224 protein-coding genes, 1 tRNA gene, 3 pseudogenes and 1 riboswitch (2 of these 229 cut by a window edge) are annotated in these 225,172 nt (G+C 60.1%); of the genes and pseudogenes, 104 read left to right on the top strand and 124 right to left on the bottom strand.

Annotation, left to right across the window (positions count from 1 at the left end; translation table 11 throughout):
* Positions 1–358 carry the 3' portion of an 8-oxo-dGTP diphosphatase MutT gene (gene mutT, locus ROSMUC_RS19665; RefSeq protein ID WP_037276532.1) on the top strand. It extends 41 nt beyond the left edge of the window, so the window shows 358 of its 399 coding nt (coding positions 42–399); the start codon falls outside the window, past its left edge; its stop codon occupies positions 356–358.
* 407 nt (positions 359–765) lie between these two features.
* On the opposite strand, the gene infB is transcribed toward mutT, so the two are convergent.
* From infB to ROSMUC_RS19640, 5 genes are all read right to left on the bottom strand, one after another.
* On the bottom strand, positions 766–3,270 hold the full coding sequence (infB, locus tag ROSMUC_RS19660) for a translation initiation factor IF-2 (RefSeq protein WP_037276530.1): 2,505 nt from the start codon (positions 3,268–3,270) through the stop codon (positions 766–768).
* A gap of 6 nt (positions 3,271–3,276) precedes the next feature.
* The gene (locus ROSMUC_RS19655; protein ID WP_037276528.1) at positions 3,277–3,900 is read right to left on the bottom strand and encodes an RNA-binding protein; all 624 of its coding nucleotides are present in this window, start codon (positions 3,898–3,900) and stop codon (positions 3,277–3,279) included.
* Positions 3,901–3,923: 23 nt separating this feature from the next.
* On the bottom strand, positions 3,924–5,546 hold the full coding sequence (gene nusA, locus ROSMUC_RS19650) for a transcription termination factor NusA (protein ID WP_037276523.1): 1,623 nt from the start codon (positions 5,544–5,546) through the stop codon (positions 3,924–3,926).
* A gap of 4 nt (positions 5,547–5,550) precedes the next feature.
* Entirely contained in the window at positions 5,551–6,126 is a 576-nt protein-coding gene (rimP, locus tag ROSMUC_RS19645) for a ribosome maturation factor RimP (protein ID WP_037276518.1), read from the bottom strand.
* Positions 6,127–6,257: 131 nt separating this feature from the next.
* Complete coding sequence (locus ROSMUC_RS19640) at positions 6,258–7,250, bottom strand: P1 family peptidase (RefSeq protein ID WP_037276516.1); 993 nt, start codon at positions 7,248–7,250, stop codon at positions 6,258–6,260.
* Positions 7,251–7,400: 150 nt separating this feature from the next.
* Between ROSMUC_RS19640 and ROSMUC_RS19635 the strand changes: the two genes are divergently transcribed.
* Positions 7,401–8,609, top strand: a complete 1,209-nt coding sequence (locus tag ROSMUC_RS19635; protein WP_037276514.1) for an aminopeptidase P family protein — start codon at positions 7,401–7,403, stop codon at positions 8,607–8,609.
* Between the two features lie 21 nt (positions 8,610–8,630).
* Here ROSMUC_RS19635 and ROSMUC_RS19630 read toward each other — a convergent pair whose 3' ends face one another.
* The 6 genes from ROSMUC_RS19630 to ROSMUC_RS19605 form a co-directional block, all read right to left on the bottom strand.
* Positions 8,631–9,044 (bottom strand): BLUF domain-containing protein, encoded by a 414-nt coding sequence (locus ROSMUC_RS19630; protein ID WP_037276513.1) that lies wholly within the window; start codon positions 9,042–9,044, stop codon positions 8,631–8,633.
* A 286-nt stretch (positions 9,045–9,330) separates the two neighbouring features.
* Positions 9,331–10,404 (bottom strand): phenylalanine--tRNA ligase subunit alpha, encoded by a 1,074-nt coding sequence (gene pheS, locus ROSMUC_RS19625; protein WP_037276884.1) that lies wholly within the window; start codon positions 10,402–10,404, stop codon positions 9,331–9,333.
* A gap of 69 nt (positions 10,405–10,473) precedes the next feature.
* Entirely contained in the window at positions 10,474–10,938 is a 465-nt protein-coding gene (locus tag ROSMUC_RS19620; RefSeq protein ID WP_037276511.1) for a DUF1203 domain-containing protein, read from the bottom strand.
* Positions 10,939–11,019: 81 nt separating this feature from the next.
* Entirely contained in the window at positions 11,020–11,814 is a 795-nt protein-coding gene (locus tag ROSMUC_RS19615) for an ion transporter (RefSeq protein ID WP_037276509.1), read from the bottom strand.
* 79 nt (positions 11,815–11,893) lie between these two features.
* The gene (locus ROSMUC_RS19610) at positions 11,894–12,280 is read right to left on the bottom strand and encodes an HIT domain-containing protein (RefSeq protein ID WP_037276506.1); all 387 of its coding nucleotides are present in this window, start codon (positions 12,278–12,280) and stop codon (positions 11,894–11,896) included.
* A gap of 9 nt (positions 12,281–12,289) precedes the next feature.
* Positions 12,290–13,867, bottom strand: a complete 1,578-nt coding sequence (locus tag ROSMUC_RS19605; protein ID WP_037276505.1) for a DUF5928 domain-containing protein — start codon at positions 13,865–13,867, stop codon at positions 12,290–12,292.
* 150 nt (positions 13,868–14,017) lie between these two features.
* Between ROSMUC_RS19605 and ROSMUC_RS19600 the strand changes: the two genes are divergently transcribed.
* From ROSMUC_RS19600 to ROSMUC_RS19570, 7 genes are all read left to right on the top strand, one after another.
* The gene (locus ROSMUC_RS19600; RefSeq protein WP_037276504.1) at positions 14,018–14,836 is read left to right on the top strand and encodes a sulfotransferase family protein; all 819 of its coding nucleotides are present in this window, start codon (positions 14,018–14,020) and stop codon (positions 14,834–14,836) included.
* Between the two features lie 159 nt (positions 14,837–14,995).
* Entirely contained in the window at positions 14,996–15,265 is a 270-nt protein-coding gene (gene rpsT, locus ROSMUC_RS19595) for a 30S ribosomal protein S20 (RefSeq protein ID WP_037276502.1), read from the top strand.
* A 481-nt stretch (positions 15,266–15,746) separates the two neighbouring features.
* Positions 15,747–17,093, top strand: a complete 1,347-nt coding sequence (gene dnaA / locus ROSMUC_RS19590; protein ID WP_037276501.1) for a chromosomal replication initiator protein DnaA — start codon at positions 15,747–15,749, stop codon at positions 17,091–17,093.
* Between the two features lie 124 nt (positions 17,094–17,217).
* Complete coding sequence (dnaN, locus tag ROSMUC_RS19585) at positions 17,218–18,336, top strand: DNA polymerase III subunit beta (RefSeq protein WP_008281276.1); 1,119 nt, start codon at positions 17,218–17,220, stop codon at positions 18,334–18,336.
* Between the two features lie 54 nt (positions 18,337–18,390).
* On the top strand, positions 18,391–19,497 hold the full coding sequence (gene recF, locus ROSMUC_RS19580; protein WP_037276498.1) for a DNA replication/repair protein RecF: 1,107 nt from the start codon (positions 18,391–18,393) through the stop codon (positions 19,495–19,497).
* A 2-nt stretch (positions 19,498–19,499) separates the two neighbouring features.
* On the top strand, positions 19,500–19,931 hold the full coding sequence (locus ROSMUC_RS19575) for a VOC family protein (RefSeq protein WP_037276497.1): 432 nt from the start codon (positions 19,500–19,502) through the stop codon (positions 19,929–19,931).
* Complete coding sequence (locus ROSMUC_RS19570) at positions 19,928–20,548, top strand: LysE family translocator (RefSeq protein ID WP_037276495.1); 621 nt, start codon at positions 19,928–19,930, stop codon at positions 20,546–20,548. The genes ROSMUC_RS19575 and ROSMUC_RS19570 overlap by 4 nt, the downstream gene beginning before the upstream one ends.
* Before the next feature lie 76 nt (positions 20,549–20,624).
* On the opposite strand, the gene ROSMUC_RS19565 is transcribed toward ROSMUC_RS19570, so the two are convergent.
* From ROSMUC_RS19565 to cuyA, 3 genes are all read right to left on the bottom strand, one after another.
* Positions 20,625–21,071: a YtoQ family protein gene (locus tag ROSMUC_RS19565; protein WP_037276492.1), complete on the bottom strand. Its 447-nt coding sequence runs from the start codon at positions 21,069–21,071 to the stop codon at positions 20,625–20,627.
* A gap of 17 nt (positions 21,072–21,088) precedes the next feature.
* Complete coding sequence (gene pheT, locus ROSMUC_RS19560) at positions 21,089–23,488, bottom strand: phenylalanine--tRNA ligase subunit beta (protein ID WP_037276490.1); 2,400 nt, start codon at positions 23,486–23,488, stop codon at positions 21,089–21,091.
* 111 nt (positions 23,489–23,599) lie between these two features.
* Entirely contained in the window at positions 23,600–24,616 is a 1,017-nt protein-coding gene (gene cuyA, locus ROSMUC_RS19555; protein WP_037276489.1) for a D-cysteate sulfo-lyase, read from the bottom strand.
* 96 nt (positions 24,617–24,712) lie between these two features.
* On the opposite strand from cuyA, the gene ROSMUC_RS19550 reads away from it, so the two are divergent.
* Positions 24,713–25,585, top strand: a complete 873-nt coding sequence (locus ROSMUC_RS19550; protein WP_037276488.1) for a LysR family transcriptional regulator — start codon at positions 24,713–24,715, stop codon at positions 25,583–25,585.
* 5 nt (positions 25,586–25,590) lie between these two features.
* On the opposite strand, the gene ROSMUC_RS19545 is transcribed toward ROSMUC_RS19550, so the two are convergent.
* Both ROSMUC_RS19545 and ROSMUC_RS19540 read right to left on the bottom strand, forming a co-directional pair.
* Positions 25,591–26,295, bottom strand: a complete 705-nt coding sequence (locus tag ROSMUC_RS19545) for a winged helix-turn-helix domain-containing protein (RefSeq protein ID WP_037276487.1) — start codon at positions 26,293–26,295, stop codon at positions 25,591–25,593.
* 24 nt (positions 26,296–26,319) lie between these two features.
* Entirely contained in the window at positions 26,320–26,553 is a 234-nt protein-coding gene (locus ROSMUC_RS19540; RefSeq protein ID WP_037276485.1) for a hypothetical protein, read from the bottom strand.
* Between the two features lie 163 nt (positions 26,554–26,716).
* Here ROSMUC_RS19540 and ROSMUC_RS19535 point away from each other — a divergent pair, with 163 nt between their 5' ends.
* The 4 genes from ROSMUC_RS19535 (at position 26,717) to ROSMUC_RS19520 (ending at position 29,586) form a co-directional block, all read left to right on the top strand.
* Complete coding sequence (locus ROSMUC_RS19535; RefSeq protein ID WP_245875246.1) at positions 26,717–27,148, top strand: hypothetical protein; 432 nt, start codon at positions 26,717–26,719, stop codon at positions 27,146–27,148.
* Between the two features lie 27 nt (positions 27,149–27,175).
* Positions 27,176–27,676, top strand: a complete 501-nt coding sequence (locus ROSMUC_RS19530; protein ID WP_037276481.1) for a hypothetical protein — start codon at positions 27,176–27,178, stop codon at positions 27,674–27,676.
* A 77-nt stretch (positions 27,677–27,753) separates the two neighbouring features.
* Positions 27,754–28,377: a ribonuclease HII gene (locus ROSMUC_RS19525; RefSeq protein WP_037276479.1), complete on the top strand. Its 624-nt coding sequence runs from the start codon at positions 27,754–27,756 to the stop codon at positions 28,375–28,377.
* 96 nt (positions 28,378–28,473) lie between these two features.
* Positions 28,474–29,586 carry a site-specific DNA-methyltransferase gene (locus ROSMUC_RS19520; protein WP_037276478.1) on the top strand — a complete coding sequence of 371 codons (1,113 nt, stop codon included), beginning with the start codon at positions 28,474–28,476 and terminating at the stop codon, positions 29,584–29,586.
* An 83-nt stretch (positions 29,587–29,669) separates the two neighbouring features.
* On the opposite strand, the gene ROSMUC_RS19515 is transcribed toward ROSMUC_RS19520, so the two are convergent.
* On the bottom strand, positions 29,670–31,034 hold the full coding sequence (locus ROSMUC_RS19515; protein ID WP_037276475.1) for an MmgE/PrpD family protein: 1,365 nt from the start codon (positions 31,032–31,034) through the stop codon (positions 29,670–29,672).
* Positions 31,035–31,163: 129 nt separating this feature from the next.
* A riboswitch (TPP riboswitch) is annotated at positions 31,164–31,266 on the top strand.
* 46 nt (positions 31,267–31,312) lie between these two features.
* Between ROSMUC_RS19515 and thiD the strand changes: the two genes are divergently transcribed.
* Genes thiD through tenA form a run of 8 tightly spaced genes read left to right on the top strand, consistent with a single transcriptional unit; the run spans position 31,313 to position 37,231 of the window.
* Positions 31,313–32,107, top strand: coding sequence for a bifunctional hydroxymethylpyrimidine kinase/phosphomethylpyrimidine kinase (gene thiD / locus ROSMUC_RS19510; RefSeq protein ID WP_037276472.1), 795 nt, complete (start codon positions 31,313–31,315; stop codon positions 32,105–32,107).
* Positions 32,104–33,093: an FAD-dependent oxidoreductase gene (locus tag ROSMUC_RS19505; RefSeq protein WP_037276469.1), complete on the top strand. Its 990-nt coding sequence runs from the start codon at positions 32,104–32,106 to the stop codon at positions 33,091–33,093. Before thiD ends, ROSMUC_RS19505 begins: the two co-directional genes overlap by 4 nt.
* On the top strand, positions 33,077–33,274 hold the full coding sequence (gene thiS / locus ROSMUC_RS19500; protein ID WP_037276468.1) for a sulfur carrier protein ThiS: 198 nt from the start codon (positions 33,077–33,079) through the stop codon (positions 33,272–33,274). Before ROSMUC_RS19505 ends, thiS begins: the two co-directional genes overlap by 17 nt.
* 1 nt (position 33,275) lies before the next feature.
* Positions 33,276–34,046, top strand: coding sequence for a thiazole synthase (locus tag ROSMUC_RS19495; protein ID WP_037276466.1), 771 nt, complete (start codon positions 33,276–33,278; stop codon positions 34,044–34,046).
* Positions 34,046–34,642: a thiamine phosphate synthase gene (locus ROSMUC_RS19490; protein ID WP_037276465.1), complete on the top strand. Its 597-nt coding sequence runs from the start codon at positions 34,046–34,048 to the stop codon at positions 34,640–34,642. Before ROSMUC_RS19495 ends, ROSMUC_RS19490 begins: the two co-directional genes overlap by 1 nt.
* On the top strand, positions 34,639–35,622 hold the full coding sequence (locus tag ROSMUC_RS19485; RefSeq protein WP_037276464.1) for a HesA/MoeB/ThiF family protein: 984 nt from the start codon (positions 34,639–34,641) through the stop codon (positions 35,620–35,622). The genes ROSMUC_RS19490 and ROSMUC_RS19485 overlap by 4 nt, the downstream gene beginning before the upstream one ends.
* Positions 35,619–36,551, top strand: coding sequence for an ABC transporter substrate-binding protein (locus ROSMUC_RS19480; protein WP_037276462.1), 933 nt, complete (start codon positions 35,619–35,621; stop codon positions 36,549–36,551). Before ROSMUC_RS19485 ends, ROSMUC_RS19480 begins: the two co-directional genes overlap by 4 nt.
* Positions 36,548–37,231 (top strand): thiaminase II, encoded by a 684-nt coding sequence (gene tenA, locus ROSMUC_RS19475; RefSeq protein ID WP_037276461.1) that lies wholly within the window; start codon positions 36,548–36,550, stop codon positions 37,229–37,231. The genes ROSMUC_RS19480 and tenA overlap by 4 nt, the downstream gene beginning before the upstream one ends.
* A 27-nt stretch (positions 37,232–37,258) precedes the next feature.
* On the opposite strand, the gene ROSMUC_RS19470 is transcribed toward tenA, so the two are convergent.
* From ROSMUC_RS19470 to ROSMUC_RS19450, 5 genes are all read right to left on the bottom strand, one after another.
* Positions 37,259–37,645, bottom strand: a complete 387-nt coding sequence (locus tag ROSMUC_RS19470; protein WP_037276460.1) for a DUF3307 domain-containing protein — start codon at positions 37,643–37,645, stop codon at positions 37,259–37,261.
* Positions 37,646–37,773: 128 nt separating this feature from the next.
* Entirely contained in the window at positions 37,774–39,552 is a 1,779-nt protein-coding gene (locus ROSMUC_RS19465; RefSeq protein ID WP_037276882.1) for an adenylate/guanylate cyclase domain-containing protein, read from the bottom strand.
* A gap of 41 nt (positions 39,553–39,593) precedes the next feature.
* Entirely contained in the window at positions 39,594–41,147 is a 1,554-nt protein-coding gene (locus ROSMUC_RS19460) for an NAD(P)-binding protein (RefSeq protein WP_037276458.1), read from the bottom strand.
* A 148-nt stretch (positions 41,148–41,295) separates the two neighbouring features.
* Positions 41,296–42,957: a Na/Pi cotransporter family protein gene (locus ROSMUC_RS19455; RefSeq protein ID WP_037276457.1), complete on the bottom strand. Its 1,662-nt coding sequence runs from the start codon at positions 42,955–42,957 to the stop codon at positions 41,296–41,298.
* 128 nt (positions 42,958–43,085) lie between these two features.
* Complete coding sequence (locus ROSMUC_RS19450; RefSeq protein ID WP_102106037.1) at positions 43,086–44,045, bottom strand: LysR family transcriptional regulator; 960 nt, start codon at positions 44,043–44,045, stop codon at positions 43,086–43,088.
* Between the two features lie 109 nt (positions 44,046–44,154).
* Here ROSMUC_RS19450 and ROSMUC_RS19445 point away from each other — a divergent pair, with 109 nt between their 5' ends.
* Genes ROSMUC_RS19445 through ROSMUC_RS19405 form a run of 9 tightly spaced genes read left to right on the top strand, consistent with a single transcriptional unit; the run spans position 44,155 to position 52,998 of the window.
* Complete coding sequence (locus ROSMUC_RS19445; RefSeq protein WP_037276452.1) at positions 44,155–45,021, top strand: ABC transporter permease; 867 nt, start codon at positions 44,155–44,157, stop codon at positions 45,019–45,021.
* Positions 45,021–45,806 (top strand): ABC transporter permease, encoded by a 786-nt coding sequence (locus ROSMUC_RS19440; protein WP_037276450.1) that lies wholly within the window; start codon positions 45,021–45,023, stop codon positions 45,804–45,806. Before ROSMUC_RS19445 ends, ROSMUC_RS19440 begins: the two co-directional genes overlap by 1 nt.
* A 35-nt stretch (positions 45,807–45,841) precedes the next feature.
* On the top strand, positions 45,842–46,984 hold the full coding sequence (locus ROSMUC_RS19435) for an ABC transporter substrate-binding protein (protein WP_037276447.1): 1,143 nt from the start codon (positions 45,842–45,844) through the stop codon (positions 46,982–46,984).
* A 55-nt stretch (positions 46,985–47,039) separates the two neighbouring features.
* Positions 47,040–48,110 (top strand): ABC transporter ATP-binding protein, encoded by a 1,071-nt coding sequence (locus tag ROSMUC_RS19430; RefSeq protein WP_037276881.1) that lies wholly within the window; start codon positions 47,040–47,042, stop codon positions 48,108–48,110.
* A 4-nt stretch (positions 48,111–48,114) separates the two neighbouring features.
* Positions 48,115–49,467 (top strand): aminotransferase family protein, encoded by a 1,353-nt coding sequence (locus tag ROSMUC_RS19425; RefSeq protein ID WP_037276445.1) that lies wholly within the window; start codon positions 48,115–48,117, stop codon positions 49,465–49,467.
* Positions 49,467–50,393, top strand: a complete 927-nt coding sequence (gene kce / locus ROSMUC_RS19420; protein WP_037276443.1) for a 3,5-dioxohexanoate:acetyl-CoA acetone transferase — start codon at positions 49,467–49,469, stop codon at positions 50,391–50,393. Before ROSMUC_RS19425 ends, kce begins: the two co-directional genes overlap by 1 nt.
* 3 nt (positions 50,394–50,396) lie before the next feature.
* The gene (locus ROSMUC_RS19415) at positions 50,397–50,876 is read left to right on the top strand and encodes a GNAT family N-acetyltransferase (protein WP_037276441.1); all 480 of its coding nucleotides are present in this window, start codon (positions 50,397–50,399) and stop codon (positions 50,874–50,876) included.
* Positions 50,873–51,895, top strand: coding sequence for a histone deacetylase family protein (locus ROSMUC_RS19410; protein WP_037276439.1), 1,023 nt, complete (start codon positions 50,873–50,875; stop codon positions 51,893–51,895). The genes ROSMUC_RS19415 and ROSMUC_RS19410 overlap by 4 nt, the downstream gene beginning before the upstream one ends.
* A gap of 2 nt (positions 51,896–51,897) precedes the next feature.
* On the top strand, positions 51,898–52,998 hold the full coding sequence (locus ROSMUC_RS19405) for an NAD(P)/FAD-dependent oxidoreductase (protein WP_037276437.1): 1,101 nt from the start codon (positions 51,898–51,900) through the stop codon (positions 52,996–52,998).
* Between the two features lie 19 nt (positions 52,999–53,017).
* Here the strand turns inward: ROSMUC_RS19405 and ROSMUC_RS19400 are convergent, their stop codons facing one another.
* Together ROSMUC_RS19400 and ROSMUC_RS19395 are read right to left on the bottom strand one after the other, a co-directional pair.
* Positions 53,018–53,710, bottom strand: coding sequence for a GntR family transcriptional regulator (locus tag ROSMUC_RS19400; RefSeq protein WP_052115456.1), 693 nt, complete (start codon positions 53,708–53,710; stop codon positions 53,018–53,020).
* The gene (locus ROSMUC_RS19395; RefSeq protein WP_037276435.1) at positions 53,703–56,633 is read right to left on the bottom strand and encodes an FAD-binding and (Fe-S)-binding domain-containing protein; all 2,931 of its coding nucleotides are present in this window, start codon (positions 56,631–56,633) and stop codon (positions 53,703–53,705) included. Before ROSMUC_RS19395 ends, ROSMUC_RS19400 begins: the two co-directional genes overlap by 8 nt.
* A gap of 142 nt (positions 56,634–56,775) precedes the next feature.
* Between ROSMUC_RS19395 and ROSMUC_RS19390 the strand changes: the two genes are divergently transcribed.
* The 9 genes from ROSMUC_RS19390 (at position 56,776) to ROSMUC_RS19350 (ending at position 65,780) form a co-directional block, all read left to right on the top strand.
* Positions 56,776–57,960 (top strand): pyridoxal-phosphate-dependent aminotransferase family protein, encoded by a 1,185-nt coding sequence (locus tag ROSMUC_RS19390; protein WP_037276433.1) that lies wholly within the window; start codon positions 56,776–56,778, stop codon positions 57,958–57,960.
* A 118-nt stretch (positions 57,961–58,078) separates the two neighbouring features.
* Entirely contained in the window at positions 58,079–59,053 is a 975-nt protein-coding gene (locus ROSMUC_RS19385; protein WP_037276431.1) for a TRAP transporter substrate-binding protein, read from the top strand.
* Positions 59,054–59,133: 80 nt separating this feature from the next.
* Entirely contained in the window at positions 59,134–59,724 is a 591-nt protein-coding gene (locus ROSMUC_RS19380; protein ID WP_245875245.1) for a TRAP transporter small permease, read from the top strand.
* Positions 59,724–61,004 (top strand): TRAP transporter large permease, encoded by a 1,281-nt coding sequence (locus tag ROSMUC_RS19375; RefSeq protein ID WP_037276427.1) that lies wholly within the window; start codon positions 59,724–59,726, stop codon positions 61,002–61,004. The genes ROSMUC_RS19380 and ROSMUC_RS19375 overlap by 1 nt, the downstream gene beginning before the upstream one ends.
* 10 nt (positions 61,005–61,014) lie before the next feature.
* Positions 61,015–61,788 (top strand): enoyl-CoA hydratase/isomerase family protein, encoded by a 774-nt coding sequence (locus tag ROSMUC_RS19370; protein WP_052115455.1) that lies wholly within the window; start codon positions 61,015–61,017, stop codon positions 61,786–61,788.
* Complete coding sequence (locus ROSMUC_RS19365; RefSeq protein ID WP_170062595.1) at positions 61,785–62,987, top strand: CaiB/BaiF CoA transferase family protein; 1,203 nt, start codon at positions 61,785–61,787, stop codon at positions 62,985–62,987. The genes ROSMUC_RS19370 and ROSMUC_RS19365 overlap by 4 nt, the downstream gene beginning before the upstream one ends.
* Positions 62,984–63,718 (top strand): 2-keto-4-pentenoate hydratase, encoded by a 735-nt coding sequence (locus tag ROSMUC_RS19360; protein ID WP_037276423.1) that lies wholly within the window; start codon positions 62,984–62,986, stop codon positions 63,716–63,718. Before ROSMUC_RS19365 ends, ROSMUC_RS19360 begins: the two co-directional genes overlap by 4 nt.
* A gap of 221 nt (positions 63,719–63,939) precedes the next feature.
* The gene (locus ROSMUC_RS19355) at positions 63,940–65,196 is read left to right on the top strand and encodes a PQQ-dependent sugar dehydrogenase (protein ID WP_037276422.1); all 1,257 of its coding nucleotides are present in this window, start codon (positions 63,940–63,942) and stop codon (positions 65,194–65,196) included.
* Positions 65,196–65,780: a c-type cytochrome gene (locus ROSMUC_RS19350; protein ID WP_037276419.1), complete on the top strand. Its 585-nt coding sequence runs from the start codon at positions 65,196–65,198 to the stop codon at positions 65,778–65,780. The genes ROSMUC_RS19355 and ROSMUC_RS19350 overlap by 1 nt, the downstream gene beginning before the upstream one ends.
* 190 nt (positions 65,781–65,970) lie before the next feature.
* On the opposite strand, the gene ROSMUC_RS19345 is transcribed toward ROSMUC_RS19350, so the two are convergent.
* The 3 genes and pseudogenes from ROSMUC_RS19345 to ROSMUC_RS19335 form a co-directional block, all read right to left on the bottom strand.
* Complete coding sequence (locus ROSMUC_RS19345) at positions 65,971–66,993, bottom strand: aspartate-semialdehyde dehydrogenase (protein WP_037276417.1); 1,023 nt, start codon at positions 66,991–66,993, stop codon at positions 65,971–65,973.
* Between the two features lie 75 nt (positions 66,994–67,068).
* Complete coding sequence (locus ROSMUC_RS19340; RefSeq protein WP_037276416.1) at positions 67,069–68,235, bottom strand: MFS transporter; 1,167 nt, start codon at positions 68,233–68,235, stop codon at positions 67,069–67,071.
* A gap of 40 nt (positions 68,236–68,275) precedes the next feature.
* Positions 68,276–69,206 (bottom strand): annotated as a pseudogene (locus ROSMUC_RS19335) (histone deacetylase family protein).
* A 96-nt stretch (positions 69,207–69,302) separates the two neighbouring features.
* Here ROSMUC_RS19335 and ROSMUC_RS19330 point away from each other — a divergent pair.
* From ROSMUC_RS19330 to rlmH, 3 genes are all read left to right on the top strand, one after another.
* Positions 69,303–70,628, top strand: a complete 1,326-nt coding sequence (locus ROSMUC_RS19330) for a mechanosensitive ion channel family protein (RefSeq protein ID WP_037276414.1) — start codon at positions 69,303–69,305, stop codon at positions 70,626–70,628.
* A 181-nt stretch (positions 70,629–70,809) separates the two neighbouring features.
* Positions 70,810–71,175, top strand: a complete 366-nt coding sequence (gene rsfS / locus ROSMUC_RS19325; RefSeq protein WP_037276412.1) for a ribosome silencing factor — start codon at positions 70,810–70,812, stop codon at positions 71,173–71,175.
* Positions 71,176–71,646 carry a 23S rRNA (pseudouridine(1915)-N(3))-methyltransferase RlmH gene (gene rlmH / locus ROSMUC_RS19320; RefSeq protein WP_037276411.1) on the top strand — a complete coding sequence of 157 codons (471 nt, stop codon included), beginning with the start codon at positions 71,176–71,178 and terminating at the stop codon, positions 71,644–71,646.
* Between the two features lie 38 nt (positions 71,647–71,684).
* Here the strand turns inward: rlmH and mscL are convergent, their stop codons facing one another.
* From mscL to argH, 6 genes are all read right to left on the bottom strand, one after another.
* Complete coding sequence (gene mscL, locus ROSMUC_RS19315; protein ID WP_037276410.1) at positions 71,685–72,107, bottom strand: large conductance mechanosensitive channel protein MscL; 423 nt, start codon at positions 72,105–72,107, stop codon at positions 71,685–71,687.
* 162 nt (positions 72,108–72,269) lie between these two features.
* Positions 72,270–74,870, bottom strand: a complete 2,601-nt coding sequence (locus tag ROSMUC_RS19310) for a TIGR02302 family protein (RefSeq protein WP_037276876.1) — start codon at positions 74,868–74,870, stop codon at positions 72,270–72,272.
* Positions 74,871–74,907: 37 nt separating this feature from the next.
* Positions 74,908–76,173, bottom strand: coding sequence for a diaminopimelate decarboxylase (gene lysA, locus ROSMUC_RS19305; RefSeq protein ID WP_037276408.1), 1,266 nt, complete (start codon positions 76,171–76,173; stop codon positions 74,908–74,910).
* Positions 76,174–76,209: 36 nt separating this feature from the next.
* A complete protein-coding gene (locus ROSMUC_RS19300) occupies positions 76,210–76,530 on the bottom strand; it encodes a DUF2834 domain-containing protein (RefSeq protein WP_037276405.1) in 321 nt (106 codons plus the stop codon).
* Positions 76,527–76,712: a hypothetical protein gene (locus tag ROSMUC_RS21145; RefSeq protein WP_037276403.1), complete on the bottom strand. Its 186-nt coding sequence runs from the start codon at positions 76,710–76,712 to the stop codon at positions 76,527–76,529. The genes ROSMUC_RS19300 and ROSMUC_RS21145 overlap by 4 nt, the downstream gene beginning before the upstream one ends.
* A complete protein-coding gene (gene argH / locus ROSMUC_RS19290) occupies positions 76,709–78,100 on the bottom strand; it encodes an argininosuccinate lyase (protein ID WP_037276401.1) in 1,392 nt (463 codons plus the stop codon). The genes ROSMUC_RS21145 and argH overlap by 4 nt, the downstream gene beginning before the upstream one ends.
* 24 nt (positions 78,101–78,124) lie before the next feature.
* Between argH and ROSMUC_RS19285 the strand changes: the two genes are divergently transcribed.
* Positions 78,125–78,691 (top strand): TlpA disulfide reductase family protein, encoded by a 567-nt coding sequence (locus tag ROSMUC_RS19285; protein ID WP_037276398.1) that lies wholly within the window; start codon positions 78,125–78,127, stop codon positions 78,689–78,691.
* Between the two features lie 52 nt (positions 78,692–78,743).
* Entirely contained in the window at positions 78,744–79,145 is a 402-nt protein-coding gene (locus ROSMUC_RS19280) for a hypothetical protein (protein WP_037276396.1), read from the top strand.
* Between the two features lie 409 nt (positions 79,146–79,554).
* Here the strand turns inward: ROSMUC_RS19280 and ROSMUC_RS19275 are convergent, their stop codons facing one another.
* From ROSMUC_RS19275 to rplO, 13 genes are all read right to left on the bottom strand, one after another.
* The gene (locus ROSMUC_RS19275; protein ID WP_037276391.1) at positions 79,555–81,246 is read right to left on the bottom strand and encodes an ABC transporter ATP-binding protein; all 1,692 of its coding nucleotides are present in this window, start codon (positions 81,244–81,246) and stop codon (positions 79,555–79,557) included.
* Positions 81,247–81,250: 4 nt separating this feature from the next.
* Positions 81,251–82,489 carry an ABC transporter permease gene (locus tag ROSMUC_RS19270; RefSeq protein ID WP_037276390.1) on the bottom strand — a complete coding sequence of 413 codons (1,239 nt, stop codon included), beginning with the start codon at positions 82,487–82,489 and terminating at the stop codon, positions 81,251–81,253.
* A gap of 12 nt (positions 82,490–82,501) precedes the next feature.
* Positions 82,502–83,458: an ABC transporter permease gene (locus ROSMUC_RS19265; protein ID WP_037276387.1), complete on the bottom strand. Its 957-nt coding sequence runs from the start codon at positions 83,456–83,458 to the stop codon at positions 82,502–82,504.
* Positions 83,459–83,657: 199 nt separating this feature from the next.
* Positions 83,658–85,268 (bottom strand): ABC transporter substrate-binding protein, encoded by a 1,611-nt coding sequence (locus ROSMUC_RS19260; RefSeq protein ID WP_037276386.1) that lies wholly within the window; start codon positions 85,266–85,268, stop codon positions 83,658–83,660.
* Positions 85,269–85,473: 205 nt separating this feature from the next.
* A complete protein-coding gene (locus ROSMUC_RS19255) occupies positions 85,474–86,781 on the bottom strand; it encodes a replication-associated recombination protein A (RefSeq protein ID WP_037276385.1) in 1,308 nt (435 codons plus the stop codon).
* Between the two features lie 3 nt (positions 86,782–86,784).
* On the bottom strand, positions 86,785–88,161 hold the full coding sequence (locus ROSMUC_RS19250; protein ID WP_037276383.1) for a trypsin-like peptidase domain-containing protein: 1,377 nt from the start codon (positions 88,159–88,161) through the stop codon (positions 86,785–86,787).
* 165 nt (positions 88,162–88,326) lie between these two features.
* Positions 88,327–88,749 (bottom strand): 50S ribosomal protein L17, encoded by a 423-nt coding sequence (rplQ, locus tag ROSMUC_RS19245; protein ID WP_037276381.1) that lies wholly within the window; start codon positions 88,747–88,749, stop codon positions 88,327–88,329.
* 98 nt (positions 88,750–88,847) lie between these two features.
* The gene (locus ROSMUC_RS19240) at positions 88,848–89,864 is read right to left on the bottom strand and encodes a DNA-directed RNA polymerase subunit alpha (protein WP_037276874.1); all 1,017 of its coding nucleotides are present in this window, start codon (positions 89,862–89,864) and stop codon (positions 88,848–88,850) included.
* A 114-nt stretch (positions 89,865–89,978) separates the two neighbouring features.
* Positions 89,979–90,368, bottom strand: a complete 390-nt coding sequence (gene rpsK / locus ROSMUC_RS19235) for a 30S ribosomal protein S11 (RefSeq protein ID WP_009816463.1) — start codon at positions 90,366–90,368, stop codon at positions 89,979–89,981.
* A 15-nt stretch (positions 90,369–90,383) separates the two neighbouring features.
* On the bottom strand, positions 90,384–90,752 hold the full coding sequence (rpsM, locus tag ROSMUC_RS19230) for a 30S ribosomal protein S13 (RefSeq protein WP_037276380.1): 369 nt from the start codon (positions 90,750–90,752) through the stop codon (positions 90,384–90,386).
* Between the two features lie 211 nt (positions 90,753–90,963).
* Positions 90,964–91,608, bottom strand: coding sequence for an adenylate kinase (locus ROSMUC_RS19225; protein ID WP_037276379.1), 645 nt, complete (start codon positions 91,606–91,608; stop codon positions 90,964–90,966).
* The gene (gene secY, locus ROSMUC_RS19220; RefSeq protein ID WP_037276377.1) at positions 91,605–92,969 is read right to left on the bottom strand and encodes a preprotein translocase subunit SecY; all 1,365 of its coding nucleotides are present in this window, start codon (positions 92,967–92,969) and stop codon (positions 91,605–91,607) included. Before secY ends, ROSMUC_RS19225 begins: the two co-directional genes overlap by 4 nt.
* 111 nt (positions 92,970–93,080) lie before the next feature.
* On the bottom strand, positions 93,081–93,554 hold the full coding sequence (rplO, locus tag ROSMUC_RS19215; protein ID WP_037276376.1) for a 50S ribosomal protein L15: 474 nt from the start codon (positions 93,552–93,554) through the stop codon (positions 93,081–93,083).
* A 554-nt stretch (positions 93,555–94,108) separates the two neighbouring features.
* Here rplO and ROSMUC_RS19210 point away from each other — a divergent pair.
* Together ROSMUC_RS19210 and ROSMUC_RS19205 are read left to right on the top strand one after the other, a co-directional pair.
* Positions 94,109–94,687, top strand: coding sequence for a class I SAM-dependent methyltransferase (locus tag ROSMUC_RS19210; RefSeq protein WP_146005708.1), 579 nt, complete (start codon positions 94,109–94,111; stop codon positions 94,685–94,687).
* Between the two features lie 111 nt (positions 94,688–94,798).
* Positions 94,799–95,521 (top strand): vWA domain-containing protein, encoded by a 723-nt coding sequence (locus ROSMUC_RS19205; RefSeq protein WP_037276873.1) that lies wholly within the window; start codon positions 94,799–94,801, stop codon positions 95,519–95,521.
* Between the two features lie 4 nt (positions 95,522–95,525).
* Here the strand turns inward: ROSMUC_RS19205 and folD are convergent, their stop codons facing one another.
* The 13 genes from folD to ybgC all read right to left on the bottom strand — a co-directional run bounded on the left by folD (position 95,526) and on the right by ybgC (position 108,681).
* The gene (folD, locus tag ROSMUC_RS19200; protein ID WP_037276371.1) at positions 95,526–96,416 is read right to left on the bottom strand and encodes a bifunctional methylenetetrahydrofolate dehydrogenase/methenyltetrahydrofolate cyclohydrolase FolD; all 891 of its coding nucleotides are present in this window, start codon (positions 96,414–96,416) and stop codon (positions 95,526–95,528) included.
* Positions 96,417–96,506: 90 nt separating this feature from the next.
* Entirely contained in the window at positions 96,507–98,183 is a 1,677-nt protein-coding gene (locus ROSMUC_RS19195) for a formate--tetrahydrofolate ligase (protein ID WP_037276370.1), read from the bottom strand.
* A gap of 149 nt (positions 98,184–98,332) precedes the next feature.
* The gene (locus ROSMUC_RS19190) at positions 98,333–98,938 is read right to left on the bottom strand and encodes an MOSC domain-containing protein (RefSeq protein ID WP_037276368.1); all 606 of its coding nucleotides are present in this window, start codon (positions 98,936–98,938) and stop codon (positions 98,333–98,335) included.
* Positions 98,939–99,001: 63 nt separating this feature from the next.
* On the bottom strand, positions 99,002–99,718 hold the full coding sequence (locus tag ROSMUC_RS19185) for a methyltransferase domain-containing protein (protein ID WP_245875261.1): 717 nt from the start codon (positions 99,716–99,718) through the stop codon (positions 99,002–99,004).
* 62 nt (positions 99,719–99,780) lie between these two features.
* The gene (gene ftsH / locus ROSMUC_RS19180; protein WP_037276366.1) at positions 99,781–101,697 is read right to left on the bottom strand and encodes an ATP-dependent zinc metalloprotease FtsH; all 1,917 of its coding nucleotides are present in this window, start codon (positions 101,695–101,697) and stop codon (positions 99,781–99,783) included.
* Positions 101,698–101,776: 79 nt separating this feature from the next.
* On the bottom strand, positions 101,777–103,033 hold the full coding sequence (tilS, locus tag ROSMUC_RS19175; RefSeq protein WP_102106034.1) for a tRNA lysidine(34) synthetase TilS: 1,257 nt from the start codon (positions 103,031–103,033) through the stop codon (positions 101,777–101,779).
* Positions 103,030–103,872, bottom strand: a complete 843-nt coding sequence (gene ybgF / locus ROSMUC_RS19170) for a tol-pal system protein YbgF (RefSeq protein WP_037276365.1) — start codon at positions 103,870–103,872, stop codon at positions 103,030–103,032. Before ybgF ends, tilS begins: the two co-directional genes overlap by 4 nt.
* Positions 103,873–103,893: 21 nt before the next feature.
* Positions 103,894–104,406: a peptidoglycan-associated lipoprotein Pal gene (gene pal, locus ROSMUC_RS19165; RefSeq protein ID WP_037276364.1), complete on the bottom strand. Its 513-nt coding sequence runs from the start codon at positions 104,404–104,406 to the stop codon at positions 103,894–103,896.
* Between the two features lie 74 nt (positions 104,407–104,480).
* Complete coding sequence (tolB, locus tag ROSMUC_RS19160) at positions 104,481–105,806, bottom strand: Tol-Pal system beta propeller repeat protein TolB (protein WP_037276362.1); 1,326 nt, start codon at positions 105,804–105,806, stop codon at positions 104,481–104,483.
* Positions 105,803–106,942, bottom strand: coding sequence for a hypothetical protein (locus tag ROSMUC_RS19155; RefSeq protein WP_037276360.1), 1,140 nt, complete (start codon positions 106,940–106,942; stop codon positions 105,803–105,805). The genes tolB and ROSMUC_RS19155 overlap by 4 nt, the downstream gene beginning before the upstream one ends.
* 11 nt (positions 106,943–106,953) lie before the next feature.
* Positions 106,954–107,427, bottom strand: a complete 474-nt coding sequence (gene tolR / locus ROSMUC_RS19150) for a protein TolR (RefSeq protein ID WP_037276359.1) — start codon at positions 107,425–107,427, stop codon at positions 106,954–106,956.
* Positions 107,428–107,430: 3 nt separating this feature from the next.
* Complete coding sequence (gene tolQ, locus ROSMUC_RS19145; protein WP_037276358.1) at positions 107,431–108,126, bottom strand: protein TolQ; 696 nt, start codon at positions 108,124–108,126, stop codon at positions 107,431–107,433.
* Positions 108,127–108,276: 150 nt separating this feature from the next.
* Positions 108,277–108,681 (bottom strand): tol-pal system-associated acyl-CoA thioesterase, encoded by a 405-nt coding sequence (gene ybgC, locus ROSMUC_RS19140; RefSeq protein ID WP_037276356.1) that lies wholly within the window; start codon positions 108,679–108,681, stop codon positions 108,277–108,279.
* 215 nt (positions 108,682–108,896) lie between these two features.
* Here ybgC and ROSMUC_RS19135 point away from each other — a divergent pair, with 215 nt between their 5' ends.
* From ROSMUC_RS19135 to ROSMUC_RS19110, 6 genes are read left to right on the top strand one after another with little or no spacing between them, the layout of a single operon-like run.
* Entirely contained in the window at positions 108,897–111,770 is a 2,874-nt protein-coding gene (locus ROSMUC_RS19135; protein ID WP_037276353.1) for a monovalent cation/H+ antiporter subunit A, read from the top strand.
* A gap of 1 nt (position 111,771) precedes the next feature.
* A complete protein-coding gene (locus tag ROSMUC_RS19130) occupies positions 111,772–112,134 on the top strand; it encodes a Na+/H+ antiporter subunit C (RefSeq protein WP_037276352.1) in 363 nt (120 codons plus the stop codon).
* Positions 112,131–113,642 (top strand): monovalent cation/H+ antiporter subunit D, encoded by a 1,512-nt coding sequence (locus ROSMUC_RS19125; protein WP_037276350.1) that lies wholly within the window; start codon positions 112,131–112,133, stop codon positions 113,640–113,642. Before ROSMUC_RS19130 ends, ROSMUC_RS19125 begins: the two co-directional genes overlap by 4 nt.
* A 13-nt stretch (positions 113,643–113,655) precedes the next feature.
* Entirely contained in the window at positions 113,656–114,147 is a 492-nt protein-coding gene (locus tag ROSMUC_RS19120; protein ID WP_037276349.1) for a Na+/H+ antiporter subunit E, read from the top strand.
* Complete coding sequence (locus ROSMUC_RS19115) at positions 114,144–114,413, top strand: K+/H+ antiporter subunit F (protein ID WP_037276348.1); 270 nt, start codon at positions 114,144–114,146, stop codon at positions 114,411–114,413. Before ROSMUC_RS19120 ends, ROSMUC_RS19115 begins: the two co-directional genes overlap by 4 nt.
* 10 nt (positions 114,414–114,423) lie before the next feature.
* A complete protein-coding gene (locus ROSMUC_RS19110; RefSeq protein WP_037276347.1) occupies positions 114,424–114,819 on the top strand; it encodes a Na+/H+ antiporter subunit G in 396 nt (131 codons plus the stop codon).
* A 58-nt stretch (positions 114,820–114,877) separates the two neighbouring features.
* Here ROSMUC_RS19110 and ROSMUC_RS19105 read toward each other — a convergent pair whose 3' ends face one another.
* Positions 114,878–115,780 (bottom strand): sulfotransferase family protein, encoded by a 903-nt coding sequence (locus tag ROSMUC_RS19105; protein ID WP_037276346.1) that lies wholly within the window; start codon positions 115,778–115,780, stop codon positions 114,878–114,880.
* 251 nt (positions 115,781–116,031) lie between these two features.
* Between ROSMUC_RS19105 and ROSMUC_RS19100 the strand changes: the two genes are divergently transcribed.
* The 3 genes from ROSMUC_RS19100 to ROSMUC_RS19090 all read left to right on the top strand — a co-directional run bounded on the left by ROSMUC_RS19100 (position 116,032) and on the right by ROSMUC_RS19090 (position 117,987).
* Positions 116,032–116,586: a phage tail protein gene (locus tag ROSMUC_RS19100; protein WP_037276868.1), complete on the top strand. Its 555-nt coding sequence runs from the start codon at positions 116,032–116,034 to the stop codon at positions 116,584–116,586.
* An 81-nt stretch (positions 116,587–116,667) separates the two neighbouring features.
* Positions 116,668–117,291, top strand: coding sequence for a phage tail protein (locus ROSMUC_RS19095; RefSeq protein WP_052115454.1), 624 nt, complete (start codon positions 116,668–116,670; stop codon positions 117,289–117,291).
* 84 nt (positions 117,292–117,375) lie between these two features.
* Positions 117,376–117,987: a phage tail protein gene (locus ROSMUC_RS19090; protein ID WP_245875243.1), complete on the top strand. Its 612-nt coding sequence runs from the start codon at positions 117,376–117,378 to the stop codon at positions 117,985–117,987.
* Positions 117,988–118,042: 55 nt separating this feature from the next.
* Here ROSMUC_RS19090 and ROSMUC_RS19085 read toward each other — a convergent pair whose 3' ends face one another.
* Genes ROSMUC_RS19085 through ROSMUC_RS19075 form a run of 3 tightly spaced genes read right to left on the bottom strand, consistent with a single transcriptional unit; the run spans position 118,043 to position 121,075 of the window.
* The gene (locus ROSMUC_RS19085) at positions 118,043–118,363 is read right to left on the bottom strand and encodes a hypothetical protein (RefSeq protein ID WP_102106032.1); all 321 of its coding nucleotides are present in this window, start codon (positions 118,361–118,363) and stop codon (positions 118,043–118,045) included.
* Positions 118,350–120,191 (bottom strand): carbamoyltransferase family protein, encoded by a 1,842-nt coding sequence (locus ROSMUC_RS19080; RefSeq protein ID WP_037276340.1) that lies wholly within the window; start codon positions 120,189–120,191, stop codon positions 118,350–118,352. The genes ROSMUC_RS19085 and ROSMUC_RS19080 overlap by 14 nt, the downstream gene beginning before the upstream one ends.
* The gene (locus ROSMUC_RS19075) at positions 120,188–121,075 is read right to left on the bottom strand and encodes an SGNH/GDSL hydrolase family protein (protein ID WP_037276338.1); all 888 of its coding nucleotides are present in this window, start codon (positions 121,073–121,075) and stop codon (positions 120,188–120,190) included. Before ROSMUC_RS19075 ends, ROSMUC_RS19080 begins: the two co-directional genes overlap by 4 nt.
* A 387-nt stretch (positions 121,076–121,462) precedes the next feature.
* On the opposite strand from ROSMUC_RS19075, the gene ROSMUC_RS19070 reads away from it, so the two are divergent.
* Positions 121,463–124,732 (top strand): type 2 lanthipeptide synthetase LanM family protein, encoded by a 3,270-nt coding sequence (locus ROSMUC_RS19070; protein ID WP_170062593.1) that lies wholly within the window; start codon positions 121,463–121,465, stop codon positions 124,730–124,732.
* A 61-nt stretch (positions 124,733–124,793) separates the two neighbouring features.
* On the opposite strand, the gene ROSMUC_RS19065 is transcribed toward ROSMUC_RS19070, so the two are convergent.
* Positions 124,794–125,057 carry a Nif11-like leader peptide family RiPP precursor gene (locus ROSMUC_RS19065; RefSeq protein WP_037276336.1) on the bottom strand — a complete coding sequence of 88 codons (264 nt, stop codon included), beginning with the start codon at positions 125,055–125,057 and terminating at the stop codon, positions 124,794–124,796.
* A gap of 362 nt (positions 125,058–125,419) precedes the next feature.
* A complete protein-coding gene (locus tag ROSMUC_RS19060; protein WP_037276335.1) occupies positions 125,420–126,526 on the bottom strand; it encodes a tyrosine-type recombinase/integrase in 1,107 nt (368 codons plus the stop codon).
* A gap of 563 nt (positions 126,527–127,089) precedes the next feature.
* Between ROSMUC_RS19060 and ROSMUC_RS19055 the strand changes: the two genes are divergently transcribed.
* Positions 127,090–127,761 carry a helix-turn-helix transcriptional regulator gene (locus ROSMUC_RS19055; RefSeq protein WP_037276333.1) on the top strand — a complete coding sequence of 224 codons (672 nt, stop codon included), beginning with the start codon at positions 127,090–127,092 and terminating at the stop codon, positions 127,759–127,761.
* 249 nt (positions 127,762–128,010) lie between these two features.
* Here ROSMUC_RS19055 and ROSMUC_RS19050 read toward each other — a convergent pair whose 3' ends face one another.
* The 6 genes from ROSMUC_RS19050 to ROSMUC_RS19025 all read right to left on the bottom strand — a co-directional run bounded on the left by ROSMUC_RS19050 (position 128,011) and on the right by ROSMUC_RS19025 (position 134,247).
* Positions 128,011–128,793, bottom strand: coding sequence for an HNH endonuclease family protein (locus ROSMUC_RS19050; RefSeq protein ID WP_075571774.1), 783 nt, complete (start codon positions 128,791–128,793; stop codon positions 128,011–128,013).
* Positions 128,794–128,796: 3 nt separating this feature from the next.
* Entirely contained in the window at positions 128,797–130,416 is a 1,620-nt protein-coding gene (locus tag ROSMUC_RS19045) for an AAA family ATPase (protein WP_037276331.1), read from the bottom strand.
* Between the two features lie 2 nt (positions 130,417–130,418).
* Complete coding sequence (locus ROSMUC_RS20905) at positions 130,419–132,104, bottom strand: restriction endonuclease subunit S (protein ID WP_206018480.1); 1,686 nt, start codon at positions 132,102–132,104, stop codon at positions 130,419–130,421.
* Positions 132,105–132,149: 45 nt separating this feature from the next.
* The gene (locus ROSMUC_RS19035; protein WP_037276326.1) at positions 132,150–133,565 is read right to left on the bottom strand and encodes a class I SAM-dependent DNA methyltransferase; all 1,416 of its coding nucleotides are present in this window, start codon (positions 133,563–133,565) and stop codon (positions 132,150–132,152) included.
* A 75-nt stretch (positions 133,566–133,640) separates the two neighbouring features.
* Positions 133,641–133,844 carry a plasmid-related protein gene (locus ROSMUC_RS19030; RefSeq protein ID WP_206018479.1) on the bottom strand — a complete coding sequence of 68 codons (204 nt, stop codon included), beginning with the start codon at positions 133,842–133,844 and terminating at the stop codon, positions 133,641–133,643.
* Positions 133,845–134,028: 184 nt separating this feature from the next.
* Positions 134,029–134,247, bottom strand: a complete 219-nt coding sequence (locus tag ROSMUC_RS19025; RefSeq protein ID WP_037276325.1) for a helix-turn-helix domain-containing protein — start codon at positions 134,245–134,247, stop codon at positions 134,029–134,031.
* Between the two features lie 75 nt (positions 134,248–134,322).
* Here ROSMUC_RS19025 and ROSMUC_RS19020 point away from each other — a divergent pair, with 75 nt between their 5' ends.
* From ROSMUC_RS19020 to ROSMUC_RS18995, 6 genes are all read left to right on the top strand, one after another.
* On the top strand, positions 134,323–135,168 hold the full coding sequence (locus tag ROSMUC_RS19020) for a hypothetical protein (RefSeq protein ID WP_146005707.1): 846 nt from the start codon (positions 134,323–134,325) through the stop codon (positions 135,166–135,168).
* Between the two features lie 4 nt (positions 135,169–135,172).
* Positions 135,173–135,469: a hypothetical protein gene (locus tag ROSMUC_RS19015; protein WP_037276323.1), complete on the top strand. Its 297-nt coding sequence runs from the start codon at positions 135,173–135,175 to the stop codon at positions 135,467–135,469.
* Positions 135,470–135,479: 10 nt separating this feature from the next.
* The gene (locus ROSMUC_RS19010) at positions 135,480–135,659 is read left to right on the top strand and encodes a hypothetical protein (protein ID WP_037276320.1); all 180 of its coding nucleotides are present in this window, start codon (positions 135,480–135,482) and stop codon (positions 135,657–135,659) included.
* 268 nt (positions 135,660–135,927) lie between these two features.
* Positions 135,928–136,407, top strand: a complete 480-nt coding sequence (locus ROSMUC_RS19005) for a metallophosphoesterase (RefSeq protein ID WP_245875242.1) — start codon at positions 135,928–135,930, stop codon at positions 136,405–136,407.
* A gap of 37 nt (positions 136,408–136,444) precedes the next feature.
* Positions 136,445–136,636, top strand: a complete 192-nt coding sequence (locus ROSMUC_RS19000) for a hypothetical protein (RefSeq protein ID WP_037276318.1) — start codon at positions 136,445–136,447, stop codon at positions 136,634–136,636.
* 5 nt (positions 136,637–136,641) lie between these two features.
* Positions 136,642–137,445 carry a metallophosphoesterase gene (locus ROSMUC_RS18995; RefSeq protein ID WP_037276316.1) on the top strand — a complete coding sequence of 268 codons (804 nt, stop codon included), beginning with the start codon at positions 136,642–136,644 and terminating at the stop codon, positions 137,443–137,445.
* Positions 137,446–137,466: 21 nt separating this feature from the next.
* On the opposite strand, the gene ROSMUC_RS18990 is transcribed toward ROSMUC_RS18995, so the two are convergent.
* The 6 genes from ROSMUC_RS18990 to ROSMUC_RS18965 all read right to left on the bottom strand — a co-directional run bounded on the left by ROSMUC_RS18990 (position 137,467) and on the right by ROSMUC_RS18965 (position 143,465).
* Positions 137,467–138,384, bottom strand: coding sequence for a NotI family restriction endonuclease (locus tag ROSMUC_RS18990; protein WP_037276315.1), 918 nt, complete (start codon positions 138,382–138,384; stop codon positions 137,467–137,469).
* Between the two features lie 4 nt (positions 138,385–138,388).
* Positions 138,389–139,600, bottom strand: coding sequence for a DNA cytosine methyltransferase (locus ROSMUC_RS18985; RefSeq protein WP_037276307.1), 1,212 nt, complete (start codon positions 139,598–139,600; stop codon positions 138,389–138,391).
* A gap of 115 nt (positions 139,601–139,715) precedes the next feature.
* Positions 139,716–140,369 carry a hypothetical protein gene (locus ROSMUC_RS18980; RefSeq protein WP_037276305.1) on the bottom strand — a complete coding sequence of 218 codons (654 nt, stop codon included), beginning with the start codon at positions 140,367–140,369 and terminating at the stop codon, positions 139,716–139,718.
* Complete coding sequence (locus ROSMUC_RS18975) at positions 140,366–141,772, bottom strand: plasmid recombination protein (protein ID WP_037276304.1); 1,407 nt, start codon at positions 141,770–141,772, stop codon at positions 140,366–140,368. Before ROSMUC_RS18975 ends, ROSMUC_RS18980 begins: the two co-directional genes overlap by 4 nt.
* Positions 141,773–142,009: 237 nt before the next feature.
* Positions 142,010–143,110, bottom strand: coding sequence for a helix-turn-helix domain-containing protein (locus ROSMUC_RS18970; protein ID WP_102106029.1), 1,101 nt, complete (start codon positions 143,108–143,110; stop codon positions 142,010–142,012).
* A 278-nt stretch (positions 143,111–143,388) separates the two neighbouring features.
* Positions 143,389–143,465, bottom strand: a tRNA-Arg gene (locus ROSMUC_RS18965).
* A 148-nt stretch (positions 143,466–143,613) separates the two neighbouring features.
* Here ROSMUC_RS18965 and ROSMUC_RS18960 point away from each other — a divergent pair.
* The 5 genes and pseudogenes from ROSMUC_RS18960 (at position 143,614) to pnp (ending at position 149,510) form a co-directional block, all read left to right on the top strand.
* The gene (locus tag ROSMUC_RS18960; protein WP_037276865.1) at positions 143,614–144,639 is read left to right on the top strand and encodes a LacI family DNA-binding transcriptional regulator; all 1,026 of its coding nucleotides are present in this window, start codon (positions 143,614–143,616) and stop codon (positions 144,637–144,639) included.
* Positions 144,640–144,738: 99 nt separating this feature from the next.
* A pseudogene (locus ROSMUC_RS18955) lies at positions 144,739–145,695 on the top strand (NAD(P)-dependent oxidoreductase); the annotation flags it as partial.
* Positions 145,696–145,785: 90 nt separating this feature from the next.
* Positions 145,786–146,772 carry a calcium-binding protein gene (locus tag ROSMUC_RS18950; protein ID WP_245875241.1) on the top strand — a complete coding sequence of 329 codons (987 nt, stop codon included), beginning with the start codon at positions 145,786–145,788 and terminating at the stop codon, positions 146,770–146,772.
* A gap of 155 nt (positions 146,773–146,927) precedes the next feature.
* The gene (gene rpsO / locus ROSMUC_RS18945; protein WP_037276298.1) at positions 146,928–147,197 is read left to right on the top strand and encodes a 30S ribosomal protein S15; all 270 of its coding nucleotides are present in this window, start codon (positions 146,928–146,930) and stop codon (positions 147,195–147,197) included.
* A 171-nt stretch (positions 147,198–147,368) separates the two neighbouring features.
* The gene (gene pnp, locus ROSMUC_RS18940; RefSeq protein WP_037276863.1) at positions 147,369–149,510 is read left to right on the top strand and encodes a polyribonucleotide nucleotidyltransferase; all 2,142 of its coding nucleotides are present in this window, start codon (positions 147,369–147,371) and stop codon (positions 149,508–149,510) included.
* Between the two features lie 314 nt (positions 149,511–149,824).
* Here the strand turns inward: pnp and ROSMUC_RS18935 are convergent, their stop codons facing one another.
* Positions 149,825–150,343 (bottom strand): glutathione peroxidase, encoded by a 519-nt coding sequence (locus ROSMUC_RS18935; RefSeq protein WP_037276295.1) that lies wholly within the window; start codon positions 150,341–150,343, stop codon positions 149,825–149,827.
* A 119-nt stretch (positions 150,344–150,462) separates the two neighbouring features.
* Between ROSMUC_RS18935 and msrB the strand changes: the two genes are divergently transcribed.
* The 3 genes from msrB to ROSMUC_RS18920 are packed head-to-tail and all read left to right on the top strand — an operon-like array spanning position 150,463 to position 152,372.
* The gene (gene msrB / locus ROSMUC_RS18930) at positions 150,463–150,912 is read left to right on the top strand and encodes a peptide-methionine (R)-S-oxide reductase MsrB (RefSeq protein ID WP_037276862.1); all 450 of its coding nucleotides are present in this window, start codon (positions 150,463–150,465) and stop codon (positions 150,910–150,912) included.
* Complete coding sequence (gene msrA, locus ROSMUC_RS18925; RefSeq protein WP_037276292.1) at positions 150,909–151,421, top strand: peptide-methionine (S)-S-oxide reductase MsrA; 513 nt, start codon at positions 150,909–150,911, stop codon at positions 151,419–151,421. The genes msrB and msrA (ROSMUC_RS18925) overlap by 4 nt, the downstream gene beginning before the upstream one ends.
* Positions 151,422–151,451: 30 nt before the next feature.
* Complete coding sequence (locus ROSMUC_RS18920) at positions 151,452–152,372, top strand: DMT family transporter (protein ID WP_037276290.1); 921 nt, start codon at positions 151,452–151,454, stop codon at positions 152,370–152,372.
* Between the two features lies 1 nt (position 152,373).
* Here ROSMUC_RS18920 and ROSMUC_RS18915 read toward each other — a convergent pair whose 3' ends face one another.
* The 5 genes from ROSMUC_RS18915 to ROSMUC_RS18895 all read right to left on the bottom strand — a co-directional run bounded on the left by ROSMUC_RS18915 (position 152,374) and on the right by ROSMUC_RS18895 (position 157,685).
* The gene (locus ROSMUC_RS18915) at positions 152,374–153,699 is read right to left on the bottom strand and encodes an NAD(P)/FAD-dependent oxidoreductase (protein WP_037276287.1); all 1,326 of its coding nucleotides are present in this window, start codon (positions 153,697–153,699) and stop codon (positions 152,374–152,376) included.
* Positions 153,696–154,511 carry an ABC transporter permease gene (locus ROSMUC_RS18910; protein WP_037276285.1) on the bottom strand — a complete coding sequence of 272 codons (816 nt, stop codon included), beginning with the start codon at positions 154,509–154,511 and terminating at the stop codon, positions 153,696–153,698. Before ROSMUC_RS18910 ends, ROSMUC_RS18915 begins: the two co-directional genes overlap by 4 nt.
* Positions 154,508–155,398 carry an ABC transporter permease subunit gene (locus tag ROSMUC_RS18905; RefSeq protein WP_037276278.1) on the bottom strand — a complete coding sequence of 297 codons (891 nt, stop codon included), beginning with the start codon at positions 155,396–155,398 and terminating at the stop codon, positions 154,508–154,510. The genes ROSMUC_RS18910 and ROSMUC_RS18905 overlap by 4 nt, the downstream gene beginning before the upstream one ends.
* 4 nt (positions 155,399–155,402) lie before the next feature.
* A complete protein-coding gene (locus ROSMUC_RS18900; protein ID WP_037276275.1) occupies positions 155,403–156,527 on the bottom strand; it encodes an ABC transporter ATP-binding protein in 1,125 nt (374 codons plus the stop codon).
* A 69-nt stretch (positions 156,528–156,596) separates the two neighbouring features.
* Positions 156,597–157,685, bottom strand: a complete 1,089-nt coding sequence (locus ROSMUC_RS18895; protein ID WP_037276274.1) for a polyamine ABC transporter substrate-binding protein — start codon at positions 157,683–157,685, stop codon at positions 156,597–156,599.
* Between the two features lie 141 nt (positions 157,686–157,826).
* Here ROSMUC_RS18895 and ROSMUC_RS18890 point away from each other — a divergent pair, with 141 nt between their 5' ends.
* Together ROSMUC_RS18890 and ROSMUC_RS18885 are read left to right on the top strand one after the other, a co-directional pair.
* Positions 157,827–158,522, top strand: a complete 696-nt coding sequence (locus ROSMUC_RS18890; RefSeq protein ID WP_102106047.1) for a GntR family transcriptional regulator — start codon at positions 157,827–157,829, stop codon at positions 158,520–158,522.
* Between the two features lie 85 nt (positions 158,523–158,607).
* Positions 158,608–160,005, top strand: coding sequence for an aspartate aminotransferase family protein (locus ROSMUC_RS18885; RefSeq protein ID WP_037276270.1), 1,398 nt, complete (start codon positions 158,608–158,610; stop codon positions 160,003–160,005).
* A gap of 8 nt (positions 160,006–160,013) precedes the next feature.
* On the opposite strand, the gene ROSMUC_RS18880 is transcribed toward ROSMUC_RS18885, so the two are convergent.
* The 13 genes from ROSMUC_RS18880 to ROSMUC_RS18820 all read right to left on the bottom strand — a co-directional run bounded on the left by ROSMUC_RS18880 (position 160,014) and on the right by ROSMUC_RS18820 (position 171,421).
* Positions 160,014–161,078: a YeeE/YedE family protein gene (locus tag ROSMUC_RS18880; RefSeq protein ID WP_037276269.1), complete on the bottom strand. Its 1,065-nt coding sequence runs from the start codon at positions 161,076–161,078 to the stop codon at positions 160,014–160,016.
* 101 nt (positions 161,079–161,179) lie between these two features.
* Positions 161,180–161,611, bottom strand: coding sequence for a DUF302 domain-containing protein (locus ROSMUC_RS18875; protein ID WP_037276268.1), 432 nt, complete (start codon positions 161,609–161,611; stop codon positions 161,180–161,182).
* 38 nt (positions 161,612–161,649) lie between these two features.
* Entirely contained in the window at positions 161,650–162,918 is a 1,269-nt protein-coding gene (locus tag ROSMUC_RS18870; RefSeq protein ID WP_037276266.1) for an NAD(P)/FAD-dependent oxidoreductase, read from the bottom strand.
* A 28-nt stretch (positions 162,919–162,946) separates the two neighbouring features.
* The gene (locus tag ROSMUC_RS18865; RefSeq protein WP_052115453.1) at positions 162,947–163,651 is read right to left on the bottom strand and encodes a c-type cytochrome; all 705 of its coding nucleotides are present in this window, start codon (positions 163,649–163,651) and stop codon (positions 162,947–162,949) included.
* A gap of 9 nt (positions 163,652–163,660) precedes the next feature.
* Positions 163,661–164,728 (bottom strand): c-type cytochrome, encoded by a 1,068-nt coding sequence (locus tag ROSMUC_RS18860; RefSeq protein ID WP_037276265.1) that lies wholly within the window; start codon positions 164,726–164,728, stop codon positions 163,661–163,663.
* Positions 164,712–165,995, bottom strand: coding sequence for a sulfite dehydrogenase (gene soxC / locus ROSMUC_RS18855; RefSeq protein WP_037276264.1), 1,284 nt, complete (start codon positions 165,993–165,995; stop codon positions 164,712–164,714). The genes ROSMUC_RS18860 and soxC overlap by 17 nt, the downstream gene beginning before the upstream one ends.
* Before the next feature lie 26 nt (positions 165,996–166,021).
* Complete coding sequence (soxB, locus tag ROSMUC_RS18850; protein ID WP_037276263.1) at positions 166,022–167,719, bottom strand: thiosulfohydrolase SoxB; 1,698 nt, start codon at positions 167,717–167,719, stop codon at positions 166,022–166,024.
* Positions 167,720–167,818: 99 nt separating this feature from the next.
* Positions 167,819–168,676 carry a sulfur oxidation c-type cytochrome SoxA gene (gene soxA, locus ROSMUC_RS18845; protein WP_037276260.1) on the bottom strand — a complete coding sequence of 286 codons (858 nt, stop codon included), beginning with the start codon at positions 168,674–168,676 and terminating at the stop codon, positions 167,819–167,821.
* A gap of 27 nt (positions 168,677–168,703) precedes the next feature.
* A complete protein-coding gene (soxZ, locus tag ROSMUC_RS18840) occupies positions 168,704–169,033 on the bottom strand; it encodes a thiosulfate oxidation carrier complex protein SoxZ (RefSeq protein ID WP_037276257.1) in 330 nt (109 codons plus the stop codon).
* Between the two features lie 22 nt (positions 169,034–169,055).
* On the bottom strand, positions 169,056–169,472 hold the full coding sequence (soxY, locus tag ROSMUC_RS18835; protein ID WP_037276254.1) for a thiosulfate oxidation carrier protein SoxY: 417 nt from the start codon (positions 169,470–169,472) through the stop codon (positions 169,056–169,058).
* A gap of 39 nt (positions 169,473–169,511) precedes the next feature.
* Positions 169,512–169,982 carry a sulfur oxidation c-type cytochrome SoxX gene (gene soxX, locus ROSMUC_RS18830; protein WP_037276251.1) on the bottom strand — a complete coding sequence of 157 codons (471 nt, stop codon included), beginning with the start codon at positions 169,980–169,982 and terminating at the stop codon, positions 169,512–169,514.
* A gap of 107 nt (positions 169,983–170,089) precedes the next feature.
* Positions 170,090–170,668, bottom strand: a complete 579-nt coding sequence (locus ROSMUC_RS18825; RefSeq protein WP_037276858.1) for a thioredoxin family protein — start codon at positions 170,666–170,668, stop codon at positions 170,090–170,092.
* 15 nt (positions 170,669–170,683) lie between these two features.
* Entirely contained in the window at positions 170,684–171,421 is a 738-nt protein-coding gene (locus ROSMUC_RS18820; RefSeq protein WP_037276250.1) for a cytochrome c biogenesis CcdA family protein, read from the bottom strand.
* Positions 171,422–171,500: 79 nt separating this feature from the next.
* Between ROSMUC_RS18820 and ROSMUC_RS18815 the strand changes: the two genes are divergently transcribed.
* The 3 genes from ROSMUC_RS18815 to ROSMUC_RS18805 are packed head-to-tail and all read left to right on the top strand — an operon-like array spanning position 171,501 to position 173,305.
* Entirely contained in the window at positions 171,501–171,869 is a 369-nt protein-coding gene (locus ROSMUC_RS18815; protein ID WP_052115452.1) for a thioredoxin domain-containing protein, read from the top strand.
* 32 nt (positions 171,870–171,901) lie between these two features.
* The gene (locus tag ROSMUC_RS18810; RefSeq protein ID WP_037276248.1) at positions 171,902–172,216 is read left to right on the top strand and encodes an ArsR/SmtB family transcription factor; all 315 of its coding nucleotides are present in this window, start codon (positions 171,902–171,904) and stop codon (positions 172,214–172,216) included.
* A gap of 42 nt (positions 172,217–172,258) precedes the next feature.
* Positions 172,259–173,305: a YeeE/YedE family protein gene (locus ROSMUC_RS18805; protein WP_037276246.1), complete on the top strand. Its 1,047-nt coding sequence runs from the start codon at positions 172,259–172,261 to the stop codon at positions 173,303–173,305.
* Here the strand turns inward: ROSMUC_RS18805 and ROSMUC_RS18800 are convergent.
* The 8 genes and pseudogenes from ROSMUC_RS18800 to ROSMUC_RS18770 form a co-directional block, all read right to left on the bottom strand.
* Positions 173,281–173,834 (bottom strand): annotated as a pseudogene (locus ROSMUC_RS18800) (STAS domain-containing protein); the annotation flags it as partial. The gene ROSMUC_RS18805 and the pseudogene ROSMUC_RS18800 overlap by 25 nt on opposite strands.
* Entirely contained in the window at positions 173,804–173,983 is a 180-nt protein-coding gene (locus tag ROSMUC_RS21495; protein WP_052115449.1) for a hypothetical protein, read from the bottom strand. The pseudogene ROSMUC_RS18800 and the gene ROSMUC_RS21495, both read right to left, overlap by 31 nt.
* Positions 173,984–174,015: 32 nt before the next feature.
* On the bottom strand, positions 174,016–174,900 hold the full coding sequence (locus tag ROSMUC_RS18795) for an MBL fold metallo-hydrolase (RefSeq protein ID WP_075571771.1): 885 nt from the start codon (positions 174,898–174,900) through the stop codon (positions 174,016–174,018).
* Positions 174,897–175,331 (bottom strand): DUF6691 family protein, encoded by a 435-nt coding sequence (locus tag ROSMUC_RS18790; protein ID WP_037276243.1) that lies wholly within the window; start codon positions 175,329–175,331, stop codon positions 174,897–174,899. Before ROSMUC_RS18790 ends, ROSMUC_RS18795 begins: the two co-directional genes overlap by 4 nt.
* Before the next feature lie 3 nt (positions 175,332–175,334).
* Positions 175,335–175,775, bottom strand: coding sequence for a YeeE/YedE family protein (locus tag ROSMUC_RS18785; protein WP_037276241.1), 441 nt, complete (start codon positions 175,773–175,775; stop codon positions 175,335–175,337).
* Positions 175,776–175,943: 168 nt separating this feature from the next.
* Positions 175,944–177,434: a tripartite tricarboxylate transporter permease gene (locus ROSMUC_RS18780; protein ID WP_037276236.1), complete on the bottom strand. Its 1,491-nt coding sequence runs from the start codon at positions 177,432–177,434 to the stop codon at positions 175,944–175,946.
* Positions 177,431–177,922, bottom strand: a complete 492-nt coding sequence (locus ROSMUC_RS18775) for a tripartite tricarboxylate transporter TctB family protein (protein WP_037276235.1) — start codon at positions 177,920–177,922, stop codon at positions 177,431–177,433. Before ROSMUC_RS18775 ends, ROSMUC_RS18780 begins: the two co-directional genes overlap by 4 nt.
* Before the next feature lie 76 nt (positions 177,923–177,998).
* A complete protein-coding gene (locus tag ROSMUC_RS18770; protein ID WP_037276853.1) occupies positions 177,999–178,976 on the bottom strand; it encodes a Bug family tripartite tricarboxylate transporter substrate binding protein in 978 nt (325 codons plus the stop codon).
* A 145-nt stretch (positions 178,977–179,121) separates the two neighbouring features.
* Between ROSMUC_RS18770 and ROSMUC_RS18765 the strand changes: the two genes are divergently transcribed.
* Positions 179,122–180,030 carry a LysR family transcriptional regulator gene (locus ROSMUC_RS18765; protein WP_037276234.1) on the top strand — a complete coding sequence of 303 codons (909 nt, stop codon included), beginning with the start codon at positions 179,122–179,124 and terminating at the stop codon, positions 180,028–180,030.
* Positions 180,027–180,770: a sulfite exporter TauE/SafE family protein gene (locus tag ROSMUC_RS18760; RefSeq protein ID WP_037276232.1), complete on the top strand. Its 744-nt coding sequence runs from the start codon at positions 180,027–180,029 to the stop codon at positions 180,768–180,770. The genes ROSMUC_RS18765 and ROSMUC_RS18760 overlap by 4 nt, the downstream gene beginning before the upstream one ends.
* Here ROSMUC_RS18760 and ROSMUC_RS18755 read toward each other — a convergent pair.
* From ROSMUC_RS18755 to ROSMUC_RS18730, 6 genes are read right to left on the bottom strand one after another with little or no spacing between them, the layout of a single operon-like run.
* Positions 180,767–181,438 (bottom strand): fumarate hydratase C-terminal domain-containing protein, encoded by a 672-nt coding sequence (locus ROSMUC_RS18755; protein ID WP_037276229.1) that lies wholly within the window; start codon positions 181,436–181,438, stop codon positions 180,767–180,769. The two genes, ROSMUC_RS18760 and ROSMUC_RS18755, sit on opposite strands and share 4 nt — an antisense overlap.
* Complete coding sequence (locus ROSMUC_RS18750; protein WP_037276227.1) at positions 181,435–182,394, bottom strand: fumarate hydratase; 960 nt, start codon at positions 182,392–182,394, stop codon at positions 181,435–181,437. The genes ROSMUC_RS18755 and ROSMUC_RS18750 overlap by 4 nt, the downstream gene beginning before the upstream one ends.
* Positions 182,391–184,145 (bottom strand): L-aspartate oxidase, encoded by a 1,755-nt coding sequence (locus tag ROSMUC_RS18745; RefSeq protein WP_037276226.1) that lies wholly within the window; start codon positions 184,143–184,145, stop codon positions 182,391–182,393. The genes ROSMUC_RS18750 and ROSMUC_RS18745 overlap by 4 nt, the downstream gene beginning before the upstream one ends.
* Entirely contained in the window at positions 184,145–184,486 is a 342-nt protein-coding gene (gene sdhC, locus ROSMUC_RS18740; RefSeq protein WP_037276225.1) for a succinate dehydrogenase, cytochrome b556 subunit, read from the bottom strand. Before sdhC ends, ROSMUC_RS18745 begins: the two co-directional genes overlap by 1 nt.
* Complete coding sequence (locus tag ROSMUC_RS18735; protein ID WP_037276224.1) at positions 184,483–184,815, bottom strand: succinate dehydrogenase; 333 nt, start codon at positions 184,813–184,815, stop codon at positions 184,483–184,485. Before ROSMUC_RS18735 ends, sdhC begins: the two co-directional genes overlap by 4 nt.
* Complete coding sequence (locus ROSMUC_RS18730; RefSeq protein WP_425442845.1) at positions 184,808–185,542, bottom strand: succinate dehydrogenase/fumarate reductase iron-sulfur subunit; 735 nt, start codon at positions 185,540–185,542, stop codon at positions 184,808–184,810. The genes ROSMUC_RS18735 and ROSMUC_RS18730 overlap by 8 nt, the downstream gene beginning before the upstream one ends.
* Positions 185,543–185,805: 263 nt before the next feature.
* On the opposite strand from ROSMUC_RS18730, the gene ROSMUC_RS18725 reads away from it, so the two are divergent.
* The 4 genes from ROSMUC_RS18725 to ROSMUC_RS18710 are packed head-to-tail and all read left to right on the top strand — an operon-like array spanning position 185,806 to position 189,717.
* Entirely contained in the window at positions 185,806–187,221 is a 1,416-nt protein-coding gene (locus ROSMUC_RS18725) for a circularly permuted type 2 ATP-grasp protein (RefSeq protein ID WP_037276220.1), read from the top strand.
* A gap of 3 nt (positions 187,222–187,224) precedes the next feature.
* The gene (locus ROSMUC_RS18720; protein ID WP_037276219.1) at positions 187,225–188,166 is read left to right on the top strand and encodes an alpha-E domain-containing protein; all 942 of its coding nucleotides are present in this window, start codon (positions 187,225–187,227) and stop codon (positions 188,164–188,166) included.
* A gap of 3 nt (positions 188,167–188,169) precedes the next feature.
* Positions 188,170–188,970 (top strand): transglutaminase family protein, encoded by an 801-nt coding sequence (locus ROSMUC_RS18715; protein ID WP_037276218.1) that lies wholly within the window; start codon positions 188,170–188,172, stop codon positions 188,968–188,970.
* A 15-nt stretch (positions 188,971–188,985) separates the two neighbouring features.
* Positions 188,986–189,717, top strand: coding sequence for a proteasome-type protease (locus ROSMUC_RS18710; RefSeq protein ID WP_037276217.1), 732 nt, complete (start codon positions 188,986–188,988; stop codon positions 189,715–189,717).
* A 12-nt stretch (positions 189,718–189,729) separates the two neighbouring features.
* Here ROSMUC_RS18710 and ROSMUC_RS18705 read toward each other — a convergent pair whose 3' ends face one another.
* Positions 189,730–193,335, bottom strand: a complete 3,606-nt coding sequence (locus ROSMUC_RS18705; protein WP_037276852.1) for a hydantoinase B/oxoprolinase family protein — start codon at positions 193,333–193,335, stop codon at positions 189,730–189,732.
* A 116-nt stretch (positions 193,336–193,451) separates the two neighbouring features.
* Between ROSMUC_RS18705 and ROSMUC_RS18700 the strand changes: the two genes are divergently transcribed.
* The 7 genes from ROSMUC_RS18700 (at position 193,452) to secB (ending at position 199,366) form a co-directional block, all read left to right on the top strand.
* Positions 193,452–194,426, top strand: a complete 975-nt coding sequence (locus tag ROSMUC_RS18700; protein WP_037276215.1) for a TRAP transporter substrate-binding protein — start codon at positions 193,452–193,454, stop codon at positions 194,424–194,426.
* Between the two features lie 61 nt (positions 194,427–194,487).
* The gene (locus ROSMUC_RS18695) at positions 194,488–195,048 is read left to right on the top strand and encodes a TRAP transporter small permease (protein ID WP_052115448.1); all 561 of its coding nucleotides are present in this window, start codon (positions 194,488–194,490) and stop codon (positions 195,046–195,048) included.
* On the top strand, positions 195,038–196,342 hold the full coding sequence (locus ROSMUC_RS18690; protein WP_037276213.1) for a TRAP transporter large permease: 1,305 nt from the start codon (positions 195,038–195,040) through the stop codon (positions 196,340–196,342). Before ROSMUC_RS18695 ends, ROSMUC_RS18690 begins: the two co-directional genes overlap by 11 nt.
* Complete coding sequence (locus tag ROSMUC_RS18685; RefSeq protein WP_245875239.1) at positions 196,312–196,839, top strand: winged helix DNA-binding protein; 528 nt, start codon at positions 196,312–196,314, stop codon at positions 196,837–196,839. Before ROSMUC_RS18690 ends, ROSMUC_RS18685 begins: the two co-directional genes overlap by 31 nt.
* 158 nt (positions 196,840–196,997) lie before the next feature.
* Positions 196,998–197,786, top strand: a complete 789-nt coding sequence (locus ROSMUC_RS18680) for a flagellar type III secretion system protein FlhB (protein ID WP_245875238.1) — start codon at positions 196,998–197,000, stop codon at positions 197,784–197,786.
* Positions 197,787–198,159: 373 nt separating this feature from the next.
* Complete coding sequence (locus ROSMUC_RS18675) at positions 198,160–198,816, top strand: hypothetical protein (RefSeq protein WP_245875237.1); 657 nt, start codon at positions 198,160–198,162, stop codon at positions 198,814–198,816.
* Positions 198,817–198,871: 55 nt separating this feature from the next.
* Positions 198,872–199,366 (top strand): protein-export chaperone SecB, encoded by a 495-nt coding sequence (gene secB / locus ROSMUC_RS18670; RefSeq protein ID WP_037276206.1) that lies wholly within the window; start codon positions 198,872–198,874, stop codon positions 199,364–199,366.
* Here secB and dnaQ read toward each other — a convergent pair.
* From dnaQ to ROSMUC_RS18650, 4 genes are read right to left on the bottom strand one after another with little or no spacing between them, the layout of a single operon-like run.
* Positions 199,363–200,058, bottom strand: a complete 696-nt coding sequence (dnaQ, locus tag ROSMUC_RS18665) for a DNA polymerase III subunit epsilon (RefSeq protein WP_037276204.1) — start codon at positions 200,056–200,058, stop codon at positions 199,363–199,365. The genes secB and dnaQ overlap by 4 nt on opposite strands.
* A complete protein-coding gene (gene coaE, locus ROSMUC_RS18660; protein ID WP_037276202.1) occupies positions 200,051–200,671 on the bottom strand; it encodes a dephospho-CoA kinase in 621 nt (206 codons plus the stop codon). Before coaE ends, dnaQ begins: the two co-directional genes overlap by 8 nt.
* Entirely contained in the window at positions 200,668–201,516 is an 849-nt protein-coding gene (locus ROSMUC_RS18655; protein ID WP_037276200.1) for a shikimate dehydrogenase, read from the bottom strand. The genes coaE and ROSMUC_RS18655 overlap by 4 nt, the downstream gene beginning before the upstream one ends.
* Positions 201,513–202,112, bottom strand: a complete 600-nt coding sequence (locus ROSMUC_RS18650) for a Maf family protein (protein ID WP_037276197.1) — start codon at positions 202,110–202,112, stop codon at positions 201,513–201,515. Before ROSMUC_RS18650 ends, ROSMUC_RS18655 begins: the two co-directional genes overlap by 4 nt.
* Before the next feature lie 419 nt (positions 202,113–202,531).
* Here ROSMUC_RS18650 and hemJ point away from each other — a divergent pair, with 419 nt between their 5' ends.
* The 7 genes from hemJ (at position 202,532) to ROSMUC_RS18615 (ending at position 209,890) form a co-directional block, all read left to right on the top strand.
* Positions 202,532–202,981: a protoporphyrinogen oxidase HemJ gene (hemJ, locus tag ROSMUC_RS18645; RefSeq protein WP_037276194.1), complete on the top strand. Its 450-nt coding sequence runs from the start codon at positions 202,532–202,534 to the stop codon at positions 202,979–202,981.
* 123 nt (positions 202,982–203,104) lie between these two features.
* Positions 203,105–204,376, top strand: coding sequence for a transcription termination factor Rho (gene rho / locus ROSMUC_RS18640; RefSeq protein ID WP_037276190.1), 1,272 nt, complete (start codon positions 203,105–203,107; stop codon positions 204,374–204,376).
* A gap of 26 nt (positions 204,377–204,402) precedes the next feature.
* Positions 204,403–205,689 (top strand): tRNA uridine-5-carboxymethylaminomethyl(34) synthesis GTPase MnmE, encoded by a 1,287-nt coding sequence (gene mnmE, locus ROSMUC_RS18635; RefSeq protein ID WP_037276186.1) that lies wholly within the window; start codon positions 204,403–204,405, stop codon positions 205,687–205,689.
* A gap of 12 nt (positions 205,690–205,701) precedes the next feature.
* Positions 205,702–207,564: a tRNA uridine-5-carboxymethylaminomethyl(34) synthesis enzyme MnmG gene (gene mnmG, locus ROSMUC_RS18630; protein ID WP_037276850.1), complete on the top strand. Its 1,863-nt coding sequence runs from the start codon at positions 205,702–205,704 to the stop codon at positions 207,562–207,564.
* On the top strand, positions 207,561–208,166 hold the full coding sequence (gene rsmG, locus ROSMUC_RS18625) for a 16S rRNA (guanine(527)-N(7))-methyltransferase RsmG (RefSeq protein WP_037276183.1): 606 nt from the start codon (positions 207,561–207,563) through the stop codon (positions 208,164–208,166). Before mnmG ends, rsmG begins: the two co-directional genes overlap by 4 nt.
* Positions 208,159–208,968: a ParA family protein gene (locus tag ROSMUC_RS18620; protein ID WP_037276181.1), complete on the top strand. Its 810-nt coding sequence runs from the start codon at positions 208,159–208,161 to the stop codon at positions 208,966–208,968. The genes rsmG and ROSMUC_RS18620 overlap by 8 nt, the downstream gene beginning before the upstream one ends.
* Positions 208,969–208,984: 16 nt before the next feature.
* Positions 208,985–209,890 carry a ParB/RepB/Spo0J family partition protein gene (locus ROSMUC_RS18615; protein ID WP_037276178.1) on the top strand — a complete coding sequence of 302 codons (906 nt, stop codon included), beginning with the start codon at positions 208,985–208,987 and terminating at the stop codon, positions 209,888–209,890.
* Here ROSMUC_RS18615 and hemW read toward each other — a convergent pair.
* Genes hemW through rph form a run of 3 tightly spaced genes read right to left on the bottom strand, consistent with a single transcriptional unit; the run spans position 209,887 to position 212,354 of the window.
* Positions 209,887–211,044: a radical SAM family heme chaperone HemW gene (gene hemW / locus ROSMUC_RS18610; RefSeq protein WP_037276173.1), complete on the bottom strand. Its 1,158-nt coding sequence runs from the start codon at positions 211,042–211,044 to the stop codon at positions 209,887–209,889. The two genes, ROSMUC_RS18615 and hemW, sit on opposite strands and share 4 nt — an antisense overlap.
* A complete protein-coding gene (rdgB, locus tag ROSMUC_RS18605) occupies positions 211,037–211,645 on the bottom strand; it encodes an RdgB/HAM1 family non-canonical purine NTP pyrophosphatase (protein WP_037276170.1) in 609 nt (202 codons plus the stop codon). The genes hemW and rdgB overlap by 8 nt, the downstream gene beginning before the upstream one ends.
* Positions 211,638–212,354, bottom strand: coding sequence for a ribonuclease PH (rph, locus tag ROSMUC_RS18600; RefSeq protein ID WP_037276169.1), 717 nt, complete (start codon positions 212,352–212,354; stop codon positions 211,638–211,640). Before rph ends, rdgB begins: the two co-directional genes overlap by 8 nt.
* Before the next feature lie 116 nt (positions 212,355–212,470).
* Between rph and hrcA the strand changes: the two genes are divergently transcribed.
* On the top strand, positions 212,471–213,535 hold the full coding sequence (gene hrcA, locus ROSMUC_RS18595; protein WP_037276167.1) for a heat-inducible transcriptional repressor HrcA: 1,065 nt from the start codon (positions 212,471–212,473) through the stop codon (positions 213,533–213,535).
* Between the two features lie 9 nt (positions 213,536–213,544).
* Positions 213,545–214,105 carry a nucleotide exchange factor GrpE gene (locus ROSMUC_RS18590; protein ID WP_037276165.1) on the top strand — a complete coding sequence of 187 codons (561 nt, stop codon included), beginning with the start codon at positions 213,545–213,547 and terminating at the stop codon, positions 214,103–214,105.
* Positions 214,106–214,123: 18 nt separating this feature from the next.
* On the opposite strand, the gene mutS is transcribed toward ROSMUC_RS18590, so the two are convergent.
* The gene (mutS, locus tag ROSMUC_RS18585; protein ID WP_037276849.1) at positions 214,124–216,757 is read right to left on the bottom strand and encodes a DNA mismatch repair protein MutS; all 2,634 of its coding nucleotides are present in this window, start codon (positions 216,755–216,757) and stop codon (positions 214,124–214,126) included.
* A gap of 167 nt (positions 216,758–216,924) precedes the next feature.
* Between mutS and ROSMUC_RS18580 the strand changes: the two genes are divergently transcribed.
* Positions 216,925–217,788, top strand: coding sequence for a ribokinase (locus ROSMUC_RS18580; protein ID WP_037276163.1), 864 nt, complete (start codon positions 216,925–216,927; stop codon positions 217,786–217,788).
* Here the strand turns inward: ROSMUC_RS18580 and msrA (ROSMUC_RS18575) are convergent.
* The 3 genes from msrA (ROSMUC_RS18575) to ROSMUC_RS18565 form a co-directional block, all read right to left on the bottom strand.
* Positions 217,779–218,447, bottom strand: coding sequence for a peptide-methionine (S)-S-oxide reductase MsrA (gene msrA, locus ROSMUC_RS18575; RefSeq protein ID WP_037276161.1), 669 nt, complete (start codon positions 218,445–218,447; stop codon positions 217,779–217,781). The two genes, ROSMUC_RS18580 and msrA (ROSMUC_RS18575), sit on opposite strands and share 10 nt — an antisense overlap.
* Positions 218,448–218,573: 126 nt before the next feature.
* Complete coding sequence (gene tmpT, locus ROSMUC_RS18570) at positions 218,574–219,212, bottom strand: thiopurine S-methyltransferase (protein WP_037276159.1); 639 nt, start codon at positions 219,210–219,212, stop codon at positions 218,574–218,576.
* Positions 219,213–219,217: 5 nt separating this feature from the next.
* Positions 219,218–220,444: an argininosuccinate synthase gene (locus ROSMUC_RS18565; protein ID WP_037276156.1), complete on the bottom strand. Its 1,227-nt coding sequence runs from the start codon at positions 220,442–220,444 to the stop codon at positions 219,218–219,220.
* A 125-nt stretch (positions 220,445–220,569) separates the two neighbouring features.
* Between ROSMUC_RS18565 and ROSMUC_RS18560 the strand changes: the two genes are divergently transcribed.
* Together ROSMUC_RS18560 and ilvA are read left to right on the top strand one after the other, a co-directional pair.
* On the top strand, positions 220,570–221,307 hold the full coding sequence (locus tag ROSMUC_RS18560) for a hypothetical protein (RefSeq protein WP_037276154.1): 738 nt from the start codon (positions 220,570–220,572) through the stop codon (positions 221,305–221,307).
* A gap of 39 nt (positions 221,308–221,346) precedes the next feature.
* Entirely contained in the window at positions 221,347–222,585 is a 1,239-nt protein-coding gene (gene ilvA / locus ROSMUC_RS18555; RefSeq protein ID WP_037276152.1) for a threonine ammonia-lyase IlvA, read from the top strand.
* A 3-nt stretch (positions 222,586–222,588) separates the two neighbouring features.
* Here the strand turns inward: ilvA and ROSMUC_RS18550 are convergent, their stop codons facing one another.
* Positions 222,589–222,921, bottom strand: a complete 333-nt coding sequence (locus ROSMUC_RS18550; protein ID WP_037276151.1) for an Hpt domain-containing protein — start codon at positions 222,919–222,921, stop codon at positions 222,589–222,591.
* 141 nt (positions 222,922–223,062) lie between these two features.
* Between ROSMUC_RS18550 and ROSMUC_RS18545 the strand changes: the two genes are divergently transcribed.
* Complete coding sequence (locus ROSMUC_RS18545; RefSeq protein ID WP_102106028.1) at positions 223,063–224,349, top strand: PP2C family protein-serine/threonine phosphatase; 1,287 nt, start codon at positions 223,063–223,065, stop codon at positions 224,347–224,349.
* Here the strand turns inward: ROSMUC_RS18545 and ROSMUC_RS18540 are convergent.
* On the bottom strand, positions 224,324–224,767 hold the full coding sequence (locus ROSMUC_RS18540) for an NUDIX hydrolase (protein ID WP_037276148.1): 444 nt from the start codon (positions 224,765–224,767) through the stop codon (positions 224,324–224,326). The two genes, ROSMUC_RS18545 and ROSMUC_RS18540, sit on opposite strands and share 26 nt — an antisense overlap.
* Before the next feature lie 76 nt (positions 224,768–224,843).
* On the opposite strand from ROSMUC_RS18540, the gene hslO reads away from it, so the two are divergent.
* On the top strand, positions 224,844–225,172 hold the 5' portion of the coding sequence (gene hslO, locus ROSMUC_RS18535) for an Hsp33 family molecular chaperone HslO (RefSeq protein WP_037276140.1). It continues 670 nt past the right edge of the window; the window shows 329 of its 999 coding nt (coding positions 1–329); the start codon lies at positions 224,844–224,846; its stop codon lies beyond the right edge, outside the window.

Here is a 225,172-nt window from a genome sequence, read left to right as displayed (position 1 = left end):
GGACGGTCGTATTCTCTTGACCCAGAGGCCGGAGGGCAAATCCATGGCCGGTCTCTGGGAATTTCCCGGCGGCAAGGTCGAATCGGGCGAGACGCCAGAGGTGGCGCTGATTCGGGAATTGCACGAGGAGCTGGGAATCAGTACCTGGGCCAGTTGCTTGGCCCCTTTAACCTTTGCCAGCCACTCCTACCCTGAATTCCATCTGCTGATGCCCCTCTTTGCCTGTCGCAAATGGGAGGGAATCGTACAGGGGCGCGAGGGGCAAGCGCTGAAGTGGGTGCGCGCGGCGGACCTTCGATCATACCCGATGCCGCCAGCAGATATTCCGCTGATACCCATCTTGCGCGACTGGCTCTGACGCGCAAACCAGGGTTTCGCTCCCCTTAAATTCAACACTGTCAATCGTTTTGCGCTTGCGGCCCGGTAGGGTTCTGGTAGCTGCAAAAAAATTCGACACTATGCGAATAGCTAGTATCTTTTTCATCAAATATGGAAATACTCATACAACTTTGACAGGCTTGTTACATGCGGGGGGAATGACATGCTGCGAACTGTTCAGTTGGGATCTTGTGTTTCCATACAGGGAATATTCGTTCGGCTTCTCAGCAATGGCTTGATGCAGGTCAGGGTTGGCAGCCGGCTTTACTCTGGTCGCCCGGTGAAACAGCGCACCGCCTGATACCGTATCGTCTGCCTTAACGAACTTTGATATGAAAAAGGGGCCGCACTCTGGGGCCGCCCCTTTGTTTTTTCCGGCCCTATTGATCAGGCCAGCGTGCGCACGACTTCTTCGCGCTCAAAAATCTCGATCACATCGTTGGGACGGATGTCATCATAATTCTCGAAGGCCATACCGCATTCCTGGCCGGACTGGACCTCGTTGACATCATCCTTGAACCGTTTGAGCGTCTTGAGCGTGCCCTCATGGACCACCACGTCATCGCGCAAGAGACGGACACCCGAAGATTTCCGTGCGACGCCCTCTGTCACCAGACAGCCCGCCACGCGACCAATGCCGGTGACCTTGAACACTTCCTTGATCTTGGCATAGCCGATGAACTTCTCACGGATTTCATTACCCAAGAGACCGCTTGCCGCCGCTTTCACATCGTCGACCAGATCGTAGATCACCGAATAATACCGGATCTCGACGCCTTTCTGGTTGGCGGTGTTGCGTGCGGGCGCATTGGCGCGGACGTTAAAGCCAAACACCGGCGCGCCTGATGCTTCGGCCAGACCGATGTCAGACTCGGTGATGGCGCCCACACCGGAATGAAGTACGCGCACGCGCACTTCTTCGTTGCCGATCTTTTCCATCGCCTGAACGATAGCCTCGGCAGAGCCCTGCACATCCGCCTTGACGACAATGGGCAGTTCCTTGACGTTCTCGTCTTCCTTGGCCTTGGCCAAAAGCTGTTCGAGAGTGGTGCCTGCACCAACGGCAGCACGCTTTTCTTTGGAGGCATTGGCGCGGTATTCGGCAATCTCGCGGGCCTGCGCTTCAGTTTCGACGACGTTCAGCACGTCACCGGCCTCGGGTGTGCCGTTGAGGCCCAGAACCTCGACCGGCACCGAGGGGCCAGCCTCTTTGATGCGCTCGCCGCGATCATTGATCAACGCACGAACGCGACCATACTGCTCGCCCACGACAAAGATGTCGCCCTGACGCAACGTGCCCTTCTTGACGAGCACAGTCGCAACCGGGCCGCGACCCACGTCAAGCTGGGCCTCGATCACGGCACCTTCGGCGGCACGGTTCGGATTGGCCTTGAGTTCGAGAATCTCAGCCTGAAGCGCGATCGCCTCAAGCAACTCGTCCAGACCTTGCCCGGTGACGGCCGACACTTCGACATCCTGTACATCGCCGGACATCTGTTCGACGATCACCTCGTGTTGCAAGAGATCGGTGCGCACCTTTTGCGGGTTGGCCTCGTACTTGTCGATCTTGTTGATCGCCACAATCATCGGGACCTTGGCCGCCTTGGCGTGGTTGATTGCCTCGATGGTCTGCGGCATGACCGCGTCATCGGCGGCCACCACCAGCACAACGATATCCGTCACCTGTGCACCACGCGCACGCATGCTGGTAAAGGCCGCGTGACCCGGCGTGTCGAGGAAGGTCAGCAAGGCACCGCTGTCGGTCGTGACCTGATAGGCCCCGATGTGCTGCGTAATACCCCCGGCTTCGCCCGCCACAACCTTGGCATCGCGGATCGCATCCAAAAGAGAGGTCTTGCCGTGGTCGACATGGCCCATGATGGTGATGACTGGCGGGCGCTGCGTGAGGTCCTCGGGCCTGTCATCGACCTGATCAATCACATCTTCGACATCCGAGTCGCTTACGCGGACCACGCGGTGCCCGAACTCCTCGATGATGAGTTCGGCTGTATCGGCATCAATTGACTGGTTCTGCGTTACCATCATGCCATTTTGCATCAGCGCCTTGACCACATCGCCGACGCGTTCGGCCATACGGTTCGCCAATTCCGACACGACAATAGTCTCTGGCAGTTGCACATCACGCACGATCTTTTCGCGCTCTTGCAAACCACCCATTGCCTTTTGACGGGCACGCTCCTGCTTGCGCTTCATCGCAGCCATGGATTTCGGGCGACCGCCCTCGCCCCCAGCCAGAGCTTGATTCAGCGTGAGCTTGCCGCCGCGACGGGCATCTTCGCCCCCACGCGCCTTGCCCCGGCGGGTTTGCTGTTCGTCTTCTTCGCGCTTGCGTGCAACCGGTGCCACCTTGGAGGCGGGCGCACGTGATGCGGGAGCCGCCACAGGAGCCGCGTCCGGCTCCGCCGCCGAGGCCGCAGCCTTGAGCGCGGCCTGTTCGGTCGCGCGCTTCTGGCGGGCCTCTTCTTCTTCCCTGGCGCGGGCCTTTTCCTCGGCTTCGCGCTGTTCGCGCTCTTTGGCCTCGGCTTCTTCGCGACGGCGATTTCGCTCTTCCTCGCGCGCCTTTTCATCCGCCTCGCGTTGGGCTGCATCATCAGCTTCGCGCGCTCTGGCTGCGGCGAGCGCCTTCATCCGGCGCTCCAGCTCTGCATCAGAGATCCCTGCTGGACGCTTGGACGCACTGGTAATACCCGAAGACGTTGCGGAACCCGCAGCGCCGGTCGCGGCCGCAGGTTTGGGCACGACGACGCGCTTGCGCTTGGTTTCCACCACGACGTTCTTGGTTCTGCCATGGCTAAAGCTCTGCTTCACGTTCCCCGGCCGGGAACCTGCGCCACGCACCCCCAAAGGTTTCTTTCCGTCGTTGTCGCTCATAGTCTTCTACTTTCCTTTCCGGCGCGCTGTCTCGCCGTCCGAGACGCGCAGACCTTTCAGTCTTGCCGCCTCCTCTACAACACGTTGCAACAAACCTCCAGCACCCAGTGCCGCGTGGATTGTGGTTTGTCGACCAAAGGCCTGGCCCAGCTCGTCCGCCGTAAGCCAGCCAATGAAAGAGCCACCATAAGGCGTGCTCAGCTTGGATTTTCCGCGCTCAGAGCCATCGCTGGCCTGAATGAGAACACGCGCATCCTCGCGCATGAGCATGTCCTTGACCTTTTCATAGCCCGACACCGCGCGCCCACCCTTGCGGGCGAGACTGATGAGGTCGATCACCCGACGCACCAGAAGGGCCTCGACCTGATCCACAAGCTCTTCGGGTACCTGCACGGGCTGCTTGGCCGCGCGCGCAAACAGCCCCTTGTTTGCAGCCTTTTCAAGGGCGGCGCGATCCGCCGCGACCCAAATACCGCGCCCCGGCAGCTTTTCCGCGAGGTCCGGGGCAATCTGTCCTTCGGGACCGATCACAAAGCGGATGAGCCCATGCTTGGGCTGCACCTCACCCGAGGCGATGCATTTACGCTCAGGACCGTCGCTCCGGTCTTTGGGTTCACCACCGCGCCCCATGATGTGCTCCAAGGCCTGAGCGATCAGGCCTCAGCCTCCTCGTCATCATCGCCGTCGATATCGGCCTCGTCGGAATCGGCTTCAAGTTCGGTCGGATCGACCCAGCCCAGCATCACGCGGGCAGTCATCACCATATTCTGCGCTTCCTCGAGCGAGACGTCAAATTTCTCCAGAATACCCTCGTCCTTGACGCGCTCGCCTTTGACCGTGGTCCAGCCACCGGCCAGTTCCCAATCGGCGCAGGTGGCGAAATCCTCAAGCGATTTCACATCGTCCTCGGCCAATGCCAGCACCATCTGCGGCGTCAGCCCCTCAAAGGCGATCAGACTGTCCTCGACACCCAATTCGCGGGCCTTGTCCAAGGCGGCCTTGGCCTGCGCCTCGATCACATCGCGGGCGCGCGCCTGAAGTTCAGAGGCCGTGTCTTCGTCAACCCCGTCGATCACGAGCAATTCGTCAAGATCGACATAGGCCACCTCTTCGAGGTTGGTGAACCCTTCTGAGACCAGCAGTTGCGCAAAGAATTCATCCAGGTCAAGCGCATCGACAAAGAGCTTGGTGCGCTCCTCGAATTCCTTCTGGCGGCGTTCGCTATCCTCGGCCTCGGTCATGATGTCGATATCAAGCCCGGTCAACTGGCTAGCCAGACGCACGTTCTGGCCACGACGACCAATCGCAAGGCTCAACTGCTCTTCCGGCACCACAACCTCGATGCGCTGCGCGTCCTCGTCGATCACCACCTTGCTGACCTCGGCGGGTTGGAGCGCGTTCACGAGGAAAGTCGCCTGATCCTCGTTCCACGGGATGATGTCGATCTTCTCACCCTGCAATTCGTTGACCACCGCCTGAACCCGGCTACCGCGCATCCCGACACAGGCGCCGACGGGATCAATCGAATTGTCATAGCTGATCACGGCAATCTTGGCCCGGCTGCCCGGATCGCGTGCCACGGCCTTGATCTCGATGATGCCGTCATAGATTTCCGGCACTTCCATCTTGAAGAGTTCGGCCATGAACTGCGGATCGGTGCGGCTTAGGAAGATCTGCGGTCCGCGCTGCTCGCGGCGCACGTCCTTGATGTAGCAGCGCACGCGGTCGTTGGGACGATACGCCTCGCGCCCGATCTTTTCGTTGCGACGCAGGATCGCTTCGCCCCGGCCCACATCGACGATGACGTTGCCGTATTCCTCGCGCTTGACTACGCCGTTGATGATCGTGCCCACGCGGTCTTTGAATTCCTCGAACTGACGATCCCGCTCGGCTTCGCGCACCTTTTGCAGGATGACCTGCTTGGCGCTCTGTGCGGCGATGCGGCCCATCTCGACGGGCGGCACTTCTTCAACATAGGTGTCGCCGACCTTGGGGTCGTCCAGATATTGCTTGGCCTGCGCGACCGTCATCTCGGCCTGATAGTTTTCCACCGCGTCATCCTCGACCACGGTGCGGACGCGGGTGAATTTGGCACGACCCGTCTTACGGTCGATCTCCACCCGGATGTCCATCTCGCTGCCATAACGGCTCTTGGCGGCCCGAGCGAGGCTCTCTTCCATCGCTTCGACCACCAATGCCGGGTCGATCATCTTTTCGCGCGCGACCGCTTCTGCGGTCTGCAACAGCTCCAGCTGGTTGGCGGATGTGATTGCCATGGTGTCAGTCCTCCTCAGAACCGCTATCGGTTTCGATCTCGTCAAATTGTTCTTCGTTGATCACGCCCGCCGCCTTGCGTTGGCGCAGCATTTCCTTGATCAACTCATCCGTCAGCACCAGCTTGGCATCGCTAAGCCAGTCAAACTCCAGCCCGATCGTGCCTTCCTCGACATTGATCAGCACCTCGGAACCCTCGACGCCCGCCAGCACACCCTTGAAGCGGCGGCGTCCGTCGATCAACTCGGTCGTCTCGATCTTGGCCTCATACCCTTCAAAGGCCTCGAAATCCTTGAGCCGCGTCAATGGCCGGTCAATACCGGGGCTCGACACTTCTAGTGTATAAGCCTCCACCAACGGGTCCTCGACATCCAACACTGCGCTGACCGCTGTGCTAATTGCGGCGCAATCATCCACCTCGATCCCGCCTTCGGGCTTGTCCGCCATGATCTGAAGCGTATGGTACTGCCCGCCCATCAGCCGGACGCGCACCAGCTCATAGCCCAAATCCTCGATCACTGGGGTGATGATCTCGGCCAGTCTGCGATCAATCGCTGCCTTTGCAATCAAGTCGTTCGTCATGGTTCCCAAGCACAAAAAAACGGGCGCGCGGCCCGTTACACTCTCCGGTGGTGCATTCGAGTGGACCCGAAAGCGCCGCTGTTGAGGGGCGTATACGCCCCTCTCCCTGAGTCTGCAAGGGGGATTCCGCCTCAGCCGAATCTGTCCTGCCACGCCGGCAGCGTATCGCCCGGCGCAGACCGCGCCGCAAAGACTGCCCGCGCAATTGCCCGCGCCATGACGCAAGCCGCCGCATGGCCCAGCATCACCTGTGCCACCAGATCGGGCGCGGGACGCGCACCGGTAGCGGCGGCAAAGATCAGGTCGCCATCCATCACGGTATGCGAGGGCACCAAGGCCCGCGCAAACCCATCCTGCGCGGCTGTGGCCAATCGCGTGCATTGCGCCTGAGTGAGCGTAGCATCGGTCGCCACGATGCCAATCGTAGTATTGCCATGCTGCGCCAACTTCGTCGGGGCCAAAAGCGGATCGGGATAGGCCCGCGCCACGCCGCGCCCGCCAAATTCCGCGCCGCGCTCGAACGGGGCTGCCCAGAACTCTGGCCCCTCGCCCGCCGTGGCCGAGCCAAGCGCATTGACCGCCACCAATGCGCCCACAGTCACGCCCCCCGGCAATAGGGCCGAAGCCGACCCGAGCCCGCCGCGCAGATTGGCCGTGGTCGCACCAGTCCCGGCCCCGATGCTGCCAATCTCGAAATCCCTTGATGCAGCACTTAGCGCCGCATGGCCAAGCACCTTATAGGGGTTCTCGCGCCACGCCTTGTCCCCGCCATTCAAGAGGTCAAAGAGAATCGCCCCCGGCACAATCGGCACCCGAACATCGCCCACGGGAAATCCACGCCCCATGTCCCGCAGCCCGTCGGCAACCCCCGACGCGGCATCAAGGCCAAAGGCCGAACCACCCGACAACACCAGCGCATCCACCTGCTCGACCACACGGTCCGGGCTAAGCAAATCGGTCTCACGCGTGCCCGGCGCACCGCCCATCACATGTACGCCTGCGGTAAAGGGCGTATCGCCCACCAGCACCGTCACGCCTGAGCGCAGGCGCATGTCCTGCGCATTCCCTACACGCAGCCCCGCCACATCGGTGATCAGATTTTGCGCAGCAATTTTCGTCTCCATGCCGCAATCCCTCCATCGCTGTCGCAAACCCGCTTGCCAGACCGCACCCAATCGGCAAGAACCCTTCAGGCCCGGGCGATGGCGTCGCCCCTTCATGGCCTTTCCCCACAGTCCTGAACGCCGGGACCTTCTTTTGCAAGGAGGGTCACTATGACTGCACGTCCTGAATTCTACCGTTTCCACAATGGCGAAAAGGCCCCGCTGCCCTTTGCCGTGTCTGAATATGAGGCCCGGCTTGCCGGTCTGCGCGCCATCATGGCAGAGAACGGCACCACCGCCGTCGTTCTGACCTCGATGCACAATATCGCCTATTACTCGGGCTTTCTCTATTGCTCCTTTGGCCGCCCCTATGGCCTTGTCGTCACCGACACCGCCTGCGTGACAATCTCGGCGGGCATTGACGCGGGTCAGCCGTGGCGCCGCTGTTTCTGCGACAACATCACCTATACCGACTGGCAGCGCGACAATTTCTGGCGCGCGATCCTGTCGGTCACGGGTGAGGGGCGTGTGGTCGGCTATGAAGGCGATCACCTCACGCTGCAAAACCGAGACAAGCTGGAGAACTTCCTCAAGCCCGGTGCGATGATCGACATCGCCCCCGCCACCATGCGTCAGCGCATGAAAAAATCGGCGGCGGAAATTTCCCTTATCCGCTCTTGTGCGCAGGTGGCGGACGTGGGCGGCTATGCCATCCGCGACGCGGTCAAGGTCGGCACGCGCGAGATTGACGTGGCCATGGCGGGCCGTGACGCGATGGAGGCCGAAATCGCCAAGCGCTTCCCCGACGCAGAATATCGTGACACCTGGGTCTGGTTTCAGTCCGGCATCAACACCGACGGCGCGCATAACCCCGTCACCGCCCGCGCGATTGAACGCGGCGATATCCTGTCGCTCAACACATTTCCGATGGTGTCAGGCTATTACGTGGCACTGGAGCGCACGATGTTTGCGGGTGAGGTGGACGATGCCAGCCTGAAAATCTGGGAGGCCAACGTCGCCGCCCATGAATATGGCATGTCTTTGCTGAAGCCCGGCGTGAGCTGTGCCGAGGTGACGCACAAGATCAACACCTTCTTCGAAGAGCGCCAATTGCTGCAGTACCGGACCTTTGGATACGGTCACAGCTTTGGCATTCTCAGCCATTATTATGGCCGCGAGGCAGGTCTGGAACTGCGCGAGGACATCGACACCGTGCTGGAACCGGGCATGGTCATCTCGATGGAGCCGATGCTGACACGGGCAGCTGATCAACCTGGCGCGGGCGGCTACCGCGAGCATGACATTCTCGTCATCACCGAGGACGGAAACGAGAACATCACGGGCTACCCCTATGGGCCCGCGTTCAACGTGGTCGGGTGACAGGAACAGATGCGGCGGGGCTCACCCCGCCGTGTCAAGCCGCGATGCCGCCAGACGCTGAAAGAATTTCAGCGCCTCTTGCCCGGCCGAAAACCGCTCCAGCGCGCCGCCACGAACCTCGGCAATACTCCAGACCCAGCTTTTCGCCGGATCGTCGAGCATCGACCATTCGGGAAACATCCGCTCTTGCACTTCGCGGTGCATCAGGCGCACCGGATTTACATGCCGGTCATCCCGAATGATCCGGTCATAGGTCGCCTCGACCTTGGGTTTCGGGCCTTCGAGAAGTTGCAGATACATATCCCCGCGTACGATCAAAGCACCGGTCACGTCGTCGCGCGCATTGTAGCGCCGTGCGTCCATCAGGATGCCCGCCAGCAATGCTGGATCAAAGCCGAAAGGCTGTGAGGCATAGATCAACTGGGTCAGCGGCATGTTGTGGCTCCTCAATCGGGATAGCTATACGACACAAATCCAGCCGTCGACCTGGTCCCTACGTCACTTCCGGGTGAGCGCTTGTCTTTACCGCTATGCGTAAGCGGCCACACAACCATGACTCACCCATACGGCGGCGCGCGCTACCCAGATACGTCTCCATTCCAGTTGGATCAACCCACCCACAGGTATACGCGATACGTTAGCATAGCGTTGAAAGGCGCGATTGATAGAAGAGAATCGTCTGTTCGTAGATTTGGAGGCTCTCAGCGAGCTTGAACACATCCTAGCGCGACAACCCGCCATGCAGCGTCGGTTGATCGAGGCTGGCAAACCCGTAATGCCGCAGCCACCGCAAGTCTGAGTCAAAGAACGCCCGCAAATCGGGGATGCCATATTTCAGCATCGCGATCCGGTCGATTCCCATACCAAAGGCAAAGCCCTGCCATTCATTCGGATCAATGTTCCCAGCCTGCAAGACCTTGGGATGGACCATGCCAGAGCCGAGAATCTCCAGCCAGTCATTGCCCTCACCGACCTTCAACGTGCCACCTTCCCAAGAACAGCGGATGTCCACCTCGGCCGATGGCTCGGTGAACGGGAAGTGCGAGGCGCGGAACCGCAGTTCGACATTATCCACCTCGAAGAACGCCTTGACGAACTCTTCCAGCACCCATTTGAGGTTGGCCATGCTGATGTCTTTGTCAATCGCCAAGCCCTCGACCTGGTGGAACATGGGCGTATGCGTCTGGTCGTAATCCGCGCGATAGACCCGTCCCGGCGCGATAATACGAATGGGCGCGCCATTGGCCTGCATGCTGCGGATTTGCACAGGGCTGGTATGCGTACGCAACACATGCGGTGGACGTTCATCCCCTTCAGCGCGATGCGTATAAAACGTGTCCATCTCTGCCCGCGCCGGATGGTGGCCGGGAATGTTCAGCGCGTCGAAATTGAACCAATCGGATTCGATCTGCGGCCCTTCGGCCACGGCAAAACCCATGTCAGCAAAGATCGCGGTCACTTCCTCGGTGACTTGGCTGACCGGGTGGATCGTGCCCATCCGCCGCCCCCGCGCAGGCAGCGTCACGTCTAGCCATTCGCCGCGCAGCCGCTCGTCCAGAGCGGCATCGCCGAGCGCCTGTTTCTTAGCGGCGAGCGCGCTGGTGATCTCGTCCTTCAACGCATTCAGACGGGGTCCGACCTCTTGCCGCTCTTCCGGACTCATCCGGCCCAGTTCGCGCATCGCAAGGCTGATTTCGCCCTTTTTGCCCACGGCCTGCAGGCGCAGATCCTCTAGCGTGGCCTCGTCACCGGCATTGGCAATCGCCGTCAGATATTTTTCCCGCAGATCACTCATCGCTTCCATCCCGCTGGTGTCCCCGGCGAGTTACCGCGCATCGGCGCGGCGTGCAAGCGATTGCGCCGGTCAAGCCCGGTCGATCCGCGCCTGATAGCAATTGTTGCGCGCCGAGCGAACATGGATATAGGCCACATCACTCCGCTCGAAAACCTGTTCGGCATAGGCCGGGATCTCGGCCACTGCCACAACTCGACCGGTGCCGTAAACTATGCGATCCTGGCTATTGTAGCCCTTGAGCAGATAGTCGGGGCTGTCGCGCAAAACTTCGGGAATCGCCGCGCCTTCATGGCGCGCGCAGGCATCCGCACAGAGGAAAATCGGCCCGGTCTCCGCATAGGGATGCGACCCGGCAAAGGGCCGATAGGCGAGGATCAGCATCGCCGCCCCTTCGGGTATGAAGCGCAGACAATGGCGGCAAGGATTGCCAGATCCCTGCGCCACATGGTGTTCAGGCGGGTTTCCATAGGCATCGGGCGCGCCGGCTTGCAAGGCGCGGACAGTCTCTGTGGGCAAGGCGGTGATGGCAATCATTCTAGGGTCTCCGGTTCGGGTTTCCCCAAATCTGCCCCAAGGCTGCGTCATGAGACGACCCGCTTCTTGCGCAATCTGCGCTCAGCCTTTCGGCTTTTTGTCCTGAACGTCCCGGAGCAGCGCCTCAAGCTGCGTGAGCCGCGCCAACACCTCGTCGCGGTAATTATCAGTCTTTTCCACATCTTCGGCGTGATGCGCATCCTGCATGGAGTTGACGATAAGACCAACGAGCAAGTTCACCACGGCGAAAGTCGTGACCATGATAAAGGGCACAAAGAAGGCCCACGCATAGGGAAACTGCTCCATCACCGGGCGTACGATCCCCATGGACCACGATTCCAGCGTCATGATCTGAAAGAGCGAATAGGCCGAGCGCCCAAGATCGCCAAACCATTCAGGATAGGCCGCACCAAACAGCTTGGTCGCCATCACGGATCCGATATAAAACAACATCCCCATCAGCAAAAACACCGATCCCATGCCGGGCAGGGCCGTCACCAGCCCCTCTACCACCCGGCGCAACGACGGGGCGACTGAGACAACGCGCAAAAGACGCAGGATACGCAGCGCCCGCAGCACCGACAGGCCCTGCGTGGCCGGGACAAGCGAAATCCCCACGATCACGAAATCAAAGATATTCCAGCCATTCCGGAAAAAACCCCCGAGGCCGCGTGCAAAGAGTTTGGCCGCAATCTCGACCACGAAAACCGCAAGACAGAGCTTGTCGAGCATCAGGATCACATCGCCCGCCCGCGCCATGATCGGCGCTGAGGTTTCCATCCCAAGTATCACGGCATTGAACAGGATTACGCCCAGAATGGCGTTTTGAAACAGCGATGTATCTAGAAACGCGCCGACGCGGGTGCGAAAAGTCATGTGGCTACCTGCAAAGTCCTGTGTCTGACCAATGCGTCCCATATGGGCGCATCTTGTTCGTGGCACAAGCAGGGCTGCCTCAGCTTTCGGCGCGCGCCAGCATCCGGCCAAGCGGACGTCCGCCCAAGATATGGAGATGGTAGTGTGGCACCTCTTGCACGCCATGGGCGCCGGCATTGGTAATCGCGCGAAAGCCCTGACCGTCTTCGCCCAGATCAACACCCGTGAGGCGGCAGACCTCTGCCACGGTGCGATTGAAATCGACAATCTCGGCATCACTCGCCTCGGCGGCAAAATGGTCATAGCTAACATAGGCACCCTTGGGGATCACCAGCACATGCACCGGCGCCTGCGGCTGAATATCGTGAAAGGCAAGGGTATACGCAGTCTCCAGCACCGTCTTGTTTGGGATCTCGCCGCGCAGGATGCGGGCAAAGATATTTTGGGGATCATAGGCATAGGGCATGGCGCATCCTCAATCTGCAAACAGGTGGTCGGGTTCCGCGATTTCCTGCGCTTTTTCGCGCGGAATATCAAGGAACCGCGACAAGAGATCGGCGCGTTGGCCCCGATCATCCGATTGCCGCAAAATCATGTGATTCTCGAATTCGGAATCGCGGATGCGGTCGCTCTCATAGGTCATGTCGCCACGGATCGTGGGCAAAAGCCGCTCCAAGGTCTCGGTCGGGGTCTGCTCACCCGCGAGGCCGACACGCATGGCGTGGCCGATCAGATACTCATCGGTGAAATGGCACTGAACCTCCAAGAGCTTGGTCACGGCCCGGTCGCCACAGAAATCCTGCAAAAGATCAATACTTCCGGGGTCCATGCAGACAAGCAGGCGATCGGTTTCATAGTAATCGAACAGCATCCGCATAAGAGCGCGCCGGTGCCGGGTTCGTTTGGCCAATGTAGCCTGAATACCCCCCAGGTCGGGCAGGGCGGTGCCCTCTTCATTAAAGAGATATTCGATCGCGGGCAGGTTAGTGACCTGTCGGATACGCTCCAGCAGGCGCTTGGCCACATGCCATTTCTTGCACACCACGATCATCAACTCACGCTCACGCCCGAGTGTGCTCTCGGTTTCCCAAAACCGCTGCGCAAATCGCCGACCTTCACGACCGCGCGCAGTCAGAAACTGAAACAAGCTGCGGCCCTCGTTCGAAATCTGAAACTGCGCCCGCTCGTCGGAATAGAGGGTGCCCAATCGGCGCTTAAGCTCCAGTGCTTCTGGGCTGATCTTGCGGGCAAAGAGATAATCCTGACTGAGCAACAGGTCGTAGTGGTCATTATAGAACGTCACCGGCATACCATAGTCAGTGAACATCAGAAATGTGAGCGTACGTGTCTCGATCTCGCGCTCCGGCACGAGATGACGCACGAGCGTCTGAAAGAACGTCTCGTCTGGGATCCACGTTGTGCGGAAGAACCGCATCACATCTCGGCGCTTGCGCGTGAAGTCCAAAATCCATTCCACCGTGCGCCGACGCAGGCACCACCACTGGCTTCCGATCTGAATCTGGATGTCATGCGGAATAGCGCGCGTCAGTCCCAGTTTGCGCTGGAGGTTGTACGATGCATAAAACCGTTTGGGCTGTGTGCGTTCGTTAAAGAAATGGCGGTAAATGAGCCGCTCTTCCTTCATACCGGTCTTGATCCAGTCACTGTCGAAGTAATCGAAGCTCTCGACATAATCGACATCGCGGTTGTCCAGAAACTGATGCGCAAACCGGGCCGATTTGATCGGTGCGCAATCGCCGGACAGCATGTAGAAATGCGTGGCGCGCGGAAATTCGTCGACCGCAGCCTCAACCGCGTAGAGCGTGGCCTGCACCAGAGACCAAGCGCCCCAACCGCATCTGATCCGTTTTTTCGCAAAGGTTACACTGGGATTGTCTGCCAATGCCGTCTTGATCCGGGTAAAAGCCTCTGGCTTGGCGCGGGCGTCGAAATGAATTGCCATATAGTCGCCCGCAGCCGTCAGCATTTCTGCCTGACGGATGATCGCCTCAGGGTCCTTGTGGCAGAGCAAGATGAATGCGATCTTAGCCATTACGGAAACGGTTTAGCCTTCGAGTTACCGACTGTTTATAGCATTAACGGTGAACCGCGCCTGAATAAACAGACTTTCTTTGGTTTTTTGAACAGGTTAGACAGGATCAAGCCTGTATGAAGCGGGAAAGTGTTGGCGGAGGCAGCGATAATGGGATTTCCCGGAACCTGGATGACCGAAAGCGAGAGCGTGGTCTATCGCGTGGTGCCGAAATGCGCCTGCTCGACGATCGGGCAAATTCTGTATTACTCTGACCACGGCGTGTTCTTTGATGGCGACATTCACGATGCGACGGAGGGTCTGCACAAATGGGCCCGCGAGGATAGCCAAAAGCTGATCAACGCCAATGTGAAAACCCACACCTCTTATGCGTTTTCCTGCGTGCGCAATCCCTATACCCGAATCCTGTCATCTTTTTTCGACAAGATTTGCGGCATCCAGCGCAACGGCAGCCGCTACCGCGGCAAGCTGGTGCCGACCATCATCCAGAAATACGGGATTGAGGTGGGCGGCGACGACGGCAAGCAAGAGTTCGACCAGATCAAGAGCTTTCGACGGTTCCTGCTTTTTGCGCGGGACACTATCCGCTGGAAACGCCCCATGGAGCCGGACATTCACTGGTCCGCCATGTCGGGTCACATATCGACCTTCATCGTCAACGGGGGCCGTTACAACAAGATTTTCTGGACCGAGAAATTCGACGACGGTATGGGCGAGGTGCTGGCGGCCATCAACACCAAGCATCCCATCGACCTCAAGACGATTCCGCGCTTTAACGAATCCGAAGGCCATGGGCCGAAACGCGCTCACCCGGTCGAGGATTATTTCGACGATCTCTCGATGCATCTGATCTACGAGATCTACAAACGCGATTTCGACCTCTTCAAATATGATTTCGAGAATCCTGCAAACAAGATGCCGGTAGGAGAGATCGACCTTGATGAGGTGCACGCCAAGCTGGGCGACTGATCTGTTCCCACTAGGGCTTGCATTCCAGCCCAACTGGCGTATACGGCACGCCAGACATGCGCGTGATGCCCGCTCAGGCAAGAATCACCCCGTTCGGCGGGGGTCCCGGTTGGGTATGACGTGCGTTTACACATATCGAACCGAGAAAGGGTCACCTACATGGCCAATACGCCGCAGTCCAAAAAACGCGCCCGCCAGAACGAGAAGCGTTTTGCCATCAACAAATCGCGCCGCTCGCGTATCCGTACATTCCTCCGCAAGGTCGAAGAGGCCATCGCCTCTGGCGATCAAGACGCGGCTGTGACCGCCCTGCGCAATGCTCAGCCTGAATTGATGCGCGGCGTGACCAAAGGCGTGGTGCACAAGAACACCGCATCGCGCAAAATTTCCCGCCTCTCGGCCCGCGTCAAAGCCATCGCACAGAGCTGAGAAGCAACCCATTGAAAGTAAAAGGCAGCGTCGTCGATGCTGCCTTTTGCGTGTCTGGTGATCGGAGGACGGTCAGAGATTCTTTTCAGCCAAAGCCCCTGTCAAGCGCATAGAATAGTTGCCGCCACGGGCAAGACGTTGCTAGTTTCAGACCTGCGATTCACGCTTGGGGGGACAGGCTGCGTCGGGGTCGGGCATTAGAGGGAAACCCTCAGCCATGACACCGGGACTGAGCACTATGCTCTGGTCATGTCCAATGCGAATGTATTTTGCGGTCAGGAACCGCGTGGCTTTGGGACGGGCCGCGCACGAATGTTTTTTGACTGCAAGATGCACGCCTATTGACGAAGAAACATGCACCCGTTGCACTCGCGACGGCAGTTAGGTTTTTTTGCCAACTCAAAACTGTGTCGCCCCGGATCGAACACCTGCTGTCCGGTCCGATTTGAGAAGCACGGTAGAGTCGCGGAACGGGGACAGAATGACACAAGAGCAATGGGGCCAGTTGAAGCAAAAACTTCAGCAATCCGTCGGGCAGAGCAATTTCAAGAACTGGATCGAACCGCTGGAATTTGCTCGCGTCGATGATGGCGTTGCGACGTTTCATGTCCCCACGACCTTTCTTGGCAATTATGTTTCGCAACATTTTGGCGAGCTGATCCTCTATCAGATGACCAATCTCTCTCCCGACGTGAGGCGTGTGCAATTTCGTGTCGCCGCAAACAGTGGTGCGCGCCCGTCTCGTCCCGCTACCGCGGCCCCGATTGAACCTATTGCCGACAGCCTTGTGCCATCTGCGCCGCTGGACGAGCGATTCAGTTTTGACAGTTTCGTCGTTGGCAAACCCAACGAATTGGCGCATGCCGCCGCGCGCCGTGTGGCAGAGTGTGGCCCTGTCACCTTTAACCCACTGTTTCTTTATGGCGGCGTCGGGCTCGGCAAGACACACCTGATGCACGCGATTGCCTGGGAATTGAAAAACACCCGTCCCGATCTGAACGTGGTCTATCTCTCGGCGGAACAGTTCATGTACCGCTTTGTTCAGGCGCTGCGCGACCGCAAGATGATGGATTTCAAATCCGTGTTCCGTTCGGTTGATGTGCTGATGGTGGACGATGTGCAGTTCATCGCCGGCAAGGACAGCACGCAGGAAGAGTTCTTTCACACGTTCAATGCGCTCGTGGATCAGAACAAGCAGATCGTGATTTCGGCCGACCGCGCCCCCGGTGAGATTGCCAATCTCGAGGAACGCATCAAGTCACGCCTGCAATGTGGCCTCGTGGTCGACCTGCACCCAACCGATTACGAATTGCGTCTTGGCATCCTGCAATCCAAGGTCGACCGCTACCGCGCGCAATATCCCGACCTCATCCTGAATGACGGTGTGCTCGAATTCCTTGCCCATCGGATCAGCACCAATGTCCGCGTGCTCGAAGGGGCGATGACACGGCTCTTTGCCTTCGCCTCGCTGGTGCGCAAACCGATCACGCTCGAGCTGACGCAGGATTGTCTGGCGGACGTGCTGCGCGCCTCCGAGCGCAAAGTGTCCATTGAGGAAATTCAGCGCAAGGTCTCGGACCATTACAACATCCGCCTGAGCGACATGATTGGCCCCAAGCGGACCCGCTGCTACGCACGTCCGCGTCAGGTTGCGATGTATTTGTGCAAGCAGATGACCTCGCGCTCGCTACCTGAGATAGGTCGCCGTTTCGGTGGTCGCGACCACACAACAATAATGCACGGCGTCAAGCGTATCGACGAGTTGCGTATTCAGGATGCGCAGATCGCCGAGGATCTGGAGCTTCTGCGCCGCACGCTGGAAGGCTAAGCGGCAGCAGCCCTTGACGCTGCCGGTTTTCCATCCGAAAACTCCAAAAAACACTTGAGGTGCGGGGTGGAGTTGCTACCTTGCCCCTCCCGGCATTGGACCGGCACCTGACAGGAGCGAGGGAATGAAACTCAGCATCGAACGCGGCGCATTGCTCAAGGCCGTGTCCCAGGCCCAATCGGTGGTCGAACGGCGCAACACGATCCCGATCCTCGCCAATGTCCTGATCGAGGCCGAAGGCAACAGCGTACAGTTCCGCGCAACCGATCTTGATATCGAGGTGGTGGATAAGGCGCCCGCTCAGGTAGAGCGTGCGGGTGCCACCACCGTCTCGGCGGTCATGCTGCATGAAATCGTGCGCAAACTGCCCGATGGATCGCTCGTCACCCTCAGCGACGATGGGGCCTCTGGTCGCCTCACGGTGCAGGCCGGGCGCTCCAATTTCAATCTGGCCACCTTGCCGAAAGAAGATTTTCCGGTGATGGCCTCGTCGGAATACGCGAGCAATTTCTCGGCCCCGGCACCGGTGCTGCGCCGCCTCTTCGACAAATCGAAATTCGCCATTTCTACCGAGGAAACAAGGTATTACCTCAACGGCGTCTATCTGCATGTGTCTGACGCCGACGGCGGCAAGGTGCTGCGCTGTGTGGCCACCGATGGCCACCGTCTCGCGCGCATTGACGCTGACCTGCCCGACGGGGCATCAGACATGCCCGGCGTGATCGTCCCGCGCAAGACCGTGGGCGAATTGCGCAAGTTGCTCGAGGATGACGACATGAAGATCGCGGTCTCGGTCTCGGAGACCAAGATCCGTTTTGCCACCCCCGACATCACCCTCACGTCCAAGGTGATCGACGGCACCTTCCCCGACTACACCCGCGTCATCCCACAGGGCAACACCCGCCGGATGGAAGTCGACGCCGCCGAATTCGCGCAGGCCGTCGATCGGGTTGCAACCGTCAGCTCCGAGCGTTCGCGTGCGGTGAAACTCTCGCTCGACGAGGACCGTCTGATCCTCTCGGTCAATGCCCCCGATAGCGGTGCTGCCGAAGAAGAATTGGCCGTGGCCTATGGCGATGAGCGGCTGGAGATTGGCTTTAACGCCAAATACCTGCTGGAAATCGCCAGCCAGGTCGACCGCGAGAATGCCGTTTTCCTGTTCAACTCCTCGGGCGATCCCACCCTCATGCGCGAAGGCAATGACACGACGGCGGTCTATGTCGTCATGCCGATGCGGGTGTGACGCCTGTCGGAGCCTCCGGCGGGAGTATTTTTCGGAACGATGAAAGGGCCGTGAATGCCCGGCCTTTACCTATCGGAACTGACCCTCTCGCATTTTCGCTCGCATAAATTCGGGCGGCTTTCGCTTGACGCGCGGCCCGTCGCCATTCATGGCCCCAACGGCGCGGGCAAGACCAATCTGATCGAGGCGGTGTCGCTCTTGTCGCCCGGTCGAGGCCTGCGGCGCGCCGCGGCACAGGACATGGCGCGACGGCCCGAAGCGCTCGGCTGGAAGATCACAACGATCCTTCATTCCCTGCACCAAGCCCATGAAGTCGAGACCTCCGCCGAGGGCATGACCGCCCGCCAGGTCCGTATCGGCGGCAAAGCCGCCACGCAGATCGCCCTAGGGCGCATCGCGCGTGTGCTCTGGCTCATCCCTACCATGGACCGTCTCTGGATCGAAGGGGCAGAGGGCCGCCGCCGTTTTCTCGACCGGATGACCATGAGCTTTGTTCCCGCCCATGCCGAGGCCACGCTTGCCTATGACAAGGCGATGCGCGAACGCAACCGCCTGCTCAAGGATCAGGTCCGCGACGCGCAATGGTATCTCGCTCTGGAACGGCAAATGGCCGAGGCGGGTGCTGAAATCCACGCCAACCGCCAGCACGCCCTCGCGCTGATCGCGGGCGCGCAGATGCAGGCGGAAACAGCCTTTCCCACAGCCGAGCTTGAGCTGACCCAAACCGAAGGCGAAATGCCCGGGACCGCCGACGACCTGCGTCAGGCGCTGGCCGAGAGCCGCTTTCGCGACCTTGTCGCCGGGCGCACCCTTATCGGTCCGCACCGGGCCGATCTCTACGGGGTCTATGCCGCCAAAGACGTGCCCGCCGCCGATTGTTCCACCGGCGAGCAAAAGGCGCTCCTGGTCTCGCTCATCCTCGCCAATGCCCGCGCGCTCGCCCGCGATTTCGGTGCGCCGCCGCTTTTGTTGCTGGATGAGGTCGCGGCCCATCTTGACGCCACCCGCCGGGCCGCGCTCTATGACGAAATCTGCGCACTGGGCGCTCAGGCGTGGATGACCGGCACCGGACCCGAACTTTTCTCCGAACTGGGCGCACGCGCACAACATATTCACGTCACCGACATCGACGGCATCAGTCAGATTTCTAAAGCGACCTAACCATGACTCCGCAACGCGTCACTCTCATCACCCTTGGCGTCGATGATCTCGACCGGTCGCGTGCCTTTTACGCGGCCCTTGGCTGGACCCCGGCAGAGGCGCTGGATGAGGTCGTGTTCTACCAGATGAACGGGCTTGTCCTCGGCCTTTTTGGCAAGGCGCATCTCGCCGCCGATCAGGGGCGCCCGGATGCTACCCTCGGCACTGGCGCAATCACGCTGGCGCAGAACTATTCGAGCGAGGCAGAGGTGGACACCGCCTTTGCCACCGCCCTCGCGGCCGGGGCCACTGCGCTCAAACACCCCGACAAGGTGTTCTGGGGCGGTTACTCCGGCTATTTCGCCGATCCCGACGGCCATGTCTGGGAACTGGCGATGAACCCTTTCTGGCCGCTCTCCGAGGATGGCAGCCTGACCTTACCAGAGGCTCCATGACCATCGCCCCTTTCGATCTATTGCTTTATGCCGCCGCCATGGCGGGCCTCTGGGCCGTGCCGGGGCCCGTGTGGGTGGCGCTGACTGCGCGCGCACTTTCGGGGGGCATGCGCGGGGCCTGGCCCTTGGCCGTCGGCGTGGCTTTGGGCGATCTGATCTGGCCTCTTTGCGCCATTCTCGGCCTTACCTGGGTGCTCTCGCTCTATGGCGACGCCCTCAGCCTCTTGCGTTGGGTTGCAGCGGGGGTGTTCATCGTGATGGGGCTTTTGCTGATCCGGGCGCCTGCGCGGGTGCCCGGCGCCGATAGCCGAATGACACGCCCCGGCATATGGGCCGGGTTTTCCGTAGGCGTTGCCGCGGTCATCGGCAACCCCAAGGCAATCCTGTTTTACATGGGGTTTCTGCCAGGTTTCTTCGATCTCTCGCAGGTGACAGTACCGGATATCGCCGCCATCCTCGCCATATCGGCCATTATCCCCATGCTTGGCAATCTGGCGCTTGCGCTCTTTCTCGACCGCGCGCGACGCCTGTTGCAGAGTCCAGCGGCGCTCCGGCGTATGAACGTCGGATCGGGCGCGCTCCTGATCCTTGTCGGGCTTGTGATCCCCTTCACATAAAGGGCCGCTCGCCTTCATCTGGCCCAAAATACCTTGGGGGAGTCCCGGATGTCATCCGGGACGGGGGCAGCGCCCCCTATCCGGGCAAGGTTCCGGTCAGAACATAGCGCAGCAGGTCCACCACCTGTGCCGGTTCGCGCGCCACGGCGAGGGCGGCGGCATCCACCTCCTTCAGAGCATGGTCATGTTCCGGGCGTTGCAGGATGATCAGCGACTTACCAAGCGCCGCAGCATAACCCGCGTCAAAGGCCGCGTTCCATTGTTTGTACTGCTCGCCAAAGCGCACGACGACCACATCCGCCTCGGCCAGACCTTTCCGGGTGCGGATGGCGTTGACCATGGCCCCCTTGTGGTCGTGCCAATACTTGTTCGGCTCCTCACCCAGAATCACCACGCCGCAATCATCGCTCGCCGCATGATCCGTGACCGGACCAGAGAAAACCACATCAAGCCCCTCGGCCCCCGCGATGATCTGTTCCCGCCAATCGGTATGGATTTCGCCTGACAGATAGACCTTGAGCATGGTTTCCTCCTTTTTCTTCAGCCCCGAAGAACTCCGCCGGTGGCCTTGGTCACTTTTTCGATGATCTTGGCCGATACCGCCTCGATGTCGGCTTCGGTCAGGGTCTTGTCGCGCGGTTGCAACCGCACCGTCAGGGCCAGGGATTTCTTGCCCTCGCCCAGATTGCCGCCGCTGAACGCGTCGAACACCCGCACATCCTCGATCAGCGCCTTATCGGCCCCGGCCGCCGCGTTGATCAGGGTCAGCGCCTCGGTTCGAGAGTCCACGACAAAGGCGAAATCACGCTCGACCGCCTGCAAATCACTGATGTCAAGCGCGCCCCGGCTGGCAGAGGTCTTGCGCGGGAGTGGGATTTCACCCGGATAGAGCGTAAAGGCCACGGCAGGCCCTTTGACATCCAGCGCCTGCAAGATGCGCGGATGCACCTCGCCGAAGATGCCCAGCATCTTCTTGGGACCTAGGCAAATCCGTCCATGCCGTCCGGGATGGAACCACGCCGGGCCGTCACGCAGGATTTGCACCTTGGCCGGAGCACCAATGGCCGCGAGGATCGCCTCGGCATCGGCCTTGGCATCAAACACATCTACGACACGCGTCGCACCATGCACATCCTTGGGGCCGGTGCGCCCGACCAAGAGACCCGCCACCTGCAAATGTTGCTCGCCGGGTTCGCCACCATGAAAGGCATGGCCAACCTCGAACAGCGCCAGATCCATGAGTCCGCGCGCCTGATTGCGTGCCGCCGCCCGCAAGAGCCCCGGAAGCAGATCGGGCCGCATGTGGCTGAGGTCCGCACTGATCGGATTGGCCAGCATCGTGGCATCATCGCCGCCACCAAAGAGCGCGGCCGCCGCATGGTCGATGAAACTGTAGGTGACACATTCGTTATAACCGAGCGCCGCACCTGTGCGCCGCGCGATCTGCTCGCGCTTTTGCATCGGGCTGAGGATCGGCTTGGGTACGCCCGGCAGGGCGCGCGCCATCGGGCGGCCTTGCAGCTTGGTCAGGGAGGCAATGCGCGCCACCTCTTCCACCAGATCGGCCTCGCCCAGAATATCCGGTCGCCAGCTTGGGACATAGGCCATATTGCCTTCGAGTTTGAAGCCGAGGGCGGTCAGCGTCTGACGTTGCTCGCTCTCGGGAATATCCATGCCGACCAGCGATTGCACCCGCGCGGTATCAAGGCGGTAGGCACGGCTCACATCCGGAACCTTACCTGCGACCACGCGGTTCGAGGGCACGCCGCCGCAGAGATCAAGGATCATCTGCGTCGCCAGATCCAGTGCTTCCATGTTGAACGCGGGGTCAATGCCACGTTCATTGCGATAGCGTGCGTCGGAATTGATGCGCAGGGCGCGGCCCGTTGTGGCGATCTGCACCGTGTCCCAAACGGCGGCTTCGAGAAAGACATTCGCGGTCTCATCGGTGCAGCCGGTGGCAAGGCCGCCCATGATGCCACCAATGCTCTCAATGCCGCTGTCATCGGAAATCACCACCTGACCGGGGCCAAATGTATATTCCTTGTCATCCAGCCCGATCAGCGTTTCGCCACCAGAGGCGCGGTGCACACGCAGGTTCCCGTTCACCTTGTCTGCGTCAAAGACATGGAGGGGGCGGTTGCGATCATAGGTGAAAAAATTGGTGATATCGACGAGGGTCGAGATCGGGCGCAGCCCTATTGCTCGCAGCCGCTGTTGCAACCATTCCGGCGAGGGGCCATTCTTGACCCCCCTGATCAACCGCCCGGCAAAAACCTCACAGCCACCCTTTGCGGTATCATCGTCGATCGTCACGCCAATGGGGCAGGAAAACTGCCCCTCAATGTCTACGGTCTTGGCGCGCTTCATGGTGCCCAAACCTCGTGCCGCGAGGTCGAGTGCTACGCCACGCACACCAAGCGCGTCGGGGCGGTTGGGGGTGATGGCAATCTCAATCACCGGGTCCACCTTGGCGGGCTCATGTGCAGCCAGCCAATCGGTGAACCGCTGCCCCACCTCGCCCGAGGGCAGTTCGATGATGCCGTCGTGCTCTTCGCTCAACTCCATTTCGCGTTCGGAGCACATCATGCCGTGGCTCTCAATGCCACGAATCTTGCCCACGCCGATGGTGGTGTCGATGCCCGGCACGTAGACGCCGGGCTTGGCGATGACCACGGTGATCCCCTCACGCGCATTGGGCGCGCCACAGATGATCTGCGTCTCGCCATCCGCCGTGGCCACCTGACAGACGCGCAGCCGGTCTGCATCGGGATGCGGCTCTGCCTTGAGCACCTTGCCGATGGTAAAGTCACGCAGGCGTGCGGCGGGATCGGCGATCCCTTCCACCTCCAAGCCCAAATCGGTCAGGGTCTCGGCAATCTCCTCCACCGAGGCGGTGGTTTCCAGATGCTCTTTCAGCCAGGACAATGTGAATTTCATGCGTGCTCTTCCGCCGGCAAATATGGGTTACAGAGCGCTTTACCGGATATGTCAGGCATGGAAAACCCCGCATTGCTGCGGGGCTTTGTCTTGGTCACCCTGTGGAGTGGGTTACTTCTTCCAGCGGCCCGAGAAATCGAAGGCGTTGTCATAGCCAAAGAGCGCAACCGCACCACCGGTATGCAGAAAGACGACGCGCTCGCCTTTTTTGAAATGGCCCTTGCGAATGAGGTCGATAAAGCCTGCGGCCCCCTTGGCGGAATAGACCGGATCAAGCAGGATCGCCTCAAGTTCGGCAAACATGTGAATGGCTTCGATGCCGGATTCTGTGGGCATGCCATAGCCCTCACCAACGTAATCGGTGTTTGCGACCACATCCTCACGCTTGACCACTCCGGCGCAGCCCAGCTTTTCAGCGGTGGCGCAGGCGAGGTTATAGACATTCTCTTCCTGCTTGGGCTTGGGCGCGCGCACACCAATGCCCAAAAGCGGAATTTGTGCATTCATCGCCTTGAGGCCGGTGATCAGCCCCGCCTGGGTGCCGGCGCTGCCGGTGGCGTGAACGATATGATCCACCTTGAGCGCCCGATCATTGAACTGCGCCAGCATTTCGAAGGCGCAGTTGACATAGCCAAGCGCGCCTGTCGGATTGGACCCACCACCGGGGATGGTGTAAACATTGCGCCCCTCGGCGCGGAACTTGTCCGCGACCTTTTCCATTTCGGCATTCATATCGCCGCCACCGGGGCGCTTTTCCGTGGTCGCCCCATGCATGTGATCCAAGAGAACATTGCCGCCATTGTTGTAATTGGCGTTGTTCGATCCAGTGCGATCTTCCAACAGCAGATGGCAATCCATCCCCAGCTTGGCGGCAAAGGCCGCCGTTTGGCGCGCATGGTTGGATTGCGTGGCCCCTTGGGTCATCACCATATCCGCACCCTGCAATTCCGCCTCGGCCATCAGGAATTCAAGCTTGCGGGTCTTGTTGCCGCCAGTGCTGAGCCCGGTGCAATCGTCCCGCTTGATCCAGATTTCCGGGCCGTTCAATTCCTTCGTCAAGCGGTCCAGCCGCTCGAGCGGTGTGGGCAGATGTGCGAGAAAGCGGCGGGGATAGCGGGCAAGATGCATGGGTGTCCTCCATTAACATGCGTTTTCTGTATGGTAAGACGGGACATAGGCGGCGTCTAATGCTATTATCGCCCCGTAAAGTGCAAGGATTGCAATATGAGATTGGAGTGGCTGGATGATATTCTGGCGGTGGCCGATGCCGGATCACTCGCCCGCGCTGCCGAGATACGGCATGTCAGTCAATCCGCCTTTACCCGTCGGCTGCGTGCCATTGAGGAGGCGCTTGGAGTGCCGCTCTTTGACCGAAGACGCAAACCCGTCGTTCTCCTGCCCGACATCGAGGTGCAGTCAGGCGAGATGCGCGCGCTGGCCACGCAATTGCGCCACTTGCGAGAAAGCCTGATACAGCGCACCGGGACGCGGGGGCTGACACTCGCATGTCAGCATGCCATCACCACCACCCATTCCCCCGCGATTGTCAGTATCTTGACAGCACAGGGCGGGCGGCCGGTGCGGGTGCGCTCGGATAACCGCGAGGAATGTCTTTTGCGCCTCTTGTCCGGCGAGGCGGATTTGGCCGTGGTATACGCCGTGCCCGAGATTGCACCACTCACGCTCAACCGCAGCTTTGAGCAGATTTTGCTGGGGCGCGAGCGGCTGAGACCGGTGGCGGCCCCCCGTTTGGCGCAAGGCAATGACCTGCCGTTCATCGGATATCCGGCAGATGTGTTTCTGGGGCAGATCATGGCGCGCGCGATTCTGCCACGTATTCCCGCACACCGCATTTTGCGACGTCGTGCAGAAACCGCGCTGACGCTCGCGGCGCATGAATATGCGCGCCGGGGAATCGGAGTGGCATGGTTGCCCGAGGGGATGGTGCACCGAGATCTGGACGAGGGGCGTCTTGTGCCGCTCGATCAGACGCTTCCAGAACAGGAAATGGAACTTTGGATGATCCGTCTCAGCGACCGTAGCGATGACGGCTGGGCGCATGACTGGTCGCGGTTGGTGGCGGCTTTGGGCGTTTGAACGCCTCAGATCACCCGGATCACATCCTTGTCGATGGCCAGCATATAGCCCCTGCGCGCGATGTTCTTGACCAAAAGCTCACTCACCAACTGATTGCCAAGGGTATCACGTAGCCGCTTGATGCGCGTGGCACCTGCTGCCTCTTCGCAATCCTCGGGCTTGCGCCCGGAAATCACCGCTTCGATCTCGGCCCCGGTCATCACGTCATCGTCCAATCGTGCCTCGGCCAGGACACTGAGGGTTTCCATGGCGGCATCGGTCAGCTTGAAGCCCATATCGTTCAGATAGACCGTCTTTTCCTCGCGGCTGATCAGCAGGGAACTGACCTGAATCCCCGACCGTTCGATCTGGGCCATGCGGCGGTTGAGGGTGATCAGCATCACCAGAAAGACCAGCGACGCCACAAGAAGCGCGGTGGCAAAAACCAGCAGCACAAAAATTACCATCCGATAGCTGACCAGTGTTTCCGAGAATGCTGTGCCCGAGAGCGCCAGAATTTCCAACAACTTGATTTCGCCCTGACCGGTCAGCGCGTCATTCTCGACAAAGATCCGCTCGACCTTGGCGTTGAATGCATTGGCATCTGGCAGACTGAGGAAAAGAAACACGGCTGCACTGGTCAGAATCGCAACGATGGCCCCCACCCCGGCGATCACCACCCGGTTGCCGGACCGGCGCGCATCGGCGGCGGTGGTGGTTATCCCGCGCATCCGCGCACGCCTCTGCTGGTCACCTTAGTTTTCCTTCTTCGATAACACCTTGAGCAGGGTCAGTCCCTGCTGTGCCAATTGCGCCCGGAGCGCCGCCTCTGCCGAGGCGCAGGGCGCGTTCACGACGGTCACGTCGTAATAAAGCTCAAGCGGTTTATCGCGCTTGGCCTTGTATTCCACCTGGCAAGCCGCCTGCGCCGTGGTCGCGGCAAGGACAAGGCCGAAGGCAAGGATGAGGGGGCGTGTGATCTGTTCCATGCGGCCAAGATGCGCCAAGCCCCACGGCTATTCAATAACTTGTGCGACAGAGTGACCAGAAAACAGCCTGCTATCTGATAACATCGGGGCGTTATTGCCTGTCCTGGGGGACTGAGCCCACCCTTGGATCACAGCGTCTGGTCATGTGGGCCAACGCAGAGAAATGACCCTCAGTACCCTGAAAGGAATGACCATGCATCGCAAGTTCATCGTTCTCATCATCGGCGCGGCCCTGACCGTGAGCAGCCTTGCTGCCGCGCCGGTCCAGGCACAGAACCGGGGCGAAACCGCCGCCATTATCGCGGGTGTCGCCGCACTGGCCATTGTTGGCGCCGCGATTTCCGATGACCGCAACCGCGATCGTGATCGCCGCAACGATTACGCCACGCGGGGTCATGGTTATAAGCAGCCGTATTATGCCCCCAAACGGCATCACAAACACGGCTACAACCCCGGCCACAATCGCCACCATTATAGCCAGAACCGCTATTACGAGCCGCAGCGCGGCTATGGCCGCCCTCATCAGGGCCGACCGGTCTATCAGCGGGGTTATGGCAACCACCTGCCCTATCACCGCGACAACCATCGCAACTGAGTCCTGCGCCTCGGAAAGGATCATGCCATGTTAAGAAAACTCACCTCAGCCCTTGTGATCGGAGCGCTTGCGCTGACCACGGCCACCGCAACCCCCGCTCTCGCCCGCGACCGGAGCGACAATCGCAACCTCGCCGTCGGGCTTGCCCTTGGGGCCATCGTCGGCGCGGCAATTGCCAGCAACAACAAGCAAAACAACAACGGCGTGTATCGGGATGATCGCAGATACCGCGACTACGATGATCGGGACTACGACGACGATCATCGGCGCTATGACAGAGGCCATGGTCATCGCGGCCATGACAATGATCACGGGCGCTATGACAGAAATTACGGGCGGGCGCAGCGTGTCAACCTGCCGGGGGCATGCCGGGTCTATGCGGGCAACCGCGCGGGATATTCTGGCCGCTGCCTGAGCCACCGCTACGGCTCTTACCGCGCGTTGCCGTCGGCCTGCGCCGTTCGCGTGGGTGGGCAACATCAAGTGATCTACCGCGATCACTGTTTGAACCAATACGGATATTACTGAACCCACCAAGCAGGCAAACAGAGGGAGGGGCGCGCCCCTCCCTTTGCATTTACCCGCGGATCATGCGACGAGAAGCCATGCTTGGCCCCGATTTCACCCATGAGCGCGCCGCCCTGTCCGAGGGGTATCTCCGTATCGCCGGGGTGGATGAAGTTGGGCGTGGGCCTTTGGCCGGGCCGGTCACTGCCGCCGCCGTGATCCTTGATCCTGCGAATGTCCCCGAAGGCCTGAACGACTCAAAGAAACTGAGCGCCGCGCGACGTACCGCGCTCTGTGAGGCGATCCATACCTCTGCCCAAGTCAGCGTGGCCCATGCCAGCGTCGCAGAGATCGACGAGATCAATATCCTGCGCGCCGCGCATCTGGCGATGGAGCGGGCAATCGCAGCCCTCGACCCTGCGCCCGATCTTGTCTTGATCGACGGCAATCTGATCCCGCGCGGCCTGACCCTTCCTGCCCGTGCGATCGTGCGCGGCGATGCGGTCTCTCTCTCGATTGCGGCGGCCTCAATTGTGGCAAAAATCAGGCGCGACCGGATCATGTGGGATTTGGCGCAACAGTTCCCCGGCTATGGCTGGGAACGGAACGCCGGATACCCGTCGAAAAGCCACAAAGAGGCGCTGCTAAATCTTGGTGTGACCCCACATCATAGACGTTCGTTCAAACCGGTCCACAACATCTTGTATCAAGAAAATAACTAAGCCACTGATTCAAAAAAGAATTTGACGGCGATTCGGGTTTGACTCATCTTGGTCTCCAACGACCAGAGCGCACAAGCGCCGGGATAGAGGCAGAAGATGACGACAATGACCAAGGCCAAGAGCGCGCCTGCGCTCCCTCTTAACACGATTATCGCCGGGGATTGCATCGAGGTGATGAACAGCTTGCCAGAGGCAAGCGTTGATCTGATCTTTGCCGATCCTCCCTACAACCTCCAGCTCAAGGGCGATCTGCACCGCCCCGACAACAGCCAGGTGGATGCGGTCGATGACGCCTGGGACCAATTCGCCAGCTTCGCCGCCTATGACAAATTCACCCAAGACTGGCTCAAGGCGGCGCGCCGACTGCTTAAGCCGAATGGCGCGATCTGGGTCATCGGATCTTATCACAACATCTTTCGGGTTGGGGCGGCGTTGCAGGACGCAGGGTATTGGATCCTGAACGATGTGATTTGGCGCAAATCCAACCCTATGCCGAATTTTCGCGGCAAACGCCTGACAAACGCCCATGAAACGATGATCTGGGCGTCAAAATCCGAGGGTGCGAAGTATACCTTCAATTACGAAGCGCTGAAATCGCTCAACGACGGGGTGCAGATGCGCTCAGACTGGGTGCTGCCGTTGTGCACCGGACATGAGCGGCTCAAGGATGACAAGGGCGACAAGGCCCATCCGACGCAAAAACCCGAGAGCCTGTTGCACCGCGTTCTGGTCGGTTCGACCAACCCCGGAGACGTGATCCTCGACCCGTTCTTTGGCACCGGCACGACCGGCGCCGTGGCCAAGATGCTGGGCCGCGATTACATCGGGATCGAGCGCGAGGCGGCCTATCGTGTGGTCGCAGAGAAACGGCTGGCAAACATCCGCAAATTTGACCGCGACGCGCTTCAGGTCTCGACCTCGAAACGGGCAGAGCCGCGCGTGCCCTTTGGTCAGCTGATCGAACGCGGTATGTTGCGCCCCGGTGAAGTTCTTACCTCGGTCAACGGCAAGGCGGCCAAGGTCCGTGCCGATGGGACGCTGGTAGCCGATGGCGTAAACGGCTCGATCCACCAGATCGGCGCGCATCTCGAAGGCGCACCTTCCTGCAACGGCTGGACCTATTGGTGCTTCAAGCGCGAAGGCAAAGTGGTGCCGATCGACGTGTTGCGCCAGCAGATCCGCTCAGAAATGGAAGAACGCCCCAACTGATTACCCAGACACCGCCGGTGCCCAAGTCCTGACTTTCTCGGGCACCATTGACCTGCCCCGCCTTCTTGGCGGGGCTTTTTTCTTTATCTGTCTGGGGCGGGCACAACCAGATCAGCCATTTCCGAGAAAGGCATATCAGGCTGAAACAGTCTCTGTTTCATATCCCAGAGCGCCGCAATACGCCCCTCTGACAGCACATGCCCGGCCATCGCACCCAGCTTGGCGCGCACATCCGCATCGGGCATCGGGGCCTCTGGACCGCCGCGCGCGTTGACATCACCCGATGTCAGTCGTCGCCCATCTTGCAGGATCGCCGTCACATCCGACCACCGCCCGGCGGGAAAGCGGGCAGAATGGCGGGGCTCTTCGCGTACCGTGATGCGGGCGTGCAGACGGGCGACCTCCGGATCATTCAATCCCGCATCAGTGATATGCTCTGGTCCGATTCTTCCATGCACCAGCAGCGTGGCCAGTGCGAAGCCCAGCGAATACTGCGCCTCGCTCGTCGTTTTGGGCAGTCCGGGGAAAAGGGCCGCCGATTGCGCAAAGGTCGCTACCTCCAGTCGTTCAATCTCGGTGGCCCGCAGGCCCTGTTCGACCATCAGCACGCGCACTCCTTCCAGTGCGCCATGCGCCCAGCGGCAAATTGGATAGGGCTTGATGTAATTGCGCAGGATCGTCCAATCCTGTCCCAAATCTTCCCAAATATGCGCAACCTCTTCCCCCTCGATTGTAATCGCGGGCGCGCCGGTAAACCCGCGTTCTGCCAATAGCAGAGACGAAATTCCCACAAGAGCACCCATGCCAGACCCGTCGTGCAACATTGTGGGATTGGCAATTTCGCGCATCATCTGGCTGCGTGGCCCGTGATATTCTGCGATTCCCATCGCCTCGCGCAGAATATCCGACGGTTGCCCGCGCAAATGCGCCCCAAGAGCTGCAACACCCAGCGCGTTCCACGCGCCCGAGGTGTGGTAATCCGCAGCCGTTGCATGAAGCGCAACCCCCGCCCGCGCCGCCACCTCATAGCCCATGGCAAGCGCGATCAGCGCCTGTCGTCCGGTCAACTGCGGATGCTGCCCCGCATAGGCAAATAGTGCCGGCACCAGCGCGCAGCCAATATGCCCCTTGGTCGGGTTATAGCCGTCATGCCCATCGAGATTGTCGATCTGCGTGGCCAGCGCCCAGGCGGCACCAGGCATGGCGCAACGTCGCCCGTCGAAGAGCAAAATTGCGCTGTGTTTGTCACTCCCTGCGGCATGAAACTCGACCGCGAACTCGCGCGCGATGCGCCCCACTTCCAGCGTCGCCGCACCCGCCGCAACGCCGAGCGTATCGACCAGCAAAAGGGCCATTCGTTCCAGCACTTCCTGCGGAACTTCAAGGGTGGGGTCGAGCGCAAATTTTGCGACACGGTCGAATTGAAGACGGTTGGAGACAACGGGCATCGGAGCAACTTTCTGCAAGAGGGCATGTCTCAACGTGGCGCGTTCTGACGGCGGTTTGTCGGCTGTTTGCGACATTTCCTGTCTCGCATTCTCCTCTTGCAGCGCATGGAATCGGCTGTTAGCAATCGTGCATATCCGTTGGGGTGCCCGTGTGCAGGGCTGAGAGGTGTAAAGCCAACCCATCGAACCTGATCCGGGTGATGCCGGCGTAGGGAACGGACCTTAGCACGCCCAGCGCGCCCCCCGTCCGTTTCCCCGCAGAATGAGAGGAACGGCAGATGGTTGCCACAGCTTTGACGATCGCAGGCTCCGACAGCGGCGGTGGTGCGGGTATTCAGGCTGATCTCAAGACTTTTTCGGCGCTTAACGTCTATGGTGCAAGCGTTATCACAGCCGTCACCGCGCAAAACACCTGTGCCGTGACCGATGTGCATGCCATTCCGAATGCGATCGTTGCGGCGCAGATCTTGGCAGTTTTGGGCGATATTAGGGTCGATTGCATCAAGATCGGCATGCTGGGCGATGCCAGTTTGATCGAGACCGTGGCAGAGGCGCTGGCGGAGTATCGTGGCCCAATAGTCCTTGATCCTGTGATGGTGGCGAAATCCGGCGCGCGCCTCTTGCCGGACGCAGCGCGTGCCGCGCTCATCGCGCATCTCGTGCCGCGTGCTGATCTCCTCACCCCGAATTTGCCGGAGGCGGCAGCGCTTTTGGGCATGGCAGAGGCGCAGGACGATGCCGAGATGCAGGCGCAGGGCGCGCTTTTACGTCAAATGGGAGCCAAGGCAGTCTTGATGAAAGGCGGGCACGCACAGGGCGAGACCTGCACCGATTGGCTGATCGCTGATGAGGTGATCCGCCTGGACGCCCCGCGCATAAGCACGCGAAACACCCATGGCACCGGCTGTACGCTATCATCGGCCATCGCGGCACAGCTTGCAAAGGGACTAACCTTGCCAAAAGCTGTATCCGCCGCCCATGGCTGGTTGCATCACGCGATCCTTGCCGCCGATACGCTGGAGATCGGTCAAGGGCATGGCCCGGTCCATCATTTCCACGAGGTCTGGACATGACCGAGGCGATCACCATACGGGGCGCGGGCATTGTTGGCCTCTGCGTGGCCACCGTACTCGTGGCGCGTGGAATTTCCGTTACTCTGCGTGATCCGGCACCGGAACCTGGCGCGCATGCCTGCTCTTGGTGGGCGGGCGGCATGCTTGCCCCATTTTGCGAAGGCTTTTCCGCGGAAGAACCGGTGGTGCGTTTGGGTCAAGAGGCTGCAGACTGGTGGGCGGCGCAGGGTGTCGAGGTGATACGGCGCGGATCGCTTGTCGTGACCTTGGACCGCGACCGCCGCGAACTCGACCAATTCGCGCGCCGCACCCGAGGGCATCGGATGGTTTCAGGCTCTGATTTGGCTGAATTAGAGCCACATCTGGCGGATCGCCATGACCGTGCGCTTTTCTTTCCTAACGAGGCGCACATCAACCCGCGCGGTGCTCTCATGCACCTGCGCACGCGGTTGCATGAGGCCGGCGCAGAGTTCGAGCAGAGCGATGCCACCCCCACGGGGTCGGTCATCGACTGTCGCGGTCTTGCAGCACAGGATAGCCTGCCCAATCTGCGCGGCGTCAAAGGCGAGATGGTCGTCTTGCACAGTCGGGATGTGACCCTATCCAGGCCTGTTCGCCTGCTACACCCGCGATTTCCGCTCTATATCGTGCCGCGCGGCGATGGGGTGTTCATGCTGGGCGCAACACAGATCGAGAGTGCGGAACGCGGGCGTGCCTCTGCCCGGTCCGTTATGGAACTGCTGTCCGCGGCCTATGCCCTGCACCCGGCCTTTGGCGAGGCGGAGGTGTTGGAGATCGGTGCCGACGCACGCCCGGCCTTTCCCGACAATCTGCCGCGGATCATTCAAAAAAACGACACGATCCATGCCAACGGTCTCTTCCGTCACGGCTTTCTCTTGTCACCTGTGGTGGCGCGGATGGTGGCCGGTCTGGTCACAGGCAACAACGAAACACTGGAGTTTTTGTCCCATGAAGATCACGGTTAACGGCACCCCGCGCGACAGTACCGCGGCAACGCTCGACGCGCTGCTGGTCGAGTTGGGGTATGGCGGGGCCAAGGTGGCGACAGCAGTGAACGAAAGTTTCGTTCCCGCCACAATAAGGCCAGAACAGAGACTGAATGAGGGCGACAGGATCGAAATTGTCGCACCACGGCAAGGGGGCTGACATGCCTGTTTTCTATGAGACTGAGGTCAGCTCGCGGCTGATGCTCGGCACGGCGCAATATCCATCGCCCGCGATCCTTGCCGAGGCCTTTCACCGCTCTGGCGCAGGCATCGCCACTGTGTCGGTGCGCCGTGAGGCCGGAGGCGAGCGGGCCGGGCAGGCGTTCTGGGACATGATCGCCGACCTAGGGGTGCATGTCCTGCCCAATACCGCCGGCTGCCATTCGGTGCGCGAGGCCGTGACAACGGCCCAGATGGCGCGTGAACTGTTCGATACCAACTGGATCAAGCTTGAGGTGATCGGCCATGCCGACACGCTTCAACCGGACCCTTTCGGTCTGGTCGAGGCCGCACGCATCCTGACCGATGACGGATTTCAGGTGTTTCCCTATTGCACCGAGGATCTGGTGCTCTGTGAACGGCTGGTCGAGGCCGGGTGCCGGGTGCTGATGCCCTGGGGCGCGCCCATCGGCACGGGCCTTGGCCTCAACAATATCTATGGTTTGCGCAGCTTGCGGGCGCATTTCCCTGATCTGCCGTTGGTCATCGACGCCGGTTTGGGCCTGCCCTCACAAGCTGCACACGCAATGGAACTGGGCTATGACGCCGTTCTGCTCAATACCGCGGTGGCCAAAGCGGGCGACCCGGCGGCAATGGCCGAAGGTTTCGCACGCGCACTCGAGGCCGGCCGCTTGGCCTATGAGGCCGACCCGATGGAGCCGCGCGATATGGCCGCCCCCTCTACCCCTGTGTTCGGGAGGGCGTTCACCTGATGTCGCTGCCGCGTTTTTATCCGATTTTCGATCATACGGACTGGCTGCGCCGCCTGCTTCCGCTTGGTGTGACGCTCGTGCAATTGCGCATCAAAGACCTCACCGGCGAGGCTCTGCTGGATCAAGTTGTGCAGGCACAGAGCCTATGCCGCGCCCACGGGGCGACTCTCGTGGTCAACGACCACTGGCAAGCGGCGATTGATGCAGGCTGCGAATGGGTGCATCTTGGGCAAGAGGATCTCGATACTGCCGACATCGCCGCCCTACGCCGCGCCGGTCTCAAACTGGGGCTCAGCACCCATGACCATGCAGAACTTGACCGAGCCCTCACGCATGCGCCCGATTACGTGGCGCTTGGCCCGGTCTATCCGACCATCTTGAAAAAGATGAAGTGGCACGAACAAGGGCTGGACAAGCTGACGGAGTGGAAGCGCTTGACCGGCGACATTCCCCTCGTCGCTATTGGCGGCATGTCGGTGGAGCGAGCGGGCGGTGCCTATGCGGCCGGGGCGGATATCGTCTCTGCGGTAACGGATATCACACTTAATCCCGACCCCGAGGCACGGGTGCGGCAATGGATCGAGGTGACAGGGTGAACCGCTACGCCCGCCAAGTCGCCCTGTCCGAATTCGGGCAGGCAGGCCAAAACCGGCTTGCGGCGTCGAATGTCTTGGTGGTCGGCGCGGGCGGGTTGGCTGCACCCGTGCTGCAATATCTGGTGGGCGCGGGCGTTGGGCGGATCACGCTCATGGATGGCGACCGTGTGTCCCTGACAAACCTCCACCGCCAGACGCTGTTTCGGATGGAGGATATTGGCCAGCCCAAGGCACAGGTCGCCGCCGCGCATATGACCGCGCTCAATCCCGAAATAGAGATTTTCGCCGTGTTGGAGCCACTTGATCCGTTGAATGCCCCCGATCACGTCGCCGCCGCTGATCTGGTTCTTGATTGCGCCGATAGTTTCGCAGCAAGCTACATGCTGTCGGATGTTTGCTTCTCGCAGGGCACGCCGCTGATCAGCGCCTCTATCGTTGGCACCTCAGGCTACGTGGGCGGGTTTTGCGGGGGGGCGCCGTCTTTGCGCGCGCTCTTCCCCGATTTGCCAGACCGGCTAGGAAGTTGTGATGCTGATGGCGTTTTGGGGCCATCCGTGGGAGTGATCGGCAGCCTTCAGGCGCAGATGGCATTGGCGATTCTGGCCGGAATAGAGCCTGTTCCAATGGGTCAGCTCGTCACTTTCGAGGCGGTCGGTCATCGCTTTGGCGGTTTCCGCTTTGATGGAGCGCCCGAGCCAGGGGATGGCTTCCGCTTTATCGCGCCCGGTCAGATCACGTCCGCCGATTGGTTGGTCGACCTGCGCGCCGAGACCGAGAGCGGCCCCGCCTTACCAAACGCCATCCGCCACAGCGTTGGCGATTTTGATCACCCCGACACCCGCCCGCAAGGCGCGCGCGCCGTGCTGGCCTGTCGTTCCGGCCTGCGGTCGTGGCAGGCCGCGAGCCGACTTCGATGTCATTGGCACGGAGAGATAGCCTTGATCGCCCTTGGCGACGTTCAACAGGAGACTAACGCATGAAACACCTCACCCTGATTTTTGCCCTCATGGCCAGCCCAGCCATGGCACAGGACAAGATGACCCTGATCCTCGACTGGTTCATAAACCCAGACCATGGCCCGATCATCGTGGCCGAGGAGTTGGGCTATTTTCAAGAGGCCGGACTTGAGGTCGAGGTCATCGCACCCGCCGATCCGTCCGATCCGCCCAAGATGGTGGCCGCCGGTCAGGCTGATCTAGCGATCTCGTATCAGCCACAATTGCACATGCAGATCGAGAACGGCCTTCCGCTGCGACGCGTGGGCACGCTCGTTGCTACGCCGCTCAACTGCCTCTTGGTGCTCGCAGATGGCCCAATCAAATCTACCGCTGACCTCAAGGGGCGTAAGATCGGGTTTTCGGTGGCAGGCGTCGAAGAGGTGCTGCTTTCGACCATTCTTGGCCAACACGGTCATAGCCTGAGCGATATCGAACTGGTGAGCGTCAACTGGTCTCTCTCGCCCTCGCTCATGTCGGGTCAGGTCGATGCGGTGATTGGGGCCTATCGTAATTTCGAGCTTAACCAGATGGAAATCGAAGGTGTTCCGGGGCGGTGTTTCTATATCGAGGAAGAAGGCGTGCCGGCCTATGACGAGCTGATCTATGTTGCCAATCCCGACACGATGAATACCGACATGATCCGCCGCTTCCTGCATGCCACCGAGCGTGCGACGCAGTACATCATGAATCACCCGCAAGAGAGCTGGGAAATTTTCGCAGGCACCTCGCCCGAATTGCAGGATGAGTTGAACGAAAAAGCCTGGGTTGACACCTTTCCGCGCTTTGCCACCCGTCCCGCAGCCCTGGATCACGCCCGCTACAAGCGCTTTGAACAGTTCCTGCTCGACACCGGGATGATCGAGAACGCAACGCCCGTTTCGGGCCTTGCCATGGACCTGAACGCGGAATGACCCATGATTACGGAGTGACCTTTCCCCGCTTGCGCGATGCGGCGGGGACGGTTTGGCAGGATTACACGCATCATCCCTTTGTCGAGGGGCTGCGCGATGGCACGCTACCGCGCAAGGCGTTTCTGGGCTATCTTGTGCAGGACTATGTGTTTCTTATCCATTTCGCCCGTGCTTGGGCCCTGGCCGTGACCAAGGCCGATGCGCTGGAGGAGATGCGCTCCTGTGCCGCCACCGTCGACGCGCTGGTCAATCACGAACTCAGCCTCCATGTCAAAACCTGCGCCGAAGCGGGGCTGAGCGAAGCAGACCTCTACAATGCCGAGGAACATCCCGCCAACCTCGCCTATACGCGTTACGTGCTCGATGCGGGGCATTCCGGCAACTTCCTCGACCTGCTGGCGGCGCTTGCCCCCTGCGTCATGGGTTATGGCGAGATTGGGGCGCGGCTGGGGCCGGTGGCGGAGGATCACCGTTACGCCGGTTGGATCAACACCTACGCTGGCGACGCCTATCAACAGGTCTGCCGCGATGCTGGCGTGCTCTTTGACGGCGCCGTGGCGCGGCGACTGGGCGCAGGGGCCGAGACAACACCCGGCTGGGGTCGCCTCTGTCAGCGCTTCAGCACTGCCACGCGGCTTGAAGTCAGTTTCTGGGACATGGGCCTGTCGTTTGGCCTCTGACGCCCCTCGCAGCGTGGCCTGAATTATTCAGGCCGCGCGGCTGGCAGCCACAGCCAACAGCGCAATATAGGTCAGCTGATGCGCGGCCTGATCGAGGCCAAGGTAATGCCAGAAACGCGGATCGGTCTCGGTCACACCCTCCTGCGCCACACGGCGCGCCTTGGCCCAGTCGATATGATAATGCACCGCGATCTCGGCAAGAGCGAGACCAAGCGCCAGTTCCCACGGCATAGCGAACCAGAGCAGGATAGGCAGGCTCAGCGCACCATGCACCCCGGCGTGCACGATGCCCGATGGATGCCCATACCGCCCTTTATTCTTCGCGATCCATCCGGTCTGGAGCTGAAAATCACCCAAGTAATGCTTGATCTGAAACAAGGTCAGAAACAGGCAGATATCGAAAATGCTCGTCATGAAACACCTCGGGCAATAGGCATAACTGCGCGGCTCTCAAATGATGGCACTCCGCTAGAAACGCGATTTGATCCAAATTGGGTCGAGCGACAATTCCGATAGCCTAACACATCCGCCACGCCATTGCATCACCGGCGCGGCAATCCCATCGAGACGAGCGTTTCCAGATCATCCTTGATCCCAGCGACCAGGGCGGGCCACTTGGGGAAATGAAATCCATATTTGATTACATCAAGCGAGAAATCGGACCGCACCGTCAATGCCTGCGCCAAGGCGCGCTCTGCCGTGGTTCGGTCGCCCGCACGCAACGACAACACTGCATATGCAGAATGCACAAAAGCCTCTGCCCCCGGATGGCGGGCCGCCGGTTCGAGATATGGGCGCATGTTCTCTCCCAAGGTCATGTCGCGCATCCAGATCGCAACGGCGAGCATCCAATGGAACGACCACAGCATCGGATCTTGGGGACTGAGGCGAATGGCCTCTAACCCGGCCTCTTCCATCTCTGCGGTATCGGGGTTCTTTTGAAAGAGGTTGATGAAGGTCTGCGCATTATAGATCAGCGCGTCATTGTGATTGAGTGCGCGCGCACGGGCGAGCGCATCACGCGCATCTTTTTCCTGACCTTGCAGGGTCAAGAGCTGCGCCAGTGTTATATGCCCAAGTTCTAGCCTGTCATCCAAGTCGATGGCGCGATTGGCGTGGAACATGCCCTTGACCACATCCTCGCGGGGATTGCGACTCCGCCCCGAATATATCCGCACGGCATGAACACGGCCAATCAAGGCATGCGGCAAGGCATAGGTCGGATCGGCCTCTGCGGCAGCATGAAACAGGGCGGTCGCATTTCGGACGCCGCCAGAGGTGCGCATGTCGATTTCGGTCAACCCACGCTGGCACATTTCCCAGGCCGACAGGCTCTCGGTTGGTTTGGCGCGCGACATGGCGCGTTCATGGGCGCCAATTTCAGGGGTGAGGCCGGTGACGATACAACGGGTAATGTCATCTTGCAGCGCAAAAAGATCGGCCATATCGCGATCATAGCGATCAGACCAAATCTGACGTCCTGTCTCGGCCTCGATCAGTTGCGCAGTGACACGCAGCCGCGCCCCCGCGCGGCGCACGGCCCCCTTGACCACATAGCGCACACGCATGTCCTGCGCGATCTGCCGCATGTCCTGCGCGCGGTCCTTATAGGCAAAGGACGACCCACGCGCGATCACGAACAGCGAGCGAAAGCGCGAGAGCTCGTTGATCAGATCCTCGGCGATGCCATCCGCCAGAAATCCATCCTCGACCGAAGATGACAAATTGTCGAACGGCAGAACGATCACTGACGGACGATCGGCGCTCTGGGTGACGGTGCTGCGGTTTTCGGCCTCTACCCCGGTCGTGACATGCCAGACCTCGACCGGCGTCGGGATATTGCGGACATATTGCATGCCTTGACCGGTGATGATCAGGCCCGGTTCCCGCGCCAGCATGTCGCGCACCGTGCGCGATACACAAATGCCACCGGGTGCAGATAGGGTTTCCAGCCGCGCCGCGATATTGACCACATCACCCAACACATCGCTTCCGTCGATCAGCACGCTGCCGTGGTTGATGCCCACCCGCAGGCGGATGCGCAGATCCTCCGGATTGTTGCGCTCATGCTCCGCAATCGCGCGCTGTGCAGTCAAGGAGGCATGGACGGCGGCGGCAGGGCCGGGGAACTCCACCAAAAGCCCGTCGCCCATGGACTTGACGACCCGCCCACCATGATTTGCGATGGCCGGGTCGATGATCGCGTGTCGCAGGTCGCGCAGACGGGCAAACACCCCGTCCTCGTCCATCGCCACAAGGCGGGAAAACCCCACCACATCTGCGGCGGCGATGGTTGTCGCCTTGCGCTCCAGCGTCTTCACCTTTGTCCCCTTCGTCGCGGTGCCCAGCCCGCCCCCTATATTTAGGGCATGCGCGTTATATTTGTCACCTGAGCATTTGCGGTGATACATAGCGTCGGGGCCATTTGTGTCCAGATATCTAGCCAACCTTTTGACAACACGGTCACGGCCGGTTTGTCGCTAAAGATCAAGCCAAGCGTCAGCGGCAGCGAAATCCAGATCATTCCGTAATAGGCCGGAATTTGCTTCAACGGTCCGTATCCCTGCACGGAATAGGCATATTCCAGCATGCCGGTCAGGATCAGCAAATCATTCTTGGCGAGAAAATCGTAGAAGCTGTCATATTGCAGCAATTCCGTCGGCGCGCTCAGCGGCATGGGCAGGGTGAGGCCGCGATAGAGCGCCAGCAGCACGTCATACTCCGCCAGGCGCACGAAAATCTCGGCCTTGACCTTGTCCGCATCGAACCCCGCCATCCAGTTTGCAGGATCGGCAAAGGGCTGGTTGGCCTCGTAATACCCCTTGAGAAGCGTGTAGTCGTCATAATCCATCAATGTGGCCGGTGCGGTCACGCCGGGAAACTGCCCGGTTGTAACCATGCCGCGGATCGTGTGGCCTGCCGGGTCCTGATGGTTGGCGGTCAGGTACATGCCCTCGCGGATATTGCCCTCCATGAACCCGCAGGCTGCGAAATGCGCGGCCATCTGGTCATAAGCAGGCGAGAGGTAACAGGTGCCCAACTCGCAAGGCGTGGGCTGCCCGTTGGGCGAGGGGAGATCATAGGTGACGGTATGCGTCTTGCCACCGAAACGATCGGTGGATTCGAGGATCTCGACATTGGTATAACCCAACCCTTGCAGGCGGTGCGCGAACATCATCCCCGACGGGCCGGCCCCCAGCACGATGATCGGCGCCGTCTTGTCCGCAGGCAAGGACCAGCCCAGCTTTTCCTGCTGGTCCAGCAACATGCCGCCATACTGCCAGCATTGCAGCACGGATTCAAAGCAGGTCGAGCCATGAACAAAGACCGTGTTGTTCTTGCCTTGCAGGCCCAGATAGTTCCACGGCCCGCCCCCGCGCAGCCCGGTGTTGTCGAAATGGTCGAAATAGGGTGTCCGCAGATCGACCGGCGCACCCGTGCTGTCCGTGACGATTTCGTAATCGGGATAGGGCCACCAATCGAGCGTGGGCAGCGTCTGTTCCAGATTGGCAAGAAATTCCGCCTCGGTCATCGGCGGATTGGCCGGGCCCTGCAACTGATAGACGGTCACAAGGTTCTCGGTCATGGAATTGGCCGTTTCGAGCGAGAATTGCTTGGCCGTTTCGTTGCGATAACCGCTCACATGCCCCGCCATCGCAGTGATTTCGGTAGGGGCAAGAATGATCCCGTATTTCGGCGCGGGATTGGGAACTTTCACCCGCACCAGAGTGGTATGAAAGGTGAAATTGGTCAGTTGATCAAAGACCGCGTTCTCTGCGGCGGTATAGTCACAAATGCCGCTCAGATTGCGCGGCTCGCAAGCGACCACCAAAAGGTCGCAGGTCTTGGTCACGGGGGCTGCGCCATCAATGGATACAGTCAGCGTGACGGGCGGGGTCGATGCCTTGATGTTCAAATGCGTTCTCCAGAAATGTGTGATTCAGTGAAACGGCATTGGGGCCGGTCCGCTCCTTGATACACCGTTTTGGGCACGCGTTGAATCTCTAAAAGGTTGTATGGCGCGCAGGCTATCTCGGATCTTGTGTGCGTCGTCTCTGGATCACTCAGGCCCGGGACGAGATGCGACTGGACAGCAGGTCGCCGGTTTCCGTGAGGATCGGATAGGCGGCCATGGTGAATCCGGTGTTCACCTGCTTGAGGGCGCGCAGCGTCTCCTGATGGATATTGCTGGTTTCGATACTCTCGGTCAGCCCCTCGCGCAGGCGCCCCAAGTGCGCGCGCTGCAACTCTTGTTCGAGGGCGCGGATGCTGTCCTTCTCCGCCACCAATGCGCGGGCATCGTCGGGATGCTGGGTCATCATGACCCGCAGAGCCAGTTGCGCATTGGCCAGAACACGGTCGTGGAAATCACAAATCTCCTGCCAGCCAGGACGCGAGAAATGCACACCTTCCGCCGTCAAACGCTGCGCAAGACCCAAAAGCGTGGTGGCAATCGCATCCCCCGCCGCCTCGAAATTGGCAGCGTTTGTCGAAAGATCAAGCGAGCGTTGGCTCAGCTCTTCCGCCAGACCGTTACGCGTGAGCTGTGCGAGATAGAGCTTGGTGTCGAAGTGGCGTTTTCGCAATGTCTCTTGGGCGTCGAGAATTGCCGATGCCGTGCCCTCGTCCCACTGCGTAAAGAGCGTGGGCACCGGGCGCAGCATTGCTTCAACCATCTCGCCAATCCGGATCACCTCACGCGTGGCGCAGGACAGGGCACGGTTGGGATTCGTCAGCGCGCCGGGATCAAGCGCCGTGATGTGATCAAGCGCAGCACCTTGACTTGGCGCCGACAGCAACGCACCCGCGAGCCGCGTCGCGACTCCGGTAAAGGGCAAAACAAGGCCAACCAGGGCCAGGTTAAAGAGGATATGCAAATGAATGATCTGTGCCGCAGGCGTCGCCCCTAGCCATGCCAGAGGCGGCTCGAACGCCGTCAGCGCGGCAAGGGTCAGGGCCGCCCCACCCCCACGCAGACAAAGGTTTGACAGGATCAGCCGACGCGCCTCGATCTCGGCGGCGAGCGTCAAGCCAAATGCGATAAAGGCACCACCAAGATTCGCCCCAAGGATCAGCGCCATCGCCGCCGAAACGGGCATCAGCCCTTCCATCACCAATGTGGCAAAGAGAAGAACGGCAGCCACCGAGGAATGCACGAGCCAAGCAAGAAGCGCTCCGATCAAGAAGGCGGTCAAGAGGTCGCGGGCCAGATACTGCATCGCCGCCGCCGCTGCAGGAGCGTCGGTCAAGGGTTCGGTCGCAGCGCGCAGCATATCGAGCGAAACAAAGATCAGCGCCAGACCAATCAGGATACGCCCACCCTGCCGCACCCGCCTCTGGTGCCCACGCAGAAAAAGGACCACACCACCCAGCAGAAGAAGCGGGATCAGCCACGCCTGCCTCGCCAGCAGCAACTTGGCGACAAGCGCCGACCCAAGGTCCGCGCCCAACAGGATCGCAAGCCCGGCGGCAATGGCGATGCCGCCCGATGCCACGAAACCGGCAGTCAGAATGGCAACTGCCGTCGAACTCTGAAGGGCCATGGCCGCAATCATGCCGGTGAAGACGGCCAGCACGCGGCTCTGACCCGAGCGGCGCAGCCAGAGACGCAACTCTGCGCTAAAGGCCCGTTCGACCCCGGTACGCACAAGGCGGACAGACCAGATCAGAAGTGCCGCAGCTCCGGCAATCTGAAGAAAGAAAACTGTGAGGTTTGGGTCGTCCAATTCGGTGACTCATCCGCGTGGCCGTGGTCAAGAGCACCGAGAGTGACCCTCACAATTGCACTGCGCAAGGGGCGCAGGGGCAGAATTCGCCAAGTGTGACAGTTTTGTGAATGTTTTATGACAATCTTTTATCTATATGTGCGCTCTTCGATGGGCGTCACCTCAATTCGGGCCAGCAACCGGTCAAGTAGGCCTTGTTCCGCGCGGTTGAGCACTGCGCGCGGGTTCCAGACCACATGCACATCAACAGCAGCCGTCTGATCGTAGGGTGGCAATTGCCACAAAAGGCCGTCTTGCACGTCGCGCGCCGCCACATGCAACGGCAGCGGACCGACGCCAAGCCCCGCAATGATCATACGCCGGACCTCTTCCAAGTGGCTGGAGGTCGCGATGATCTGATCCCCAAGTTCCGCCTGCGCCCGCATCAACGTCACAGGCTTTAGCGCGTCCTGCAATCGGTCGGTTTCAAAGCTGACCGCTGAACGCCCGGCCAGATCGGCGCGCGTCAGGTCGCGCCGGCCAAACAGGGCATGGTTTGGCCCACAAAAGAGGCCAAAGAACTCTCGATACAGGCGCATGTACTCTAGCTTGGGGTTGCGCTGATGCACGAGGCAGATGGCAAAAGAGGCGGAGCGCGCCGATACCGTTTCAATCGCCTGCGCCGAGGAATGCACCTCGATTGCCAGCGTGGCGCGGGGGTTTTCCGCATGGAACTCTGCCAGCACCTGATCAAAAAGCGGGCAGATCACATGCGAGGCCAGAGACAGCCGAACATGGCCTGTCACCTCGTCTGTCATGTCACGCATGAGGGTCGAGAGGCGCAGGATAGAGCCTTGGATATCCAGCGCCTCGCGATATAGCACCTCGCCCGCCTCGGTCAGCGCGAAATGTCCCGGTGTGCGGTGTATGAGGCGCTTGCCCACCCGATCCTCTAACCGTTTCAACGCTGTAGACACCGAAGGCTGTGTCAGCCGTAACCGATGTGCGGCGTCGGTGACCGAGGTGGACTGCGCCAACACGACGAAAGTGCGCAAGAGGTTCCAGTCCATCTCGCGCATGATGCGTTCGGGGCTGTTCCGCTGATTCATAGAATGCATCTATTGTCACAATTCCTATTATCTATTTGATTAATGATGGCTCGCTTTGCACCCTCGGCGCAAGCCCACCCATGACGGGTCGCACAAGAAAGGGAGTAGCATGTCGGTCGAGGCCCGCGAAGCGAGGCAGCCGTGGATTCTGTTGTCGCCCGCCTTGGTGGCGGTGACACTGCTCTTGATCGTGCCACTGATGTTCATCGTGGTCTATTCGTTCTGGCTGCGCTCGGCGATGGGCGCGGATACGGTCGGGTTCTACTTCGACAACTGGCAAAAGGCGCTCTCCGATCGCTTTTACCGCGACATTCTGATCAACACGCTGAAAATCGCGGCGATCACCACGGTGATCTGTGCCCTGATGGGCTATCCGGCAGCCTATTTCATTGCACGCTCACGCGGCAACAAGATGGTGCTGCTGCTCCTTCTGATGCTGCCCTTCTGGATCAGTTACATCATCCGCACGATGAGCTGGATCAACATTCTGGGCACCTCTGGCGCGCTCAATTCCCTGCTCTTGTCGCTTGGCATCATCAACGAGCCGATCCAGATGCTTTATAACGAGGCGACGGTTATCCTCGGCCTCGTGCATTTCCTGCTGCCCTTCATGGTGCTGAACGTCTACGTCAGCCTTGAGGGCATCGACACCAACCTCGAGGATGCCGCCAATTCGCTCGGGGCAACCCGGTGGCAGGCATTTACCCAAGTCACCCTGCCCCTTTCTCTCCCCGGTCTTGCGGCGGGCGGATTGCTATGCTTCGTGCTGGGCGCGGGCACCTATATCACGCCCGTCATCCTCGGCGGGCCCCGCGATGCGATGTTCGCCAATCTCGTGTTCGAGGCGATTATCACACAGTTGAACTGGCCGCTTGGCTCGGCGCTGTCGCTGCTGCTGTTGATCGTGCTGGGTCTCTTGGTGGCTGTCTACAACCGTTATCTCGGCATGGCGCAACTGGCCAAAGGGCTGGGCTGATGGGTTGGCAGATCATCCGCGCCTGGACCGTTTTGGTCTATGCCTTCATGTTCCTGCCGGTGGCGGTTGTGGTGCTGTTGTCCTTCAACGCCAACCAGTTCGGCAGCTTTCCGATGACCGGCGTTTCGCTGCACTGGTTTCAGGAATTGTGGAACAACGACGCGGTGATGCGCGCCTTTCGCACTTCGCTGGTACTGGGGCTGATGACGGCACTCATTTCCACCACATTGGGCATTTTGGCCAGCCTTGCCTTGGTGCGCTACAACATCCCTGGTCGCAACGCGATCACCACGCTGCTTATCGCGCCTATTCTCGTGCCAGAGGTGGTGCTGGCGGTAGCGCTCTTGCTCTTTCTCAACTGGCTGGGCATCGGCAAGAGCTTTGCCTTGCTGCTTGCGGGGCATGTGATATTCACCCTGCCCTTTGTCATCCTCGTGGTGCAGGCGCGGCTGGTCAGCATCAAGCGCGATGTCGAAGAGGCGGCGCTCAGCCTTGGTGCCTCGCCGGTGCAAACCTTCTTTGCCGTAACCTTGCCGCTCATGCTGCCTGCTGTGGCTGCGGGCGCACTCTTCGCCTTTACAATCAGCTTCGATGACATCACCGGCACGCTCTTTTGGAAACCCGGCGGGGTCGAAACCGTGCCGACGCAGATTTTTTCAATGCTGCGCAATTCGATCAGCCCGGAGATCAACGCCCTTGGCACCGTGATGATCGTGATGACCGTCGGCCTGCCGCTGCTTGGTGCGGCAGTGGCCCGAAAACTCACCATGAAAGGCGGCACCTGAGAACCGCCCCAACATTCAACAAGGAGACCTGAGAAATGGATAATACCAAACGTTACGAAAGACTGCTGGATCGCTACCGCAACGGTGATCTGGATCGGCGCAATTTTCTGGGCCTGATCGGCGCTGCGGGCCTCGCCTATGGCGTGCAGACGCCCTTTGCCAAATTCGCCCATGCACAGGATGTGAAACAGGTGCGCTTTGACGGCTGGGGCGGGGTCGTGTCCGAGGCGTTTCGCAAATATGCGTTTGATCCCTACACGGCAGAGACCGGGATCACCGTGGTCGATGGCACCTTTGCCGGCGGCGACGAATATCTGGCGCAGGTCCGCTCCAGCCAGGAGGGTGAGTATAACATCGCCCACCTGTCCGGCGTGTTCGACTATGCCCGCTATGTGAACTTCGGCCTGACGGTCGAGTTGAACCTCGACAACATCCCCAACATGTCGCTGGTGATGGATGCGCTGACCAATGCATTCCGGGGTGTGACGCCGGATTACCTCTCGGCAGTTCCCTATGACTACGGCACCACGGGTCTGGCCTATAACCGCAAGTATATTTCCGACGAGGAGATGAAGGAGAAAGGCGCCAGCATCCTGATCGACGCCGCCTACAAGGGCAAGATCGGCGGCTGGTCGGATTGGCGCACCCGGGTGTGGTATGGCGCGCTCCAGACCGGGCAAGACCCCAACAACATTCAGGATATGGAAGCGGTCTGGGATGCAATCCGCAGCCATCGCGACCTTGCACTGAAATACTGGTCGTCGGGCGCGGAACTGATGAGCCTTCTGGCAGAGGAAGAGATCTACGTCACCGAAGGCTGGTCAGGTCGCATCGCCGCGCTGCAACAACAGGGCCATGACATCGGCTATTACGACGCCCCCGGCAGCTTTGCCTGGCAGGAATGTCTGCACGTGCTCAAGGGCAGCCCGGTCGAGGCCTGCGAGGAACTCTTGAACTTCATGCTGGCGCCCGAGACATCCATCGCGGTGGCCGAGGGTCAGAACTATCCGCCCGCGCTGGACGGAACCAAGGTCGATCTGGGGTCCAAGATACCGACGCTACCCGCGTATGATCCGACCGGCACGCTCGAATCCCTCACTTTTGCCAATCCCGCCTATTGGAATGGCAACGAGGCCGAATGGTCCGAAACCTTCAGCCGCGTGCAGCGCGGATATTGAATCCTTGCCGCGTCCCCTGATGGGGGCGCGGCCCATCCCCAAAAGGACCCCGCCGATGAGCGCCGTCACCCTCAGCAATATCGTCAAGCGCTTCGGCACCTTTACTGCCGTGCATCGCACCACGCTGGAAATTCCCGAAGGGGCGTTCGTCACGCTTCTCGGCCCGTCCGGCTGTGGCAAGACGACCAATCTGCGCATGATCGCGGGCCTGCTCGATCCTACCGAAGGCGAGATTCTCATTGGCGGCAAGCGCGTCAATGACGTGCCCATCCACAAGCGCAATCTTGGGCTGGTGTTTCAGAACTATGCGCTTTTCCCGCACAAGACCGTGGCCGAAAACGTGGCCTTTGGCCTCAAGTATCGCAACGTGCCCAAGTCCGAGATTGCGGCCAAGGTGCGCGACGCGCTTGACCTCGTACAATTGCCCCATGTCGGGGACCGCTATCCCAAGGCCCTTTCGGGCGGCCAGCAACAGCGCATCGCCCTAGCCCGCGCCATCGTGATCGAACCGGACGTTCTGCTCCTCGATGAACCGCTTTCGGCGCTTGATGCCAACCTGCGCGAGGATATGCGCGTGGAACTCAAACGCATCCAGGAACGCATCGGTGTCACCACGGTCTTTGTCACCCATGATCAATCCGAGGCGCTCGCCATGTCCGACCTGATCGTCGTGATGTCCGAGGGGCGCGTGGAACAGGTGGGCAAGCCCGAAGAGGTCTACAACACCCCGGCAACCGAGTTTGTGGCGAACTTTCTGGGGGCATCCAACATCTTTGACGCGCGGTGCGTCGAACACGGCGCAACAGTTGTGGTCGAGGATGTCGTCTTTGGCCGCGTGACCGTGCCCGCCACCAAGGCGCCTAATCTGATGGGCACCGGCCCCGCAAAGCTTGTCGTGCGCGCCGAAAAGCTGAAACTCGCGCGCGACGCCGCGCCCGAGGGTGTGATTTCTGTTCCCGCCACCGTGGAAACGGTGGACTATCAGGGGCAGGCGGTGAGGTATTTCGTGCGGGCGGGAGAGGCGCAGTTACAAGCCATCAACATGATCGACGACCACCCTTTCGCGGTGGGCGCAGCGGTCCATCTGCACTTGCGGCCGCAAGATTGCGCGGCGCTTCCGGGATAAGACAATGAACGTAAAACCCTCTCACCTTTTCTATCAGGGGCGCGAGCGCAAGCCGGTGCTCGATCAGGCACGCGGCGTCTACATGTGGGACGTGGACGGCAAGCGCTATCTCGATGGATCATCCGGCGCAATGGTCTGTAACATCGGCCATTCGAATGAAAACGTGCTCGACGCGATGCGCCGTCAGATGGAGAAATCGACTTTTGGCTATCGCCTGCACTTCGAGACCGAGGCGTCAGAAAAACTCGCCGCCAAGACCGCGGCCCTCTGCCCCGAGGGGCTGAACAGGGTGTTCTTTGTCTCGGGCGGGTCAGAGGCGGTGGAATCCGCACTGAAACTGGCCAGGCAATACGCGTTGGCAATCGGAGAGGGCAGCCGCTGGAAAATCATCAGCCGCGCGCCGTGTTATCACGGCTGCACGCTCGGCGCGCTTGCGATCACCTCTTATGCGCCGCTGACCGATCCCTTTCTGCCCATGATGCAGGCGATGCCGAAAATCCCCGCACCGCGCGCATATCTGGATGGGCTAGACGCCGATCTTGAGGCGACAGGCCACCACTACGCCGACATGCTCGAAGCCAAGATACTGGAAGAAGGCCCCGACAGCGTGCTTGCCTTTGTGGTCGAGCCGATCGGCGGTGCCTCTACCGGGGCGCTGGTGCCGCCGCGCGGCTATATGGAGCGCGTGCAGGAGATTTGCCGCAAATACGGCGTGCTCTTCATTCTGGACGAGGTGATGACCGGAGCAGGACGCACCGGCAAATTCCTCGCCTCGGAGCATTGGAACCTTGCCCCGGACATTGTCGTGATGTCCAAGGGCTTCGCCGCCGGTTACGTGCCGCTTGGCGCCATGGTCGCGCATGAACGGCTGGTCGAGCCGGTTCTGGACGCGGGCGGCTTTCTGCATGGCTTTACCTATGCAGGCAATCCGCTGGCCTGCGCCGCCGGTCTCGCCGTGATCGACGAGATCGAGCGCATGGATCTGGTTGGCAACGCCGCGCGGATGGGCGAGCGCCTGCAAGAGCGTCTGCGCGGCCTGATGCAGCGCTATGCCATCATCGGCGACGTGCGCGGCAAGGGGTTGCTGACCGCGTTCGAATTCATGGCGGATCGTGGCACCAAGGCGCCGCTGCCCAAGGGCTTGCGCGCGTTTGATCGCTTTGTTCAGATTGCCTATGACAAGGGGCTGATCGTCTATTCCCGCCGTACCCGCGATGGGATCGAGGGGGATCACATCATCGTCGCCCCCCCGATGATCGTGACCGAAACGCATCTGGACGAGATTACCGAAATGCTCGATGTCTCGCTGGCAGAGTTCACCGACGAAATCCGCCCCGCGCTGGACAGAGCGATGTAATGCGCGAGATCATCATTACTTGCGCCCTGACCGGGTCTATCCATACCCCCTCCATGTCGCCGCATCTGCCCATCACGGCGGATGAAATCGCACGCGCCGGGATCGAGGCGGCCGAGGCCGGGGCAGCCATCCTGCACCTGCATGCGCGCGATCCGCAGACCGGGCGGCCCTCTGCCGACCCCGCACATTTCCGCGCCTTCCTGCCGCGCCTCAAGCAGGGCTGCGATGCCGTGCTCAACCTCTCGACCGGCGGCAGCGCGGTGATGAGCCTTGATGAACGGCTGGCCGCGCCCATCGAGGCCGCGCCGGAAATGGCCTCGCTCAACATGGGCACGATGAATTTCGCACTCTACCCGATGGCCGGGCGCATCACCGACTGGCAGCACGATTGGGAGCAACCCTTTCTCGAAGGCTCGGATGATCTGGTATTCAAGAACACCCCCCGCGACATCGCCCGCATCCTGACGGAACTGGGCCTCGAACGCGGAGCGCGGTTCGAGTTTGAGTGTTACGATCTCAGCCACCTCTACATGCTCCGGCACTTCGCGGACCGAGGTTTGATCCGCGCACCCTATTTCATTCAATTCGTCTTTGGTGTCTTGGGCGGTATGGGCGCGGACCCTGAGAACCTCACGCATATGGTGCGCATCGCAGACAAGCTCTTTGGTCAGGATTACATGTTCTCCGTATTGGCCGCCGGGCGGCATCAGATGCCGATGGCGGCGCAGGCGGCGGCCATGGGCGGGCATGTGCGCGTGGGGCTCGAAGACAGCCTGACCATCGCGCGCGGCACGCTGGCGCGCTCCAACGCCGAACAGGTCGCCAAGGTGCGCGGCATAGTCGAGGCATTGGGCCGGGTGGTGGTCAGCCCTGATGAGGCGCGCGCGCTGCTGTGTCTCAAGGGCGCAGACCGAGTGGCGAGCTAAGCGATGGCAGAATTTCGCGCGGTTGAAACAGACGACGATCTGACCTTGCTGGACACAGCCCTGCGCCAACTCAGCGCGGATTTGGGCGATCCCCATAGCGCAGGACTGGACGCCTTGCGCACCGGGCTGACGGGCGCGATACCGGCGGCCTATGGTTTGCTCGCGCTGGAAGAGGATTTGATCGGTGCCGCTCTTTTTGGCCCGCTGTTTTCCACTGTGCGCGGGGCGGCGGGCGTCTATGTCTCTGACCTCTGGGTCACCGAGGCGGCGCGCGGGCAAGGATTGGGCCGCGCGCTCCTGTCTCAGGTGGCGCGCAGGGCGGGCATGCTCTGGCGGGCAGAATGGATGATGCTGGCGGTCTACGCCCACACCCCCGCCTCGCGCCGGTTCTACGAACGGTTGGGATTCGAGGCGCAAGACCAGGTGACACAGATGCGCCTGCCCCAGGCAGCGATGCGCAGATTGATGGGAGAGGACGGATGAGGGCGATTTTTGACGCGCGGCAATGGCAGCACGATCCCAAGCATTTCATGGCCAACGGGGTGATCAAGCCTAGCCCCGAGCAGCCCGAGCGCATCACGCGGCTGACCCACGGCGCCACGGCGGCAGGCTGCGACTTTGTTGCGCCCAAGGATGCCGGTCTTGGGCCGATCGCGGCGCTCCATTCGCCAGAGTATGTTACCTTTCTGCGCAACATCTATGCGCGCTGGCAGCATATCGACGGCGCGGGCGCAGAGGTGATCCCCAATATTCACCCCGCCAGTCGCCGCGACAATTACCCCAAGTCCGCCGTCGGCCAGGCAGGCTATCATCAGGTCGACACCGCCTGTCCCATCGGGGCGGGCACATGGGAGGCGGCCTATTGGTCGGCGCAAACCGCCGTGACCGGCGCGGATATGCTGGCCGCCGGAGAGCGGGCCGCCTATGCGCTCTGCCGTCCGCCGGGGCATCACGCCTTTGGCGATCTGGCGGGGGGGTTCTGCTTTCTCAACAACGCGGGCATTGCGGCAGAGCGGTTGCGCACACGGGGGCTGCGTGCCGCGATCCTCGATGTCGACGTGCATCACGGCAATGGCACCCAAGGCATTTTCTATGATCGCGACGACGTTCTGACCGTTTCGATTCACGCCGATCCAGCGCGGTTTTATCCCTTTTTCTGGGGTCATGCCGATGAGCGGGGCGTTGGGCGTGGCACCGGCTATAACCTCAACCTGCCGCTGGCACGCGGCACCGGTGATGACGCCTACCTCAAAACGCTCGACATCGCTCTGGAGCGGGTGGCGAATTTCGGGGCCGATGTGGTGGTCGTGGCGCTTGGTCTTGATGCCTATGAGGGCGATCCGTTTCAGGGGCTGGCCATCACCACGCCCGGATTTGGACGCATCGGGGCGGCGATTGCCGGGCTGGGGCTGCCCACGCTCTTTGTGCAAGAGGGTGGATATCTTTGTAAGGAATTGGGCCAAAACCTTACATCGGTCCTGACGGGATTTGAGGGGGCGTGAGCATGGCCGATGTGATCGTGATCGGCGGCGGCATCGCCGGGATCAGCGCGGCGGCAGAGCTTGCGCGCGGCGGTGCAGATGTTGTCGTCCTCGAAATGGAGCGGCAGATCGGCTATCACGCCACGGGTCGCTCCGCCGCCATCTTTATCCGCAACTATGGCAATGCCACGCTGCGCGCGCTGAACGCCGTGGCAGAGCCGATCTTCGAGCAGCCGGGCGAGATCAGCGACAAGCCCCTCCTTAGCCCGCGCGGCGAGTTGATGGTCGCTTCCGAGGAGGAACTGCCGATCCTCGACGCGTATCTGGATGGCTCGACCGGCATTGACCGTCTGACCGGCAAGGAAGCCGCGGAAATTGTGCCGATCCTGCGCGCGGACCGCATTGCCGCTGCGATGATCGAGCGGAACGCACGGGGCATTGACGTGGACCTCTTGTTGCAGGGCTATGCGCGCCTGCTGCGGGCGCGGGCTGGGCGGATCGTGACCGGCGCGGCGGTCAGCGGCGTGTCACAGCGCGCCGGGCTCTGGCATGTCGACACCGCGCAGGGGCCGCATAGCGCGCCGATCGTTGTCAACGCGGCGGGTGGCTGGGCGGATGAGGTGGCCACCCTGGCCGGGGTACGCCAAGCAGGGTTGCAACCCTATCGCCGCTCCGCCGCGATCATTCCTGCGCCCGAAGGCTATGAAACCGAGCATTGGCCGATCTTTGGCTCTATCGCCGAGACATGGTATGCCAAACCCGAGGCGGGCAAACTGATGGTTTCTCCCGCCGACGAGGATCCGGTTGCCCCCCATGACGCCTGGGCTGATGACATGGTTCTGGCCGAGGGGCTGGATCGGTTCGAACAGGCGGTCACCGTGCCGGTGACGCGGGTCGAACACAGCTGGGCAGGTCTACGCACCTTTGCGCCTGATCGCACGCCGGTGGTGGGGTTTGATCCGCAAGCGGCGGGGTTTTTCTGGCTGGCCGGGCAGGGTGGTTACGGCGTGCAGACAGCACCCGCACTGTCGCGGCTGACGGCGGCGCTGATCACGGGGGGCGCGCCGGATGTCTCGGATCACGTGCTGGCAGCCATGGCACCGGGGCGGTTCGGGCAGGCGTAAGGGGCCACTTGACGGCCCGTCACCCCTGTGCCTTGGCCTTGATCGAGGCGAATTTGCGCAGGAGGTGATCCTTCATCAGCTTGCCACAACGCTCTGCATCCCGCGCGCGCAGCGCCTCGATGATGGCCTCATGTTCCTCGACCGCCGCGCGCCAGCGCTCGGGCGTGAGATTGGCCTGATAGCGCGCCCGCTGGACCCGGAAGGCCAGCAATTCATGCGCGCGCACCAGCGTTTCATTCCCCGCCGCTGCCAAAATCGCCTTGTGGATGGCCTGATTGATGCGAAAATAGGTCGGGCGATCCGCCTCGTCATAGGTGCGCCGCAGCGCGGCGGTCATCTCTGCGATCTCTTGCACCGTGTCCGTGTCGGCCTGCATCGTGGCCAGTTCCCCCGCTAGCCCCTCAAGGGCGGCAAGCACGCAAAACACCTCGGCCAATTCCGCCTCGCTCTGGCGGGTGATGACCGCGCCGCGATGCGGGATGAGGTCAAGCAAGCCCTCCGCCGCCAACACCTTGAGCGCCTCGCGCAGCGGTGTGCGCGACACGCCAAATTGTTCGGTCAGCGCCTTTTCGTTGATCTTCTCTCCCGGCTGCAATTGCCCTTCGAGGATCATCTGGCGCAGTCGGTTGGTGATCTCGACAGCCAGCGCGGTGCGGCCAATCGGATCGGGTTTGAGGGCAGTCATCGGGGCCTCCGGGCCGTGGTTATCCATTGTTGCGGCCCTCCTTTACAGCATTTCCCGATGCCCTGTCGAAGATTTCCGCGATATGCAGCGCGCGTCGGTTGGTGCCGTCGGCAATCTGGTGACGGCAAGAGGTGCCATTTGCGATCAAGAGATCGTTCGGCGCGGCGGCACGCACCGCAGGCAAGAGCGACAGTTCCCCCATCTTGAGCGAGACCTCGAAGGTCTCGGCCTGATAGCCAAAGGCACCGGCCATGCCACAGCAACTGCTCTCGATGGTTTTGGGATCAAGGCCGGGGATCAGACCCAGCGCCTGTCCCAGATCGCCCATCACGCCAGCTGCTTTTTGATGGCAATGCCCATGCACATGTGCGGTCTGACCCAAGGCATCAAGCGGCAGGTCAAGCCGCCCGGCGCGCGCCTCGCGGGCGATGAATTCCTCGAAGAGATAAGCGTTTTCAGACAAGAGGCGCGCGTCCTCTCCCGGCAAGAGCGTCAGAAACTCATCGCGCAGGGTCAAGAGGCACGAGGGCTCCAGCCCCACCACCGGCACGCCCGCGCGGATATGCGGCAGGAGGGCATCGAGCGTGCGCTGCGCCTCGGCGCGGGCCTGCTCGATCATACCCGCCGCCAGATATGTCCGCCCGCAGCAGAGCGGGCGACCGGGGGCATTGGCCGTGATCACCTCATAACCGGCGCGCGTCAACACCCGGAGCGCGGCGCGGGGAATGTCCGGCTCCATCCAACGGTTGAACGTGTCGGTAAAGAGGATGATCTTGCCCCTCTTGCTCGATGGGCGGGCGCGCTTGACCTCCGAGTCCTTGAAGAAATCACCGCGAAAGAGCGGCAGGGATCGCGCAGCGGCAAACCCGGTCAGCCGTTCTCCCAGGACGGCCAGCAGCGGCACGCGGTTGCGCAGGGCGATCAGACCACGCAGCGCCACGGCAATCCGCGCATAGCGGGGCATCTCGGCGATCAGCCGCGCGCGCAGGCCGAAGCCCAGCTTTTGCCCGCGTTGATAGAGCACCTCGGTCTTCATCCTGGCCATGTCCACGCCGGTCGGGCATTCGCGCTTGCACGCCTTGCAGCCCACACACAACTTCATCGTTTCGGCCATCTCGTCCGAGAACAGCGCGTTCTGGCCCAGACGCCCCGACAGGGCCAGCCGCAGCGTATTGGCGCGGCCCCGCGTTACGTCACGCTCGTCGCGGGTTACGCGATAACTCGGGCACATCGCCCCGCCCGCCAGCTTGCGACAGGCGCCGTTGTTGTTGCACATCTCGACCGCGCCCTGAAACCCGCCGCCCTTGCCGGTCCAGGCAGACCAGTCATGCCCGGTCTTGAGGTCAGCGAAATCATAGCCCGGCGGATAGCGCATCAGGCTGCGGTCATCCATTTTCGGCGCATGCACGATCTTTCCGGGGTTGAGGCGGGTGTCGGGATCAAAGGCCGCCTTGACCTCTTCGAACGCGCTCAGGATGCGGGGGCCAAACATTGCGCCGTGAAACTCGGACCGCACGATACCATCGCCATGCTCGCCGGAATGCGAGCCTTTGTATTCCCGCACCATGGCAAAGGCAGCATCGGCAATCTCGCGCATCTTGCGCACGTCCCGTTCCAGCTTGAGGTTGAGAACCGGGCGCACGTGCAGGCATCCCTCTGAGGCATGGGCATACCATGTGCCCGTGGTGCCGTGGCGATGAAACACCTCTGTCAAGCGGTCGGTGTAATCGGCCAGATGCTCGAGCGGCACGGCGCAATCCTCTACGAAAGACACAGGCTTGCCCGCCTCTTTCATCGACATCATGATGTTGAGCCCCGCCTTGCGCAATTCGCCGATCTCTGCGGCAAGGGACATATCCCAGACCTCGACCACGCCGCCCTCATGGGTGCCCCCCGCGCCAAAGCCATAGCCAAGGTCCGACATCGTATCGGCCAAACGGCGCATGTTTTCCTCGTTCTCGGGCGGGCTGTCGGCGAATTCCACCAGAAGCATCGCCGCCGGTTCCCCGCGCACGAATTGCTCCAGCGTTCTGGCATAAAGCGGAATGGCGCGCGCAAGGTCGATCATGGTGCTGTCCACCAGTTCGACCGAGGTGGGGCCAAGCGCCACCAGCGGCTTGGCCGCTTCCATCGCGGCGCGGAAACTGGGGAAATGGCAGACGCCCAGAACCCGGGTTTTAGAGGGCAGCGGCGAGAGCCTGATCTCGATGGCGGTGGATGTGGCCAGCGTCCCCTCGGATCCGATCAGCAGATGGGCGAGGTTGATCGGCGTGTCACCGGGCACGAGCGCGTCGATGTTGTAGCCGCCCACCCGACGCTGCACCTTGGGAAAGCGCGCGGCGATCTCGCGGGCCTCACGCGCGCCCAGGTCGAGCATTTGCCGCAACAAGGGTTCTGGCACGCGATTGCCGGAACCGGGACCGAAATCGAACGGCGTGCCATCAGCGAGAAACCCCTCGATCCTCTCCACGTTGTCGCGTGTCGTGCCATAGCGCAAAGAGCGGGAGCCGCAGGAATTGTTGCCCACCATGCCCCCGATCGTGGCGCGCGAGGCGGTCGAGACATCGACCGGAAACCACAGGCCATGCGGTTTGAGTGCGCGGTTGAGATCATCCAGAACGATCCCCGGCTCGACCACCGCACGCCGTCCCGCGACATCCAGTTCCAGAATCCGGTTGAGGTATTTCGAGCAGTCCACGATCAGGCCGGAGTTCACCGTCTGCCCGCATTGCGACGTGCCGCCGCCGCGCATCGTCAGCGGCACACCCGCCTCTCGCGCAGCATCCAATGCCGCCAGAACATCCTCTGGTGCCTTGGCCAGAATCACCCCCGCCGGCATGATTTGGTAGATCGAGGCATCGGTGGCATAGCGCCCGCGCGAGAAGGCGTCAAAGCGCGTTTCGCCCTGCACCTCGCGGCTGAGGCGCTGTTGAATTGTGCTGTCCAGCATGGGTCTCGATCCGGTCGATGGTCTGAGTTTGGCCTTGACAGAATATTGAATTCAGAATTCAATTCAACAGAATTCACCTTGATCCGAGTCCGTTACCAAAGCGGGTAACCGGACAAGGACGCACTGTCTGGGAGGAATGACAATGACCGCTGGCCGCCACTTTCTGCAAATCCCCGGACCTTCAAATGTGCCGGATCGCATCCTGCGGGCCATGGATTACCCCACGATGGACCACCGTGGTCCCGCCTTTGCCGATGTCGGGCGCAAGGCGCTGGAGGGCATGAAAAGCATCTTCAAGACCGAAAGCCGCGTGGTGATCTACCCCTCCTCCGGCACGGGGGCGTGGGAGGCGGCGCTGGTCAATACGCTCTCACCCGGCGATACGGTGCTGATGTATGAGACGGGGCATTTCGCGACCCTCTGGCAGAAACTGGCCCTGAAGCTGGGGCTGAACCCTGTCTTTATCGACAGCGATTGGCGCGCCGGGGCGGATGCCGCAAAGATCGAAGAGCATCTGCGCGCGGACAAGGGCCACGAGATCAAGGCTGTCTGCGTGGTGCATAACGAGACCTCGACCGGCTCTGTGACCGATGTGGCCGCCGTGCGCCGCGCGATGGATGCCGCGGGTCACCCGGCGCTCTTGATGGTGGATACGATTTCGTCGCTCGCCTCGGTCGATTACCGACATGATGAATGGGGCGTCGACGTCACGGTGTCCGGCTCGCAAAAGGGTCTGATGCTGCCGCCGGGCCTGTCGTTCAATGCGGTCAGCGCCAAAGCGATGAAACTCTCCGAGAGCGCCGCTCTCAAACGCTCTTATTGGAGTTGGGCGGAAATGGCCGGGCCCAATGACACCGGCTATTTCCCCTACACGCCCGCCACCAACCTGCTTTACGGTCTCAACGAGGCGATCGACATGTTGCATGAAGAGGGTCTCGACAATGTATTTGCCCGGCACAAGCGGCATGGGGCGGCGGCGCGCGCGGCGGTCGAGGCCTGGGGGCTTGAAGTGCTCTGCAAGAAAGCCACGGACCGCTCGCCGGTGCTGACCGCCGTGATGATGCCCGAGGGACATTCCGCTGACAATTTCCGCGCTGTCACCTTGCGCAACTATGATATGTCTCTGGGCAATGGTCTGTCCAAGGTGGCGGACAAGGTATTCCGCATCGGGCATTTGGGGGATTTCAACGACCTCATGCTAATCGGCACTCTTGCAGGTGTTGAAATGGGCCTGCGCGATGCAGGCGTTCCGCACCGGGCCGGGGGCGTGCAGGCGGCGATGGATCTTTTGGGTCAGAAGTTCGACAGCGCCCGCGCTGCGGCCTGAAGGTATCGGTCCGGGCAGGAGGAGGAGCCTGCGCGGACTGCATGTCACGATTTCACAACAAGGAAAGACCGAGGCGCGGCTGAAACCGCGCACACATGAAAACCAAGGGAGGAAGACAATGAAAAAAGCAATACTCGCATCCGTGGTGGCGTCCTTTGTGGCGGTGCCGGCAATTGCGGCAGACGTTACCATGCGCTTTGGCCATGTGGGCGAACCGGGGTCCCTTTTCGAGGCGACCGCCAACCACTTCGCCGCCTGCGTGGGTGAGAAATCCGGTGGCAAGGCCGAGGTTCAGACCTTTGGCTCGTCGCAACTGGGCAATGACAAGGAACTGCTGCAAAAGCTCAAGCTGGGGCAGGTCGACTTTGCGCTGCCCTCGTCGGTGATGTCTTCGGTCGATGGTCTCTTTGGCATTTTTGAGATGCCCTATATCATTAAGGATCGCGACCACATGCGCCGCGTTCAGGGCGCGATGATGGACACGTTCCAGACCGCCGCCAACAACAACGGCTATCATATCGTTGGGCTGGCCGAGAACGGGTTTCGCCACATCACCAACAACATCCGTCCAATCAACGTGCCCGAGGATCTCAAGGGCATCAAGCTGCGCACACCCAACGGGGAATGGCGCGTGAAGATGTTCCAGCAATATGGCGCCAACCCGACGCCGATGGCCTTTTCCGACGTGTTCACCGCGTTGCAGACCGGCGTGATGGACGGGCAGGAAAACCCCTATACCCAGATCGCGACGGCCAAGTTCCAGGAGGTGCAAAAGTATCTCTCGATTACCGGCCATGTCTATACGCCTGCGTATATTCTTTCCTCGAAGAAAGGCTATGACGGGCAGCCCGAAGATGTGCGCGCCGTTCTGTCCGAGTGCGCCGCCGACACGCAGACCTTTACCTACGAGACCGCCATCAAGATGGAAGGCGAGTTGCTTGACGTGATCAAGGCCGCCGGGGTCGAGGTCAACGAGGCAGACAAGGAGGCGTTCATCGCTGCCTCCAAGCCGGTTTACGACGCGTTCGCCGATCAGGTCGAGGGCGGGCAAGAGCTGATCGACTCTGTCCTCGCGCTTGGCAACGCAAGCTGATCCGATCCCCGTGACGGTCCCTGACAGGGGCCGTCACAACCTAGCCTGACAGGATTTCGCGGATCTAATCCGGCACGACCATGCCGGTCCCTCTCTTGCACCGGAACGCTGCGCATATGACCTCTCTCCTCACCCAAACCAACCGGATCGCAAGCCGCCTGCTTGAATGGATCACTGTTCTTTTGATGGTCGGTCTCACAATCGTCGTGATCGTTGCCGTTATTGCCCGGCTCATGGGCCAGAGCTTTTCGTGGTATGACGAGGTGGCCGCGATCATGCTCGCGTGGATCACGTATTACGGCTCCGCGCTTGCGGCGCTGCATCGGCGGCATATCGGATTTGACTCGGTTCTGCTGGCCATTCCTGGCCGGTTCCGGATGCTCGCGGTTCTGGTGGGCGAGGCGCTGGTTCTGCTCTTTTTCGTGCTGATGGCGCGCGCCGGATTTCAGGTGCTCGAGGTCCTCGAGGGAGATACGCTCACCTCGCTCACATGGGTGCCGGTGCAACTGACACAATCGGTGATCCCCATCGGGGCCATTCTCTTTATCGTCTGCCAATTGCTCAGCCTGCCGAATTACTGGGTTCAGACGTCGCGCGGAATCTCTCTCGAACATGCCGAGATCGAAGAAGAAGTCGAAACCGAACTCGCCAAGAACAAGGAGCGCGTGTGATGCTGATGCTGGGTATTTTCGCGGCCCTCGTGGCGATGATCTGCATCAACGTGCCCATTGCCATCGGGCTTGCACTTGCCGGAGTGCTCGGTCTTCTGGTGACTGAAGGGCCAAGCAGCCTAGTGACCATCGCCCTTGATATGTATAGCGGGTCCACAAAATTCTCGCTCATCGCAATTCCGATGTTCGTGTTGGCGGGGGCCATCATGAACGCGGGCGGGATCACCGACCGGCTGATCAACTTTGTCACCGCCATCATCGGCTTCGTGCGCGGCGGTCTGGCCATGGTCAATATCGGCGTGTCGCTCTTCTTTGCCGAAATCTCGGGGTCTGCCGTGGCGGATGTGGCGGCCATGGGATCGATCCTCATTCCGCAGATGAAAAAGCGCGGCTATTCCAAGGAACTCTCGGCCGCAGTCACCTCGTCCTCGGCGTCGCTTGCGATCATCATCCCGCCGTCGATCCCGATGATCCTCTATGCGGCCTCGTCCAATACCTCGGTCGAGCAACTCTTTGTCGCGGGCGTGGTGCCGGGCCTCTTGGGCGCCGCGGGCCTTATGTTCGTGGCCTATGTCTTTGCCCGCCGTTACAATCTGCCGACCGAAGAGGCGTTCAACATCCCGCGCCTGCGCGAGACGTTCGTTGACGCTCTGCCTGCGTTCCTTTTGCCGATCATCATTCTGGGCGGTATCTTTGGCGGCTATGTCACCGCGACCGAAGCGGCCGGTCTTGCCGTGATCGCGGCGATCATCGTGTCGGCGTGGTATCGTCAGATTGATATCAAACATCTGCGCCGCGCCATGCTGGACGGGGGGATGCAAACCGCTGTCGTCATGCTGCTGGTGGCGGCTTCGGTGCTGATGGGCGGGTTCCTGACCCGTGCGCAGATCCCGCAGCATCTGGCACAGGGCATTCTCAACATCACCGATCAGCAGTGGATGATCCTGCTCATTCTCAATGTATTCTTCCTTGTGATCGGTTTCTTCCTGCACTCTGCCGCCGCGATCATCCTCGTGATTCCCATCGTGATGCCGCTGATCACGGCGGCGGGTATTGATCCCGTGCATTTCGGCCTCGTGGTCACCCTGAACCTTGCCATCGGACAACAGACACCGCCCGTAGCCTCGGTGTTGATCACCGCCTGCGCGGTGGCGCGGGCGAATATCTGGGAGGTGTCCAAGGTCAATATCTGGTTCATCATGGTTCTTTTGGCGGTACTGATGCTGTGCACCTATGTGCCCTCGGTGCCACTTTTCCTTGTCGAATATTTCTACCGCTAAGGGGGTGCAGATGACCGAGATCCTGTCAGAGGTCCGGGGCCATACGCTCTGGATCACCTTCAACCGCCCCGAGGCGCGCAACGCGCTGACGTTTCAAATGTATGAAGGCCTGGCAACCCTCTGCCGCGAAGTGCCGACCGACGGTAGTATCCGCGCCGTGGTGATCCATGGCGCGGGGGGCAAGGCGTTCGCGGCGGGCACCGACATGACGCAGTTCCGCGCCTTTGACAAAGCTCAGGATGCGCTGGATTACGAGGCGCGGATCGAGCGTGTGCTGGAGGCGGTCGAGCGGTGCCCATTGCCCACCGTCGCCGCGATCAACGGGGCGTGCACCGGGGGGGGTGCGGCGATTGCCGGGGTGTGTGATATCCGCATCGCCTCCGCCAATCTCAAGTTCGGCTTTCCCATTGCCCGCACGCTTGGCAACTGTCTGGCCGCTGCCAATCTGGCGCGGCTGTCGTCCCTGATGGGGGCGGGGCGGGTGCGCGAGATGATCTTTACCGCCCGCCTAATCGGCGCGGAGGAGGCGCAGGGCTGCGGCCTCGTCACGGAGGTTCTGGAGGATGAAGACGCGCTGATGGCACGCGCCGGGGCGCTGGCTGACACGCTGGCACAGATGGCCCCACTGACCCTGCGTGCCACCAAAGAGGCAATGCGCCGCGTCAGCGCGGCCACGCGGGTCGAGGACGCCGACCTGATCGAGATGTGTTACATGAGCCGTGATTTCCGTCATGGGATGGAATCCTTTCTCGCCAAGCAAAAACCGGAATGGAGCGGCACATGAGCGCGACTGGTCCCCTCGCCGGAATGAAGGTGATCGAGCTTGCGCATATCATGGCCGGGCCTGTCTGTGGCCTCATGCTGGCCGATATGGGCGCGGATGTGATCAAGGTGGAAAAGCCCGATGGCGACGACAGCCGCCGTTTTGTGCCGCCCGCGATCGAGGGTGAATCCGCCGCCTATATGATGATGAACCGCAACAAGAGGGGGCTTGCTCTCAACCTCAAGGACCCGGAGGCGGTGCACGTGCTGCATCGCCTGTTGGAAGAGGCCGACGTGGTGATCGAGAATTACCGCATGGGCACGATGGAGCGGTTGGGCCTTGGCTATGACGACCTGCGCGCGATCAACCCGCGCCTGATCTACTGCGAGATTTCAGGCTTTGGCCGTACGGGTCCGTATGCAGAGCGCGGCGGCTTTGACCTGATTGCGCAAGGCATGTCTGGCCTCATGTCGATCACCGGCGAGGGGCCGGGGCGCCCGCCCGTCAAGACAGGCGCGCCGGTGTCGGACATCACGGCAGGGATCGTCGCGGCGATGGGCGTTTCGGCCGCCTATGCGCGCATGTTGCAAACCGGGCAGGGGCAGAAGGTGGATACATCGCTATTCGAGGCGGCCATCACCCAGACCTATTGGCAATCCGCGATCGCCTTTGCCACTGGCGTGGCCCCTGGCCCGATGGGATCGGCGCATCCCCTCAATGGCCCCTATCAGGCGTTCCAGACCGCCGATGGCTGGATCAATGTGGGGGCCGCCAATCAGCGCAATTGGTTGCGGTTTCTCGATGTGATTGGTGCGCCTGAGCTCAACGATGATCCGCGCTTTGCCTCGAACCATGACCGGATGCAGCACCTCAAGGATCTCGAAGAGATCCTGAACGATCACCTGCGCCACCAAACCTCTGAGGTGTGGTTGGCGCGGATGGAACGTGCGGGCCTGCCCGCTGGCCCGGTGCTCGACATTCTGCAAATGCAGGCCGACCCACAGGCACATGCGCGCGAGATGATCGTCGAGGTGGATCATCCTGTGGCAGGCATGGTCAAGACCCTTGGCCATCCGGTCAAGTTCAGCGAGACCCCCGCCAATATCCGCAGCGCCGCGCCGCTGCTCGGCCAGCACAGCCGCGAGGTGCTGCGCGAGGTCGGGTATGACAGTGGACAAATCGAGGCAATGATTGCCTCTGGTGCGGTGATCGCGGCATGAGCGACCCCTTGACGACGGCGCTGCTTCTGGCGCGAAACGGTGATCCCAAACTCCCGGCGTCCGCAGGCGAAGGGTTGACGCGGGACCGCGTGTTTGCGGTGCAAGAAGAGGTGGCAGCAGAGCTTGGCCCCGTGGGCGGCTTCAAGGTCGCGTGCCCCTCCGGCGCACCGATCATCATTGCCCCGATCATGGCCCGCGACATTTACCAAAGCCCGGCCACGATCCAACTGGCAGCAGGCGAGGAGGCGGGCGTCGAACTCGAATACGCGTTTCGTCTGATCGCGCCCCTGCCCGATCCGGACGCCCCCGATTTTGAGGCCCAGTTGCGCAACGCTGTCGAGCTCTTGCCCGTCTTTGAACTGGTCCAGAGCCGGCTTGCCGATCCCAAGGGCGCTAATGCCGCGCTCAAGATGCTGGACAATCAACTCAACGGTGCTGTGGTTCTGGGCGCGCCTTGCGCCGACTGGCACGTCCTCGACGTCACCCGCGCCGAGGCGCATCTGACCCTTGGGGTCGATACCCTGCTTGACGGCGACGCTGCGGTGCCCGGCGGCGATGCCTTTGCCACGCTCTGCGCGCTCGCGCGGGCCCTTGGGGACCATTGCGGCGGCTTGCACTCAGGCCAGGTGGTGATCACCGGATCGCTCAACGGGTTGCCATGGGTGCAAGCGCCCATCGTGGCGCAGGGTGACATCGCGGGCCTTGGCGGCGTCTCGATGACATTGGTGTGAGACCTCCGACTTTGGTCGTAGGGAATAGCGACAGCAAACCCTTGTCCCGCCCGGAAACTGCGATAGGGTCAAGACGTGCGAATGCAACGTAAACGATAGTTCGCATGAGCCGCGCGAAGGGGAGAGCGCGTTGGGTCAGCTTGACGAAGTCTAGGATCATGGCCCTGTCCGGGCCTCATGCATCGGACAGGCCAAACGGATTTTGAAACGGGAGGAACCAAATGAAACATCTGCTGTCATCCATCGCCACTCTGGCGCTCAGCGCCGGGCTTGCCCATGCGCAGGCCGCCAATGTGCCGGACAATCTGGAAAAACTGTCGAACTTCCAGTCGACCGGCGTGACTGACTTCACCTTTATCGAACAGGGCGGCGACTATGCCGAAGGGATCAAGAAAACGCTCGAGGGGATCAGCCTGCCCGACGGGTTCAAGATCGGCCTCTATGCCGTCGTACCCGATGCACGGCATATGGCCGTCGGCCCACAGGGCATTGTGACCTTTGTGGGCACGCGCAAGGACAAGGTCTGGTCCGTGACCGATCGCAACAAGGATCGTGTGGCGGATGAGGTCAAGGATTTTGCGCCCTCGCTGAAATTCTCGATCCCGAATGGCCCCTGCTTTTCCAAGGACGGGTTTCTCTATATCGCTGAGCAAAACCGCGTCCTTCTCTTTCCCGCCGCCGAGTTTTTTTACGAAAGCCCCGATGTGGCGGCCTTCAACCTTGTCGCCAAGGGGGATCTGATCCCCGAAGAGCAGGAGAGCTTTAACCACACGGCGCGGGTTTGCGACATTGGCCCGGATGGCAAGATCTATATCTCGCTCGGACAACCCTTCAACGTCGCCCCGAAAGAGAACCTTGAGATCAATACCAAATGGGGCATCGGCGGCATCATCCGCATGAACACCGATGGCACCGGCCGCGAGGTCTATACCTACGGCGTGCGCAATTCGGTGGGTCAGGATTTCCACCCCGAAACTGGCGAGCTGTGGTGGACCGACAATCAGGTCGACGGCATGGGCGATGACATCCCACCGGGTGAGTTGAACCGTCAGACCGAGGCAGGCCAGCATTTTGGCCATCCGTGGTATGGTGGCGGATCGGTCCGCACCAATGAGTACAAGGGCGAAGAGGTGCCGGTCGAAGTTGTGATGCCTGCGGTTGAAACCGTGGCGCATGCCGCTGATCTTGGCATGACCTTCTACACCGGCGAGATGTTCCCTGCGAAGTACAAGAATGCTATCTTCTCGGCTCAGCACGGATCGTGGAACCGGACGGAACCGGTGGGCGCCCGCGTGATGGTCACCTTCATCGACGATGAAGGAAACGCCACGATGGAGCCCTTTGCAGAAGGCTGGATTGACGAGAACGGCGAATATCTGGGTCGTCCCGTCGACGTGGCGCAATTGCGCGATGGTTCGATCCTCGTGTCGGACGATCTCGCCGGGGCGATCTATCGCATCTGGTACGAGGGCAATTGATGCTCAAGGCGTTTATTCTGGGTCTGGGCGGGGTTTTCCTCGCCCAGATTGCTATGGCCGAGGGCGTGACCGGCGATCCAGAGGCGGGGCGCAAACTGGCCAGCCAGTGCCGCACCTGTCACGGCATCGAAGGCATGGCGAAAATGCCCATCGTTCCGCATATCGGCGGCGAAAATCCGGCCTATATCGAGCATCAACTGACCGCCTTTCGCGAGGGGCGGCGGGTGCATGAAATGATGAGCGTGGTCGCGGCCAACCTCTCGGATCAGGCGATTGCCGATCTGGCGATGTGGTATAGCAGCCAAACGCCGGTGGCGTCCCTTGCCCCAAGCCAGACCGCCGAGAACGCGCCAGAGGCCTGCACAGCCTGTCACGGTGCCGATGGGATCGCGTTGATCGAGGATGCCCCCAATCTGGCGGGCGAGACGGTGATGTATATCGACACGCAGCTCAAGGCATTCCGCACTGGCAAGCGCCAGCACGACATCATGAGCGGCATCGCCGCCGAGATGTCGAATGACGACATCCGCGCGGTGGCGGAATGGTATTCCTCTGTCCAGTTCAAGGTCGAACCGGTCAAATAACGCGCATTGCGACTGATCGGGTTCCAATCGCCCCGGCCCCCGTGCCGGGGCCTCTACCCCGCCCTGGCGAGGTCCCGGGTCACGCCCGGGACGTGTGACGTTTAGATCGGGCGCGACACGCCCTGAAATCCGGACACATGCAAACGGGCGCGCCTGATGGCACGCCCGTTCGCTTTCCGTGCAGAGGCGCTCAGCCCTTTTTCAGCACCCGCTGCCCCAGCACTTCGGCAATCTGCACCGCGTTGAGCGCGGCACCTTTGCGGAGGTTGTCCGACACGCACCACAGGTTGATGCCATTATCAATCGTCGGGTCCTGCCGAATGCGGCTTATGAAGGTGGCGTAATCGCCCACGCATTCTATCGGCGTCACGTAGCCGCCGTTCTCGCGCTTGTCGATCACCATGATGCCGGGGGATTCGCGCAGGATGTCGCGGGCTTCGGCCTCGTCCAGGTGATCCTCGAACTCGATGTTCAGCGCCTCGGAATGGCCGACAAAGACCGGCACGCGCACACAGGTGGCCGTGACCTTGATCTTGGGATCAAGGATCTTCTTGGTCTCGGCGACCATCTTCCACTCTTCCTTGGTCTGACCATCCTCAAGGAACACGTCGATATGCGGGATCACGTTGAACGCGATCTGCTTGGTGAACTTCTTGGCTGGTTTGTCATCGGTCGGGTTATAGACCGCCTTGGTCTGATCCCAGAGCTCGTCCATGCCCTCTTTGCCGGCACCCGACACCGATTGATAGGTCGAGACAACGACGCGCTTGATGCGCGCGCGATCATGCAGCGGCTTGAGCGCGACAACCATCTGCGCGGTGGAGCAGTTGGGGTTGGCGATGATGTTCTTCTTGGAATAACCCATGACCGCATCGGCATTCACCTCGGGCACGATCAGCGGCACATCGGGGTCATAGCGGTAGAGCGACGAGTTGTCGATGACGACACAGCCCGCCTTGGCCGCCTTGGGGGCATAGACCTTGGTCGCGTCTGAGCCGATCGCAAACAGCGCCATATCCCAACCGGTGAAATCGAACGTGTCCAGATCTTGGGTCTTGAGAGTTCGGTCGCCAAAGCTGACTTCGGTGCCCAGAGAACGGCGCGACGCAAGCGCGGCGATCTCATCCACCGGAAACTCGCGCTCTGCGAGGATGTTCAGCATTTCGCGGCCCACGTTGCCCGTGGCACCTGCGACGACAATCTTGTAACCCATGTGTGTCTGCCTCCATAGCGGGGGGTTGCGGTCCGGGTCATACAGGGATTGCGGCCAATGTGAAAGGGGCCGCGCTCAAGCCATACTGTCACGACTCCACAGATAGGTCACAAGACCAGCCAAAAGCGCAAAGCCAAACAGGGCGAAAATCGCAGTGTAACCTGCCAATGCGCTCGGTGCCGCTGCGTGCAATGGCCCAGAGGCAAACTGCGCCACTCCCACCCCGCCAATGCCAAACAGATTGAGCAGCGTCACGCCCCGCCCCGCCAAGTGGGCCGGAAAGAACGCACGCCCATGCGCGATCAGCACCGGGAATGTGGACCCGGCAAGCCCAATCACCGCCAAAAGTGCAATCGACAGCCCGAGACTACGATCCGGCCAGAGCATCAGCGCAAAGATGGCCGCCATACAGATCACATTGCCGGTGAAGATCACCCATTTACGCGAATTGAACAGCCGATCAAGCGGACCATAGGCAAAGGTGCCCGCGATCATCGCCACCCCCATCACCAGTGTCGCCTGTCCAACCTGACCGGTATCAAGACCAAAGACATCGCGCAGGTAGGGCCCGGCCCAGAGACCCCGCAACGCCGCCGCAGGCGCATAGGCTACGAACATCAACGGCAGGATGGCCCAGATCGCGGGCATTTTGAGCAAATCCAGGAGTGAGCCGCGCGTATCCCCTCCGACCGCCGCGGGGTCGCGCACCAGCACCAGAATACCCAGCGCTGCCGCAACCGACACCGCCGCCAAGCCCCAGAGGGCCGCGCGCCAGCCGATTGTCTCCGCAGCCCAAGCCATCGGATAGGACGCCACCAGATTGCCGAATGACCCGACCCCAAGCATGAGCGCCGCCAGCGTGGCAAATCGTGCTGCCGAGAATTGCCGCGCGAAAATGTAATAAGAGGCCATCAAGACCGGCGAACACCCCGCCCCGATCAACGCCATTGCCAGATTGATATGCAACGGGCTGCTCGCCAGAGCAAAGAGCGCCGCGCCACCGCCGCCGCCCAACAGCAGCAAAACCGCCGCCGTGCGCCGTGGCCCCACCCGGTCGAGCGCCCAACCCACCGGCAATTGCATCAACGCGAATGTCGCGAACATCAGACCCGAGGCGGTCGCCAGATCATCCGGCGTGGCCCCTACATCCAGCGCCAAGGGACCGCTCAGAACCGCCAGGAAGGCGCGAAAAAACTGGCTGAGCACATAGGCAAGGCACAGCAGGATCAGGCCGGCGCGCATGGGATGTCCTTGTCGATCAGGGTTCAGGATTGATCAGGGCTTAGGCCGCGCCGCGTGCGATCAACACATCGACATGCGCCGCCACACTCTCGGCCAGCGCATAGAGATTATAGCCGCCCTCTAGACAACTGACCAATTTCCCGCCGCAAAGCTCATCCGCCAGATCACAGAGCCGCTCTGTCACCCAAGCGAAATCATCGGTCTCCAGCATCAGATCGGCCAGAGGATCATCGCGATGCGCATCGAATCCGGCAGACACCAGGATCAAATCCGGCTTGAACGCCCGCACGCGCGGAAACACCTTGTCCTCATATTCCCGACGAAACACCGTCCCGCCCGAGCGCGGTGGCAAAGGCACATTCAGGATCGTGTCATGCGGCCCGGTTTCATGGGCCGCCCCGGTACCGGGCCATAGCGGATATTGATGCGAAGAGGCAAAAAACGCGCGCGGCTCGTCCTCTAGCAGATCCTGCGTGCCATTGCCGTGATGCACGTCGAAATCCACAACCGCCACACGTTTCAACCCGTGGTGATCCAGCGCATACTTGGCTGCGACCGCCACATTGCCAAAGAGGCAAAACCCCATCGTCGTCTCGCGCTCGGCATGATGCCCGGGTGGACGGGTCGCGACAAAGGCATTGCTGGCCTCACCCGAGAGCACCAGATCAACGGCGCGCACAGCGCCGCCCGCCGCGCGATGCGCCGCCGCCAGCGTGCCAGGCGACATCCAGGTATCGGCATCGAGCTGCACCCGCCCCCGAGGCGGGCGAGGCGGCCCGGATCGCCTCGACATGGCTCTTGGGATGCACCCGCAAAAGGTCGTCCTCGGCCACCAGCGGTGCCTTGACGAGGATCACATCCTTGCCCTCCAACGCCTCCAGAATACGTTCCAGACGCGCCACCTGTTCGGGATGACCTTCGGGTGTTTCATGGCCCAAGCAGTCGGGGTGGGTGATCAGGGCTGTGGTCATGGCGCTCCTCCGTCATTAAGATGAAAAGAGCCTGAATTGCAGGACTTGTCCAGTGCAGCCTTGTGGGCGGCTTGACCGCGTGCCAGTCTGGCAGACATGGAAGGAGATGCAGTCTCAGTGACTCAGGATATCGTGCTTGCCGTTTGGGGGCAGGCCGAATTGTTCCTGTGGAGCATGCTGCGACCTTGGAATGCCTATCAGCTGGGCATCCTGCTTGCCCTACTCTTCGCGGCATTTCTGCTCGAACGCCTCTTGGGACCGGCGTGCCGCGAATGGATGCGGCAGCGCGAAGGCTGGCCGAAATGGCGCATGCGGCTGCTTGTCATGCTGCACCGGCGCTTGCGTCTTATCTTTTTCGTGATGCTGATCTGGCCGGTGTGCTGGATCATGCGTGAAGTGACATGGCCTAGCCGCTCTTATCTGCTGGCGATCGCAGGAGAATTGGCACTTGCGTGGCTGGTGATCGCCATTGTCACGCGGTTGATTGGCAATAGCCTGCTGCGCAGCCTTGTGCGCTACGCAGGCTGGACTTGGGTCACGCTCAGCATTCTCAATCTCACCCATGAGGCACAAGCGCTGTTGGACAGCGCCGCAATAGACGTGGGCGAAACACGATTCTCACTCTGGCTGGTTGTGCAGGCGGTGATCGTGATCGGCGCGCTCATCGTTGTGGCACGCTTTACCGCAAGGGTGACAAGCGCACGGGTCCGCAGCAACGAAGATCTCTCCCCCTCGATGCAAGTGCTGGTGGTTAAATTCATGCAGGTGCTGCTCTATGGTGCCGCATTCTTCATTGGCTTACGCACCGTCGGGGTGGACCTCACAGGGCTTGCCGTGCTGTCAGGCGCGATTGGCGTGGGCCTCGGCTTTGGTCTGCAAAAGGTGGTTTCGAATCTGGTCTCTGGGATCATTATCCTCCTCGATAAGTCGATCAAACCCGGCGACGTCATCAGCCTGGGCGAAACCTTCGGCTGGATCAACAGCTTGGGTGCCCGTTATGTCTCGATCACAACGCGAGATGGGCGCGAATACCTCATCCCGAACGAGGATCTGATCACTGGACAAGTGGTCAACTGGTCCCATTCCAACGATTTTGTGCGCCTCGACATCTACTTTGGCACAGCCTATGGCGATGATCCCCATAAAGTGCGCAAGATCGCAGTCGAAGCCGCCATGAGCGTTGGCCGCGTCCTGAACGAGAGACCCCCGGTTTGTCACATCGTTGGCTTTGGTGACAGCAGCGTGGATTATATCCTGAGATTCTGGATCAGAGACCCCACTCAAGGCCTGACCAACATTCGCGGCAATGTCTATCTGGCGCTCTGGGATGCGTTTCAAGAGCATGGCATTTCAATCCCCTTCCCGCAACGCGAGGTGAGAATGCTGGGGGACGAGCCCGGTAGCGAACCAAAGATCGGGTAAATTTGCAGCACATTTCCGCGTCTTGGTGCAATACGATGCGGCGGTTTATTGAAAAGTCATGCATCTCTTGCTACTTTGATATCATTCCTAGCACCGGGGCCTGCGGTGCGCAGCAAAGGAGGACGATGTCCTGTCTTTTACGACATATGCGGCCAGTGCCGCTGACCAGGGGGCCATCGCGATGATGCCCACCATGACCGCAACGAGCGAAACGCAGCTTGCGGCGATCCTGACCTCTCTTGACGATGACAAGGCCGAAGACGTCGTGCAGATCGACCTGCGCGGCAAAACGGCGATGTGCGACTATATGGTGATCTGCTCGGGACGGTCTTCGCGGCAGGTTTCTGCCATTGCAGAGAAGCTGATGGATCGGCTCAAGCAGGATATGGGGATTGTGGCCCGCACCGAGGGCAAGGAAACCGGGGACTGGGTGCTGATCGACACGGGCGATGTGGTCGTCCATGTGTTCCGTCCCGAGGTGCGCGAGTTCTATCAGCTTGAGAAGATGTGGCTGCCTTCCGGGCAGGCGGCAGCGTCTCAGGTCTGAATGCGGGTTCACATCTGCGCGGTGGGCCGGTTACGGACCGGCCCGGAACGTGCGCTGTTCGACGATTATCTCACCCGGTTCGACCGAACGGGGCGCGCGCATGGTCTCGGACCTGCGACCCTGCACGAGGTCGAGGATAAGAAGGGCGGCGGGATGACAGCCGAGGCCGCGTTGCTAGACCGTGTGATTCCCCAAGGCGCGCTGCTCGCCGTGCTCGATGAACGCGGCAAACAGATCACATCTCCTGAATTTGCCGAGACTTTGGCCGGATGGCGGGATTCCGGACGCGGTGATCTCGCTTTGGTGATCGGTGGCGCCGATGGCATAGCGCCGGATTTGCGCGCGCGCGCCGATTTTGCGCTGTCCTTTGGCCGGATGGTCTGGCCGCATATGCTCGTCCGGGTGATGGTTGCCGAACAACTCTATCGTGCCGCCTCGATCCTTGCGGGCAGCCCTTATCACCGGGTGTGACAGGGCGAGAGGCGCGTTGGGCCCTCGCCCTCTTCGGTTTATTTTTTTAGCGCGTCACGGATTTCCATCAGGATATCCAGCTCCGACGGGCCGGGATCAGCGGCGGGGGCCTCTACCTTGGGCTTGGCTGTGGCAGCCTTGGCGCGATTGACCAACTTGACCAGAATGAACACCACCCAGGCGATGATGAGAAAGTTGATCACAGCCATGATGAACCGCCCATAGGCGAACACCGCAGCGCCCGCCTCTTCTGCGGCGGCGATCGAGGCATACTCGCCCGAGCCCAGCACAATATAAAGCCCAGAGAAATCAATACCGCCCAAGAACAGGCTGATGATGGGGTTGATGAGATCGGCAACGAGTGAGCCAACAATCGCCGTGAAAGCCGCCCCGATTATGATACCGACGGCCATGTCCATGACATTGCCTTTAGCGATGAAGTCCTTGAATTCCTGAATCATTTCCGTCCCTTTTCATAACTGTCACACAGGGCCCTTTTCGCGCACCCGAGCAGGGATTTAGCATATTCCCGAAAATGTTTGCGAAAATTCCATTGCGCGGCGTGGGGAAATACCTCGGGCCTCTCCCCGCGCGCCTGGACCGCCGAGCGCTCAGGCCATGCCTCAGAACCGCTCGAGCAAACGCTTGAGATAGTCGAGTTCGACATCCGGGCGCTCTCCTTCCCCCGAGCGCTTGCGGATTTCATCCAGCAACTCGCGTGCGCGGCGATAGACGTCCTCGCCCTGCAGGAGATTGTCTTGTGTGCCCACCTGTCTGCCCTGGCCCGCTTCGCGTCCCAAAGGATCGGCTTGTGCCTGCCCTGGCTGACCTTCGGCATCGCCCTGCCCACCGGGATTTTGTTGCTCGGCCATCGCCTCGCCCATATTACGCATCCCTTCGCGTAGAGCCTCCATCGCCTCGGCCTGATTGTCGATGGCCCCGGCCAGATCATCGTTGCGCAGCGCCTCTTCGGCCCCTTCCATGGCACGGCCCGCACGCTCCAAGGCATCTCGCGCAGCCTCTCCGGCCTCTCCGCCGAGTTGCGGCAAACCCTGTCTCTGCCGCTCCAGTTCGCGACGCAGCGCCTCTTGCCGCTCGGCCAATGACCCTTCGGCACCTTGACCGTCCTCGGCCTGTTGCTGACCTTCGCCGCCCTGGCCCTGCTGCTCGCCGCCCTGGCCACCCTGACCTTGTTGACCGTCATGGCTCTCGCCGCGCCCCTCGCCGCCGCTGCGGCCTTCGTTGTTCTGCGACTGGCCCGATTGCGCGCCGGGATTGAACTGTTCCTGCAAATCGCGGAATGCCTGATCCGAAAGGCCCTGCTGTTCGCGCAGCGTCTCGGCCAACCCTTCCATCGCCTGTTCACCGGGCGATTGCCCCTGCTGGCCCTGCCCTTGGGTGACCTGCATGTTCTCCATCATCTGCTGAAACTCTTCGAGCGCCTGCTGCGCCTCGGCATAGCGGCCCTGTTCCATCAGTTTCTGAATGCGGTCCATCATGTCCTGCAGATCCTGTTGGTTCATCTGCATCATGTTTTCAGCGCTGCGCTGGTCGCTTCCTTCGGGATTCTCACGCTCGGCTTGTTGCATTTTCTGGCGCAGATAATCCTGCGTGGCGTCGCGCAAATTCTGCATCAACCGCGCGATTTCTTCCTCGCTGGCGCCATTCTTCATCGCCTCGCTCAGCCGCTCTTGCGCGGCGCGCATCCGCTCTAGCGCATCGCCCAGATCGCCATCCTCAAGCAAGACACCCAGATCCCAGAGAGCCTGCGCAATCTCGTCACGCTCGGCCTCGTCCAACCCGTCGCTCTGCGTCATCGCCTCGAGCTGCCGGATGATGACCCGCAGCCGCAAATAGGCCTTCTCAGAGCGGAATAGCCGATCTTCGGGCCTGTAGGACACAGCCCGCAACACCTGAGCGACGCGCGGCGCGTTCTGCCGCGACCACAAGAGATCGCGCCGCTGCTCTATCACCGCCGCCGCCATCGGGTCAAAGAACCGCCGCGCGGGCAGGGCCATCTCGAACGGCTCGGACTGTCCCTGTTGCCCCGCCGCATCCTCAACCTGCAACCGCAGCGTGACGGGCAAATGTGCCCAAGGATGCTCCGAGAGGTTTTCGACCAGCGTTTCGGTGAACTCGGTCCGATCCCCGGCCAAGGGCATCGGCAGATCAAGACGGATCGCCGTACGCGGCTCTGGCTCGATGGCCAGACCGTGCCGCCGATCCACCCGCGCAAGATCAAGCTCAAAGACGGCCCCACCGCTCACCACGCCGTAATCATCGCGCGCTGCAAAGGGTTGGCTCATCTGCCCATCAAAGGCGGTGCGCGCCTCGCGCTCCACCACCTCGACCGCCGGTGCCTTATCAGCGAGGGCCTGAACCGTCCATGCACGGCCACCGGGCCCTTCAATCCGCATCTCACCGGTTCGCGCGACCTCGAATTGCTGCTCGGGATCGGTGCTTGGGGTCTCTGAACCCTCAGCCGATAGGGTTTCTGTGAGGCTGAGGGCGCCCACTTCGCCGTAGAACCGCAGAGTGATCCTGCTTCTTTCCGGCACCTCAATCACTGTATCTTGATCGGCCAGATATAGGCTCGGGAGGCCTGTGTAGGCGGGCGGCTCTATCCAGCCTTCCCATGTCGGACCAGAGGCCAGCGCCGCCGCACCGCCGCCCGGCACCATTTGCGCCACCGATCCCGCACGCCAGACCGAGCCGAAGAGGAGCGCCACGATGAGCGCGAGAAGTGCAATATAGCGCAACCCGAAAGGATCCTGCCGCGACAGTCGCAAATCCGGCTCGACCGCGCGCGCCTGCGCCGCCCGTGCCGCCATCCGCGCCTGATGCGCCCGCCAGAGCGCCGCCGACCCGGCATCGCCTGCGCCAATCGCCTGCACATCGCCAAGTGCTGCCAGCGGCCTGCCCGGCATGGCATCGTCGAGCCGCGCCAGTGCCTCGGCCCGACGTGGAAAACGGAACCGGGCCAAGCCCAACACGCCAAAGACAAGGACCGCGAGCACGCCCAGCATGCCTGCGCCCCACACCACCTCGACCGCGGCCATATCGTGAAGCCCCAGCATGAGCGCCGCCGCGCCCGCCGCAATCACACTCCAGACCGGCCAGAACGCGCGCACCAGACGTTCGGCAATCAACCCCGCCCATGTCAGCAGGAGCGGACGCCGCAAGCGCGCGCTCAGCATCTTCAGGGGGTTTTCGCTCGCAGCCATGCGCGGCACCTCATCCCGGCCCCGCGCGCCCATCGCGTCAGAGCCATTCGGGGATGGTATCGCGATTTATCATTTCGTCAAAGGTCGGTCTGCTCCGGATCACGGCAAAGTCACGCCCATGCACCAGAACTTCGGGCACCAGAGGCCGCGTGTTATACTCGCTCGACATCACCGCGCCATAAGCGCCGGCACTGCGAAACGCCACCAGATCGCCCTCGGCCAGCGGCGGCAGCATCCGCCCCTTGGCAAAGGTATCGCCCGATTCGCAAACCGGCCCCACCACATCATAGGGCTGTTGCTCGACACCGGGCGCTGCCTCGACCAGCGGCACGATGTCGTGATGCGCGTCATACATTGCCGGGCGGATGAGGTCATTCATCGCGGCATCGAGGATCAGGAAATCCCGCCCCTCGCCGGATTTCACATAGATCACACGGGCAACCAAAATCCCGGCATTGCCAGCAATCAATCGCCCCGGCTCGATCTCGATCTCACAGCCCAGATGCCCCAGCACCTCGCGGATCAGCGCGCCGTATTCCGTGGGCAAAGGCGGCGCCTCGTTCGAGCGGGTGTAGGGAATGCCCAGACCGCCCCCCAGATCAAGGCGGCGGATGTCATGGCCATCGGCGCGCAACACCTGCGTCAGTTCCGCGACCTTTTCATAGGCAAGGCGGAAAGGCGCCAATTCGGTCAGCTGACTGCCGATGTGCACGTCAATCCCGATCACCTCCAGCCCCGGCAGCGCGGCTGCCTGCGCATAGACTTCGCGCGCGCGCGCGATCGGAATGCCAAATTTGTTCTCACTCTTGCCGGTGGCAATCTTGGCATGGGTCTTGGCATCCACATCGGGATTGACCCGGATGGTGATTGGTGCGCGAACGCCCAATTCCAGCGCCACGGCGTTGAGCGCCACCATTTCCGGCTCGCTCTCGACGTTGAATTGCCGGATACCGCCGATAAGCGCCTGCCGCATCTCGTCCCGCGTCTTGCCCACGCCCGAGAACACGATCCGCTCACCCGGCACGCCCGCCGCCTTGGCCCGCGCATATTCCCCGCCCGAAACCACATCCATGCCAGCGCCCAAAGCCGCCAGCGTCTTGAGAATCGCCTGATTGCTCGCGGCTTTCATGGCGTAACAGACCAGATGATCCATGCCCGCCAGCGCCTCGTCAAACAGGCGGAAATGCCGGGTCAGCGTTGCGGTGGAATAGCAATAGAAGGGCGTGCCGACCGCTTCGGCGATCTCCGAGAGAGGCACGTCTTCGGCGTGCAGCACGCCGTTATGATAGAGAAAATGATCCACGCGCCGTTTCGCCCCGTTTCATCGTTCCAAAAATACTCAAATCCCGCGCGCATCACCGCGCGACGCCCGCAAGAACAGATAGAGCGGCAAACCGCAACTCACCCCGATGCAAAAGGTCGCCGGAATGACAATCAGGCCCAGCCAGTGCCGGTTCTGCACCGCCTCGACGATTACCCAGACCGTCAGCGCCACGGCGGCAATGGTCAGATCCCATACAAGGCCCGAACTCGCGGCATTGGCATGCCAGGCATCGACCATGCCCATCAGGTCATAGCCATTCTGCCCGAACCATTGCAGGAACCAATACATCGGGTGGATGGCGCCCCAGATGGCCAGAGCGGCAAAGACCCATCTCACAGGCCTACCCCGACGCCGACATTGACACCGCCCACGCGCACACCGCCACCCACGCCGACATTGACGCCATGTGTGCCTACGCCCACGTTCACACCCGCCGTCGGGCGCACCGGCTCTCCATCGACACCACAGCCCGCCAGCACCGCGAGGCTCAGAAGAGCAAAAGCCATGCGTAGAATCATCCCAACCGCTCCTTCCAGCGCGCCACCTGCGCCCGCACCTGCGCGGGCGCCGTGCCGCCATAGCTGACCCGTGAGGCCACCGAATTATGCACGCCCAGAACATCATAGACCGCTGCGGTGATTTCGCCATGTACCTCCTGCATCTCGCTCAGGCTGAGGTCGGGCAGATCACAGCCCTTGGCCTCGGCCTTGGCCACCAGCGCGCCCGTCACATGATGCGCCTCGCGGAAAGGCATATCGAGCACCCGCACCAGCCAATCCGCCAAATCCGTGGCCGTCGAGAAGCCAGAGCCGGCCGCCGCCTCGAGATTATCCGTGCGCGCCGCCATGTCGCGCACCATGCCTTCCATCGCGGCCAAGGCCAGCATCAGGTTGTCGGCGGCATCAAAGACCTGTTCCTTGTCTTCCTGCATGTCCTTGGAATACGCCAGTGGCAGGCCTTTCATGACCATCATCAGCGCCACATTGGCCCCGAAAATCCGCCCCACCTTGGCGCGGATCAGTTCTGCCGCATCGGGGTTCTTCTTCTGCGGCATGATGCTCGACCCGGTCGAGAATCGATCCGACAGCGCCACGAACCGGAACTGCGCCGAGGACCAGATCACCAGTTCTTCGGCAAAGCGGCTGAGATGCATCGCGCAGATGCTGGCCGCGCCCAGAAACTCCAGCGCGAAATCCCGGTCACTGACCGCGTCGAGCGAATTGGCGCAGGGACGGTCAAAGCCCAATGCCTTGGCTGTCATGTCACGGTCAATCGGAAAGGACGTGCCCGCCAGCGCCGCCGCGCCAAGAGGGCATTCGTTCATGCGCGCGCGCGCATCGCGCACACGACTCAGGTCGCGGCCAAACATCTCGACATAGGCCATCATGTGATGCCCCCATGTCACCGGCTGCGCAGTTTGCAGATGGGTGAAGCCCGGCATGACCCAATCCGCCCCCGCCTCTGCCTGCGCCAGAAGGGCGCGCATCAATGCCTGCAACGCCTGATCGACCGCATCCAGTTGGTCGCGCACCCAGAGCCGGAAATCGGTTGCCACCTGATCATTGCGGCTACGCCCGGTATGAAGACGCCCCGCCGGTGCGCCGATCAAATCCTTGAGCCGCGCCTCAACATTCATGTGAATATCCTCAAGCGCGGTCGAAAACTGAAACTTGCCCGCCTCGATCTCTGACAAGACCGTGAGCAGGCCTTCCCTCATCGCCGCTGCATCACTATCACTGACAATACCTGTCGCCGCCAACATCGCGGCATGGGCCCTCGAGCCGGCGATATCCTGTGCCGCCATCCGCTTGTCGAATGAGATCGAGGCATTAATTGCCTCCATGATCGCATCCGGCCCGGCGGCAAAGCGGCCACCCCACATCTGGTTCGAGGTCTTGTCAGTCATGTCTTTGGCCCTTCGGAGGGAATTATGAAAATCATTCGTCAGATCGTCCTTTATATGGCCGTGGCCCTTGGTGCAAATACTGCCATGGCCGATACAGCCGCGCTCGAGGCGCTGCGCGACGGCGACATGAAGAAACTGAATTTCCATACGCAGCCCGCCGCCGTGCCCCTGACCGAATACACCCGCGCCGATGGCAGCACCGGCACGCTGGCCGATTTTCAAGGGCGGTATGTCCTGCTGAACTTCTGGGCGACATGGTGCGCCCCCTGCCGGGCAGAGATGCCGACGCTCTCGAACCTGCAACGCGAGATGCAAAGCGAGAAATTCGAGGTCGTCACCATCGCCACAGGCCGCAACGCACCGACGGCGATGGCCAAGTTCTTTGACGAGATCGGCGTCGACAACCTGCCGCTGCACACCGACCCCAAGAGCGCCCTCGCCCGCACGATGGGTGTCTTTGGCCTGCCCATCACCGTGATCCTCGATCCCGAGGGTCACGAAATCGCCCGCCTGCAAGGGGATGCCCATTGGGATTCCGAGAGCGCCAAGGCGATCATCGGGGCGTTGGTGACAAACGCTAGTGGCAGTTGAGCTTGAGGCCGAATTGTGGGTAGGGTCAGGGATTACAGAAAGGTATCCCGCAATGAGCATCCGCTTGGCTTCTTTGACGATTATCGGCTCTCTCGGCTTGCTCGCTGCCTGTGCAACGCCACGCGAGCAATGTATCGCCGGGGCCACGCAGGATTATCGCAGCGTTGAAACTGCGATTGCAACGGCACAAGGGAATATCGCACGCGGTTATGCGCTGCACACGCAAACGGTGCCCTACACGGTCACGTCGACCTGTTATCGCAACGACCCCTACCGCAACATCGTGCTGCCCTATCCGTGCCCGTCCACGCAGTATCGCACCCAAACCACGCCGGTTGCGATTGATGTCTCTGAGGAACGCCGCAAGCTGGCGGATTACCAGAAGATGCTCCCGCAACTGAGAAAGCAGGCGCAGATTCAGGTTCAGCAATGCGAGGCGCGATTCCCAGAGTAGCGCGCGGCGAACCACGGGACCGTGCGCGCAGCCTCTGCAAACGTCGCTTTTGGCACTGATCCTTCGCAATCTCTTGATATGTGAAAATCGGGCAGGTGGCATGCTGCAAATGCATGGATTTTCGACAGATTGCCCATTGTGCAAATCCATAAATCAATTATGTGCGCCCTGTGATCGTGAGAGCGATCCGGGGACGCAACGCTATAATGGAGGCAAGCCGATGACCCGCGATGAATTGAACCGCGAACTGCGCGCGCATAGTGCCTCTTGGCAGGCTGTGATGATCGTCTATGGCGCGATCATTGGCACATTCGTGCTGTCCGCTATGGCGATCCTTTAACGCCACACGATCCGAAGACTCTGCGCATATGATCACGCGGAGGGAGACCCCTCCGCGCCATGATCATTTTCAAGCGTTGGCACCCGAAAGTTTGGGATCGTTCGGATCGATTCGCGCCGCGGCCGCATCGCCAACATTGTCGATCCCGCGTTCTTCCAACAGCGTGGTCAGCCAATTGGGGTCCATCTCGGGCACCGAGCTAAGCAGCAGGTCGGTATAGGGATGGTGCGGCGGCGTGAACATCTCGTCCTTCGGCCCCTGCTCCACCACCTTGCCATGCTGCATCACGACCACCTCGTCAGCGATGGAGCGGACTGTGGCAAGATCATGGGTGATGAACATATAGGCCAGCCCCAATTCGTTTTGCAGCCGGTCGAGCAGGCGCAGGATGCCTTCAGCGACCAACTGGTCGAGCGCGGATGTCACCTCGTCGCAGACGATGAATGTCGGTTCCGCCGCCAGCGCGCGGGCAATGCCGATACGCTGTTTTTGGCCACCGGACAGTTCAGGCGGATAGCGGTTGTAGTATTGCGAGGGTTCAAGCTCGATCAGGTCGAGCAATTCATCCACCCGGTTCTTGAGCGCCACACCCTTGAGGCCTGAGTAGAAGGCGGCAGGGCGCCCGATGATCTCGGAAATCCGAACCTTGGGATTGAGCGCGGTATCGGCCATCTGATAAATCATCTGGCACTGGCGCAACTGGTCCTTGGTGCGGTCCTTGTAGCTGGGCGGAAAGGGCTCGCCCTTGAACAAGACCTCACCCTTGGACGGCGGCAAGAGACCTGTGATCACCCGCGCCGTGGTGGATTTGCCCGAGCCGGACTCGCCCACCACCGCCACGGTCATGCCTTCGTAAATGTCGAAACTGACATCATCCAGCACCTTGGCCCCGCCGGTATAGGAGGCATCGACATTGCGCACTGAAATCAGTGGCACGCCATCCTTGGGGCGATGTCGCTGCGGGCTTTGAAAGCTGCGCACCGCCCAGAGGGATTTGGTGTATTCCTCTTGCGGATTGTCGAGCATCTGCTTGGTGGGCGCTTCTTCGACCTCGCGCCCCTTGAGCAGCACCTTGATCGTGTCGGCCATCTGCGCCACGACCGCCAGATCGTGCGTGATGTAGATGGCGGCGGTGTTGTACTCATCCACAATATCGCGAATCGCGGCTAGCACCTCGATCTGCGTGGTCACGTCGAGCGCGGTTGTCGGTTCGTCAAAGATGATGAGATCGGGACGGCAAGACATGGCCATCGCGGTCATCGCCCGCTGCAACTGCCCGCCCGACACCTGATGCGGATAGCGAAAGCCGATTTCGGTGGGATTTGGCAGGCGCAGCTTTTCGTAAAGCTGCATGGCGTCCTCTTGCGCCTCTACCCGCTTTTTTAGCCGGTATTGCAGGGGCGCTTCGGTGTGCTGGTCGATGATCTTGTGCGCCGGGTTGAACGAGGCCGCCGCAGATTGCGCCACATAGGCGATCCGCGAGCCGCGCAACATGCGCCGCTCACTTTCCGACGCGGTGGTCAGTTCCATCCCGTCAAACTCGATCGAACCATTCGAGATGCGCGTGCCATCGCGCGCATAGCCCATGCAGGCCGCGCCGATGGTGGATTTGCCGGCACCGGATTCGCCGATCAGACCCATCACCTCGCCGCGATGCAGGGTCAGGTCCACACCCTTGATGATGTCGACCCAGGTTTCATCGGAATAGCCCTGAATCTTCAGGTCGCGGATTTTCAGCAGTACGTCTTTGCTCTTGATCATGGGGTCACACCTTCAGGCCGGAGGAGCGGTAGAGCATCCAGTCCACCACGAAATTGACCGCAACCGTCAATAGCGCGATGGCCGCAGCAGGGATGAGCGGGGTGATGTCGCCGAATGAGATCAGCGTTGCGTTTTCACGCACCATCGAGCCCCAGTCGGCGGTGGGCGGCTGAATGCCAAGCCCAAGGAACGACAGCCCCGCGATGAGCAGGAACACAAAGCAGAATTCAAGACCGAATTCGGCGATCAAAGGGGCTGTGGAATTGGGCAGGATTTCACGACGTATGAGATACCACTTGCGCTCGCCCCGCAGTTTCGCGGCCTCGATGTAATCCATCACCACCACATTGCCCGCCACGGCCCGCGTCAGGCGAAACACACGCGGGCTATAGATCACCGCGACCACCAGAATGAGGATGATCTCGGACGGGTTGAAGATCGTCAGCATAAAGCCGCCAAACATTGCCGCAACCCCCACAAGGACCGCAAGGCCGATCACCCAAGCCATGAGGCTACGCTCTGCAATCGCCGAGACGAGCAAAAGGCCCGTGATCCCGGTAAACGCCGAAAGCAACCAAAAGCTGGTGGTATCATTCGCAAGATCGCCGCCAAAGATCGACAGCATCAGCAGGGCAAAGATCAGCGACGGGATCGACATGATCACATCCGATGTCCGCGCGAGAAACTGATCGAACCAGCCGCCCGAAGTGGCCGCCATGAGACCGGCAAGCGCCCCCAGCAGAAAGGCCATGACCGTGCCCGCCAAGGCCAGAGCCACTGTATTTCGCGCGCCGTAAACCAACCGGCTAAAGATATCGCGGCCCAGTTGATCCGCCCCAAGCAGCATGTTTGCATCCGCCGGGGCGAAGGCAGAGGTGATCACCTCTGCTTCGCCATGGGGCGCAATGAGCGGGGCAAAGATTCCCGCTACGGCCACGGTAAAGATCACGAACATGCCAAAGGCGGCCGTCAGCGGCGCGGTGCGCAGTTCCTTGGCAAGGTTCCTGGACGCGATGGCAATCAGAAACTCGCGGAAGGCATAGGACACCATGGCCGACAGCGCCAAGAGGCCGGCCAGAATGGCCACGATCCGCAACGCGGACACGCCACCAATGATGCCCAGCACAAAGGACACCAATGTCAGGGAAAAGAGCAGCAGAAAGGCTGACCGCTTGTTGAAATACGCCGCAAGGCAAGAGGCACCGAGCAGCAGGGTGTAGTAGGCGATGACGAATAGGCTCATGTCTCTAACCCCTTACTTCGGATGCCGCAGGCGCGGGTTGGTCAGAATTGACCCCACATCCGCCGCCAGATTGAGCAGGATGAAAGTGGCGGCAAAGATCAGACAGCAGGCCTGAACTACGGGGAAATCCCGTTTGCTGACTGCATCGACCAGCGCCTGACCGATTCCCGGATAGACAAAGACCACCTCAACCAGCACGACCCCGGTGATGAGATAAGCAAGGTTGAGCGCCACCACGTTGATGATCGGTGCCCAGGCATTGGGCAGGGCGTGTTTTACGATAACCTTCCAGGGCGGTGCGCCCTTGAGTCGGGCCATTTCGATATAGGGCGAAGCCAGAAGGTTGATGATCGCCGCCCGCGTCATGCGCATCATATGCGCGGTCACGACCAGAACGAGGGTCAGCGCGGGCAGAAAGGTGCGATACAAGAGATCGCCAAAACTCATGTCATTGCTGAGGCTGGCGATGGCAGGAAACATGCCCGTTTTGACCGCAAGATAGAGAATCAGGATATAGCCCAAAAAGAATTCGGGGCTGGAGATCGAGGTGAGCGTGGCGACGTTTGCCACCCTGTCAAAGATCGAGTTGCGCAATAGGGCCACGAGGACGCCCAGCACGATGGAAATCGGCACGGCAATCGCGGCGGCATAGGCAGCGAGAAACAGCGTATTGGCAAAGCGTTCGCCAATCGTCTCGGCCACGCTGGCCCCCGTCACGATGGAATTGCCGAAATCCAGCGTCACGGCCCCGGCAAGCCAGTGCAGGTAGCGCACGAGCGCGGGCTGATCCAGACCCATCTCCTTGCGCAATGCCGCCAGATTCTCGGGTGTCGCCCCTTGTCCAAGCACCGCCTGCGCGATGTCACCGGGCAAAAGCTCGACCATGAAAAAAATGATCACGGATATGACCAGTAGAATGATCAATCCCAATCCGAGCCGTTTTACAACGAGCCCAAGGATGTCCCCCATCTTTCCCTCCTGTTGTTTTAGCTCTCGCCTTGTCTTTGGCGCGGCCTTTGTGGCTCAGGCTAACAGTGATTTGGGTCCGGGCGTAAACAAATTCCGTGTTTGACCCATCACGATGACGCAGAGTGCCGAAGCGGGATGATGGCCCCGGCTTCGGCGATTAAGAACCCGGCACCTTTCGGTGCCGGGTCTTGGGGTAATCTCAGGTCTCAAACCACCAGCGGCTTGCGGCGCGCGCGCCGTCACAGCCCCAGCTTGCCGCAACCTGTTCCGGGCGCTTGACGCCTTTGCCGCGCGCATAGACCCAATTGTTGAAGAACGGCAGAAGGGTGCCACCGTCATCGCGCATCAAGAGACACATCTCGCGATACATCTCGGCGCGCAGGGTCTGATCCAGCTCGGACTTGGCCTGAAGCAGCAGTTCATTGAACCGCTCGTTCTGCCACCGGCTTTCGTTCCAGGCCGCGTCATCCTTGTAGGCGAGGGTGAACATGACATCCGGCGTCGGGCGCGAACCCCAGGAAACGGCGCTAAACGGCTTCTTGAGCCAGACATCGGAATAATACCCGTCGCTCGGCTCGCGCACGACCTTGATGTTGATGCCGGCGGCCTTGGCCTGTTCGGCATAGAGCACACACATATCGACCGCGCCGGTATAGACACTCTCGGCCACGGAGAGATTGACGGTGAGCCCCTCTTGCCCCGCATCCTTGAGCAGCGACTTGGCTTGGTCGGGATCGTATTCGCGCTGCGGAATATCCGACGGCCAATAGGGCTGAACCGGCGAGAGGTGGAAATCATTGCCCTTGGTGGCCGCGCCAAAGGCAATTTTCTCGATGATCTCGTCCCGATCCATCGCAAGTTTCAGCGCGGTGCGCACGCGCACATCGCTGAACGGTGCCGTATCGCAGAACATCGGCATGGTGATCGCACCCCCGGAAGGGATATTGTCAACCGAGATGTCTGGATTGCGCTGCAAGAGCGCCAAGGTCTTGAGTTCGATCAGCGAGACGCAATCCACATCCCCCGTCACCAGCGCCGTTTGCCGCGCGTTGGGATCGTTGAGGACGATCATCGTGACCTTGTCGAAATAGGCCCCTTTCCCGTGCCAGCCATCGTGCCGCGCCAGTTCCCAACGAATGCCGAATTCGCCCGACTCGATCTTGTAGGGGCCAGTCCCATCGCCCGATTGCCAATCAATCGTGCCATCGCCATTCGAGGGGCAGATCGCAAAGTGATAGTCGGTCATCAGCCATGGCAGATCGGCATTGCCGCGCGCCAGGCTGATCGTGACCGTATGATCACCATCGGCGGTGATATCGGTAACATCGGTCAAGAGCGCCTTGGCCGCCGAGGTCGAGGCGTCGCCGCGGTGATGGTTGAGACTGTCGATCACATCCTGCGCCGTCACCGGCTTGCCACTGTGGAAAGAGGCGTCGGGATTGAGTTCAAACGTCCATTGCTTGGCGTCGGGTGTCGCTTCCCAACTGGTCGCAAGGTCCGGCCCAAGCGAATTGTCCGGCTCGATCAAGGTTAGGTAGCTGCGATGTGTATGGGCCAGAAAGATCATCTGACGTGTCACATAGGTGCCGGGATCATGGGTGTCCGAGGTGTTGCCGTCATGCACGCCCCAGCGGAATGTGCCGCCCCGTGAAGGGTTCGCGGCAGCAGAAGTGCCCCAGAGGCCGGTCGCGGCAGAGGCAGTCACACCCGCAGCGGCGGCATAATGCATGAACGACCGGCGTGAGATATCCCCGGTACGCGCAGCCTGCGCGAGCCGGTCCAAAAGGACCTGATCGGTTTTCTTTTTCATCTGGTTTCCCTGTCTTGTTTTGAATTTGTGATTGGCGACGACGCAGCATCAGGCCATTCCGAAAGCTTGGGTTTCGGACGGTCAAAGAGGATGCACAAATGCGACATGTCTGTAGCAAAACACGAAATGCGACATGTTTCCAGACCCTAATCGTGCCATCTGGACAGATTAAAAGGTCATAGATTCTGAGGTTTTGAGGGTTTTCTCAGGTCCGGCGTAGGCGCAGCTTGGCGAAATACTCGAGTCGTTTTTTGAGCTCGCGCTCGTATCCGCGCTCGACCGGCTGGTAGAGAACCGGGCGCTTCATGCCATCTGGAAAGTAATTCTGACCCGAGAATCCATCCTCGGCGTCGTGGTCATAGGCATAGCCGTCGCCGTATCCCTGCTCTTTCATGAGGCGAGTTGGCGCGTTGAGGATATGCTTGGGCGGTGGCTCGCTCCCGGTCTTTTTGGCCTCGCGCAGCGCGGCCTTGTAGGCCACATATCCGGCGTTCGATTTTGGCGCGAGGGCAAGATAGGCCACGGCCTGACCTAGGGCCAGTTCACCTTCTGGGCTACCGAGCCGCTCATAGGTTTCCCAGGCGTGCAAACAGATGGATTGCGCCTGCGGATCGGCGAGGCCAATATCCTCGATCGCCATGCGCAGGATGCGTCGGGCAAGGTAACGCGGGTCCTCGCCGCCCGTCAGCATCCGCGCCAGCCAGTAGAGCGCAGCATCGGGATCAGAGCCGCGCACCGACTTGTGCAGCGCCGAGATCAGGTTGTAATGCTCATCGCCCGATTTGTCATATTTGGCGGCGCGCTTCATCAGGCGAGAGGCGAGCGCAGCGCTGTCCAGCTTGCCCTCGACCTTCCACGCGGCAACCTGTTCGCTCAGATTGAGGAGGGCGCGCCCGTCCCCATCGGCCATCTCAAGCAAGGCCTCGCGTGCCGGACCGTCGAGCGGAAGGGCGCGGCCCAGCTCTTGCTCGGCGCGCTGTGCGAGGCGTTCAAGATCAGCCAGAGCAAGCCGCGTCAGGACCAAGACCTGCGCGCGACTGAGCAGCGCCGCGTTCAACTCGAAACTCGGGTTTTCCGTTGTCGCACCAACCAGAAGGATCGTGCCATCCTCCATATGCGGCAGGAATCCGTCTTGCTGCGCCTTGTTGAAACGGTGGATCTCATCCACGAAAAGCAGCGTTCCACGACCCTGCGCGCGGCGATGCTTGGCCTCTTCGAAAACCTTGCGCAATTCGGGCACGCCGGTGAAAATGGCGCTGATCTGGACGAAATGCAGATCGGTTTCATCGGCCAGGAGGCGGGCAATCGTCGTCTTGCCCACCCCGGGCGGTCCCCAGAGGATGAGCGAACCAAGACTGCCCGAATCCAGCATTACCCCAAGCGGGGCCTCAGGCCCCAACACCTGTTCCTGCCCGATCACATCCGCCAGACGACGCGGCCGCAGCCGGTCCGCCAGCGGGCGCGGGGCTGTTTCGGCGCGGGGCGTGTCGCCCGTATCAAAGAGATCCGCCACCGGTCAGATCCTGAAGCGCAGCGTCAGGCGCTGCCCATCCCGTAAAAGATCGAGCGTGAACGTGTTCACCGCCCCCTCCAGTGCTCCGCGCGCGTCGCGGCTGCTCTCGACCGGGCGCCCATTGACCTGCCTCAGAATGTCGCCGGGCCGCAATCCGGCCCGCACGCCATAAGGGCCGGGGTCCTCGACCATAACGCCCTCTGACATCAGCGGCAGGCGGTATTGCTCGATCACGGCGGGATTGATGGTCGAGAGGGTCATCTGTGGAATGGCGGCGCGTGGTCCGGTGTCCAGCGGATTGCGCGGCGGCAGGTCGGGCGCGGCGATCAGGGCGATCTGGACCTCGTCCTCGTCCCCATCGCGCAGGCGGGTTATGGTCGTGTCCGCCCCGATCCCCGCCAGAGACATGCGATAGATCACCTCGGCGGGGCTGTTGACCGGCTGACCGCCCACCCTGGTGATCACGTCGCCGGGGCGGATCTGGCTGGCAAAGCTGCTTTGGGGATGCACCTCGGAAATCACCACGCCATCAGGACGCGCGATGCCCAGACCCTCGGCCATATCGGGCGTCACGGGCTGACCGCCCAGACCCGCCCAAGGCCGTTCGAACACCGTTTTACCGGCACGTGCCTGCGCCACGAACTGCGTCACGAGGCCCGAGGGAATGGCAAAGCCGATGCCGTTCGAGCCGCCAGAGCGCGATAAGATCGCGGTGTTGATGCCGATGAGATCGCCGTTGACATCGACCAGTGCCCCGCCTGAATTGCCCGGGTTGATCGGTGCGTCGGTCTGGATGAAATAGCCGCGCGCATTGCCTGTGGCGGTGCCCGAGCGCGCAAGCCCCGAGACGATTCCGCTCGAGACTGTCTGCCCCACGCCAAAGGGATTGCCGATGGCCAGCACCAGTTCGCCCACCTGCACGGTGTCGCTGTCGCGCAGATCGAGGGCAGGCAGGTCCGGGGCATTCTCGACCTGCAAGACCGCGAGATCCGCCTCTTCATCGCCCAAGAGAACGCGGGCGGCGTATTCACGGCGGTCGTTCAGCACCACGCGGATATCCGTGGCCTCGCCCACCACATGATAATTCGACACCACAATACCATCCGTCGAGAGTATCACGCCGGATCCGAGGGAGTTCTGCACGCGCGGACGGCTGGCCCCGAAGTCGTTGAAGAACCGCTCGAAGAACGGATCACCGCGAAAGGGGCTGCGGCGCGCCTCGACGACGCGACTGGCGTAGATATTGACAACCGCAGGCGCGGCCTCTTGCACCACCGGGGCAAAGCCCAACTGGATTTCGGCCTGGCTGACCGGCACGCGGGTTTCAGCGCGCGGCAGACCGGGAAGGGCCAATAGAACAAGACATAGAAAGCGGAACATGACGGCTCCCCAAGGGTGATCTTGGCCTTTGAGATATGCTGGGACTGGCGCGCCAATGCAAGGCTTTGCAGCGTCTTGTGATGCCATAGTCCTGAGGCCCGACATGCAAAACCCCCGCCGGTTAAGGCGGGGGCGCGATTGCAACCATTTCAAATGGTGGTGCTCTTATTCGTCGTCAGACACTTCGAATGTCGCGATGCGAGCCTTGTCGGCGGCACCCTTGGCATCGACATCGCGATCCACGAATTCGATGATCGCCATCGGTGCCATGTCACCATAGCGGAACCCGGCCTTGAGCACGCGGACGTAACCGCCCTGACGCTCTTTGTAACGCGGTCCGAGAATATCGAACAGCTTGGCCACATAGGCATCTTGCTTGAGCTGGCTTGCAGCCTGACGGCGTGCGTGCAGGTCGCCGCGCTTGCCGAGCGTGATCAGCTTTTCGATGATCGGGCGCAGTTCTTTGGCCTTGGGCAGGGTGGTCTTGATCTGCTCATGTTCGATGAGCGAGCCGGCCATGTTCGCCCACAGCGCCTTGCGGTGCTCATGGGTACGGTTCAGGCGGCGGTATCCTCTGGCGTGACGCATTTTCTAACTCCTTAGCGTTTATGCTTTGTCCGGGGGGCTGATGCGTGTCAGCCCCCTCTCCTTGGGGCGGGATTGCCCGTCGTTTCAGTGTAGCCTTGTCAAAAAGCGTCTTCGAACTTCTTGGCGAGGTCTTCGATATTGTCTGGCGGCCAATCCTCGACATCCATGCCAAGGTGCAGACCCATGCCCGAGAGCACTTCCTTGATCTCGTTGAGCGACTTGCGACCAAAGTTCGGGGTGCGCAGCATCTCTGCCTCGGTCTTCTGGATCAGATCGCCGATGTAAACGATGTTGTCGTTCTTGAGGCAGTTCGCCGAGCGGACCGACAATTCCAACTCGTCCACTTTCTTGAGCAGGAGCGGGTTGAACTCGAGACCGTCGTCATCGTCTTGACGGCTGGCCGATTCGGGCTCATCGAAGTTCACGAAGATCGACAGTTGATCCTGAAGAATACGCGCGGCATAGGCCACGGCATCATCCGGGGTAATCGAACCGTCTGTTTCGATCTTCATCGTCAGTTTATCGTAATCGAGAACCTGACCTTCGCGAGTCGGCTGAACCTCATAGCTGACGCGCGAGATCGGCGAATAGATCGCGTCGATCGGAATGAGGCCGATGGGCGCATCTTCGGGTTTGTTTTTGTCGGCCGAGACATAGCCCTTGCCCTGGTTCACGGTCAGTTCCATGAACAGGTCGGCGCCCTCGTCGAGGTGGCAGATCACATGATCCTTGTTGAGGATCTCGATGCCTGCGCTGTCAGAGATGTCACCGGCAGTGACAACGCCCGGACCCTTGGCATTGATCGACAGGCGCTTGGGCCCTTCGACTTCCATGCGAATGGCAACGCCCTTGAGGTTGAGTACGATGTCGGTCACGTCTTCGCGCACACCGGCCACCGAGGAGAATTCATGCAGCACGTTGTCGATCTGAACGGCGGTGATCGCCGCCCCTTGCAAGGACGACAGCAGCACACGGCGCAGCGCGTTGCCAAGCGTGAGACCAAAGCCGCGCTCGAGCGGCTCGGCGATCAGAACCGCTTGACGCAGCGGGTCATTGCCGGGTTTCACTTCAAGCTGTGTCGGCTTGATCAGTTCAGCCCAATTCTTGTGGATCATGCGTCCCTCCATTCTTGCTCTGTTCCCATGTCCAAAGGTTCAGAGCGCCCGAGGATGTAAAATGACGAAAGCGGGACCGCGCCAAAGCGCGGCCCCACCAAGAGATGTAGCGGATCAGACCCGGCGGCGTTTCGGCGGGCGGCAGCCATTATGCGCCATCGGAGTCACATCACGGATCGAGGTGATGTTGAAGCCGACAGCCGCCAGAGCGCGCAGCGCCGATTCACGGCCCGAACCCGGCCCCTGAACCTCGACGTCGAGCGAGCGCATACCATGTTCCTGCGCCTTTTTGCCTGCATCTTCGGCAGCCATCTGAGCAGCATAGGGCGTGGATTTGCGCGAGCCTTTGAAGCCCATGGTCCCGGCAGAGGACCATGCGATTGCATTGCCCTGCACGTCCGAGATCAGGATCTTGGTGTTGTTGAAGGAGGAGTTCACATGAGCAACGCCAGTGGCGATGTTCTTGGAAACCTTTTTCTTGGTGCGTTTGGTATCGCGTGCCATCTTGAATGCCCTCCCTTATTTCTTCTTGCCGGCAATGGCTTTTGCCGGGCCCTTGCGGGTGCGGGCGTTGGTGTGGGTCCGCTGACCACGCACCGGCAGATTGCGACGGTGACGCAGGCCACGGTAGCAGCCCAGATCCATCAAGCGCTTGATATTCATCTGGGTGTCACGGCGCAGGTCGCCTTCGACGGTGTAATTCGCGTCGATATGCTCGCGCAGGGCCAGGGCCTCGGCGTCCGACAGATCGTTCACGCGGCGCGACACGTCGATGTTGAGCGCTTCGCAAATGGATTTGGCCGAAGCATGGCCGATTCCGGTGATATAGGTGAGGGCGATGGGAACCCGCTTGTTGGTCGGGATATTGACGCCGGCGATACGTGCCAAGTGTAGCTTCCTTTTTCGTTGCGGTTCCGTAGCACCAGAACCTTTTTTCACAACGTAAGCCCGAAGCGATCACGCACCGGGCCGCGGCTGATTTCAGATGGGCGATTCGAGATACGGGGGCGACCCGGAAATAGAATCAATCTCGTGTTCGAGATAGGGCTGGTTAGGGGGAAAAGACCGGGGCGTCAAGGCCCGGGACCCAGATGAACGGCTATTTGTCAAGCGCTTCGGCTATGGCCGCCTGCACCGCGTCAATTTCCGCAAGACCATCGACCGAGGTCAATTGCCCATGGGCATAGTAATAGCCGATCAGCGGCGAGGTTTTCTTGTAATACTCCATAAGGCGATTGCGCAGCGCGTCTTCGTTGTCGTCCGTCCGGCGCTTGACATCGGTCGATCCGCATTTGGCGCATTTGCCATCGGCGGGCCAGGGTTTGGTAATGTCGTTATAAACTTCGCCGCAGCCGCCGCAGGTGGAGCGGGCAGTGATCCGCTCGACAAGCGCCTCGTCGTCGACACGCAATTCGATCACGGCATCGAGGGTCTCGCCCGTCTCTTCCAACAGGTCGGCAAGCGCATCGGCCTGCGCCAGAGTGCGCGGAAAGCCGTCAAAGATGAACCCGCCCTTTTGCGCGCCCTGCAACTGCTCGCGGATAAGGCCGATCACGATCTCATCGGTCACAAGATCGCCGCGCGCCATCACATCCGCCACAATGCGCCCCATCTCAGAGCCGCTGTCCTTGGCGGCGCGCAGCATGTCACCGGTTGAGAGCTGGATCATGTCCCGGCTCGCGACCAAGTGATGTGCCTGCGTGCCTTTGCCCGCGCCCGGTGGTCCGAGAAGAATGATATTCATCGACGCGCCGGAGCCTTTCTGCGGCTGCGTTTCTTGCCCTTGCCGCTGAGTTGGGATTTCTCGATCAATCCTTCGTATTGGTGGGCCAGAAGGTGCGACTGGACCTGCTGGATGGTATCCATGGTCACGGACACGACGATCAGAACCGATGTACCGCCAAAGTAGAAGGGAATGGCGAACTGGTTGCGCAGGATCTCGGGCAGAAGGCAGACCGCCGCCAGATAGGCAGAGCCGATGACCAGCACGCGGGCGACCACGTAGTCGAGATATTCTGCCGTCCGCTTGCCAGGACGGATGCCGGGAATGAAACCGTTCTGGTTCTTGAGGTTATCGGCCACGTCATCGGTCTTGAACGCCACGTTGAACGTGTAGAAATAGGCGAAGAACACGATCATGATCGTGAAGAACAGCAGATAGAGCGGCTGGCCGGGGCCAAAATAGGCCATCACGGTCGAGAGGACCGGATTGGTCGTATTGCCCGAGAATGTGGTGATCGTAGCGGGCAACAGCAGCAGAGAAGAGGCAAAGATCGCCGGGATCACGCCCGCCGGGTTGACCTTGACCGGCAGATGCGACGACCCGCCATCATAGATCTTCATGCCCACCTGACGACGGGGATACTGGATATGGATCTTGCGCAGCGAGCGCTCCATGAACACCACAAAGGCGATCACGGCCACGACCATCAGCATCACCCCAACGATCACTGCCGGGCTGATCGCGCCCGAGCGGCCAGAGGCAAAGAACTGTGCCAGAGCAGCCGGCACCTCGGCGATGATGCCGACAAAGATGATCAGCGAAATACCATTGCCCACGCCGCGCGCGGTGATCTGTTCCCCCAGCCACATCAGGAACATGGTGCCGCCGATGAGGGTGATCATGCACGAAACAATAAAGAACATGCCCGGATTCGAGGCCATATCGCCCGATTGCAACGAAACCGCGAGACCGTAGGATTGCAGCGTCGCAAGACCAACTGTTCCGTAGCGCGTATATTGGTTGATCTTCTTGCGGCCCTGCTCACCTTCTTTTTTAAGCTGTTCAAGCGCGGGCACCAAAGCCGTCATCAACTGCACAATGATCGAGGCCGAGATATAGGGCATGATGCCAAGAGCAAAGATGCCCATCCGCCCGAGCGCACCGCCGGTGAACATGCTGAGCATACCACCGATCGAGGCCTGCGCGCCTTCCATGAATTCGCGCAGCGCCGCCCCATCAATGCCCGGCACCGGGATAAAGGTGCCCAGCCGGTAGACGATCAGCAGGCCGAGCGTGAAAAGGATGCGTTTGCGCAGTTCGGTGGCTTTGCCCAGCGCGGACCAGCTGGTGTTGGCCGCCATTTGCTCTGCTGCAGATACCATTCGCGGGTCTCTTTCATGTGACAACGCCGCCTTGGGCTGTTTTCCAGCTCAGGCGGCGTCAAAGGAAAACTTGGGCCATATGTAAGCGGCACGGATGCCGCTCACAACCTCTTATTCGGCCGACTGCGCGGTTGTGACCGAGAGAGAGCCACCGGCCTTTTCGACCGCTTCGATCGCAGCGCGCGAGGCACCTGTGACCTGAATATCAAGCTTGGCGCTGACGTCGCCCTTGGCCAGAACGCGGATACCGTCCAGCTTGCGGCGCACGAGGCCCGATGCAACCAGCGCATCTTCGGTGATCGGCGCAGAGGCGTCGATCTTGCCGGCTTCGACGAATTTCTGGATGAGGCCCAGGTTGATGACAGCAAAGGATTTGCGGTTCGGCTTGTTGAAGCCGCGCTTGGGCAGACGCTGATAGAGCGGCATCTGGCCACCCTCGTAGCCCCCGATCGAAACACCCGACCGGGATTTCTGACCTTTGATACCCCGGCCACCGGTTTTACCCATGCCGGAACCCGGACCGCGGCCAATGCGCTTTTTGCGCTTGGTGGCGCCGGGATTGTCGTGAAGTTCATGCAGTTTCATGTCGCTATCTCCTTGCCGGATGCGACCCCCAGCGACGGGAGCGGCCGAACGCGGCGTGTTGGTTGAGTCGGACCCCAAGACGGGGCCACCGGGGGCGTATAGACGGTGCAGAGGTCCTTGACAAGAGTGGTGCCTTTGGCGCCAGGAGGCGATGCGCTCACGGGGAATTTTCGGACCAGCCCGGACTTTGCGCTACCCGGTGCCTCCGCATTGTGCCAACGTGGGTACGGCTTCGGTCTCGGACATAGGCCGCTGCCGATTGGTGTCAGGTCATACTTGGATGGGTTGGAATGTGGAAGTTCGGCAAGCAGCGATCTGATGGCGCAGCGCAGGCAAAGAATGACAAACCGCTGAGCCAGTCGGCGACCGCACGGATGCTTGATCAGCGAAAAAACAGGCTCCTCGAATTTGTCGCGGGCTGTGTCACCTCGTCAGAGCTAGGAGTCGAAATAGGGCCGTTTGATCGCCCGCTATTGACCAGACCGGACTGGAATGTGCGTTATGCCGATGTCAGCTCTACAAGCGAGCTGAGACGCCTTGCCGAAAACAGCCCTTTGAGACACGCAGATCGGGTAGTCGAGGTCGATTATGTGCTCAAGGGTATCTCCCTGCCGCAAGCGATTTCGGGCGCGGGTGTGCGCTATATCTTCGGTTCGCATGTTTACGAGCATATAGCCGATCTGCTTGGTTTCTTGCGTCAGCTTGCAGCCGAGATGGGGCCAGGTGGTGCCATCATCGGGGCGTTTCCCGATCGTCGCTATACCTATGACATTGATCGACCCAGAACCACCCTAGGCCAGTTCATCGACCGCGACGCGCGGAGTATCACCCAACCGGACCCACAAACCGTCTTTGACCATTTTTATCATTTCAGGCCGGTCAAAGCGGGACAAGTCTGGCAGCACGGGGTCAATCACGGCGTCGCGCGTCAGTTCTCACTCGCCCATGCCCGCAAGATGATGGACACCGCCCGCAGCAGCTATGTCGATGTGCATTGCAACATTCTGACGGATCAAGAATTCGTAGACTTGACCGAAACCTTCCCGGATCTTGGCATAAACCTGCGCCTTCAAAAGATGGTCGAGACTGTGCGACCGATGAACGAATTTCACTTCTGCCTCAAGGTCGTGTGACCGATCCGCAGGCGGCAGGACATGAGGCGGACCGGTCGCATTGCCTGTTCTCTGGACATATGCTGTGACCGCGATACGCTTGGGGTTCGATCCTGTGACCGGAGGCCCATGATGCGCGCGATTGCCCTCTGCCTTGCCCTGACCGCCTTGCCCGGTCCCTCACCGCAAGCGGCCATGGGCTGTGCTACCGATGCGATGTTGGTGTTTGACGGGTCGGGCTCCATGGCCGAGGTCGGCCATGATCCGACCGCGGCCACCCGTATCAGCGAGGCGCGCGCCGCGCTGCGACAGGTGATGCCCGAAATTGCACCCTTTCGGCGGGTCGGCCTCTTGACCTATGGGGCGGGGGGAACGCATCCCTGTTCAGGGATCACGCGACATTTTGATCCCATTCCTGATGCTGCAGAGGCGGTGGTAGAGCGCATCGAGGCGCTGATTCCCGGCGGCCTGACGCCGATTGCCGCCTCTGTCGCGGTGGCGGCGGAGGTGCTGGGCTATCGCACCCAACCAGGGATCGTGGTGCTGGTCACAGATGGGAATGAAACCTGCGGCGGCACGCCGTGTGCGCTTGGAGCGTCACTGGCAAAGGAAGCGCGCAGTTTAACCGTGCATGTCATCGGGTTCCGCGTGGTGCATGACCCGTTTTCGTGGAACAGCCCCGAGGCGCAGGTCTATGACGGGCAGACGGTGGCAAAATGTCTGGCGGATGCGACGGGGGGTCTCTTCGTCTCGACCGAAACGGTCGACGAATTGGCGGCAGCCCTGCGCGAAACGCTGGGCTGTCCGCTGATCGGAAATCTGGGCGTGATCGCCCCGCCACCTGGGCGGGGCTGAGGACTCAGGCGGTCAGACCCTCTGGCTCTGCCAGCCCATTGGCGCGGCAGCAAGCGGTCAGGGTATTGGCCAGAAGACAGGCAATCGTCATCGGACCGACACCACCCGGAACCGGCGTGATCGCCCCCGCAACCGCGGCGGCAGAGGCGTAATCGACATCGCCGACCAACACGGTCTTGCCATCCCGCTCGATCCGGTTGATGCCCACGTCGATCACCGTGGCCCCCGGCTTGATCCAGTCACCCGGCACCATTTCGGGGCGCCCCACGGCAGCCACGACGATATCAGCGCGGCGGCAGACATCGGCCAGATCCTTGGTCCGGCTATGCGCGATGGTGACGGTGCAGCTGTCACCCAAGAGCAATTGCGCCATCGGCTTGCCCACGATGTTGGAACGGCCCAGCACCACGGCATCCATCCCCGCAAGCGAGCCGTGATGATCGCGCAGCATCATCAGACAGCCTAGCGGCGTGCAGGGCACCATGGATTTCTGGCCGGTGCCCAAGAGACCCACGTTGGAAATGTGAAATCCATCGACATCCTTGGCCGGATCAATCGCATTGATCACCAGATCGGAATCAAGATGTTTCGGCAGCGGTAACTGCACAAGAATGCCGTGAACCGTGGCATCCTTGTTAAGCCGGTCGATCAGCGCCAGAAGATCGGCCTCGGATGTGTCGGCATCGAGTTTATGCTCATACGAATTCATGCCAACTTCGACGGTCTGCTTGCCCTTGGAGCGAACATAGACCTGACTGGCCGGGTCCTCGCCCACGAGCACCACCGCAAGGCCCGGCGTGATGCCGTTTTCCTCTTTGAGGCGCGTCACATGCGCGGCCACCTTGGCGCGCACCTCTGCGGCAAAGGCCTTGCCGTCGATCACTTTAGCCGTCATTCCCAGCCCTTTCATCGTGCTTTCAATCGTTATGCGCCATGCGCAAGGCCGCCCGGAGCGCGATACCCCGGGCGGCCTATCTGGTTTAGCTTAGAACAGGCCTTCGATCTGACCGTCGTCGTTAAGACGGATCGTCTCGGCGGCGGGTTTGCTGGGCAGGCCCGGCATGGTCATGATTTCGCCGCAGACCACCACGACAAAGCCAGCACCGGCCGACAGGCGCACTTCGCGGACGGGCACGGAGTGGCCGGTGGGCGCACCGCGACGGTTCGGGTCGGTGGTAAAGCTATACTGCGTCTTGGCCATGCAGACCGGCAGATTGCCATAACCCTGCGCTTCCCATTCCTTGAGCTGGCTGCGGATCTTCTGATCGGCCAGAACCTCGTCGGCGCGGTAGATGCGCTTGGCGATGGTTTCGATCTTCTGGAAGAGCGGCATGTCATCGGGGTAGAGAGGCGCGAAATTGGCATTTCCGGCCTCGGCCACTTCGACCACCTTGCGTGCCAGCGGCTCAGAGCCTTCCGAGCCCAGTTCCCAATGGCGCGACAGCACCGCCTCGGCGCCATGGTTGGCGACAAAGGACTTGACCGCCTCGATCTCGGCCTCGGTATCGGTGACGAAATGGTTGATCGCCACGACCACCGGCACGCCAAAGGATTTGACGTTCTCGATGTGACGCCCGAGGTTGGGGCAACCCGCCTTGACCGCATCGACATTTTCGGCACCCAGGTCCGCCTTGGCCACGCCGCCATTCATCTTCATCGCACGCACAGTGGCCACGATGACCACACAGTCGGGCGCAAGACCAGCCTTGCGGCATTTGATGTTCATGAACTTCTCGGCGCCGAGGTCCGCACCAAAGCCCGCTTCGGTCACTACGTAGTCGCTGATCTTGAGCGCGGTGGTGGTGGCGATGACCGAGTTGCAGCCATGCGCGATATTGGCGAACGGGCCGCCATGGACGAAGGCGGGGTTGTTTTCCAGCGTCTGCACGAGGTTCGGCTGCATCGCGTCTTTGAGAAGCACGGTCATCGCGCCTTCGGCCTTGATGTCGCGGCAGAACACAGGGCTGCGGTCGCGGCGATAGGCAACGATCATCGAGCCAAGACGCTCTTCAAGATCCTTGAGGTTCTTGGAAAGGCAGAGGATCGCCATGACTTCGGAGGCGACAGTGATGTCAAAGCCATCTTCGCGGGCGAAACCGTTGGACACGCCGCCCAGCGACGAGGTGATCTGGCGCAGCGAGCGGTCGTTCATGTCGACCACGCGACGCCACACGACGCGGCGGGTGTCGATGTTCTGCTCGTTGCCCCAATAGATGTGGTTGTCGATCATGGCGCTCAGCAGGCTGTGCGCGCTGGTGATGGCGTGGAAGTCGCCGGTGAAGTGCAGGTTCATGTCCTCCATCGGGACAACCTGCGCATAGCCACCACCAGCAGCGCCACCCTTCATCCCGAAGTTCGGCCCAAGGCTGGCCTCGCGGATGCAGACGGTAGCCTTCTTGCCGATGCGGTTCAGACCGTCGCCCAGGCCAACTGTGGTCGTGGTCTTGCCCTCGCCCGCCGGGGTCGGGTTGATCGCGGTCACGAGGATCAGCTTGCCATTCTTGTTGCCCTGAACCGAGTCGATGAACTTCTGGCTGACCTTGGCCTTATCATGGCCGTAGGGCAAAAGATCTTCGTTCGAAATGCCCCGCTTGGCACCGATCTCCTGAATCGGTCGCTTCTTGGCCTCCCGCGCAATCTCGATGTCGCTCTTGTAACCCATAGTCGTTTCCTTCCCTCGTCTGTTGGGCTTGATCTGACCTCGGTGATAGCCAATTCTCGGCATCCCACAGCATGCGAATCCGACACATGGACCTGTGGTTGCGGCGGATCACCACAGGCAGCACCGGATCGAAACGCGAAAATGGGGGATCAGAGCAACGTGCCGCGGGCGCGCAAGAGTTCGGACCAGACCGGCTGATCGGGAATGTGCAGGCGCAGCATCTGACCGAGGGCGAGCCGCCCCTCCCGCTCGACCCAGGCCGTGATGCCCCGCCGCCCGAGCGCCGCGCGTTTGAACTTCGCACCGAAACCGGGGGCGTGACCCTCGATCACCTTGGCCGGCAGGTGGCAAGGGCGGTTTTCCATATCCACCACCAGCGTCACCCCATCCGGCCCTTGCAAGCGCGAGGACGGAGGCAGGTGGCTGAGGTCAGGAATTCCCTCGATCACAATTGACGCACCAAGCCAAGCGGGATCAAGGCGCGCGATTCCCATAGCGTTGGCAATGGCAGTTATATCCTCGACAGAGAGCAGCGAGAACTGCCGCACATTGCGGATTTCCGTACCTCGGGGATGTTGAGACAAGACCCGACTACAGGAGGGACGGGTGAGGCCTGCATGTTCTTCTCCCGCGACACCGGCAAAGGTCACATCCACCGCGTCGAGTGATTCGGCCTCCAGCGTCACGTCGCGTTGCGCGACGCGGCCCAGCCACGTGATTCGACCGTAATAGTCGGTTGGCATCAATGCAGGCATTGGTTCGCGCCCCGTTTCTTTTTGGTAAAAATACTCGCCCCGCAGGGTCGCTCAAATTCCGGTTCAGACAGTGAGGGTAAAGAACAGGCGGCGGAACGGGAATAGCACAGTACCATCGGCACGCACCGGATAGGCGCTGTGCATCACCTCTTCATAGCGGCGGATGAGGTCTGCCTTTTCGTTCGGGTCGAGCGCGGCCAGCACCGGGCGGGCATATGTGCTTTCAGTGTAGCGGCGCACCGGGTGACTTCCGGGTTCGGCAGTCAGGCGTTGGTAATAGTCGGTTTCCCAGAGACGAAATTGGCCCAGAGGGGCCAAAAGCTCCTCATACTTGATGGGGGACATGACGCCAGGGGTGCCCATTTTCTCGATCCGTCCGGCAAACAGCTCCTCGGCCAGAGAGAGCCAGACACGGTGCGAGGGGGCCTTGTTCTGATGCGGCATCTGAACAGCCAGCGTGCCGCCCTTACCCAGCATGCGCACGAGCTTGGGCATCAACGCCTCGTGATTGCCGACCCAATGCAGCGCGGCGTTGGAATAGATCAGGCCGGGCGCGCGACGCGGCAGCCACTCTGCGATGTCGGCTTGTTGAAGCGCGTCATAGCCAGTGCCTTGCGCCTTTTCTAGCATGGCCGGGCTGGCATCGACGCCAACCAAGGCCCTGTTGCCCGCACGGGCGCGCAAGGCCTCGGCCATCACGCCATTGCCGCACCCCAGATCGACCACGTCGCCCGCACCCATTTGCCCAACCGCATTCAGAAGGTCGAGCGCGGGCCGCAAGCGTTGATCCCGGAACCTTGCATAGGCTCCGGGATTCCAGTCCTGTTTCGCGGCGTTCGGGCTCACGTTGAGGGCTCGGGCTCCAGCCCGCCATCGCCGGGCGTGGATTTGGGCTTGGTTTTCGGGATCGCGGTGACAGAGGGCTTGGTGGCCTCGGCGTTGCCATCGTCATCGTCACTCGACATCGGCGGCTCGCCGCGCATGACGCGCTTGATTTCGTCGCCGGTCAGGGTCTCGTATTCCAAGAGGCCCTGCGCCAGACGTTCCCAATCTTCCTGTCGATCAGTCAGGATCTTCTTGGCGCGAATATAGGCCTCGTCGATCAGGCGTTTAACCTCTTCCTCGATCAGCTCCTTGGTATGCGCGGAAATCGAAAAGCCCCCGGCGCCATTGCCCATGTAGCCTTCGTGCGCCTGCTCATAGTCGATATTGCCGACCTTGTCGGACATGCCCCAGCGCATCACCATGGCGCGCGCCAGGCCGCTGGCCTGCTGAATATCGCCAGCAGGGCCGTTCGACACGTTATCCTCGCCATATTTTAGGATTTCGGCGGCCTTGCCCGCCATGGTCATCGCTAGCTTTTCCTCGCATTCAGAGCGGTGCCAGTTGAGGCGGTCGATCTCGGGCAGGCTGACGACCATACCCAGCGCGCCACCGCGCGGGATGATCGTGGCCTTGTAGACGGGATCGCATTTCGGCAGGGCCAGACCCACGACCGCATGGCCCGCCTCGTGATAGGCGGTCTTTTCCTTTTGATCGTCGGTCAGGACCATCGAGCGGCGCTCGGCCCCCATCATCACCTTGTCCTTGGCATTCTCGAAATCGACCATTGTGACAAAGCGACGGCCGACGCGCGCCGCCATCAGCGCCGCCTCGTTGACGAGATTGGCAAGGTCCGCGCCTGAGAAACCGGGCGTGCCACGCGCAATCAGGCGCAGGTCCACATCGGGACCAAGCGGCGTCTTGCGCGCATGGACGTTGAGAATTTTCTCGCGGCCCTTGATGTCGGGGTTGGGCACCGTCACCTGACGGTCGAACCGGCCGGGGCGCAGAAGCGCGGGGTCAAGCACATCCTTGCGGTTGGTCGCCGCGATGATGATCACGCCTTCATTGGCCTCGAACCCGTCCATTTCCACAAGCAACTGGTTCAGCGTTTGCTCGCGTTCGTCATTGCCACCGCCATAGCCTGCGCCACGATGCCGGCCCACAGCGTCAATCTCGTCGATGAACACGATACAGGGCGCATTTTTCTTGGCCTGCTCGAACATATCGCGCACTCGGCTGGCGCCGACACCCACGAACATTTCCACAAAGTCGGAGCCGGAGATGGTAAAGAACGGCACGCCCGCCTCGCCTGCGATGGCGCGTGCCAGCAGCGTCTTACCCGTGCCCGGAGGACCGACAAGCAACGCGCCCTTGGGGATCTTGCCTCCAAGACGCGAGAATTTCTGAGGATTGCGAAGGAACTCGACGATTTCCTCAAGCTCTTCCTTGGCCTCGTCGATGCCTGCCACGTCATCAAAGGTGACGCGCCCATGCTTTTCCGTCAGCATCTTTGCCTTGGACTTACCAAAGCCCATCGCACCGCCTTTGCCGCCGCCCTGCATGCGGTTCATGAAATAGATCCACACACCAATCAGCAGCAGGAAAGGCAGAAGCGACACGATGAAGGTCTGGAACCCCGACTGCTGCTGGCTTTCGGCCTTGACCGGGATGCCCGCGTCGATCAGGCGCTGCGTGATCTCGGCATCCTCGGGCTTGATCGTGGCGTAGTCCTGACCATCCGACCCGCGATAGCGCACGGTTTCGCCATCAAGCGTGACCTGGCTCACGCCGCCGCTGTCCACTGCCGCCACAAACTCGGAATACGGCACTGCGCGGCTCTGGAGGGTGTTGCCCGACCCACTGAACAGGTTGAACAGCGCGAGGATCAACAGGAACAGCACCAGCCAGAAGGCAATATTTCTTGCGTTACCCAAGGGTTCTCTCCCAAAATTCGTATCCCCGTGCGTCTAGCACAGGGCGTCTTGATCATAAATAGAGATCACGGCCCTATCTTCAATGACATAATAAAGGCATGAGCAGATTGTCCCGATCCGGGCTAAGGCGCAGCGACCAACCATTCGGCCAGCCCATCAGCGGTGCCGCAATCAGGGTTTCGCCCTGCCAGAGGCCGGGAACGGCAAGAGCTGTGGCATGTGGCTGGCCGCTGAGCCGCCAATCGGGACAGGCCCGCAAACCATCGGGGCCGAGGGCCGCGATCTCGACATCGGGAGTGGTGGGGCCGGTCGCCCGCCAGCGATTGTCCCAAAGGGCGGTTGCGGGCGTGCGCAGCGCTCGGACCGCGGCATATTCCCGCGTAAGGCGCAGTTGCCCCGCCTTGGCAGGCAAAAGGCGACACCCATGCAAGGTCATGGTGCCCCCCGCGCGGGCCGCGTGGACAAGCGACTGAAGAGCCGCACCGCGCGGTGGATAATCGCCACCCGCCAGCCAGTGCAGAGCGGCCTGCATCAGACGGCGGGCGATTTCTTCGGGCAGGGCGGCAAAGCCGATCTGGTCGATCAGAATATCCCCGGCCTGCCCGCGCAAAAGACTGCGCGCGGCTGTTTTCACGGAGAAATCCAGCGCGGTGCGAACCTCTGACAGGGTGCGCGCGACATCGGCCAGCGTCGCGGCATCGAGGTCTAGAGGGGCGAGCGCCGCGAGAACCTGCCGCGCACGCGGCCGCAGATAGGTGGTGTCGTCGTTGGTGGGGTCGTCAACCCACGGCTGCCCAAGGGCGCGCAGATGCTCCCGCAGGCGCGCGCGCGTCACATCCAAGAGCGGACGGTGAAACGTCACGCCCGCTTGGGTCCAGCGCGGGCGCATCGCCGCAAGACCGTCCACACCCGCGCCGCGCGCCAGGCGCATCAGAAAGGTCTCGGCAAGGTCGTCTTGCGTGTGGCCGATGGCGATGTCCTGCAATCCATGGGCCTGCGCCCAGTCCACAAGGAGCGCGTAGCGCGCGCGCCGCGCCTGATCGGGCAGGTTCCCGGTGCCGTCCCAGCCCTGCCAGTTTAGCGTATCATGCGGGATATTGAGGCGGGCACAGATTTCCCCAACATCTGCCGCCTCTCGCGCGGAACTTGGGCGCAACCCGTGATCGACGGTGACGGCGGCCAGGCTGGGGCCGCCCGCATGTTGCCAGCCGTGCAGAAGATGCAGGAGCGCCAGCGAATCGCTGCCACCGGACACCGCCACGCCCAGCCGCAGCGGAGCATGCCCCGCGAAATGGGCCGCGAGGCTGCTTTGCGACGGCGCGATAGACGGGGTCACGAACAGCCCAGGCGGCCCATCTCGGATTGCGCGGAAGAGACCGCCGCCGCCGTCGGATAGCGCGCCGCGACCTGTCCCAATGTCACGCAGGCCTCTTCGGTCTGGCCCAGACGGCCCAGCGCACGACCCAGACGGAACAGCGCCTCGGGGGCCTCTGCGCCGTCCGGCGCGGCGCTGAAACTGTCGAGATAGGCGCGCGCCGCCTCGCTCTGCTGACCGGCGGCTTCAAGTGCCTCACCGCGCAAGAGACCGGCGCGACCTGACAACGGACTGCCCGGATAGGTCGACAGGAATGTCGCGAAACCCGCCGCCGCTTCGGTATGATTGCCGGCCTGCAACGCCGCCTCGGCCCGGTCGAAATCGTCACGCTCGCCGATGGCAAGCTGCGGGCTGTCGCCGGTGCCTGCCTGCGGAATGGAGGGAAGCGGTGCGGCCCCGCCACCTGCCGTCACCGGATCGACGCCACCCAAGGTGCTCCCCGGTTCCAGCGTAGCGATGTCACAGGTCGGTTCCAGTTCGCAGAGGCGGAACTCCAGATCGCCCACGCGGTTGGTGCCATCTGACACCACCCGGTCGATCCGGAATTCCAGTTCTTCGGTCTTGGACGTGAGGCGCTGCACCTCGCTTTCGATCGCGTTCACGCGGTCCACCAGAGAACCGCCGCCGCTGAGTTGCCCCGCGGAGCCAGTGGTGCTGAGTTCGCGCTTGAGATGCTGCAAGGTGACGAACAGCACCGACAGTTCCTGACGGATGTCGGCCAGCGTCTGATCCGTCTGCGCCACCGCATGATGCGGCGCGACCAAAAGACCAGCGGCCAGAATGAACGCGAAACGGCGCATGGTGCGGCCCCCTTTCCTAGGTTAGCTGCCCAGCCCGGCGGCCAGCACGGTCACGGCGCGCCGGTTCTTTGCATAGCACGCCTCGTTGCTGCAAATCTCGATCGGGCGTTCCTTGCCGTAGCTGACCACACGCAGGCGGTTGGGCGAAACACCGCGACCGATCAGATATTCCTGCACCGCGTTGGCGCGGCGGGCGCCGAGGGCAAGGTTGTATTCGCGGGTGCCCTGTTCGTCGGCATGGCCTTCGATCACGGCGGTAAAATCGCGATTGGTCATCAGCCAATTGGCCTGACCGTCAAGCGTGACCTGGGCCTCCGAGCCGAGCGTGGATTGATCCACGGCAAAAAGCACGCGGTCGCCCACGGTCTGCTGGAAATAGGCCGGCGAACTCGGATCCTGCGCGGACCCGGCAAGGCCAGCGCCCGCGCCATTGTTGAGATCGACGGCATTGCCATCATCAAATCGGTTGGGATTGGTGCAGGCGGCCAAAGCCAGCCCCGCACAGAGGATCAGTGTCTTGCTCAGATAGGTCATTTTAGCCCCGTTCGTGTCTGCCTTGGCCTGTCATATCACAGCCCGCATCCCAAGGAAACGCGGGCCTTGTGGGTTCAATTCTGAAGCGGCGACCACGAAGGATCGCTTGCGCCTGTGCTGGTGGGCACCTGCTTGAGGTTCCGGCCCGTGATGTCCACCGAATAGAGGCTGGCCTGCCCCTGCTCGCCCTGCGTTTCGCGGGTGAACATGATGACGCGGCCATTGGGGGCCCATGTCGGGCCTTCGTCGAGGAATGAGGCGGTCAAGAGACGCTCTTCGCTGCCATCGGTCCGCATGACGCCGATGTGAAAGCGGCCCTTGGATTGCTTGGTAAAGGCCACGAGATCGCCACGCGGTGACCAGACCGGCGTGCCATAGCGCCCCTCACCAAAGCTGATGCGCCGGGCCTCACCGTCGCCTGCAGCCATGATGTAGAGTTGTGGCGTGCCGGAGCGGTCGCTCTCGAACACGATCTGGCTGCCATCCGGGCTATAGCTGGGCGCGGTTTCAATCGACGGGGCGGTTGTGAGCCGGGAACTGGCCCCGGTGCCAATGTCCATGGTGTAGAGATCGGTATTGCCACCTTGGGTGAGCGAGTAGACCACCGTGCGTCCGTTGGGCGAAAAGCGTGGCGCAAAGCTCATGGTGGCATCTTGCGTGGGCAATTCACGACGCCCGACACTGGCCACGTCGAGCACGTAGATACGAGGAAAGCCAGTTTCATAGCTGGTGTAGAGCACCCGGTCGCCAGTGGGCGAAAAGCGAGGTGCCAGCACGATGCTGGTGCTGTCGGTCAGATACTGCACATTCGCCCCGTCGTAATCCATTATCCCCAGTCGCTTGGCGCGCTGATCCTTGGGCCCGCTCTCCGCAACAAAAACAACCCGGCTGTCGAAATAGCCGCCCTCGCCTGTGATGCGGCTATAGACCTGATCGGCGACCTTGTGGGCGATGCGCCGCCAGCCGTCCTGCGTGCCGACAAGCTGCTGGCCTGCGCCCAATTCCTGACCGGAAAACACGTCATAGATGCGGAATTTGGCAACGATGCGCCCAGCCCCATCGGTGCTGACCGCGCCGGTAATCAGCGCCTGTGCATTGATCGCGCGCCAGTCGGCATATTGTACCGGGCTATCAAAGCTTGTGATCCGGCTGATATGGGCGGAGTTGGGAATTTGGCGGAAAAGCCCGGTGCCGGTAAGGTCGGCCGCGATAACGCTGGCAATGTTGCGGCCGAGTTCCTGGCCTGCCGCACTGTCAGAGACGAAATCAGGTACGGCAAAGGGCATCGGTTCAATCACCCCTTCGGTGATCTCGATCCGAAGCGGGCCATTGCCCTGCGCCAGCGCGGGCATGGCCCATAGCGTGAGGGCCGCAAGGAGGGTCATCATAAAGCGCATCATTTGATCCTCATACTCTCCGGATTGAATGTCATTTCGATGTCACGCCACTGGTCATATTTTTCCGGCGGCAAGTTGAACCCATTGGCTCCGCAGCGGATGATCGCCCGGCGGGCTGCCTCGAACGCCTGACGCGCCGCAGCATCGCCACCGCCCGAAAAGCTGTCCATGCGGATCGAACCATTATCCGGCTTGCCATCCTCACCCATGCGGACGGAAACCACAACCGTGGTGCCCAGCGCCTCGGTGCTGAGCGAACCCACATTCCAGCATTGCTGCACCGCGACACGCAGCGCATCTTTCTCACCAGAGGTGAGCGGTGGACCGCTGGGGGCGGTGTTGGTGTTCTGGCTGGTGCCAAGGGCGGCAGCGAGCGCGTCATTGACGGCGCTCTGATCGGTGGCGGGGGCCGCGGGTTTCGGGGTTTCGGTCGTGGCCGGTTTCGGGGTCTCGGCGGGCTTTGGCGTCTCGGCCTGTGCGACGGGCCGCGAGGGGCGGGGCTTGGGGCGCAGCGAGGAAGTGGGCGCGGTGTCCTTGGATTCCTCTGCTTCGGTCACGATCTCGGTTGCGGCCTCTTCCTGTGCCGTCGCCTCGGCGGGCTCTTGCGGCACCTCGGCCCCCTCATCGGGCGCGACTTCGGGCTGGGCCACCTCGTCGATACGCACGTCAGGCTCAGGCGGGGCCACGGCCTCGGGGGCGACGCGGGGCGCGGGGCGCGGCTTGGGCCGGGGAGAGACCTCGGGCACCACAACAGCCACATCCTCTTGCGGAGGCTCAAGCACGGGTGCCGTATCCGTCACCTCAGCGGGCGCGGGCGGGGTAATCTCGGTGACATCCGGCGCAGAATCAGGCGGGGCGGTCTCTTGCGCCGGAGGCGGCGTGCTCTCGGGCGGGGTATCGGGGGTTGAAGCGAGCGGCGGCGCCGCATCACCCGGTGCGGGCGGCTCCGGCGTATCGACATTGGCAACGGCCTCGGGCGCGCTCTGACGTGCGAGGAGCGCCGCGAATTCCTCGGTGGAAATGGTCGTGGCCTCCACCACCTCGAAAGGCGGCGGATCAGAGCGGAACACGCCCCCAAAGAGGGCCCAACTGATCAATGCCAGATGGCCCGCGCCAGATATGATCTGTCCGGTGTTCACCAGATGCGCCCCTAGCCACCCTGCCCGTCAAGCGCCGGACCGCCGGCATCCGTCACAAGCCCGATATTGGCAAAGCCGCCGTTGTTCAGCGCACCCATGACCTGCATCACGTCCTGATACGGCACGGCTCCATCGGCGCGCAGGAACACGCGGGTGCTGTCGCGCTCTGTCGCAATGGCGCGCAGGCGGGCGACCAGCTCTTCACGCGGCACCTCGGATGTCTGGATCATCACGATACCCTCGGCCGTAACAGTGACGGTCAGCGGCTCTTCATCCTCGCCCGGTAGGGAATTGGCGGCAGTCTTGGGCAGTTCCACGGGCACGCCCACCACCATCAGGGGGGCGGCCACCATGAAGATGATCAAAAGCACCAGCATCACGTCCACGAAGGGCGTGACGTTGATTTCGGCCATCGGGCGCGAGCGTCCGCGCCCGCGCCTGCGACGCCCCTGATCGCCTGACTTCTGAACGACACCCGCGCCCATGGTCTAGCTATCCAACTGGCGGCTAAGAATCGTGGCGAACTCGTCGGCAAACGCCTCGTATCCCGCAACGATGCGGTCGGCATCAGCGCTGAGCTTGTTGTAGAAGATCACCGCCGGAATAGCCGCGATCAGGCCAAGACCCGTGGCCAAAAGCGCCTCGGCAATACCGGGAGCGACGACAGCGAGATTGGTGTTCTGTTGTTCAGCGATCTCGATGAACGCATGCATGATGCCCCAAACCGTGCCGAACAGACCGATAAACGGCGCGGTCGAACCAACGGTTGCAAGCACCTGAAGCCCGCTCTGGAGCCCTTCGGCTTCCTTGGCGATGGCCACATCCATACTGCGATCAATCCGCGCCGTTGCCCCGGCGATGAGATTGCCGTCGTTGCGGTGACTGCGCCGCCATTCCATCATGCCAGCGGCGAATATTCGCTCCGATTGCCCGGCAGGATCTGGGCCGATTTCATCGAAGAGACCATCGAGCGGCTCGCCCGACCAGAAGCGACGATCAAAGATTTCGGCCTCGAGCCGCGCCTTGCGATAGATGATGATTTTCTGAATGATGATCGACCAGGCCCAGAACGAGGCCACGATCAACATGAACATCACCAGTTTGACGATAAGGGTGGCGCGCGCAAAAAGCGCCCACATGGAGAAATCTATCTCCTGTGCCAATGCCAGGGTATCTGCTTCCATTTGCCTGCTCTTTGTATCTCTGACCGTTTTTCGGCCTTATTGCGGTCGAAACTACCCTATTTGAAAGGGGAAAGCCAATACCATCCACAGGCTCACGCGGGTTTGACGCGATATTCGCGTATAGATCAGGCGGATAATTGCCGGAGCGCCTCAGCTCTGCACTGCGCGCAACCCCAAAGGCAGCTTGGCGGGGCGGCCCGACCGCGAGAGACAAGCAATGGTCACTTGTGCCGAAAAGATCATATCGGGGCCACGCAGGACCCTTTGCTCCATCACCAGACGCGCGCCCGTGACGGCAACGGTCCGTGTTTCGACCGTGAGCACATCGTCAAGCCGGGCTGGGGCAAGGTAATCCGCCTCGACCCGCCGCACGGCAAAGACGAGACCCTCGGTGTTGCGCATGGCGTTCTGGTCAATGCCCATATCGCGCACCCAGGCGCTGCGGGCGCGCTCGATATACTTGAGATAATTAGCGTGATAGACGATCCCGCCCATATCGGTATCCTCGTAATAGACGGTTACGGGAAAGAGGTGCGCGGGCGCGGGCGTGGTCACGGGCTGATCCTGTTAACTGTGCATTTGCAGCAAAGCATCCCGCGCGCCTGCGTTCAAGGGTCGCGGTTTCACGAGGTGGAAAATCGTCAAATGCCGGGTTGTGGCGCGGCGATGCCGCCGTATATTACGCTGGATCAACTGAAACGGCACAAAAAATGCACCCGCGACGTGGTGCCAAGGCCGAGGCAGAGAACAGGGAGAGGGGCGGGAGACGGATGGACAATGCCGCAGGATTTTTGCCGATCATCGCGGCATTGCCGTTTTTGGGAGCCTTGTTTCCAGGGCTGATGATCCAGGCCGGGCGCAACACCTGCGCCGCCTTTACCGCTGCACCGACGATCCTTGCGCTGACATTGCTGCTGCTTTGCGCCCCCGCCGTCATGCGGGGCGAGGTTCTGACCTTTGGTATCAACTGGTTGCCCTCACTGGGCCTGAACGTCAATTTCATGCTGGATGGCCTGGGGTTGCTCTTTGCGGGCATGATCCTTGGGATTGGCCTCTTGATCATCCTTTATGCGCGGTTTTACCTCTCGCGCGAAGATCCGATGGGGCAATTCTATACCTACCTTCTGCTATTTCAGGGTGCGATGGTGGGGATCGTCCTGAGCGATAACATCCTCCTGCTCCTGATTTTCTGGGAGCTGACATCGCTCTCGTCCTTCCTGCTGATCGGGTATTGGAAACATCTACCCGAGGGACGGCAAGGCGCGCGCATGGCGCTGACGGTGACGGGCCTCGGCGGTCTGGCGATGATCGCGGGGATGCTGATCCTCGGCAATATCGCCGGAAGCTATGATCTCAGCGTGATCCTGACGCAGAAAGAGGCCATTCAGGCGAGCCCGATGTATCTGCCGGCGCTGATCCTGATCCTCATGGGTTGTTTCACAAAATCAGCGCAGTTCCCGTTCCATTTCTGGCTGCCGCACGCCATGGCCGCCCCTACACCGGTATCCGCCTATCTGCACTCGGCCACGATGGTGAAGGCGGGGCTATTCTTGATGGCGCGCATGTGGCCGGTTCTGGCAGGCACGCCGGAGTGGTTCTGGATCGTCGCATCGACGGGCCTGATTACCATGGTCATGGCCGCCAAGATTGCCCTCTTCAAGGATGACCTCAAGGCGCTTCTGGCCTTTTCAACGGTCTCCCATCTGGGCCTCATCACCATGCTGCTCGGTCTCGGGACCAAGGCGGCGGCGGTGGTCGCCGTCTTTCACATCATCAACCACGCCACGTTCAAGGCCGCGCTCTTCATGACCGCGGGCATTGTCGACCACGAGGCGCATACCCGCGACATCAAACGGCTTGGCGGCTTGCGCCACCTCATGCCCATTACCTTTACCATTGCCACGATTGCCGCACTCTCGATGGCCGGGATTCCGCCCTTCAACGGCTTCCTGTCCAAGGAACTGATGCTGGAAGAGGTGGCGCATACCCACTGGATCGGGCCGCACTGGCTGATGGGGGCGGTGGCGACGGTGGGCGCGCTCTTTTCGGTCGCCTATTCGTTCCGCTACATCGCGCATGTGTTCCTTGGGCCAAAGCGCAGCGATTATCCGGCCAAACCGCATGATCCCGGTTTCGGCATGTGGGCCGCCCCTGCGTTCCTGACGGTGCTGGTGATCCTGATCGGCGTGATGCCCATGACCTTTGCCGGAGATCTCGTCCGGGTGGCGGCGCAGGCGGTGACGCAGGCAGAACCCTATGTGAATATCTACCATTGGCACGGGCTGGTGCCAGCGTTCTGGATGTCGGTGATCGCGGTCATCGGCGGGGCGATCCTCTTGCGCCTGCACGCACCGCTGATGACGATGTGGAACGCCACCCCGCGCCCCGAGGCCAAGGTGATGTTCGACGCGGTGACACGGGCGGCCACGGCCCTCAGCCGGGCGGTAACGGATGGCGTGCATAACGGCGCGCTCACCCGCAATGGCGCTATTTTCGCGGTTGCCGTGATCGGGGCGGGCGTGCTTGGCTATCTGGGCGGCGGCATGGCCGCCCCCACGCGCGAGATGTTGCCGGTGACGGTGCTGCCTGCGATTGGCTGGCTCTTGCTGGTACTGGCGACGATCTGTCTGGTCGCGTTCCATCGCAACCGCTTTCTGGCGCTGGTCCTTATGGGCATCGTCGGGCTGATCGTCTCGATGGGCTTTGTCTATCTTTCGGCCCCCGACCTTGCGCTGACGCAAATCTCGGTCGAGGTGGTGACCATCATCCTGCTGCTTCTCGCCCTGAATTTCCTGCCGCGCGAAACCCCGGTGGAAAGCAGCGTCGCACGTCGCATGCGCGATGCGGGAATCGCCGTGATCGGCGGGGTCGCGGTGGCGGGGCTGACCTATGCCATTCTGCTGCGCGATTTCGCAGCCGAGAGCATTTCGGTCTTTCACCTCGCCAATTCCTACAAGGGCGGCGGCGGCACCAATGTCGTCAACGTGATCCTCGTGGATTTCCGGGGCTTTGATACCTATGGCGAAATCATCGTGTTGGGGATTGCAGCCCTCGTGATCTTCGCGCTGACCGAAACCGTGCTCAAGGGGCCCGGCGGGCGCTGGCTCTCGCAATGGAAGGCGGACCGCTACGCCGAGGCGGGCGACCGTCACCCGCTGATGATGGTGGTGGCCACCCGCGTGATGATGCCCATCGCGCTGATGGTGGGGGCCTATATCTTTCTGCGCGGCCACAATCAGCCGGGGGGTGGGTTCATCGCCGGTCTGATCGTGGCGATTGCGTTTCTCATGCAATATATGGCTTCGGGCTTTGCCTGGGCCGAGGCGCGACAGCGCGTCACCTATCACGCCACCATCGGCGTGGGCGTTCTGATCGCGAGCGTGACGGGCATCGGTGCCTGGCTGGCGGGGCGTCCGTTCCTGACCTCCGACTACGGCTATCTGCATTTCCCGCCCATCGAGGAATTCGAATGGGCCACGGCGATGGCCTTTGACACCGGCGTGTTCCTGACCGTGGTGGGTGCGGTGATGCTGGCGCTCAACAGCCTGTCCAGCATGGCGCGGCGCTCGGGCGAGACCGTCAATATCATGCCCATGGACATCAATCCGGCCCTCAACGACGCGCCGGACGAGAAGGAGGCCTGAGATGGAGCTTCTGTTTGCAAGTGCAATCGGCCTCTTGACCGCCGGTGGGCTCTATCTGGTGCTGCGGCTGCGCAGTTTCCCGGTGATCATCGGGATTTCGCTGCTCAGCTATGCGGTCAACCTGTTCCTCTTCGGCACCGGGCGGCTGGTGGTGGACATGCCCCCGATCCTTCAGAAAGGTGTAGAGACCTATACCGATCCACTGCCGCAGGCGCTAGTTCTGACAGCCATCGTGATTTCCTTTGGCATGACGGCGGTCGTGGTGATGCTGGCGCTTGGATCGTTCCTGTCCTCACGCGAAGACACCGTGAATATCGGCCCCGAAACGCCGCCTGAACAGCCCACGCAGGAGAATGAGGCATGAGCCATTGGATTATTGCCCCTGTTGTGTTGCCTGCGGTGCTGGCGGCGATCCTGACGCTGGCGATGCGACATCATCCGCCGTTGCAGCGGGTGTTTTCCATCGCGGGCGTCGTCGCGGTTCTGGCGGTGGCGATTGGCCTGACCGTGCAAGCATCGACCGGCGCCATCGAGGTCTATGAGCTGGGGAACTGGCCCGCACCGTTCGGCATCGTTCTGGTGCTGGACCGCTTATCGGCGCTGATGGTGCTGGTGACGGCAGTGCTGGCGCTGATAGTGCTGCTCTATGCGGTCGGCACAGGCTGGGATCAGCGCGGCAACAATTTCCACGCGCTCTACCAGTTTCAGTTGATGGGCATTTTCGGTGCCTTCCTGACCGGCGACGCCTTCAACCTCTTCGTGTTCTTCGAGGTGCTGCTGATCGCCTCTTACGGTCTGATGATCCACGGCGGCGGCCGGCGCAGGCTCAAGGCGGGCGTGCAATATGTGATCTACAACCTGCTCGGCTCGACCCTCTTTCTCTTCGCGCTCGGCACGCTTTATGCGGTGACGGGTACGCTCAACATGGCCGATCTCGCGGTGCGGGCAGCAGAGATTCCGGTAGAGGACAGCGCGCTCCTGCGCGTGGGGGCGATGCTGCTTTTCCTCGTCTTCGCCATCAAGGCGGCGCTCTTGCCGCTGCATTTTTGGCTGCCGGAAACCTATGCCGAGGCTCCGGCCCCGGTGGCGGCGCTCTTTGCCATCATGACCAAGGTGGGCGCCTATGCGATCCTGCGTATGTATACGCTTGTCTTTGGCCCCGACCTTGGGGCAACGGCGGCGCTGATTGATCAGATGTTGACCTATGCCGCTTTGATCACACTTGTTGCCGGGATGGTCGGTATCTTAGGGGCCAAGCGGCTGGGTCGCCTCGCCGCCTTCGCCGCCATCGGCTCGATGGGCACGCTCCTGATTGCCATCGCGGGCTTCCGGCCTGAAACCACGGCGGCCGCCCTCTATTACATGATCCATTCGACGCTGGCGGGCGCGCTCCTGTTCCTCGTGGTCGATCTCGTGCGCGAGCGGCGGGGATCCATTGCAGGGGCATTTCTGCCGGGGCCGCGCATGGCGCAACACGGGATGATTGCCGCGCTCTTCTTTGGCTCGGCGATTGCCACGGCGGGCATGCCGCCGCTCTCGGGCTTTGTCGGCAAGCTGCTCATTCTCGACGCGGTGCGCGAGATGGATCAGGTTTGGCTCATCTGGGCCGTGATCCTCAGCACCTCGCTGGTGGCCATCCTTGGTCTGGGCCAGGCGGGCAGCGCGATCTTCTGGAAACTGGCCCCCGAAACGGGTGACGAACCGACACCGGAACCGCAACCCGCTCTGCCCATGGTGGCCTGTTTCGCGATGCTGGGCGGCATTGTGGCGCTCTCGGTGCTGGCCGGTCCGGTTATGGGCTATATCGAGGCCACGGCACAACAACTGCACGCGCCAGAGAGCTATATCGCCGCCGTGCTGAACGGTGGTTGAGGGAGGAAAGACGATGCTGCGCAAGATCCTGCCCCATCCGTTCCTGACGCTGACCCTGATCGTGGTCTGGCAGATGCTGGTCAACAAGCTGACCTTTGGCAATCTGGTCCTGGGAACGATTCTCGGGTTGATCATCCCGATCATAACCTCGCCCTACTGGCCCAACCGGCCGCGCCTCTCGAGCCTGCCACGGATCGTGGAATTCGTGCTCGTGGTGCTCTGGGATATCTGTGTGGCCAACGTGCAGGTGGCGATAATCATCCTGTTCAAGACCAACGCCAACACCAAGCCCGCCTGGATCACCATTCCGCTGGAACTGCGCACTCCCGAGGCGATCACGGTTCTGGCAGGCACGATCACCATGACGCCCGGCACCGTGTCGAGCGATCTGTCCGCAGATGGCCGCAGCCTGCTGGTGCATTGTCTGGATGCGCCCGACCCGGACGCAGTGCGCGATGACATCAAGGCGCGCTACGAACGCCGGCTCAAGGAGATTTTCGAATGATCGAATACGCGCTCTTTTTCGCCTTCGGCTGCTTCGGGCTGGGATTGCTGCTCAATATCTATCGCGTGATCAGTTCGCCCACTGTCGGCGACCGCATCCTGGCGCTGGATACGATGGTGGTGAACATGATCGCGCTGCTGTCGCTGTTCGGTATTCTCAAGGGCACGACCATGTATTTCGAAGCGTCGATGATCATCGCCATGACCGGCTTTATCTCGACCGTGTCCTACACGCGCTTCTTGTTGCGCGGCGACATCATCGAATAGGAGGCCGATCATGGTTGTGGATATTCTCATTTCGGCCTGTCTGGTGATCAGCGGCGTATTCGGCTTGGTCGGCTCCTTTGGCCTGATCAAACTGCCCGATCCCATGATGCGCCTGCATGCGCCGACCAAGGCGACGACACTGGGCGTGGGCGGGGCGCTGATTGCCTCCATGCTGTTCTTCTACTTCAAGGTCGGGGATTTTTCGTTTCACGAGTTCATGATCGTGCTGTTCCTGTTCCTGACCGCACCGATCACCGGGCATTTCATCGCCAAGACGCATCTGCATCTGGTGCATAAGCCCGCCGATCTGCCGCCCACCGGCACGGACCGGCCCTGGGCCAGCTACGAGAGCGATGCAGAACGCGCGCGCATCGAGGCAGAGGCCGCAGACGCGCAGAACGGGTAACGCGCGGTCCTGTGACCTGCCACGCGCCGCGTGACGCCTCTTTCGAGGCGACGGCAACTCAGGGCTTCAGCGCGTCCACCTCGGCTTGCAGATCGCGCGCAAGTGAGAGTGTCTCAGACGGGAATTGCGAGAGGTCATGCTCTTTGCTGCGCCCGATGGTGGTGGGTTGCAAGGTATTGGCAGGCGGGTGCGTGTCATCCGGCAAGCCCAGAAATCGCCGAAGACGGGGCCAGTGCCGGCCCGGATCAGCACAATATGCCTCGTAGGAAATCGCCAGGAAACGCCCCGGCATATGGGCCGCGCCAAACTTCATCGCAGCGCGATTTGCGGCGATCCAATAGCGCAGCTGAATCACCGACAGGGGCGTAGCTGGTTCCAATGCCACCCCATAATAGGGGCTCCAGTGCCGCGCTTGCCATGTGTTGTTGCTAAACGCCATGTCGAGCCCGTTACGCACCACATGGATATAGCGAAGGCCCGGAAAACATCGCGCGAGATGCGGCAGGAATACATGGGTGTTCGGCTCTTTCCAGCCCCAGGGAAGATCGCCGCCCACAGCAGGCGGCACGCTGTCGATGAGACTCTCGGCATCAGGCGCGCGCACACCGCATTGCCATGGCCCGGTCGGCGGAAGCGTGTCCCGCAGACGGATCAGCAACGCGTGCTCCTCTGCACTGAGGGTTCCACGCAGCCCGGTGGTCATGGCGCGACGCAAGAGATCGGCGGCCTGAACGACCTCTGCATCCGAAGGACGCTGTCGCACCCAGTCCGCACGCTTGAAAAGCACGGTGAACCACAGGTTATCGAGCGGCCCGTTCAATCGTGTGCCAAGCCGGATGCCCACCGAAGACAGCGTGGCCGCAAAGACGCGGGTGCCCGACCCCCCGAGACCGCCAATTGCGACATGCGGATCGCTGGCAGAGCGGGTGGCTGCATGGGGTTCTGGTTGTGGGTAGAACATCCTGTGTTTTGATCCCTGACTCAAACCTCGCAAGACCCTGTTCGAACCGCGTCCGATCAGAGCGCCGTGCCCCAGCATAGCTCTTGGGCGCCCAGCCATTAAGAATAGTTTTGCGTTATTTCAGGAATCGTAGGAATGTGAATACTCAACTTAAAGTTATAACCTGCATTTGGAGATATAGAATGGATTTTGTAAGAAGGTCGGCGTTCATTTGCACACTTGTCTTTGGGCTCGCTGCGGGAGGCAGTCTTGTGCCAGAGAGCGCAAAGGCCGGGACGGACCCTTTCATTGGAGACATAATTGCCGTCGGCTATAGTTTTTGCCCACGTGGATGGATGAGTGCGGAAGGACAAATTCTGCCGATTTCAAGCAACACTGCACTGTTCGCCTTGATCGGCACAACATACGGCGGAAACGGCACGAGCACCTTTAATCTGCCCGACTTGCGGGGTCGGGGCGCAATGGGACAGGGGACCGGGCCGGGACTTACACCGCGCGTCCAAGGGCAAATGACGGGGGCCGAAGCGGTCACGCTAAGCATCAATCAGATGCCGAGCCATAGTCACGCGGTAAATGCCAACAATCTGGACGGAGATCTTCCTGGCCCGGGGGGCAAGCTCTTGGCCGCCGCTCCACCAAGCGGCGTGGGATCTGAAACGATTTATTCGGACAAGGATGCAAACGTAACCATGTCATCCGCGATGATCAGAGCATCTGGTCAGAGCCAGGCATTCAACGTCGAGGATCCGACGCTGGTGATGCGCTATTGTATTGCCATCCAAGGAGTATTTCCGCCGCGGAACTGAAAAGAGGCTAGCGGCCCCGGCTGACGCTGCGGGCGCGACGTTTCGCAAGTATCAAACACAACTTTAATTTTGGAGTCCGTAATGAAAGATTTGAATAAGAGCGCGCTTGCAGCAGTTGGGATGCTGGGCCTGACGTTGGGCGCTGTTGCCACTCCGAACCAAGCAGAAGCTGGAATGGACGCCTATCTTGGGGACATCATGATCGTCAGTTTCAATTTCTGTCCGAGCGGTTGGTCCCAGGCGGCAGGGCAAATTTTGCCCATTGCGCAAAACCAAGCTCTTTTCTCGCTGCTTGGCACACAATTTGGCGGAAATGGGACCACGACATTTGCCCTCCCGGATCTGCGCGGTCGGATTACGCTGGGCCAAGGAAGCGGGAACGGCCTAACGCCACGGCAGGCCGGGCAGAGCTTTGGCTCTGAGGTCAAGATGATGACGGAGGCCACGCTGCCGCAGCATAACCATATGGTTAATGCAAACAATCTGGACGGCGACCTGCCTGGACCGGGTGGCAAGCTTTTGGCGGCGGCACCGACAGGTGGCACCGGTAACGAAACGATCTATTCCCAGGCCAACCCGAATGTCACGATGAGTCCGGCGATGATTTCGCCGGCCGGGTCAAACGCTGTGATCAGCACCCAAGATCCGACCCTGGGCCTCATTCACTGTATTGCCGTGCAGGGCTCGTTTCCGCCACGCAGCTGATCCAGTCGTCTGGGGAGCACCCTATTTGGCGGCAGATTGCCGTTCTGTATCAAGACTTTGGAGACTTCGATGACACATTCAAAAATGAGATCCCGTGAGGCGCTGACAGCGCTGGCTCTGGGGATTGTCACCTTCGCAACGCCGCACGCGGCTCTGGCCAGTTCCGATCCCTATGTCGGTGAGATAGCCCCCATGGGTATTGTCGGTTTTTGTCCCGCCGGTTGGGCCAGCGCCGAGGGGCAAATTCTACCGATCACTGAGAACGACGCCCTATTTGCCCTGATCGGCACAACATTCGGCGGCGACGGTAGAGTAACTTTTGGACTTCCGGACTTGCGTGGGCGCTTGCCGATCGGGCAAGGCACCGGTCCCGGTCTTAGCCCGCGTGCCTGGGGACAGGTCGGCGGGCAAGAGGCAGTGACACTCACCACGAACCAGCTGGCATCACATAGCCACACGGTAAACGCCACCAATAGCGACGGAAATCTTCCCGGACCGGGCGGCAAGATTCTGGCCGCCGCACCGGATGGCGGCACCGGGCAGGAAACGATCTATTCCGATAAGGCGGCCAATGTGCAGATGTCGTCGCAAATGATCGCGCCTTCAGGCGGCGGTCAGCCCGTGAATGTCCAGGACCCGACACAGGTCATCCGCTACTGCATCGCGCTTCAGGGGATATTCCCGCCGCGGAACTAGGCGCGCAATCGCCACTTGCGGCGGGATACATCCGCCGCAAGTGGCAATTTCATCCCTAGACAACGGGATAAACAAACCCGCCTAACCGGGGCGCAGGCTTGGATCGCGGCACAAGATCGAGCTTGCCGGTATCAAGGGCACGTTTCAGATCGGCCAGCAGAGCCGCCATGCCTGGATCGCCGTCTTTTTCAGCACGGATGCCTGTCTGCACAAGCAGACCTTCGCTGCCATACACCTCTGCAAATCCGCGCGGTGCGGCATTGAGCGCGGCCATTGGCGGAGCGAGACCCGCCGTGTCGGCCAAGGGCGCGACCGGATGAGCGCCCAGCAGGGTCATCATCCGCTCCAGAAACTCGGGGTGGTCAATCTGCGGCAAAGCGCATCCTCCCGATCTTTTCGTGTACCCAGTCTGGCTGGGACGATTTTCGAACGATCATCCCACCGATCGCCAACAGGTCGATATGAGTGTTCAGAAAGCAGTCTATCGCGTCCTTCGGGCTACAGATGATGGGTTCCCCGCGCACGTTGAAAGAGGTGTTGAGCAGCATGGGACAGCCGGTCATGGCGTGAAACGCCGCAAGGATCGTTCCCGCCCGTGTGCCAGTTCCAGGCGTAACCGTTTGCAGCCTGGCGCTGAAATCCACATGCGTGACAGCGGCGAAATCGCTGACAACGGCGTTCTGCAATTGCATCGGGCCGTGCAAGCCGCGCCCGCGCGCGTCTGACACGGTGGTCGTCCCGCAAAACTCGGGTCTGAGCTGTGCCACAAGCAGCATATAGGGGCTGTCGGTCGGCTCCTCGAAATAGGCGGGTGCCTGATCGGCCAGAACCATCGGGGCGAAGGGGCGCCAGTCTTCCCGGAACTTGATCGACTTGTTGACGCGGCTCAGCGTGTCCTTGCCACGCGGATCGGCAAGGATCGAGCGGTTGCCCAAGGCGCGCGGCCCGAATTCCATGCGCCCGTGGAAATGGCCGACAACCTGCCCTTCGGCCAGTGCCGCCGCAACGGTATCGGCATAGCACGCAGGATCGGACACCTCCTCATAGACCAGCCCCGCCGCATCCAGCGCCGCGCAGATGTCGGCATCGGTGAACTGCGGCCCGAGAAAACCACCAGACATGGTGTCCTTGGTCGTGGACGGCCGGTCGGTGGCTGCACCGTCCCGCGCCACCTCGAGGGCCGCGCCAAGGGCACCGCCAGCATCCCCGGATGCGGGCTGAATCCAAAGGTTGCCGAGGCCGGGCAGATCACGGATCAGACGACTATTGGCCACACAATTCAGAGCGACACCCCCCGCGAGACAGAGGTTCCGGCTTTGCGCGCGGTCCAAGGCGGTTCTGGCCAACGCCAAAACCGCATCTTCGAGCACCGCTTGGGCAGAGGCGGCAAGGTTCATATGGAACTGTGTCAACGTCCCGGACTCCTTGCGCTGTGGTTGACCGAACAGCATTTCAAAGAGCGGCGACGTGGTGCTCAGCCCCCGGTCAAAATCGAAATAATCCATGTTGAGCGCGAAACCACCATCCGGTTGCAGCGCAATCATCTCATCCAGGATTCTTTCACGAAATTCTGGCTCGCCAAAAGGGGCGAGGCCCATCAGCTTGTATTCGCCGGAATTCACCTTGAAGCCGCAGTATTGCGTGAAGGCGCTATAAAACAGACCCAGAGAATGTGGAAAGCTGATCTCGGCTTCGGCCCGCAACCCGGCAGCGGTGCCTGACCAAAGACTCGTGGTGGAATATTCGCCGACCCCATCCAGCACCAGCACCGCCGCCTCGGCAAAGGGCGCAGGATAGAACGCAGACGCCGCATGTGACCGGTGATGCGGCACAAAGACGACCCGGTCCGGATCCCCGGCGATCTTGCTCAATTGCAGAGGCAGCTCATCCGCAAGGCTGCGCAGCGTTTCCACCATCCGCGGCCAGAGCCGCGCACCCGTCGGAAGCCGGGTTTGGGCGTTTTGCAGAATGCGCCGGAGTTTGAGGCCGGGATCCTCATAATAGGCGACGCGATCGATCGCCGCGCCTTCCGGCAGCTGCGACAGGCAATAGCTGATCGCGTTCATTGGAAAGTGCCAATCGGCCTTCTGCCGGGTGAACCGCTCTTCCTGCGCAGCGGCCAGAATGCGCGTTCCCTGCACCAGAGCCGCCGCGGAATCGTGAAAATGCGACGAGATGCCTAACGTGTAGCGGGGGGCGGTCACACGTCACCTCTACAGCCAGGACCCTTGCTAAGAAGGGGTTTGATCAGCGGTTGCAGCCGTTCGGCAAAGAGACTGTTGGCTCTCATGTTGGGGTGATTGTCCAAAGGCTGAAATGTGTGCTGCCGGTCATGCGGGCATGAAATATCGAGAGCTTCGGAAAACCGATCGCAAACGGCGCTGTTGAAATCCCGGTCCAGAGAATCGAGCAGGGCAAACTGCAACGGAATCCCGGCGGCCCTGGCCGTGTCGCGGACCAACTCCAGCACTGCAAGAGTGACGAGGTTGACCATATGGTCGTCCGGCAGAAACACCCCGAAATTGACATCCCGCAGCGCCGGTTGCCAAATCTCGCGATACACGATCTCTACCTGCCCTTTGCCATCGAGCTGGGCAACGGGCACGTGTTCGACCCTTAATTTATACCACTCTGCGCTCAGATATTGCCGCATGCGCTGTGGGTGGGCGATGTTGCGAAACCGATGGTCGCTGATCACGGAAAAGACGGCGGCATCTATCGCCCCTGCCGCTATGTCGCGGCGGAGTTGCAGCAAATTTTGCACAGAGCCATGGCCGCCAATGCCACGATTCAAAATCCGGACATCTGGCATGTCGCGTTGGAGCAGGGCGGTAAAGGTTTCCTCATCCGCCAAACCCGTGCCATAGGTAAACGAGCAGCCATAAAAGCCGACACGCGGCCCCTGCGCTGTCTCTGATCCGGGAACATGCCGCCAGCCATCGGCCGCGATATGCTGAAGAATGTTGCTGCGGAAAGCCACGCGAACGCTATGGTCCGCCGATAGCCGCCACCCCAAAACGGGATCGGGGCGAAACAGGAGCCGGGGCTTGCTGACGGTTCTGCGTGTTTCGGCATTCGAAAATGACATGATTTGCTTCTATCGCCGCTTATCTTTCATCACCCCGCAAGGGTCTAAATGTCTGGTTTGAAAAGATAATATTTAAACGCCCGCGTCTTGACCCGGCTGGTGCCTGATCCACCCGCGACGCGCCAGCGGGATACACGCCTCAATACTATCAAACCAACCTCGACTTTTTTCAGGTTAACTGGAAATTTCATCCTCCGCCACCGCCAACCCGTGAAATCAAATGGGCATTTCCGGTTCTGCGCTCGCTAGCCCCTGACAAGAACACATGCTTAATTGGGCTGTTCGGTGCCCCCGGCAGGGCAAGTTTACGTTTCAAGGATTCTTTACAATAAGGTTCCCCTAGATTTGTTGATGCTTTGCTTGGTAATTTTAGAACCAAGAAGGCGCGTGGGTGTCATTGCAAGATCGATTTTCGGACGAGTTCAAAAGGGACGTCGAGGTTTTGGTTTGAGCGGGCAAGTTAGCTGGGCGCAGAGATGGTTTGAGGCGGTTGCGCCCGACGAACCGCACAAATTGGCTCGCAGGATCGAGTGGGATGGACTGAGCGAGTCACGTTTCGCGGAGTTTCTTAATCGAGACCTGCAGGATGATGACGGTCGAGTGGCCTGGAAGCAAGCCTTGGCCGATTGCCGTGGCGCTTTGATAGAATCCTGGGACATCCCGATCTTAGATGCGTCAGACGACAAGCAGCATCCCTTTAAAGACATCTGGCAGCCGATCCAATCGCTTGCAATTTCAAGGCTCTCTGCGGCGGTAGACCCATTGAGCCACAAGATTGATCTGGCCGTGCTTGATCAAATGGCTGATCAACTTCTGGAACGCCTATGCTTTATCGGTGAGCGGGTGCTTTGGGACAGGTTTCGCAAGGGCCGCACGCCTGCTGAAATTGTCCTGGCCCATCTCGGCAACTCTGGAAATGGCTCTGACCTGCCCCGGCGCGCGCAATATGATCGGTTCGTACAAGAAAATCGCCGTGACGGCTTGTCGTCTATATTGGAGGTTTATCCCGAACTTGGCCGCTTGCTCGGCACTGTTTTCGCGCTTTGGCTGCGCGTCAGCACCGAGCTATTACATCGTGTGAAAAAGGACCGGGATGATCTCGACCGGATCTTCTCGATTCCTTCGGGCCATTTTTTGTGTGACATCGCCCAAAGTCTTAGTGATCCTCACCGCGGGGGTCAGTCTGTTGCAATTCTGACGTTTTCAACGTCATGTGGGGAGAACGCGCGCCAGGTTGTCTATAAACCAAAAGACTTGCGCGTCGATGTCGCTTACAATGGACTGTTGAGAGAGCTTAACAGGACAAGCGACCTGCCTCCCCTAAGAAGCCTGACAGTCCACGCATGCGGTAGCTACGGCTATATGGAACACGTTTCGCACCAGACATGCGCCAATAACCGCGAGTTACAAAGCCACTATCGGAATGCCGGCAGGCTCACAGCCATTTTGCATGTCCTCGGATGCACAGATTGCCATCATGAAAACCTTATTGCCTCTGGGGATCAGCTCGTTCTGGTTGATACCGAAACCCTGCTTGAGCCGGACATGCCCGATCATGTCATGGAGGCTTGTGCGGATATCTCCGTCGCTAAAAAGACCCGTCTGCAAGAGCGATTTCTGACATCCGTTCTTCGCGTCGGTTTGCTGCCACAGTGGATATTCCTAGGAGATGAAAAGTACCCAGTGGACGTCAGCGCTCTGGGTGTTGAGCCCCCGCTGCGCGATACCGAAGTGGCGCAGGGATGGCTGGGGATAAACAGCGACGGCATGATGCCGGGCAAGGTGACAAAAAGAACCAAGCTTCCGACAAGCCTGCCAGTTGGCACCGGACAGCGCAATCCGTTCGCTCAGTATCTTGATGTGTTTTGCGCCGGATTTCGGCAGCAATGCAATGTCCTGGCCGCGTCCCGGCAATCCTTACTCGCTGATGGAGGAGCGCTTTCCCGTTTTGCTGGACTTCCCAGGCGTATCGTACTGCGTGCGACGCGTGTTTACTCTGCCATACAGCGTCAATTGCTAGAACCCGCAGCCCTGCGCTCCTCTTTCGAAAGGTCTCTCGTATTGGAGCAGATGGCACGCAGTTATCTAATGGCCGAAGCGCGGCCGCGCAACTGGCCGGTCCTCGCCGAAGAATGCAGTCAGATGCAGCAATTGGACATCCCGTTCTTCACTCATCTGATTGATGGTGATGCTTTGATTCTGAACGATGCGAGCGATACGATACCGGGGTTCTTTTACAGCAGTGGGTTCGCAGCTGCCCGAGATCGGCTTGGCCAACTCTCCGCCCAGGAAATCGACTTTCAACTCGACCTCATTCGCGGGTCTGCCCACGCTCAGCACATGCAGGTTTCCGATCCCGCCTCGCAAGTTTCTGAACATTTGGATTCGTCAGAAGCGGTGTCGCCGTCACCATCTATGACCGGCACCGAGGCGGCTAACCGTATCGCACGCGAGCTTTGTTATCGAGCGATCCACGACCCGCAAGGTTACGTTGAATGGTTGGGCCCGACTCTAGGCGAGGATGGTGAGAGCTTTAGCTACGGTCCTGTAGGTCTCTCGCTTTATAGCGGATCAATCGGCGTGGCGCTCCTTCTTCACCGCCTTTGCGACATATCCGAAGCCCCTGCTGAGGCCAATTCCGTACGCACTGCTCTCCTGCGCCCCCTGCATGAGCTCGTCGCACAGCCTTCGGCAGAAAACCGGACCCGCTGGTGGCGCGATCAGTCTATCGGCCTCAGCGGCTGTGGCGGCATCTTGCTTGCGCTCGAGCAGTTAGAGGAGAAGTCCATCCTCGATGTGATGGTCTCGGCCTTTCCTTCTCGCTTTATCGAGATTGATTTTCAAAGGGATCTTTTGGGCGGTTCAGCAGGCTTGATTGGACCCTTGTTGCGGATTGGCAGCGATGTCGCCCTCGACCATGCCATCGCCGCCGGGGAACACTTGCTCAGGCATCAAACCAAAGACGGTGGATGGCCGAGTGAGGGTGAGAGCCGTTATTGCTTAGGCTTCGCACATGGCACGGCCGGTTGTGCTGCCGCACTCGCTGCGCTCTACCACGTCACGGGACATGCGCGTTTTCGCGCTGGTGCCGCAGCCGCGGTCGCACTCGAACGGGCTCAATTCTGCGATGAGGTTGGAAACTGGCCAACACACGCGGGTCATAGCCCAGATGGGCAACCAACACATTTCTTGGAGCATTGGTGCAACGGAGCGCCGGGCATAGCTTTGGGAAGAGCCTGTCTTTGGGAAACAGAACTTTGGGATGATATCTGTGCACGCGAGATAGAGATCGCCGTAAGAAAACTCATAAGCGCGGAAACCCGAAACCGCGATCATCTCTGTTGTGGCAATTTGGGTCTTATGTCCGTCCTTCGAATACTGTCGTCTGGCCCATGGCCGCTCGACGAGGGCCTTAGAACCTTTGCTAAAGAGAAAATAAGAGACCAGAAATCGCGTGCAGTACTGCGGTGCAATGACAAAGAGGTCAAACTACGAAGTGCTGGCACACGTGGACAGGCCCTCAGCATCCCGGGTTATTTCAACGGATTGAGCGGGATGGGCTTGTCTTTGATGGATGGTGGTCTTGCCGCAAAGACCACCGCCGTCTTGCTCAGTGGTGGTTTGTTGGGGCGTAAGGCTCTTCTAAAAATGGTCTAGGCGTAAAATGCGTGCGAGCGGCCGCACGCACGCCAAAACCAGGCCATATGCGGCCAGAAGCCTAGCAATTATCCCAAGTGATCCCGCAACTTGTTCGGCAGGGCTGACTGATAAAGGTCGTTGTTCCACGAACACCGATCCCTTCCAATTCCGCCTCTGACAACTTTGCACGCTCCATATCCAGCCAATCGGCAGAAATGTCGAATCCCGCTTCTGCGGCCACGGCCGCAAAACTTTTGGCATCCCGCGCTTGGCCTATTTTTTCGTGAAGGGCACTGTCGCTCTTAAGTTTCTCTATAAATGCCCGTAATTCTGCTTCTGTCATTTCGAGTTTCCTTCAATAAGAGAAATTACTTCAATAGAAGTATTAGAAAATTGACAGGGACGTTTGTCAAGAATTGAAGTGGACTGGGTCGGGTAGACCGCACAGCGTATGATGCCTACTTACCCACAATGTCCCCTTACTTGTCTACGGCGCGTCCTCTTTGCTCCCGCAAAAGACGACAACTTTGAATACCTGATACCGCAGCAATCGTAAGACGCCCTGTCGGCCAGGAACATGATGATCGGCTTGCGCTAGGTATTGCCAAAGCACCTTTCGCAAGCCCCTGACAAAACGCCATGTATTCAAGTGTTTTTGGTGACCCCGGCAGGATTCGAACCTGCAACCTGCCCCTTAGGAGGGAGTTATTCATCTTTGGTTTCCTTCTTTATTTTCCGTTTCTTAGGTGATTGTGGATTTGCTGCCTGTACAGGCTTCGTACGAAAACGCGCCCTAATCGCGGCTTCGTCGGTCTCTGCGTGGGCATAGATACGCATCGGCAGATTGGGATCAGACCACCGCCCCGCTTTGGCCGCTGTCACAGGGTCAACACCCTGTCGGACCACCAGTTCAGTGAAAAACCCATGCCTCCCTGCGGGGTGCGCTGAAAGGTACGGGATACCCGCGCGCTTGCAGACCGTCTTCCAGCGGTTGTTGTAGCCGGTTGGGCTGCCGTAACCAAAAACACGGGGAGACAGGAGCTGTCCGGTTTTCAGGTTCTTTGGCCGCTTTGGCTGCAAGGCCTCAAGCTCAGCCATCATTTCGGGCGAAACTGCAATCCAACTCTCCTCGTGGCCTTTCTGGGCCTTGATGCGAACCTCACAGGTTTCGGGCCTCAAATCGTCCGGCTCAATGGATATTGCCTGATCAATCCGCGCCGCCGTCTCGAACATGAAGCGCACCATAGCGGCGTTGTAGGGATCAGCCTCCGCACAAAACGCCTCGATCCATTCGCGCGTTGCCGGAATGCGCTCTACCCGACTGGTTTTTTGCCTGCGCTGATCTTGGGCAATACGCTCGAACTTGTCATACCGTTTGACTCGCAGGAGCGGCGTTCCCTTGAGCTCGTGCGCGTTGTTGATGACCGCTCGCGCCGGAGTCACGATCTCACGCCACCAAGTGTCTGTGCAGACGTTGGGCTTCATCTTTGGACCAAGACTCTTAAGCAGTGCGCCCGTGATCGCACCGAGCGGCAAGTCCCCGATCTCTTCCAGGATCGGCAGTAGTTGTCGGGCGGTCTGTTGGGTTGGTGGATAGATTTCAACGGCATCGACGAACCGAAGAGTGCGCTCCTCCCCAAATACATACTGGCGGACCTGAAGGTCGGTCTCATCCCTTATCCAGTCCCTTGCGCCAGCTTCAGTAGTCGCTCGCGTGCTTTGGCGATATGGACCGGCGATCGGTCGACCGTTGTATTCGACCCAGCCCTTGACCCAGTAGACCGAGCCGCGTTTGTAAATTTCGAGCGGCATTTTTGGCTCTCCGTCAGAATTTTATCCATTTGTGATGGCGTGATGATCATCGCGTTGCCGAGCTTGAAACGCGCTTCCAAGCGGTTCGCATGTTCCCGCAGCGTCCGCTCGGCGATTTCGATCCCTCTGGACGAGAGGACTTCAACCCATTGAGCAGGTGTCATTCCGCTATCAAGAATCTCGGAGCCACAGGACGGCAACTGATGACGCGTCATCTTGTGTCACCTATGACTGGCGCTTGCCGCTCTCTGCGGCAGAGCCAGAGGACTGAAAGAGCTTTTCCATTTGCTCGGAGGTCAGAAGCATTAGTCTTCCGATCTGGTGAAACTCACCAATTTCGCGTGCTCTCGTCCGGATCAGTCTTGGGGAGACATGCACACCATGACTTTTGAGAGCTTTACTCCAAGCCTCAGGGGTTTGACCTTCAGATAGAAAATTCGACATCTTTTCCTCGTACACCTACAAGTTTCTGCAAACATTCCACGGCTTTGGGGTGATGTCGATATGTTCTTGCAAATATAAATAATGTCGGTAATTTCGTTCCGACTCGTTTAGGAGAAGTTATGTCCAAACTCGGAATTTTGCCGCCAGACACAAGAACACCGGAAGATTTGCTCCGGGGTGAGCGCGAAGAAAATGAGCGTATTGCTGGGGAGGCGATGCAAAAACGATTCGCCCAAGAAGGCGCGATACATGACAATCTGCGCAACTATCGAGTTCGGCTAGGCTTCACAAAGCAGCAAATGGCCGAAATTTTGGATGTGACCCCACGAACTTACTATGCCTATGAAGAGGGCCACAGAGCCGTGCCCACACCGGCCATTGCTCACCTAGCCGTCCTGACCGGGGGGGATATAAACGAGATCATCTTAGGCCGCCCCGCACCACGCAGCGGGCGAGCTGCACAGGTAGCGATTGACGAAGCCATAGTGGTGTTGAAATTTCTGGCCGTGAAATACCCCGAAATGTCGATGGAAGACCGCTACAAGGTCGTCCGGCTTCACGCACTTGAGGATCTCGGCGGCCTTCCTCGGATGCATCCAGACATCATCCGAGACTTTGTGAAAATCGTGACCCGATACAAATTTCATCCCGAGGATCTCCCCGCGCCCCCGCTTCACGAAGACTACGGAGATGACCACGAAGGATGGGAACGTGACATAGCTGAGTGGCAACGGATCGTGGATGAGGATCTGGACAAACAGGATGACGAGGCCCCTGCCAAAGACTTGTAAGGCTATCAGTCATCACCAATTGAAGCCGCAGGATTGGACAGCCGCACCCAAGAAAGCAAAGAGACCCGAAGATGCCAATCCGAAAGAAGTGCGGACGCAGGTAAAGGGTACATTGGAAGCGCGGGCGGATTCTGGCCGTTCGCTGCACTTGGGGCAAAAGACTGGTCGAGCCGCAATGCATCCGCATGGTTTGGGCGGACAAACGCACCGACCCGTGAGCAAGGTGGCTATAGTAACTGGGTGCTTTTCTCATGCCGAGCGAAGCAAATTTTCAACCCATAGAACGTCTCGATGGCCAGCCATAATTTTTCGTGCAAACGCCGACAACTCCGCACTCTCAGAAATACTATTCGCTAGAGACCGCACATGATCTGAAAATGAAATATCAATGTCGACGTTCCCAGATTCTGTATGAGGGAACAGCCGATCAGCCGCGTCAATCTTGCGTTTTATTGAAAGGGCGAGTGTCTTTCGTTTATCAACGAGATCAGCATGATCTAAGTGGTAAAGTCTTATCGATTCATTTGCGCGTTTATATCGACCTGCATGCATCTGCTCCGAGTATGTCGGAATGGGCTTTCCTGTTTCGTCAAAGTCTATAAGGCCAGGCTCATCTGGTTTGCAAGGGTCCAAAAGAATTGGGCCTTCATTCACCTCCTCTTCGCAGCATGTCGCCCGCTTCGCATCATCGAGGAGAGGAAAATTATCCCCTTTTCCACCAGTCTTACTGCTTTCTTTATCAATCCGAATACTATTGCAGAATGTACATGCAAAACGATAGTTGCTCGGACTGAAAGCCGACCATGGATATTTACTTTTCGGTCGAAAATGATCTACTGCACCGTCAGAGCGTTCCTGTATGATCTCGCAATAGTAACATTTGTCGTGCGACAGCTCCATCAATGGCTGCTTTAGGGTGCGCCAAACATCGGAGTAATCGTTAATTTTCCCGGGATCATTTTCGATAGCCGCATTTGCACGCGCTTGCCAACCGTCAGGGAGCTTCAATTGATCCAGATTGACATAGCGCATGTCTCAGTCCTCCCCTTGCTTCAAGGCATCCTGAATTAGGCGGCTTGCTTTTTCGGCCTCATCGGGCATTTCCTCTCTTTCACCTGTCGGTTTGACCTCCTGATCCAGCCTGCGCAACGCTTCCTTGAGTTCTGGATCACGCACTTCATAACGAAACCCGTAATTTTGAAGTTCCTCATTGATTTCCTTCAGCGCTTTTCTGTCATCTTCGCTAAGCACATCCATTGCACTGATACGACGCTTCCTCTCGAGTAAGTCTTGAGTATGCGTATCCAGCGCAGCGCTTAATCCAAACATCTCACTGGTCATTACACCCGCATAGCCCATTCCACGCGGATGCGTATCCGGCTCCGCAGCCGAGATCGCCTGCGTTTCCTTATCGCGGGAAAGAATCTGAACTTGCTCCTTCTCAAGCTCAGCTACAGCAACCGGATTGTGCGTGGCCAGGAGAACATGACTGCTCTGCTTTTCTATCCCATTCACATTCAAAAAATTACGGATATGCTGAAGATATTCGACACTCCATCTTGGGTTCAGGTGCGTGTCGGGCTCGTCAAGCAGAAACAGGCTTTCCTCTTCCGCTGTGAAACGAAGCAACCCAAGCACGGTTAGGAGCTGCTGTTCGCCTTCACTTAACTCACGGAAAGTAACCGATCCGTCATTTTTCCGCAGCTTCACCCTGATCCGCACCTCATCGATCAGCTCAGAAACGTAGGTGCTTTCCAAGTCTTGAAAGAACTGGGCAGTGCTCTTTCCGCCAGCCAGCTTGCGCAGTGCATCAAGATCTTTCACAAATAGATACAGAAATTCCAGAGTTCGCGAGTTCCATAGACTTACCTTTTCCTTCCGAGTGATCCGCAATGGCGCAAGAGATATATCGTAAAGCGTAGCCAGGAAGTCGGATACGACGCCACGCGCATTCCAGAAGCGTGGATCGCCGTCCTTGGATGTCCATGAAGGCTGTCTAAGAACGAAGAGAACGGATTCGATCCCGCCCTCTTCAAGGCCAAGTTGTTCCTGCAAAAATTTGTCTGTCAACTCGGCGTTATTCACGATGAAAGACAGCAAAACAAAATTGCTATGAACTGGAAGCGCATAGAATAGGCGCTTCAAGCCAGGGTTTTTTCCAGCCCGAAGATCTTTGTCGTACCGTTCTAGATATTTGAGAAAGACCTCTTCCATCCTCTCGCTTTGGCCGGAATAATAGCCAAACACAAATTTCGGCAGATAGCCGTCATCTGGATCACGCAACTTGGAAAGAGCCAATGCTTCGCCAGGAGCTTCCTCAAAGCTGATAGCAGCAGGCGGAGGTTCAGCATTGGGATCGTAGGGCGCGATTTTAACGCGATATGCTTCTTTGCCTGCTGGATCGGCATCAATGCGAACCCATTTGTCCTTGATCTGATAGCAAACTCGATAAGAAAAGGACGGCTTGTTTTTGCTCCCGTTCGCATCCTCACCCATGATAAGGTCGCGGAAAAGAACTGTTGCCGCCTCCAGAACATTCGACTTGCCAGTCCCGTTCCTGCCAATCAATACGGTAATCAGATGCCCCTGAGCGAAATCAATCGTCAGGTCTTTCAGGTTTTTATATTCGCCAATCCACAGCCAATCGATGCGCATGATCAGTCCTCACGGATCGGCGTCAGCCGTAACCAGTCTTCACTTCCCCGGCGTTCGACCTCGATGCGACCATTTCGCAAGTGCAACCGCAGTTCGTTGTAGAACTCCTCAACCGCATCAGATGTCGCGCCATCGCCAATGCCAAGCGCTTGTGCCGCTTTGTTAGCGGAAACCCAATCTCCTTTGGATTTCAAAACCTCGATCAAATTTGCCATCCTCGCCCCTCTCTTCAATAGCTTCTGAGAGCTCGCCTTCAAATTGCGATCTGTTTTCGTTTCTGCGGCTGTAGGCCGATTTTCGGTCTCAACCCTTTCGAGCAGCGTTAATGCAGGCTCATCATTTGTATTTTGAGGGACAAGCTGCCCCCTGAAGGCTGTCTGCAGAATAGACGCATCAAGCGCAGAAAGCCGTTGTGCTGCGGCAACTTGCTCATCGGATACGAGGTCGAGCCAGGCAAAGGTAGTTTCGATACGGCGGACTATTTCTCTTCGAACATTGGGTGCTGGCCAAGGAAGAGGGATTTCTCGCAATTGTTTTTGCGATAGGTTCCGCATGGACATCTGATTTCCACTTGCACGGACCTCGATTTCGTTTCGACCTTTTGGCGAGCGCAAGAACCACATCAGCCAACGTTTATCGTCATCCGGCATTTCCAAGCGAAGAACCTTATCGCTCAGATAGAGGTTTTCGGGACACCCCTCGACGACTACAACCGCTCCCACCAATTCGAGTGTATTTGCCCTTGAGATTAGAAGGTCACCATTTCGAATTCGAGATTTTTCGGGCGGCACAAAAGTGGGCGGCAGTGTCTTTGATGCAAACGGATCGAATTTACCCCATGAGACGGCACTTACCTTCACTACGCCTCTTTCATTTAGCGAAGGCGGTCGTTCTTCACAGCGGAGATTTTTGCCGGCAACGACGTTCTCGACCAGTTCTCCTATGAGTATTTCACTCTGTTTCCATGAGTTATTCTGTTCTTTAGCTACGGGTGAGTTGATCCACTCTGAAAACGCTTTCTCGAGGGAGCAAGCTTTATACTTCTCTATCAGCGCCGGAATAAGATTGAGGGCGTCGTGGGCGGAGGCTATGCGGGAAATCAAATTATCAAGTTTAGCAACTATACGCTTTTGCTCCGCGAGGGGCGGAACAGTAATCTCTGCGGCTAACACGTGCGTTTCCGACACCGCAGGGTAAAGCGTTCCACTTTGAGATTTTGAAATAGATGCAATAAAGCCATCAGAGCGAACCCAATTGAACAGATATTTTGGTGCTATCGCGCTATTGGGTCGAAGGGGTACAATTCCAGTGGTCGTTAATTCTCCATCTAAATCCTCTGTTACCAGCGCAATGTTTTTCAGATATGTTCTTACCGTCGCAAATAGAACATCATCAGTTTTGATCACTCTACGTGCCCGAGAGGGAGCCTCCCGCCCAAGGAATTCCTTTGGGTCGGTTATCTTCTGTATCCGATTGTCAATTGAGCCGATATCGACATATCGAAATTGCCGCTCAGGTTGTCGTCTGGGATCAATACTCTCATACGGCTCGACGACCGTTTTAAGTGTTGTAGACGCCCATCCCTTCGGTAAACTATTCATGCCCACCTCCCATTTTTCGGCACGGGCATGTTGCCAGTCGTGGCTGCGCGGTTTTGAACCCCTGACTCTCCAATCCGTCTGTTCCAACTACCAAAACCAACTGGATTATTTGCGTAAATTTCTTCCTCATCGTCATTCGTTAACCTCAGAAGGCTCAATGAGCTCTCCGACGACAGCTTCAATTTCATTCATTGCCGATTGAAGATGAGAGAGGATCAGAGCGGCAATTTCCTCCGGAGTTTCCGCACCATCCTCAGCATCGCCGTTTTCATCGAGCAGCCAAGAAATAGCCAAACTATCATCTCGATCAGAAATTTCCTGTCGTGAAAAGCAACGGAACCGACCAGTTTCACCTTGATCTACGCGCTTTGACCTGCCCTGCGGATCATTTCCGAAGCATTTCTCAAAATCGGAGAAGTGCTCATCGAGCAATGGCGTAGTTTTTCCGAATACTGGCATGCTTGAACGCAAGTCATAAATCCAAATAGACTCTGTATTATGGCGCTTCTTATTGCCACGGGTAAAAAACAGCACATTTGTTTTGACACTCGCGCTTGCGAAAATTCCCGTCGGGAGTCGCAGAACCGTGTGGAGATCGCACTTATCCAATAGATCGTGCCGCACCAGTCTGCCAACGCCGTCATCTGACAGCACATTGTCCGGCAAAACGACCGCAGCGCGTCCACCCGGTTTCAAGCCAAGATATATGTGCTGAAGGAAGGCCAATTGTTTGTTGGCGTTACTGTGTGGGAGATCGGTGCGAAGTGATCGTCTGCTCCCGGCCTTGCTCCCGAATGGCGGGTTCGCAAGAATTAGATCGGCGAACTGGAGCCCATTTGCGTCATCCGTCAGTGCATCGCCGTATATGACCTCAGCATCAAGCCCATTCAGAAACGTATTCATCAAGCAAATTCGGCGTGTATTTTTTTCAATTTCAACGCCTTGATATTTCGGGGGCGTATTCGCGTATGCCTGATTCGCATTCCCCGAACGTACAAACCGATCCGCTGCAATTAGAAATCCACCGCTTCCAACCGCTGGGTCCTGAATTACCTCACCCAATTTAGGTTTCATGGCTCGCACCATGGAATTAACCAATGCCCTTGGAGTGAAATATTGACCTGCTCCAGAACGAACATCCTGCGAGCTCTTTTCAATCAGCCCCTCGTAGATGTGTCCAAATCTATCACCCGCGAGATCATTCCAATCAATTTTGGCGATTCCATCTACTACGGCGTGAAGGTTCTCGTCGTGCGAAAACACCGTAGTGGGAAAGGCATATATTGCCTGGATCGTCTCACTTTCCGCACTAGTACCAAGGTGGGTCAGCATCTCCTGATAGAAGCCCAGCAAGCCATCTTTGGGATGACCCAGGAGGTCCTTCCAACGGTTGCCAGATGGCAGAAGACGTTCAACACCATTCTCTTCAGCGATTTTGAGGAAAAGGAGATATGTTAACTCAGACACGTATTGGTGATAGCTGATCCCATCACCGCGAAGGATGTGGCAAAGGCTCCAAATTTTCTGAACTATATTCTCATTTTTCATGTGTTGCCTCCCTCACTCCAAACGCCTGAATGAATAAAAAATTTTGTCCAACAAGAACGGCTTTCTCTACGGCATTCATCCTTGGCTCTCTGAAGCAACTGGCCTGCCGTCGGCATTCTCGGTCTGACCGGCATGATTTGATTTCTTCGCCGCTATGTATTCCCGCATGAACCTCCGAATGACCTGCGCAGCGGGACGATCCTGCTCGCGGCATATCATGAGAAATTCATCGCGAAGCTCCCGCTCGACGCGGATTCGCATTCCGGCATCTTTTTCCATCATAAGACCATGTGTACCCATTGGATACACATAGCGCTAGGCAAAAATTATGAAATGTAGAGCCTGTGAGTTGCTATCTCCTCAAGCCGAGAACTAGTCTCTTTGCGCTTGCAGCGAACGGCAGGAAGACGGTCCGCACCGTAGCATCAAAGGCCATGAATGGAGGGGCTCTGAGCCGTTCACACTATCTTTGACTGAACATCTCTGCCACAGGAATCCCAAGCGCCTCAGCGATCCGTAGGATCGTCTTGAGGCCCGGATTTCGCTCCCCGCGCTCGATCCCACCGATGTAAGTTCGGTCAAGCTCCACGGTCAGGGCAAACCCTTCCTGCGAATAGCCCTGAGACTTGCGCAGCTCGCGCAGGCGCTTCCCAAAATCCTCGACTGTAAACGTGCGCTCCATACCGCTGTAGCGCAAAAAAGGTGTTTAATCGTCCACGGACTAATCGTATCATTTTGAGCGACAGAGGAGATTTCGATGAGTTTATTACGATTTGCCTGCCAGTTGTTTATGGTTTCACTGATTTCCAGTGTCGCGATTGCCGCCCACGCCCAAGGCCACCTGACCGAAACGCTCATCCCGAAGCCGCGCCCTTACCCCTACGCCATCCTCGACATTCAGCCGGGGGCGGAGGCGATGGAGGCGAGCAGCATGTTCGGGGAGCGGATGATGCAGATCCTCGTGCCCGAACAGGTCGCGCTGCGGGTCGAGAATGGCGAGGGTCGCGCCTTTGCGTTGACCTTCGATCAGAAGCTGGTGACGCAGGGCGTGGGGCTGCACACCCGCATGGGCCGCGATCCTTATGCCGAGATCAACGCTACTCTGGCGACCGAAGCCATGGGCGGGCGGGTGCTGCAAATCCAGCGCACAATCCGCGAGCCGAACGAGAACCTGCCCGAACCTGCCGCGTTGATCGCGCAGCTGGAAGATCGCTATGGCCCGCCTTCGAAGCGCGACGGAAGCAGCGCGACCTGGGCTTGGGGCGAGGAAGGCTTCATTCCTGATCTCGACGGCCAACCGTTGCATGAGATTACCACCGTCAGTCAGTTCGGGCCGCGCAAGACGATCCAATATCGCCCCTGCTCAACCGGTTTCAGCGCCGATGCCGAATACCGTTTCCGCCAGCACCGTGAAACACCGATCATGCCCGGTTGCACGGCGCTGTTCACGGTTGGCTTCAATGGCGGCGCGCAGCTCTCGACCGTCAGCTTTTCGCTGACCGATTTCGACCTGATCCGCCAGCATGTGGCCGAGGTGGATCGTCAGATACTCGAAGCTTTGACCACCGACGCGCTGGTCGCGCCCACCGACATGGACCTGTGACGCCATGAAAGACGTCACGACGGAAACCCAGACTTGCCCATTCTGCTACACCGAACTGGACGTCCGCGCGACCGTTTGCGGCCAATGTGGCGCTGTCAAAGACCTCACGCCCGCGTGGATGAGCCGCCTGAAGTTCTATGGTCTGAGTGTCGGCCTTGTGCTTGTCGGGCTGTTCCTCGCCTTCGTGGACGGCAAGGGGATCAATTGGTGGGCGGTGCCTTTCGCCGTAATCGGAGCCGCCTTTCTGGTGATGGGCCGAAAAGTCGACCTCTCGAACCAGCTTTGGCACCGCAAGGAATAGGAAAGCCGCCATGGAAATTCATTGGATTGACAGCCCCAAGCACAAAGCCGACCGCAAGGAACTGGCAAACCTCTGCGGGCGCACCCGCACCCCGGCGGAAGACGCGCGATATGCAGAGCTAAAGGCACGGGTGCGAAAATGGGCGGGGCTCAATCAGGCAGCCGAGGATTTCGTGAACGGCGCGCCATAGGCATATGGCAAAAACGCTGCAAATCGGTTACGAGACCTGCATGATCACAGTACGCGCACATATCACCCTGATTTAGCGCCCGCAGAATGGCGGGCGGCTTCGAGCTGTTCGCCGATAGATGATCCGCCATCACCGCAACGCCTCTGACGCCGCCGCCATCGGGCATGACGGAGGCAAGGACATGACCAACTGGTACACGGCAGACACCCATTTCGGACACGAAAAGGTCATCTCGCTTTGCGGGAGGCCCTTTCGCAATGCCGGTCACATGGACACGGTGCTGATTGAAAACCTCTGGTCCAAAGTTCGTCCGGACGATGACCTCTGGATCATTGGCGACTTTGCCTTTGGCCCCAAAGCCAAAGAGACCAACTATCTTGAAGCCATCTTCAGGGAGCTCCCCGGTGCGCGCAAACATCTGGTGATTGGCAACCATGATCTGGAACCGACGCTGGCCTTGCCTTGGGACAGCATTTCGCACCTGGCCGAGATCAATGATGGCCCCGACAACCTTCCACATACCCTGTGCCACTATCCCATGATCACCTGGAATCGTGCGCGGCGTGGCGCGCTTCAGATCTTCGGGCACGTCCACAACAACTGGAAAGGGTCGCGCAACAGCGTCAATGTGGGCGTCGATGTCTGGGATTTCATGCCCGTTAGGTTTGAGGACATCGCCCGACGTGCCAAAACCCTCCCCGTGAACAAGCACTGGGCGGATGTCGAGCACAATGCGAGGGAGTTCTGATATGTCTCGATCCTACCGGAAAACCCCGATCTGCGGGATGACCACCGCCGCAAGCGACAAGGCGTTTAAGAAAGCCGAGCACAAACGCGCCCGCCGCGCCGTGAACGCGCATGATCTGACGCTGGATGATGCCCTGGTGAGCAAAGAGTTTGGCGCCCCATGGGGCGCACCCAAGGACGGGAAGCAATGGATCGACGCCAGACGCTTCCCCGAGATAATGAGAAAGTAAGAGCCATGGCGCGGTTTTTGGTCTGGAGCGACCTGCACGATGAATTCTGGGAAGGCTTCGATCTGCCCGACCTGCCCGCGCCAGTGGACGGGGTGTTGATCGCGGGCGACACCCACACCATGGGCCGTCATCTGGATATCCCCGCGCGGGCTGCCCGCAAATATGGCTGTCCGGTCGTGGTGATCTGGGGCAACCATGAACCCTATGGCTCGATCTGGTCAGAGTTGCTGCCCGAGGAGGACCGCCAGCTTGCCGAGCTGCGCACCGACGGCCTCGACATTCGCGTGCTTCATGGTGCGGCGACCGAGATCGCGGGCGTGCGCATCATCGGCGCGCCGCTCTGGACGGACCTGAAGCTCTTTCCCGAAATAGAAGGCCTCGCATGGGGCACGGTTTCGGATTGCCTCATGGACTATCAGCGCATCGGCGTTACGCCCAAGCGTATGTTCTGTATGCACACGATGTTGGACCATCACGCGATGGACAAAGCGGCGATCTGGGACGCCCTGCGCCAGCCCCACGACGGGCCGACCGTGGTCATGACGCACCACATCCCCATCCGTCAACTCGTTCACCCCGCTCGCGAATTCGTTAACGAGCGGCAACGTGCTTTGTGCGCGGCTTTTGCCAGCGACCTCTGGGCTGAAATCAAGGGCTTCGACATACACACCTGGATCTGTGGCCATAGCCACGACAATGAGTCATGGACGGGCCGGGGTAAGCACGGCCCAATCCGTTTCGTCATGAACGGGCGAGGATATCCGGGCGAAGAGGTCGAGTTCGATCCGGCCTTTGTGCTGGAAGTTTGAGCGTGGCGATATAAACCGATGTTACTCGCTGGTAGTGCTCCCGAGTGCCCGCAGGATCGCATCCCGATAGACGTTTTCTACAGGCAGCGTCACATTGTTAAAGGCTTCCTGTACCTTGTAGACCGTAGTTGAATGATTGAGCGTGTTTTTCAACGGAATCAGGCCTTCGGAGACAGGCTTTTCCGGCATGTCATAGTCGTAAACGGCGAAGGTGATCGACGCGGGCTGAAGCGCATATCGGATCAGACCTTCCTGGCCACCCAGCCGCTCCATGATCCGTTCGAAAACCGGCGCAGGGCACACAAAGAACAGGCCACTACGGCACAGTTCCTCACGTTGCAGAATCTGCCCCTTATAAATCAACTGCGGCAAAATGCGTTTGGCGACGTTTTCCCAGTTCAGCCCAGCCGTCGTTTTCTCAATCGAACGCTCCTTCTTGAGCGCTTCATAGCCTGGACGATATGTGCCCGTTGTATCAATCGTTTGGACCTCGACTGCCACGAACTCGATCAACTCGCCTTGATCGTTGAGTTTTGCCAGCACCCAATCGACAAAGTAGCCGCCTTTTTTCGACTTTTGCGGCAATCGAAGCTCACCTCCCCAGCCTTTTCCGAAAACGGCTACGCACTCTTCCTGTTGATCGACTGCATGTTTCACGGCCCTGCGGCCAGCGATAAGCTTCAGGTCGGGGCCAAACACGCGGTCAGCAATATCGGACAGAATGCGATAGTTGTCGGAATAGAGCCGGATTGGGCAGCAGATGACCGGCTCGCTCGTGATTGGTTTGATGGCGCAAACGCCCGATATCACGCCATCGTTAAAGCTCTTCTGGCAGGTATTCCCACTGATTGGGCAGGTTTCCGTATCCGCAGCACGCTTCGCCAGGTCAGACGCATCAGCAGCACGATACCCAAAGAACTCGAAAATCGTTGCGGCCATGCTGTTACGAAACCTTCCGCGCGTGCCTACGCAATTCTTCAAGGACATTTCGGATCGAACGCCCTATGGCGGCGGCCAGTAGCGATGGAACGGCATTCCCAACCTGTTCATACTGCTCTACACGCGAGCCAACGAAGCGATAGCTATCTGGGAAGGTTTGAATCCGCGCTGCTTCTCGGACCGTGAAGCAGCGATCCTGCTCATAGTGGAAATAGGCTCCCCAATGGGGATCACATTTTGTCAGAATGGTAGATGCAAGGCCGTCCGGCGCAACCCGACCGTATCGCTTGGTATGATCGGAGCGGCGAGCCCGTCTCATGCCCTTCGGCAGGAGATCTTCAGGGATGTCTGTCCAGTTGCCCCCTGGCGGAATGAACGACATGCGCTTGATATTGATTTCCCCAAGGCGCGGGGCCTCGTGGTTCAGGACGCCTTTACTGCCATTCCGCATCGCAGCCTGAAAATCATTCTGCGGCTTGGTCCCGTAGTCTTTACGGTCTGCGCCCGTTTCCCCGTTCGCCAGCACGGGCAGATCATCAATCGCGTCGCGCACGCTCACAAAAGAGGGCAGCTCCAAGTTCGTCGGGAGAGCGACAATGTTCTTGCCCTCGAAATTGGAGGTGAAATTAACCCGGAGAGGTGCATTGCGAACAGGTTCGGGGAAGGCGCGTTGGGGATCGGCTTCATCCCCACGAATGCCGATGATCACAGTCCGCCACCGGGTCTGCGGCACACCGTAATGCGGCGCGTAGAGAATTTTCACATCTGCGCTGTATCCGTGCTGGCCCAATGCCTGCAAGATGGCCTGCAAGGTGCCCCCGCCTTCGAAAGAGACAAGACCGGGAACATTCTCGATCAGAACAGCCTTTGGCTCGAACTCATCGACAAAGCGCAAGAATTCTAGAAAGAGGCTGTTCCGTTCATCATCTACCGAGCGTTTGGGCGCATTGATCGAAAAACCCTGACAAGGCGGGCCACCGGCCACAAGATCAAGCTCACCTTTTTGCAGTCCCAACTGACGCCGCACATCACCTGCATCAACCAGTCGAATATCTCGCGACTCGACGATTGTATCAGGGTGATTCAGCGCATAAGTCTCTGCGTGACGCGCCACGATTTCGTTTGCATACAAGGATTTGAAGCCAGAAACGCGCAACCCTTCAGAAAGCCCACCGGCACCTGAAAACAAGTCGATTGATGTGTATTGGGCTGCCAAGACGCTTCTCCTCTTCTTGCGAAGGCTCTATCATGCTCACCGATAGCACGAAAGATTCGACGATGTCTTCTTTGTTTGTTCTTTTCTGGCACTTGCCTGTATCCGACCGAGATAATTAGTTTCTCACCACCCGAAACATTCGCCCGTTGTAGCGGGCGATATCCGACAGACCGGGGGCACTCCAGCGGGTGATGGCCTCGCCTTGCGGCACCACGATCACCACGCGATCACGATAGGGCACCAGATCGAAACCGATTTGTCGCCGCAGTTCCGCAAAGCGTTCAAGATCAGCGCGAGCGGTATCACGGTCGGCACCGAGCTGCGCCAAATCGGCACCCATCGCTTCGATTTCAGCGGAAAGAGCGGCCTCACGGCTTGCCAGCCGATCTGAGAGAGCCTGTAAAGCGGCTTCGCCTTCGGCCCGCGCCTCGGCAATCTTTTGGGCGTTCTCGGTGCGAATGCGAGTGGCCTCGGTTTGTGCTGCGCCGACCAAGCGGCTGGCGACTGCTCCGGTCAGCGCCATAACCAAAGCCGCCACGAGGGCAACCAGAACGACACCAATAGTGACCCGGCGGCGAAGGCCAGCGATCCGGTGGCTATCGCTTTCGACAGCCTCCGACAGCGTTTGCCGGGCGGCGTCCAGGTCCGCGAGCTTGTTCTGGGCCTCGGCCAACCCCTCTCTCAACTTCGCAAAATCATCCGCCGCCGTGGTGAGGGCTTCTGCTTTTTGCCGCCGTATCTTCGCAAGGCGTGCGTCAAGTTCATTCATGGCTGGTTGCCCGGCTCTTGGCTAAACGCTGCCTTCACTGGTTCTGCAATCTGTTCGGACACCACCTCTTGTTCCGAGGGTGAAAGCTGTTCGGTGATTTTCGTCCAGGCGTCGTACAAAACCCTCATTGTGTCTTTGATCAACTCGAACAGGTCGAGTTTTCTCGCCCGTTCCCGAAGACCATCATCCCGGATGATCCAGACTCTCGGATCGTCGGGGCGCGGACGCACCGAACCATCGAGAACTCCGAAAAACAGCTCCAAAACAACGCGCGCGGCCTCTTGCGCAGCTTCGCGCAGCGCATCGGCCCGATCCTGGTTGATCTGTGCCTGTGCATCACGCAGGCAGCGGGCTTCCCGTTCGGCCTCCTGCCGGGCGCGGTGAAGATCGGCGCGTTCCGCCTCGCGCTGTTGCCTATGCAGAGCCTCAAGCTCCTCCTGCTTTTGGTTAAGCTGCTGCTGGATATGAGCGCCGGCATTCTGCGCATCCAATGCAGCCTGCTGGCGCAGACGCTGCGCCTCGGCACGATCCGCTTCCGCCTCTTCCAACGCCTGATCCGCCAGATCGAGCTTTTCCGCGACCTCATCGGCCTTGACGGCAAGCGACCGCTCCAGACCGTCTTCCGCGTCAACGACATCTTCCAGCCGCCCGTCGATTTCCTGGCTGATCCGGGCCGTCAGCTTTGCTGCATCCTTCCGCGCCTTCCATTGCTGGCGGCTGAGGCGTTCGCGTTTTGGCCCGGTTCGGGTCAAACCACAGGCCAGACTGACGTGCTCATAGTAGTGGTCCTGCAATTCACGCGCCCTCGCGCGATAGGCGGCATTGCCAAGCTTCAAAGCGGCCTTGTCATCATGACCGGCGGAACGGGCAACCTCCATCGCCTCCTCCTTGGCTTGCCAAGCAGGATTGAGCTGGCGCGCCGAGCAGGTCGGATCGTCGAGCGGCAGGATATAGGCGTGAATGTGCGGGTGCTTTTCGTCCCAATGCTCGATCACGGACACCAGCTTGTCGCCAAACCGCGCCTTGAGCCAGGCAAGGTTGTGCTCCCGCCAGCGCTCGTAATCGGCGCGGGCGTCGGGTTTCGTGTTCACAAGATCGGTCGGCAAGGGATGCGATGCGACAGCCGTCAGCAAAGTGTGCCGGTCCTTGCGGATACCGCGCCGAGCCGTTCGGCCATCCTTCAGGGTGACTTCGACGCCGCCAGCCGCGACCATCTCGTCGTGAAGCCTGCGGACCTCATCTGCGGTCACGCCATAGACGAGAGACGGCGGGCGTGGATCGGCCACATGCTTGCTGTATTCAGGTGCACGGGAGGCCTCGGCGAGCACCTGTTCGACAGACTGCCCGCGCTCATTGGCTTTGCGTGCATAGGACTGAAGGTGCATGAATTGGGGACCGGACATCACAGCCCCCCAGTTTGAAAAGAAACACAATATGGACCGACTATTGAGTTGTAAACAACTCGCCGGTCAGGGCGCTGCACCCCTGAACCCCGCCAAGCGGCTGCGCCGCCGGTCCCGCGGGGACCGAAGCCGCCAGCGGCGGCTGCAACCCCAGCCCGCGCCAGCCGTGTGGTGGGCGCGCGGTCTGATGTTGCAAAGGGAGCTTTGTGTGAAGCGGGGACCTTTGGACGCGACATATCAAGCGCCATTTCTCTGCCCTCCCGCATTACCGATCAGTTCCCCGAGCAGGCTGTTAATGACAGCGCCCTGACGCGCTTCTGATCGTACCATACCGATGAACGCGGCGGCGGCATCCCGAACCCGATAGCCATCCAGACGTTCAGAGTTGCGATCCGCGATCATGAGGCACAGCGCCGTCCGTTCCTCCCCCAACATTCCGCATTGTCGTTGCCAGACGTCGGACTTTATCTCTAGCTGATCGGCCCGATCCCTTGCGGCCATCTGGATTGTTCTCCAACTCAGCAGGCCACGGTTGTCCACGGCGCTCCAGTACAATTCGATCAGTTCCTGAAACGGCTTGCTGGCCAGCAACGCCACTTGGGCAGGCGTTGTGCGGACCGGCTGAGTATCGCGCTGTATCGCGACCCTACAGGTTTTATTGATATTTTCTTTACTTGTATTGAGTGCGGGTGAAATGTCGCACTGGTGGGACTTTTCACCCCTACTGACTTCCGCAGAAAAATCTTCCCAGACCGCTTCCAGAGCTTCGGTCACTTGTTTCAGTCGCTCGAAGTTATGAATGGTCGACGGTCTGCGGTTTGGCAGGATTTCCTCGGCGGCCTCCATCGCGCCATCTGAGCCCAACCTGCGAAGGTCCCCAAAAAGCTTTTTGATCCGAATGCGAAGGCGCTCTGCCTCCTCCTTTTCAAAGGCCGCCTTTCGAGCAGCAGCCTGAATCTCAGCGACACGCACAATTAGGGGCGCAAGGTTGATCCCGAATTCATGGCCGACTTTGCCGTCTCTTCGGGAACCAGCACGCCGACTGTGGTCTGACGCCGTTTTTGCCAGTAGCCTCCGCTCGACCAGATCAGCCTCAATGCGCGCGACCTGTCGTCTGTCCAGTTCCGCCTGCGCCGCAATTTTTGTGACCGAGGTCCAGAAGCTGCAAATGTTTCCAGCAAGGAAATCCTCGTCCATCGTGCGCGAGATCGCGACTTTCAGATAGGCGATAGCACCTTTGCTGAGACCAAGCTGCCGCCGGGCGCTCTCTATCAATCCGAAGAACTCCCAGCGCGTCATACCATCCGGCAAACCGCCATGTGTGAGGTGCTGCGTCATGACCGCACCTCTTTTCTGGACGGCATCTCTCTGGTGATGCTATAAGCGTAGGGAAAGTCGGATACTTTCACTTGAACTTCGACCCCGGTTTCGGTTGCCGCCGAGCCGGGGTTTTCATTTGGCCTGCACCGGGCAGTGAATGCGCGATGAGCGGCAGCTTGTACAGGTTTTGTACAGGCGAAGGCCGGATTCCGTGCGAAACGGACCGAATAATCATGCAAACTGCTGCATGAAGCTCCAAGGTAAATCTGACAGTCATTTGATTTTAAATAATAATTTGGTGACCCCGGCAGGATTCGAACCTGCAACCTGCCCCTTAGGAGGGGGCTGCTCTATCCTGTTGAGCCACGGGGCCACGCGGGCACCTGATTAGCGCGGGTAGGGGCGTTTGTCATCGTCCGATTTCCGCGCCGCGACGTTTTGAAGTGGATTCGCGCAGGCAGCTTGATCCTGCGACGGTGTTCGCGGTAACAAAGGTTCAGGACCTTGTGGACAATCCCCCCGTGACCCAGCATGACAGACACCCCCTGACCCTGCGCGACGTGTCCGAGGCCGCAGGCGTGTCCGAGATGACGGTCAGCCGGGTTCTGCGCAACAAGGGCGATGTATCGGATGGCACACGCCAGCGCGTGCTCGAGGCGGCCAAGCGGCTCGGCTATGTGCCCAACAAGATCGCGGGTGCCTTGGCCAGTCAGCGGGTCAATCTGGTGGCCGTGATCATCCCCTCGATGTCGAACATGGTGTTTCCCGAGGTGATGACCGGCATCAGCCGGGTGCTCGAGGAAACCGAGTTGCAGCCCGTGGTGGGGCTTACGGGATATCGGCCTGAGAAAGAGGAAAAGGTCCTCTACGAGATGCTCTCATGGCGACCCTCTGGCGTGATAATCGCGGGGCTGGAACATTCGGATGCCAGCCGCGCCATGCTGCGCGCCAGCGGCATCCCCGTGGTCGAGATCATGGATGTGGACGGCACGCCCATCGACTCGGTCGTGGGAATTTCGCACAGGCGCGCCGGGCAGCAAATGGCGCAGGCGATCATCAAGGCCGGCTATCGGCGGATCGGGTTCATGGGCACCAAGATGCCGCTGGATCACCGGGCGCGCAAACGGTTCGAGGGCTTTACCGAGGCGCTGGCCAAGGCCGGGATCGAGATGGCGGATCATGAATTCTATTCCGGCGGTTCGGCGCTTCTCAAGGGGCGCGAAATGACCGCCGAGATGCTGCGGCGCACGCCGGATCTCGATTTCCTCTACTACTCCAACGACATGATCGGGGCGGGTGGGCTTCTCTACCTTCTCGAGCAGGGCATCGACATTCCCAAAGATATGGGGCTTGCGGGTTTCAACGGCGTCGAGCTTCTGGAAGGTTTGCCGCGGGCCCTTGCAACGATGGACGCCTGCCGTCTGGAAATCGGACGGCGCGCCGCCGAGATCATAGCCGCCCGCGCGGCCAATCCCGACGACAGCGCGCCGGTGCGCGTCACGCTAGAGCCAACGCTGAGCCTTGGCGACACATTGCGGCGACGCTGACCATCTTTTCCCCAATGCTGTCGCAAATGGCTTTGCAATTCGGAACAGAATCGCAAAAGTCTGCGCGGAGTCGCCCAGTGAGAGGCGCAGGGAGAGGAATTAAAAGACATGAAAATTGGTTTCATCGGGCTAGGCAATGTGGGCGGCAAACTTTCGGGCAGTCTGCTGCGCAATGGCCATGATCTGACGGTGCACGACCTGAACGGCGACTTGGTCGCCGACTTTGTCGCGCGCGGGGCCAAAGCGGCCACAAGCCCGGCACAGATGATGCGCGATTGCGACGTGGTGATCACCTGCCTGCCCTCGCCTGCCGCGTCCGATGCCGTCATGCAACAGATGCTGCCCGAGGTCGGGCCCGGCAAGATCTGGATGGAAATGTCCACCACCGATGCAGATGAGATCCGCCGTCTGGGCGGGCTCGTGATCGCAGCGGGCGGGGCGGCGGTGGATTGCCCCGTGTCGGGTGGCTGCCATCGGGCGGATACCGGCAATATCTCGATCTTCGCGGGCTGCGACCGGGCCACGTTCGAGCGGATTCTGCCGCTGCTCAAGACCTTGGGTCGGCGGCTCTTGCACACCGGAGAGATCGGCAGCGCCTCTTTGCTCAAGGTGATGACCAACTATCTCGCCACCGCCAATCTGCTGACGCTCTGCGAGGCTATGGTGACGATGAAGGGGGCGGGGCTTGACCTCGCGACAACCTACGAGGCGATCAAGATCAGTTCCGGCAATTCCTTTGTGCATGAGACCGAAAGCCAAGTCATTCTGAACGGAAGCCGCGACATCAGTTTTACGATGGATCTGGTGAAAAAGGATATCGGCCTCTTCCAGAAGATCGCCGACGACGCAGGCGTGCCGCTGGAAATTTCGCCGCTGATGATCTCGATCTTCGACGATGGCATCCGGCGCTATGGCGAGCGCGCGCAGTCCGATGACATCATCAAACGGCTGGAAGAGGCGACCGGCCTCGACATTCGCGCGCCGGGATTTCCGGCCGAAATGGTGGATGATGAGCCCGAGGAACAGGGTTATGAGGTGGTCCCGCCGGGCCGCTAAGGCGTTAACCACAGAGTTCATAAGCAATTGCCAGTTCGGTGCGCCGGGCGTCTAATCATCGCGGGTCAATGTGAGTGGCGTGCGATGTTGATGTTTGCGGGTCTTCTGGGGATGGTTGCTGTCGGCGCGGCGGCATTTGTGGGTTTACAGCCTGTGTCCGAGGAAACCGAGGATCACGGCGCAGAGGCACAAGAGACTGACGAAGCGCCGGATCTGCTGGAAACCGTGATCGGGCCAAATGCCCCCGCGGGCGAAGGGGAAATCATAAGCGGGACACCCCAGTCAGAGACCCTGACCGGAACCGCCCTAGACGATCAGATCAACGGCTCGGGTGCGCAGGACACTATTTCCGGCGGCGCCGGGGATGACATCTTGCTTGGCGGCGAGGACGATGATCTCGTGTCCGGCGATATCGGCGATGATGTGCTGCACGGCGGAAACGGGGCGGATTCCCTTTTCGGCGGCGCGGGCGCAGATACCCTCTTTGGCCACAATGGCCATGATGATCTATCTGGCGGCGAAGGCAATGACAGCGTGGTCGGCAGCGCCGGCAACGATCTCTTGCGCGGGGGTGCGGGCGACGATGCGCTGCATGGCGACATCGGCGATGACACGCTGCACGGGGGTCCGGGGCGCGACACCCTCTGGGGTGGATGGGGCGACGATGTGATCCTGGGCCTGCGCGATGATCCGGCAACAAGCACGCTCGACGATACGGATGGCGGGGATTTCCTTAATGGCGGCGGAGGGGATGATGTGATCCTTGCAGGCCAAGGTGATCTGGTCGATTCCGGATCGGGCAGCGACACTGTGATGATAGGGGATTGGATCACAGATGGTCAGGCGGCAAAAATTCTCGATTTCCACCCCGAAGAGGATCGACTGTTTGTGTTTTATGAGGCTCAGGCGGGGGTTGAGCCGAACCTGACGCTTGAACGCGGACCTGAGGGTGAAACGGCGCAAGCGCTGCTACTGAACGGGGTGCAGATTGCCACGATTGGCAATGCCACAGGCCTCACGCTGGACCATATCGCGCTCTTTCCACGCGAGGCTCTGCCGGTGATCCGCGGTCTCTAGCCGCAGACGCGCGGGGCGTCGCGATTCACGCTTTCCATTTCAGGGTTTTTCCCCTATACGCGCGTATCCTTTGGGCATGGTCCCAAGGGTATTCCATGGACCTTGCTGGACGACATCCCGGCTTGTGCCCGACACTTTTATGCAAGGAGACCCCGATGTCGATTACTGCTGCAGAAAAAGAACGCGTTATCAAGGAATTCGCAACCAAAGAAGGCGACACCGGTTCGCCCGAAGTGCAGATTGCGATCCTGACCTCGCGGATCACCACGCTAACCGAGCATTTCAAGACCCACAAGAAAGACAACCACGGTCGTCGTGGTCTCTTGATGATGGTCGCACAGCGCCGCAAACTGTTGGACTACCTCAAGGGCAAGAATGAGGCCCGTTATCAGGACCTCATCAAGCGCCTCGGCATCCGCCGCTAAGACAAAATACCGCGCCTCCAAAAGGGCGCGGTTTTCGTATGATCCGATTGCTGTCCCGGTCCGGCTTTGCCGGGAATGCAGGATGAAGAACCAAAAGCCGCGGGGCAATGCGGCCCCGGATGCAAATGGGCCCGACGGGATACGCCCGGACCGGCCAACTTAGGAAACGTGATGTTCAAAGAGACGAAAAAATCGATGCAGTGGGGGGAGGAAACCCTCACTCTGGAAACTGGCAAAATCGCCCGTCAGGCGGACGGGACGGTTATTGCCACGCTTGGCGAGACCTCGGTCATGGCCAACGTAACCTTTGCCAAAGAGGCAAAACCCGGTCAGGATTTCTTTCCGCTGACCGTGCATTATCAAGAGAAATACTATGCCGCAGGCAAGGTGCCCGGCGGCTTCTTCAAGCGTGAGGCACGGCCCTCTGAGAAAGAGACACTGACCGCGCGCCTGATCGACCGCCCGATCCGCCCACTGTTCGTGCCGGGCTTCAAACATGAAACGCTGGTGATGTGCACTGTGCTCAGTCACGATCTGGTGAATGACCCTGATATCGTAGCGCTGATCGCAACCTCTGCAGCCCTGACAATTTCGGGCGCGCCGTTCATGGGTCCAATCGCAGGGTGCCGCGTGGGTTTTGTGGATGGGGAATACATCCTCAACCCCGAGATCGACGACATGCACGATCTGCGCAACAACCCCGAGCAGCGTCTTGATCTGGTTGTGGCCGGCACCAAAGACGCCGTGATGATGGTGGAATCCGAAGCTTACGAGCTGACCGAAGAGGAAATGCTGGGCGCTGTCACCTTTGCGCATGAGCAGATCAAGCCGGTCTGTGATCTGATCATTTCGCTGGCTGAAGAATGTGCCAAAGAGCCGTTCAATTTCACCCCGCCAGATTACTCTGATCTCTATGCAGCCGTGAAAGCGGCCGGTGAAGAGCAGATGCGTGCCGCTTTTGCCATTCGCGACAAGCAGGAACGCACCCATGCGATTTCCGCAGCCCGCGAGGCCATCAAGGCCAAGCTGAGCGAAGAGCAACTGGCAGACGAAAACCTCGGTTCGGCGTTCAAGAAGCTGGAATCGGCGGTTCTGCGGGGCGATGTGGTCAAGAATGGCAACCGGATCGACGGGCGTCGTCTGGACGAGATTCGCCCCATCGTCTGCGAAACCGGCCTTCTGCCGCGCACCCATGGGTCGTCGCTGTTCACACGCGGCGAAACGCAGGCACTGGTCGTAACCACGCTTGGCACCGGCGATGACGAACAGTTCATCGACGCGCTGCACGGGAATTTCAAATCGAACTTCCTGCTACACTACAACTTCCCTCCCTATTCGGTGGGCGAAGCCGGACGCGTTGGCGCTCCGGGGCGCCGTGAAATCGGCCATGGCAAGCTTGCTTGGCGCGCGCTTCAGGCGGTTCTGCCGCCCGCGACCGATTTCCCCTACACGGTTCGTCTGGTGTCCGAAATCACCGAATCGAACGGGTCATCGTCTATGGCGTCGGTCTGTGGCGGGTCGCTGTCGATGATGGATGCTGGTGTGCCGCTCAAGACCTCAGTCGCTGGTGTGGCCATGGGCCTCGTGCTCGAAGAAGACGGCTCTTTTGCGATCCTGTCGGATATTCTGGGCGATGAAGATCACCTGGGCGACATGGATTTCAAGGTGGCTGGCACCGCCGAGGGCATCACCTCGCTCCAGATGGACATCAAGGTTGCGGGCATCACGCCCGAGATCATGAAAAAGGCGCTGGAACAGGCCAAGGCCGGTCGTCTGCACATCCTTGGTGAGATGAACAAGGCGCTGTCGGGTGCGGCAGAGTTCAGCATTCACGCACCGCGCATCGAGACCATGCAGATTCCCACCGACAAGATCCGCGAAGTCATCGGGTCGGGCGGCAAGGTGATCCGCGAGATCGTCGAAGTGTCCGGGGCCAAGGTCGACATCAACGACGAGGGCATCATCAAGATCGCCTCTCCGAACGGTGAGTCGATCAAAAAGGCCTATGACATGATCTGGTCGATCGTGGCAGAGCCGGAAGAAGGCAAGATCTATGACGGCAAGGTCGTCAAGCTCGTGGATTTCGGTGCTTTCGTCAATTTCTTTGGCAAACGCGACGGTCTGGTGCATGTCAGCCAGATCGAGAACCGCCGCCTGAACCACCCGAGCGACGTGCTCAAGGAAGGTCAGGACGTGAAGGTCAAGCTCCTGGGCTTTGACGATCGCGGCAAGGTGCGCCTGTCGATGAAGGTGGTCGATCAGGTGACCGGCGAAGAAATCGTGCCCGAGAAGGGCGACAAAGAAGCCGAATAAGGCTTCTTTAGAGGAGAAAAGAGGCCCCGGCGGAAACGCCGGGGCTTTTTTCATGACTGCGGACTAGATGGCCCGCAGAGGTAAGGTTTCCCTTACGGTTCGCGCTCCGCGGTTATTCCCCGTGAAAGACGCCGGTTCTTCTGCGAAATATATCCGTGTGGATAGGTATACTTGTTCTCCAGACTCTGTTTCTTGGTAATTGGCTGGGCCATCACTCACGTACATGCACGCCAATGCTCGCCCCGGTGGAAACACCGGGGCTTTGCATCTCATCGGTACCGAGAAACAGGAGTACCGCGGCAGGCAAGCCCGCCTCAGTTCAACATCGCTTCGATCTTTTTCGTAATCGCTCCCGCGGTCGGTCGCGTGGTCGAACCCCAAGTGCCTGCGACCTCGCCCTCTGGGGTGATGAGAACTTTGTTGAAGTTCCAGCTGGGCGCAAACCCGGTTTCAGCCAGAACCGAGGCATAGAACGGATGGACCGCGTCGCCCCGTACCGAGGTGATGGTCGTCATCGGAAGGTCGAGCCCGAAATTGACCTCGCAGAATTCCTTGACCTCCGCCTCGCTCGACAGCTCTTGCCGGAAATCGTCCGAGGGCACGGCAAGCACCACCAAACCACGGTCGCGATACGCATCATAGAGCGCCTGAAGCCCTTCATATTGCGGGGTGAAACCGCAGCGCGAGGCGGTATTGACCACGAGCACGGGCTGGCCCACCCAATCCGAGAGCCGGATTTCGCCCCCGTCGATATTGCCAAAGGGCGCATCAAGATCGAGCGCCAAGGCCGGTACCGCGAAGACGCTCGCAAACAAGATAGCGATGAACCGCATGGTATCCTCCTGTTTTTATGTAATACGCGATCTTGTGATCACCGGATCACCGCGCCCCTATTTGATTTTTCCACCGCCGATCCATCTGATAGCATGTGACCATCACAGGAGGCGCAGACGTGACCCAATATCACAAGACGCCGGAAAAAATCGCGGCTCTCAGCCCCGAGGAATTCCGGGTAACTCAGAGGAACGGGACAGAGCATCCCGGCACCGGCAAATACCTGCACAACAAGGAGCCGGGGATTTACGTGGATATCGTCAGCGGAGAGCCGCTCTTTGCAAGTTCGGACAAATACGAATCCGGCTGCGGCTGGCCCAGTTTCACCAAGCCGCTAGAACCCGCGCATGTGAAGGAGTTGCACGATTTCACCCTTGGCATGATCCGGACCGAAGTGCGCAGCGCGCATGGGGACAGCCATCTGGGGCATGTCTTTCCGGACGGGCCGCGTGATCGGGGCGGCCTGCGCTATTGCATCAACTCGGCAAGCCTGCGATTCATTCATCGCGACGACATGGAAGCAGAGGGATACGCAGCGTATCTCGATCAGGTGGAGGATGTGACATGAGCGAACGCGCCGTTCTGGCGGGGGGATGTTTCTGGGGCATGCAGGATCTGATCCGCAAGCTGCCGGGCGTGATCTCGACCCGCGTGGGGTATACCGGCGGCGATGTGGCAAATGCCACCTATCGCAATCATGGGACCCATGCCGAGGGGATCGAGATCTTCTTTGATCCGGCGCGCATCAGCTATCGGCGGCTCCTCGAATTCTTTTTCCAGATCCATGATCCGACCACAGTGAACCGGCAGGGCAATGACATCGGTCTCAGCTATCGCTCGGCGATCTATTATTGCGACGACGCGCAAAAAGCCGAAGCGCTGCGCACCATTGCCGATGTCGAGGCCAGCGGTCTGTGGCCCGGCAAGGTCGTGACCGAGGTCGAGCCGGTCGGGGATTTCTGGGAAGCAGAGCCCGAGCATCAGGATTATCTCAAGCGGTTCCCGCAGGGCTATACCTGCCACTTTCCGCGCGCCGATTGGGTGCTGCCGCGCAAGGCCGCAGAAACCGACGCCTGACATCGAACAGAGGGCGTAGGAGCCAAGACCATGCGCCCTCTGACGGGAATATCGCTCAAGCTCATTTCGGTGACGCTCTTCATCACCATGTCATCGCTGATCAAGGCCACGGCGGCGCATGTGCCGCCGGGCGAGGCGGTGTTCTTCCGCTCGTTCTTTGCCATTCCGGTGATCCTCTTGTGGCTGGCGCTGCGCGGGGACCTGCGCACCGGGCTCAAGGCCACCTCGCCGCTCAATCATTTCTGGCGTGGGTTCGTCGGCACGGCGGCCATGGGCCTTGGCTTTGCCGCTTTGGGGATGCTGCCCCTGCCCGAGGTGACGGCACTTGGCTATGCGGCGCCGCTCCTGGTGGTGATCTTTGCCGCGATGTTTCTCAACGAGCAGGTCGGCGTTGTGCGCATCGGCGCGGTGGCGCTCGGGCTTGGTGGGGTGCTCATCGTTCTGGCACCGCGCCTGACGGCGCTCAGCGGTCCGACAGTGGAAACCATGCAGGCGGTTGGCGCGATGCTGGCCCTCACGGGGGCGATCTGCGCAGCACTTGCACAAATTTACGTGCGCAAGCTGGTCCAAACCGAGGAAACCAGCGCAATCGTGTTCTACTTCTCGATCACTTCGACGCTTCTGTCACTCCTGACGATCCCGTTCGGCTGGGTCATACCCTCGGGGCCCGAATTCGGCCTGCTTGTCATGGCGGGGCTTTTGGGCGGGCTTGGACAGATTTTTCTGACCTCCTCCTACCGCTTTGCGGATGCCAGCGTGGTGGCCCCATTCGATTATGCCTCGATCCTCTTTGCGCTTGGCATCGGCTATTTCATCTTTGACGAGGTGCCGACGCGCGCCATGCTGACGGGCGCATCTCTGGTCATTCTGGCGGGAATTCTCATCATCTTGCGCGAACGGCAATTGGGCATAAGGCGGAACAAGGCGCGCTCTGCCCGCACGCCCGAATGACTCAGCCGCCGGTCAGTGTGGCCAAGGCATAGGGCGGCCAGAGCATCGCACGCCGGAACCGTCCCAGTGGCCATTTGCGCGGCGGTTTGCGCATGATCTCGGGATAGAGCGCGCGCGGACTCCGGTCCATCGCCAGATCGGCAAGGATCCCCCCGGCATAGCTCGCCATCGCCACGCCATTGCCGTGATAGGACAGGCCGGTAAAGGCCCCCGGCATATCCGGGATCGGCCCGGCATAGGGTGTCAGATCAGGCGCAAGCGAAAGCAGGCCATTCCAGCTATGCGGCGTTTCGACATGCACCCAGGCGGGAAACATCGCCTCGAAATGCCGCCGGATGGTGCGGTGCATCCGGGCATCGAACCCGGGCGAGCTGAAGAGCCCCCCGCGCATGCCAAAGAGCATGCGATTGTCGGGCATCAGGCGAAAATAATGCAGGAAGAAGCGATCGTCATAACACATCTGCCGCGTGGTCCAGCCTTGGGCCGCCAGTTCATCTTCGGTCAGGGGGCGGGTGACGATGACGTTCGATTGCGTCGGAATATAGCGCGCGCGCATCCACCCGGGCAGGTCATCCGAGGAATAGCCATTGGTGGCCACGATCAGGCGGCGGGCGGTGATGCGGGCCTGCGGCGTGGTGAGGGCAAAACCTCTGGTCTGGCTGATGCTGGTCACGCGTGAATGGGCATAAATACGCGCACCGGCGCGCCTTGCGGCATCGGCCAGACCAAGCGTGTATTTGAACGGATTGAGCGCCACCCCGAGGGGCGTGGTGAGCGCCGCGTAAAACGGCCCCTTCATCCCCATCTGGGTTAGCTCGGAACCGGGAATGAACCTGGGCGTAACCCCGTAATCGGCCTTGATCCGCGCGGCACGCTCGGCAAAGCCTGCGGCCGCCTTGGGCGTATGCGCCAGCACGGTCTCGCCATCGGAATGGATGTCAGGCACGATCCCATGGGCGTCGATCAGGGCGCGGGTAAAGCGCACAGCCTCACCCTCGCTCTGCCGGTATTCGCGGCGGGCGGGCTCGCCATGCATCTTGCGCAGCATCGTATCCGATGCCGCAGAGCCACCGAGACAGCAAAACCCGCCATTGCGCCCCGAGGCGCCCCAAGCGGGTGTTTCGGCCTCGAACACGCGCACATCCTGCCCCGCCTCGGCCAGATGCAGGGCCGCCGAAAGGCCGGTGAACCCCGCACCGATCACCGCGACATCACAGGTGATTTCCCCCTCTGCGCGCGGGAAATCGGGCATCTCTGCCGTGGTCTGCCAATAGCCGCGCGCTCTTGGCCCCTCGCCATAGGTATGGGCCGGAAAAACGCGACTCATGCGTGCACGGCGGCGCGTTCGTCGGCTTGCTGGCGCAGGGACGCCCGTTTCGTGATCAGCGAGGCAGAGATGACACCGACCGCAACGATCCCGATCATGATCGTCGAGAGCGCGTTGATCTCGGGCGACACCCCAAGGCGAACCGCCGACCAGATCTTGATCGGAAGCGTGGTGGCCGAGGGACCGGCGGTAAAGCTGGCGATCACAAGGTCGTCGAGCGACAGGGTAAAGGCCAAGAGCCAGCCCGAGATCACCGCAGGCGCGATGATCGGCAGGGTGACAAGCCGAAAGGCATCGAAAGGCGAGCACCCCAGATCAAGCGCCGCCTCTTCCAGCGAACGATCAAAGGTCACAAGGCGCGAAGAGACAACGACCGAGACGAAACACATCGAAAAGGTGGTATGCGCGAGAATGATGGTGAAAATCCCGCGATCCAGCCCGATCCCGATGAATAAAAGCAGCAGCGACAGGCCCGTGATCACCTCTGGCATCACCAGGGGCGCATAGATCATGCCGGAAAATAGCGTCCTACCATAGAACCGCCCAGCGCGCACCAGCACCAACGCCGCCATGGTGCCCAGGATCGTGGCAATGGTCGAAGAGGCAACCGCCACCTTGACCGTCACCCAGGCAGCATCGAGAAACGACTGGTTGTTGAACAGTTCGCCATACCATTTGGTCGAGAACCCGGCCCAGACCGTCACCAGCTTGGATTCGTTGAAGCTATAGGTGATCAGAATGATCATCGGCAGGTAGAGGAACGCAAACCCAAGCGTAAGCGACGTGGCATTGAACCATGTGAGCCGTCTCATTCTTCGGCCTCCCGCTGCTTTTGTTCGTTGCGCTGAAAGAGCACGATAGGAATGATCAGGATCAGCAGCAGCACGACCGCCACCGCACTGGCAACCGGCCAATCACGGTTGTTAAAGAACTCTTCCCACAGCACCTTGCCGATCATCAGCGTTTGCGAGCCGCCCAGAAGCGAGGGAATGACAAACTCGCCGATGACCGGGATGAACACCAGAAAACAGCCAGCGATGATGCCGGTTTTCGACAGGGGCACAGTGATCAACCAGAAAGCCGTAAGGCGCGAACAGCCCAGATCTTCGGCCGCTTCCAACAAAGACCCATCCATCCGCTCAAGCGCGGAATAGATCGGCAGGATCATGAACGGCAGATAAGTGTAGACGATACCGATATAGACCGCCGTTGGCGTGTTGAGAATGATCAAGGGCTCGGAAATCACACCGAGTTTCAAAAGCACCTGATTGAGATACCCCTCGGTCGAGAGGATGCCCATCCACGAATAGACGCGGATGAGAAAGCTGGTCCAGAACGGCAGAATCACCAGCATCATCAAGGTTGGGCGCCAGTGATCCGGCGCATTGGCCATGCCATAGGCGATGGGATAGCCCACCAAGAGCGTCAGAAGCGTGGCAAAAAACGCAATCTGAAGCGAGGAAATATAGGATTTCCAATAGAGATCATCGGTGGTCAGAAAGGTGAAGTTCTCGAAATCCAGCGCACTGAAAAACGCCTTGATGCCCTGCCACCCTTGCGAGAAATCCAAGGTAGGTGTGTAGGGCGGAATAGCGGTGGCAATATCGCTCAGGCTGATCTTGATCACGATCAGAAAGGGCACCAGAAAGAGCGCCAGCAGCCAGATGTAGGGCAGGAATATCAGGGCAAAACGGCGCATCCCCCTACCCTTTCAAGAGCACGGCGGCTGTGTCGGTCCACGACAGCCAGACGGTGTCTTCCCAAGTAAAGCCGCGCCGGGACAGGCGGCGTGTATTGGCGGTCTGTGCCTTGATCATCTGACCATTCGGCAAGGCCACGTGATAGGTCGAGAGATTGCCGAGATAGGCAATGTCGATGATCTTGCCCTGCACGGCATTGCGGCGGTCTTCCGGTTTTTCGGCGCTGATCGCCACCTTTTCGGGGCGCAGAGCAATATGGCAGGTCTCGCCGTTTTCAAACGCGGTCTCTGTTTCGGCATAGAGCGGCGTCATGCCCTCGGCATAGCTGATTTCATATCCCTCACCGGATTTGCGCGCGGTGCCGGGGATGATCGTGACCTCGCCGATGAAATCGGCCACATAGACGGAATTGGGCATCTCGTAGATGCGGGCGGGCGTGTCCGCCTGAATGATGCGGCCATTGTCCATCACCGCCACCCGGCTGGCCACGGTCATGGCCTCTTCCTGATCATGGGTCACGATCACAAAGGTGGTGCCGGTTTTCTCTTGTATGTCCATCAGCTCGAACTGGGTCGCCTGACGCAGCTTGGCATCGAGTGCACCAAGCGGCTCGTCGAGCAACAGAAGCTTGGGTGCCTTGGCAAGGCTGCGGGCAAGGGCCACGCGCTGTCGCTGACCACCAGAGATCTGATGCGGCTTGCGCTTGGCGAACTGCTGCAGCCGGGTGAGCTTGAGCATTTCCTCAACGCGCGCGGCGATCTCGTCCTTGGGCTTGCCGTCGCGCTTTAGGCCAAAGGCGATGTTTTCCCAGACCGACAAATGTGGAAACAGCGCATAGGACTGAAACATCATGTTCACAGAGCGCTTGTTGGGGGGGATGGGTGCCAGATCCTGACCAGCAAGCAGGATCTTGCCTTCGGTCGGTTTCTCGAACCCCGCCAGCATCCGCATCATCGTGGTCTTGCCACACCCCGATGGGCCAAGAAGCGCAAAGAACTCGCGCTCGTAGATGTCGAATGTCTGATTGTCGATCGCGGTAAATTCACCAAACCGCTTGGTTACGCCCTTGAATTGGATAAGTGGCTTTGCCTTGGGATCATTCCAAGGCTCGAAAACGACTTGTGCCATACCTGCCCCCGACTGTTTGAGAGTGCCCGCGCAGGGCCTGGCCATGCGCGAGCGATGTGCCTGTTCAGGTCAGGTGCCGGATTTGATCTTGGTCCAGAGACGGGTCACGACGCGCTGAACCTTGGCGTCATAAGGTGTGGTGGTGAAGAGGTTGTTCAGCGCCTCTTCCGACGGGTAGATCGCCGGATCTCCAATCACGTCTTCAACAAGGAACTCCTGGCTCGCCTTGTTGCCATTGGCGTAATAGACATAGTTCGACGCGGCGGCCATGTTTTGTGCGTCCATGATGAAGTTCAGGAACACATGCGCGGCGTCCGGGTTGGGGGCATCGACCGGAATCGCCATCTGGTCGAACCACATTTGCGCGCCTTCCTTGGGGGCGTTGTAGACGATTTCGACACCATTGTCGGCCTCGGCAGCGCGATCACGCGCCTGTAGAATGTCGCCAGACCAACCGACAGCCACGCAGATGTCACCATTTGCCAGCGCGTTGATATACTCGGAACTATGGAATTTCTGGATATAGGGACGGATTGCCATCAGCACGGGCTCAACCTTAGCGATCACGTCGGGGTCATGACTGTTGGGGTCTTCGCCGATGTATTTCAGTGCCATCGGGATCATCTCTGTGGGAGCGTCAAGGAAGTGCACGCCGCAGTCGCTCAGTTTGGCCATATTGTCGGGATTCAGAACCAGTTCGAGGCTATCGAGGGGCGCGTCTTCGCCCAGCAGTTCCTTGACCTTTCCGACGTTCGCACCAATACCGGTGGTGCCCCACATATAGTTGATCGAATAGGCGTTTTCGGGATCGTACTGTTCTGTGCGGCTGCTGACCACGTCCCACATGTTTTGGTGATTGGGTAGTTTGGAGAGGTCCAGTTTCTGGAAGGCACCGGCCTGAATCTGGCGTTGCAGGAAGGTGCCCGTCGGCACAACAACGTCATAGCCCGATCCTCCTGCAAGCATCTTGGTTTCCAGAACCTCGTTGCTGTCGAAGACGTCATAGATCAGCTTGATCCCGGTATCCGCCTCAAACTTGGTCAGCAACTCTTCGTCGATGTAGTCGGACCAGTTGTAAACCCGCACTTCTTGGGCCTGAGCGGCGAACGCCCCAAGCGCGATAGTCGCGGTTGTTGTCAGTATCAGATTTCGCATCATGTTCTCCCGTTGGTCGGCATGTGTCTGCCTTGTTGCGGATTTGATCAAAATTTTCCGCTTATGGCAATATGGTAATGTTTTCATGCACAGGCTAAACTCGCAAGGCCAGACATTGAGATGCCTGATTGGATTGCCTTGCCGATGACCAACGCCGCACAGAAATTCAGCACGATCGACGGGGATTTGTCGCGCCTGCCTGCGCACGAGGTAATCTATCGGCAACTGCGCGATTTGGTGCTGTTTGGTGATCTGGCTCCCGGACAGGCCGTAACCATCCAAGGCCTCTCGGAGCGCTTGGTCGCGGGCATGACACCCGTCCGCGAGGCAATCCGTCGCCTGATTGCAGAGGGCGCCCTGGAATTTCAAGGAAATCGCCGAGTATCAGTGCCACTGTTGACGGCGGATAACATCAGCGAATTGATCTATGCACGGCAATGGCTTGACCCTTATTTGACGTTGCGTGCGACAGAGCGCGCCAGCCTTGAGGATCTGGATTGGCTGGCGGATTTGGATGACGAGTTGGATCGTGCGATCCTGCGCGGCGATCTGCGGGTCTATCTCGAATTGAACTACCGCTTTCACAAGCGGCTCTATGAAATAGCACAGGCGCCCATTCTGGCTGATGTCGCGGATGGTCTCTGGCTCCGGTTCGGGCCGTCATTGCGAGTGGTCTGTGGACGCATGGGCACCCAGAACCTGCCGGACAAACACAAGGATATGTTGGCCGCAATGCATGCCCGCGATGCTGAGGCTGCCGCCCGCGCTATTCGCGAAGACGTGATCCAGGGAATGGAGCAAGTGCGCCATTCACTGGAGAGATCCGGCGCGCTCTACTGATTCGATTGACACTGGATAATTTGATCATATTTTTGTGGTGAGGGCCGCGCATGCGTGGCTGAACCGATTCGGGAAAGGGACTGCCATGACGATGATTACAAACCATATGCCGACCGCTGAATTGCAGGCGCTGGATGCCGCGCATCATATGCACCCCTTTACCCATGGCGATCAACTGGGGGCCAAGGGCGCGCGGATCATCACCCGCGCCAAGGGCGTGACCCTGACGGATAGCGAGGGGCACGAGATCCTCGACGGTATGGGCGGGCTTTGGTGTGTCAATATCGGCTATGGGCGCAAGGAATTGGCTGATGTGGCCGCGCGACAGATGATGGAGCTGCCATTCTACAACACGTTTTTCCAAACGAGCCACGTGCCCGCTATCGCGCTCTCGGCCAAGCTGGCAGAGCTGGCGCCGGAAGGGTTCAACCATGTGTTCTATGCCGGGTCCGGGTCTGAGGCAAATGACACGAATATTCGCATGGTCCGCACCTATTGGGCACAATTGGGCGAGCCGGAACGCAATGTCATCATCAGCCGCAAGAATGCCTATCACGGCTCTAGCGTGGGCAGTGGCAGCCTTGGTGGAATGTCGGGTATGCACGCGCAGGGCGGCTTGCCCATCCCCAACATCTGTCACATCGACCAACCGCATTGGTATGCCGAGGGCGGCGATACCGATCCCGAAACGTTCGGCCTGGAACGCGCGCGTCAGCTTGAGGCCAAGATCGAGGAACTGGGCGCGCACCGCGTCGCGGCCTTCATCGCCGAGCCGGTGCAGGGCGCGGGCGGCGTGATCATCCCCCCCGACAGCTATTGGCCCGAAATTCAGCGGATTTGCGACAAATACGGTATTCTGTTGATCGCAGACGAGGTGATCTGCGGGTTTGGTCGCACAGGCAACTGGTTTGGCAGCCAGACCTATAACATCCGGCCCGATATCATGACCATCGCCAAGGGGCTCAGCTCTGGGTACGCGCCGATTGGCGGGTCTCTGGTTTCGGACCGGGTGGCCAAGGTGATCAACGCCTGCGAATTCAACCACGGCTACACCTATTCCGGGCATCCCGTCTCTTGTGCCGTGGCACTCGAGAACCTGCGCATTCTCGAAGAGGAAAAGATCATCGAGCGTGTGGCGACGGACACCGGGCCCTATCTGCAGGAAAAGTGGAACACGCTGGCCGATCATCCGATGGTGGGCGAGACGCGGATCATCGGGATGATGGGATCGCTGGCGCTGACCCCGCACAAGGCGAGCCGGGCCAAGTTTGCATCCGAACCGGGCACGGCGGGCTATATCTGCCGCGAGCGGTGTTTTGCCAACAATCTCGTGATGCGTCACGTCGGCGACCGGATGATCATCTCGCCGCCGCTGGTCATCTCGAAATCCGAGATCGACACGCTGATCGAACGCGCCTGGATGTCGCTCGATCAGGCGGAAAAGCAAATCCGCAACGAAGGCTTGATGAAGGCTGCGGCCTGAAAAAGGACCTAGGTTGTGGCCGGGCGCAGCGCGCGTCCGGCCATCACAAGATGCGTGGCCATCGCCCCGATCCACATGCAGGTCACGGCCACCCAGGCGGTCAAGGCGAATATCGACCCACCCGACATACCGGCACCAACAGCACAGCCCCCGGCAAGCATGCTGCCAAAGCCCATCAGTGCCGCACCAATCAGGTAGCGCTCCATCGGTGTATCGGGGCCAAAGCGCTCGATCTTCCATTCACGGGTCAGGATGGCCATGGCGGCGGCCCCTGTAAAGACCCCGGGCACAAGGCCCACACCAAACCCAAGCGGCAGGGTGGTGCTGTTGACAAGTCCCATCAGCGTGTCGGTGGACGGACCCGTAAAGGTGACGGAAGAGATTTCGACCACTTCAAAGGACGTTTGGGCAATGACATAGGTCAGCAACCAGCCAAGACCCACCGCAAAGCCCACCAAAGCGGCTGCAATGGCGTGGCTGGGACGCACATCGCGCCGATAGGCGAGGAGAAAGCCGCCCACCAAAACCAATGCCGCAATCAGCATTGCCATGCCCGGCACCATTCCAATGAGTGTCAGTATATTGCGCGTGTCGCCCCCCGGCACGAGCCAGAGGCTCGCCAATCCCTCGCGCGCAGGGGCAAGCACCCCACGCAAAGCCGATTGCGCCACGAGGGTCAGAACAAGCCCCGTCACGATGGCGCGCAGATTGCCGGTGGCCGCGAGCACGAGCAAGCGACTGGCACAACCGCGCGCAAGGATCATGCCCACGCCAAACATCAACCCGCCGATAATGGCCCCCGAAATGCTGCCGGTTGCGGCCAGGGGTCGGGCTTCGGACACATCGAGCAGGCCTAGGGCAATCGCGCCCTGAACAGATGCGACCCCCGCTGAAAAGGCAATGAGCCAGATCGAGAGGCGCGGTCCGAAACCGCGCTCGGCCACCTCGACTGTGGCGGCACGCAGGCAAAAACGGGAATGTTGGGCAGCAGCCCCGAAAAGCACACCGACAAGCGCGCCCGCCATGGCCAAAACCGCCCCGTCGCCAAATCTGTCTATCAAGGATTCAAGCATGCGCCGCCCCGCCAGAAATGATGCGATCAGATATCAAGACAAGGGTTCGTGCGCCTTGACATGCGTCAACCGGGCCGTCGCAGCGGCCCGGTTGAAATGGCTTACTGCAAAGCCTCTTGAACGATGTCGTCCAGCATTGCCTGCACCTTCTGCATCTCGCCCTCGGGATAGTTGCGATAGCCGATCAGCACTTCGCCTCCCTGATCGGCGACAAAGATGCCATAGGGGCAATGCGCGATGTTCATCGGATCTGCCTCCATCACTTCGCGCGAGAGGGTGGCGGAACAGAACAGGAAAATATCCGCTGCGTCGAAAATCCTCACATCACTGCCCACGTCCGCGCCGGTGCGGTTCAGCATTTCGCCGACGTGGCTTTGGAGGTCAATCACCAGCCCACGCCCGACAATCGCACTTTCGACGGCAAAGGTGGCATCGTCAAAGCTGCCGTCATAGGGGTAAGTGGTGGCCTGATCCCCCGCCAGTACGGGTGTCGCCAACACGCTGATGGCAGCGACGCAAAGTAACCGTTTCATGGAAATATCTCCTCTTTCAGAGTGGTGTTCGCGCGCATTCAGTTGAACATGTCGGCCGTGATACCGGCATACCAGCCCACGGATTCCTCGTATGTCGCCTTGCGGGTCGCGGCATCCTCGCCGGTCTGCGAGATGAACCCATCGACCTTGGCGATCTTCTCTGCCGTAGCCTCGTAGGTGGCCCCCACCTTGACGCCGTCGTCTGCGGCGATGAGGGACCAGCAGGTGTTGGTGAACTTCGCCGGAAAGACCTTGGAACCGGTCAGCGCGCCGCGGACCGCCATGGCGCAGACCTTGGCCTGCGAATTGGCGGCGAAACCTGACTTGGGCATATCACCCTGTTGCGCCGAGTCGCCCAGAACATGCACATCCGGGTCAGCCTTGGACGACATATCCGCCGCATTGACCGGCGCCCAGTTGCCATCAGTGACACCTGCCATGTCGGCGATGCGCCCGGCCTTTTGCGCCGGGATGACGTTACAGACGTCGACCTTTTCGACCGATCCGTCGATGTCCACGGTCATCGCCTCGGGATCGACGGTCACATTGGTTGCGCCGAAATCCGGACCGACCCGCTCGATCATGCCGCTGTAGTGGCGCTCCCAGCCTTCTTCGAACAGAGCCTGTTTAGAGAAACTTTCCTTGGGGTCGACCAGCAGGATCTTGGCGGTCGGGTTGGTCTGCTTGAGGACATGCGCGACCATCGAAATCCGCTCATAGGGCCCCGGCGGACAACGAAATGGGTTAGGCGGGGCAACCATGGCGAACCGCCCGCCCTCGGGCATGGCCATGACCTGCGCCTTCAGAAGTTCGCTCTGCGATCCGGCCTTGTAGGCGTGGGGCATCTTGTTCTGCGCGGCGACCGACCAGCCGGGCACGGCCCCCTCGACAAAATCAATGCCGGGGCTGAGGATCAGTTTGTCATAGGGCAACACGGAACCACCTGCGAGACTGACGGTCTTGGCGTCGCGGTCCACATCGACGGCCCAGTCGTGCACGACGTTGATCCCGTACTTGGCCGCAAGCGTGCCATAGGTGTGGGAAATGTCCTCTAGATCGGTAAAGCCTGCGATATAGAGGTTGGAAAAGTAGCAGGTGAAATAGGTGCGAGATGGTTCGACCAGAGTCACGTCAATCGCACCCTTGCTGTCCTTTGCGATATAGCGGGCGGCGGTGGCGCCGCCTGATCCGCCCCCAATCACCACAACACGGGGTTTGCCATGATTATCTGCCAGCACATGCGGTGCTGACAGGCTGGCAGCCGTAGCCGCGCCCACGGCAATAAACTTGCGTCGGTTCAATGTCATGTTCAGTCCTCCCTGAATGGACCTCAGATCAGTCGAGGTCCTTGAAATAGGCCGCCAATGCCGCGATCTCCTCGTTCGACAGGCGTCCGGCCATCATCTGCATCACCGGATGGGGGCGCAGTTGGTCTCTGTATGCATGCATGGCGACCACAAAATCCTCTTCGGGCCAGCGGGTGATCGAGGGGATACCCTCGCTCGATCCATCGGCCTGATGGCAGCTTACACATTCGCTTGAGAGGTATTCGCCATATTCGGGATCGCCCTGTATCGCCAGGATAGCGGGATCAACGGTGTGATCTGTGCCGCGTGCGGTCGGCGCGGCCTCAGGGATATTCGCAGGGTCTGCGGAAAAGCTGCGCAGATAGGCCATGAGATCCGCACGGTCTTGGGCGTCCTTGATGCCCCGAAAACTCATCCGCGTTTTGGATACAAGGGCGCGGGGATTCTCGATATAGGCGTCGAGCGTGTCAAAACCCCAGATCAACCCATCAACCCCGGCCCGCTGCATCGAGGCGGAGTAGGCAAAGCCCTCATGCGATGCGGCGCGACGCCCGAAGAGGCCATTGAGATGGGGGCCGATACGGTCTTCGGCCCCCTTCCCGATTTCATGGCACCCTTTGCACTGTCCATACAACGCAGCGCCTGCCTCGGCATCACCAGCCAATTCGGCGCGCAGAGCACCTGCCGCCAGTATCGCGGTCAGGGCAATCGGCAAGAGGCGGCGCGCTATCATGGCCTAAGTCTACTGACTAAAGCTCGAAAGATAAGCGGAAATTGCAGCGAGGTCCTCATCCTTTTTGAGGCCTGCAAAGCTCATCTTGGTGCCTTTCATGAAGCCACGCGGATTGGCGAGAAATGCCGTAAGCGTCTCGTCGGTCCAGACCAGACCGTCCGTCGCCATGGTTTGAAGCGCGTCGGAATATTTGAACCCCTCGACCGCGCCCGCGGCACGCCCCATCACCCCATTGAGGACCGGCCCGACACGATTTGTCGCCCCCTCCCCGACCTGATGGCAGGCGCTGCATTTCTTGAACACCTTTTCGCCAGCGGCGATCAGCGCCGGATCAATCGCTGCGACCTCTGCGGCCGGGGCCACCTCTGGTTCGGCAGCTGGCTCCGGCGCGGCCTCGGCCACTTCAACCGGGTCGGGCGCGCTTGCCTCTTCCGCAGCGCCCCCTTCATCGGGTGTCACGTCGAGAACGGTCGCATGCATCGTGATCTCGACCTTTTCCTTGCAATTCTCCATGCAGGGCTCGCCATGCCAGATGGCATATTCCGTCACGGCGCGATCATCGACGATAAAGCCGCCCGCGTTGGGCAATTCCACATCCATGAAGTTTTCATGGCTCAGCTCGAAATCGTCGTCCACAAGGTTGTTGGAATACAGGATATAGGCAACGATGGCATAGACCTCATCGGGTGTCAGGCTCTGCGCATTGCCGAACGGCATGGATCGGTTGACGTAATCGAACACGGTCGAAAGATGCGGCCAGTAGGACCCAACCGTCTTGAGCGGATCGTCCCGGTCGAGCGTGTCGGCCCCACCGGCCAGTTTCGGCCAGTTGCCGATACCTTCGGCGAAGTCACCATGACAGACCGCACAATGTTCGCCAAATACCTCGTCGCCAGTCCAGACATCGCCAGACCCCTCGGGCAAGCCCCGCCCGTCGGGCATCACCTTCACGTCCCACGCCGCGATTTCCTCGGGCAGGGCAGGGCGCCCAAGGCCGTATTCCCCAGCCCAGATGGCAGTTGCCGTGGCGCTGAGGGCAAATCCCGTGACCAGCGTAAACTTAAGAAACTTCGACATTTTCTGCCTCCCCGTTGGGCCGCACCCACCATGTCTGAATACAGTTGTTGTGATAGACCGAGTTCAGGCCGCGCACCTCGCGCAGCTGCGCCTTGGTGGGCTGGATATATCCGGTCTCGTCCATGGCCCGGCTCTGAAGCAACATCTCTTCGCCATTCCAAGTGGTATCGAGGTAGAAACGGGTGAGCGCTTTGGCCTCGCCCGGCTTGGCAAGACGCGCGGTTTCCCATGTCTTGCCACCATCCTTGGACACGTCGACGCGGGTGATCGCGCCATGACCGGACCATGCCAGACCTGTAATCACAAGCGGACCCGTGCCATGTTTGATGGGCGACTGCGGACTGGGCGAGGTGATGACCGATTTGGCATCCATCACCCAGGTCCATTTACGGCTTGTGCCATCTTCCAGCGTGTCCGTGTATTTGCTGGTTTCTTCGCGGCTCTCGACGGCGGCATCGGTCACTTCGATGCGGCGCAACCACTTGACCCACATGTTGCCTTCCCAGCCGGGCACGACAAGGCGCACGGGATATCCATGCTCTTTGCGCAACGCCTCGCCATTAGCCTTGAACGCAACAAGGCAATCGCCAAGCGCCTTGGCCATGGGGATCGAGCGGCCATTCGAAGACGCATCCGCCCCCTCGACATAGACCCATTTATCCTTGAGATCGCCCGCCGCGTCCAATCCCGCCTCTTCGAGCAGGGTGCGCAGGGGGACGCCGGTGTATTCCATGTTGTGGATCATGCCATGGGTGAACTGCGCGCCGTTCAGCTGTGCGCCGGCCCATTCCATGCCGGTGTTGGCGGCACATTCGCAGAAATAAACATGGTTCTCGCGCGGAAAACGCTCTAGGTCTTCGTAGGTAAAGACCAGCGGCGTATCCACGAGGCCGTTGATCATCAGGCGATAGTCCTCTTTCTTGAGGTCGATCGCGCCGGAATGGTGCCGCTCGAAGGCACAGCCCTGCGGCGTTATGGTGCCATCGAGCGCGTGAATGGGGGTAAAGTTTATCGAGCTGATCGGATCCGCGGTGAGCCATGGCACATTGCGCCGCACGACATCCGATTCATACTCGATTGGCAGACCATAGGGCGTTGCATCCACCCCGTCGCCCAGGCTGGTGGCCCAATCCTGCACTTCAGTGATCAACGGATCCGGGGTGGCGGATTTTGCGGCCCCAGCCGCAACGGCCCCGGCCGCCGCTGCCACGCCACCGCGCAGAAAGGCGCGCCGGGAGGTGGGTTTGCCTTTGAATGTCCCTGACATTTCAAATGCCTCCTTTCAGCAAGTCGTTACGCGCCAATTACTTGGACGCTGTTGTTGGGGGTGACACTGACCGTGCCGAGTTTGCGGATATGGCTCTCGACCACATCCCAGATTTCGGGGCCTTCAGTGTTTTCATTGACCGAGGCCCACCCAGCGACCACGTAGGATTTCGCAGGATCAATCGCTTCGCCTGTCTTGAGCAGGGTCATGTCGCTTATCCGGCTGCCCTGCGGCTGGTTAATGTCGATCCGATAGCCCATGCCGCCGATGCGGACCATATCGCCACCCTGTTGATAATAAGGGTCGGGGTTGAAGATGTTGTCGGCCACGTCCTCGAGAATGACCTTGATGAATTCACCGGTCATTTCAGAGCGATAGGCCTTGCCATAGGTCATCGAGGTGACGTTGAAGATGTCCTCGCGGGTGATGTCCTGACCGGGGATCAAGCTTGGCCCCCAGCGGACGCCCGGGGACATGGCGATGTCGGCCTCGCGCTCGGACAAGAGCGCGTCGCAGATCAGATCGTCCCATGTACCGTTGAAGTTGCCACGACGATAAAGCAGGCTGTCTGTCTTGCCGATCACTTCGCTCAACTGGTCGAGATACGGCGCGCGCTGCGCGTCAATCAGAGCAGCGACCTCTTTATCCGGCTCGATCACGTCGGAGAAGATCGGGATCAGCTTGTGCCGGAAGCCCATCATGCGCCCATCGCGCACATCGAGATCAACGCGGCTGACGAATTTGCCGTTAGAGCCAGAGGCCACGATGATTGTCTCGCCCACCAGCACAGGTTCCGGCAGGGCGTCATGGGTGTGCCCCGACAGGATCACGTCGATTCCGGTGACACGGTTGGCCATCTTTTTATCCACGTCAAAGCCATTGTGGCTGAGACAGACAACGAGCTCGGCTCCCTGCCCGCGCACCTCGTCTACCATCGCCTGCATGTTCTCGTCACGGATGCCAAAGCTGTATTCCGGGAACATCCAGCCCGGATTGGCAATGGGCATATAGGGAAAGGCCTGACCGATGACTGCGATCTTGACCCCGCCACGCTCGAAGAACTTGTAGGGTGGGAATATATCGACCGGCTCGTCCCATTCGGCATCAAAGATGTTCTGCCCGAGCGCGGCAAAGGGGAGGTTCTCGACAATCTCCTGCACACGGGCGGACCCTAACGTGAATTCCCAGTGAAAGGTCATCGCGTCAGGTTTCAATGCGTTCATCACATTGACCATGTCCTGACCAGCGGTGTGGTAGCAGGTGTAGGAACCATGCCAGGTATCGCCGCCATCCAGCAGGATTGCATCGGGACGATCGGCACGAATGGCGTTGATAACCGTCGCCATCCGGTCGAGGCCGCCAACCTTGCCATACGCTTGCGCAAGCGCGCTGAAATCGCCAGCCGACAGGGCGTAATGCGTGGGGCTGCCATCGTCGACGCCGTAGAGTTTGCGGAAATCCGCACCGGTGACATGCGGCACGGCCCCCTTGTTTTCGCCCACGCCGATATTGATCGACGGCTCGCGGAAATAGATCGGTTTGAGTTGGGCGTGAATGTCGGTGATATGGATCAAGCTGACATTGCCAAAGGTGTCGAATTGCAAAAGCTGGTCCTGAGTCAACGCCTGCTGCGCCGCCAGTTTCGCCCAGTTACCAAAGGAAGATGCCCCAAGAATGGCAGAAGCAGCCATGCTCGTCTGAAGAAAATCACGCCGCGAGATCATGATGGACCTTTCCAACTCCCGCACCTATCACATGCGGATTTTTGAATGTTTTTGGATATGGAAAACCCCGCCGACACGCAGCCAGGCGGGGTGTCCCGATTAGTTTCTGACCGAGGGACCTTCGACCGACAGACCATTTCCGCGCGAGGCAACATAAAGCTCCAAGGCGATAAACTCGGGGCTGCCTTCGGCAAAGGTTTCCGCACGCGTATCGCGAATGCACCCTTTAAAACGGTTATGCGCCCCGTTCAGCTTGGTGTTTTTGAGGCGGTAGGTCGGGAAACCATTGATCTGCCCTTGGCTTAGATGATCCGCACGGATCATGTTGCCGTAATTCTGTTCGTGGCAGTTGGCGCAGGACAGCTCAAGCTGACCATACCGGGTATAGTACATTTCCTTACCCATTTCCCAAGTGGCCTGAGCCGGGCCGTCGATCGCGACGTTGATCGGCATGCCGCGCGATACCGAAGCCAAGAGTGCGGTCATGTTGACCATGTCGTCGCCGCCATATTTCCACTTTTCAGCACCCATCCGCTCTGTTCGGCAGGCGTTGACCTGCATTTCAAGCGTGCGCACTTCGCCAGCGGTCTCATTCCACTTGGGATAGACGGCCCGGACGCCCTTCATGCTCTCGGCCGCATCACCATGGCAGCTTGCGCAAGACTTGCCTTCGGTGCCCTCTGCGGTTTCCCATGCGGTCATTGCATTCTCGACAAATATCATGCCGGGATTGTCGAAATCATCGGCCTGCATCGAGCGCGTGTCATCGTTTCGGAAATGCCAGCCGGACAAAACTTCGTCCAACGCATCCGACAAATGTGCCGGCGCTGCGGTGCGCGTGATGATCTCGATCTCTTCGTTGACGACGAGCGTGTCATCCACAGGTCCGGCAAATGCCGCACCCGCCAAAAGCGCGGCTGCGCCAATCAGACCGGTAATGCGTCCTGTTCTTTTCATTCTCGTCCCTCCCTTGACGATTGACCCTTATTTCAGCGCGATCGGCTTGGTGTCTTCGTAGACCGAGCCATCGTCATCGTACCAAGTGAACTTAAATTCACCGGCTTCGGGCACTGTGGCGGCAAATTCGATGTAAGGGTTGGTCGAGATCGCGGGTTCCATGGTCACGTCGACGATGCTCTGACCGTTGAACTCACAGGTGAACCGATTGATGATCGAGCGCGGGATGATGTTGCCTTCCTTATCCTTGCGCTGACCGGATTCCATAGGGTGGCTGATCAGGGTCTTGATCGTGACCGCTTCGCCTGCGGCTGCGGATTTCGGGACCTTGACGCGGGGTGTTACGTCTTGTGCCATTCTCGTTTCTCCTACCTAAGCCTCAGCCGCCGCAGCCGCCGATTGTAACCTTGACGTTGCTCGATGCCTTGGCGAAGGAGCCGTCGCTCATTTTGGCGATTGCCACCACATCCTGCGTACCCGCCAAACGGATGCGGGTTGAGGCAGTTTGCGATGCAGCCAAGGGGCCGAATTTGAAGGTCGCAACACCGGGCGTCGGGTTGCCCATAGCCAGCACGAGGATTTCGACAGCACCAGGGGCCGCGACCTCGATCGGCACCGTGTTTCCGTTCTCGGCGATTTCGGGGGCGGTCAATGTGATCCCGCTATCGGCCATGGCGGCCCCGCCCGTGAATTCGGCGATACGGTCTTCGCCTGCTGCGGTGGCGCGCATGGGAAGGCCAAAGGCGACAAAGGCCCCTGCCCCCATGATCATCACGTTGCGTCGTGTCAGTGTCATTTTGTCAAACTCCTGATCTTGGTCACGCTTGGGGCGCGATCACTCTTTGAGGGTCGCCAGATAGGCGACCACATCTTCAACTTGCTGCGCGGTCAGCAGGGGGCCAAAGGTGCTGTCTGCCGCCTCTCCCGTGAACGCATTCCCCGGCCGCGTATACCCATCTGTCCGGTAAAAAGAGGGCATCAGCGACTCTGGAAACATCATCTTGGCATTGGCGACGATGCCGCGCAGTTCGGCCTCGCTCCATCGAGAGCCCGCGCCATCCAGCATTGGGCCGATCTCACCGTGAAACGGGACGTCGCTCAGATCGGTAACCTGGTGGCAGGCCACGCAGTTACCAAGCGAGCGACTTCCAAGCACTTCGCGCCCGGCGACGGGGTCGCCTGCAACACCCGTCAGGGATTCTGCAATCGCGCCATCGGTAAATTTCACATTTGTCGGTGCGACTTCAGCCGCTGACGCGCTCATTGTCGCGCAAATCAGCGACACCGTGAGAATTGATCGTTTCATGCGTCCTCCCTAACACATTCAGATTTTTGTATATCATAGAACACAATCGCGCGACCACACAACAATAAATTCGTATTCTTGAATTTAATGTATTCTCACGCACATGCTCACTGCGATTTTTCGGCTTCGCGTTCGGCGATGCGGCGCGCGTGATAGCGTTGGAAATCTTCTTCGGTATCAAGCAAATACCGTTTCTCCTGCACCCAAGTGAGCAGGTCCAACGTGGTTCCCGGGCCAAAGGCACCGGGCATCATTGCCACCGCTGCCTGTGCGGCTGTCTGATCCTCTGCCACCTCTTCGGGTAGAAACAGAATCGACGGCGTAAAGAGCAGTCCCCATTTGCGCGCGGCCTGTTTCTCAGACAGTGATTCACCGTCGAAATCGACAACCTCCAAATCGCCGTGCAAATTGAGCTGCACGACAAAGAAATTATTACGGATGAAATCGGCAATTTCTGGACGGGGAAACACCTCTTCATGCATCTTGGTGCAATAGATGCACCCGCGCTGTTCGATGATCACCATCAAGCGCTTGCCCTCGGTATTGGCATCAGCCAGGTCCTCACGCAGGTCCTTGAAGGTGTCGCGCATCCAGTCCGTCTTGTGCAGGCCGTCGTCGCCCAGTTCCACCGCGGCGACGGGCATTGCGAACAGGGCGGCGGCCAGCAGGGTCAACATTCTTGTCATCATGCTTCTCCTCGATCAGATGTTTTGAAAGGCTGGAAAGGTCTCCAGCATCCATTGGGCGATATAATTGACGCTGTCGGTCGCAATGAGCGCCGCAAAGACGATCAAGAGCAGCCCCATTGCTTTTTCGACCTTGGGCAGGTGACGGCGGAACTTCGCGGCAAAGCGCAGAAACGGTCCGATAAAGAGCGAGGCCACCATGAAGGGCGTGGTCATGGCGAGACCAAAGACCAAGAGGAGCGCCAGCCCTTTCATCGCCGTGGCCTCGGTGCTGGCGGTAAAGACCACTGCCGTCAGCACGCCACCCACACAGGGCGTCCAGCCGGCTGCAAACGCGAACCCCACCACATAGGCCCCGAGAACCGACATATTCCTGGTGTCGCCGGCATCCATCTGGAACACCCGGTTGAGAAAGCCGATGCGCAGCACGCCCAGAAAATGCAGTCCGAGGATCAGCACAACAAGCGCGGCAAACATGCGAAACTCTGTCTGAAATCCCCGGAACGCCTGGCTTAGGCCAAAAGCTGCGGCGCCTAGCAACACAAAAACCGTGATGATTCCCGCAGAAAACATGATTGACGCGGCAAAGGCGCGACGGCGCACACCCGGAGCAAGACGACCCTCCGCGCTGATCTCGGACATCGACGCCCCAGCCATATAGCTGAGGTAAAAAGGCACGATTGGCAGCACGCAGGGCGAGAAAAAGACGATCAATCCCCCGACAAAGGCGCTAAGCAGTGAGACATCGAACATCGGGCATCCTCAGACGGGTTGATCCGCATACATATTCAAACTATCATATGTTTTATTCTGTCCGTCAATCGGAACACCGATGCATACGCTCGTTGCCTTTCTCGTGAGCCTCTCCCTGACATTCGGCCTGATTGGTCCGCTGTCGGCGGCTGAGCTGGTCATGGTCGAGCGGCATGGTTGTCATTGGTGCGAGCGATGGAATGCCGAGATTGCTCCGGCCTACCCCAAGACCACGGAAGGCGCGCGCGCACCCCTGCGCCGGGTGCAGATCAACGCGCTGCCCCAAGACATTGCCTTTCGCAGTCGACCGATCTTTACCCCGACCTTTGTTCTGGTCGAGGACGGTCGGGAACTGGGGCGGATCGAAGGCTATGCGGGCGACGAGTTCTTCTGGTTTCTTCTGACACAGCTTTTGGACGCGCACCCCGATGCCACCAAGGCGCCGTGATCCCGATGTTGCGCCGCGCTCCCCCTTCCCTGATGGATAAGTCTGACGAGAGCATCGAAGCGATGCTTGATCTGGCGCATACAGCGGCTGAGTTCCTCAAGGCGATCAGCCATGAAGGGCGTTTGATGATCCTGTGTCATCTCGCAACCGGGGAAAAGAGCGTGACCGAGCTTGAGGATCTGCTCTCGGCGCGACAGGCGGCGGTGTCTCAGCAACTCTCACGCTTGCGTCTGGAAGGTCTGGTAACACCACGGCGAGAGGGCAAGGCTATCTATTACCGTTTGACAGACCGCCGCGCGATACAGATGCTCGAAGTGGTCTACGATCTGTTTTGCAAGCAACCGTGATCCACGCAGCGCGACCTTGCCAGCGTCAAACGGAGGAGCATCATGCCCGGCGGCATCCCTGAACCCATGATCATCCTGTTTTTTGGTTTTGCCGGCGGCATGGTCCTTGGGCTCGCGGCACGCGTGGGGCGCTTCTGTACTCTGGGCGCGATCGAGGATCTTCTTTATCAGCAGAGCGATACGCGTTTGCGGATGTGGGGGCTGGCCATTGGGGTGGCCGGGATCACGGCTTTTGGGCTGGCAGGGCTCGACCTTTTCGATATTTCAGCCAATGCCTATTGGATCACGCCATGGTCACCGCTGGCCAGTGTTTCGGGCGGCCTGCTCTTTGGCTACGGCATGTCGCTTGCCGGAAATTGTGGATTTGGCGCGCTTGCCCGATTTGGCGGCGGTGATCTAAGGGCGTTCGTGATCGTTCTTGTGATGGGGATTTCGGCCTATGTGATGATGTCCGGCCCCTTTGCGAGGTTTCGCATCTTAGCGACAGAGGCGACAAGCCCCGCGTTCGAGAACCAGTCCTACGCGCAGGTTCTGGGCGCGGTCACCGGGCTGCCGATGATCTGGGTGGGATTGGGGATTTCGGCGCTGATCTGTTTGGCGGCGCTTGCCTCACGCGACTTTCTGCAAAACCGCCGTGCGCTCTTTTGGGGGGCGATGGTTGGAATTGCGGTCACGTCGGGTTGGTTCGGCACGTCTTGGGTGGCCACGTATGGGTTTATGCCGCAGCCAGTGCAGACGCATACATTCTCCGCGCCGCTCGGGGAAACCATCATCTTTTTGATGACGGCAAGCGGTGGCGGCCTCAGCTTTGGTGTGGCATCAGTGTTTGGTGTGCTGGCCGGTGCGTTTTGCGGCAGCCTTATAAAAGGCCATTTCCGATGGGAAGCCTGTGAGGATCCGCGGGAATTGCGTCGGCAGATGTTGGGGGCGGTCTGCATGGGCTTCGGCGCGGTGCTGGCCTTTGGTTGCACCGTCGGTCAGGGGATTTCCGCCTTTTCCGTTCTGTCTTTCAGCGCGCCTGTTACCTTTGCCGCAATCTTTGTAGGTGCGGCGATTGGATTGCGTCAGCTCATCACCGGCTTTGCCTGATCGCCCGCCACTGCATCGGGGCTGAGGACCGTAAAGGCGTCGTATTGCGCCTGAAATATCTGGCCTGTGAGATCGCTCAGGAAATGCGCGCGGCACAGCCGGTCCATCACTGGCTCTTTGACCTCTGACAGATGCAGGCGGATGCCCATCTCCTTGAGCCGTTTATTGATCTGTTCCAGTGTTTCGGCCGCGCTCAGGTCAATTTCATTGATGGCGGAACACATGAGAACCACATCGCTCACCGGCCCCCGGAATGCACGCGCGCAAAAACGTGATCCTCAACAAAACGGGCATTGGCGAAATAGAGGCTTTGATCGGGGTGAAAGGTCACAACCGCAGGATCGGTCAGGACCTGATGGCGCAGGTTATTGCGGAAATGCTGGGTTCCGGGAACAAGGCCCACTTCGGCAATATGAGGTCGGGAGCTGCGATAGAGGTGCAGACCGATAGAGAGGATCAAACCGGCAGAAACTCCGGTTTCAACTCCGAAACCGCGCGTCAGCAGAATGGCGCCAGCCACGGCGGCAAACAAGCAAGACGCGCATAGGCCAAAGATTGCGGAAACAGCATGATCGTCACGATCACCGCTGCCAAAGCGTCATCGGTCAGCAGGTGCCGCGAATAATGGCGGCCCCAGTCCAGAATGGGCAGGAAGCGACCGACTTGGCTAGGGTTCATTTCGGCCTCTCCCTGCTTGTCTGGGCGTTTGTTCAGAGCCGGTTGACCGGCAATTTCAGCATCGGATTGCCGTCGCTGTCACGGGGTACTTCGCCCGCCCGCATGTTGACCTGCAAGGAGGGCAAGATCAGCCGCGGCATGGCAAGCTGCGCGTCACGCTCTGTGCGGAACTTCACAAATTCCTCGCGAGTTTTGCCGCCGCCGACATGGATATTATGCGCTTTCTCCGCCCTCACGCTGGTCTCCCACTGAATGTCGCGGCCATTGGGGCCATAATCGTGGCACATGAAGAGACGCATATCGTCAGGCAGGCGTAGCACCCTTTGGATGCTGTCATAGAGTTCGCCAGCATCACCGCCGGGGAAATCCGCGCGGGCCGATCCGCCATCGGGCATAAAGAGCGTATCGCCGACAAAGGCCGCATCGCCCATCACATGCACCATGCAGGCGGGCGTATGTCCGGGCGTGTGCATGGCAAAGCAGGTCATTTGCCCGACCTTGTAGGTGTCGCCATCCTTGAACAGCGCATCGAACTGGCTACCGTCACGCTGAAATTCGGTGCCTTCGTTGAAAATCTTGCCAAAGGTTTCCTGCACGACAAGGATTTTCTCACCAATCCCGATTTTGCCGCCCAGCGTCTGCTGAATATAGGGCGCCGCCGAGAGATGGTCAGCGTGGACATGCGTCTCGATGATCCAATCGAGGCTGAGGCCGTGATCCTCAATATAGGCGATCATGGCATCAGCATGATCATAGGTGATCCGCCCCGCCGCCATGTCGATATCCATTACGCTGTCAACCACAGCACAGGCGGAGGAGCCGGGGTCCTTGACCACGTAGCTGATGGTATTCGTGGCCTCGTCAAAGAACGCCTTGACTTCGGGCGTCACGCCCATGTTCACAGGATAGTCCATCATGCCGTGACCCTTCTGTCTGCCTGTTTCGTCTGGATCATCTTGGCCACCCAAAGCCCGGCCAAGAGTGCTGCGACAAAGGCCAAAACCTCGTATCTGCCAGAGCCAAGGGCCGGGACCGCCGCGCCGGGGCAAAATCCGGCGATGCCCCAACCTAGGCCAAAGACCGCCGATCCCCCGATCAGGCGAGCGTCGATCACTGTGTTGGTCGGCAGCTTGAATTCCGCCTCGACAATCGGGCCGGGGCGTTTGAGAACAAGGCGATAGCCGATAAACGTGGTCAGCAGCGCACCCCCCATGACAAAAATCAGGCTCGGATCCCATGTCCCGGCAATATCAAAGAAATTGAGTACTTTGGCCGGGTTGATCATGCCAGAGATGGCAATCCCCACGCCAAAGACAAGGCCGACAAGCAGGGCAGAAAGAATGCGCATGGCTCAGACTCCGATCACGTGACGAATGACATAAACTGTGAAAATAGCCACCACCATGAAGGTCAGCGTGGCCACAAAGGACCGGGGCGAGAGCCGCGCAAGCCCGCAAACCCCGTGCCCCGAGGTACAGCCAGACCCAAAAGTCACGCCGATCCCCACGATGAACCCGCCGATCACGATCATTGGCAGGCTGATCGGCACCTCGACCTCTGGCATTTGTCCGGTCAACGCCAGCACCACAAGCGGTCCGGCGATCATGCCCACGACCATCGCCGCACGCCAACTCTTGTCGCCCGGTACACCGCCCGTAATTAATCCCGACAGAATGCCGGTGGCCCCCATGATCCGGCCCTGAAAAAACATCAGCAACACCGCTGACAAACCAATCAACACACCACCCGCGAATGACATAAGCGGGGTAAATTCGGTTTCTACACCGGTCATTTTTCTTCCTCTCTCGCCGTGGCAAAAGCTCGTCAGGCGCACCCAACGATTATATCTTCATTTCTGAATATATGAAGGGAACCCGTGCTTTCATAGCCCCAGGAGGGCCTGTCACGAAAATCTTATCACGCAGAAAAACCAAGAAGGATTGTCAAATGCCAGACGATTTCAGCCCTTGTCTCGCGCCTTGTCAAGCGTGCCTCGCGCAATCGCAAGGACCGCGATCAGGGTCAAGGCCCAGAAAAACCACGTGATTGGCCCCCGCAAAAGCACATCGGGTGAACCGCCAGACATCAGCATGGATTTTCGGAAATTATCCTCGAGCAGGGGCCCCAGAATGAAGGCGATCAGGAAGGGGGCGGCGGGAATATGATAGCGGGACATGACGAACCCCACCCAACCCATCACGAACATAACGCCAACGTCAAAGATGTTGTTGTTGACCGCAAAGACGCCGTAGATGCACAGCACAAGGACAATCGGCATCAGGATACGCTTCGGGATGTCAGCCACGGGCTTGAAACCGCGAATTGCCAAGCCCCCCACGATCAAGAGCAAGCCAGAGGAAAAGATGAGGCCGATGAAGAGGCCGTATATGATATCGACGTTCATCACGAACATCATCGGTCCCGGTTGTAATCCATGCACCATAAAGGCCCCGATGATGATGGCGGTGATCACATCGCCGGGCACGCCCAAGGCCAGAAGCGGGATCAGAGTGGCACCCGCCACGCCATTATTGCCTGCCTCCGAGGCGGCGACGCCCTCGATCTCACCCTTGCCGAAATTGGCCTTGTTGGGGGATTTGCGGCGGGCCTCGGAATAGCTCAGAAAGGCCGCGGGGGCCGCGCCGATACCAGGGATCGCGCCCAGAAAGACACCGATGAAACTGCCGCGCACGATGGAACGGAAGCAGCGCTTATATTCGGCGAACGTGACCCATTTACCGCCCAGGGCCTGCACCTTGCCGATATGACCGGTGGGATTCCAAACCATGTTTATGACCTCGGGGATGGCAAAGAGTCCGATCAGAACGGCGATGAAATTCAGACCTCCCATCAGGTTGGGATCGCCAAAGGTGAAGCGATTGGTGCCATAGACAAGATCAAGGCCAATGGTTGCCAAGAGCAGCCCCAAAAGCGCCGCGAGAGCGCCGCGCAGGAGGCTTTCGCCCGACACGCCCGCGATGATCGTGAGCGAGAACAGAATAAGCGCAAAAAATTCCGGCGGCCCAAAGCTGAGCGCGAAAGAGGCAAGCCAGCCCGCGAAAAGGATCAGCGCGAGATTCGAGATCAGATCCGCCGTGCAAGACGCCCAGAGCGCCATGCCCAGCGCGCGCCCCGCCTCGCCACGCGCCGCCATAGGATGCCCGTCTAAGACTGTGGCCGACGAGGCGGGCGTGCCTGGTGTCTTGATCAAGATGGCCGGGATCGAGCCGCCAAATATGCCGCCCTTGTAGACCCCCAAAAGCAAGAGGATTCCGTTGATCGGCTGCATAGGAAAGGTAAAGGGCAGTGTCAGAGCCACCGCCATTGTCGCCGAAATCCCAGGAATTGCCCCACCGATCACACCGATCACGATACCTATCGCCAAGGACACAATCGCCTCGACGTTTCCAACCAGCGCAAGACCGGCCATGATGCTGTCAATCACGCTCATGGCAGCCTCACAAATTCGCCCTGCGGAATGGCGACACCCGCAACATGAGCAAAGAAGACATAAAGCAAGAGCGGCACCGCCAATGCGCAAATCAAAGCGGTTTTGGGATGGCGCGTCTTGACCAGAAAAGCGAGCGACGCAAAAGCCAGCATCGTGGCCCATACCATGCCGATGCGTGGCAAAAGCCAGAAGGTGACGGCCATCAATACCGCCATGCCCGCCAGCCGGATTAACCCCGCCCGCGGGTCTTGGATCGGGTCATTGACAGGCGCGTCATCCGCATTCGCCTTGCGGTTCGCAAACAACATTCCGACTCCGACCAACCCCGTCAAACCGGCGATTGCATAGGGCCAGAACCTGGGCGACAGCACGATGTTACGCATATTGCTCGGTGCGGAGATCCAATAGGGAATTGCATATAGGATCAGAAAAACACAGACCACACAGGCGCCGATGCCCAGTTGCACCTGAATTGCGCGTTTGTTCACCCTGATCCTCCCCGATCAGATTGCAGGCCTTGAGCGGCCGGGCATCGCGGTGCCCGACCGACGTTCGCGAGTGCCTTCAGCCTTCGATGCGCATGCCGAGTTTATCGACCAGCGCGCGGAAGGTTTCATATTGCGTCTGAATGAAGGCATTGGCCTCCTCGGGGCTCATGACATTGATGACCGACCCAAGTGCGCTCATCTGTGCAATGAATTTTTCGTCTCCCGCAGCCGCAGCCATCCATTCACCCCATTTTGCGGCTACATCGTCAGGCAGATCATCCGGCCCGGCGATCCCGGTCCAGCCGACCAATTGCGTCAGATCAGGTTTGCCCAGGTCGACGGCGGTCGGCGCATCAAAGCCCGGCACCGGTTCGGCGGTGGTTACGAGGATCGGCTTCAACTGACCATTGGCCACGAAATTGGCAAGAGCTGATGTGTTGGTGCAGATGAACGTCACGGTTCCGTTGAGAACGGCGGTTGCCGCCTCGCCACCGCCGCCTTGGGGAATGTGGATCGCCTTGTCGAGCGGGTTCTCGACGCCGAACTCATCCAGCACCATGACCGCCGCGAGATGCAGCATAGAGCCGACACCGGAAGAGCTGAAGCTGGTGCCTTCGGATTCTGTCAGTGAGACCAAATCCTCGATCGTCTCAATACCGGAATCTGGGCGCACCGCGCAGGCAACGGGGTTGATCTCATAAACCGTGACAAAGCGGAAATCGTCAAGCGTATAGGGCAGCGTCGCCTTCATCGCCGGGTTGACGGTATGCGAGCCGACACGCGCGAAGAGCATGGTATAGCCGTCCGCCTTGGCATTTTGCACCGCGACCGATCCTGTGGCGCCCCCTGCCCCGGTGATGTTCGACATGACCAAAGGCTTACCGACCACGGTGCCCAGCGGCTCTGCGATTGTGCGGGCCGAAATATCGGTCGCGCCGCCTGCGCCATAGGGAATGACCATGTTGATGGGGCGTTCGGGATATTCGGCCAATGCGGCAGTCGCCGTAAGGCCAAGCCCCATGGCGCAAACCGCGCCCAACTGTCTCAGCTTCATGTTTTCCTCCTCCTCTGTGGTATCGGCGGCTGGCCTGTTCGCGGATTGCAACGCCGTCGTCTTTAGGTGTAACTTTAAGACAGGCTTAATATAAGCAATATTCCGTTACAGGATGCATTAGTTAAACTTACGAAAGAGACGGGGCATGTCAATCCGGCGCTTGCGCACCCTGATTGCGGTGGATGATCACAAGACCTTTAGCGCCGCCGCCGAGGCAGTCTTTGTCACCCATGCCGCCGTAAGCCAACAGATGCGCAGCCTGGAGGACGAATGGGGCGTTGTGCTCTTTGACCGTTCACGCAGGTCTCCAGAGCTGACGCCGACAGGACGCGCCTTGGTCGCGCGGGCGCGCGACATCGTTCGCGCCTACGACGCCATCGTGCCATCGGTCCTGGGTGACGAGGGGTTTCGTGGCGAGATCTCTCTCGGGGCGGTGCCGATGACGCTGACGGGGCTGACACCTCTGTCGGTTCGACTACTCAAGGAAAGCTATCCAGACCTGCATGTGCGTATCGTGCCGGGAATGACCACCGCGCTGATTGCCGAGGTCGAGCGGGGTGCGCTTGATGCGGCGGTGCTGTCACGCCAAGGGCCATTGCCCCCCGAAATCGACCATGCCGACATCGCACAAGAGCCTATGGAACTGCTCGCCCCACAAGAGACAGAGGGCGACGATGTGCGCGAGCTTTTGGTCCGGTATCCCTTCATTCGGTTCAGCCGCGATGCGGTTGTCGGGGGGCTAATCGACGGTTGGCTGCGCGAGCATGGGATTCCCGTGTCGGTCACAATGGAGCTGCAGGGGCTAGAGGCGATTTCGAGCATGGTGCTTGCGGGGCTTGGTGTGTCTATCGTGCCTGCGCGCTGCGTGCGTGGAGTACAACCGCTTCCGCTGCGCCGCGTGCCGCTGCCTGATGGCGCACCCGTGCGGCAATTGACGCTGGCCTATCGACGTGACAACCCACGCATCCGCATTATCCAGGAAATCCACAAGGCCCTGATGGGTGCCGTCGAGATCGGTGTTTTCATCCCATCCACGAGCAGGCCGGCGGGATGAGCGCCGAAATCATGCCCTATGTCGTTGCCGGAGCGATGGCCGGCGGATTCATAAATGGGCTGGCCGGGTTTGGCACAGCGCTGTTCGCGCTTGGCTTCTTTCTCGTCGTGCTGCCGCCCTTTCAGGCGGTGGCAATGCTAGTCGTGCTCTCGGTCATCACCGGGCTGCAAGGCCTTTGGATTGTGCGCGCCGCAATCAGGCAGAACACGCGGCGGCTGGCGCGGTTTTTGCTGCCCGGATTAGCGGGGATTCCCATTGGGGTGATGATCCTCAGCGTGATTGACGCCAGCACGCTCAAGATCGTGGTGGCGTCAATGCTGTTGCTTTACGGTGGCTATTTCACCCTGCGCGCGCGCTTGCCAAGGTTCGAGCGCGCCACGCCGTTCTGGGATATGCTGGTCGGATTCTTGGGGGGTATTTTGGGCGGTGCGGCCTCGCTCTCTGGCGCACTGCCGATGATGTGGTGCACGCTGCGTCCCTGGCCCAAACAAGAGACGCGCGCCGTTTTGCAGCCCTTCAATGTGGCGGTTCTGGCGGTCACGACGATCCTGTTGGCGCTCAAGGGGGCCTATACCCGCGAAACCTTGATCTATCTCGCGATTGCCATTCCCGCCGCACTCTTGGCGGCGCAAATCGGGATTACGGTGTTCAAACGCCTGAGCGATACGGCCTTTCGCCGATTGCTGATCTTGATGACCTTTGTTTCAGGACTGGTTTTGATGCTACGCGCAGTGCTCTAGCCGATGACTTCGTCCGAACGGTCATCCGTCTCGCCGTAGCGTTTGAGCGTTGCGGGACGGGTGCCTTCATATACCCGCGCCAGATTCTCGGCAATCTTGGCGTTCTCGCGCTCGAACAGGCAATTGCCCTCAAGGTCAGATGCCACTATGAACGGCCCCATCTTGTTGCAGCGAATGACCCACATCGCCTGCGCCAGACCGAGTTCCTCTTGCCAATGCACGGCCTCGACCTTTTCGATGCCGCGCCCCAACAATGCGCCGGTGCCATAACCCACCGTCGAGAGATAAATCGCACCATTGGGCACGAAATAGGATTTGTAATCCTTGGACGACATACCGCCCTTGCCAATGATCAGCTTGGCACCGGTCTTGGCCATCCATTCCGGCAGCCATTTGGCAAAGCGGAACGAGGCAGTGGCCGTCACCGCGCCCATGTTGAAGGACCCATCAGGTCGAATGGCAGCGGCGGGGGAGCAGTGGAAATTTGCGGCGCTCTGGCTGGGCAGCTCCAGCGGGATATTGGCCTTGTCCTCTAGCGCGCGCATGTAGACACCTTCGCGCGCGGTGTAGAGCAACCCGTCCAGATAGACGATGTCGCCAAGACGAAGCTCGGCCAGAGCCTCGGGCGTCGGCGTGGTGCTCAGGCGGATCTCGCGGGGCTTGCTCATTCTGCGGCCTCCTGAGCGGAGCCTGGCCAATCGACGGTTTCGCGGCGCTGATACGGGGTGAACCAATCAGGATCGGTGCGATGCTCGACCCGGCCATCGGGATAGATGCGTGCCACGGCCCGCCGTGATGACAGACAAAAGGCATGCACCGACATCTGCATACCCCCGGTATGGCAATAGCCCACCTCGATATTGCAGTTGATCACCATGTTCTTGCCGACAAATCCCATAGCGCCCATGCCGATGGAATTGCCCAGTTCCTTGAACTCGCGCTCCAATGCCGCGATCTTTGGGTCGGGATTCTCGCTGCCCACCACGCGCAGGCAGGCGGCGCGCTTGCCCAGAACCATGCAGGTATCCTTGGACCCACCCAGCCCGATGCCGATGATTGCCGGCTGACAGGCCAACCCGCGTTTGCCAAAGGCCACGAGGCTATCGAGGTAAAAGCGCTTGATCCCCTCGATCCCGTCAGAGGGAAACAGCATCCGGTAATCGGTGCCAAAGAGGCCGCCCTTGTGGACGGTGATGAGGTCGATCCAGTCGCCGTCCGGCTCATAGGCATATTCGATTTCGGGCGCCCCGATGCCGACGTTGTTGTTGTGATCGGTGCGCCAGAGCGGATGCACGCGATTGGGGCGCAGGGGCACCTCATAGGTGGCCTTGGCCGTCGCACGGCGCAGCGCGGATTCGAGCGCGACCGGTCCGCCTTCGATCCGGGCATCGTTGCCCATTTTCACATACCAGCGCGGACAGCCCGTATCGCCGCACATCGCGCGGCGGTCCTCCTTGGCGGCCTTGTAGTTATCCAGCATCGCCTGAAGGACGAAGGATGAGAGATCGCCATCCTCGGTTTCGGCCGCGGCCTGAAGGCCAGTCAGGTAATCCTCGGGGATTTCAATGGCCGCCTTGTCCATCAGGCGCTCGGCGGTTTTCTGAATAAGGTCGATCGAGATCATTGCGCGGCCACCAGTGTTTCGGGCTCATTCTCGGGCAGGATTGTCTCGCCGGGGCGAATGATGGTGAATTGCACCGGGTCACGGCGCACGTTCAGATCGCAGCCCGCCTGCGTGATCACGGTATAATAAGAGGCATCGAGATCGCCCTCGTCGGGGAAATCCTCGCGATAATGTGCGCCGCGTGAGTTTTCGCGCGCAAGGCCCGCAAGCGTAATCGCCTTGGATACGTCGCAGAGCGAGCGCAGGTTGAGCCAGTCGTGCCATGTGAGGTTGAAGGAAAGATTATCGCCCGCGACGCCGACATTCATCAGCGCTTCGGAAATTTCGGCCACGCGGGTCAAACCACGCTCCATGCCCGTAGCGGTGCGCATGACGCCGACATCGTCCCACATCGCCTCTTGCAGGGCGACGCGCAGCGGATGGACCGGCGCAGGCTGGCGCGTGAGGGGATGTAGGGCGCGGTCAATCTCGGCCTGCAACGCGTTGGGACAGGGATCGCGCAGCGCCCCCATAGTGCGAATATCAGCGCCCATCACGTCGCCCGCGACACCACCATAGACGGTGGAATTAGCCACGCCATTACCGCCCAAACGGTTCGAGCCATGCGCGCCGCCAGCATCCTCGCCCGCCACATAGAGCCCTTCCATAGCGGTGCGGGTGTCGGGATCAACCACCACACCGCCCATGAAATAATGCGCGGTCGGCACCACCTCGACCAACCCGCCCGCCAGATCGAAGCCGCTATCGGCGCAGCGTTTGACCATACCGGGGAACTTGGCGCGCACATTCTCGGGGCCAAGATGCGCCATGGAGATAAAGACGCCCCCATTCACAGACGTATTGTTCTTGCGCATCTCGGCATAGATGGCGCGGCTGACCACATCGCGCGTCGCACGCTCGCCCTTGGGGTCATAGTCAAACATGAAACGGTTTTCCGCGCCGTTGAGAAGCTGACCACCCGCGCCGCGCAGCCCCTCTTCCAGCACCGTTCCGGTCATGCGCGTATGGTCCCCCGCCAAGAGGCCGGTGGGATGGAATTGCACCATCTCCATGTCGCGCAGCTCCAGCCCCGCCCGCAGCGCCATGGCGAGGCCATCCATCGTCTTGTCACCCGAGGGGGTGTTATATTTGTACATGGTCGGCCCGCCGCCGGTGGCCATCAGCACCGTCTTGGCCCGAACCAGACGAAAACCGCCTGTGCGCATGTCGATAAAGAGCACGCCCGCGAGCGCGCTACCATCGCGTGTGGGAATGAGGCCGATGGCGCGATGCTCCTGCAACTTCTCGACCGGCCGCGCCAAAACCTGCTCCATCAAGCGGCTGATGATCTCGATGCCGGTGAGGTCGCCCTTGTGGACCGTGCGGTCGGCGGTTTGCCCGGCAAAGGCCTTTTGATGCAGCGTGCCATCGGCGTTGCGGTCGAAGAAGCAACCGATTTCATTTTCCAACTCGTGGATGCGTACCACCGCCTGCTCGCAGAGTTTCCACGCCATGTCCTGATTGGGCAGCCATTTGCCGCCCTTTATGGTGTCCATGAAATGCCGCTCGACGCTATCGCCCCCGCCCAGCGCCACGTTATAGCCACCCTGCACCATGCGCGTGCAGCCGCATTTCCCGATGAGGCCCTTGACGGCAATGGTAATCCGCGTGCCGGCAGGTGCGGATTGCTGCGCGTGGAGCGCGGCAAAAAGCCCCGCGCCACCGGTGCCAATGATGAGAATATCAGTGTCGTGCCGGTCGAGATGGGTCATCAGATCGCCCTCAGGAAGAACGTGCCGGACAGGAAGAGCGCCGCGCCGACCGCCCCCGCCGCGAGCGTTTTCTGGCGGTCGGACCATGGCAGGAATTCTAGCGCCATCAGGCGCAGACCACCGAACATATGGACGGCGAGCAGAAAGACGAGACCGAATTCGGCGATCTTGACCAGCGGATTTTCGGCGAAGGCGAGAAAGCCATCAAGCCGGGCAGGCGCGGAAATCGCCTGCGACAGAAGCCAGAAATGCGCAGGAAGAAACAACGCAAGCGCCAGGCCAGAGACGCGGTGTAGCACAAAGGCAAACCAGAGTGGGTGCGAACGGGCCGGCTGTTTCATGGCAGCGTCACCGCGAAAACAGCGCTGAGGCCAAGGGCGAGAAGCGCACCAAAGATGCCCCATGTCAGCGCGACAAGAGCGACGCCGCGCAAGCGAAGCCACTCATGCGCGATCACCCGCAGTCCGATGGCGGCATGGACAGACACTGCCACCACAAAGGTGCCGTAGAAGAGAAACCAAAGTAGACTACCTTGGGTGCGGCCAAGAATTTCCGCCGTGCTGAGCCCGCCCTGAATGGCGTAGATCATCACCGCGATATGCCCTAGCACCAAGGGACCCATCACCAGCGCGCTAAGGCGCTGTGCCATGTAGAGCCGCAGATCAAGCATCGCGTTTCCACCGAAGGGCCGCTTTGACCGTTTCGCGCTTCAGGCCTGCAATCGCGCGCATCGGATTCAATCCGTTTGGGCAATATTGCGCGCAACTGCCCATCGAGTGACAATTGTGACAGCCCCCCTTGCCGGAAACTGCCGCCAGAATACCGGACCGGTCGGCATCGCGGCTGTCGTTGAGCAGGGTCCAAGCGCGCTGCAAGGCAGCAGGGCCAAGGTAATCAGGATTGCCCGCCACCGTATCGCAGGCAGCATAGCAGATGCCGCAATTGATACATTCGATGCCAAGATTGGCCTCAACCCGGTTGGGGTCGTCCGGCTTGATCGGGTCAAACTCTTCCAGGCGACCGCGCGTCGGGTGGTGCCGCCCTTCGGCGGCGACCCATTTGTCAAAGAACGGGTCCATGTCGGTTGCCAGATCCTTGATCACCGGCAGGTTGCGCAAGGGCGCGATGTCCAGCTGTCCGCTCTCGGCAACTCGGCTGACATGGGTGCGGCAGGTCCAGCGCGGCACGCCGTTGACCATCATGGCGCAAGAGCCGCACATGCCGACGCGGCAGGCAAAGCGATAGCTGAGCGTCGGATCCACCTCTTGCTGAATCCAGCTAACCACATCAAGCACCGTCTGATTTTCCCGCGCGGGAACGTCGAACCGCTGTTTGCGGGGATCTTGTGCCGTGCCGCGCTGAACGGTGACGTGCAACATCTCGGACGATCGGGTCACGGAATCCTCTGGCTTATCTTTGCGGTTGTCGCCCTATTTATAATTATGAGTTTTGCTAACAAAAAGGAATAAAAACTAATGTTTTTTGTAAGACATGCTTTACTTTATTTTTGAGAGTTAGATCCAAGGTAACACGACAACTCTTTGCCAAAGCTTAAAATTTGTGCATGACTGAGGGATAAGCGGGCATGAAACCGCATCGGGACAGGCTTGTCGCAACAATTTCGATTGCACAGGCCCCCGGACAGGGAAAGCATGATCCTATGGATATGTTCGATGAAATGCAGGGGCAGAACGGGCAAATTCGCAGCCCATATGCCAAGTTCGACGCCTGGCTGAGCGAGGAAGATGCCGCTCGTCTGCGGGCCAAAAGTCGTGAGGCGGAGGACCTCTTTCGCCTCACGGGGATTACCTTCAATGTCTATGGGCGGTCAGAGGCCGAAGAGCGTCTGATCCCGTTCGACATCATTCCGCGCATTATTTCGGGGCGAGAATGGCAGCGGCTGGAAAGGGGCATCGAACAGCGCGTCCGCGCGATCAACGCATTCTTGCATGATATATATCACCGGCAGGAGATCCTGCGCGCCGGGCGTGTGCCGCAAGAGATGATCGCGAACAACGTGGCGTTTCTACCTCAGATGATCGGAATGATGCCGCCGGGGGGTGTTTATACCCATATCACCGGCATCGACCTTGTGCGCACGGGACCGGATGATTTCTTTGTGCTTGAGGATAACGCGCGCACACCATCGGGTGTCAGCTACATGTTGGAAAACCGCGAAACCATGCTGCGGATGTTTCCAGAGTTGTTCTCTAGAAATCAGGTGCGTCCAGTGTCGGACTATCCGCGCAACCTGCGCCGTTCGCTCGCGGCCTCTGCGCCTGCGGCCTGCGAGGGTACGCCAACGGTTGCGGTGCTCACACCCGGTATCTACAACTCGGCCTATTACGAACACGCCTTTCTGGCGGACAAGATGGGCATTGAGCTGGTCGAAGGGCATGACCTGAGGATCGTGGATGGGCGTGTCGCGATGCGCACGACACGCGGGTATCAGCCCATTGATGTGCTCTATCGCAGGGTGGATGATGATTTCCTCGACCCGCTCAACTTCAACCCCGAGAGCGCGCTTGGCGTTCCGGGTATCATGGATGTCTACCGGGCAGGCGGCATCACCATCGCTAATGCCCCCGGTACGGGCATTTCCGATGACAAGGCAATCTATAGCTACATGCCCGAGATTGTCGAATTCTACACCGGCGAGCGGCCCATCCTGCAAAACGTGCCGACCTGGCGCTGCAATGAGAAAGAGAGCCTCGATTACGTTCTTGCTCATCTGTCTGAACTGGTGGTCAAGGAGGTGCATGGATCGGGCGGCTATGGCATGCTGATCGGCCCAGCCGCGAGCAAGAAGGAGCTCAAGGAGTTCGAGCGCAAGCTGCGCGCACGGCCCGGCAATTACATCGCACAACCCACGCTCAGCCTATCGACCGTGCCGGTGTTCACCAAGTCAGGGCTGGCCCCGCGGCACGTCGATCTGCGGCCATTTGTGCTGATGTCGCCCGAGGGGATCAACGTGACACCCGGCGGGCTGACGCGGGTGGCCATGAAAAAGGGATCGCTGGTGGTGAATTCGTCCCAAGGTGGCGGCACCAAGGACACTTGGGTGCTGGAGGACTAAAGGATGCTGGGAAAAACCGCCGGAGGTCTGTTCTGGATGGCGCGTCTGCTAGAGCGCGCCGAAAATACGTCGCGGATGATCGAGACCGGGCAGCGCATAGCGCTGACGCGCGCCGGCAGTGGTGCCGATGACTGGCTGTCGGTCTTGCAGGCTGCGGCGGTAGCCTATGGCTATCAACAGAAACACGCCGAAGTGTTGCCCGAACTGGCGATCGACTGGATGTTGCGCGATCCTGACAATCCATCCTCCGTGATGGCGGTGATCACACAGGCGCGGCACAACGCGCGTCTGGTGCGCACCGCGCTCACGCACGAAGCATGGGAGGCGGTCAATTCCTTTTGGATGCTGCTGAAAGAGGCGCTTGCGCGCAAAGTGGCGACCCGCGATTTGCCCAAGGTCCTGTCGCTGATCCGCGAGCGTAATGCGCTGGTGCGTGGGGCGATCCTTGGAACCATGCTGCGCAACGAAATCTATGATTTCATTCGCATCGGCACCTTTATCGAGCGCGCCGACAACACCGCGCGGATTCTTGACGTGAAATACTATGTGCTTCTGCCGTCGGCTGCGGCAGTTGGTTCTCGGCTGGACAATGTGCAATGGGACACGATCCTGCGTTCGGTCAGTGGCGAGGGCGGGTATCGGCTGACCATTGGTCCCGATGTCACACCGATGGGAATTGCGCAGTTCCTGATCCTCGACAAGCGTATGCCGCGCAGCCTGAATTTCTGCTGCGCGAAGCTTCGCGATAATCTCAACTATCTTGCAACAGATTACGACCTGCGCCTGCCATGCCACCAGCAGGCCGACACGCTCTGTCGCCGGTTCATGACCCACGATGTCGCCGCAATCTTTGATTACGGGCTACATGAATATGTGCAGGAAGTTCTTGGCCATCTGGGCAAGCTCAGCCACCAGATCGAGATTGATTACAGGTTTTACGGATAGCTCATGCACCTCGCCATAAAGCACCTCACCCATTACACCTATTCCGCGCCAGTCCCATATGGCGTGCAGCAACTCCGGCTCTATCCCAAGCCGACGCGCGGGCAGCGGCTAATCAGTTGGTCGGTCACGGTAGAGGGCGCCACGCAGCAGGCCGAATTCACCGACCATCACCGCAATCACGTCGTGATGTTCAGCTTCGACCCCGATGTGACCGAATTGATCATCCGCTCCGAGGGCGTTGTAGAGATGACCGATACGGCCGGAATTGTCGGTCCGCATGAGGGCATGGCACCGCTATGGCTGTTCCAACGCCCGACAGATCATACTCGCGCCGGCAAGGGCTGTCGCGAGATCCTGCGCAGTGTCGAGGGCGATGGGAATCTTGCCCGGCTTCATGATCTCTCAACACGGGTGCATGCCGCCATCGCTTATGAAACCGGCAAGTCGGAGATAGCCTGGACGGCAGAAGATGCGCTGGCTGCCGGTCACGGCGTCTGTCAGGATCATGCGCATGTCTTCATTGCCTGCGCACGTGCAATGGGTCTTCCGGCGCGGTATGTTTCGGGTTATCTGCGTATGGACGGACAGGACGAGCAGAGCGCGACACATGCTTGGGCAGAGGCCCATGTCGAGGGTCTGGGTTGGGTTGGATTCGATGTATCGAACGCCATTTCGCCCGATACGCGCTATGTGCGGGTTGCGACCGGGCTGGACTATACCGAAGCCGCGCCGATTTCCGGGCATCGCTACGGGACGGCAGCCGAGAACATGGATGTGACGCTGCACGTGACGCAGCAACAGTGACAGAGGGTTTCAGACGTGACCTATTGCGTGGGCTTATGCCTTGATCGCGGCATCGTCTTCATGTCCGACACTCGTACCAATGCGGGGCTCGATAATATCTCGACCTTTCGCAAGCTGCACACCTGGCAATTGCCCGGCGAGCGCGCGATGGTGCTGTTGACAGCGGGAAATCTGGCAACGACACAGGCCGTTATCAGCCTGCTCGAAGAGCGGACCAAAGCACATGACGAACGCGACCCGACCATCCTGTCGGTGCCATCGATGTTTCAGGCCGCACGTCTCGTCGCAGGCACGCTGCGCGATGTGATCGAAACCCACGCGAGCACCGGACAACGCGCCGACAGCACATTCAACGCCACGATGATCCTTGGCGGGCAGATCAAGGGCGGTCCACCGCGCCTGTTTTTGATCTACCCCGAAGGTAACTTTATCGAAGCCAGCCGCGAAACGCCCTTTTTTCAGATCGGCGAGACCAAATATGGCCGTCCCATACTAGTGCGCGCCTATGAACCCGGCATGAGCTTTGCCGATGCGATGAAACTGTTGCTTGTCAGCTTTGACTCGACCATCAAGGCCAATCTGTCGGTCGGCTTGCCGCTCGATATGTGCATATACGAGGCGGACAGCATGCGATTACACCCAGTGCACCGCATCGAGGCGGATGATCCTTATTTCAGCACGATCTCGGATGGATGGGGGGACGCCCTCAAGCGCGCGTTCGAGAGCCTGCCAAACCCCGAGATTTGAGAATGGCCGGGGTTATGCCCGGCCAAATCCCCCTGCCGTCGGTGTGATCACGGTCACGGCTTCGCCTGCCTCCAGCACTGTCTGGTCGCAGGCGTTCAGCACCTCGACAGCGCCTGAAAGGCGACGCACTTCAGTTCGGCCCGCCTCACCCGCGCCGCCGCCTGCGCCGCCCTGCGGCGGGCGGTTGCGATGCGACGACAGGATCGCGCAATCCATCCGGGTGAGGAACCGCAAGGTGCGGATCGTGCCATCCCCGGCGTTTGCGGCTCCTTTGCCGCCCGACCTGGGACGCAAGGCGAAATTCTCTAGCAACACCGGGAAGCGAAGTTCGAGGATTTCCGGATCAGTCAGGCGCGAGTTGGTCATATGCACATGCACGCCCGATGTGCCGGAAAACTGCCGCCCATCGTTGAACTGACCTGCAGGCGAGCCAGAGCAGATGGTTTCGTAATACTGGAATTCGTCATTGCCGAAGGTCAGATTGTTCATCGTGCCTTGACTGTTGGCCATGGCCCCCATCGCCCCAAAGAGCGCGTTGGTGACATGCTGCGAGGTTTCCACATTGCCCGCCACCACCGCCGCCGGGTAGCGCGGCGAGAGCATGGACCCTTCAGGCACGATGATCCGAATGGGGCGCAGGCAGCCCGCGTTCATCGGGATTGGTGCCTCGACCATCACCCGAAACACGTAGAGCACAGCAGCGCGCGTCACGGGTTCTGGCGCGTTGAAGTTGTTTTTCCGCGCCTCGGATGTGCCGGTGAAATCCACCGTTGCCTCACGAGCGGCACGGTCCACGGTAATCTTGACCCGGATCACCTGACCAGTATCGGTCTCATAGGCGTAGTCGCCATCCGAAAGCTTCTCCAGCACTCGCGCCACCGCTTCGGCGGCGTTGTCCTGAACGTGCCCCATATAGGCCTGCACCACGTCGAGGCCGAAATTCACGACCATCTTGCGCAGCTCGTTGATGCCCCGCGCATTGGCGGCGATCTGCGCCTTGAGGTCGGCCACATTCATGTCGATGTTGCGGCAGGGGTAGGGGTGGTCACCGAGAATCTTGCGCAATGCGTCCTCGCGGAATTGGCCCTGTTCCACCAGACGGAAATTGTCGATCAGCACGCCTTCTTCGTCCACCGTGGTGGCAAGTGGGGTCATCGAGCCCGGAGCTGTGCCGCCCACATCCGCATGATGCCCGCGCGAAGCCACCCAGAAGAGAATGGTTTGACCGCCCTCATCAAAGACCGGCGTGACGACGGTGATGTCGGGTAGATGCGTGCCACCGTTATAGGGCGCATTCAGCGCGAAGACGTCACCGGGGTGAATATCCCCCTCATTGAGACGAATGATCGTCTCGACGCTACGATCCATAGAGCCAAGGTGCACCGGCATATGCGGGGCATTGGCCACAAGCGCGCCGGTGGCGTCAAAAACCGCACAGGAGAAATCGAGGCGCTCCTTGATGTTGACCGATTGAGCGGTGTTTTGCAGGGTTACGCCCATCTGCTCGGCGATCGACATGAAGAGGTTGTTAAACACTTCAAGCAGGATCGGGTCAGCCTCGGTCGTACCAATGGCCATATCGCGCGCCATCCGTTCGTGGCGTGACAAGAGCACATGGTCATGGGCCGTGATCTCGGCCCGCCAACCGGGCTCGACCACAATGGTCTGATTATCCTCGATGATCAACGCAGGGCCGGTGACGCTGTTGCCGGGGGCGAGAGCCGCACGGCGGAATACGCCCGCAGGGGCCCATTCGCCGTTGCAAAAAAGCTTCGTGCGTGTGTCCGTCTGCGCCTCGGAGGCATGGCGACTGGCCTCGCTCTCTGGGGCTTCGGGCGCGGCGGTATCGGTTGCCTCAACCTCGGCGCTGTCGATGATGACGCGTTTGTCTGGCGTGGTAAAACCGAACTGCGCCAGATGCGCCGCCTCGAATTCCGCGCGTGCCTGCGCCGGGGTGTCGTAGGCCACGGGCAGGGCTGTATCGGTGCCGTCATAGCGCAGATAGAGACGCGGACGGATTTCGGCCCCGGTCACGCCCTGGGCCTGCATTTCCTGCATGACCTGCGCGCTCAGGTCATCAAGCACGGAGGTGATGAGGCTATCGCTGCCGTCCTCCAATGGCTCCACCACCATTTGTTGCCGCGACGCGCTGACGCGCGCCAGACCGATGCCATAGGCCGACAGAAGGCCGGAAAGCGGATGGATCAGAACCTTTTCCATGCCCAGAGCATCGGCCACGAGGCAGGCATGCTGACCCCCTGCGCCACCGAAGGAATTCAAGAGATAGCGGGTCACGTCATAGCCGCGTTGCACCGAGATTTTCTTGACCGCGTTGGCCATGTTTTCCACGGCGATGCGCACGAAACCTTCGGCCACCTCCTCGGGTGATTTGCCGTCGCCCGCCTCTGTGGCGATCTCGACAAAGCGTGCCGATACCGTATCGCGATCCAGCGGTTGATCCTGTCCGGGGCCAAAGATCGGCGGGAAGAATTCAGGGTTGAGCTTGCCCAGCATGACGTTAGCGTCGGTCACGGTCAACGGCCCGCCATTGCGATAGCAGGCAGGGCCGGGATATGCCCCGGCGCTGTCAGGCCCAACACGAAACCGCCCCGGTTCGGCATGGAGGATCGAGCCGCCGCCCGCCGCCACCGTATGCACCCGCATCATCGGCGCACGGATACGCACGCCCGCGACCTCGGTGTCAAAGGCGCGCTCATACTCACCCGCGTAATGCGCCACATCGGTCGAGGTGCCGCCCATGTCAAACCCGATGACCTTGTCAAACCCGGCAATCGCGGCGGTCTGCGCCATGCCGACGACGCCCCCGGCAGGGCCAGAGAGAATTGCATCCTTGCCCTGAAAGCGCTCGGCCGCGGTAAGGCCGCCCGAGGACATCATGAATTGCAGCGTGGGGCCCGGCTGACCCGGCGGGGTTGCGCCAAGTGCTGCGGCCACCCGCGCCACATAACGGCGCAGGATGGGTGACAGATAGGCATCGACAACGGTCGTATCGCCCCGGCCCACCAACTTGATCAGCGGCGAGACCTCGTGGCTGACCGACACTTGCGCGAATCCCGCATCGCGCACCGCATCAGCCAGGGCCAGTTCGTGCGCGGGGTTTTTCCAGGCGTGCATCAGCACGATGGCGGCGGCATCAATCCCGGCGCTGCGGGCCTCGGCCAGACCGTCGGCGACGGCGCTCAGGTCGAGCGGGCTCTCGACAGTGCCATCGGCGCGCAGGCGCTCGGGCACCTCGATCACTCGGGAGTAAAGCTGTTCGGGGAGCAAAATCTCCTTGGCGAAAATATCTGACCGTGCCTGATAGGCGATGCGCAGCGCGTCACGAAAGCCGCGCGTGATCAAGAGAACCGTGGCGTCGCCCTTGCGCTCCAACAGGGCGTTGGTGGCAACGGTTGTGCCCATACGAACCGTTCCGATGCGCGCCGCGTCGATGCTACCGCCGAGAAGACGGCGGATGCCCTCGATGGCCGCATCCTCATAAGCCTCAGGATTCTCGGACAAGAGCTTGAGCGGTTCGATCGCGCCCTCGGGGCTGCGCCCGATCACATCGGTAAAGGTGCCACCGCGGTCAATCCAGAAATCCCAGACCTTTTTCATATCGCTCATCCCCATTTCGGATCATTTACATTTTGTTGACAAATTATAAATGATCCGTCAAGCTTTCCTTGAACCGGGGCAACAACCGGTCACATCGCTAAATCAGGGAGACGACAATGAAACACCTCACCACACTTGCCCTCTCAGGGGCGTTTGCCCTCAGCTTTGGGGCCGCGCAGGCGCAGACGACTTGGGATATGCCCACGCCCTACGGCGACTCGGTTTTTCACACCCAGAACATCATGGAGTTTGCCAAGGATGTCGCAACCGCGACCAATGGTGAATTGAACATCACCGTACATTCGGCGGGTTCGCTCTATGCCCACCCCGAAATTCGCGACTCTGTGCGCCGGGGTCTGGCGCCCATCGGGGAGATCCTCATGTCGCAACTGGCGAATGAGGATGCCGTGTTTGGCGTCGACTCGGTGCCGTTCTTGGCGGCCAGTTACGACGATGCCAAGAAACTCTGGGACGCCTCGCGCGACGAGGTGACGGCGCGCTTGGCGGAGCAGGGTCTGACCCTGCTTTTCGCTGTGCCATGGCCGGGCCAGAGCCTCTACCTGACTGAGGAAGTGACCTCGCTCGACCAGATGAAAGGCGTCAGTTTTCGCGCCTACAACACCGCGACCGAGCGTCTGGCGCAGCTGATGGGCGCAGTGCCCACGACGGTTGAGGCGGGCGATATTCCGACCGCCTTTTCGACCTCGCGCGTTGCCGCGATGATCACTTCGCCCTCGACGGGCGTATCCTCGCAGGCCTGGGATTTCGTGAGCCACTACATCGACACGCAAGCTTGGCTACCCAAGAACATGGTTTTCGTGAACACGAGCGCTTTTGAGGCGCTGAGCGAGGCGCAGCAACAGGCGCTGTTCGAAGCCTCTGCCATGGCCGAGGCGCGCGGCTGGCAAATGTCGATGGCGGAAACCGAGGAAAAGATCGCGATCCTAAAGGAAAACGGCATGCAGGTCTCAGCCCCGTCCGAAGAGCTTGCGCGCGGTCTGCGCGAGATCGGCGAGACGATGGCCGGTGAGTGGCGTGCCAGCGCCGGCGATGTTGGGGCCGCAATCCTGTCGGCCTACACCGCGCGCTGACCCCAAGGCGGCGCGGGTGCTGACCCGCGCCGCAATCTTCTGACACAATGGGAGACTGCGGATGCTGCGCGGGCTGCTTGATCGTCTCTATGCAGCGGGGTTTGCTCTGGCCGCCCTCGCGCTCGTCACAATTGCCGGACTGGTTTTGGTTCAGGTGCTGGGGAGGGTGATCGACAAAACCTTGCTCGCCCTCGGTCAAGAGCCGGTGGGCATCGCCATCACCTCTTTGTCGGAGCTGGGCGGGTTTCTGTTTGTCGGCGCGGTTTTTCTTGCCCTTGCGGGCACGCTGCGGGCCGGGGGGCATGTACGGGTCACGCTCTTGATCCATTCGGTCCCGGCACCATTTGCACGCCTGCTCTCAGTGGTGGCACTTCTTCTGGCGCTCGGTCTCTGTGGCTTTGCACTCTACAGCGCCGGGGTTCAGGCCTGGGATTCCTGGGCGTTCAACGCGGTTTCCTTTGGCATGGCGAAGTTCCCGCTCTGGATCCCACAGGCGGTGATGGTGCTTGGGTTGATGCTGTTCTGGATTGCGCTTCTTGATGAGTTGATCGTGCTGCTGAGCGGATCAAGCCCCGCCTTTCAACGGGCCGAAGACGGAAAGGGCATTCAGGATGGGCATTGAAATCCTCTCTCTGCTGCTTGTGATGGTGCTCTTTGGCGTCTTGGCGCTTGGCCTCTGGGTCGGGTTCGGGCTGATTGCCGTGGGGCTGGTGGCGATGGTGCTGGCCAGTTCGGCGCCCGCCGAACTGGTCTTTGGCACAAAGGTCTGGGGCGCGCTGAACATCTGGGATCTGACGGCTCTGCCGATGTTCATATGGATGGGAGAAGTCCTGTTCCGTTCGCGTCTTTCATCGGATATGTTTTCGGGCCTGGCCCCGCTGACCGGACGCTTGCCGGGGCGGTTGCTCCACGCCAATATCTTTGGCTGCGCGTTGTTCGCAGCCGTGTCGGGATCATCTGCCGCAACCACAGCGACCGTTGGGCGAATGTCGGTGCCAGAACTCACGAAACGCGGCTATGATGACAGGATGATCATCGGCACGCTGGCCGGATCGGGCACGTTCGGCTTTCTCATCCCGCCGTCGATCATCCTGATCGTCTATGGGGCAGCTACAGAGCAGAGCATTGCGCGGCTCTTTCTGGCCGGGATCGGGCCGGGCATTCTGCTGGCCGCGCTTTTCTCGGGCTATACGATGATCTGGGCGCTGATGAACCGAGAGCGTATGCCGGAGCGCGAACCTGCGACGTCTTGGGGCGAAAAACTCAGGGCAATCGCGCTTCTGGGCCCGACGGTCCTGTTGATTGTCGCAGTAATCGGTTCGATCTACGCTGGATTGGCATCACCCACAGAGGCGGCTGTCGTGGGCGTTCTGGGCGCGCTGATCCTGTCGGCCTTGGGCGGCTCTCTGGATTGGCAGAGCGCGTGGGAGGCGCTGCGCGGGGCGACGATCACCACCTGCATGATTGCGTTTATCCTTGCAGGGGCTGCCTTTCTCACGGTCGCAATGGGATATACCGGCATACCGCGCGCTCTCGCGGCATGGATCGGGGAACAGGGCTATTCTGCCAATCTGCTCCTTGCGGCACTGGTGGTCTTTTTCATCATTCTCGGCATGTTCCTCGATGGCATTTCCATTGTGGTTCTAACCACTTCGGTCATCCTTCCTATGGTTTTGGCGGCGGGGATTGATCCGATCTGGTTCGGCATTTTTCTCGTCCTCGTTGTGGAAATGAGCCAGATCACGCCGCCGGTGGGGTTCAACCTCTTTGTGCTGCAATCCATCACCGGGCGCAGCATTTTCGAGATTGCGCGCTATGCGTTTCCGTTCTTTCTGCTCTTGGTGCTGGCCACCGCCATACTAACACTCTTTCCGGAGATCGCCCTATGGATACCTCAGACAATGCTCGCCCGTTAGGGCCTGTTGTCTCATCGGCGCATCTGGCGAATTCAGGTTTGCCGGAATTGTCGGAGATGGAGTTTGCCCTGACGATGGCGAACCATGCGTTTCAACGCTGGATGGTCCGCTGCATGACGGCTGCGGGGATGCCGGGACTGACGCCCCTGGAGGTTTTGATCGTGCATCTCGTGCATCATCGGGAACGCGCCAAGAGCCTTGCCGATATCTGCCTCGTGCTCAATATCGAGGACACGCATCTGGTCAATTACGCCGTAAAAAAGCTTGAAAAACAAGGCCTTGTAAAGGCTGGCCGTAACGGTAAGGAAAAAACCATCGCCATTACCGAAACGGGGCAGGACTATTGCGCGCAATATGGTCGCGTGCGTGAGGCCTTGTTGGTGCGCTCGGTGCAACAGATCGGCGTGGACCCGGCAGAACTGTCGCGGTTGGCGGCGCTGCTGCGCGCGCTATCAGGCGGATATGATCAGGCGGCGCGCGGGGCGGCAGCGATTTGATCTCGCTGCTGCATGGGTTGGCGCGACACGGGCGGTTGATGCTCGTTTTGGGGCTGGTCGTGGGAATTCTGGTTCCCGAAGCGGCCAAAGGCCTGGCTCCTCTGATCTTTCCAATGATTGTTTTTCTTCTATTTCTTAGCACCTTGCGCGTTGACGTCTTGCGTGCTTTTCCAGCTTGGGCTGATGTTCCCGGATATGTCGCGATTACCCTGATCATGCAGGTCGTCATGCCGATGGCGGCCATCGGCGCACTAGGAATGGGGGGCGGGCTGTCGTCAACTCTCGGGATCGGGGTGGTGTTGGTGCTGGCAGCCGCCCCGTTGACCGGCAGTCCGGGCTTGACGCTGATGGTGGGTGGTGATCCCGCGCCTGCCTTGCGACAGCTGATCATCGGCACGATGCTCTTGCCATTGACGGTGTTGCCGGTGTTCTGGGTGATGCCGGTGTTTGGCGGCCCGGCAATGGTGGCTATCGCCGCGGCAAAGCTTCTTGGGGTGATTGCCGTTGCGGGGCTGCTTGGCCTGATCCTGCGCAGGCACGTGGGGTTTCTTCAATCTCTTCAAGGGGAAAGGGCGGTTGAGGGACTGATTACCGGGGTCATGGCAGTGGTTGTGGTTGGGTTAATGTCGGCTGTCGGTCCGGCATTGCTGACGGCAAGTCCTGACCTGTTGCGCACATTGGCTTTGGTCTTTGGCCTGAATTTCGGGGCCCAACTTGTGGTGTTTCTCACCGTAGATCGGTTTGGCCGGGCTGCGACGGCACCGCCGCTTGCCATCATTGCCGGGAATCGCAATCTCGCGCTATTCCTTGGGGCGCTGCCAGTGGACACTGCCGCTGACCTGCTGCTTTTCATCGGCTGCTATCAAGTGCCGATGTATGTCACCCCGTTGGTCATGGGACCGGTGATGCGCCGAAGAACAAACAGGGCGTCAGATACGGGGTCTTAGCTATCTGATGATTTACAACCCCAGACAGATTAAACCTTTGGACACTTTCAGTTGCACCTTTTACTAGGCCCTGTGGTCTGATATGCTGCGTTTGTCGACCAAGGTGCCGTTTTATTGATAGAAATACCAATCTCTTGATGAGAAACGGGTTTCGGACCCTGAAATGGCCCCCGCTATCGTGTACCGCCTAGCGGTACCGTTTCAACTTATGGTTGTGTTTCCCAAAACCTGAGCGACCCCACCGATCGAGGGCAGAGTGAGAAATATGAGTATACAGCCGCGTTTCGACGCGACCTCGGACAATGGGCCTGGGAATGGCCATGATGCTTTGCGCGCTCAAAAACGATCCAAGTCTGGGTTTGCAGTCACCGCAGTGCTGCTGAGCCTCGGGGTCGCGATTGTTGTGTTTGCCGCGGCGGGTTTTGTCCTCTCGTCGTTGTGGTGGGCCATTCTTGTGGCTTATGCGGCGCAGGTCAGCTTTATACTCGTGATGCTTGGTGGGTATTACATGCGCATCACTGCGAGAGAGCCAAAAAGCCCCTATGACGTTGAGAGCTGGGACGGGATCCCTGATCGGATCATTGATACCGAACCGCCTGTCTGGTTGTCCTATCGGCCGAGGATGGATGGGCTGAGCCGTGTGCGGCGGGTGGCGGTGAGTGCGGCGAGTGACCGGAACAGCCGTAAATGCTGTGAGTGGCTCGCCGATTACGATTGCGAGGTGCATCTGTGTTCGGACCACGACACGTTGATCGGGGACCTGATTGCGAGGCCAGAGCGGTGGTCCTTGCTGATTGTTGATGTCGATCACATTGGTGGGCTAGGTGCGGTGCCTCAAGAGCTGGAGTATATCCGCAGCGGCCTTGCACAGGTGCCGGTCATCCTGATGAGCAATCGCGCGGAGAAGGACACCCTCGACATTCTGATCCCGCGGAAACAAAATATGGTGTTAGCCAAGCCGTTCTTTCGCAAGTGTTTGTTCACGGCAGTTGAGAAGCTCAACCCTGTCACAGCACAGGATGGGCATTGAGAGAAGGGCCGCGTCCTGCTAAGGGAGGGCAACATTATCCCTTCAGGAGGTTTTCATGGCCGAACATGAAAATGGCACCGCACAAGCCGGGCCACAAATGAAAATGAACATCCTATCGCAATTCATCCGCGATATGTCCTTTGAGAACGTGCTGGCGCAGCGCGGCACCGGGGGAGAGGTGCAGCCGGATGTTCAGGTATCGGTAAACCTGGACGCCAAGAAGCGTAGCGTGGAACATCAATATGAAGTGGTGGTCAAATTGACCATCAACTCGCGGAACAAGGCCGCGAACGAGGTTCTGTTCGTGCTTGAGCTGGAATATGTCGGCGTTTTCCACATTGAGGGCGTGCCGGATGAGCAGCTGCATCCGTTCCTGTTGATCGAATGTCCGCGCATGGTTTTCCCATTCATCCGGCGCATCGTCAGCGATATCACGCATGACGGCGGCTTCCCGCCGCTGAACCTTGAGAATATTGATTTCGTTCAGCTTTATCGCAGCGAAATTGCCCGCCGTCAGGCGCAGGCCGCAGCCCCCAAGGCAGACGCCTAAGAGGGTTTTCGCCAGAGAGCAGCGTCGCCCATCTTGTCCACAAAGGCCTGATGGGCGGCCGCCTCGGACGCGGTCAGACGCGGGGCGAGGGGCGTCGGGCGCGGCATGGGCCGCCACGTGGCTGTTTCGGTCAGCCCACCAGATTTTGTGGCTGGACCTGTTGCCAACACGAAATCCGGCTGTCGGCCGCCGATCAGCTCCAGATAGACCTCGGCCAGTATCTCGGAGTCCAGCAGGGCGCCATGCAGGGTCCGTGCGGAATTATCTATTTGAAATCTGCGACATAACGCATCTAGAGAGGCTGGAGAGCCGGGAAATTTCTTGCGGGCGATGGCAAGAGTGTCGATGGCCTGATCCCAAGGCAATTGCGGCAGTTTGAGCCAACCCAGTTCGGCATTAAGAAATTTCATATCGAAGGCGGCATTGTGGATGACAAGCCGTGCGTCCTGCACGAAATCCAGAAATTCCTGAGCAATTTCAGCGAACAAGGGCTTGTCGCGCAGGAAATCATCCCCCAGACCATGCACGGCAAAGGCCTCTTCCGGCATGGCGCGCTGGGGATTGATGTATTTATGGAAAGTGCGGCCCGTCGGCATGTGATTATAGAGCTCGACAGCGCCGATCTCGACGATGCGATCGCCGGATTCTGGTTCAAAACCAGTGGTTTCCGTGTCGAGGACGATTTCACGCATGGGCCACCCTTTGCCGTATGTCACGCAGGACAGACTGCACCTGGGCGCGGGCAGATTCAAGGGTGTCTGTCGTGATCACGTAATCGGCGCGGGCACGCTTTTCTGCATCAGGCATTTGTTTTTGCAGGATATTTTCAAATTGCTCGGGCGTCATTGTGCCGCGTTCGAGAACGCGGGTGCGCTGCGCCTCGGGGGGGGCGCTGACCACGACGGTGTAATCCATGCCCTTATCTGCACCGGTCTCGAACAGGAGGGGAATATCGAGCACGACGATGGGCGCTGTCTGTGTAAGGTCTGTAAGGTTCTTACGGTGATTTTGTACAAAATCCGCACGGTCGCGCGCGACGAGTGGGTGCACGATGGATTCGATCCGGGCAAGCGCCGAAGGATCAGCCGTGATGATCGATTTGAGCCGCGCGCGGGAGATGCCGCCCTCGTCGACCGCCTCGGGAAAAACCTCGGCCAGGGGTGCCACGGCTGCGCCGCCGGGGGCGTAGAGGCGATGCACGGCGGCATCGGCATCCCAGACCGGACAGCCCTCTTGGTTGAAGAGACGGGCGGTGGTTGACTTGCCCATGCCGATCGAGCCGGTCAGGCCGACCAGAACGGTCATCGCAAAACGGCCGCGCGGGTGGCGCTATCGACAATGGGGCGCACACCGAACCAGCGCTCGAAGGCTGGCACGGCCTGATGCAAGAGCATGCCAAGGCCATCGACGGTGACGCAGCCCATTTTCTCGGCCTCGATCAGAAGCTGGGTCTTGAGGGGCGCGTAAACCAGATCCGTGACCAAGGCCCCGCGCCGCAAGCCATCGAGCGGGACACGTAAGGGGGGTTTGCCCAACATACCGAGAGAGGTGGTGTTGACGACGGTCACGGCGTCTTCGAGCATATTTCCGGCCTGAACCCAATCGACAACGGTCAGACGCTTGCCAAATTCGGATTGAAGTGCCTCGGCGCGGATGCGGGTGCGGTTGGAAATGAATATCTCTGGCACACCGACATCGAGAAGCGAGGCGACAACCGCCCGGGCAGCGCCTCCGGCACCAAGGACGGCGGCTGGCCCGGCCTCTGGTCTCCATGTGGGGGCGTTTTGGCGCAGGTTCTGGATGAAACCGTAGCCGTCGGTATTGTCGGCATGCAGTTTGCCGTCCTTGCGGAAAATGAGCGTGTTGGCCGCGCCGATCAGGGTGGCACGGTCGGTTACGAGATCGGCCAGGGCAAGCGCGCGTTCCTTGTGCGGGACGGTGATATTGACGCCGACGAAGCCCAGTTTAGGCAAGGTTTGTAACACTTGCGCCAGATCGTCAGCGCCAACGTCCATGGGAATATAGTATCCCGCGATTCCATTCGTTCTGAGCCAGTGGCCGTGCAATTGCGGCGATTTCGAATGGGCGACGGGCGATCCGATCACGCCTGCCAGTGGAATTCTGGCCAGAGGCTGTTTGTCATCGCTCATTGTTGCAGGTCTCCTCGGAGGGTGAGAAAGGACAAAAGATCGAGCAGCGGCAGGCCAAGAACCGTAAAATAATCACCATCGACGCGAGAGAACAAGCGAACGCCTTCGGCCTCGAGCTTGTACGCGCCGACGCTGTCGGCAATATCAGGCCAGTTGCGGGAAAGGTAGCCATCGAGCCAATCGTCGGAAAACGGGCGCACCGTCATGCGCGCCGTGCCGATATGCCGCCAAAGCGGGCGGCCCGCCTGACAGATCACGACCGCAGACAAAAGATCGTGACGCTTACCCCGCATGGCGGAAAGCTGAGCGCGAGCCTCATCGACAGTTTCGGGCTTGGACAAAAGGGTACCGCCCAAGTCGAGCACCTGATCGCAACCAATCACGAGCGCGGCGGGATGGCGGGCGCTGATCTTGGTTGCCTTGAGCTCTGCCAGCGCGTCGGCGATGTCACGCGGTTTGGCCCCTTCGGCGAGAAGCGCGGCACGCACGCTTTCTTCGTCCACGCGGGGTGTCGCGGTCTCGAACGCGAGGCCCGCGTTACGCAGAAGGCTCTGGCGGATGGCGGAGCCTGAGGCGAGGATCAGAGGGGCGTTCATGTGGATAACCTGCGGAATAACGTAATGGAATGTCTAGGAACAATTACGGGAGAAATCCATCCCGTGCGCGCGGCTGGGGACAAGAGCGAATTCCGGGAAAATTCCACCTGAGTTTTGCGGCTGTGGGAAAGAATAACTGGAGGGTTGGGATAGGTCGGATCTGGCAGAGTTATTCACAGAAGCGAGGGCCTAGGCGTGGGACATTCAATTTTAGGATCGCATTGATATTAAACACGAAAGTGGAGATTTTCGATAGAGTCCAGAGAGATGCTGGAAATCCGTCACCACAGTTATCCCCATGGGGATAATCCTGTGGGGTTGCTGATTATCCACAGACTTGGAACGCCCTACATCCAACTACATCCTTTCTTATATCTTACTTAATATTTAAGAAGACCAAGAATGGATCGGAGCGCAGCATGAGTGATATTTTGAGCTTGGCCTACCCTTGGATCAAGGCGCTGCATATCATGTCGGTGATCGCGTGGATGGCAGGGTTGTTTTATTTACCGCGTCTGTTTGTTTATCACACGGAGCAATCACAGCCGGGGGATAGCCGGGACGCAGTATTTCAAGTGATGGAATACAAGCTGTTGCGGTATATCATGCAGCCGTCAATGATCGCGACCTGGGGTTTTGGTCTGTTGCTTGTGATGACGCCGGGGATTGTCGATTGGGGATCGGTCTGGCCCTATACGAAATTTGCGGGTGTGGTTGTCATGACGTGGTTTCACATGTGGCTGGGTCTGCGGCGCAAGGAGTTTGCGCGGGGTGCCAATACCCGCACGGGTCGGCAGCACCGGATCATGAACGAGGTGCCGACACTGGCGATGGTGGTGATCGTGTTGTCGGTCGTCGTGAAATTCTGAGCTGGATTGACGCGGAGGGGCCTGTTGCCTATGTAGGCGCTGGGCCGCCGTTCTGGTGGCTGTCGAATCCCCGTTTCTGACCATAGGCCGCATCCGAATTCGGGTGTCACCAGAGGATTTCCCATGTCCGAAGACCGTTTGAACCTGTCCGATCTCAAGGCGCTGAGCGCCAAGGAGTTGTTGACGATTGCCGAAGAGTTGGAGATCGAGAACGCCTCGACCATGCGCAAGGGCGAGATGATGTTTTCGATCCTCAAGGAGCGGGCCGAGGAGGATTGGACCGTTTATGGCGATGGGGTGCTTGAGGTGCTGCAGGACGGCTTTGGCTTTCTGCGGTCGCCGGAGGCGAATTACTTGCCGGGTCCGGATGATATTTATGTCTCGCCCGACATGATCCGGCAATATTCGTTGCGGACCGGGGATACGATCGAAGGGCAAATGAAGCAGCCCGATGAAACCGAGCGGTATTTCGCGCTGACCTCGGTGACGCAGATCAACTTCGAGGCGCCGGAGCGGGCGCGGCACAAGATCGCGTTTGACAACCTGACGCCGCTCTATCCTGATGAGCGGTTCAAGATGGAAATCGAGGATCCGACCATCAAGGATCGGTCCGCGCGGATCATCGACCTTGTTGCGCCCATTGGGAAGGGGCAGCGGTCCTTGATCGTGGCGCCGCCGCGCACCGGGAAGACCGTTCTCTTGCAGAATATCGCGCATAGCATCGAGAAGAATCACCCGGAGTGTTATCTCATCGTGCTGCTGATTGACGAGCGGCCCGAAGAGGTGACGGACATGCAGCGCTCGGTCAAGGGCGAGGTGGTGAGTTCGACGTTCGACGAGCCGGCGACACGGCATGTGGCGGTGTCGGAGATGGTCATCGAAAAGGCCAAGCGGTTGGTCGAGCATAAGCGGGATGTTGTGATCCTGCTCGATTCGATCACGCGCCTGGGCCGCGCCTATAACACGGTGGTACCGTCGTCGGGTAAGGTGCTGACCGGGGGTGTGGATGCCAATGCGTTGCAGCGACCGAAGCGGTTCTTTGGGGCAGCGCGGAATATCGAAGAGGGTGGATCGTTGACGATTATTGCGACAGCCTTGATCGACACCGGTAGCCGGATGGATGAGGTGATCTTTGAAGAATTCAAGGGCACCGGCAACTCTGAAATCGTTCTGGATCGCAAGGTGGCGGACAAGCGCGTGTTCCCGGCGATTGATATTCTCAAGTCGGGCACGCGGAAAGAGGACCTGTTGATTGACAAGGGCGATCTGCAGAAGACCTTTGTTCTGCGCCGGATTTTGAACCCGATGGGGACCACGGATGCGGTCGAGTTCCTGTTGTCGAAGCTCAAGCAGACGAAGACGAATGCCGAGTTTTTTGACTCGATGAATACCTGAGTCGGAGCGGAAATGGAGGTGTCCGGATGGACACGGTCTATGCCTTGGCCACAGCGCAGGGGAAGGCGGGGGTTGCGGTTGTCCGTGTGAGTGGGCCCTGTGCCTTTGACGCGTGCGATCAGATCTGTGGCGACGTGCCCGAACCGCGCCGCGCGGCCCTGCGGGTGCTACGGGACGGCAATGGTGAGCGTCTGGATCAGGCTCTGGTCCTGACATTCGCAGAGAAGCAGAGCTTCACTGGTGAGGAGACGGTGGAATTTCATCTGCATGGCAGCGCAGCGGTGGTTGCGGCTGTTCTTGACAGGCTTGGGCGGATCGAGGGGCTTCGGCTGGCGGAACCCGGTGAGTTCACGCGCAGGGCGTTGGAGAACGGACGGCTTGATCTGGCGCGGGTTGAGGGGCTTGCGGATCTCATTGATGCGGAGACTGAAGCACAGCGCAAACAGGCGCTGCGGGTGTTTTCCGGCGCCTTGGGTGAAAAATGCGAGCGTTGGCGCGGTCTTTTGATCCGCGCGGTGGCGCTTTTGGAGGCGACGATTGATTTTGCGGATGAGGAAGTACCGGTTGACGTCTCGCCCGAGGTGACGGGCTTGGTGCGTCAGGTTTCTACGGCGTTGGAGCAGGAAATTGCAGGTAGCCGGGTTAGCGAGCGGATTCGAATCGGATTCGAAGTTGCAATCATCGGTGCGCCAAATGTCGGAAAATCAACGCTTCTGAATAGTTTGGCGGGGCGGGAGGCGGCGATCACCTCGGAATATGCTGGGACCACGCGCGATGTGATAGAGGTGCGGATGGACTTGGCGGGGTTGCCGGTGACGTTGCTCGATACCGCGGGCTTGCGAGAAACGGCGGATGCGATTGAGTCCATTGGCATCGCGCGGGCGCGGGCGCGAGCGGATGCGGCCGATTTACGGGTATTTCTGGTAGAGGCTGGACAAGAGCCCGAAATGGAGCCGCGAGCGGATGATATCGTTGTGTGGGCCAAGGCGGATTTGCTGGGTGACGCGGGGAACGCTGTTTCAGGCAAGACCGGATTGGGTGTTGGCGCGCTGGTGGAGAGGATTGGGCAGGCATTGAGTGCGCGGGTGGCCAATGCCGGCATTGCGACGCGGGCAAGGCACCGGCAAGCGATGGAGCGCGGATTGTTGGCTTTGCAGGCGGCTCTGGACATTCTTCCTCGTGGGGAATCCGTGGCGGAGGTGGCAGCGGAGGAGTTACGTATAGCTATCCGCGCTCTTGATTCTCTGGTAGGACGAATAGATGTTGAGATGGTTCTCGACGAGATTTTCGCCAGCTTTTGCTTGGGTAAATGAGAGGTGTTTCACGTGAAACATTTTGACGTCATCGTGATTGGCGGCGGGCATGCCGGTGTCGAAGCTGCGCATGTGGCGGCACGGATGGGGGCGCGGACAGCGCTGGTGACGTTGAGCCGTGGCGGAATTGGCGTAATGTCCTGCAACCCGGCAATCGGGGGGCTGGGCAAGGGACATCTGGTTCGTGAAATCGACGCTCTGGACGGCGTCATGGGCCGAGTTGCGGATCGGGCGGGCATCCAGTTTCGTCTTTTGAATCGACGCAAAGGTCCCGCAGTTCAAGGGCCAAGGGCGCAGGCGGATCGCAAGATTTATCGCGACGAGATGTTGCGCGAAATGGAGGGCTGCCCAACCTTGGATATCGTTGAGGGGGAGGCCGCAGATTTTCTGACGCAGGGCGACCGGGTGGTCGGCGTGCAGCTGGCGGATGGTAGTGAGATCGCTGGTTCCGCGGTGGTGTTGACGACGGGTACTTTTTTGCGTGGTGTGATTCATATTGGCGACGAATCCTATCCGGGTGGTCGAATGGGAGATCGCCCGGCCATACGTCTGGCGGAGCGCATGGATGGATTTGGCCTTCCGATGGGGCGATTGAAGACTGGCACGCCCCCGCGGCTGGACGGCAGAACGATTGACTGGTCGCGTTTGGAGGAACAGCCCGGGGACGATGAGCCTGTCCTATTTTCGTTTCTGTCGAAAAGCCCCATGGCACGGCAGATTTCCTGCGGGATTACCCATACGAATGAGCAGACCCATGCTATTATCAGGGAGAATCTGAGCAGATCTGCGATGTATGGCGGTCATATCGACGGGATCGGGCCGCGTTATTGCCCGTCAATCGAGGATAAGATCGTTCGATTTGCCGATAAAGCATCGCATCAGGTGTTTTTGGAGCCAGAAAGCCTCTCTGATCAAGTGATTTACCCGAACGGAATTTCAACATCCCTACCTGCATCGGTGCAAAAGGCCTACGTTCGCTCTATTCTGGGCCTCGAGCAAGTTGAGATTCTGCAGCCAGGGTATGCGATTGAATATGACTATGTGGATCCGCGCGCGCTTGATAGCCGCCTGGCGGTTAAATCCGTCCCCGGGCTTTTCCTTGCGGGGCAGATCAATGGCACCACAGGATATGAGGAAGCTGCGGCGCAAGGACTGGTTGCAGGTCTGAATGCGACGCTGGAGGCGAAAGGGCGCGATCCGGTACATTTTAGTCGAACAGACAGCTATATTGGGGTGATGATTGATGATTTGACCACCCGTGGCGTCAGCGAGCCCTATCGGATGTTCACGTCACGCGCGGAGTTCCGTCTGTCGCTGCGTGCGGATAACGCCGATCAGCGGCTTACGCCTCTGGGTATTGAGCTCTGCTGTGTGGGTGCCGCGCGCCGCGCCGTATTTGATGACAAGATGGAGCGGTTGGTGCAAGGTAGAGAGCTGCTGGAGGCGGCGAGTTACACGCCGCGTCAATTGGCTGAAAGCGGTCTCAGGGTCAATCAGGACGGTGCGCGGCGCAGCGCCTTTCAGGTTCTGTCTTTTCCTGATGTCTCTTTTGCCGATCTCCTGCGGCTTGATCCACAATATGGCGTGATTGATCCCGAGTGTCAGGAACAGCTTGCACGCGACGCTCTTTATGTCAGCTATATCGACCGGCAGGCCCGGGATGTGGCGATGATGAAACGGGATGAGGCGCATTCCATTCCCGAAGGATTTTCCTATCGGCGGATCGAGGGGCTGTCCAACGAACTCAAGGGGAAGCTGGAGCGGGTGCGTCCGGAGAACCTCGCCCAGGCGGCTCGGATCGAAGGGATGACGCCGGCAGCGCTGAGCTTGATTCTTTCCAAGTTGCGTCAGGCCGCACGGGAGAAGATCGCGTGACCGGCTTGCCGGATGTTTCACGTGAAACACAAGAGCGGCTAGAAATCTACGGGGATTTGCTGACCAAGTGGAACCCGCGCATCAACCTGGTTTCAAAAAAGAGCCTGGAAGAGATGTGGACCCGGCACTTTGCCGACTCGGCGCAGATTTATGCGATGGCCCCGCATCCCGTCGACCATTGGGTCGATATGGGATCGGGGGGAGGCTTTCCAGGTTTGGTGGTTGCGATTCTGGGCCGGGACCGCGAGTCGCCGCGACGGGTAACCCTGATCGAATCGGACGCTCGAAAGGCGGCGTTTCTGCGGGTTGTCATCCGTGAAGCAGGCCTCAATGCCACGGTCCTCAACGAGCGGATCGAGAAAACAGAGCCGCAACATGCAAATGTGCTCTCGGCGCGCGCGTTGACCGACCTGAACGGGCTGTTGGCTTTTGCTGAGCGGCATTTGGCGCCGGACGGTGTTGCGCTCTTTCCCAAAGGTGTAAGCTGGGAAAATGAGCTGACCACTGCCGAAAGAACGTGGTGTTTCAACCATCGACTTGTTAAAAGTGCCACAGAAGACGGTCCCGTCATTTTCGCCATTACAGGAGTGTCCCGTGCCTGATCCGACGCGCCCCGAAGGACCGAAAATCATCGCGATTGCCAACCAAAAAGGCGGGGTGGGAAAGACGACGACGACCATAAATCTGGCGGCGGCGCTCGCAGAAACGGGCGCGCGCGTGCTGATCGTTGATCTTGATCCGCAGGGTAATGCCTCGACCGGGCTTGGGCTTGAGGTCGCCGCGCGGCGCGTCACGGTGTACGACCTGTTGCTGGAAGAGGCGCCTCTGGGCGAGGTTATCCAGCCTACCATGCAGGATGGGCTCTCGATCATTCCGTCCACGGTCGATCTTTCCTCTGCGGATATTGAGCTCATTTCGAACGAAAAACGCAGCTTTCTGCTGCATGATGCCCTTCGGCAGCCTGCGATGGATGCGTATGCGTTTGATTACGTGCTGATCGATTGCCCTCCGTCGCTCAATCTTTTGACGGTGAATGCGATGGTTGCGGCGCATTCTGTTCTGGTGCCGCTACAGAGCGAGTTTTTTGCCCTTGAGGGCCTGTCGCAGCTCTTGCTGACCATACGCGAAATCCGGCAGACCGCGAATCCGGCGTTGCGGATTGAGGGGGTCGTGTTGACAATGTTCGACTCGCGCAACAATCTCTCCACGCAGGTTGAGCAGGACGCACGCGACAACCTGGGCGAGCTGGTGTTCCGTACCAGGATCCCGCGTAACGTGCGCGTAAGCGAAGCGCCGTCTTATGCGATGTCTGTGCTACGTTACGATCCGCTGTCCAAGGGGGCGCAGGCTTACCGCGATCTGGCACAGGAACTGATTGAAAACACGGCGCGAATCGCCGCCTGATCAAAGGGAATCGGCTATGACCGGCAAAAAATCTCAACCGCGTGGTCTGGGCCGTGGGCTGTCAGCGTTGATGGCGGATGTCACGACAGAGGGTCCGGAGCGCCCTGCCGATACGCCACGGCGCCCAGATCTGTTGGTGCCGGTGGAAAAAGTCCGGCCCAATCCAAACCAGCCGCGACGCGATTTCGACAGCGTGCTGCTCGAAGATCTGGCGCGCTCGATTGCGGAAAAGGGCGTTTTGCAGCCACTGATCGTGCGTCCCATCGCGGATCGGGAAGGAGAATATGAAATCGTCGCCGGGGAACGCCGCTGGCGGGCGGCGCAAATGGCCAAGCTGCATCAGATCCCTGTTCTGGTGCGTGATTTTAACGATACCGAGGTTCTCGAGGTTGCGATCATCGAGAATATTCAGCGCGCCGATCTCAATCCGGTGGAAGAGGCCTTTGGCTATCAGCAGCTGATGCAGAAATTTGGCCATACGCAGGAACGTCTGGCTGAGGCGCTTGGCAAGAGCCGGAGTCACATCGCCAATTCGGTGCGGCTTTTGTCGCTTCCCGACGAGGTCTTGGGGTATGTGCGCGAGGGCAAGCTGTCTTCGGGCCATGCGCGTGCGCTGATCACGCTGGACGACCCGGCTGCCGCGGCCCGGCAAGTGATTCAAAAGTCCCTGTCCGTGCGTGACACCGAAAAGATGGTCAAGACCGGAATCGGTAACATTTTCATGGAAACCGGACGCTCAGCCAAGCCGCGTAAGGAAGTTCTCAAGGATGCCGACACGCGGGCGCTCGAGGATGATTTGTCGGCCAGCCTTACGATGAAGGTCGAGATTGAGCATGTTCCGGGGCAAGAGAATGGCCGGATCACCATACATTATGCGTCACTCGACCAATTGGATCGCCTGATTGGTATGCTCAGTATTTAATCCGGCAAGAGATCACGAATCACCGCGTTGAGCACCGCGCGCCCCGCGCGGGTTGCGCGCAAGCGGTGACCGTGCGTTTCGATCATGCCAATGGACTTGAGGTGCTTGATGGCGCCTTCGTCCAGCGGCTTTCCCCCAAGCGACGCAACCCGTGCCGGATCAATTCCATCCGTGATCCGCAGACCCATGAGCAGGTATTCCACAGCCTGATCCGGACCGGATAGAATATCCCATGTTTCGCTTGCTTGGCGATGTTCAACACTGCCCAGCCATTTGCCCGGAGCGCGAAGCGCCTCGGTCGCGTATTTACGACCGTCGCGGGTGAGTCGGCCATGCGCACCGGGCCCGATGCCGATATAATCGCCGTAGCGCCAATAGATCAGGTTGTGCCGTGATTCCGCCCCGGGGCGCGCGTGGTTCGATACCTCATAGGCGGGCAGGCCCGCGGCCTCGCAGATGTCTTGCGTTACCTCATACATTTCGGCGGCGGTATCGTCCTCTGGCAAGCCGCGCAGTCGGCCCGCCGCGTAGCGATCGCCAAAGGCGGTGCCGGATTCGATGGTGAGCTGATAGAGAGACAGGTGATCGGCCGCCATCGAAAGCGCGTCACGCAGTTCGGATGCCCAATCCGAGAGGGATTGATCCTGACGGGCATAGATCAGGTCGAAAGAGACACGCGTAAAGTTTTCTCTCGCTATATCAAAGGCTTGCCTTGCTTCTGAAACGCTGTGGATACGGCCTAACCGTCGAAGATCGCGATCGTTCAACGCCTGAATGCCCATCGACACGCGGGTAATGCCCGCTTGGGCAAAGGCACGAAATCGTCCGCCCTCGACCGAACCGGGGTTCGCCTCGAGTGTGATTTCCGGATCATTGGCCATGGGCCAATGCTGTCTGATACGGTCCAGAATTGCCGCCACCGTTTCGGGTGCCATCAGGCTCGGCGTGCCCCCGCCGAAAAATATTGTGTTCAGCACCCGATCGGGCGCCAGCGCCGCGTAACGGTCAATTTCGCTCAGATAGGCCGCGCACCAGCGATCTTGATCGATCTGCCGCGCGACATGGCTGTTGAAATCGCAATAAGGACATTTGGCCTCGCAAAACGGCCAATGGAGATAGAGGCCAAAGCCACCCTGTTGCCAATCCTCAGCCAAAACAGCCAGCGACCAGTTTACGAAAGGCGTCTGCGCGATGGCTGATGCGATTCTTTTGCGATGCCGTCATTTCAGCAAAGGTCAGATCATGGCCAAGAGGCTGGAACATCGGATCATAGCCATGCCCCTCCGCGCCCCGCGTGGGCCAGACCACCCAGCCCTCGATCGTGCCCTCGAAAACTTCGTCATGCCCATCAGGCCAGGCCAAGACCAGGGTGCAACAAAATCGCGCTGTCCAGGGCTGTGGTTCCTTGCTGTCCAAGAGCGCATGATGGGCACGCAGCATCGCCTTGTTAAAGTCACGCCCAGTCTCTGTTTCGGCCCAATCGGCCGTATAGACGCCAGGTGCACCGTCGAGCGCGTCAATTGCGATGCCGGAATCATCCGAGAGCGCGGGTAGGCCGGTGGCCTGGGCGGCCGCATGGGCCTTGATCCGCGCGTTCCCGACAAAAGTCGTCTCTGTTTCGGCAGGTTCCTGCAGGCTAAGGGCTGCCGCGCCGACCACCTCGACTCCGTAAGGCGCCAGAAGCGCACGAATTTCGTCGAGCTTGCCTGCGTTATGGGTGGCGACCAGCAGCCGGTCGTCGGTGAATTTACGCACCCGTCGCCTCGCGCTGTATCGCGACCAATTGGTCGATGCCCTGTTCGGCCAGATCAAGCAATGCGTTCATCTGGTCGCGGCTATAGGTTGCACCTTCGGCACTCATTTGCACTTCGATCAGGCGCTTGGTGCCGGTCATGATGAAATTGCCATCGACCCCGGCCTCGCTGTCCTCGGGGTAATCGAGATCGAGAACGGGCTGGCCGGCGTAGATGCCGCAGGACACTGCGGCCACCGGGTCGGTCAGCGGATCGCTCAGTACGTCACCCGTCTTCATCAGTTTTTGTACCGCCAGTTTGAGTGCGACCCAGCCGCCGGTGATCGAGGCGCAGCGGGTGCCGCCGTCTGCCTGAATTACGTCGCAATCCACCGTGATCTGACGCTCGCCCAATGCCACGCGGTCCACACCTGCGCGCAGGCTGCGGCCGATCAGGCGCTGGATTTCAACGGTGCGTCCGCCCTGTTTGCCTGCTGTTGCCTCACGGCGCATGCGGCTCCCGGTCGAGCGGGGCAGCATGCCATATTCCGCCGTGACCCAGCCCAGCCCTGAGCCTTTGACAAAGGGCGGCACACGCTCTTCGATGGTGGCGGTGCATAGAACATGGGTATCGCCCACCTTGATCAGGCAAGAGCCCTCTGCATGTTTGAGAACGCCTGTTTCAATTGAAACGGAGCGCATTTCGCTTAAATTTCTTCCCGACGGCCGCATGACAGGTCCCTTTCCTTGGTCGCCCCGGGATATATGGGCTAGGCCTCCCATGGCAACCCCGATTGACCTTTGGCCGTTGCGGTCCTTAATAGCTCAAGAGACAGGAAGCCAAGCAGATGACAGACGCCGCCTCGATCCTTGAACAGCTCAATGACCGCTCACGCGAGGTGTTTCGCCGCGTGGTCGAGAGTTATCTGGCCAATGGTGATCCGGTCGGGTCGCGCACCCTGACCCGTGATTTCAGCGAAAAGGTCAGTGCCGCCACAATCCGCAACGTGATGCAGGACCTGGAATATATGGGTCTCTTGGGCAGTCCCCATATCAGCGCCGGTCGGATACCCACGCAAGAGGGCCTGCGTATGTTCGTCGATGGTCTGCTTGAGGTCAGCAATCTAGAGGCCACGGACCGGCAGGCGATTGATGCAACAGTGGGCAGCAATTCGCAGGATGTCGGCGGCGTGCTGGACCGGATCGGGGCGGCGCTTTCTGGTGTGACGCGGGGTGCATCCTTGGTGCTGGCACCCAAACATGAGGCCCCGATCAAGCATATCGAGTTTGTGAGCCTTGGTCATGATCGCGCGCTTGTGGTGTTGGTGTTTTCCGACGGTCATGTCGAGAACCGGATTTTCACCCCGCCGCCGGGGCAAACACCCAGCTCCATGCGGGAGGCTGCGAATTTTCTCAATGCGCTGATCGAGGGCAAGACCCTGTCGGATTTGCAGACAGTGATCGCGCGTCAGATCGCGGCGCGGCGGCAGGAGATTGATCAGCTTGCCCGTGATCTCATTGATAGCGGACTTGCCGTCTGGGAGGGCGAGGGCGACAAATACGAGCGATTGATCGTGCGTGGGCGCGCAAATCTGCTGAGCGGCGCCCCTGAGGAAAAGGATCTCGAGCGGATTCGCATCCTGTTTGACGATCTCGAACGCAAGCGCGACATCGCAGATTTTCTGGAACTGGCCGATGAGGGGGCCGGTGTGCGCATTTTTATTGGCTCCGAGAACAAACTTTTCTCACTTTCGGGTTCCTCTTTGGTGGTCTCTCCATATATGAACGCTGACCGTAAGATCATCGGTGCAGTGGGGGTTATCGGCCCCACGCGCCTCAATTACGGGCGGATTGTGCCGATCGTGGATTACACGGCGCAGCTCGTGGGCAAACTGATCTCCGACCGGAGCTAGAGGTGAAGAATGGCAGAGCCGAAAGAAGACAGCTTTCTCGATGATATCGAAGAGGCCGCCGCGCAAGAGCGCGAGCGCATGGATGACGATATGAGCGATGACGCAGTAGAGCTTGATGCGCTGCGCGCCGAGCGGGACGCGCTGCGTGACAAGTTCATGCGTGCGCTGGCCGATGCGGAGAATGCGCGCAAGCGGTCCGAAAAGGATCGGCGCGAGGCCGAGAATTACGGCGGGTCCAAGCTGGCACGCGATATGTTGCCAGTGCATGACAACCTCAAGCGAGCGCTGGAAACGGTCAACGAAGAGCAGCGCGCCGGGTCTGCCGCGCTCTTTGAGGGCATCGAGCTGACCCTGCGCGAGCTGCTCAATGTCTTTGCCAAACACGGCATCACCGTGATTGATCCGCAGGTCGGCGACCGATTCGATCCGCAGCATCACGAGGCGATGTTTGAGGCGCCGCTGCCTGGCACCAAAGCGGGTGACATCATTCAGGTGTCCACCCAAGGGTTCATGCTCCATGATCGCATCCTGCGCCCCGCGCAGGTCGGCGTGTCATCGAATCGCGGCTAATGAGCGCAAAGGCGGGGTTTACCCCGCCTTGTCGGCCCGTGCCTCGGCGATAGCCTTGAGTTCATAGATCAGATCCAGCGCCTCGCGCGGCGTGAGCGCGTCGGGCAAGATGGCGGCAAGCCGCGTTTCTACTGCCGACTCGCAGGGTGGCTTTGGTGATGGCGCCGGAGCCACGGCGGCGAAGAGCGGCAGCTCGTCGATCAGCGCCTTTTGCGATCTGTGTCCCTCTCGGTCGCCCTTTTCCAGCGCATCAAGCACGACACGTGCCCGCGCCACGACAGAGGCTGGCAGCCCCGCCAGTTTCGCCACCTGCACGCCGTAACTGCGATCCGCCACGCCACGGCGCACTTCGTGCAGGAAAATGACGTCGCCGTCGTGTTCCTTGACGCGCACGGTGGCATTGTCGACCCGGGCAAGTTTGTCACTGAGTTGGGTCAATTCGTGGTAATGCGTGGCAAAGAGCGCGCGGCAGCCGTTCACCTCATGCAGATGTTCGAGCGTGGCCCAGGCGATGCTGAGCCCGTCCCAAGTGGCCGTTCCGCGCCCGATTTCATCGAGAATCACCAGCGCCTGATTGTCCGCCTGATTGAGAATCGCGGCGGTTTCGACCATTTCGACCATGAAGGTCGAGCGCCCGCGCGCCAGATCGTCCGAGGCCCCGACGCGACTGAAGAGTTGGCTGACAATTCCGATATGGGCGGATTTTGCAGGCACATAGCTGCCGATTTGCGCCAATAGGGCAATGAGCGCATTCTGGCGCAGAAAGGTGGATTTACCTGCCATGTTCGGGCCGGTCAGCAACCAGATGTCACTGCTCTCGCCCAGATCGCAATCATTGGCGATGAAGGGGTCGCCGCCTTGGGCGCGCAGCGCGCGTTCCACCACCGGATGCCGCCCGCCCTCGATCCGGAGTGCGCGGCTCTGGTCCACCACGGGGCGGCACCAGTTCTCGGCGCGGGACAGGTCCGCCAGAGCGGCGGTCAGATCCAGCTCTGCCAGCGCGAGGGCGCATTGGGAAATTTTGGCCGCGTGGTCGAGAATTGCAGTTTTCAGGCTGTCATAGAGACGTTTTTCAATCTCGAGCGCACGACCGCCTGCGTTGAGAATCCGGGTTTCCATCTCGCTCAGGGGCACGGTGGTAAAGCGCAGTTGATTGGCGGTGGTCTGACGGTGTTTGAACGTCTCGTTCAGTGGGGCGCCCAGCATCCGGTCGGCATGGGTGCTGGTCACTTCGATGAAATAGCCCAGGACGTTGTTATGTTTGATCTTGAGCGAGGAAATCCCGGTTTGGGTGATGTAATCGCCCTGCATCCGGGCGATCACGCCGCGCCCTTCGTCGCGCAATTGGCGCGCTTCGTCGAGGTCGCTGTCATAGCCGGGTGCCACAAAGCCGCCATCGCGCACCAGAAGCGGTGGTTCGGCCACAAGCGCCTGATCGAGCAGATCAAGCAGCGCGTCATGCCCGGTCAGACCCGAGGCGGCCTCTTGCAAAAGAGGCGGCAGATCAGAGCCGTCAAGGCGCGCGGCAATCTCCGTCGCCTGTGCCAGACCGTTGCGCACCGCCGCCAAATCACGCGGACCGCCGCGATCCAACCCGAGGCGCGACAGGGCGCGGTCCAGATCGGGCACCTTGCGCAAAGCCTCTCGAAGATCGGTGCAAATGCGGCTCTGTTCCAGCGCGAACTGCACCGCGTCAAGGCGCGCCTGCACGGTGTCGAGCACGCGGCTTGGGCTGGAGATGCGCCGCTCCAGAAGCCGTCCACCTCCGGCTGTCACTGTCCGGTCGATCGCGGCCAGCAGTGATCCGGCGCGCGTGCCAGCCAGGCTGTGGGTCAGTTCGAGATTGCGCCGGGTGGCGGCGTCGATCTGCATCACCCGCGCCTCGTTTTCGCGGGTTGGCGGCCGCAACAGAGGCAATTTGCCCTTCTGCGTGATGTCGAGCCAATCGACGATGGCGCCCATCGCGGCAATCTCGGGACGGGTGAAGGCCCCATACGCGTCAAGTGTATCCACGCCATAGAGCTGGCAGAGCCGCCGCTCGCCGGCTGTGCTGTCAAAGGCGGCTTGTCCCAAACTGGTGAGAGAGGCCCCGGATTCAGAGACTATTTCGCTTAAACCGGCAATGTCCGCCTCGGCCAGCAGCACCTCGCGCGGGGCGAGCCGGGCCAGTTCGGGGCCAAGGCGGGCAGGGGTCAAGGGCATGACATGAAAAGTGCCGGTGGAAATATCGACCCAGGCCAGTGCGCCCGCGCCCCGGATATTTGCGAAACTGACAAGGTAATTGTGGCGGCGGGCCTCAAGCAGGCTTTCTTCGGTCAGGGTTCCCGGGGTGACAAGGCGCACCACCTCGCGCCGGACCACCGACTTGGCACCGCGCTTCTTCGCCTCTGCGGGATCCTCCATCTGTTCGCAGACGGCGACGCGAAATCCCTTGCGAATGAGGGTCAAGAGATAGCCTTCGGCGGCATGGACAGGCACGCCGCACATGGGAATATCCTGATCAAGATGCTTGCCGCGTTTGGTGAGCGCAATATCCAGCGCCTCGGCCGCGGCGGCGGCATCGTCAAAGAACAGCTCGTAGAAATCGCCCATGCGGTAGAAGAGCAGCGCTTGTGGGTACTGCGCCTTGATCTCCAGATATTGCGCCATCATCGGCGTGACGGTTGATCCCGTTGTGTTCACCTGTGCCCCCTGTTCCTCGGGCGACCTTACAAATCCATGGTGCGGGACGAAAGACCAAAGCGTGATTGCGGGCAGGCGCGTCGGTGTTATCGTTGGATAAGAAAACTGAGTATTTGGGCCAAAAAGAAGCGAGTGGGATGATTTTCAATCTCGGATCGATCAATGCCGATCATGTCTACCGCGTTGTGCATCTGCCGCGTGCGGGCGAAACTGTTGCGGTGCAGGGTTACGCGCGGGCGCTGGGCGGAAAGGGCGCCAACCAGTCGATTGCGGCGGCGCGGGCCGGGGCCGAGGTGGTGCATATCGGCGCAGTGGGCGCAGATGGGGATTGGATGGTGGCGGACCTGGCCGAGGCGGGCGTGGATGTGCGGCATGTGCGTCGCGAGTGCGTCGCGTCGGGGCATGCGGTAGTCACGGTTGAGCAGAGCGGCGAGAATGCGATCTTGGTCCACGGCGGCGCCAATCGGGCGCTGCGGCTTGAGGATGTTGAGGCCGCGCTGGCAGAGGCGGGGCCGGGTGATTGGCTCTTGATGCAGAACGAGACGAATTTGCTGCCCGAGGCCGCGCGGCTGGCCGGGGCCAAGGGGCTACGCATCGCGTATTCCGCCGCACCGTTTGATGCGGCTGCGGTGCGGGCGGTGCTGCCTCATATCACACTTTTGATGTTGAATGAGGGGGAGGCGGCGCAGATGGGGCGGGATATGGGCGTGGTCCAGGTCCCGATTCTCTGCGTCACACGGGGCGCGGGCGGTGTGAGCTGGATCGAGGCGGGTTTGGGAAAAACAGTGACTATTCCTGCCCCAGAGGTGGTTGCAGTGGATACGACCGGCGCGGGCGACACCTTTGCCGGGTATTTGGTGGCCGGGCTGGCGGCGGGGGTCGCGCCAGAGCGCGCCTTGCACCACGCGCTTGGTGCCGCCGCGATTGCGGTCACGCGCCCCGGGGCATCGGGAGCGATTCCCACGGCGGCGGAGGTTGCGGCGTTTATGGCTCAGGAGTGACCGGCGAAGGGCGCATCCTTGCCCCAAAGCTCTTTGACACGCGCATCACGCCCGCAGGCGTCGCGGTAGAGTTTGTAAGCGCTGGCCTTGGTTCGGGGGCCAAAGCGGGTAAGGACAATCTCGCTGCTCTTGTAATAATCCTGATGATAGGCGTCGGCGGGGTAAAAGCGCTGGGCGTTGATCACAGGCGTTACGATGTCTTGGTTCAAGGCCGCCTGTGCCTTGGCGATTGCGCTCTCGGCAATACGCTTTTCCGCAGGATCAGAGACGAAAATGGCGGTGCGATAGCTGTCACCGCGATCGCAGAACTGGCCGCCCGCGTCGGTCGGATCAACCGAGCGGAGAAAAAGGTGAAGGAGTTGCGCGCGGGTGATCTGGGTGGGGTCAAAGGTGATTTGCACCGCCTCGTAATGCCCGGTGCCGCCAGCCGAGACCTGTTTGTAACTGGGGTTTTCGACGCTGCCGCCGGTAAAGCCTGATTCGGCCGCGATCACGCCGCGAACCTGCTCGAAATCCGATTCGACGCACCAGAAACAGCCACCTGCGACGACCAGCGTTTCGGTATCCGCTGCGTGGGCGCGGGTGCCGTGTACGCAGAGGCCGACGACGATCAGCCCTGCGAGCAATGCCGCCTTGAGTTCGCGAAGATGTGTGATCATGGCTTTGCCCTCCTGATTGTTCCCATCATGCTGCAAATGCAGCCTGGACCCAATCCACGACGCCGTGATGTCACAGGGTATTGAGCAATGTTTCGCCGTCTGTGCGTTAATCCGGCAAAAGATGGCTCAGCTCGGTGCCAGATGCAGCGCCAGCTCGCGTGCGGGGCAGATGCCCTTGAGCCCGCCGGGCACGTCGAGATCGGCCAGTTGGGTGATCCGGTAATGGGATGCGTAATGGCTATTTACTTCTGCCGCCGTCACGGAGAAGGGCGGGCCGGCCATGATCGCGGGGTCATATTCGAAGGTCACGAGCAATTGCGGCGCGGTCGCGGTCAGCGTCACAAGATGCGCGGTGTAACGCGCGCGCATATCGGCAGGCAGGGCCACAAGCGCGGCGCGGTCATAGATCGCGTCCACCGGCCCGAGCAGATCAGGGGTGAGCGCGAATATATCGCCTGCAAACACTGTTACGCCGGGGGCAGCATAGGCGCGCAGCGTGCCGTGGTCGGTGATCTCTGGCGTGACGCCCAATTCCTCGAAGAGCTGGCGCACGGCAATGTCGCTGAGTTCCGCGCCCGCGACGCGATACCCTTGGGCGAGGAGCCAGGCGATGTCGCGGGTCTTGCCACAGAGGGGCAGAAAGATCCGGGTGCCGGGATCGAGACCCAGCGCGCCGATATGGGCCGAGAGCATGCGGTTGACCGCACCCTCGTGAAAGCCGATTTGCATGTTCTCCCAACGGGTATGCCAGAAATCGGCTTCCATGCCGGTTAGCCCTTGAGTCGGCGGTCGCGCGCCGCCAGCAGTTTGAGGCGCAGCGCATTGAGCTGGATAAAGCCTGCGGCGTCCTTTTGATCATAGGCGCCGGCGTCATCCTCGAAGGTGACGTGGGCCTCGGAATAGAGGCTGTGATCCGACCAGCGGCCAACGCAGGACACCGAACCTTTGTAGAGCTTGAGGCGGACGGTGCCGGTCACGTGTTCCTGGCTTTTGTCGATGGCGGCCTGAAGCATGTAGCGTTCGGGGCTGAACCAGAAGCCGTTGTAGATCAGTTCCGCATAGCGCGGCATCAGCGAATCCTTGAGGTGGCCCGCGCCGCTATCAAGCGTGATCTGTTCGATGCCGCGATGCGCCTCGAGCAGGATGGTGCCGCCCGGGGTTTCGTAGATGCCGCGCGATTTCATCCCGACAAAGCGGTTTTCCACGAAATCAAGCCGCCCGATGCCGTGTTTGCGGCCATATTCGTTGAGGTCGGTCAGGATCGTGGCGGGGCTGAGGGCGGTGCCGTTGATGGCCACGGCATCGCCTCGCTCGAAGGAGACTTCGATGAATTCGGGCGTGTCGGGCGCATCCTCGGGGCTGACGGTGCGCTGATAGACGTAATCGGGGGCCATTACGGCGGGGTCCTCGAGCACGCGACCCTCGGAAGAGGTGTGCAGCAGGTTGGCATCCACCGAAAAGGGGGCCTCGCCACGCTTGTTCTTGGCGATCGGAATCTGGTTCTTTTCGGCAAAGTCGATGAGCCGCGTCCGGCTGGTCAGATCCCACAGACGCCAGGGCGCGATCACCTTGATGTCCGGGTTGAGCGCGTAGGCGGCGAGTTCGAACCGCACCTGATCGTTGCCCTTGCCGGTGGCGCCATGGGCCACGGCATCAGCACCGGTCATCGCGGCAATCTCGACCAGGCGTTTGGAGATCAACGGGCGGGCGATGGAGGTGCCCAAGAGATAGAGCCCTTCGTAGAGCGCATTGGCGCGGAACATCGGAAAGACGAAATCGCGCACGAATTCCTCGCGGACATCTTCGATAAAGATGTTCTCGGGCTTGATCCCCAGCATCTCGGCCTTTTGGCGCGCGGGATCGAGTTCTTCGCCCTGACCGAGATCAGCGGTGAATGTCACCACCTCGCAGCCATATTCGGTCTGGAGCCATTTCAGGATGATCGAGGTATCGAGGCCCCCGGAATAGGCCAGAACAACTTTCTTGGGCGCGGACATGTCATTCCCCTTGCGTCAAATCTGGCTGGCGGAGTAGCGGCTTTTGCGGTGATGGGCAAGTGGACGCGGTTGACTGCGCCTCTGGTTGTGCTAGCGACGGCGGGCAATTGTCAAAAGGTGCGATTATGGTGGCGTGGCGTATTTTCATCCATTCGGTTCAGATGATTTTCAACAACCTGCCGCAGGTGGTGCGCATTGTCTTGGTGCCGATGGGGATCGGGATTGCGGCGATCGCCCTGTTTGCGGTTCTGGGTGTCTCGATGGACGGGACGGATTCCGAAGGTGCGACGGGCGGACAGATCGCGGGGATGATCCTGGTGGCGCTTGTGCTGATCGGTCTGGCGCTCTGGGTCATTGTGGCGTGGCACCGTTTTATCCTGCTCGCGGAATATCCCCAAGGTTGGGTGCCGGTGCTGCAAACGGATCGCATGCTGTCTTATATCGGGCATTCTTTCTGGCTTGGCCTTGTGATGACGGGCCTGATGTTGCCCCTCTTTCTGGTGGTTGGGGTTGTTGGCGGGCTGGCCCCCCTGATTGTCACGATTGTGAGTGTCGCGGTGATCGTGGCGGCCAATGTGGTGTTCTTTCGGCTCGCGACGATGCTGCCTGCGGCGGCAATTGGGCAGCCGCTTACGTTGAAAGAGGCGTGGACCGCGACCGAAGGCAGCAGCGTCACGATCCTGATCCTTGTTGTCATTCTGGGCGTGGCGCAATTCGCGTTGCAGCTTTTGCTGGGGCTGCTGCTCTTGGCGCCGGTGATCGGGATCGTGTTGATGGTGCTGGGCACAGTTGTCTCGGGTCTGGTCAATATCAGCATTCTGACCACGCTTTACGGCTATTATATGGAGAAGCGCGCGCTCTGAGCCTTGTCAGGGGGGCACGATTGCGGCACTGAGGCGGGCATGACCGAGTTTCAGGAAAATGCCCGCGCCGCAGAGGCCGCGATGCGCTCCGTGTTCGAGCCGACACCGCTCCAACGCAATGATCACCTGTCCGAGCGCTATGGCGCTGAAATCCTGCTCAAGCGCGAGGATCTGAGCCCGGTGCGCTCCTACAAGCTGCGGGGCGCGTTCAATGCGATGCGCAAGGTGCTGGCGGCGCGGCCGGACACGGCGACCTTTGTCTGTGCGAGTGCGGGCAATCACGCGCAGGGTGTGGCCTATATGTGCCGGCATTTTGGGGTCAAGGGCGTGATTTTCATGCCGGTGACGACGCCCCAGCAAAAGATCGGCAAAACCGAGAAGTTTGGCGGCGATGCGGTGGCGATCCGGCTGACGGGCGATTATTTCGATGACACGCTGGCGGCGGCGCAGGCCTATTGCGCGCAGGTGGGCGGGCATTTCCTGTCGCCGTTTGACGACGAGGATGTGATCGAGGGACAGGCCAGCGTTGCGGTTGAAATCGAGGCGCAACTGGGCGGGATGCCCGATCACCTCATCTTGCCGGTGGGTGGTGGCGGGCTCTCGGCGGGGGTGCGCAGCTATGTGGGCGCGCGGGCCGCGCTGACGCTGGTCGAGCCGGCGGGGGGCGCCTGTCTTGGTGCGGCGCTGGCGGCGGGGGAACCTGTGCGTTTGCGGCATGTGAACACCTTTGCCGATGGTGCGGCCGTGGCGCAGATCGGGGCGCGCACATTCGCGCGGCTGGCGGATATTGACCCGGCCCGCGCGATGGTGATCGAAGAGGACCGGCTCTGCACCACGATGCTGGAAATGCTCAATATCGAGGGGATCGTGCTGGAACCGGCGGGGGCACTGGCGGTGGATGCGCTCAAGGATATGGCAGAGGCGATCCGGGGCAAGACGGTGGTTTGTGTCACCTCGGGTGGCAATTTCGATTTCGAGCGCCTGCCCGAGGTCAAGGAGCGGGCGCAGCGGTTTTCCGGCGTGAAGAAGTATTTCATCCTGCGGATGCCGCAGCGGCCCGGGGCGCTGCGCGAGTTTCTGGAGATATTGGGACCAGAGGACGATATTGCGCGGTTTGAATATCTCAAGAAATCTGCGCGCAACTTTGGCTCTGTGCTGATCGGGATCGAGACGACGCGGCCCGAGAATTTTGCCCCGATCCTGACGCGTTTGGATGCGGCCGGATTCGAGTATCGCGACATCACGCGGGATGAGGTGCTGGCCGAATTCCTGATCTGAGGGTCAGGCGGCGATGACCTGTGCCAGACCGGCGATGAATTCGGATTTCGAGCGCGTATAGCAATCGAGCACGGCGCCGAGGTCGATCCCGTCGTGCTGACCGGCGGCGGCGGCGCGTTCGCCCTGATGACAGAGATCGGCAAAGGCGGCAAATCCGAGATTGAGCGCGCTGCCCTTGAGGAAATGCAACAGCGCCTCGAGATCCGTGCCGGCATCCGGCAGGCGCAATTTCCCGATTTCGGTATCCACCTCGTCCAGGAAAAGCTCGACCACCTCGCCAAAGGCGTCAGCCCCGATTTCATCGCGCAGGTCCTGCACGCGACCCCAGTCGATCATAATCTACCCTCCGATACCTGCTGTCAGACTGGACGCAAAGCGCTGATAAAGGGTTAAGTCGGATCAGAAATCCGTGCGAATTTTACCATTCACCTCCTGTTAAACCCTGTGCGCCTAGGAAGGGCGGAGACAGTGTAAAAGGTGGCCCGGGTGCGATCACGAGCGGAAGAGGTGGCAGGGACGGATGCGGGCGGCGGGGTGATCCAGCGCGTTCTGGTGGTGGATGACAGCCGATTGCAGCGGCGCATCCTGACGGCATCCTTGCAGCGCTGGGGGTTCGACGTGCAAGAGGCCGAATCGGGCGAGGATGCCTTGCGTCTCTGCCGGGATCACCCGCCCGATCTGGTGATGAGCGATTGGATGATGCCGGGGCTGAGCGGGTTGGAATTCTGTCGCCGATTCAGAGAGATGCCGCACGAGAGCTATGGCTATTTCATCCTCCTGACCTCGAAAAGCGACAAGGATGAGGTGGCGCTGGGCCTTGATGCCGGGGCGGATGATTTCCTGACCAAGCCGGTCAATGCCGCCGAGTTGCGGGCGCGGATTTCGGCGGGGGCACGCATCCTGCGGATGCAGCGCGAGCTGACCGAGAAGAACCGGCTGATCAAATCGACGCTGGACGAGTTGCAAACGCTCTATGATTCGCTCGACAGCGATCTGATCGAGGCGAAGAAGCTGCAACAATCGCTGGTGAGCGAGCGCTATCGCGATTTCGGTGCGGCGGAGGTGTCGTTGATACTGCAATCGGCGGGGCATGTGGGCGGCGATCTGGTGGGGATGTTCCCGATCGGGGCCACGCGCATCGGCCTTTATGGCATCGACGTGTCGGGACATGGGATCAGTTCGGCGCTGATGACGGCGCGACTGGCGGGGTATCTGTCGGCCTCTGTGCCCGAGCAGAACCTGGCCCTGCGCAAGACGCGCGATGGCCGGTTTGTGGCGCGCCCGCCGGCTCAGGCGATTGCGATGCTGAATCGGTTGATCATGTCAGAGATGGAGACCGAGCATTACTTCACACTTGTTCTGGCCGATGTCGATCTGGAGAGCGGGAGGGTGATCCTCTCTCAGGCGGGGCATCCGCATCCGGCATTGCAGCGGGCCGATGGCACGGTGGAATTCATCGGTGCAGGCGGCTTGCCGGTGGGGTTGATCGACGGGGCCGAGTTTGAGCAATTCGAGGTGCGGATGGGGCCGGGCGACCGGCTCTTGATCCATTCTGACGGGGTCATCGAATGTGCGGGCAAGTCCGGCGCACTGCTGCAAGAGGAGGGGCTGGCCGCGATCCTGCGCGAGTTGCGGCAGACGCGCGGCATGGCGCTGCTCGAATCGCTGGTGTGGAAATTGTCGGAATTTGCCGGGGATGCCGAATTCAACGATGATATTTCAGGGGTATTGCTGGAATTCAAAGGCAGCGGATTTCCCGGCTGACGAAATGCCGGTCGCCGGAATTGCCAAGCTCCTGTGCGGCCTGGTCCGGTGCGATCCAGACCGCGCGGTGCCCCGGCTCGCTGGGTGGGCCCAGTCGTCGCACGGGATGGGCGCGGTAGATAATGCAGAGCTTTTCTGCCCAGAATCCATATTCCGGCATATAGGTGAAGCGGCGAAATGCGCCCAGCCGCCGAGGCCGGGCGATGAGCCAGCCGGTTTCCTCGAACACCTCGCGATAGAGCGCCTGTACGGGCGATTCGCCGGGATCAATGCCGCCGCCGGGCAATTGCAGCTCTGGCAGCGGGTCCGCCTGATGAGTCACGAGCAGCCGGCCGCGATGTGGCAGGATGGCATAGGCACCGGGGCGCAGGCGATAGGCCACATCGGGCCGGGGGCTGTCTCCGAATCGTCTGATCATCTGACACCTCTCTTGGGGTTGGCTTGTCCTGACGGTACAGGCGCGATATGCCAAGTCGAGACCCAAAGGAAAGCCCATGACACTTGGACAGAAAATCGCCTGGGATGATACGATCCTGCCCTTTCAGCTAGACCGCGCCGATATTCGCGGGCGGGTGGTGCGGCTTGACGGGGTGCTGGACGGGATTCTGAAACAGCATGATTATCCGCCGCAGGTCGAGGCGTTGATCGCGGAAATGGCTCTTCTGACCGCGTTGATCGGGCAGACGATCAAGCTGCGGTGGAAACTGTCATTGCAGGTGCAGACACGCGGTGCGGTGCGGATGATCGCCACGGATTACTATGGCCCGAGCGAGCCGGGAGAGCCTGCGCGGATGCGCGCCTATGCCAGTTTCGACGCAGAACG

It is taken from the genome of Roseovarius mucosus DSM 17069, assembly GCF_000768555.3.
GTDB lineage: Bacteria > Pseudomonadota > Alphaproteobacteria > Rhodobacterales > Rhodobacteraceae > Roseovarius > Roseovarius mucosus.
This window is presented reverse-complemented; position numbering and strand designations above follow the sequence as displayed.

What these genes read in the sequence shown, in the direction of transcription:
- ROSMUC_RS19280 (WP_037276396.1), top strand. Translation starts at nt 78,744, where the DNA reads ATGAGCATCCGCTTGGCTTCTTTGACGATTATCGGCTCTCTCGGCTTG.
- ROSMUC_RS19345 (WP_037276417.1), bottom strand. Translation starts at nt 66,993, where the DNA reads ATGGGTTACAAGATTGTCGTCGCAGGTGCCACGGGCAACGTGGGCCGC.
- folD (WP_037276371.1), bottom strand. Translation starts at nt 96,416, where the DNA reads ATGACGGCTAAAGTGATCGACGGCAAGGCCTTTGCCGCAGAGGTGCGC.
- ROSMUC_RS18690 (WP_037276213.1), top strand. Translation starts at nt 195,038, where the DNA reads ATGGGCATTGAAATCCTCTCTCTGCTGCTTGTGATGGTGCTCTTTGGC.
- dnaN (WP_008281276.1), top strand. Translation starts at nt 17,218, where the DNA reads ATGAAACTCAGCATCGAACGCGGCGCATTGCTCAAGGCCGTGTCCCAG.
- ROSMUC_RS18790 (WP_037276243.1), bottom strand. Translation starts at nt 175,331, where the DNA reads ATGCGCATTCTTTCTGCCCTGCTTGTCGGCCTTGTCTTTGGCGTGGGG.
- secY (WP_037276377.1), bottom strand. Translation starts at nt 92,969, where the DNA reads ATGGTATCTGCAGCAGAGCAAATGGCGGCCAACACCAGCTGGTCCGCG.
- ROSMUC_RS18890 (WP_102106047.1), top strand. Translation starts at nt 157,827, where the DNA reads ATGACCAACGCCGCACAGAAATTCAGCACGATCGACGGGGATTTGTCG.
- tolR (WP_037276359.1), bottom strand. Translation starts at nt 107,427, where the DNA reads ATGGGCGCGGGTGTCGTTCAGAAGTCAGGCGATCAGGGGCGTCGCAGG.
- ROSMUC_RS19240 (WP_037276874.1), bottom strand. Translation starts at nt 89,864, where the DNA reads ATGATCCACAAGAATTGGGCTGAACTGATCAAGCCGACACAGCTTGAA.
- soxC (WP_037276264.1), bottom strand. Translation starts at nt 165,995, where the DNA reads ATGTCAGGGACATTCAAAGGCAAACCCACCTCCCGGCGCGCCTTTCTG.
- ROSMUC_RS19355 (WP_037276422.1), top strand. Translation starts at nt 63,940, where the DNA reads ATGAAACATCTGCTGTCATCCATCGCCACTCTGGCGCTCAGCGCCGGG.
- ROSMUC_RS19435 (WP_037276447.1), top strand. Translation starts at nt 45,842, where the DNA reads ATGGATAATACCAAACGTTACGAAAGACTGCTGGATCGCTACCGCAAC.
- tolB (WP_037276362.1), bottom strand. Translation starts at nt 105,806, where the DNA reads ATGATGCGCTTTATGATGACCCTCCTTGCGGCCCTCACGCTATGGGCC.
- coaE (WP_037276202.1), bottom strand. Translation starts at nt 200,671, where the DNA reads ATGACCGTTCTGGTCGGCCTGACCGGCTCGATCGGCATGGGCAAGTCA.
- ROSMUC_RS18745 (WP_037276226.1), bottom strand. Translation starts at nt 184,145, where the DNA reads ATGACCCATCTCGACCGGCACGACACTGATATTCTCATCATTGGCACC.
- ROSMUC_RS19205 (WP_037276873.1), top strand. Translation starts at nt 94,799, where the DNA reads ATGCGCGCGATTGCCCTCTGCCTTGCCCTGACCGCCTTGCCCGGTCCC.
- ROSMUC_RS19035 (WP_037276326.1), bottom strand. Translation starts at nt 133,565, where the DNA reads ATGAAAAATGAGAATATAGTTCAGAAAATTTGGAGCCTTTGCCACATC.
- ROSMUC_RS19600 (WP_037276504.1), top strand. Translation starts at nt 14,018, where the DNA reads ATGGGATTTCCCGGAACCTGGATGACCGAAAGCGAGAGCGTGGTCTAT.
- ROSMUC_RS19250 (WP_037276383.1), bottom strand. Translation starts at nt 88,161, where the DNA reads ATGTTCCGCTTTCTATGTCTTGTTCTATTGGCCCTTCCCGGTCTGCCG.
- rplO (WP_037276376.1), bottom strand. Translation starts at nt 93,554, where the DNA reads ATGAAACTGCATGAACTTCACGACAATCCCGGCGCCACCAAGCGCAAA.
- ROSMUC_RS18920 (WP_037276290.1), top strand. Translation starts at nt 151,452, where the DNA reads ATGCGCCCTCTGACGGGAATATCGCTCAAGCTCATTTCGGTGACGCTC.
- ROSMUC_RS18950 (WP_245875241.1), top strand. Translation starts at nt 145,786, where the DNA reads ATGTTTGCGGGTCTTCTGGGGATGGTTGCTGTCGGCGCGGCGGCATTT.
- ROSMUC_RS18715 (WP_037276218.1), top strand. Translation starts at nt 188,170, where the DNA reads ATGCACCTCGCCATAAAGCACCTCACCCATTACACCTATTCCGCGCCA.
- soxA (WP_037276260.1), bottom strand. Translation starts at nt 168,676, where the DNA reads ATGAAAAGAACAGGACGCATTACCGGTCTGATTGGCGCAGCCGCGCTT.
- ROSMUC_RS19390 (WP_037276433.1), top strand. Translation starts at nt 56,776, where the DNA reads ATGACCGCTGGCCGCCACTTTCTGCAAATCCCCGGACCTTCAAATGTG.
- ROSMUC_RS18815 (WP_052115452.1), top strand. Translation starts at nt 171,501, where the DNA reads ATGCATACGCTCGTTGCCTTTCTCGTGAGCCTCTCCCTGACATTCGGC.
- ROSMUC_RS18705 (WP_037276852.1), bottom strand. Translation starts at nt 193,335, where the DNA reads ATGAAAAAGGTCTGGGATTTCTGGATTGACCGCGGTGGCACCTTTACC.
- kce (WP_037276443.1), top strand. Translation starts at nt 49,467, where the DNA reads ATGCGCGAGATCATCATTACTTGCGCCCTGACCGGGTCTATCCATACC.
- ROSMUC_RS19385 (WP_037276431.1), top strand. Translation starts at nt 58,079, where the DNA reads ATGAAAAAAGCAATACTCGCATCCGTGGTGGCGTCCTTTGTGGCGGTG.
- ROSMUC_RS18935 (WP_037276295.1), bottom strand. Translation starts at nt 150,343, where the DNA reads ATGCGGTTCATCGCTATCTTGTTTGCGAGCGTCTTCGCGGTACCGGCC.
- ROSMUC_RS18750 (WP_037276227.1), bottom strand. Translation starts at nt 182,394, where the DNA reads ATGATCTCGATCGACCTTATTCAGAAAACCGCCGAGCGCCTGATGGAC.
- rsfS (WP_037276412.1), top strand. Translation starts at nt 70,810, where the DNA reads ATGATGCCCACCATGACCGCAACGAGCGAAACGCAGCTTGCGGCGATC.
- ROSMUC_RS19490 (WP_037276465.1), top strand. Translation starts at nt 34,046, where the DNA reads ATGTCGCTGCCGCGTTTTTATCCGATTTTCGATCATACGGACTGGCTG.
- argH (WP_037276401.1), bottom strand. Translation starts at nt 78,100, where the DNA reads ATGACTGACAAGACCTCGAACCAGATGTGGGGTGGCCGCTTTGCCGCC.
- ROSMUC_RS19360 (WP_037276423.1), top strand. Translation starts at nt 62,984, where the DNA reads ATGAGCGACCCCTTGACGACGGCGCTGCTTCTGGCGCGAAACGGTGAT.
- ROSMUC_RS19000 (WP_037276318.1), top strand. Translation starts at nt 136,445, where the DNA reads ATGACCACCGCCGCAAGCGACAAGGCGTTTAAGAAAGCCGAGCACAAA.
- ROSMUC_RS19130 (WP_037276352.1), top strand. Translation starts at nt 111,772, where the DNA reads ATGGAGCTTCTGTTTGCAAGTGCAATCGGCCTCTTGACCGCCGGTGGG.
- ROSMUC_RS19015 (WP_037276323.1), top strand. Translation starts at nt 135,173, where the DNA reads ATGAAAGACGTCACGACGGAAACCCAGACTTGCCCATTCTGCTACACC.
- ROSMUC_RS18915 (WP_037276287.1), bottom strand. Translation starts at nt 153,699, where the DNA reads ATGAGTCGCGTTTTTCCGGCCCATACCTATGGCGAGGGGCCAAGAGCG.
- ROSMUC_RS19055 (WP_037276333.1), top strand. Translation starts at nt 127,090, where the DNA reads ATGTCCAAACTCGGAATTTTGCCGCCAGACACAAGAACACCGGAAGAT.
- rimP (WP_037276518.1), bottom strand. Translation starts at nt 6,126, where the DNA reads ATGACGAACGACTTGATTGCAAAGGCAGCGATTGATCGCAGACTGGCC.
- ROSMUC_RS19535 (WP_245875246.1), top strand. Translation starts at nt 26,717, where the DNA reads ATGACCCTCAGTACCCTGAAAGGAATGACCATGCATCGCAAGTTCATC.
- ROSMUC_RS19540 (WP_037276485.1), bottom strand. Translation starts at nt 26,553, where the DNA reads ATGGAACAGATCACACGCCCCCTCATCCTTGCCTTCGGCCTTGTCCTT.
- ROSMUC_RS18655 (WP_037276200.1), bottom strand. Translation starts at nt 201,516, where the DNA reads ATGAGCGATGACAAACAGCCTCTGGCCAGAATTCCACTGGCAGGCGTG.
- ROSMUC_RS19525 (WP_037276479.1), top strand. Translation starts at nt 27,754, where the DNA reads ATGCTTGGCCCCGATTTCACCCATGAGCGCGCCGCCCTGTCCGAGGGG.
- ROSMUC_RS18695 (WP_052115448.1), top strand. Translation starts at nt 194,488, where the DNA reads ATGCTGCGCGGGCTGCTTGATCGTCTCTATGCAGCGGGGTTTGCTCTG.
- ROSMUC_RS19415 (WP_037276441.1), top strand. Translation starts at nt 50,397, where the DNA reads ATGGCAGAATTTCGCGCGGTTGAAACAGACGACGATCTGACCTTGCTG.
- soxZ (WP_037276257.1), bottom strand. Translation starts at nt 169,033, where the DNA reads ATGGCACAAGACGTAACACCCCGCGTCAAGGTCCCGAAATCCGCAGCC.
- ROSMUC_RS19520 (WP_037276478.1), top strand. Translation starts at nt 28,474, where the DNA reads ATGACGACAATGACCAAGGCCAAGAGCGCGCCTGCGCTCCCTCTTAAC.
- hemJ (WP_037276194.1), top strand. Translation starts at nt 202,532, where the DNA reads ATGAGTGATATTTTGAGCTTGGCCTACCCTTGGATCAAGGCGCTGCAT.
- ROSMUC_RS19025 (WP_037276325.1), bottom strand. Translation starts at nt 134,247, where the DNA reads ATGGAGCGCACGTTTACAGTCGAGGATTTTGGGAAGCGCCTGCGCGAG.
- thiD (WP_037276472.1), top strand. Translation starts at nt 31,313, where the DNA reads ATGGTTGCCACAGCTTTGACGATCGCAGGCTCCGACAGCGGCGGTGGT.
- ROSMUC_RS19505 (WP_037276469.1), top strand. Translation starts at nt 32,104, where the DNA reads ATGACCGAGGCGATCACCATACGGGGCGCGGGCATTGTTGGCCTCTGC.
- rph (WP_037276169.1), bottom strand. Translation starts at nt 212,354, where the DNA reads ATGCGGCCGTCGGGAAGAAATTTAAGCGAAATGCGCTCCGTTTCAATT.
- ROSMUC_RS19265 (WP_037276387.1), bottom strand. Translation starts at nt 83,458, where the DNA reads ATGGGGGACATCCTTGGGCTCGTTGTAAAACGGCTCGGATTGGGATTG.
- ROSMUC_RS18650 (WP_037276197.1), bottom strand. Translation starts at nt 202,112, where the DNA reads ATGAACGCCCCTCTGATCCTCGCCTCAGGCTCCGCCATCCGCCAGAGC.
- ROSMUC_RS19565 (WP_037276492.1), bottom strand. Translation starts at nt 21,071, where the DNA reads ATGCTCAAGGTCTATCTGTCAGGCGAAATCCATACCGATTGGCGGGAA.
- ROSMUC_RS18990 (WP_037276315.1), bottom strand. Translation starts at nt 138,384, where the DNA reads ATGGCCGCAACGATTTTCGAGTTCTTTGGGTATCGTGCTGCTGATGCG.
- thiS (WP_037276468.1), top strand. Translation starts at nt 33,077, where the DNA reads ATGAAGATCACGGTTAACGGCACCCCGCGCGACAGTACCGCGGCAACG.
- ROSMUC_RS19075 (WP_037276338.1), bottom strand. Translation starts at nt 121,075, where the DNA reads ATGTCATTTTCGAATGCCGAAACACGCAGAACCGTCAGCAAGCCCCGG.
- hrcA (WP_037276167.1), top strand. Translation starts at nt 212,471, where the DNA reads ATGACAGACGCCGCCTCGATCCTTGAACAGCTCAATGACCGCTCACGC.
- nusA (WP_037276523.1), bottom strand. Translation starts at nt 5,546, where the DNA reads ATGGCAATCACATCCGCCAACCAGCTGGAGCTGTTGCAGACCGCAGAA.
- ROSMUC_RS19440 (WP_037276450.1), top strand. Translation starts at nt 45,021, where the DNA reads ATGGGTTGGCAGATCATCCGCGCCTGGACCGTTTTGGTCTATGCCTTC.
- ROSMUC_RS19655 (WP_037276528.1), bottom strand. Translation starts at nt 3,900, where the DNA reads ATGGGGCGCGGTGGTGAACCCAAAGACCGGAGCGACGGTCCTGAGCGT.
- ROSMUC_RS19450 (WP_102106037.1), bottom strand. Translation starts at nt 44,045, where the DNA reads ATGAATCAGCGGAACAGCCCCGAACGCATCATGCGCGAGATGGACTGG.
- ROSMUC_RS18785 (WP_037276241.1), bottom strand. Translation starts at nt 175,775, where the DNA reads ATGACCGGTGTAGAAACCGAATTTACCCCGCTTATGTCATTCGCGGGT.
- ROSMUC_RS18825 (WP_037276858.1), bottom strand. Translation starts at nt 170,668, where the DNA reads ATGACAAGAATGTTGACCCTGCTGGCCGCCGCCCTGTTCGCAATGCCC.
- ROSMUC_RS18970 (WP_102106029.1), bottom strand. Translation starts at nt 143,110, where the DNA reads ATGACGCAGCACCTCACACATGGCGGTTTGCCGGATGGTATGACGCGC.
- ROSMUC_RS19225 (WP_037276379.1), bottom strand. Translation starts at nt 91,608, where the DNA reads ATGAATATCATTCTTCTCGGACCACCGGGCGCGGGCAAAGGCACGCAG.
- ROSMUC_RS19110 (WP_037276347.1), top strand. Translation starts at nt 114,424, where the DNA reads ATGGTTGTGGATATTCTCATTTCGGCCTGTCTGGTGATCAGCGGCGTA.
- ROSMUC_RS19620 (WP_037276511.1), bottom strand. Translation starts at nt 10,938, where the DNA reads ATGATTGCCATCACCGCCTTGCCCACAGAGACTGTCCGCGCCTTGCAA.
- ROSMUC_RS19370 (WP_052115455.1), top strand. Translation starts at nt 61,015, where the DNA reads ATGACCGAGATCCTGTCAGAGGTCCGGGGCCATACGCTCTGGATCACC.
- ROSMUC_RS19630 (WP_037276513.1), bottom strand. Translation starts at nt 9,044, where the DNA reads ATGCCGCTGACCCAGTTGATCTATGCCTCACAGCCTTTCGGCTTTGAT.
- ROSMUC_RS19400 (WP_052115456.1), bottom strand. Translation starts at nt 53,710, where the DNA reads ATGGATAACCACGGCCCGGAGGCCCCGATGACTGCCCTCAAACCCGAT.
- ROSMUC_RS18805 (WP_037276246.1), top strand. Translation starts at nt 172,259, where the DNA reads ATGCCCGGCGGCATCCCTGAACCCATGATCATCCTGTTTTTTGGTTTT.
- dnaQ (WP_037276204.1), bottom strand. Translation starts at nt 200,058, where the DNA reads ATGCGTGAAATCGTCCTCGACACGGAAACCACTGGTTTTGAACCAGAA.
- ROSMUC_RS19190 (WP_037276368.1), bottom strand. Translation starts at nt 98,938, where the DNA reads ATGCCTGCATTGATGCCAACCGACTATTACGGTCGAATCACGTGGCTG.
- tolQ (WP_037276358.1), bottom strand. Translation starts at nt 108,126, where the DNA reads ATGGAAGCAGATACCCTGGCATTGGCACAGGAGATAGATTTCTCCATG.
- ROSMUC_RS19340 (WP_037276416.1), bottom strand. Translation starts at nt 68,235, where the DNA reads ATGCGCGCCGGCCTGATCCTGCTGTGCCTTGCCTATGTGCTCAGCCAG.
- ROSMUC_RS19480 (WP_037276462.1), top strand. Translation starts at nt 35,619, where the DNA reads ATGAAACACCTCACCCTGATTTTTGCCCTCATGGCCAGCCCAGCCATG.
- ROSMUC_RS19575 (WP_037276497.1), top strand. Translation starts at nt 19,500, where the DNA reads ATGACTCCGCAACGCGTCACTCTCATCACCCTTGGCGTCGATGATCTC.
- ROSMUC_RS19285 (WP_037276398.1), top strand. Translation starts at nt 78,125, where the DNA reads ATGAAAATCATTCGTCAGATCGTCCTTTATATGGCCGTGGCCCTTGGT.
- rplQ (WP_037276381.1), bottom strand. Translation starts at nt 88,749, where the DNA reads ATGCGTCACGCCAGAGGATACCGCCGCCTGAACCGTACCCATGAGCAC.
- ROSMUC_RS18540 (WP_037276148.1), bottom strand. Translation starts at nt 224,767, where the DNA reads ATGATCAGACGATTCGGAGACAGCCCCCGGCCCGATGTGGCCTATCGC.
- soxB (WP_037276263.1), bottom strand. Translation starts at nt 167,719, where the DNA reads ATGATCTCGCGGCGTGATTTTCTTCAGACGAGCATGGCTGCTTCTGCC.
- rpsK (WP_009816463.1), bottom strand. Translation starts at nt 90,368, where the DNA reads ATGGCACGCGATACCAAACGCACCAAGAAAAAGGTTTCCAAGAACATC.
- ROSMUC_RS19550 (WP_037276488.1), top strand. Translation starts at nt 24,713, where the DNA reads ATGAGATTGGAGTGGCTGGATGATATTCTGGCGGTGGCCGATGCCGGA.
- ROSMUC_RS19445 (WP_037276452.1), top strand. Translation starts at nt 44,155, where the DNA reads ATGTCGGTCGAGGCCCGCGAAGCGAGGCAGCCGTGGATTCTGTTGTCG.
- ROSMUC_RS18685 (WP_245875239.1), top strand. Translation starts at nt 196,312, where the DNA reads ATGGATACCTCAGACAATGCTCGCCCGTTAGGGCCTGTTGTCTCATCG.
- ROSMUC_RS19060 (WP_037276335.1), bottom strand. Translation starts at nt 126,526, where the DNA reads ATGCCGCTCGAAATTTACAAACGCGGCTCGGTCTACTGGGTCAAGGGC.
- ROSMUC_RS18725 (WP_037276220.1), top strand. Translation starts at nt 185,806, where the DNA reads ATGGATATGTTCGATGAAATGCAGGGGCAGAACGGGCAAATTCGCAGC.
- ROSMUC_RS19430 (WP_037276881.1), top strand. Translation starts at nt 47,040, where the DNA reads ATGAGCGCCGTCACCCTCAGCAATATCGTCAAGCGCTTCGGCACCTTT.
- ROSMUC_RS18820 (WP_037276250.1), bottom strand. Translation starts at nt 171,421, where the DNA reads ATGTTCGATGTCTCACTGCTTAGCGCCTTTGTCGGGGGATTGATCGTC.
- ROSMUC_RS18910 (WP_037276285.1), bottom strand. Translation starts at nt 154,511, where the DNA reads ATGAGACGGCTCACATGGTTCAATGCCACGTCGCTTACGCTTGGGTTT.
- pheS (WP_037276884.1), bottom strand. Translation starts at nt 10,404, where the DNA reads ATGAGTGATCTGCGGGAAAAATATCTGACGGCGATTGCCAATGCCGGT.
- soxX (WP_037276251.1), bottom strand. Translation starts at nt 169,982, where the DNA reads ATGAAACGATCAATTCTCACGGTGTCGCTGATTTGCGCGACAATGAGC.
- ROSMUC_RS19395 (WP_037276435.1), bottom strand. Translation starts at nt 56,633, where the DNA reads ATGCTGGACAGCACAATTCAACAGCGCCTCAGCCGCGAGGTGCAGGGC.
- ROSMUC_RS19045 (WP_037276331.1), bottom strand. Translation starts at nt 130,416, where the DNA reads ATGCGCATCGATTGGCTGTGGATTGGCGAATATAAAAACCTGAAAGAC.
- pal (WP_037276364.1), bottom strand. Translation starts at nt 104,406, where the DNA reads ATGACCTATCTGAGCAAGACACTGATCCTCTGTGCGGGGCTGGCTTTG.
- ROSMUC_RS19470 (WP_037276460.1), bottom strand. Translation starts at nt 37,645, where the DNA reads ATGACGAGCATTTTCGATATCTGCCTGTTTCTGACCTTGTTTCAGATC.
- ROSMUC_RS19410 (WP_037276439.1), top strand. Translation starts at nt 50,873, where the DNA reads ATGAGGGCGATTTTTGACGCGCGGCAATGGCAGCACGATCCCAAGCAT.
- ROSMUC_RS19610 (WP_037276506.1), bottom strand. Translation starts at nt 12,280, where the DNA reads ATGCCCTATGCCTATGATCCCCAAAATATCTTTGCCCGCATCCTGCGC.
- rlmH (WP_037276411.1), top strand. Translation starts at nt 71,176, where the DNA reads ATGCGGGTTCACATCTGCGCGGTGGGCCGGTTACGGACCGGCCCGGAA.
- ROSMUC_RS19330 (WP_037276414.1), top strand. Translation starts at nt 69,303, where the DNA reads ATGGAAGGAGATGCAGTCTCAGTGACTCAGGATATCGTGCTTGCCGTT.
- ROSMUC_RS19010 (WP_037276320.1), top strand. Translation starts at nt 135,480, where the DNA reads ATGGAAATTCATTGGATTGACAGCCCCAAGCACAAAGCCGACCGCAAG.
- ROSMUC_RS19425 (WP_037276445.1), top strand. Translation starts at nt 48,115, where the DNA reads ATGAACGTAAAACCCTCTCACCTTTTCTATCAGGGGCGCGAGCGCAAG.
- ROSMUC_RS19120 (WP_037276349.1), top strand. Translation starts at nt 113,656, where the DNA reads ATGCTGCGCAAGATCCTGCCCCATCCGTTCCTGACGCTGACCCTGATC.
- ROSMUC_RS21495 (WP_052115449.1), bottom strand. Translation starts at nt 173,983, where the DNA reads ATGAACCCTAGCCAAGTCGGTCGCTTCCTGCCCATTCTGGACTGGGGC.
- ROSMUC_RS19020 (WP_146005707.1), top strand. Translation starts at nt 134,323, where the DNA reads ATGAGTTTATTACGATTTGCCTGCCAGTTGTTTATGGTTTCACTGATT.
- ROSMUC_RS18870 (WP_037276266.1), bottom strand. Translation starts at nt 162,918, where the DNA reads ATGACATTGAACCGACGCAAGTTTATTGCCGTGGGCGCGGCTACGGCT.
- msrA (WP_037276161.1), bottom strand. Translation starts at nt 218,447, where the DNA reads ATGATCACACATCTTCGCGAACTCAAGGCGGCATTGCTCGCAGGGCTG.
- mscL (WP_037276410.1), bottom strand. Translation starts at nt 72,107, where the DNA reads ATGATTCAGGAATTCAAGGACTTCATCGCTAAAGGCAATGTCATGGAC.
- recF (WP_037276498.1), top strand. Translation starts at nt 18,391, where the DNA reads ATGCCCGGCCTTTACCTATCGGAACTGACCCTCTCGCATTTTCGCTCG.
- secB (WP_037276206.1), top strand. Translation starts at nt 198,872, where the DNA reads ATGGCCGAACATGAAAATGGCACCGCACAAGCCGGGCCACAAATGAAA.
- ROSMUC_RS19405 (WP_037276437.1), top strand. Translation starts at nt 51,898, where the DNA reads ATGGCCGATGTGATCGTGATCGGCGGCGGCATCGCCGGGATCAGCGCG.
- ROSMUC_RS19545 (WP_037276487.1), bottom strand. Translation starts at nt 26,295, where the DNA reads ATGCGCGGGATAACCACCACCGCCGCCGATGCGCGCCGGTCCGGCAAC.
- ROSMUC_RS19260 (WP_037276386.1), bottom strand. Translation starts at nt 85,268, where the DNA reads ATGAAAAAGAAAACCGATCAGGTCCTTTTGGACCGGCTCGCGCAGGCT.
- mnmE (WP_037276186.1), top strand. Translation starts at nt 204,403, where the DNA reads ATGGACACGGTCTATGCCTTGGCCACAGCGCAGGGGAAGGCGGGGGTT.
- ROSMUC_RS19135 (WP_037276353.1), top strand. Translation starts at nt 108,897, where the DNA reads ATGGACAATGCCGCAGGATTTTTGCCGATCATCGCGGCATTGCCGTTT.
- ROSMUC_RS18980 (WP_037276305.1), bottom strand. Translation starts at nt 140,369, where the DNA reads ATGAATGAACTTGACGCACGCCTTGCGAAGATACGGCGGCAAAAAGCA.
- infB (WP_037276530.1), bottom strand. Translation starts at nt 3,270, where the DNA reads ATGAGCGACAACGACGGAAAGAAACCTTTGGGGGTGCGTGGCGCAGGT.
- ROSMUC_RS18795 (WP_075571771.1), bottom strand. Translation starts at nt 174,900, where the DNA reads ATGATGGACTATCCTGTGAACATGGGCGTGACGCCCGAAGTCAAGGCG.
- ROSMUC_RS18780 (WP_037276236.1), bottom strand. Translation starts at nt 177,434, where the DNA reads ATGAGCGTGATTGACAGCATCATGGCCGGTCTTGCGCTGGTTGGAAAC.
- ROSMUC_RS19495 (WP_037276466.1), top strand. Translation starts at nt 33,276, where the DNA reads ATGCCTGTTTTCTATGAGACTGAGGTCAGCTCGCGGCTGATGCTCGGC.
- ROSMUC_RS18810 (WP_037276248.1), top strand. Translation starts at nt 171,902, where the DNA reads ATGGATAAGTCTGACGAGAGCATCGAAGCGATGCTTGATCTGGCGCAT.
- ROSMUC_RS18580 (WP_037276163.1), top strand. Translation starts at nt 216,925, where the DNA reads ATGATTTTCAATCTCGGATCGATCAATGCCGATCATGTCTACCGCGTT.
- ROSMUC_RS19275 (WP_037276391.1), bottom strand. Translation starts at nt 81,246, where the DNA reads ATGATCAAGAGCAAAGACGTACTGCTGAAAATCCGCGACCTGAAGATT.
- ROSMUC_RS19530 (WP_037276481.1), top strand. Translation starts at nt 27,176, where the DNA reads ATGTTAAGAAAACTCACCTCAGCCCTTGTGATCGGAGCGCTTGCGCTG.
- dnaA (WP_037276501.1), top strand. Translation starts at nt 15,747, where the DNA reads ATGACACAAGAGCAATGGGGCCAGTTGAAGCAAAAACTTCAGCAATCC.
- ROSMUC_RS18590 (WP_037276165.1), top strand. Translation starts at nt 213,545, where the DNA reads ATGGCAGAGCCGAAAGAAGACAGCTTTCTCGATGATATCGAAGAGGCC.
- ROSMUC_RS19605 (WP_037276505.1), bottom strand. Translation starts at nt 13,867, where the DNA reads ATGGCTAAGATCGCATTCATCTTGCTCTGCCACAAGGACCCTGAGGCG.
- ROSMUC_RS18735 (WP_037276224.1), bottom strand. Translation starts at nt 184,815, where the DNA reads ATGCTTGATCTGCGGCTCTACATGGCACAGCGCCTTAGCGCGCTGGTG.
- ROSMUC_RS19615 (WP_037276509.1), bottom strand. Translation starts at nt 11,814, where the DNA reads ATGACTTTTCGCACCCGCGTCGGCGCGTTTCTAGATACATCGCTGTTT.
- ROSMUC_RS18560 (WP_037276154.1), top strand. Translation starts at nt 220,570, where the DNA reads ATGGTGGCGTGGCGTATTTTCATCCATTCGGTTCAGATGATTTTCAAC.
- ROSMUC_RS18700 (WP_037276215.1), top strand. Translation starts at nt 193,452, where the DNA reads ATGAAACACCTCACCACACTTGCCCTCTCAGGGGCGTTTGCCCTCAGC.
- ROSMUC_RS18720 (WP_037276219.1), top strand. Translation starts at nt 187,225, where the DNA reads ATGCTGGGAAAAACCGCCGGAGGTCTGTTCTGGATGGCGCGTCTGCTA.
- ROSMUC_RS19380 (WP_245875245.1), top strand. Translation starts at nt 59,134, where the DNA reads ATGCCGGTCCCTCTCTTGCACCGGAACGCTGCGCATATGACCTCTCTC.
- ROSMUC_RS18615 (WP_037276178.1), top strand. Translation starts at nt 208,985, where the DNA reads ATGACCGGCAAAAAATCTCAACCGCGTGGTCTGGGCCGTGGGCTGTCA.
- ROSMUC_RS19635 (WP_037276514.1), top strand. Translation starts at nt 7,401, where the DNA reads ATGACTGCACGTCCTGAATTCTACCGTTTCCACAATGGCGAAAAGGCC.
- ROSMUC_RS19270 (WP_037276390.1), bottom strand. Translation starts at nt 82,489, where the DNA reads ATGAGCCTATTCGTCATCGCCTACTACACCCTGCTGCTCGGTGCCTCT.
- ROSMUC_RS18885 (WP_037276270.1), top strand. Translation starts at nt 158,608, where the DNA reads ATGACGATGATTACAAACCATATGCCGACCGCTGAATTGCAGGCGCTG.
- ROSMUC_RS18760 (WP_037276232.1), top strand. Translation starts at nt 180,027, where the DNA reads ATGAGCGCCGAAATCATGCCCTATGTCGTTGCCGGAGCGATGGCCGGC.
- ROSMUC_RS19030 (WP_206018479.1), bottom strand. Translation starts at nt 133,844, where the DNA reads ATGGAAAAAGATGCCGGAATGCGAATCCGCGTCGAGCGGGAGCTTCGC.
- ROSMUC_RS18765 (WP_037276234.1), top strand. Translation starts at nt 179,122, where the DNA reads ATGTCAATCCGGCGCTTGCGCACCCTGATTGCGGTGGATGATCACAAG.
- pnp (WP_037276863.1), top strand. Translation starts at nt 147,369, where the DNA reads ATGTTCAAAGAGACGAAAAAATCGATGCAGTGGGGGGAGGAAACCCTC.
- tmpT (WP_037276159.1), bottom strand. Translation starts at nt 219,212, where the DNA reads ATGGAAGCCGATTTCTGGCATACCCGTTGGGAGAACATGCAAATCGGC.
- ROSMUC_RS18880 (WP_037276269.1), bottom strand. Translation starts at nt 161,078, where the DNA reads ATGCTTGAATCCTTGATAGACAGATTTGGCGACGGGGCGGTTTTGGCC.
- msrA (WP_037276292.1), top strand. Translation starts at nt 150,909, where the DNA reads ATGAGCGAACGCGCCGTTCTGGCGGGGGGATGTTTCTGGGGCATGCAG.
- ROSMUC_RS18905 (WP_037276278.1), bottom strand. Translation starts at nt 155,398, where the DNA reads ATGCGCCGTTTTGCCCTGATATTCCTGCCCTACATCTGGCTGCTGGCG.
- ilvA (WP_037276152.1), top strand. Translation starts at nt 221,347, where the DNA reads ATGACCGAGTTTCAGGAAAATGCCCGCGCCGCAGAGGCCGCGATGCGC.
- rpsO (WP_037276298.1), top strand. Translation starts at nt 146,928, where the DNA reads ATGTCGATTACTGCTGCAGAAAAAGAACGCGTTATCAAGGAATTCGCA.
- ROSMUC_RS19115 (WP_037276348.1), top strand. Translation starts at nt 114,144, where the DNA reads ATGATCGAATACGCGCTCTTTTTCGCCTTCGGCTGCTTCGGGCTGGGA.
- ROSMUC_RS19570 (WP_037276495.1), top strand. Translation starts at nt 19,928, where the DNA reads ATGACCATCGCCCCTTTCGATCTATTGCTTTATGCCGCCGCCATGGCG.
- ROSMUC_RS19105 (WP_037276346.1), bottom strand. Translation starts at nt 115,780, where the DNA reads ATGTTCTACCCACAACCAGAACCCCATGCAGCCACCCGCTCTGCCAGC.
- ROSMUC_RS18770 (WP_037276853.1), bottom strand. Translation starts at nt 178,976, where the DNA reads ATGAAGCTGAGACAGTTGGGCGCGGTTTGCGCCATGGGGCTTGGCCTT.
- ROSMUC_RS18755 (WP_037276229.1), bottom strand. Translation starts at nt 181,438, where the DNA reads ATGAGCAAGCCCCGCGAGATCCGCCTGAGCACCACGCCGACGCCCGAG.
- ROSMUC_RS18900 (WP_037276275.1), bottom strand. Translation starts at nt 156,527, where the DNA reads ATGGCACAAGTCGTTTTCGAGCCTTGGAATGATCCCAAGGCAAAGCCA.
- ROSMUC_RS18550 (WP_037276151.1), bottom strand. Translation starts at nt 222,921, where the DNA reads ATGATCGACTGGGGTCGCGTGCAGGACCTGCGCGATGAAATCGGGGCT.
- ROSMUC_RS19195 (WP_037276370.1), bottom strand. Translation starts at nt 98,183, where the DNA reads ATGGGTTACAAGAGCGACATCGAGATTGCGCGGGAGGCCAAGAAGCGA.
- cuyA (WP_037276489.1), bottom strand. Translation starts at nt 24,616, where the DNA reads ATGCATCTTGCCCGCTATCCCCGCCGCTTTCTCGCACATCTGCCCACA.
- ROSMUC_RS18860 (WP_037276265.1), bottom strand. Translation starts at nt 164,728, where the DNA reads ATGTCGAAGTTTCTTAAGTTTACGCTGGTCACGGGATTTGCCCTCAGC.
- rpsT (WP_037276502.1), top strand. Translation starts at nt 14,996, where the DNA reads ATGGCCAATACGCCGCAGTCCAAAAAACGCGCCCGCCAGAACGAGAAG.
- ROSMUC_RS19005 (WP_245875242.1), top strand. Translation starts at nt 135,928, where the DNA reads ATGGACACGGTGCTGATTGAAAACCTCTGGTCCAAAGTTCGTCCGGAC.
- ROSMUC_RS18995 (WP_037276316.1), top strand. Translation starts at nt 136,642, where the DNA reads ATGGCGCGGTTTTTGGTCTGGAGCGACCTGCACGATGAATTCTGGGAA.
- ybgF (WP_037276365.1), bottom strand. Translation starts at nt 103,872, where the DNA reads ATGCGCCGTTTCGCGTTCATTCTGGCCGCTGGTCTTTTGGTCGCGCCG.
- soxY (WP_037276254.1), bottom strand. Translation starts at nt 169,472, where the DNA reads ATGACACTGACACGACGCAACGTGATGATCATGGGGGCAGGGGCCTTT.
- ROSMUC_RS18975 (WP_037276304.1), bottom strand. Translation starts at nt 141,772, where the DNA reads ATGTCCGGTCCCCAATTCATGCACCTTCAGTCCTATGCACGCAAAGCC.
- ROSMUC_RS18865 (WP_052115453.1), bottom strand. Translation starts at nt 163,651, where the DNA reads ATGATAGCGCGCCGCCTCTTGCCGATTGCCCTGACCGCGATACTGGCG.
- pheT (WP_037276490.1), bottom strand. Translation starts at nt 23,488, where the DNA reads ATGAAATTCACATTGTCCTGGCTGAAAGAGCATCTGGAAACCACCGCC.
- ROSMUC_RS19125 (WP_037276350.1), top strand. Translation starts at nt 112,131, where the DNA reads ATGAGCCATTGGATTATTGCCCCTGTTGTGTTGCCTGCGGTGCTGGCG.
- ROSMUC_RS19050 (WP_075571774.1), bottom strand. Translation starts at nt 128,793, where the DNA reads ATGCGCTATGTCAATCTGGATCAATTGAAGCTCCCTGACGGTTGGCAA.
- mutS (WP_037276849.1), bottom strand. Translation starts at nt 216,757, where the DNA reads ATGATGGCGCAATATCTGGAGATCAAGGCGCAGTACCCACAAGCGCTG.
- tenA (WP_037276461.1), top strand. Translation starts at nt 36,548, where the DNA reads ATGACCCATGATTACGGAGTGACCTTTCCCCGCTTGCGCGATGCGGCG.
- ROSMUC_RS19065 (WP_037276336.1), bottom strand. Translation starts at nt 125,057, where the DNA reads ATGACAGAAGCAGAATTACGGGCATTTATAGAGAAACTTAAGAGCGAC.
- ROSMUC_RS19310 (WP_037276876.1), bottom strand. Translation starts at nt 74,870, where the DNA reads ATGGCTGCGAGCGAAAACCCCCTGAAGATGCTGAGCGCGCGCTTGCGG.
- rho (WP_037276190.1), top strand. Translation starts at nt 203,105, where the DNA reads ATGTCCGAAGACCGTTTGAACCTGTCCGATCTCAAGGCGCTGAGCGCC.
- ROSMUC_RS19090 (WP_245875243.1), top strand. Translation starts at nt 117,376, where the DNA reads ATGAGATCCCGTGAGGCGCTGACAGCGCTGGCTCTGGGGATTGTCACC.
- ROSMUC_RS19515 (WP_037276475.1), bottom strand. Translation starts at nt 31,034, where the DNA reads ATGCCCGTTGTCTCCAACCGTCTTCAATTCGACCGTGTCGCAAAATTT.
- ROSMUC_RS18875 (WP_037276268.1), bottom strand. Translation starts at nt 161,611, where the DNA reads ATGAAACGGTTACTTTGCGTCGCTGCCATCAGCGTGTTGGCGACACCC.
- sdhC (WP_037276225.1), bottom strand. Translation starts at nt 184,486, where the DNA reads ATGAAACAGCCGGCCCGTTCGCACCCACTCTGGTTTGCCTTTGTGCTA.
- ROSMUC_RS19375 (WP_037276427.1), top strand. Translation starts at nt 59,724, where the DNA reads ATGCTGATGCTGGGTATTTTCGCGGCCCTCGTGGCGATGATCTGCATC.
- ROSMUC_RS18565 (WP_037276156.1), bottom strand. Translation starts at nt 220,444, where the DNA reads ATGTCCGCGCCCAAGAAAGTTGTTCTGGCCTATTCCGGGGGCCTCGAT.
- ROSMUC_RS19350 (WP_037276419.1), top strand. Translation starts at nt 65,196, where the DNA reads ATGCTCAAGGCGTTTATTCTGGGTCTGGGCGGGGTTTTCCTCGCCCAG.
- ROSMUC_RS18895 (WP_037276274.1), bottom strand. Translation starts at nt 157,685, where the DNA reads ATGATGCGAAATCTGATACTGACAACAACCGCGACTATCGCGCTTGGG.
- ROSMUC_RS19365 (WP_170062595.1), top strand. Translation starts at nt 61,785, where the DNA reads ATGAGCGCGACTGGTCCCCTCGCCGGAATGAAGGTGATCGAGCTTGCG.
- ROSMUC_RS19640 (WP_037276516.1), bottom strand. Translation starts at nt 7,250, where the DNA reads ATGGAGACGAAAATTGCTGCGCAAAATCTGATCACCGATGTGGCGGGG.
- ROSMUC_RS21145 (WP_037276403.1), bottom strand. Translation starts at nt 76,712, where the DNA reads ATGATTCTACGCATGGCTTTTGCTCTTCTGAGCCTCGCGGTGCTGGCG.
- ROSMUC_RS19095 (WP_052115454.1), top strand. Translation starts at nt 116,668, where the DNA reads ATGAAAGATTTGAATAAGAGCGCGCTTGCAGCAGTTGGGATGCTGGGC.